The organism is Microbacterium paraoxydans (assembly GCF_019056515.1).
Taxonomy (GTDB): Bacteria; Actinomycetota; Actinomycetes; order Actinomycetales; family Microbacteriaceae; genus Microbacterium.
In genome coordinates, this window is record NZ_CP064874.1 from 1 (window position 1) to 177760 (window position 177760).

Here is a 177760-nt window from a genome sequence, read left to right on the forward strand (position 1 = left end):
ACTTTGGCATGTCGAGCATGTCGAGCTCCTGTTCTGCCTCGCGCGTAGCGCGCTCGCGCGCCGCCTTTTCCAACTCGTCCTTGACGTAGTCCGGGATCTCAAGCCCGGCCTGCTGTGAGACAGCCAGCGCAAGCCAGCTGCTGAGGGGATCCCAGACTCCGCAGCGAGGCGTTCGAGGATCGGGTCGTAGGCCTCCGGATATCGAACCGTCCTGACGGCGCGAGGGCCGTATGAACGACGTCCTGGCTTCGCTCTGGCTGGCATGCCCTGTTTCTAGCACGTAGCTGATTCAGAATCACGGATTGGTTCGGTGCGTCGCGCAGACGGCTCTGAGCTCTCATGCCAGGTATAGGCCCAGCCTCGGACGCTTCGCGGACATCGGTTCCCGAAAAAAGTTTGGCTTCGCTGTTGGTACACCTTTTACGCCTCGCGCGGGCGCGCATGTGTGAGGGCTGCCGCTGAAAAGGTGTACCAGGTGTACCAAACGCGATAAAAACACTGATCAGAAGGCAAAAATGCTTGGTACACCTTGCGAATCGGCAGGTGTACCAGAGGTAATGAAACCCCAGGTCAGCGCTAATTTCGTTGGTACACCTCAATTGTGTACCACTGCGCGCGAGTCGGGCTTTGCTGTTACAGCGACGTGCGAGCAATACTGCTGCGTCGACGAGGGTTGTGTGTCATCCGACGCTTCCTCGGAGTGGATTCCTCGGGTGGTGTGGCCCGTCTTCGCTCGCTGAGCTCGGCGTGTCGCGCTAGATCTCTCGATCGGCGGGGATCTTCCAGACGCGGGTGGGTTCTCCACCGATTCGCGCGGTCACGGTTCCGGTCTTGGTGCCGATCAGATGTAGCCGGCGCAGTGTCGTGGTGATCGCTTTGATGCTGAGGGTGGGGTCACCGTGCGCGGCCCGGATGAAGGGCAGCGCTTCGGTGGGGCGGATATACAGGTAGCGGTGGTCGGTGCGTCCGATCACCCACTCCTTGGTCTGGCTGGCGTTGTCGGTGAGCTCGCCGCCGTTGGCGAGCAGGTATCTGACGGCCTCGCGTAGGGCCCAGATGATTTGGTCGTCCTCGCCGAGCCATGACGTCGCGGGCTGGGCGGGAGCATCGAGGCCGAGGGTGCTCAGGATCGTGTCGCCGAGGTAGAACGCGGCGTCGAGGCGCCGGGGCTTGGCGAAGTCGGGATGTCGGGCGATGTTGATCCCATGAGGGTCGAGATCCAGGTGGGGCGCGTTCTGCTGCAGATAGCTCGCGATGATGCGTCGGCCGGCAGCGGCGGGTTCACTTCCCAGCGAGCGGAGCGGTTGAAGGCTGCGCGGACGCTGGGGAAGCTCGATGGTGATGGAGCGCTCGGCGCTGAGCGGCTGAATTGTCTGAGAGCTGGCGATGATCAGCGCGGAGGCCTTGCTGAGTGGGGTGGCGAATGAGACGAAGCTCTCGATCTCGATCTCGTCGAGCGCGCTGAGTGGTGCGCGGGGGCTGACGTGGGGGGCGCTGGTGAGGACCAGTGGCCTGCCGGGCACGACGGCACGTCGGACTCCTGCGAACGTGAGGGGGTCGATGTGTGGTCGTTCGATCTCGCCGGCGAGCTCGGCGAGTGCGTCGGCGAGCGCGTCTCGGGTTGTGGGGGTTCCCCCGATGATGAAGATCGGTGTCGGGAGGGGCTCGATGTAGGAGTACGCGATCGCGCGGACGAGCTTGTCGGCGTGGAGTGGGAACGCCTCACGCAGGGGCTCGATACCCGCAGCCCAGGCGCTTCGCGCGTGAGCTGCGGGTATCGAGTCTGCGAGTGTGCCCATGGTCAGCTGGCGTCGGTGTCGTCGGTGCGGATGGCGATGAGTTCGTGGCCTTCGGGGATCTGCGCTTCGAGCATCTCGCGCGCTTCCTGGTAGCTGCCGGCCTCGACGGTGATCCGCTCTGTGGCGGTGCTGCGGATGGTTCCGATGACGCGCATGGGCGGACCCTAGTGGTCGTCTCCGACATTCCCCGCTGTCATGCGCTGGCTTGCAGGTGCCGTTGCACGTACTCGTCGAGGGCGGCTCGGACGACGTCGGAGTCGGTCTTCATCCCCAGCTGCGCGCGCAGCTGGTCGACCTCGCGCTTGCGGGTCGGGGTGACGCGGGTGCGGATCGTCGGGGACGCGCCGGATCCCGCGGCCGTGCCGCCGACGCGGGGTCGTCCTCCGACGGCCCGTGCGACAGCCTGTGTGCTTCCGAGGGCCTCGAGGAGGAGCTGCTGCCCGATGGCTGCGGCGTCGGCGCCGTGGGCGCTATCCCCCGGCGTTGACGCGCCGGTGGGCTGCTCTTCGAGCGCGGCGAGGGTGGCGTAGCGCTCCTGGTCCTTCTTGCTGAGGGTCATTCGTTCTCCTCCTCCATCTGTCGGCGGTAGTAGGCGCCCAGCGGCATGACGTGGTAGACGACGAAGTTGCCGCCGGGCTTGAGTTCAATGAGCACTTCGATCAGCCGATCGGTCTGTGCGTGCTGTGGGCCGATGAAGACGCGACGCTGGTTGCGGGTGTCGCCGTCGTTGATCTTGACCTTGGTGCTCGTGTAGGTCGCGTTCTGCATTGCGTAGAGAGCGTCAGCGTGGGGGATGTCGTGCTTGTCAGCTGACTCCGGCCACTCGATTCCCATATAGGTATTGTGCCACAAAACACCTGTCTGGGGAACGTGCTGTGGAGAAGTCGATGCTCGCGGCCGCGCGGGGGCGTAGCTTCGCAGGATGGTCCACGACTGGCTGGCAGCCGGCACCCAGCCGCATTGCTGCGGTGTGGTGATGCGCGATCGCCCTGCCGCGTTGGCGTGCGTGGTGTGCGGCCGTGAGGAGGCGCTGCCACAGGTGGCCTCTCCCCCGGTCTTCGTCGGCGCGAGCATCCACGGAGGATGACCCTCTGCTACCTCGAGCTGGTGATGACTTCGATGATCCGGGGGGCGATCGCGGCCGGCGCCGGCGTGATGGGGTGTTCGGCGAGCTTGGTCGGGTCGGCTTCGCGCCAGATGATCCGCCGCTCGTTGCACCAGGTGCAGCTCGCCCCCCAGTGGTACGGGTCGGCGTCGTGCAGCCTGGTGCGCAGCGGCGCCGCATAGGGGCTCTGGATACCGGCACGCCAGCGGACGTGTGGGTGGAGGTCGGCCGCGGAGAGGTACAGGCGACGCCCGATGCCGAGACCCGCGTACAGCTCCCAGCGGTTGCCATCGTCGTGCGGGTTGTCCGGGTTGATCGACGGGATGTCGTAGGGCTTCGAGAACACGTCACCGAACCCGTCGAAGGGATCGACGGCGAATCGTCCACGCAGACCGCTCGCAGCGTGCTGCAGCACGGTCATCGGGTTCCCCTCTGGCGTCGTGGTGCGCAGCAGGTAGATGGTCGGGTCGTCCACCACGCGCCTCACCCGATCGACGTTCTCACGCGCGAGCTGTTCCGCGGCCGCGGCGGTGAGCAGCGGGTGGAGCAACTCGTCGTCACCGGCCTGCAGCACAGCCTCGGCCGCGGCCTCCTCGGCGAGGCCCGGAAGGTGCTCGAGCAGTCGCGGATGCCACTCGTTGGAATGCCGGGAGGTCCGCGCCCAGGCGTTCGCGATCTCGGTCAGCAGCATCGAACGCGCCCATCGCTGTGCTGCATCGTCGAGGCCGTCGCTCTCTTCGAGCTCACGGAGCTGGTCGCGTGCGCGTCTGCGGCCGAACCAGCCCGCGGCCGCGACTTCGGTCCGCGCGCGCCTGCGCCGCAGCACGCGCCGTAGGTACTCCCCTTCGGGGCTGTAGTACTCGTCGGACATTCAGCTGGCGAGGGTGGCGAGGGTGGCGACGATCGCGACGACCAGGCCGGCGGCGATCATGTAGGGGCCGAACGGGAGGTCCGTGCTCTCGTGTCCGTGCTTGCGTCGCACCGCCGCGATGATCGCGTGGGGGAACGCGAGGACGTAGGCGACCGCGATTGCGATGAACGGGAAGTACCAGGTGTGCCACCCGGTGAGCAGCCCCACGCTGAGAGCGAGTTTCACGTCACCGAAACCGACTTGCCCGAGCAGCCCGAACGCTGCCAGCAACACCGCGAGGCCGAGTGCGCCGCTGATTGCAGAGATCGCTGCACCGCCGGCGCCGGCAGTGATCGCGAGAGCGAGGACGGTGCCCGTCAGGAAGGCGGCGAGCGTGAGTGTGAGCGCGTCGGGCAGTCGACGCTCCTGCAGGTCCGTGCGCGCCAGGAGCGCCCCGTAGACGCTGTAGACGCTGATCATGACCCAACTGCCGACCGTGAGCCCGAGATCGGGGCTCAGGGGCGCTGTGATGGCCGCTGACAGAGCGAAGCCCCCCACAGCCGCGAGCGGGTACCGCAACGCCGGGAAACGTCCCGCGCGCGCGCTTTGGGGGGCCTCACGAGTTGTGGTCATGGGTCAGCTGGCGATCGCGTGGCGCTGTCGCAGCTGAGCGATGAGGGACTGCGTCTCGGTGTCGGGCTCGTAGTCCTCGTCGACGGCGGCAAGGTTCTGCTCGAGCTGCGTGATCAGTCGCTCGACGCCGGCGTGGTCGCCTGCCTGGTGCTCGGCGCGCAGACCGTCACGCCAGAAGACCTCGTTGATGGGGTCGACCATGCGTCCGATCGCGGAGGCGAGGCGTGCGTGTCGGACCTTCCCTGTGGACAGGCTGCGGGTGGCTACCTCATGGGCGACGTCGCCAATGGTCGCGATCATTTCGTTGCGCAGCCGGTCGGCGAACACGTAGCGCTTGTCGGGGACGCCGCTGATGGGCTGTCCCTTGACGAGCTCGAGCGCAGCGAGCAGCCGGTCGGTGGGGGTGTCAGAGATCTCGTCACCGATGAGACCGAGGAAGTCCTGCCAGTCGGAGCGGACGTCCTCGTGCAGCCGGTACTCCCCCGTCGTCACGAGCGGCACATAGAGCTCGCCGTCATCGTTCTGTCCGAGCCAGCGGCGAGTCTTGGAGGTCAGCCCGTTGCGGTCGTCGTTTGCCTTCTTGCCCGAGGCGATCTGGCCGGGCCAGAACACGGCGTGTACCTGCTCGGCGGTGGCGTTCGGGTTCACCGACAAGAACGCGACCAGCTCGGTCCCCTTGCGGATTGCCGATCGCCACTGCGCGGCGGTGTTCGGGTTCACCGGCGCCTCTCCACGCGCGCCGCGAACCTCGACGGGTCCGAGCAGCTGCAGGTACGGCCCACGGTGCAGCGGTGTGATCGCCGCGAGCGGCTCGTCGTGCTCGGCCGCGGCCTCCTCGTCGACCAGGTCGACCGTGACGGTCTCCGCCGGCTCCTCGTCGACGGCGGCGGGTGCTGCCTCGTCCGCCTCGGAGATCTCCGCCTCCTTCTCGGCGGCGACAGGCTCGGAGATCTCGACGTCGGGCTCGTCGACGAGCGGGAGCTGCTCGGCTTCGACCTCGTCGGCTTCGACTGCAGCGGCGGGGATCTCGTCGAGCTCGAGTTCGTCGTCGAGCGCGACGCCGGTAGCGGCGCCCTCTGTGGCGACGTCGAACAGCGCGAGGATCTCGTTGTACTCGCGCGTGCCGACAAGCTGCGGGGTGATCGGGATGGCGACGCCGGTGCCGGGGATCTCGAGCTGAGCTCGACGGTCCTCGGTGAGTGCCAGGTTCCAGCTGCCCGTCAGGTGGCCGGCGCTGACAGCTGCGATACCGACCCGCGGGATCCGGGTGACCAGCTCGCTGATGGCTTCACGGGTGGCTTCGTCCGGGTTGTCGCCGAGGATGATGATTTCCGGCGCCCAGGCCTCCGCATCCGCTCCGGTAGTACGTGCCTGCTCGAGCCCGTCGACGCCGAGCTCAGCGAGAGCAGCTTCGACCGCCGCGGCCTGTCCGTGCAGGTTGCGCAGCAGCGTGTCGGTGTCCTCGACGTGACGCACGCGGCCGCTGCCGAGCGCGAGCGGGAGGCGATCGCCGACGCCGACGAGGGTGACCTGGACGTCCTCAGACCAGGTGTTCGCGGCGAGCTCGATCGCGATGGCGGTAAGCACGCCCTGGCGCAGCTCTCCGGTGGCGCCGGTGACGTTGAGCGCACCGATCCGTTCCAGGTCGACGAAGATGTGCCCGTTGTTGTCGTCGTGGCCGAGCATGACCAGCGCCGGGTACGGCGCGGACGGGACCGTGTCGAGAGGCTCGAGGTCGGTCAGCGCGACCATCCAAGCGAGCTTGTCTTCGGGGTCGTACTGGGTGAACGGTGCCGGAAGGTCGGTCGGCTCGTCGAGGTAGACGGCGACCGAGCTCTCATCGAGGCGGAGGGCGTACAGCGCGGGGAGCCGGCTGCCGGTTTCCTGCGCCCACACGGCCAGGTGGCGCAGGGCTGTGTCGACCGCCTCGGCGCCCAGCGGGTTCTCCACGGCGCGCAGCTCGAGCTCCACGGAGGACACCGTCTCGTCGGGCATCGCGATCCGCTGGCGGGGCTTGCGGTCGCGGCGCTGCTTGAGACGCCGCCACCCGAGGAGGGTGAGGAGACCGGCGGCGAGTGTGGCGCCGATGCCTCCGATGGTGGCGACCTGGAAGTAGTCCTCAATGCCGCTCGTGTCGTCCTCGTCGACGTCGACGGCCGCGGCCGGAGCTGCAGCCTCGTCGACGGGCGCCTCGTCGGCGGGCGCCTGGGTGGCATCCGTGGTGAACCCCAGACCGCTTGTGGCCTCGTCCTCGGCCGCGGCATCCGCACCCGACGCGCCAGCGCCTTCGTCGGCGCCGCCGCCAGCACCCGCGGCACCAGCACCCTCGTCTGCGTCGACGTCGACGGCGCCGGCAGCGCCCTCGTCCGTGTCGATCGAGCCAGTGCTGCCGGTGGTGCCCGCCGCGTCGTCGGTCGGAGCGATGGGGACGACGGTGGCCACGGGGATGTTGACCTGCTGGCCGGGGTAGATCCAGTTCGGATCGGTGATGGTGCCGCCGCCAGGCTGAACGATGTCTTTCGAGGCCTCGAAGATCTCGGGGTAGCGGGTACCGTCGCCGAGCTCCTCGGCCGCGATGTCCCACAGGGTGTCGCCGGAGACGATGGCACGCTGCTCGTAGGTGATCTCGGTGACCGTCTCCGCCTCGGCGCTTGCAGGCGCTGCCGCGACATCCGCTGCGGCTGGCACGACGGCGTCTGCCGGCAGGGTGAGCACCCATCCCTCCTGCAGCCATCCCGATGCGGTCAGCGCTCCCCCATCGGCCTGCTGCACACCGAGGTTGAGCGCGGAGATCTCTGCAGCGCGGCTGCGGTCGCCCAGCGTGCTCTCCGCGATCCGGGCGAGTGTGTCCGTACCCGTCACCACGTACTGCGGGCCTGCCTCGACGACAGGGGCCTCCTCAGTCGCAGCCTCGGTGGTCGCAACCGAGACGACAGAGGTGCTCATCGACACCGAAGGCTGTGTGGGTACCTCTGACGCAAACGCGGCCGCGGGCGAGAACAGTGCGATGACTGCGGCGAGCAGACCGCCCATGACCTTCTGCTGGACGCCGAGGCCAGGGATCCGCGGCCGCGGCACGCCGCGCAGCTGCGCGGGCAGCTCGGCGAGGAAGCCGACAGCGAAGGTCGCCCACGCGATCCACGCGACGATCGGCATGATCGTCCCGATCAGGAAGGATCCGGTGTAGTCGCGCATCGTGAACCCGGCCACGAGCTCGTCCCACGACGGCAGCGGGTTGCCGGCGAAGAACACGAGCCCGGCGGGGATACCGACCAGGAGCACGGCGAGCAGGATCAGCGACCCGAGGCCCTTTCCGATGCGGTTCATGATGCCTCCTTGGGGGTCAGGGGACGATGACCGTCTGCAGCTCGTTGACCTCGAGGTCGACTGCGCTGTTGGTGGTCAGGTTGATGGTGCCGCCGGGGCCGGCGAGAGAGGTCCACGTCACGGTCCAGTTCGTCGTGGCCGTGACCGTGAAGCGATCGCCGGGGTTCCGGCTCGAGGTCGACGTGTACTGGTAACCGCAGGTCGGCGACGTCGTCATGCCGTAGCCGACGTTGTACGGGGTGCCGGTGTTGCCGCAGGTCGTCGACGCGCCGTCGCCCATCTGCCAGCGAACGGACGTGGCCTGAGCGGTCGCCGTGATCGTCTGCCCACCCAGCGTCGCGGTCTCCGTATAGGGGCCCCAGGTCAGGGGCTCGGGGTTGTTGACCCAGAGCCAGATCGGCACCCCGACGTAGCCGCGACGGTGACCCCATTCCGGGTTGACCTCGGGAGCCATGCCGATGTCGATGCCGCGCAGGGCGAACGTGGAGATGAGCTGTTGAGCAGCGGCACCCGGAGTGAGCACCCGCAGCCCCGGCGGGACCGTCTCACCCCAGAAGTTGCTCTCCGTGCCCAGGCCCGGCGATCCACCGGGCGTCGGGTTGAACATGATGCAGCCGTAGTAGCCGGCCTCCTGCGAGTAGCCCGGCGGGCGGGCCGGCCATACGCCGTCCTTCATAAAGACGTAGCACTGCCGCGTGTTCGACCAGTACGAGTCGGATCCACCGCAGTCGATGATCGCGTAGAAGCGCTGGTAGGTGCCGCCCTCGAACACTCGAATCTGATCCTCGGTCCAGCCCAGCTGCAGAAGGCCAGACTGCGAGTTCTCGTAGTAGCAGGTCGGTGCGCCAGGGGTCCACCCGTTGCTGTCCGGGTTCGGCGCCGGATCCGAAGGTATCGAGATCGTGAGGTAGCAACGCGAAGACTCCGGGTCACACCAAACACCACCGGCAGCATTAGCAGGCGCAGCCGTGGCCATCAAGGTGCCTGCGATCAAGGCGATCGAGGCAAGGGCGGTGACTAGTCGTTTCAGCATGCGATCTCCCGAGCTACGGTCAGCAGCTCTCCCCCAGACTGATCAGGTTGTAAACCAGCCAGGTCTCGCTCTCGCTGTCGTAGACGACCTGGTAGTCGAAGGTGCTGCGAGCTTCGGGGCGCATGGCCTCCGACCCGTCGCTAGCCCAGACCTTGTACTCGCTCGCGTCCTGGCAGGCATTGATCGTGACAAGACCGTTCTCGATGCCTTCCCACTCCTGCCCGTAGGAAGCAACCGTTTCGTACTTGATCGCTCCCTCTGTGGTTGCGGGGCCTTCGACGTTCACCTGGTCGACGTTGAGAATCGGCCCCTCTGCGATGCCAGCTGCATCGTTGACAGCGACCTCGAGAGCTCGCCCGGTCGCCCACGCCTCAAGCGGCGCAGTATCGGTACCACCAGCTGCGTTGACCTCGCCCCGTGTGACGAAGTACTGGGTCAGCACGGTCTCCGCTGCGGTGATCGCCTCATCCTCGCTCGCCGGCGGCGGAACCTGTGCGTTGCTGGCGGTAGGCGTGGGGGTCGGGGTGTCTGTGGGGCTGGCGGTGGGGTTCTGGTTGCCGGTGCCCGTGCATGCGGTCAGCGTCAGTGCGGCGGCGATGATGCCGGCGATGGCGAGGCGCTTGATGCTCATGGTGGGGCTCCTATTGGGTGATCAGCTCTGCGGTGGCTGTGGCTTGGACGGGGAACGGCACGGGGAGGAAGGTTGCCGAGTAGTCGGTGTCGACGGTGACGGTGATGCGGTCGCCGCTGACGGCGACGCTTCCTCCGACGCCAGCGGCGGCGAGGTAGCCGTTGGCGGCGCTGACGGCTCGGTTGCTGTCGATCGCGGTGGTGCCGTCGATGATCGCTTGGCCGCTGACCGCGTTCGCTGCGGCTCGGGCGGCACTGGCTGCGGTGGTGTAGGCCTGCTGGTTGGCTTGCACCTTGCCGGCGCCGTCGACGACGAGTCCGACGATCGCGAGGAACGCGACGGTCATGATGACGAAGTAGATCGTCGCGACGCCCTTGTCGTCACGGAACTTGGCTTGGAGCCTCTGGATCATGGTTTTCATCGCCGCTCCCTGTAGGCGTCGACCGGAGAAGCAGCGGTGCCTGTGAGGTCGCGGGTGCCGGGGAGGCCGATCATGGCGGCGTCGCTGAGTGCGACGGTGCAGGAGACGGTCGCACTGACTCGGCCGGTGGTCCCGATCGGGGCGCTCAGGCCAGAGGCGTCGATGTTGACGGAGAGGGTGGTGCAGTTGACGCCGGACTGTTCCATCGAGATCCGCGCCATGTCTTCGGCGGCTTCCTGCGCCTCGGCTGTGGTGCGCGCGAGCGAGGCTTCGCGAGCTGCGGCTGACGCTGCGGACTCGACGGCATTGCCGGCCAGAGCGAGACGTCCGGAAGCTGCGAGCAGCACGAGCACGGCGGCGAGGGCCGGGGCGAGGATGGCGATCTCGAGGCCGGCGGAGCCGCGGTCGTCGCGGAGCTTGGCAATGAGGGTGCGGATGGTGCGCATCAGTTGACCCACCTTTCAGTGGGGCCGGTCACGGTGACGTCGATGTTGGTGGTCAGTCCGGGGACGAAGGAGGGGGCGTTGCCGGTGACGGTCACTGTCACGGTGTTGGCGCCGCGGTCGACCGCGACGGACGCGCCGCTGATCGGTGAGCCGGACTGGTTCAGGACAGCGAGGCCGGCGGTGGAGCCGTCTGTTCCGCTGGCGTTGTAGGCGCGGGCGGCGTTGTAGGCGCTGGTGGCGGCGGCGTGGGCGAGGTTGTTGGCGTGAAGGATGATGCCCAGGTGCAGGAAGACCGCGAGGACGAGCAGCAGTACCGGGGCGATGATCGTGTTCTGCAGCGTGGCCGCACCCCGATCACCGGCGAGCGCTTCTCTGAGGCGCTGCCGGTGACCGGGGTTGGTGGTGCGGACCATCTGCGGGTGGCTCTTTCAGCCGGTGGGGATCTGACCGGCGTAGGCGTTGATCGCGGTGACGATGATCGCCACGACGGCCACCGCGGCGAGCGCGATCCCGGCGGTCCAGATGACCTGCTCGAGGGTGATGGAGCCACGTTCGGGCTCTTCGGTGAAGCGAGCTGCCCGCCCGCGCATGCGGGACAGGAACTCTCGGCTCAGGGTCGACATAGGATCCTGGTTCCTTTCTCTCTCTGGGTGGGTGGTGCTTGGTCTACTAGGTATAGGCCCCGGTTTGGAGCCTTCGCGGACATCGGTGGATAAACAACCTTTCAGAAGAAAGCGTTGAGAACGAACGGTGTGCCGAGGAGGAGCATGAAGAGGACGCCGGTGAGGGTCATCGGGATGGTCATCTTGTTGGTTGCTTTGTTCGCCTCCGTCACTTCGTCATTCAGAAGTCGGTCCCGGAGGTTCTGCCCCCGTGCCCTGAGTGTCTCATATACCGATGCTCCTTGCTCCCCTGAGAGCCTGATCACCTTGGCGATTTCACCCAGGTCGGGGACGTTGATCTCGACGGAGAGCTGCTCGAGCGCGTCCCAGGGGGCGGTACCGGCGTAGCGGGCTTCGGTGAGGGTTTGGCGGATACGGACGAAGGCCCAGTTGCGTCCGACTTGGGCTGCGGACTCGAGGGCTTTGCCGGGAGGGGCGCCGCTGATGCGTTCGGATCCGACGAGCTCCATGTAGACGGCGACCGAGCGGGAGAACTCCTTGCGGGCGGCTTCGGCTTGGTCGCGGACGAGCAGGTTGGGCAGGTACCAGCCGCCGATGGCGAGGGGGATGCCGAACAGTGCGGGGATGTAGAACGCGGTCAGGCCGAGGACTTGGAAGATCAGTCCGATCGCGATGGGGGCGATGAGGCCGAGGCCGGCGGAGAGCACCTTCTGGTACAGGAACCGGTTGACGCTCATGCCGATCAGGCGCAGATCGCGGGTGGGGATCTTGAGCGAGGGGCTGTCGCCGACGCGACGGAGGACGGCTGAGCCTACCCGGTTCTCAAGGGTGGCGGCGTAGGCGGGGTCGGCGGCGACGGTGGTGGTGCCGATCCGATCGAGCGCTGCGGAGAGGCTGGGCTGGGTGGGCACCAGTGCGGCGATGACCAGCGCGAAGCCGAGCCCCAGGACGAGGCCAGGGAGGACGATTAGTGCGAGGTTCACTTCTCACCAGCTTTCTCGGAGGCAACGAGCAGACGGGGTGCCGGCACGCCGCGGCTGATGCGTCGCATCCACAGCAGTACGAGGGCGTAGCTGACGAGGTACGCGGCGAACAGGAGTTGACCGATCGGGGTGCCGTAGGGGGCGGAGTACTGCTGGGCGAGGACCAGAAGTACGAGCAGCGCGACGGTGAAGTAGACGACGAACCTGGCCTCGTTGCGCGGGGTGGCGCGGTCGGCTTCGATCTGTCGGCGCATCTTGACCCGCTCGAAGATGCTCTTGGCGAGATCCTCGAGCGAGGCGGCGAGACCGGAGCCGCGGAGCTCGGCCTTGCGGAGAAGATGCATCACGAGCACGTCCGCGGTCTCGTCGTTGAGATCGTCGGCAAACGCCTGCAGCGCCGCGGTGGTGGTCCACCGGGCGTTGATGCGCGCGACGAGCTGCGTGACCTGTGGGCGGATCGCTTCGGGGCAGCTGCTCAGCGATGCGGCGATGGTGCGTTCGAGGCCGGCACCGGAGACGGTGAGGCCGGCGAGGCTGCGGGTCCAGGACTCGAGGGCGTCGAGCTTGGCGATCGTGTTCTCCTCGGGGCCCTTCTGCAGCAGCCATGGCAGGCCGACAGCGGCGACGGGCACCGCGATCACGAGCAGCCACCATCCGGTGATCAGCGCGAACACCAGACCGACCGCGGCGCCGCCGACGAGCTGGATCTGCTGCGTGCGGGTGAAGTCGCGTGTCGCCTTCCCGCGAAGTGCGCTGCGCGTGGGCAGCCCACTGGTGCTGGGCTTATGGGCGGCGCCGAGGATGACCAGGATCGCGCCGGCCACCGCGACGATGATGCACAGAGCGAGGGTTGCGGTAGTCATCTCACACTCCCAGGTTCGCGGGATCGAAGCCGTAGAACTTGAGCTCCTCGAGGAGCCGCGGCGATGGCATGTCAGCGGTGATGAGGCTGCCGGTGGATCGGTCGAAGCGGAACACCTGAGAAGCCACAGGGCGGGAGTTGTTCTGCTCCTCGCCGGGCAGGATCTCGGCGATCTCGGTGACGACGCGGCGGGGCTTGCCGGTAGCGGGGTCGATGATCTTCGAGATCTGCACCACGATCTTGATGTTCTGCTCGATCATCCGGTAGGCGTACACGGGGGTCGTGTTGTTGCCGCGCGACAGCATCAGCGCCGACATGCGGTCGATCGAGTCGTCTGCGCTGGCGGCGTGCAGAGTGGACAGCGACCCGACACCGGACTGCATGGCCTGCATCATGGCGTAGATCTCAGGCCCGCGGACCTCACCAACGATGAAGCGCTGCGTGTCCAGTCGGAGGGTGTCGTAGACCAGGTCTTCGGGGGTGATCTCACCAGGCAGCCGCCCATCGGCGCCACGCTCCCCCTCCCCCGGCTTCGCCTCGAGCGAGACCACTCGAGGGTGGCGGTCGTTGATCTTGTGAAGGTAGAGCTCACGCTCCATCTCGATTGTGACGATCTTCTCCTCGGCCGGGATGCAGTCGGCGAGCGCGCGCAGCAGTGTGGTCTTGCCTGCGCCGGGGAAGCCGCTGGTGACGACGGAGACCCCGGCGATGACGGCCGCGCGGAGGAAGGCTGCCGCCTGGCGGGTGATGGTGCCGCGCTCCACGAGCTGGTCGAGGGTGACGTCGACGAGGCGGTGGATACGGATGACGATCGTGGGGCGGGTGGCGACGGGTTCGGCGATCGCTGCCAGGCGCGCTCCGCCGGGCAGGTCCATGTGCAGTCGCGGCCGGGCGCTCGTGAACGATCGTCCGCCCTCACCCGAGCGGGCGGCGAGCAGGTTGATCTCTCGCTCGAGCTCACGGTCATTCTCGGCGATCGGGTACTGGTACTTGACCACGCGGCCGTCCGCGTAGGAGATCCAGACGTCGTCGAACCCGTTGATGTGGATGTTCTCAACGTCGGGCTCGTCGACGAGCGGCTGCAGCCGACCCAGGCGGAACAGCTGGTCGAAGACGGCCTGCCGGATCGCGGTCTGCATCGGCGCCGGCCAGCGGCCCTCGCCGGGGCGTCGGGTCTGGTCGTCGACGCGAGCTCGGACCCGGTCAACGATGTGGTCCTGCGCTGTCTGCTCGCGCTGCTCGGCAGTGATGTCCATGGACTCGCTGAATACCGCGGCGAGCTCACGGGAGACCTCGTCGCGAATGGCGGCGATGTCGGCCCAGGGCAGATCGCTGCGCGCGTCGAGGGTGGTTTGCGGAGTGACCTCGGGTGCAGGCCGTTCGGGGGTGGAGGGCGGTGTCGGCACGATCGGAGCAGCAGGTGTCGTGGGGGCGGCTTCGGCCGGAGCGTTCCGCTGCGCCGCACGGGTCAGGTGCGCGGCGGCGTGTCCCAGGTTGCGCAGGCCCGTGTCGGCCGGTGCGGTCGTTGGTGCCTGCGGTGTTGCCGGTGCCGGCGCGGTGGCCGGTGCTGGCGCGGTGAAGAACGGGATGTTGCCCAGGTCTGCAGGGTCGGGCGTGGAGTCGCTCACTGCTGTCCCTCCCAGTCGGTGGTTGTGTATGTGCGGGTGTTGAGGACATCGCTGTAGCTGTGCAGCAGTGCGCCGATGGCCCGCGAGTAGGGGGTGCGCTGGGCACCGAGGGTGGGTGCGCCGACCGAGTAGATAGCGGCGCCCTTCGGATCCCAGGGGATGGTGCCCAGCAGGTTCATGCCGATCTGCTTGGTGACGGTCTTGAGAGGCCAGGTCTCCTGCGTGGTGGAGCGTTCGGTAACGAGGAGATCCACGTAGCTGGCGTGCCCGATCTCGTTGAGCGTGTTCAGCAGCCACTCGGGGACGGTGTTGCGGTTCTCGTCGAGGGATCGCCAGTGTGCGAGCACGGCTGCCACGGAGGGCAACGTGCGATCGGTGAACAGGGTGATGCTGTCCGCCTCGCGCAGTAGCGGGAGACGAGGGTCGTTGACGTGGAGGCGCCCGCCGTCGACGAGGATGTCGTAACCGGCGGACTCGTAGGGTCGCAGCGCGTCGAGCAGTGCCCGCCAGAAGTGGGGGCCCGCGCCGGCGGCGCCCTGCAGGCTCTTGAAGCCGGGGATGAGCACTGAGCGGGGGCTGAGCTCGACGGTCTGCTCCCAGAGCTTGTCAGGGGTCAGAGCGCCGTACTGGTCTGCGACGGCCGCTTCGGTCAGTCCGGTGCTGTGGTAGACCTGCCCGCGGATGAGTCCGGGGATGATGCTGCTGGTCTTGGTGGTGTCAGCCTCGACGAGGATCACGGGCTTGGACCAGTTGAGGGCCAGGGCGCCGGCGGCGGTGGTCACGCCGGGGGCGCCGGACGCGCTGGCAAGGAAGATGATCGCCATGCGGGGTCACTCCCCCGTCGAGTCGATGACCAGCGCGACACGGCCGGTGGCGGCACGAGCGGCGATGTCGGGTGCTTCACGGTTCGGCACGACCAGGTCGACAACCCACACCTGGGTCTCAGTGTCGTAGGTGGCGGTGAACACCGTGGCGTCGAAGCTCTTGGGGGTTTCGACGGGCGGGTCGCCCTGAGTGACGGGGGTCTCGACGACACGGACGTTGTCGCCTGCTGCGAGCTGGTAGCCGGGCATCTGCGCCTGGGTGAGCGTGACGCCCACGATCGAGGAGCCGGACGGCACCGCGAGGGTGTCGCCGGTGTTGGCCGACGTGATGAGGGTGCCAGCGGGCAGGTCGACCAGCGCGGTGGTTCCGACGAGGTCGGCGGCATCCGCGGCGGAGACGGCGTCGACCTGCTGCCCGCCGGCGAGCTGGATGGTCGTGAGGTCGTCTGTGGTGATCGTCTCCCCGCGTGAGACATCGACGCTGGTCGCCATGACGCTGACGGTGCGGGTGAGGTTCGTGGTGACCCACCACACGCCGATTCCGCCGAGGAGGACAAGCGCGATGCCGAGGGCGATGATCGCGGGGCGCCGGCGAGACTTCGTCGGCTGCAGGACTGCAGGAGTGAGTCCTTGCTTCTGCTCGCCCTGCTCGGTGGTGTCTTTCGTGCGCTTGCTCTTGCGGTCAGTGGTGGTGGTCATTGGAAGTCAGTCCTTCAACGTGGGCGGATGTGGCGTAGGTGTCTAAGCAGTTCGGTGAGTGTCTCATATACCGCTGTCGCGACAGCTGGTCTTCTGCTGTAGCTGGACACCGCACCGTCTATTCGAGAGGCGGAAGGAATGCCTCGTAGGCGGTGATGATGACGAAGTTCCGGGAGGGAGCATCGAGTTCAGCGGTGACGCGATCGAGGATCGCGCGGTACGACGGGGCAACGCGCACGGTGTGCTTGACGCGAGGCCCCGCATCAGTGACGGGGGCGGGACGCTTCTGCCGGTTGAACAGATCCGTCCAGTCCTCGTCAGTCTCTTCTCCGCCGGCGGTGGCCTGGCGGATCAGTTCAGGAAGACGCTTATAGGTGGCCGAGACGGCGTCCAGGAGGACCGTCTGGTGGCTCTTGCGCGTCTTGGCCATGTACGCCTGCAGTCGGTCGTTCAGCGGGACCGGAAGGTGGACAGGGACGCCCTTGGTCGCGGTCTCCCGCTCCTCCCCCTCTCCCCCGTCTTCGTCCTCCGCGCGGGTCGTGCGAGTCGGCTGCTTGCGCGGCGCCTGCTTCTTCGCAGGAGCGGCCGCAGGTTCGACCGCCGCTGCAGGGACGGGCTCGGTGGGCGGAGCCTGGTCGACGGTGGGCTCCACGGGTTCTGCGGGAGCCGGCGTCGGCACGGCGCGGCGGGTGAGTTTTCCGAGATCCTGGCGTGCCACGTCAGGCCTCCTTCATCTGGTTGGCCCACAGCGATGTGAGCTCCAACGCGACACTGGTGTAGTCGGAGATCGCTGCTTGGTTCTTGCGGGAATCGGTGTACTGCGTGACGACCTTGCCGTCGTAGGGAGCGTCCTCGATGCTCGCGGACAGGCGGATGTGACGCTGGAACCGCGGGAGTCCGATCTGTCCTTCGATGAACTCGACGGTGTCGAGCTGCTCTTCCCAGTCCTCGAGTCGCCGCCCGCCTCGGCGGGTGTCGATCTTGTTCAGCAGGAGTCGGTAGGGCACCCCAGTCGGGATGATGTGCTCGGCGAGCGTGTCCGCGACGGACTCGATGGCCATGGTGGCCGCTTCGAGCGGCAGGACGATGAAGTCGGCGACCTGCAGGACTGCGGTGAGAACGCCGGTGTTCTCATGGCTGCCAGGTGTGTCGACGAGGACGATGTCGTATCCGTCGAGGTCACGCAATCCCATGATGTTGTTGGGGTCGACGTCGGCGGCGAAGTCGAACGGAAGGTCATCCCCCGCGCGCTCGGCCCAGCGTGCTGCGGACTGCTGCGGGTCGACGTCGACCACGAGCACATTGTTAGCGCGGGACAGCGCGGCCGCGAGGTTCATGACGGTGGTGGTCTTGCCCACCCCGCCCTTCTGGTTGCAGACGCCGATGATTCTCACGATCGGCCTCCACGGCTGAGGGCGTTGGCAGCGGTCGCGCCAGTCGAGCGCGCGGTGTGCGGATGTGTGGCGCGGGTATGGGGCAACTGTGGCGGGTTCATGGGCGCCAGTATAGCGTCACATTCACGCCTATATGCAACAACAATCGCGCGTGTCTGGCGCGACACATGCGCTAGAGCATGTGGAGCTACGGCGCTAGAACTGTGCGATGAACGCGCTCTGTCGGTGCAAGAACAACGCAAGCAGAGCGCTTGACAGTGCGCATCATCTAAAACAAGACCCGCGCCATAGTGGCTACATACGGGCACAAGCAATGCGCAAGTAAGGGGCCGTACAGGCGACAGCCGGGCGCTCGTAATGCGCACGTTAGAGCGCAACAGCATGCGCGGGTAGGGCGATGTAATAGCGCGAATATTGCAGTTGATATTGCGGATGGCTGGCGCGGGTATGGCGCGGGGGTTGCTCAGCGTATCGCGCAAGTGATGCGGTGATCTGGCGGGGGAGTGGCGGAGGCTATCGCGGTGTTGCTGCGAGGGTACAGCGCAGAGCATGGCGGCGGGGTGGCGCGTGTGTAGCGCGGCGCTGGCGATGGTGGGGTGCGCGGTGTCGCGAGGGCTGGTCATGGAGTCGTGGTGGGGCATCCAAACGATGGATGCGGGCGTAGACGGGCCTGTGCGGCCTGCTGAGGCGATTTCGGCCATGAGGAGGGCTCCGAGTGAGGCGGAGGGGAAGACAGGGCCCCTGGGGGCCATCCAGAGGCCCTGTCTGTCTGGGGGGGCGGAGCGGGAGTGTTGCTCCGGCCTGTGGGGAGCGCTCGACTCGTCGACTGCGCTTGCCCCCTGGATGGCGGGTTGGCTCAGCTGCGGCGCGGGGCGTAGGAGACCTTGGCCTCCATGTCGCCGCTGACGGCCTGCATGAGCTTGGTGCGGATTCGGCACACTCGGCGGTTGAGCGTCTCCCGGCTGACGCCGAGCTCGACAGCTGCTTCCTCACGCGCCACACCGGGATCACCCTCCGCGAGCTCGATGCGAGCAAGCAGCTGGACCTCGTCGCGGCGGAGGGTGCCGGAGTCGATCGCCCAGGTGAGGATCGTCACCAGATCCCGGAAGACGTCATCGCTCTCGTCGGGGCCTGCGATCTTCTCGAGCAGCTCGTCTTCGACCGGCATTGCGTCGACGCTGTGCTCGCTGCCGAACCAGACTCCGAGGTTCTTGATCGTCTCGAGGCGGATGTTTCCGGAGACGGAGTGGACCCGCTCGAGCGGGTAGGTGTGAATGACCTCCCAGAGCACGCCGATCGTCGCGGTACGGGCGTCGGCGGGGGAGTGCTGCCACAGGCTGCGCATGCTGCTGCAGCTGCTCGGCAGCCGCAGCGCGAGCGGCATGAACGACTTGAGCAGGACGCGGCCGGCGATGGTATCGCCGGCGTGCTCGAGGGTGAGCAGCTCGAGCAGGAGCGCGTCGCGCTGTTCGGGAGCTTGCGGCTGCCGGATGAGGTTCACGGCCTCATCGCCAGTCAGCTCGCCGAGCGTTCCGAAGTGGTGAGTGGTGTGGGAGTGGAAGCTGTTCCACTCATCGAACAGCTGGTCGGCAAGAGGTGATGTCTTCGCCCAAGCAGTCATGAGAAATGGCCCTTCGTCGTGACGTCGGTTGACGAAGGGCCACGTTCCTCAGCACCCCTGGTTCAGATCCTGGAAAGTTCCGGCCGGGCAGGAGAGCGCCCGATCGGCGGATGCTGGCTTCGGTGGATCTGAGTTGCGATCCGATGCTGTAAATACCTGTTCAGGGGCGGTTTCCATGCCTCGCTGCATGGGCGCAATATCCACGCAAGATTTCTTCGATCCGCGATGTCCGCGAAGGGCCGAAAACCCGGCCTATACAGATATGCCCCCGTTGGTCGGGAGGCATCAGGACTCCGCGGAAGGGACAGAAACGTGAGCGAGAGCAGCACCGCAGACAGCGCCGACGACGCCATGTGGGAAGGATTCAAGCCCGACGCTGCACGCGCGATCCGTGCGCGCCAGGGGTTCGAGGAAGCAGTGGCGAGCACTCTCGACGCACCCTTCGACCCCTCCACGCATGGTCGCGTGGTGAAGGCGGTTGAGGAGCTTTCGGCAGCGGTGCCGGCAGCTCTGCGGGTGGCGCAGCTGCGAGTGGGAGGAGCTGCATAATGGCGCGTCGTGAGAAGACGTCGAAGCCGGCCAAGGAGACGAAGACCGTCCCGGCACAGGGGAGCAGCTGGACCCATGGTCGGCAGCTGGGCGGCAAGCTGCTGTCCGCGCTTCTGTTCGCCGCGATCGCGTGTGGGCCTATCGCGCTCTTCGCCGCGGCCGCACGTCCGGCGCCCGTCGTCGCCGCAGCGCCCGAGGCGCAGGCAGCGGGACTGAGCACGCAGCAGCAGGCTGCCGGCGGTTACGCGGAGGGCTTCGTCTCCTCGTGGCTGAGCGCGACGAAGGACGCACCGGGCGACCTGGCTACCTACGTCGACCTGGCGGCGCTGCGGCAGCTGTCGGTCACGGCCTGGGAGTACCGCGACCTGTCCGTGGTCTCCATCACGCCCGTCGACGGCTCGGACTTCGTCAACGTCGTCGTCGCGGCGAACATCAAGGAGCTGTCGGTGACGGACTCCGACGACACCAGCACGACGAGCTGGCCGCGCCGCTACTTCCAGGTGGCGATCGCGGTCAACGGGGACACGGTGAGGGCAGTCGGTCTCCCGGCCCAGATCTCCGCTCCCGTCCAGGGCGAGACAACGTCGCTGGTCTACAAGCAGACCATCGGATCCTCTGACCCGTCCGCGGAGACAGTGTCGGCGTTCCTCGGCGCGTACCTTGCCGGCTCGGGTGACCTGTCCCGATACAGCGCCCCGGACACATCTTTCGTGGCGATCTCGCCCGCCCCCTACGTGATGGTCAACGTCGAGGAGATGCGGTCAGACCTGACGCCTACGGAGTCCCCGAGCGATGGCGACACCCTCAAGGTGCTCGCGACCGTCTCACTGCTGAGCCCGCTGGACCAGCAAGTGACCTCGACGTACACGCTCACCCTCACCGCGCGTGCCTCCCGCTGGGAGGTCAGCGCCATTGATCTTGCACCGCAAGCGGTCTCCGACAAGGGATCGACAACCCCCACGCCGACACCGTCCGGTAACGGCAACTAAGGAAGGAACACCAACCATGTTCGATTGGATCAACGGGATCACCGCTGATGCGACGACTGCTTTCCGGGCGGTCGTGTTTCTCGCAGCAGCAGTGATCTTCTTCGTCGTCGCCGCCAAGGTGCGGTTCGCCATGGCGACGACCATCATCACCGGCATCGCGTGCGGCCTGGCCATGTTCCTCGCCGCCGGCGGTGGCGAGTGGGTCATGGGCCTCATCCAGACCGAGACCGTCGACGCCATCGGAGTCACGATCCATCAGATCGCAGCTCCGGCGGACGCCCTGGTGCTCAACGAGACCACCACCGCGGCCGGCGACACGGTCTACCGGCTGGTCGCGTAAAGGGGCGAACGTGGCCGATCGCGACGAAGAGAGAGAGGTTGCGCGCTTCTACACGCGCAGCCGCCGGTTCCCAAAGTTCATCGGCCGTCTCCACGACGGCACGAAGATCCCCGGGGCCCCTACACGCTGACGCAGGGCGTCGTCCTGGCGATCGTCCTGGTCGTCGCCCTGCTGACGCAGAGCGTGTGGGGGACTGGCTCTCCGATCGTCGATATCCCCGTCGCTGCCTTCGTGTCCTGGGGAGCAGCGTGGGGAGCCGGAAGGATCCCGGCCACACGCCGGAACCTGCTGAGCATCATCACCAGCGGCCTGTCCGCGATGACCCGCCCCGCAGCCGGCCGCTACCGCGGAGTGACCATGCGGGTTCGCCCGCCCCACTTCGCAGGCGGCGGAACAACGATCGCCGAGCCGGTCGGAGCCACGCTCACCACCCCGGATAGCGAGACCACCGCACCCGCACCGGAAGCGCCCGTCGTGGCGCAGCCGGTCCTGCAGCCGCGCTCGACGCCGCTGCCGGCGCACGCACCCGCACACGCGGTCAGCGGCGTCGAGCGCCTGCTGCAGCAAGCCCGAGGAGGCAACTGACCATGAACAACACCGACATCCCGCTCGGCATCATCGGCCGAGGCCGCGGCTACGTCATCAAGACCCTCGTGGTCAAGGCGGAGACCGCGCGTGGGCCGATCTGTGCGGACCCCGCTACCACGAGCTACGCAGCCCTCCTCCCCATCCTCGGCGGCACGCCGATCACGGCACCCCTCAGCGGCGGTCGCGATCTGCTGCTGGCCACGCCGACCGACTGAGAAACGAGACGACGATGCAGATTCCGGCAACAGCGATGACGAGCAACCTGATGTGGACCCGCTCGGGCGTGGTCTGGGCTACGTGGCGGCTGCAGCCGCTCCCGTATGCCTACGCCACCACGGCGGCAAAGCAGCTCGTCAAGGCGCACCACCAGGCGCTCTTCCAGGCGCACCGGGGCGAGGGACTGCTGCTGGGGCTGTGCGCTGACCTGGATCCGGTGTCTGTCGTGGAGCGGATGCTGGACGGTGTTCGCATCGACGAGTGTCCGGACTGGGCGCGCGAGGTCGAGCTGACCCTGGACGCGCTCGAGCAGATCCCGCTTGGAACGCGCGCGTTCTGGTTCTCGGTCCCGCTCGCGGCCGGTTCGATGAAGGCTCGCGCGAGGTCGGCAGTGCGCGCCGCCGACACCAAGCTGCGCGACACGTTGGCTCTTCCCCGTCAGCTGCCTACCGACTCCGAGATCGCTGCGGCCGCGCGGATGGCCAAGGAGATCGAGGTTCGCATCCCGGCCGCGTTCCAGCCGACCCGTGCAACGCCGGCCGAGCAGATCTGGATCGCCCTTCACTCGCAGCAGCGCGGCCTCTCCGCAGATCTCGCCGCCCCTGTCCCGCCCGCCGAGGGTACCGAGGACGGATTCGGCGTCGACGAGCTCGCGCACTTCCAGATGCCCTCCGCGATGCCGAACCCATGGCTCGACGAAGGCGGACAGAGCGACCTTCCCAAGGGGCAGCAGTTCCTCCCGTTCAAGCGCCGCTACCTCAAGGTGCACAGCCCCTACGCGGACGAGACGTCGTCCTACCAGGTGGTGCAGGCCATGGTCGCCGCACCCAAGGCCGGCTGGGTTTCGCCCGGCGTCGAGTGGATCTCACACGTCGACCAGTTCCCCCTTGACGTCGACTGGGGGATCCGTTTCACCGTCACCGGCGCCGACGAGGTCAAGCGTCGCAACAAGAAGGCCGAAACCGCCCTCGAGGAGCAGTACAAGCACCAGGAGGGCACCGCGACGATCACCGGCGGCGGATCCGACCTCGGAGAGATCGCGGAGACGCTGGCCGCCTACCACGCCTCCCTCAACCGCTCCGATAAGGAGGTCGAGGTTCAGGCGACGGTGCTGTTCGCTGTGGGGGCAGATACCGCCGATCTCGCGAAGGCTAAGGGCCGGTTCGTGGCAGACGAGTACAAGCGCGCTGACTTCCTCCTCGAGGCTCCCCTGGGAGGTCAGGAGGAGCTTTGGTGGGCGATGATCCCCGGCACGCCCACCGGGCGCATCGTCCGTGAGCTCACCCAGATCACGACGGGCCGGGAGTTCGCGACCGGCGTTCCGCTTTCCAGCAACGAGCTCGGAGACGAGAAGGGCGCCCGCTTCGGCGAGAACATCAGCACCGCCCGGCACACCCCGATCCTCCGCGACGCGGACGGCAGTATCCAGGCCGACACCAGCGCCAGCTTCGGCGTGGTCGCCGAGCTCGGCGCCGGCAAGAGCGTGCTGCTCAAGGGAGACATGGGCGACACGGTCGACCGCAACGGCCGCGTCGTCGCGATCGACCGCACAGAGGCCAAGGAGTACGCGGTTTTCGCGCAGAGCCTCCGGCCGGACACCACGACGATCGTTGACCTGATGACCCCGGAGTACTCGCTGGACCCGCTGCGGGTGTTCGGCCCTCTCGTCGGCGCACGCATGGTGCAGTCGCTCTTCGCGGTGATGCTCGGCATCCGGGCCCGCGACTCCCGAGGCGTCGCCCTGTCCCGCCTCCTCGAGCCGGAGTACGTCGCCGCGCACGACATCACCAGCCTCGGTCGCCTGCGGGCGCACCTCAAGACGATCTCCTCGGCGGAGAGCGATGAGCTGTCGGGCCTGATCAACCTGGTCGCGTCGAAGGACATCGGCGAGGTTCTCTTCAATGACGGGCTGACCGCTGTCGACCTGAAATCGCGTGCCCTGGTCTTCCTCACCCATGGGCTGTCGCTGCCAGACAAGACCGAGCTCGAGCACGCGCACCTGTTCGAGGAGATGCCCCTGGAAAAGATCTACGGCCGCGCCATGTACGCGATGCTCATGGGGATCTCCCGCGAGGTCTGCTTCATGAACCCCGGCGAGCTCGCCGGCGCCTACTTCGACGAGTGCCACCACATCACCCAGTCACCGGAGGGAGAGCGCGACCTGCGCATCGGCATCCGCGACGGTCGCAAGCACCGCGCGTTCTTCGCCCTCGGCTCGCACGACCCCGCCGACTTCGGAGAAACCCAGACCCGAGGCCTGCTCAAGACCCGCTACGTGATGCGCCAGACCGACAAGGAGCTCGCTCGCCGCGCGATCGAGTGGCTGACCGGCGAGCCCGCGGACCCGGCGATGGTCCAGGTGGTCACCGAAGACCTGTCCCCGCTCGGGGCGGACGGAAAGGTCGCCCCGGAGCGGCGCGGCGAGGGACTGATCCGTGACCAGCGCGGTCGAATCGGGAAGTTCCGCAAGACGCTGCCCGAGCGCCCCGACCGCCGCGAAGCCGTGCTGTCGACCCCGTCTCTGGTGACACCATGATCACCTTCTACCGGCACACCTTCGAGACTCTGGGCGGCGCGTTCTGGCGGGTCCGTTTCTGGGCGCACGATCACCCGCGGTGGAGCAAGGTCATCGCCGTCGTCCTGATCGACCTGTTCCTGGTCCTGTTCGGCAACACGTACTGGGCCTTCGCCGCTGACGGCGGCGGCTCGTCCCCGTTCATGCTCGGCGGCGACATCACTGACAGCGACGGCGTCCCGCTGACCAACTACACGGTGCTTCCACTGGACCGCGGCGATGTGTTCACGATGGGGAAGTTCTTCATCTCCATGTGGATCGACCCGATCTGGACCGGGCATCTGGGTCTGGTGTCGTGGATGATCTGGTTCTGCAACTGGCTGCTCTCCTTCGAGTGGGTCGACATCGTCGCGGCACCGTTCGGCGCGCTGGCCGACCTCTTGCAGGACTTCCTCGGCGAGATCGCATGGATCCCGTTCGCGCTGACGATCGCCGGCGGTGTCGCGGGCCTGGCGATCATGCTCGGCCGGCACTCCACCGGGTGGGCGGAGTTGTTCATCTCTGCGTGCTGTGCGGTGCTGGCGACCGGTCTGCTCGCTAACCCGATCGCCTCGCTCACCGCCGCAGGCGGAGCATTCGACACCGCCCAGGAGTACGGCGGTCAGATCGCTGCCGTCGTCGTCACCGACGACATCAACAGCACGGAGCTCGACTCCGAGAACCTGCTGTCAGCTGCGGTCACGTCGCAGCTGGTCGACATCTTCGTGAAGATCCCTGCGCAGACGATCGCGTTCGGCCACGCCCTCGAGGGGCAGTGCGCCGCGACGTTCACCGACACGATGACCAACTCGGCGCCCATCCAGACCGGCGGCAACGAGGTCCGTGACGCGGTCGGCGGGTGCGACGAGGCGGCGAAGACGTTCAACCAGAATCCGAACTTCGGCCAGGTGCTCACGGCCGTCACGATGACCCCCGGAGCGCTCACCCTGTTCATCCTGCCGATGGCCTTCGGGGTGCTGTTCCTAGTCACGGTTCTCGGCTTCCTGATCTCCGCACTCAAGACCATGTGGAACGTCTACATCGGGATCCTCCCGGTCAACCGATACCCGCTGTGGAAGTCCCTCGCCGACACCTTCATGGGCCTGGTCGCCATCGTCTTCATGGCAGTCGTCATGGCGGCCGTCCTCAAGCTCACCGTCGCAGCGATCACCGGGCTCAGCAGCCTGGGAATCCCGCTCGTCGCGCAGATGACCTTTGCGACGCTGGTGATGATCGTGCTGCTGTTCCTCATCATCCGAGCGCGTCGCATTGCCAAGAAGACCGGCCGGTCGATCGCCGAGCAGCTCTCCAAGTACGGCATCGGCAAGGGCGCGCCGGCGCAGCGCGACGGGGTCAAGACCGTCGCGGCGATGAGCGCCGTATCCACCGTCGCGGCCGCGGCGCTGCGTCGCCCTGACAACAAGGTCGACGCGCGCTCCATCAACTTCGGCGCGGGGGCTGCGCAGGACATCGGCACAATGACCGCTACACGCCCGCCCGCGGCTCCCAAGCCGCCCTCGACGCCCTCTGGCGGCTCACCGAGCCGTCCCGCCCTCCCGTCGCCTCAGATGGGCTCTGGGGGCGGCGCTGGCGCGGGTGCTGCCGCCAAGGCCTCGAAGACCGCGGACCTGGTCTTCACGGCCGCGCGGATCGGCAAGGGTGCCGCAGCGGGCGGTGTGGCCGGCGCCGCCGGCGCCGCGGCGCTCGAGGTCGGTGGCCGAGTCGCGAGCAAGGGAGCGTCGAAGGCTGTCTCCGCGGCCGCGGCAGGCGCGAGCAAGCCGCGAGCTGCGGGCGACCCGAAGGTGGTCTCGATGGTCGTCGACCAGGGCCCGGCGCCCACGCGCACCCCGGACGGTCCTCGACGGATCGTCGTCGACTCCTCGGGCATGGGACACATCGAACGGCGCCCCTCGTCAGGTGTCGTCGACATCTCGTCCCTGCCGGCGCGCGCGCCTCGCTCTCCGCGCAGCGGTGAGATGCGCGCCCGGCTCGCGATCGCACAGAAGTAACCCCGCATGTCCGCATCGGGAGTACTCGAGCGCTCTGCCGACGTCGCCGGCGCCGTCAATGGGGGAGACGACGGGGACGGTGGTGGTTCGCGCAAGGTCGTCCTCTGGGTGATCGCGCTCGTGCTGGTGCCGGTGGTGCTCTTCGCCGGCTACACGATGTTCCTGATGATGGCGATCGCCGGCGCCTCCGGCGGTGGGTCGTCGCAGTGCACCGCGGGGTCGCTGACCACCGACAAGCTCGAGGTCCAGACCACAGGAGGATCGACCCGCACCCTCGGTGCGACGGAGCTCGGCCACGCGGCCACCATCCTCTCGGTCGCCCGCTCACTGGGCGTGTCCGCGCGGGGCCAGCAGATCGCGATCATGACCGCGCTGCAGGAGTCCGGCTTGAAGATGTACGCCAACTCCTCCGTGCCTGAGTCCCTCGATTACCCGCACGACGCGGTCGGCAGCGACCACGACTCCGTCAACTACTTCCAGCAGCGTGTGTCGGGCTGGGGCACCGTCGAGGAGCTCATGGACCCCCTCTACGCAGCCAAGGCGTTCTTCGGCGGCGAGGAGGGCCCCAACGGCGGATCGCCGCGTGGGCTGCTCGACATCCCCGGCTGGGAGGACATGGGGCTGGGGGAGGCCGCGCAGACCGTGCAGGTCTCCGCATACCCGACCGCTTACGACAAGTGGGAGCCCGCAGCACAGCAGATCATCACCGCGGTCGGCGGGTCGATCAGCTGCGACAGCAGCACTGTCGTCGGGCAGGCCGCTTTCCCCCTTGCGGCCGGCTACCAGATGACCTCCGGCTACGGGCCGCGCGACATCACCGTTCCGGGTGCGTCGAGTTGGCATGTCGGAATCGACCTGCAGCGCTGGCCAAACCCGTGCGGCGACCCTGTCTACGCGGTCCTGCCGGGCACGGTGACTCTCAGCAGCTCACTGTGGTTGTCGATCAAGCACCCCGATGGGTTCGTGGTGTCCTACCTGCATATGTACAAGAGCGAGCGGCTCGTCGACGTCGGAGACACCGTCACCGCCGGCCAGCAGATCGGTGTCGTCGGGAACGTGCCGCCCAGTGGGGGATGCCACCTGCACCTGGCCGTCAACAAGAACGGGACGACGAATCAGGCCGTCGCCGGGCTGCAGGAGGCGACTGCACTCGGTGCCCCCTCGCAGTACGCCGGCTACGTGAACCCCGAAGAGTTCCTCCGCCTGTATGGCATCGAGATCTGTCCCACAGACGGCACTTGCCGACGCCTCTGACCCCCCTGGAAAACCGAGTCAACTCGCGGCATGTAACCCTCCTGACGGCCTGGAAACCGGCCTGTAGGCTGGGGGCAGCCCCGGCCCGAAACGGGGCCGAAGCCTCTCCCACCCAGACGGTGACTCGTGCCCTCAACAGATGTCAACGCCGCTGGTGACACCGACCGACCCGCCGGGTCAGTGTCGGCCACCGGCTACCGCTCGATCGCATACTTCCTGCCGGTCGCGCTGCATGCACGGCTCAAGGCTGCGTGGTGGTCGACGAGGGATGAGCCGGAGGGTGCGCCCGCGCTGGCCGGTCTCGTCGAGGTCGCCATCGGCCGCGAGACCAACCGCCTCGAGCAGCTCTACAACGCCGGCTCCCCTTTCCCTCCTGCCCCCGACCGTGCCCAGGGTGTGAACCCAAGAGGAGCCGCGGGATACCGCCATCAGACCTACTACCTGCCGGTCGCGCTGCACGCGCGCCTCAAGGCTGCGTGGTGGTCGACGAGGGATGAGCCGGAGGGTGCGCCCGCGCTGGCCGGTCTCGTCGAGGTCGCCTTCATGCGGGAAGCCGACCGCCTTGAGCAGCTCTACAACGAGGGTGCCCCGTTCCCGCCGGCGCCGGCCAAGGCGCGAGGGATCAGCCGCGCTGCAGCACAACGACAGGGCGAATGGCTGCGAGGCGAGTGGGAGCGCCGGCGACAGGCGCAGACCCCGCCGACCGACTCCAACGACTGACCCGACTCCGCGCCACGGCGACGTGTTGCACCGGGTGTGCGGTGCAGTATGCCGCCGATGTGCGGCGCAGTATTGCGCCATAACTGCGCGGGTGTGCCTGCTGGAAATATTTCCCAGGGGGAGGGGTTCAAGCTCGATTCGACAACCGTGCCTGCGGCAGAACGCCGATCGGGCTTGATCCTATCACCCGTGTCAAGCGCGGGTGTGGCGGAGGTATTGCGCTGGTCTGCGCCGCGATGTGGCGCAATAACCCTTTCCAGCCGCCGTGGCGATCTCCTCGAGCACACTCTTGCACAGGGGACATCACGAGTGCGTCAGACGCGGGGAGAATCCGCGATGTCCGCGAAGGAGCAGATCTCCGGCCTATACCTCGCAAGAGGGTCGTGAAGTACTCGGCCCACTCAGGAGGCTCGAATGGCAACGACAACTCGTGTGGCATCTCGTCCGCCGGCGCGCCCACCTGCACCGGCGACGGTGGCTCTGGGTGTTCTTCCTCGGCGTCAGCTGACCGGGATCATCCCGGCGCTGCTGTGCATCGCACTGGCGACCGCCGCCACCGGGTTGAACGCGGTGCGCCCGTTCACCGATCTGATCCCGCTGGTGTGGGTCGTGGCCGTGTTGCTCGCCGCCGGCGCGGTCGCATCCGGCGTGCGGACCTTCCAACGGGAAGGGCGGATGGACCCGGCGATCGAGGCGGTCCTTCCGATGCTCGGTGCGGCACAGCCAACCCGTGCTCTCGTCGTGCCGGTGAAGTGGACTCGTGGATGGGTGGGCCTCCCGGAGCGCATCAAGATCCGGTACGCCTCGCACGTCGATGACACCGACCCCCGCTTCGTCGACCAGATCCTCGCAGGCCTTGCACGCAGGCTTGGTGCCGAGTACCGGGTACGCAAGCACAACTCGAGGCGGTGCGTGCTCGTCGTCGAGCTCGCACCCGTGAGTGATCCGGTCTCCCGTGAGCAGCAGCGCGCGATCGAGGTCGTCAAGCTGGTCATCGACCCGACCGCGAGCGTCTCGGTGAAGAGTGCCGATGACGGCTCGGTCTCGAAGATCGACGTCAAGCACAACGTGGGACCGAAGATGGCGATCGCGGCGCGGCGCTCCCAGGTCGAGAAGGTGGTCTCCTCGATGCTCCCTGGCCGGTGGCGTGCGCACTGGGATCTCGAGGGCGACAAGATCACGTTCGAGGTCCGACCGACGATGCCCGACATGGTCCTGCACGAAGTGGAGCCCGCGGCCGCACTCACCCACGCCGCCTACAAGGCGTTCAAGATCCCGATCGGTCCTGACGAAGACGGTCAGATCCAGTCGTGGCATCCGGCGGTCTCCCCGCATTGCCTCGTCATCGGTGGAACCGGATCGGGAAAGACCAGCTTCCAGCACACGGTGCTCACCCATCTCGCGCACGCTCACTGGCGGGTGTGGGTACTCGATGGGAAGCGGATCGAGTTCGCCGGATTCCGGGACTGGCCCAACGTCGAGCTCGTCGGCGCGCGGGTGGAGCACCAGGTGCGGATGCTGCACGCTGCGCACGAGCTCATGGAGGAGCGGTACTCGCAGCTCGAGAACGGCACGGCCCGGCTCGAGGACTTCGACCCCCTCGCGTTGATCATCGACGAGTACGCGACGTTCAAGGCGCGCGTGCAGCGCTGGTACAAGACGGTGAAGCCGAAGGGTGCGCCGGCGCAGGCCCCCGTTCTCGATCTGCTCTCCGATCTCGCGCGACTGGCACGGTCGGCGAAGATCCACATCCTGCTCGGTCTGCAGCGCCCCGACGTCGAGTTCCTCGGCGGTGAGATGCGAGACAACTTCGGCGCCCGCGTCAGCTTCGGTCGTCTCTCCCCGCAGGGCGCCAACATGATGTGGGACAGCTTCGCGGTCGGTGTCGCGATCCCTCGCAACAAGCGTGGCCGCGGTGTCACTCTGAACGCCGAATCTCAGCCCGTCGAGATTCAGGCGTTCTACACCCCCGACCCCGCCAAGCTCGACTCCACCGACAAGGCGGACTGGGATCACCTGGCGGCGCTGCGTCCCGACGCTGCCGACTACGAGCGGATGATGGTGCGCGACCCGGAAGCGGAGCTCACCGACGACGGCGAGGGGGAGGAGCTCGAGCCCGACTACTTCCAGTGGTCCTCGGCCGAGATTGTCGCTTGGGATGCATCGGTACCGTCGACGACCAAGCACGACGCGCTTCGACCCTCCAATGTCACCCCACTGGACTCTCGTGAACGGGTCCGGTTCGTGCCCGAAGTCGACGACGATGCACCGGACGTCGACGCGGCCGCTGACGGCGACGGATACGGCGAATCCCTCGAGGGCCCCGCGGTGGAGCTCGAGGTCGGAGATCTCCTGCTCGTCGACGCGACTCTGGGGCTGTGGGGAGTGGTCGAAGGAGTGGAGCCCGACGTCGTCGACGACGAGTACCTCGCGATCGAATACCGCGACCTCGACAGCGGTGAGGACGGGCTGCTGACGCTCTTCGACAACTCGGTGATCAGCTACCGCCGACCCGAAGCAGCCTGATCGTCGTGGCCGTCATGATGCTGCGGGCCTACCGGCCCCGAGAGAAGGGATGAATCGCGTGTCGAACCAGAGCGTGTCGGAAGACGACTGGATCTCGCTGCTGCTGATCGCCGTGCTCGTCCTGGCCAGTGGCGCAGTGTCGCTGGGGATGTTCCTCGATCCGCTGCGCGCGTGGATGTTGAAGTACCACTTGCTCGAGCAGGGTGAAACCGTGGCGATCCCCGTCGTCGACGGCGTCGGCCTCGGCTGGGGACAGATCCTCGTCATCCTCGCGATCCTGATCGGTGCGATCGCGCTCATCGTGTGGCTCAAGCGCCGCGCGGCTGCCCGTGTCTGAGCTGCCCGCCATGCTCAGCAAACGAGACCCAGGAAGGAGGAGAGATCACCCATGACAACCACACTGACGAACGGCGACAAGACGATCACGCTGTTCACCAAGAAATCATGCGTACAGTGCGTCGCGACACACCGCGCGCTCGATGCTAAGGGAATCGAGTACGACGTCGTCGACCTCAGCGAAGACGCCGCAGCGCTCGAACAGGTCAAGTCGCTCGGCTACCTGCAGGCACCGGTCGTCATCACGGATGAGGATCACTGGTCGGGCTTCCGTCCCGACAAGATCGACGAGCTCGCGCAACGGCTCGCGTGATTGACGACAGAGGCCCCACCGGCAGCTCTTCGCCGGTGGGGCCTCTGCTCTGCTCATCGGAGCGGGACATCATCTGTGCGGCATGTGCGCCGCTGCCCACCGCTGCAGCAGCTGCTCCCGCAGAGGCCCGTTCCGCTCGAGCATCATCCGAACCCCTGCCGGCGCCGCGCCTGCCGGCGCACCGGCCTCGAGGGTGCGCAGCCCGAGATGCTCGCATGCCCAGTCGGCGAGCTCGTCGAGCTCCACAGTGACGGTGGCGGTGACGTCGACGCGCTGCTGCCATTGGACCTTGTAGGCGGGCATCGGACGCTCAATCTGGGTTGCTGAAGAAGTCGATCACGAGCGCGATGGTGATGGGGACGAGGATCACCGCCGCGGCGGTGACGATGATGCGATCGAGGATCGGCGCGGCGAGGATCCCGAGCCACCCAGAGAGGACCGCGGCTGCGATGTACAGCAGCGCGATTACGAGACGGCGGAGCCAACGAGTCGTGGGCTCCGGGATCGTGCGGGGGCGGGCGGCGATGGTCATGAGATCGCTCCGCTCTGGCCGGCACGGTGCTCGCGGATGTGCGTGTAAGGGACTGTGCCGCGGTGGCCGTAGGCGTCGACGATGGTGGCGCTCTTCGGGTTGGTGCGGGTTACGGTGCACCAGGCGCCGAAGTACTTGATCTGGTCGCCGACGCTGATGGTGTCCTTGCTGTGGTCGGTGGCCGCGCCGGTCGCGACCTGCTCGGCGCGGACCTCCTGCCAGTAGGTGAGCTGATCGTCGGTCGCGGCCAGCTCCCTCTCGAGCCGTTCGGCGTAGGCGCCGGTGGCTGCAGCCGTGACCTCGACATACCCGCCAGGAAGGGTGCGGCTTGACCCGTCGAGACGTCGACGGATGCCGGCGCGATCTGCGCGGAGCTTCTCGATCCGGTTCGCCACGGTGATCGGCGCATACCGTGCATCGGTCGCCGCGGCCGCGACGTCGGCACGCACCTGGGCGCGCCGTGCCGCCGCGTCGGCGTCGATGGAGCGGCGGATCGCCGCGTCCGCCTTGCCGATCGCTCGGCGGTGGCCGGCCTCCGAGTGGTGTCCGACCTTGATGGGCTCGCCACCTTCGGGGAGGCGTCGCAGCGCGCGGGCCGCGCGCTCTGCCTCTTCGGTGGCGTCCTGGTGTCGTCGATCTGCGCGCACCGCCAGGGCGGCAGCGCGATCGTTCCTGCGGTCGACCAGGTCAGCCTCGACGACGGCCGCGGCCCGGCGTTCATAGTCGATCGAGATCTCGACGACGAACCCGGCAGCGGTGAGCTGCTCGGCGGTGCGGTTGATGATCGCGATCTTCGGTTCGCGGTCGCGGGAGTGGGGGATGTACCAAGATCCGAGCGCCCGGCTCCACCGCCAGCCGTTGGCCTTGAGAGTATCGGCCGTGCCGTCGCCCCGGCTGGTCCCTTCGATGAGGGTGCCTTCCGCGGCCGCGTGGATGATCGTGAGCATCATGGCCGGCTCCCTTCCCGCGCGGCCGCGTCGTGCGTGAGAGGGTGGCGGAATCCGATCTCCCGTTCCCAGACCTCGGCGGCGCGATGCAGGCCCTCATACTCCTTCACGCCCAGGTGGTCCGGGGAGTCGACGAGCGGGCGGTGAGCGAACCGTCGCGCGATCGCGTCGCCGAGGCGTTCGACGAGGTCACGCGCAGGGGACTGATCCCATCCGGGGTGATGGCAGGAGACTTCGGCGAGCAGTAGACGGCTGCGCTCGATCTGCAACGCCTGCTCGTCATCGGCATGGGGGACGATCTCGGCGACCGGCTGCCATTCGTAGCGCGGTGCGGCGATGTGCTGCTTGATCGCGTAGCTGACGCTCGCGTAGTTCTCATCCCAGAGGCTCTGACCCATCCGGTCGGCGTTCTCGGCGAGCTCGCGCGGAGTGCTGCTGCGGTAGGCGGGTGTGGAAATGTAGGCGGCGGTGACCAACAGGTCGATGGTGTCGCGGTTCACGGGAAACGCGCGCATGATGACCCCCTCAGGTGGTGAATGTGACATTCACTACCCTAGAATCAGTCGGCGCTCATGTCAAGACGTCGTCGTCGTCGTCGTCGCTGTGGTGGTGGCGCCAAGCAGCCGCCACGCTGCGGACGGAGGTCGGGTAGTACCGGGTGCGAGTGGTCTGGCCGGATAGCGTTGGGATCGTGCCGAAGTCGTTGTCGATGAATGAGATCCGAGCCCGCGCTGCGCAGTTCACCCGTGACTGGCAGGACGAGCCCGGCGACGAGCGACAGCAAGCGCAGTCCTTCGTCCGGGATCTGCTCGGCGTGTACGGGATAACCCAGACCCGCGCGGCGTTCTACGAGAAGCGTGTCAAGCGCTCGTCGACCGGCTCGCGCGGATACATCGACGCGCTGATCCCTGGTCTCGCGCTGATCGAAATGAAGTCCGCCGGCAAGGATCTCGTCGCGGCTGAGCAGCAGGCGCTCGACTACATTGACGACCTTCCTGACCCGGAGGTTCCTCGGTGGGTAATCACGAGCGACTTCCGCCGGTTCCGTCTGCTCGATCTCCACGCTGAGAGCGAGGGTGTGCAGGAGTTCGCCCTGACCCAGATGCGGGATCGCGCTGACGTGCTCGCCTTCCTCGCCGGGTACGGTGAGCGCACCTTCGGATCGAAGGCGCAGGAGTCTGCGTCGATCAAAGCGGCAAAGCTGATGGCGTCCCTCTACGAGGCCCTCGAGGGGTCTGGGTACGACGATCACGAGGCGTCGGTGTTCCTGGTGCGCACCTTGTTCGCCCTCTACGCCGATGACGCCGGAGTGTGGGATCGCGATCTGTTCCTCGAGTTCCTCGAGACCCGCACCGCGACGGATGGTTCCGACCTCGGGCCTCAGCTGTCGTTGCTGTACCAGGTCATGGGACGTGAGCCGTCTCGTCGGCAGTCAAACCTCGACGAGCTAATCTCGCGATTCCCCTACGTCAACGGTGGAGTCTTCGAGGAATCGGTGTCGATCCCGTCGTTCGACGCAGGCATGCGTGACCGGCTGATCGCGGCTGCAATGTTCAACTGGTCGGCGATCTCGCCGGCCATCTTCGGCAGCCTCTTCCAGGCCGTCAAAGACAAGACCGCTCGGCGTGAGCTCGGCGAGCACTACACCACCGAGACCAACATCATGAAGGTCATCGGCCCGATGTTCCTCGATGAGCTGCGGCAGCGGTTCACGGACGGGTACCACGACACCGCCAAGCTCAAGAAGCTGCGTGCGGACATGGGGCTGATGCGATTCCTTGATCCAGCGTTTATGCGCAAGTCGGGTGTCTCACGAGACAGCGGAAGATCGGCCATCAACTCGGGTGGGCTGGGGGCTCACGATAGCGGCGGTAAGCCATCCGGCTTCTACGACAATTCGGGAGTAGCGCGTTCAGCAGCAGCTGCTGCGACCGCGCGTGCAGTTACGGCGGTTGCCAGCAGGTGACTCTTGGCCGCCCGATCGGGTTGCCACGAATTGTCTGCAGCCACCGTACCCAGCTCTTCCAACACAACTGCGAGGGCGGCCTTGACATCATCCTCGCCGATCGCGAGTGGCGCCTGCGCAAGCTGCGTGAGTTGCGTCGGGTTGAACACCTGTGCCCCGAGCGCTTTCGTCACTAGGGCGTGTTGATCAAGAGGTTCAGGCTCAGGATCGGCGAGTCTCGATGGTGTGACGCGTCAGGAGATCTCGGATGAGGTGTGGGCTGTTCTGGAGCCGCTGATGCCGGTGCCGGTTGGCAGGTCGCGGCCGTGGACGGATCATCGTCTCGCGGTCGAGGGCATGGCCTGGAAGTACCGCACGGGGGCGCCCTGGCGGGATGTGCCGGAGCGGTTCGGGAAGTGGAACTCGATCTACAAGCGGTTCGCGCGCGCCCTACAAGCTGTCCGAGGTGGAGAACCGAACTCTCAAGTCCGAGCACCCTCAGGAGAACCGATGCTCCTTCTGCGTCGGCCAGAAGAACTACACCTGGTACCCCGTCGAGGACATCACGGTCGTACGCCGCTGGACCGCGAGTAGCGTCTACTGGCCAGACCGCGGAGGTAGAGAATCGGGCGGCTGGTACTCATGGAGATGCCCCAGCCACCCCTTTGATGGCAAGCCCTCGCCGCGGGTACACGATGCCCCCGATCATCTTCGCCCGAAGTACACCGCGCGATGTCGCATTGTGGAGCTGGGGCGCGCCTGCGGCGAACCCGCAGTCGGCCGCTTCGATAGCGCGTGGCTTTGCGAACGTCATGCCAGGCCAGTCCTCCTCAGTCAGCGAGACGAGGGGCTGCTGCGAGATGACGACCTTCAGATCAGCGACCCGAACGAAGCGCCTGACGGCCCAGCCGAGAGATAGAGGGGGCCCGGGGGTTCGCGGCGGCGGTGCCCCGACGGGAAAACCGCGTATCGGTTACAGGAAACGCAGGAACAGCACCACGCCCCGATCCGCACCAGGACAGGTTGTGCCAACAGCCCACCATCGTCGTGTCTGCTGACCCGGAAAGTTCGCGCGTTCACGCGGCCGTAACGCGGACGCAATCGTCCCGACGCGGACGTGCGTAACTCTTACTGTGATCACAAATCACAAGAGCGGAGCACGTATGGAAGCGCAGCTGTCAACCTCGCCGCACCGTCCTGGTCGACCGTCGTGGCCGGGCTCGCCGTCTCGGCGGTCGCGTACCTCGCGCTCAGCATGCTGACCCGCACAGCCTCTCGCACCCCGGCTGTCACGACGGCCGCCTGAACCAGACGACCTCCCTCCCGAAAGGAATCCGCTGATGCCCCAGAACCACAACGTCGAAGAGCTCACCATCGCTCGCTTCCACGAAGGGATACGCACGGGGCAGCTGACCTCGCGCGCGCTCACCCAGTGGTACCTCGACCGCATCGCGGCACACAACGTCGACGGGGCCGCGATCAACGCCGTGGTCACGGTCAATCCGTCGGCGCTCGCCGAGGCGGAGGCGCGGGACGCCGCGTTCTCCGCCTCGGGGCAGCTCACCGGCCCGCTCCACGGCGTCCCGATCCTGGTGAAGGATCAGGCCGAGACGGCGGGCATCGCCACGTCGTTCGGATCGGCCGCCTTCGCCGATTACATCCCCGAGGCCGACGCGCGGGTCGTCGCGCTGCTGCGCGCGGCCGGCGCGGTTATCCTCGCCAAGACGGCCATGTGCGACTTCGCGGCCGGCTGGTTCTCGTCGTCGTCGCGGACGGGCCACACGCGCAACGCGTACGACCCGGCGCGCGACTCGGGCGGGTCCAGCGCAGGCACCGGCGCGGGTGTCTCGGCCGACTTCGGCCTCGTGGGCGTGGGCGAAGACACCGGCGGCTCTATCCGCATCCCCGCGTCGTTCAACAACATCTACGGTCTGCGGGTGACGACCGGCCTGATCAGCCGCACCGGGTTCTCGCCGCTCGTCCACTTCCAGGACACCCCCGGTCCGATGGCGCGCACGGTCGAGGACCTCGCGACGCTCCTCGAGGTGATGGTGGGGTACGACCCCGCCGACGAGTACACGGCGGTGGCCGCCACGGAGCCGTCGGTCGGCGGATACGCCGCGGCCGTCGTCGACGCGCCGCCCATGTCGCAGTGGTGTGTCGGGGTGCTCGAGACCGCGTTCGGCAGTGGGGGCGACGCCGAAGAGGTCAACCGGGTGGTGCGCGACGCGATCGCGGCGATGGCGGATGCGGGTGCGACGATCGTCGAGGGCCTCGAGATCGACGGCCTGCCGGAGTGGATCTCCGACACGTCGGTCTACAGGCAGTCGCGGAGCGACCTGAACCGCTTCCTCGGGTCACGGAAAGGCCCCGTCTCCTCTTTCGATGAGCTGAACGACCTCATCCCCGCGATCGCAGCCGGGCCTGAACAGGTCGAGGGCGATGCCGAGGTGACACGCCTCCGCCTCAACCAGGAGCACTTCCGCCGCCTGCTGCGCACGCTCTTCGCCGACTCGGGTGCCGCCCTGATCGTCTATCCCACCGTGCAGGTGCCGGCGCCGACGCATGACGGGCTCCGCTCGGGCGAGTACACCGCCCTCACGTTCCCCACCAACACGGTCATCGCCTCGCAAGCGGGCTTCCCCGCCGTCTCGATCCCGGTCGGGTTCACCGAGAGCGGGCTCGCGGTCGGGCTCGAAGTGCTGGGCACGCCGTTCACCGAGCAGCGCCTGCTGCAGTTCGCGGCTGCCCTCGCCCCGCTCGTCGACGCGCGTCGGGCGCCGGTCCTTGGCTGACGCGCGGCCGATGCAGGGGTCGGCGCCGCTCGCACGGCCCGCCCCGCGGAGGATGGACATCAACGCCGATCTCGGCGAGAGCTTCGGCGCGTACCGGTATGGCAACGATGACGAGCTGATGCCGCTCATCACGTCCGCCAACATCGCGTGCGGGTTTCACGCGGGCGACCCGGCGAGCATGCGCGAGGCAGTGCGGAGCGCGATCGAGCACGGGGTAGCGATCGGAGCGCACGTGGGCCTTCCCGACCGGCTCGGCTTCGGCCGACGCGAGATCGACATCAGCGTTGCAGACGCGTACGACTACACCCTGTACCAGTTGGCCGCGCTCGACGGGTTCGTACGGGCGGCCGGAGCTCGGATGCGCCACGTCAAGCCGCACGGCGCGCTCTACATGATGGCGTCGAAGAGCCCCGATCTTGCGGAGGGGATCAGTGCGGCCGTCCGCGACTTCGACCCCACGCTGGCGATGTACGTGCTGCCCGGTTCCCACGCCGAGCACGCCGCGGAGAGCGCCGGGCTTGCCGTACGGCGGGAGTTCTTTGCGGACCGCCCGTACGAGGGCAGCGACGTCGTCATGTTCGGGTGGACCTACGATCAACTCGGCGGTGAGCAGGGTGCTGCCTCCCGCGTCGCAGCGATGCTGGGCAACCGCGCCTTCGGATCCGTCGAGACGATCTGTGTGCACAGCGATACGGACGAAGCCCCGGAGCTTGTGCGAGCTGTCCGATCTGCTTTGCGTCACCGGCAGGTCGCGGTCGGGCTGTCCGCACCTCGAGCGGAGGGCGAGTAGGAGTAACCACAGCGCTCGATCCGTCGTTCAGCCGCGTTCCTTTAGCCCACTGGCGCGCAAGAGGCCCGGAATTTCCACTGTCATCTCGCAGGACATCGGTGACACTTCTCGCGGTCTTGGTGGTAACACTTCGGCCGGTCGTATTGGTAAGTGACCCCTTCTGAGCCTGTTGATTCTCGTGTTCGTCTCGCCATCACGCAGTGGCCCGATAACGGGCTCTTCGGACATTCGGTGGGGGTCATGGGGTGAGTCCGCCGGCGGCGAGGAGCATGCGGAGCCGGTAGTTGTCGCGGTTGCGGAAGCCGCGGGCGAGGCGGCGGTGCAGCTCGATGATCCCGTTCACGGCCTCAGTGCCGCCGTTCGATGATCGTCCGGTCGTGAAGTAGGCCAGGAACGCGGCTCGCCAGCGGCGGAGGGTGCGGCCGAGGCGGGCGATCTCGGGGATCGGGCAGGTGTGGAATGTGTCGACGACCTTCTCCGCGATCTGGCGGCCCTCGGCGAGGTCCTTCTGGTGGTAGGCGGAACGCAGTTGCTGGGCGCACTGCCATGCGACGAACACCTCGTCGTGCGCGGGGTCGGCCTCGATCGCTGCCGCGAGCCTGGTCCGCTGCTTCTCGGTGAGGTTCTCGGCGCCGGCGCGGAGGATGGTCTGGATCCCGTAGAGCGGGTCGCCGGTCCGACCGCGATGCCCGAGGGTGTCCTGCTGGACGCGGCGGCGGACCTCGTCGACGGCGGCGGTGCCGAGCTTGACGACGTGGAATGCGTCCAGCACGGCCGTGGCGTCTTCGAGCTGGTCGTCGATCGCGGTCTTGTAGCCGGCGAACGGGTCAAGAGCCGCGACTTTCACGTTCTGCCGGAACGCTTCGCCGCGTTCGGCGAGCCAGGACGCGTAGGCCTTCCCGGAGCGGCCCGGCACCAGGTCGAGCAGCCTGGCCCGCGTCTTCCCGTCCGCGTCGCGGCTCAGATCGACCATCCCGGTAAGCTCCTTCGGACCGCGCTTGCGGGGGTCGACGTGATGCCAGATGTGCTCATCGACACCGAGCGTGGTGACGTTCTCGAATCGGGACTCGTCGGCCGCGAGCCGCTCCAACTCAGGCTCGACAGCGCGCCACACCGTCTTCCACGACGTGCCGAGCTGACGGGCGATACCGTGCACGGTGGCGTGCTCGCGGCGCAGCTGCCCGATCGCCCAGCCGACGGCGCGCGTGGTGATCGACCCGCGCCGGGCGACCAGACCCGGGAGCTGCTCCACGAACGTCCGCCGCGCGCATCCCACCTCGTCGCACCGCCAGACCCGCTGCCGCCATACGATCCGCACCCGCGTCGTCGCGGGCACATCATGAAGCACCCGTCGACGGCGTCCGCGGCCGGTCGCGACGACCCCACACGAGGGGCAGCCGGTCGGCGCCGCTGGCGTCGAGACCGTCACCACCAGCAGCCCGTCGCGACGGTCGACGCGCTCGACATGGACATCGGGAAGACCCAGCAGAACGTCGCAGCGGGAACACGGATCAGCGGCAGAGCGCGCGGAAGCGCACCCCGAAGTAGGGTGAAGCACGTCGAGGTCCTCGTGAAGATCAGACAGTTAGCGCTACTGATCCTCGGGGACCTCGACCCCTACCCGCCGAACCCCACCCGGCAAGCCTCACCCCCACCGAATGTCCGAAGAGCCCGATAACGCGCCGCGCGGGGCGGTGAGCACGTTCTGTGTCGAGCACGGGATCTCCCGCAAGACGTTCTACGCGATCCGTAAGCGCGTCGCCGAGGAAGGGCCTGCCGCGGCGCTCGAGCCGAGGTCGCGTCGTCCGAAGTCGAGCCCGTCGAAGCTGAGCGACGAGGTCAAACGGCAGGCAATCGGTGTGCCGGCGGCGTTGGAGCAGTCCGGGCTGGACCACGGTCCGATCAGCGTGCACGACAGGATGCGCACGCTGAGGATGGACCCTGTGCCGTCGACGGCGTCGCTGGCGCGGATCTCCTCTAGGCCGTGTTGATCATGAGGGTTCACTCACCCACCGAGGAGCGGAACCTCTTGATCAACACGCCCTAGGAAGCTGCTGACGTAAAAGCGTGTGTTCGTTCGAGTAGAGGCATCGGCGGCAACTGCTTCGGTCAAGAGAGCCGAATCGACTCTACGCTGAACGGTTGCTACCCAAAGGTATACGTCCAGACTCAGAGATGGGTTGAAGACCGCTGCATAGTCTGCCTCGTTGTTGAGCAATGTCGACGGGCGTGCACGCGCATCATCAGGTCGGCTCAGTCCAATCGCCATCACGGCCTGCCCGAGTGTGGCGATGCTGATGATCTTGTCGGCTGGCTTTCCGGCGTTCTTGTAGAAGTTCTTTCGGCGGTCGTAGTACCAGCCCTTCGCGGCGAAGTGCGACTCGATCTGGCGGTGGAGATCCTCGGTCGCATGCAGCGACGCGTCTGGAACCTTCGTTTGACTGTTGGTCGCTCGGATCACGTCGTCACGAGTGGCCTCGTCGAGGGTCTTGATTACTCTGACCTGGACAGATCGCCGCTTGTGGCGCTCAAGGTCGACGCCGGTCGCGGTAAGGACATCGTGGATGGCATGCGAGGTCTGCATGCCATTGACGATCTGCACACCCGACAGAGTGAAGGTCTTCTCCCCGCCGATATTCACCCCTGAACACAGGATCGTTACCCCGTTGTTTAGCCACCAGAAGTCTCGCTCATCGTCGGCTTCGAGAGTTGCCTGCATCTGCCTGTTCACGGTGACTGCGCCCTGGAAGTCGCGAACGTTCCAATCGAACAAATGACCGCGGAGTGCCCCCGACTCGTCAGAAAGGAATCGGAAGTACTCGGGTAGCGAGACGAGACCGGCATAGGAGTCGCCTTCCGAGATGTAGTCCCGGAACCGGAGCTGGAGGTCATACTCAGGCGTGGCGCTCGCCATCGCCCACAGCTCCCTCGCGCCCACGAGGCGCGCCTCGACATCTGACCCAATGACCAGCGAGGAGAGCGCCGCGCGGGTGTCGGCGACCTTCTGTGTAACACCCGCTGACGCGCTCGTGGTGTCGCCGCGTGACACATATGCGAACGTGATCGAGATGCGTGGCGACCGGATACTGAGCAACGTCCACGCCCTGGTAAACAAGCGAACACGCGCGATGACATCGGCCGAATAGATCCCAGCCAGCTGCTCGTCGGTGAAGTTCAGGTCGAGCAGCTTCTTCGTGCTCGCGTTCACCTTGTCGAATGCGTCCTCGCCGAATCCCTCCGAGCGCTTCGCCTGGATGAGCCACAGGGAAATCTCGGCGCCCTTTCTCACTTCGCTCGGCTTGAAGCCGTCCTCAAACACGTCAGAGTCCTCGCTGAGGAGGCGGCCGTCGAGGAAGGTGTAGACGGCGTCAAGCCCGCCGTCCAGTCCTCCGCCGATCCTGCCCGCTTCGATCTCCTCGTCGCTGAGGTTCTGCCCGCTAAGGACCGTCGCAGCAGCGAACACTTCGAACGCAACGTCATCGGGCAGGGGCGTATCTCGACTGTCCTGCGCCGCCTTGAGGAACTGATCGACAAGGACAACCTCATTGCTCATCGAAGATTCCCGCTTCCTGGTCGCGCTCGACCATCGACACGTTCAGCCAACCTAGCTGTTTCACGACTCGTCTCTATTCACAGTGTCGGGGCCGAACCACTCGGGCGGGACGCCATCTGCCCACTGCTCCAGGGCCGAGTCGTCGATCGCGTAGTAGCCAGCAACAAGGTGGCACGCCTTGTAGAAGATCAGGCAAGCGAGACGCACCTGCCAGGCCACCACGCCACGACCGACGGTCCAGGGTCGACGGGCTACACCGTCAATCTCTATCGGGATCGACTGCTTGTCGACGGTGAGCAGGGACGGGTGCGAGTAGTCCGAGAGCGAGTCGTAGAGAACCTTTGTCTTTCCCTCGAAGCACAGGTCTGCGAACGATGCAGCCGCGCCACCAAGGCTCGCCATCCCCTGTCCGGCCACAGTCCAGGTCTCGATCAGATCGGGAGAGGACAGGTCGATCTCAACGGCGGTCTCGCCGAAGATTGCCCTGGCCTCAGCGATCTTGGTGTCGCGGAGCACCTTCGCACGATTCCCGTGCCCTCTATCGAACTTGCCTGCTGTATACCGCTCTCGCCGTAGCGAGGAGATCGCCTCCAGGTATAGGCGGGCGACCCGCACCTCGCCGGCTTCCACCTGGACGCGCGGATCGAGCAGCCATGCGGCTCGTCCCGCGAACTCGAGTTCCGCGCGCACGAGCGGCCATAGCGCCACCGCAACTCGCCGCGCACGGAGCAGCGCCTCGACGGCGAGAAGCTGCTGGCTGATTGCATCCACGTACAGCCCGGCGCGCTGACCTGCACCATGTTCGACATTAGCTGGAGCGTCCGGCTTCGCTTCACGAAACTGCCGGGCCTCGGTCGCCGCTGGCGAGCCGTTGGCGGGGAGTACCGCGAGTCCGCGCGCCATCTCCATCCACGCGAGCACAAGGTGGTGGCAGAGGTCGGCGTACGTATCCAACTCCGCGGCCAACTCATCCGGCACGTCAACCCACGCGGTATCATTCTCTATCTCGGGTCCCTGGCTCATCGACCGTCAGTCCATCGACCAGTCGTCGTCGCCGAAGCCGAGGGTCTTGAGGTTCTCGCGGATCGCCGAGCGCTGGTCGTCGCTGAGCTTGGCGAGCTGCTCGGACTCGATGTCGATCGAGACGCGCACCGGGACGCCGGCCGTGACGAAGTGCGACACGATCTCCTCGTAGATCTGCCCGGCGTCGCGCACGACGCGGTTCACGGTGAGGTTCTTCGTCGCGTGGAATCGCGTTGGCGCGGTGGCCGCTGCACGCCCGCCCCCCGAACTCGTCGTCGTTCCCGGCGCTCCTGAATCCGTGCCGGGCGACGACGTTCCCGATCCGCCCGTCGCAGTGCCCGTCCCGCCTTGCTCGCCTTCGCCACTCTGACCCTCGGTGACCCTAGTGTCAGCTTCGATCTGATGGGTCGCGATAACAGGGTCGACGAGCAGCCCTCCTTGCCGTACAGCAGCAGGAGCCTTCATGGTCAGGCCGCTGAATCTGCCGTCCTCGTACGAGTCGGCGTAGGCGAAGCCGTCGAGTTCCACGACGAGGGCGTCGTCAAGGTGCCACACGGCGTCGATGACGACCTTCGGCTGCACGACCTTCGGCATGTAGACGTACTGGCTGAAGTACCCGACCAAGACGTCGAGTGGCACGTACGGCTTCTCGCGCCACAGGTTCAGCCGGTTGATCTGCATACGGAGAAGTGACGGCGAGAAAGTGCGAACGACGAACTCGCCTGCGTCGGCCTTCTTGGTCACGCGCGCAGCGAGTGTGCCGTCGCCGTTCATTAGAATCGACTCCAGCTCGATCTCGGCGGCGCCGGGCTCCTGAGTCGGAACGAGAATCCAGCGGTAGGCCTCGCGGATCGCGTCCTTCACCGTCTGCTTCTGCTGGGCAACGCGTGACTCGGCGACTTTGATGTTGTGCTGGTCGAGGTTCAGCGAATCGCGGTTCTCGAGTATGTACTCCCATGCCATCCGCTGGCGCACGGCATTGAGCAGGATGTCGATGCGGTCGACCTCGGGAGCGAGGAAGACGAGAGAGTTCTTGTGGATGCGCGCGTTGGTGCCGCGCTTCGTCAGGAACTCGATCGCCGCGTCCTCAGCCACGGAGCGCCCGCGCTTCGAGAAGGGACGGTCGGGTCCGAAGATCACGAGACCGATGCCCGGGTCGTCCTCGACGTCGATGCTGCCGTGCGGCAATCGATGCACGCGCTCGAACAGGCCCTTATCGGTCTCCTGGCGGACGACCTGCGCCAGCTCGTCGAACACCTGCTCCTCGTGGTAGGAGTCGGCGCGCTCCTGCACGATCTGCGCGACGGTCTGCTGCAGCGACAGCCAGTACCGGTCCTGGTCCCGGTTCATGTACTTGCCGAGGTCGCCGAGTCGTCGCAAACCGTCAGCGACGTGCGCGGGGTTGTCGCCCGGGTAGGTCGAACCGAGCACTACGCGCTTCTGTTCGATACCGCGGATGGTCGCGGCGCTGCCGTCGCGATTGCGGAGGTTGGCCATCGGAGCGGTGCCGAGGAACACACAACGAGCGGCGCGTTTGGTCGCCATGGACCGGCCGAGGATCTTGATGTCGCTGTCCACGATGTTGGCCGTCGAGGTCTCGCCTGCGACGTCAGCGTCCACGATCGGTTTCCAGGAGTCGTCGAGATGGTTGGCCAACTCGTCGAAGACCTTCGCGTTGTCGAGCGGGATCGAAGCGGGGAGGATCATCGGTGATCGGTCACCGCTCGTCCAGAGGGCGTAGACGACCGTCGCCATGAGGCGCAGTACGCCGCGGGTGCGCTGGAAGCGCTCCAGGGTCGACCAGTCCTTGTAGAGCCGATCGAACAGCTCCGGGTGGATCGGGTAGGCGGTGCGCATCGATGCGCGGTAGCCGGGCTGCATGACCTCGCTTGGCACATCCGAGCCGTAGCGCACGTAGTGGTCCATGTACTTGTGAACGACGAGGTCGCGCGCGGCGTCTTGTTCTCGTCCGAACGGCTTGAAGATGCGCCGCCTGACGATCTCGAACGACTCCTCGATCGTCGCCGGCTGCCAGGCAGACTCCAGACGGTGGATCACGGAGCGGAGGTGTCGCAATGCCTCCAGGCCCGCGGTGCCGCCAACCTCGTGCTCGTTCTCGGTCGGCGTCTCGGCTCCCTGCATGTCGCGGACGACGTCGGACGCCGGGAGCGAGACTACGAGGAGCGCGGTCGGGACGGCCTTCACTGCCTCGGTCAGCGACTGCACGAAGGTCATGTGGCCGTCGAACGTCCCGGCGGGCGCGACCTTCTCACGTGACCAGAGCTGGCGCAGATACGCTACCCACTCGTCGATGAGGATGATGCACGGCCCGTACTTCTCGAAGAGGTCGGCTAACGCGGTGGTCGTTGGTGGCACCGACTGCTCGTCGTACCGCTTCAGGAGTTCGTACCCGTCGACGCCCCCGAGCTGGTACGCCAGCTCGCCCCACAGTGTGTTGACGGTGATGCCCTCGGGCTTTGGCATCCCCAGGATTGAGAGGTCGTTGCCGACAAGGACCGCACGATTGACGCTGGCGGGAAGCTCCGCGACGCCAATGCCGTCGAGCAGCTCCCGCATCCCCAGCAGCTGCTCAGCGGGTACTCCTGCTGCTGCGTGGTAGACGGCCAGCAGCGAGTGCGTCTTGCCGCCACCGAAGGTCGTCATCAGGTCGATGACCGGTTCTCCACCTCCGCCACTGAGGCGCTTGATCGCCTGCTCTAGAAGGTAGCGCAGGCCGCGAGTGAGGTAGGTGCGACCGAAGAACTCCACAGGGTCGCCGTACTCGGGGCCGGCCACGCCCTGGTGCACCTGACGCAGGTCTGCGGCGAACTGGGCCAACTCGAACGTGCCGCGGGCGACATCGTCGTGAGGTTCAATGACGTCGCGCCATGCGGGGAGACCAGTCGAGTCGACTTGCACTGAGAGGGCCCGCTCCTGGGCGCGCTGGAGCCGCTTCTGGTCCTCCTCGAACATGAGTCGGCGGAACTCTCGACGCATCTCATCGGCCTTGTCCGCGTGCTGAGCAGCACCGATCGACCGGAGGATGTGCTCGCCGTCCATGAGCACCCGCTCGGTGCGCTCCGACGAGATTCGCTCTCCGTGCGCCCACTCCTTGCGGGCATCCCACAGTGCAGAGATCACTCGTTTGTCCTCGAAAGTGAGCTGCTCCTTGAAGACCTGATGCCACTGCTTGTCGAAAACCCAGAACAGGTACGCGGGGTCTGTGGGACTCGGTGAGCCGTCACGCCCGGTGAGGCCAGCCGTTCGCCCGACCTCGGCGGCCCAGCTGCCGCCGTGCTTGGCTTCAAGGAGCCCGATCATCCACGGGCCGAGCCCTTCAACCACGAGGTCGAGTACCCGTCCAACGCGTTCCTTGTTTGAAAGTGCCGCCATGTCAGAAGAGCCCTTCCGCAGTCGTGCGTCCGTCCCCGCTGAGCCGAACAAGTTCAGCCCAGGAGTTGATCAGCGCGTTGTACCGTTCCTGATCTGTGGTTCGACCTTTGCGTGCAGCAATATCGTGCAATCGGTAGGCCAGCGCCATCGCCGGGTCGTGTAGGTCGGACAACCGAGCCATCAACTTGGCCGAGGCGAGTTCGCCGCCACCGTCGATCAGGCGGTCGGCAAGGTGATGCACAGCCTCCCACGCCGTCGGTCGCGAATCGTTCGCCGGACTCCACTGCCTGTCCAAGCCACCATTTCCGAGAAGTTGCACCTTATTGGCCTGGCTTGTTGCCACTTGAGCACGAACGACGTCATCAACACTTATTCCCAGAGGGCGCACAGCCTTATCAGCCTCGCCGAATGCTGCCGGCGCCCAACCGTGGCTCTCCCACCAACGAACTGCGAACCGCGATTCCGGATCGAGATCGCCTTCCTGCTCGTCGAGGACCTCGGCGAGTGCTTGATTGATCATCCGAAGCGCTTGGTCCACCTGAACGCGCTGGCCTGCTTGGTCAAGGACCGCCCTGTAGCGGGAGAAGATCTGCATTCCCGGGCCCATGGCGGCCTGAGCGAGGTCGACGGGGAGTATCGATGCCGCCTGAAGGTCGCGGACGGCGGTCGACAGCTCACGCCGTAGGGCACGGTTGAAATCGCTGAGCGAGCACGTGAGTGATTCGACACCCCTGGGCCGGCAGACCATGACGATGTATGAAGCCACGGCGTTGGTGCCCGCGGAGACCATACGTGCTTCTGTAGTTCCGCGGATCGGCCATGAACCAGTGATCTCGAGGTCGGCGGCGATCATGGCGGAGAGGATTGCCGACCACCGAGTCTCCTCGCCCTTTCCCGCCTTTTGCTCTTTTGAGGCATAGACCACAAGCATCGGAAGGCCCGGTGCCGACGACCTTTCGAGGTTCCCGAAGGTCTCGGTAAACCCCTGAACGAAGTAGTTCGTCGCTTCCTGCTTGCTGTTGCCATGCCGCGAAGCGACTGCAGTTAGCTCGCCTGCCTTCGGGGCGGCAACAGTCGAGTAGAGGTCGGGGTGCACCTTTCGTAGCGCTCTCCGATGCCAAACATAGAAGAAGTCCGAGATATCCGCGTACCCAATCGCGTCGAAGTACGGCGGATCCGTGGCGACAAGTCCCGGTTGGTCAAGTGTTGCGACTCGAGCGTCCGCCCTGCGAACGGCGGCGGGCGCGCCGCCGAGCGCTGCGTACGGCAACGCTCGGAGCATGGTCTTGACCATACCGAGCCAATCCCCGACCGATCCTCCAAACACGTTGACCTCAGGAAAATCCCAGGTCATCGGTAGGTTGTGTGTTGAAAGCGCTGCTTCAGCCTTTGCCTGCGGTTGAACGCGCCAAATGGCCATTGACGAGGAGAACTGCGCCATCTTGCCGACAGCGAGACCGAGCAGCGATGTGACTGCCGTCGCCCACTCGTGGTCACCGCCGTCCGCCAGGATCCGGTCGTAAACCCCGGCAACCAGGTCCGCGAATGTCGCGAGCGTCAACTCCTGGCGGGGTTCATCAGCGAGCTCCACGTTTCCATCCCATAGAGGCCGACGCGGATGCTCTGCCCCTCGGTGTTGATCGGTACGTCGTCCGACTCGACCCGTGACGCGATCGAGGCGATCGCATCCATCTCTTCCGCCAGCGGTTCCCGATACACACGCCTCTTGCCGCGCATCGTTACGACCGCTGTCATCCGAAGGCCTAGTCGCCCTGCCTTGCCTTCTCCGCGGAGATAAGGTCCGTCGAGGGTCGAACCGCAGTTAGCGCATGAGAAGACGCCATCGCCGATCTTCAGCGAGCTAGCAGGGCCCCCACCCGTCTGGCCGGAGACCACCTTGAGCTGGATGGAGCCAGATTCAGCGCGAATGTCGTACCAGGCCAGGTCCCCGCCCTTCTTGGAGATCCAGTTCGACGTGAGTAGCGGTGTCGTCGCCCCGCAGGCGGGGCTCGGACATGCCGCCGTGCGTGCCCATAGCCATGCGATCGGTGTTTCGCCCGCCGGCCACGAGTAGGCCGAGCCAAGGCGCTCGAGAGCCCGCTGCTCAATCTCCTTCGCGTAGAACGTCACATCATCAACTAGACCTTGCAGCGGATGTCCCGTTCCAAGGCTAAAGAGTCCATCGCTGACCGCCTCAGCAATGCCCTGCCGCCCGGCCATCGCCGGAACTATAGAGGCAATTGTTCGTGAGATGAGCACCGGAACCGGATTGAGATCGGAGCCGTACGCCGGGAGGCCGAGTCGCTGTGCCTCTATGAGCGTGGAGCCGCCTCCACAGAAAGGATCCAGAACGGGTGGGACGCCGTTCGGGAACTGTCGCGCGAGCACGCGGCGCGCCTCAGACAGGTCGGTGTCGCCAGGGACGTCTGCGCCGCTGCTCACCATCCGTTTGATCAGATCCAAGAGATACACCCGCTGATTGTCGTCTTCCGGATCATCGACCAGTGCGGCGAAGAGAAGAGCGCGCCACGCGGGAAGAGGCATAGGCGCGAACCACTTATGCAGGTTGCGGATAGTCCCCGTCTTGCGGTCCTTGTCCGCCTTGCAAGCCGCGTTGATCTCGTCGAGGGGCAGCGCGACCTCGATCAGCTTCTTCTTTCGGGCTGTCTCGGTCACTGCTGGCTCATCTCCGTTGCGTCGTTCCAGAAGGGCTCCCAGTCGTATTCGACGCGCGCCGCGCGAGGATCGATGGGCTGATCTATGGGGTGCCTCAGGTAGCGCACTGTCGTCGTGTCATCCTCCGCTACCTGGACGAGCGCGAGCACCGAGTGGTCGGCCTTGTTCAGCGCAGTGACCGCTTCCTGCCGGGTGAGCACGAAAGTGCGGCCGCCGACGACGCGGCCCTTCACCTCGATGAAGTCGAGACTCCGCCCGGTGTCGGACTCGATGTCGTAGCCGGGGTTGTTGTGGTGCATCTCTGTCGGATCGTGCCCGAGCGCGTGCTCGACTCGGAGAACGGCATCGACGGCCAGACGCTCCACCCGCGTTGTCTCCCTGGCACGGTCAGCTGCGCCTTCCGGGTCAGTCTGAGCATCCAGCCATCCCTGCGTGACGACTAGACAAGCGCCGGTCACCCGAGGCGGGCGAACCGAGATGTCACGTTCTTGCTCAAGTTCTCGTAGCCGTCGGTCGAGTCGACGGGCCAGGGCCTCGGCCCGTTCCTGCATTTGAGATGCCGGGAGGCGGGTCTTCCTGCCCGCTCGCTCCTGTTCGCTCAGCTCGAAGGCACGGCGGTCCCAATAGTTGATCTCGCGAGTAAGGCGCTCGCGAACGAGGCGCTCGGTCTTGTCAACGCGCTCGATGGTGCGTCGGCTGACTTCGTCAGCGTGCTGCCGAGCGATCGTGACCGATGCCTCGCGAATGACGCGACGGTCTAGATCGGCTGCCTGTGCCCAAGGCTCACCGAGCAGCGGTTGGCTTGCCTCCACTTCCTCGTCAGTGGGGACCTCGAAGTTCGGGATCGGCGAGCCAGTGAGAGGCGTGATGGTTCCGTCTTCGTCGATACGGGCGTACTGGGCGCGACGCGACACGACACGAGGCTGCCCATCCTGCGCGATGCGTCCGTCGGTGACGTCGTGTTCGAGGAGGCTGACAACGTAAGGCTGAGTCGTCAGGTCAGAGCGGTCGACGAGGACCGCTCCGCGACGGAGCGCGTCGATGTAGCGGTCGGAGACGACGCTCATCGTGGCCGACATCAGCGGGTGGCCCGGGTGTAGGAGCGTCGCGAGGCGGTTGTTGCCGTCTACTCGGACGTACTTCGGGTCGAAGGTGACGCGGTAGTACTCGTCGACCACGGGCTGGCCGTAGCCGGTAATGCGGTCGCGCTCCTTGATCTCGCCAGGCACTCGCTTGATCTCGAAGCGGTGGCTCTCGCGCATGCGGAGCTGCCCGCCCACGTCAGCGAACGCACGGTGAAAGAACGCCTCGACGTGGTGGGGCTGGAGGCGGGCCGCCTCGGCTCGCTCCATCTCACGTCTCATGTCGTCGACCTCAGTGTCGCTCATCGCGCCGGGCACAAGCTGGTTCGCCTTCAGCAGCTCGGGGATGCCGTCGGCGATCTTGGGGTCGACGACCTCGGTGAGGTAGCGCTCGCGCTCCGGCCTGTTTGCCTCGCGGATAGCGGCGATCATCAGGTCGCGCAGTGCGTTGCCCTGGAAGAGCTGACCGAGGACGTCGTAAACGCGCCCGCCGAGCGTGGCGCGCTGCTCCTCGAGCTTCTCCAGCAGCCGCGTGTACACATCGCCCTCGCGGGTGTCATCGGCGACGAGCGACCACATGAAGCACGTGTTGGGCTGACCAATACGGTGCACCCGCCCGAAGCGCTGTTCGATGCGGTTGGGGTTCCACGGCAGGTCGTAGTTGATCAGCAGGTGGGCGTTCTTATGGAGGTTCACGCCTTCGCCCGCAGCATCGGTGGCGATGAGGAACACACAACGCTCGTTCTGCTCGAAAGTCTCCTTCGCCTTCTTGCGGTCTTCCCGCTTGGTACCTCCGTGGATGGTGATCACGGCGTCGTCTCGGCCGAGGTGCTGAGTCAGACGCATAACCAGGTCGTCGAGGGTGTCCTTGTGCTCGGTGAAGATGATCACCTTGCGACGCGCACCGGTGTCATCGCGCATCTCGTCGGTGTCGTCCAAGGTGTCGCGCAGGGCATCCCACTTGGCGTAGGTGGGTGACGATTTCACAGCAGACGACTTCACGAGGAGCCGATCGACGACGAGGATCTCGGTCTCGAGTTCCTCCGGCGTGCGTGCGGTCGTGGCTCCAGCGATCGCCTGGTCTTCGAGCGCCTCGCGTTCCTCGTCGGTGAGGTCTTCCAGGTCGTCCCAGTCCTCGGGCACATCGGGGGTGTCCGACTTCACTGCGGCGTACATGCGCGCTTCGCGCAGCTCGGACTCAAGGCGTGCCTTGCGGCGTTCGAGGGAGCGGTGGATCGCCGCGGGTGATGAAGCAAGGCGACGCTGGAGCGTCGTGAGCGCGAACCCGACGGCAGTCCGACGACGATTGTCACCCTCGATCGCATCGGCGCGGTTCATCTCGTCACGGACATAGTCGGTGACGGCGACGTAGAGGTCCTTCTCGGCCTGGGACAGCTCGTACTTGACCGTGAACGCGAAACGCTCGGGGAACAGTCGCGTGCCCTCGAACGTACGAAGCTCCTCCTTGACCAGACGGCGCATGAGATCCGAGACGTCGACCTTGCGGCTTCCCTCCCGGGCGACGCCCTCGAAGCGGTCGGAGTCGAGCAGCGCCATGAAGAGCTGGAACTGCTCCTCTTTCCCGGAGTGGGGCGTCGCGGTCATCATCAACAGATTGCGCGCGTGTTTCCCCAGCTCCTCGGCCATCTGGTAACGCTTGGTCTTCTTGACCTCGTTGCCCCAGACCGTGGCCGACATCTTGTGGGCTTCGTCGAAGATGATCAGGTCCCAGTCGACCTCACGGGCCTTGTCGAGGATGCCTTCGCTGTTCCGCGCGAGGACGTCGAGTCGTGCTAGCCAGAGCCCGCCTCGTGCGAAGGGGTTGCCCTCGTGAAGGATCTTGTCGCGAGTGAGGCTCTCGAACTCCAGGTCGAACTTCTCCCGCATCTCCTCGTCCCACTGATCGACGAGCACCCCTGGCGAGACGACCATGACATTCGCCGCATCGCCACGGAGCAGGAGTTCCTTGATGAGCAGGCCCGCCATGACCGTCTTGCCGGCACCCGGATCGTCGGCCAGAACGTAGCGCAGCGGCTGCTTGTGGAGCATGATCTCGTAGACCGCGCGCAGCTGATGCGGCAGCGGCTGCACGTCGCTGGTGCCGAGGGCGGCCTGCGGATCGAAGAGGTACGCGAGCTTCATCCGACGCGCCTCAGCGGCCAGGAGGAACGAGTTGGGGTCCGCATCGAAGCTGAATACTTGGCCGGCCACGACCTCGCGCACCTGCGAGATCGCGTTGGCGAAGACGATCTTCTCGCCAAGCCCGGTGTCGGTACGATATGCCACGTTCGCCGAGTCGTCAGTGAGGCGCTCGACGGCAACGATCTTCACCGGATCAGGCCCTGCGAGGCCGGTCACGGTCGCGCCAACACGGACGAGATCAAACATCGATGAGGTCGTCACGACTCTCGTTCACTCCCTCGGTTGGCAAGTTGATCAGGATACGTTGGGCCGGCGACATTGCGGCCGATCGGGGGCTAGTCTGTGGCGCCGGCATCCCCTCGACGCACCCAGTCGTCGACCTCGCTCGCCTGGAACTTCCACAGGCGCCCGACCTTGTGCGCCGGCATCCCCTTGTCGGAGATCCAGGCATAAATCGTGTCTTTCGTCACACCCAAGTGCTCAGCGATGTCGTCGGCAGAGAGCCATGGTTCGGACATTCACGCCCCTATGCAGATTGAGCCGGAAGTTTCCGGGTATGACCGAGCCTACCCCGAGCGCTCGGTATCCGAGCCATCGCCATTCGCCCTTGTCGTGCCCTCGCCGCCAATCACCTCGAGAAGCTCCTCGAGCTGTAGGTGAAGGACGTCGTAGGCCTGCATGTAGAACATGTGATCCATGGCTGACGGCGGTGTGTCGTCGAGGTCCGCGAGTACCTCTCGAGCCTCGCGGATCGCTGTCTGCAGCCGGGTCTCGATTCCGGGCAGGCTCTGGATCCAGGCGTCGATCACGCTGAACGGGATCGGTGCGAAGCCGTAGGCGTCGACGCCGACATGGAACTGGTGGCCGTTGGGGCCGTGGTCGCGGGCATGCGTGTGCCCGTGGAGAAGCGGGATGCCGTCGTCCCAGCGCGGGCGATGCGACGTGTGTCGATCCTGTTCCTGGCTGTCACCGCCGTACGGGTAGTGCGAGGCAATGATCCTGTACCCGTGGCGCGTCCCTTCGATCACCTCTGGGAGGATCTCCCACCCCGCCGCTTCGTACATGGGCGTGAATCTCTCGATCGCCCGTTTCGACTGGGTTGCGGGCGAGACGCGATCGTGGTTCCCAGGCACGAGTAGCTTGCGCCCGTTGAGCCGCGCGGTGAGCCCGATCGATTCCTCGATCGGACCGAGTGCTACGTCACCAAGGTGCAGGACGACGCTGCCTGGTGAGACCGTGTCGTTCCACCGGCGCACAAGGTCGTCGTTCATCTCGTCGACCGTGGAGTATGGCCGACCGGCCAGCTCGCTGATGCGGGCGTGGCTGAAGTGGGTGTCGGAGGTGACGAAGTCGACCTGGTCGAAGTCAAACCACGGATATTCACGCATCGCCGACTGAAGCTCCGGACTCAGTTTCGTTGAGGCCGAACGCCCGCCGGAGCGTGCGCTCCGCGTCGCCTGCGGGCTCGGGAGGCAGCTGGGCGATCTCGCTCTGCAGCTGCTCCCGCGCATCTTCGATCAGTCCCCGGTTCTCGTCGCGCCACTCCCGAACGCCAGAGTCGCGCAGAAGCCCATGCCCTGCACTGCCGTCGTATCCGAGTAGTAGCTCTGTGCCGAGGGCGGACGCCATGACGCGTGCATCGACGGTGCGGCTCGCGCGCAGGATGGACAGCGTCGTTGCGGCATCCGCGCCCGACACGTCGACGCGGTAGTTCTGGATGTCGCCGTGCTCGGTTGTCTCGGTGCCGACATGAGTGACGACGATGGTGCGATCGCCGATGATGATCTCGCGCATGCGACCTCCTGACATCGAGCCGGCCAAGCTATCAGCAGTTGACGCCGGCGCGGCCGTGGATACGCCCTGGCCGAACGACGTCGTCGTGTCCCGGAATGTAGGCAATCGCGCCGAGTCGGGACCAGTAGCTGATCAGCCAACGGTGCAAGAGATCGGTCTGCTCGCGGCGTTCGAGCAAGGTGCGGTCCGGGTCTTCGATGATGTCGTCCCAATCGGGGCTCGAGAACACGGCATCGATCAGCTCGGCGCACGATGGGCCGGTACCGTGTCGATCCCACCACGCGAGAGTCAGTCGCCCTGCTTGGGTTGCGTTCGTGGAGCCCCCGGGTTCTTCGATGGTCCCGATGAGTGCGCTGAGGTAGGGATCTTCGGCGGCCAGGACGAAGGAATCTTGGTTCAGTTCCGCCGCGCTCATACAGTGCAGAATGCCATACGGATTAGGGCGTGTCTGACAAAGGTTGAGGGGATCGGTTGAGACGCTGGAGCGGTGACGCGGTTTCGGTTGCTTACGGATGCTCAGTGGTCTCTGATCGATGGGATGTTGCCGAGGCCGACGGGTCGCCCGGGTCGGAAGTTCTCGGACGCGCGGACGATGCTGGAAGGGATCATTTACCGGTATCGGTGCGGGATCGCGTGGCGCGATCTTCCTGCAGTGTTCGGCCCGTGGCAGACCGTGTGGACCTGGCATCGCAGGCTCGCGACCGAAGGCACCTGGGACTCGATCGTGCAGTCGCTGATCGCGCAGGCCGACGCCGAGGGGCTGGTGGACTGGTCGGTATCGGTGGATTCGACGATCACGCGGGCGCATCAGCACGCGACGAACACGAGTCGCCCCACAGGGGGCTGTATCGAATTACACGAATCCGGGCGTCGAGCCGCCTGATCATGCTATCGGCCGCTCCCGGGGCGGCCTGTCGACGAAGATCCACCAGCTCGTTGACGGGAAGGGGCTGCCGCTGGTCACGGTGATCACCCCCGGACAGGCCGGTGATTCGCCGATGCTGCTGCCCTTGCTGGATCAGCTTCGCGTGGGTCGCCCCGTCGGTCGCCCTCGCACCCGCCCGGACGCGGTCCGGGGCGACAAGGCGTACTCGTCCCGCGCGATCCGGTCACGCTTGCGGGGGCGTGGGATCAAAGCCGTGATCCCCGAGCCCCGCGACCAGCAGGGGCACCGGAAGCGTCGCGGTTCACGAGGCGGAAGGCCTGTCGGGCTCGACACCGACGACTACAAGAACCGCAACGTGATCGAACGCCGGTTCTGCCACGCCAAGCAATGGCGAGGCCTCGCGACCCGCTACGACAAACACGCGATCACCTACCGCGCCGCCGTCCTCATCCACGCCGCCATCGCCTGGACCAGAACGCTGTCAGACGCACCCTAGCCGGCTGGCCCTGAGTCCGATGAGACGTCGCACAACCGAAGGGATACGAGGCGGTCGCCCTGTCATGGTTCACTCGGCGGCGCGCCGGGCGCCGCCTGGCGGAGCCGCCCTCTCAGCGGACGGGTTCGTCGGCGTGCCGGACGTCGTCCGACGACGCATCCCCGGCTTCCGTCGCCGCCCCGTGGATCGGATGGCTTCGCTCGAGCGCGGCGCCCTCGACGTCGACGTTCGGGAGGATCCGATCGAGCCAGCGCGGCAGCCACCACGCCTTCTCGCCGAGCAGGTGCATGAGCGCGGGGATCAGCAACAGCCGCACCACGAACGCATCGAACAGCACGCCGATCGCGAGGCCGAAGCCGAGCGGTCGCACGAGCGCCAGGTGCGAGAAGATGAACCCGCCGAACACCGACACCATGATGATGGCCGCCGCGGTGACCACCGCTCGCCCGTTCCGTAGCCCGGCGACAACCGCCGTCCGGGCCGGCACCCCGTGCACGAACGCCTCTCGCATTCCGGTCACCAGGAAGAGCTGGTAATCCATCGCGAGACCGAACAGCACGCCGATGAGGATGATCGGTGCGAAGTTCAGCACCGGTCCGGGGGTGTGGACGCCGAACACCGGCCCGAGCCATCCCCACTGGTAGATCGCCACCACGGCTCCGAGTGCGGCGAACAGCGACAGCACGAACCCGGCTGTCGCGATCAGCGGCACGAGGATCGAGCGGAACACCAGCACGAGGATGAGCAGCGACAGCCCCACGACCAGCGCGAGGTACACCGGCAGCACGCCGGCGAGTTTCTCGGAGATGTCGATGTTGCCGCTGGCCTGGCCTGCCACCCCGAGCTCGATGTCTCCGATCGGCGAGAGCTCGCGCAGGTCGTGCACGAGCTGCTCGGTCGATTCGGTGGACGGTCCGCCGATCGGCACGACCTGGAAGGCGAGGAAGTCGCGGTCCTCGGACACTCCGACCGGCGCGACCGCGACCACGCCGCCCTGCTCGAGCAGCTGACCGGCTAGGTCGGCCTGTACCGCGACGACGTCGTCCTCATCGATCGGGGCCGGCAGCGCGGCGGTGACGAGCAGCGGTCCGTTCTGGCCGGCTCCGAATGCCTCGGCCGCGGACGTGTAGGCCCGGTACTGGCTGGAGTCGACGGGCTCGGATGACCCGTCGGGCATGCCGAGCCGCATGGAGAGCGCCGGGATCGCGATGATGAGCAGCGCGCCGACGGCGAGTGCGGCGCGCGCGAACGCACGCGAGGTCTTCATGGGCTTCAGCTCGGGGCGAGCGTGCGATTCGTGGCCGATCTGGCCGCGAGCCCGCCGATTGACGATCCGGAGGCCGATGATCCCGAGCATCGCAGGCGTCAGGGTCACCGACAGGAGTACCGCGACCAGCACGCATCCGGCCGCGACCGTTCCCATGACGCCGACGAAGGGGATGCCGGTCACGTTCAGGGCGAGCAGTGCGACGAGCACCGTCGAGCCTGCGAAGACCACGGCGTTGCCCGACGTGCCGTTCGCGAGGGCGATGGATTCGTGCACGTCGACACCGGCGAGCACTTGCCGTCGATGGCGGTTGATGATGAACAGCGCGTAGTCGATGCCCACGGCCAGTCCGAGCATCATGCCGAGCACGGGGGTGGCCGACGACATGTCCACGACGCCCGAGAAGGCCAGCGACCCGGCGACGCCGACGCCGACGCCGACGAGTGATGAGACGATCGGCAGCAGCGCCGGCAGCAGCGCGCGGAACATGATGACGAGCGTGAGCAGCGCGAGCGCGACGCCGACGATCTCGCCGATGCCGATGAGTCCCTCGACCGCGGTGGCGATCGTCGCCGAGTAGTAGTCGACCTGCACCCCGTCGATTTCGGCCTGGTCGAGTTCGTCCGAGACCGCTTCCACGACCTCGGACGGGACGGAGAACACGTCGTCCTCGAACATCACCACGCCGATCGCAGTGGCACCGTCCTCGGACACGGTTCGGATCTCCGAGGCGGCATCCATGAGCACCCGCGCGTCATCGAGCTGAGCGCGCTGCTCGGCGAGTTCGCCGGCACCGGCGTCCAGCTCGCCGCGGCGATCCTCGAGCTGAGCGGCACCGGCATCGAGCTCGGCCTGCTGCGCGGCGAACTGCGCCGCTGCGAGCGCGTACGTCCCCGCGGACTTCGCTTCAGCGATGGCCGCGTCGAGTTGCGCCTGAGCGGCCTCGAGCTGGGTTCGCGCAGCCTCGATCTGAGTGGAGCCCTCGTCGAGCTGGCGCTGCGCTTCGTCGAGCTGGGCCGCGCCGGCTTCGAGCTGCTGCTCCTGTTCGGCGCGATCGGACGTCGCGACGAAGGGGTCGACCACATCGGCCACGCCGTCGATTCCGTCGATCTCGGCCAACATCGCGGAGATATCCCCCTGCTGGGCCTCGGTGAAGTCGGATCCGTCCTCCGTCCGGAACACGATGGTGCCGGTTCCGCCCCCGAGTTCCCCCAGTTCTTCGGTGAGCCGCTCGGTGACGCGCTCGGTCTCGGTGCCCGGGATGCTCATGCTCGACGTCAGCGTGCCGCCGAAGGAGACGAAGGCTCCGACAGCCAGGGCGAGTGCGGCGATCCAACCGGCGACCACGGCCCACGGTCGGCGCGCGGCGAATCGTCCGACACGGTAGAGGAGTTCTGCCACGCGAGAGGCCTTTCATGAGGAGACGAGACGAGGGCGCACCTACGAGCCACCACCGAGGATAGCCGACATTTGTCGGAAATCGGAGCGGCTGGGTTCTGCGTGGCGTCTCCCCATCCCGCTGGCACAATCGACGCATGGATGCCCGCGTCGTCCGCACCCGACGGTCCCTGCAGGAGTCGCTGTTCGCCTTGGCTCGCGAGCGGCCGCTCGAGGAACTCACCGTCGCCGACATCGTGCAGCGGGCAGGAGTGAATCGGAGCAGCTTCTATCAGCATTACGCCGACAAGGACACCCTTCTCGCCGATGCCATCGACACGGCGGTCGAGCAGGCAGGGACCTTCCTGCCTGAAACGATCACCGCACCGGACGGCCCGCAACGCGCGCTCCTCGCCTACCTGCGACACATCGACGAGCATGTGGCGGTCTATCAGCGCGTGCTCGGACGCCACGGCTCGGCCGCGGTGGCGTTCAGGTTGCGTGATCGCATCGAGGCCGTTGCCCGCGAGGGCCTCGGGCGAATGGGCACGCACGCATTCGAAGGGATCCCCCTCGACGTCGTCAGTGCCGGCATCGCCGGCTCAGCACTCGGCGTCATCGAGGCGTGGCTCGCGCGCGACCCCCGACCGCGAGTCGAGACCGCTGCGGACTGGGTATGGCGTGTGCTCGTCGGCGTCGGCGATGCAATGGAGGAGGGGCGCTGACGGTACGCCCCGTCCACAGCCGGCTAGGGTGCGTCTGACAGCGTTCTGGTCCAGGCGATGGCGGCGTGGATGAGGACGGCGGCGCGGTAGGTGATCGCGTGTTTGTCGTAGCGGGTCGCGAGGCCTCGCCATTGCTTGGCGTGGCAGAACCGGCGTTCGATCACGTTGCGGTTCTTGTAGTCGTCGGTGTCGAGCCCGACAGGCCTTCCGCCTCGTGAACCGCGACGCTTCCGGTGCCCCTGCTGGTCGCGGGGCTCGGGGATCACGGCTTTGATCCCACGCCCCCGCAAGCGTGACCGGATCGCGCGGGACGAGTACGCCTTGTCGCCCCGGACCGCGTCCGGGCGGGTGCGAGGGCGACCGACGGGGCGACCCACGCGAAGCTGATCCAGCAAGGGCAGCAGCATCGGCGAATCACCGGCCTGTCCGGGGGTGATCACCGTGACCAGCGGCAGCCCCTTCCCGTCAACGAGCTGGTGGATCTTCGTCGACAGGCCGCCCCGGGAGCGGCCGATAGCATGATCAGGCGGCTCGACGCCCGGATTCGTGTAATTCGATACAGCCCCCTGTGGGGCGACTCGTGTTCGTCGCGTGCTGATGCGCCCGCGTGATCGTCGAATCCACCGATACCGACCAGTCCACCAGCCCCTCGGCGTCGGCCTGCGCGATCAGCGACTGCACGATCGAGTCCCAGGTGCCTTCGGTCGCGAGCCTGCGATGCCAGGTCCACACGGTCTGCCACGGGCCGAACACTGCAGGAAGATCGCGCCACGCGATCCCGCACCGATACCGGTAAATGATCCCTTCCAGCATCGTCCGCGCGTCCGAGAACTTCCGACCCGGGCGACCCGTCGGCCTCGGCAACATCCCATCGATCAGAGACCACTGAGCATCCGTAAGCAACCGAAACCGCGTCACCGCTCCAGCGTCTCAACCGATCCCCTCAACCTTTGTCAGACACGCCCTAGGCCTCATGCGGTAGTGGGTGGTGCCTCGACTCTCCGGTGTTGGAATCAGCGGATCGTGAGATCAGGAGTATCGGCTGGCAGGAGGTCGCCAATCTCCACGTCGAGCACCTGCGCCACGGCCAACAGCGTCCTGACTGACGGGTTCGCGGGAGTGCCTGGCCGAGACTCGCCCTTCTCGAGCTTCTGATACGTGTAGCGACTGAGGTTCGCCTCGTACGCGACACGATCTTGGCTGTAGCCGACGCGCGCCCGCTCGCGCTGAATGTTCTGACCAAGCTCGCGGGCGTATTGTTCCCAGGCGGTCGGTGGAGTCGCGTGGGAGGGCACGCACCCAGGCTTCCGATTAGGCCTTCGCAAGTAGGCCTAATCGGTATGGCAATCTCGGCCTGCAGCGGGAGTCCCGGCGCGTGAAGCGATCAGCTGCCGCGAGGCGTGGGTGTGGGGGAACGCTTCATCGGAGTGACGTTGCGCGTTGGGTCTTCACCGCGGAGCAGCTGATTCTCGACGTGCAGCTCGGCCACCGCGGTCGCTGCGATCGTGAGTTGCGCCTCGAGTTCGCGAATTCGCGCGCGGAGGCCCGCGATCTGTGTCCCACGGTCCGCGAGTGATCGGTTGAGCGCTTCGAGTTCACGATCGCGCGGCTGGGTTCCGCCTGCCCGCAATGCCCACTCTTCGAGCACGGACTTCGCGCGGTTCATCGTCGCGCGGCTGACACCGGCTTCGCGGTAGAGGTTCTCCTTGATGAGACGGCCGTCGGTGCGCACTGCTGTGCCAGCGAAGAGCCGCTCCATCGCATCGCGGAGCTTGCGTTCCGACGTGCTGATGGGTTCAGGCATCCGTGAATCTCCTCGTGATCTTGCGTACGTCTTTGAGTTCGGCCTCGAGCTGCTCGCGATTGTGCGACGCCATGCTGCGGTCGCGGAGCTTTGCCACCAGATCGCGCTCTTCGGCGACCCACACGGGCGCGTGTTCATCGGTCACGACCGAATTGCCGCAGGTGGTCGGCTTGCACCGGTTGGGGATCACACCGCTTGCGGCAGCCTCGGCAGACAGACCTTTGAGGCAGGCCGCCTGTTCCGGATCGCCGAGGCAGTGGTTGATCGTTCCCCACCGCAGCGTGCTGAAGCGGTCACGCAGCAGAGTGCGCAGGGTCCGCTCATCTCCGACCTTCACTGCGATGTCGACCTCGGCGGTGGCGTTCACGAGCTCGTCTCGGAAGCGTTGTGCGCCTGCGCCGGCGAGCTTGATGTCGTCGACAGAGTCGGACGACCACATGCCGACGAGGCGTGAGGCGACGGCCTCCTGCAGTTCGTGCTCGAACTCGGCGGCCCACTCGGGCGTTTCGCTCGCATACCCAGACGTTGTGCCGTTCGCTACGGCCCGACGCGCTGCGTGCTTCAGCTGGATACCGAGCGCGACTTCGCCATCCGGTTGTTGGGCAGTGATGACGGCCATCGTGCGTCGAAACATGTGCGGGGCGAGATGGAAGTGTGGGATCGGCTCGAAGCCGGCCTCTCGCCCAATGTCGTTGAGCTGGGGTATGAGCTTCTTCAACTCGTCGTGCCGGTCGAAGGTCACCAGTTGGCCTTCGCTCTTCTGGCTGCGTCGACTCGATCCGAAGACGGCTTCGCCCACCGCGAGCCGCTCGGCGACGCTGATCGCCTGTGCTACCGGCTCGATGATCCACCAGTTGCGGCGATGCGTTCCGCGCTTGCCTTTCCGTAACTGGGATGCGACCGCGGGCGCACCGTAGAAGGTCGTGAGCGCTCCCTTCTTGATGCTCAGCAGCTCGGAGTCGCGCATCATCGAAAGTGCCGCACAGAAGACGTAGCACGCGTTGCGAAGAACCTTGAGTTGAACTCGAATCGTGGCCGGATCGAAGCCATCGATCCAAGGGCCGGTGGAGCCGTCGGCCTTCCGCACGTCCGTGATCTTCGAGCGCAGGCCACCGCGCGCAGTGGAGATCTCGCCGGCGTCGATGGCTCTGGCGATTCGTTCGCGTCGGCGCCGCACCTCACTCCGTGATGTCTCGGCGAATAGGTGTTTGCTGTGGCCATCGGAAACGAGCAGCGATAGGAGAGTCCAGTGGATCTCACCTTCCGTGAAGCGGCCGGCGGACATGCGATGGAGGGGAACAGTCGACCCGGCGGCGACGAGCCAGGTCTCGATTGCGTCGTCGGGATCGCGGACAGCACGGCGTTCCTCGGGTGGACGCTCGAGAGTCGACCATTTGTCGGCGGCCGCGAAGATGTCGTGCGAGAAGACATCGATGTACTGCCAGCAGGCGCGAAGTAGCGGCCACCAGACGTGAGGTGGGATGACGGGCGTGCTCAGCTCCTCGCTGAACTTCTGCCCGCTCAGCGCGATCGTGGTCGCCTCACCCCACGGGCGGAACGGGATCCCTCCACCTGTGATGACCCGGTCGTACTGGTGGAGCGCACGGACGGACTCAATCGCTGCGCGCGTGGAGGACGGGGGAATGCTCGGCTTGATGTCACCAAGGAAGCAGTCGAGATCCGCTTGGTGGAGCTCATTCAGGGGGACACTGTCGAGGTGCTCGGCATGCCAGGACGCGAATCTCTTGAGTCCGTCGAGTCTTGTGCGGATCGTCTTGGTCTGCGCGGGCGCGGCGGTCAGGTAGAGGCTCTGATCACGAAGGACCTGGTGTCCCGGATTGAGCATGGCCATCGCGATCTCGCGGGCGCGAAGATTCCAGTCTCCGGTGAACGCGCCGAAGAGCAGCACCGCTGAGTGGCGCCCCGCCGCGGGGTTCCAACCGAGTGCGCGCAAGTCCCAGCGGGAGTCGTCACCGAACGAAGAGACGGGGTACGACTCCTCTCGATAGTGATGAGGGAGCACAGATTGCTGGGCGCGCCAGTAGGTGCTGGCGGGGGCGAGTCTCGAGGCATGGCGTGCGGCAGAATCAAGACTCACAGGTGGACTCCTCGCTGAGCGATGGGGACGTGGACGACTGCGTCGAGATCGTGGGAGCGTTGGGCTCGCTCTCGCTCCGCCGGAGTGAACTCATCCAGGATGCGCTCGATGTTCCTGAGCTGCTGTCCATGGGTTGCCGCGAACTGGGCGGGCTCCATCTCGTTCTGGTGTCCGCGAAGGATCTCGCGATAGGCGAGGATTCGAGGCAGGTGGTCGGTGAACACGATCGCGTTGGGGCACGCGAAGCACATCGATGGCCGATGCTCGCATAGACGCCCGCTTCGGCCGTAGGGAGAGTCGTACGGTGAGCTGCAGTGCGCGACGTTCATGGCTCGATCCGTCGACGTCGACTCCAACTCGGCTACCGCAGCCACCGCAAGCTCGGGTCGCTCACCAGCCCGGATCGACGCAGCACTGGCCTTCACGAACACTGGGCCGCTGACACGGTCGAAGACCTGCTGTTGAGCTGCGTTGACCGCTGCGCCGGCCAGCACGTGAACTGTCGTCGTCTGCGCGTAGTGGCGCTGGTAGACGGCGATGCTGTGGTCATCGCCTGCCGCAATGTCGGCGCTTCGGAGCACCGCCGCTCGCACACTCTTGACTGTCTTTCGCAGTCGGCGCGCGTCGTGAGGTCTGGAGATGGCAGGTGTGATCGACGTCAGAAGGGACGAGAACGAATTCGAGAACGAATCTGGGCGTACCTCAAGGCGTCTTGACGAAGTTCGGAACACGCTCAAGAACAGGGCGTCATGCACCGGCGACGGGCTGGCTTCCCTCAGTTCCCTCGCCCTGGAAGTCGCAGCGAGAACCCGCTCGATGAGATCGCCCGACTTCCATCCGCTGCCGCTGGCAGATCCGGACGTGGCGCAGCGTACGATCCGGCTGCGGTGGGCGCGGGCCTTGTACAGACGGACGCGTAGCGTGTCGGGGTCTGAGATGTCGATGTCGCTCAGCGAGACGTTCGACCACTCCTCGGGAGCGGCGCCCGTCTCGAGCTGCAGCAGCGTCCTGAACGCGACCAGGTCGTCGCTCGAGGGATAGAGATATGACAGCAATCGCCTGACAACCCGGCCGGAGCCTCCATACGTCGTCGCGTGTTCGGTTTCGAACGCCTCGTGCAGGTCGTTGAGGACGCCTCGGTCGCACGCCAGCATGGCCTCGCGCTCCACCATGATGCCGTCCGTCCGTCCCAGGTGGTGGATGCCCCAGAGGATATCTTCCGCGCGTGACCACCCGTCACCGCGAGGATCGCGCCCGACCTCGAGCAGTTGATGTCCGATCGAGAGTCGCTCCTCCAGCTCTCGGATGCGGCTGCGGCAGGTATCACGAATCGCAAGACGCTCGGCATTCGAGAACTCGTCGAGAGGCGTCGCGCCGCCGCCCTGATGCAAGACCTGCCCGTCGGCCCACCGCTCGACGTCGAGGCCGACGTCTCGACCGTTCGCGATGTGGACTCGGACCAACCTTCGAAGCTGTCGACCGTACTTGTACGGCATGGTGCTCTCGGCGGGGTACGCGGCAGCCAGCCCCGACTCCCACTCATGGATCCCGTCGACCACGACGCGATCGGCCCATGCGAGGCTTGCGGTTCGCGGGCACGCATTGGTGAGACTGCGAAGGAGACTGATGACCGCAACACGGTACTGATATGCCGTGCCGTCAGCCAGCGCGAACGTGCGTCTCATGTCGACGAGTGCGTCCGAGAGCTCAGCGGCCAGGATCGGGTGCGCGAAGTCCAGCGGTCTGATCGTGCCGTCGTTGCTCCCGCCCGCGATCGTGAACGTCATCCGACGAGGGGAGAGGTCGTGGCCGGTCATTCTGCCTTCCGATCCGCGAGGACGGCGTCGGCGAAGGTCGCGGCCTCGTCGCTCCAGCTCTCGAACACGTCCTGGATGAGTGCGTCTGTGTCCTCGATGTATCGCAGGTAGATCATGGTCGTGGCAGGGTTCGAATGGCCAAGAAGTCGCTGCACAGTCAGTCTCGGGTTGATCGCTATGTGCTCGGACAGAGTGGCCGGTCCGAGGTTGCCAGCGCGGCGGTCGGCCTCACGGGCGAGCGCGACATCGGTGAGTGCCTTGAGGAGCACGACGGCGAAGGTGTGACGCAGATCATGCGGTGTGATTTGCGCTCGGCGCCCTCCCATCTCAACTTCAGCGAGCTCAAGGGTGCGACGACTCGCCGCGGCAAACGTGGCATGCCAGGCTCGTCGACTTATCGGTAGCCCCCCTCGGCCCAGGAACAATCCCAGCGCCTCGAGCCCGTGATCGCGTTCGATCACCGCGATTCGGCGCAGGTGCGGCGGGAGGAGATGTAGTGGCCATCTCGACCGGCGCCCGTCGAGCCGCCCACGGATGACGCCGGCAGAGACGTCGAGCTCGTCGACGACAAACAGATCGGCTCGACGCGACCATAGTGAGTTGGCAGATGCGCGAACGACGGCACGGCGCTCCGTTCGGCGATAGAGGTCGACGGCGCGCAGTGCGGTGAGCGGAACATGGACACGGCGCCGCTTCTGGTACTTGGCGCATGCTTCGAGGAGTACGGAGGCACCCGTGCCGGCGGGTGCGGGCAGCTCGGCATCCAGCAACGTCGAAAACTCGCCGAGTCGCATCCCTGTCGTCACGGCGACCTGCGCGCCAGCCTGGGAACGCAAGCTCGTTCTTCCCCGCCAACTCGCATCCAGCTCGCCGAGTGCGGTTTGCCCACCGAGGCCGATGTCGCGGAATGCGCGCCACTGCGCCTGACTCAACGGGCGTATGTCTGGCTCACTCCGCCACGGGTTGCGAAGCGCTGACGATCTCCCGATGGTGATCCACGGCTCACGACGAACCTGCCCGGTCTGCACGAGAAGCTGGTAGATCCCGTGAACGACGACGACGTCGCGTCGCCAGGTTGCCGGCGAGACTGCGCGATCCCCACCGCCGAGCCGCCACTCTCGGTACGCGACGATATCGTCGGCCGACGCGTGCACCACGTCAGTCCCACGATCTTCGAGGAATCCAGCGAAGCGAAGCGCGTCGTACGCGTAGTTGCGCACTGTCGACGTTGACGTCGAACCCGCAATGACCCGGAAGTAGGTCTGCCAGGGCTCAACCGGTCGCCATCGATCGTCGAGCAGCACGGGCAGTCCGTCGGGAAGCGAACGTGAGCTCGCGTAGACGTCGCGCGTGTCTTCGTCGACGTCAGTGGGCACGGCGAGTTGGTGGTTGATGAAACGCAGATGCATCGCTCTCCGAGGTTGTTCGGGTGGTCGATTGAGACACTGACCGAACGTACACATAACGGCGTGCGGCTGTGGCAACTTCCTGGTGGTCGGCTACCGACAGATGCGAGCCCTCGATCTTGAGGTTCTGCTGCGGATCCAAGAGCTGTCCGGTGAGACGGCCCGCACAATGTTCTTCACCGAGGAGCACCTCGCCGTGCGGCTGTCGAGCTTCCACGGGATCGAGCTCGAGGAATGGCCCGCGCAGATCGCAGCGACGGCGCTGCACCTGGTGGAACACCAGGCAAACCAGGCGATGGAGCTGGCGCTTGGATCTGCACCAGATCCGCTGCCGCTGGACAAGATCAAGAGCATCGTCGTCGGCAACGCGCTGCGTGTCGACTGGGCAGCTGTCCTACAACCGACTGAGCACCTGTACATCATGGGCAATCCGCCCTTCCTCGGCCACGCCACCCGCTCGACCGAGCAAGCGCAGGAACTTCGCGACGTGTGGCGGAGGGACGACATCGGTCGGCTGGACTATGTCACCGGCTGGTACGCGAAGGCTCTCGAGCTGCTCGGCCGTCCCGGCTACCGAGGCGAGTTCGCGTTCGTCTCGACAAACTCGATCGCACAGGGAGAGCCGGTGCCAGCGCTCTTCGGCCCTGTGTTTGCCGCAGGGTGGCGCGTCAAGTTCGCGCACCGGACGTTCGCGTGGACCAGTGAAGCGCCCGGCGCTGCGGCAGTGCATTGCTCGGTGATCGGTTTTGACCGGCCGTCGAGGAAGAGAGCGCGGCTGTTCGACTACTCAGGAAACCTCAAGGGCGAGCCCGTCGAGATCCCCGTCGTGGATCAGCTCAACGGATACCTGGTCGACGGTCCCATTGTGCTAATCGATCAGCGGCGAAGCCCGCTGGCGTCGGCTCTCCCTCCGATGGTGTTCGGGAACATGGCTCGCGACGACGGCAATCTCCTGATCGAGCCGGCCGACTATGCGGAAGTGATGGCAGATCCGATCGCCGCGAAGTACGTCCGGCCGTTTGTCGGCGCCCGACAGCTCATCCACAACGAACCCCGGTGGTGCCTGTGGCTCGTGGATCTTGACCCCAGCGACATCGCCCGATCCCCGATACTCCGCGGGCGGCTGGATGCCGTGCGTCAGTTCCGCGCAGCGTCGAAGGCCGAGTCCACGCGACAGATGGCGGACACGCCGCACCTGTTCGGTCAAAGGTCGCAACCCGACACGCCCTATGTCTGTGTGCCGCGGCATGTGAGCGAGACACGCAAGTTCTTCCCGACCGCCCTGTTCACCCCTGATGTGATCTGCGGTGACGCGAACTTCAAGGCAGACGACCCAGACGGCCTCGCCTTCGCAGTGATCTCGTCGTCGGCATTCATCACCTGGCAGCGCACTATCGGCGGTCGCCTTGAGTCTCGTCTGCGCTTCTCGAGCACCCTGACGTGGAACACTTTCCCCTTGCCCGCCCTCACCGACACGCAGCGTGCCGCCATCATCGCCGGGGGGCAAGCCGTTCTGGATGCGAGAGCGCTACGCCCAGAACGCTCGCTCGCAGACCACTACAACCCCCTCGCGATGTCGCCCGAACTGCTCCGGGCGCATCGTGAGCTCGACACTGCTGTCGACAAGGCCCTGGGCCTGCGGGGGATAGCGACGGAGGCTGACCGACTGCGAGCGCTGTTCGCCAGCTATGCGAAGCTCACCACGGTCGACGAGCTCGCGATGCCGAAGAAACGTCCCCGCAAGGCGACAGCAGCGAGTGCGGCATCGTGAGCTGGCCGTACCCGACCGTCCGCGTCGATGGGACCGCGACGGTCGATGAGGAAGGGGAGAATCAGGTCTGCGCCTGTGGCAATGATTCGTGGACTCAGGACTGGCGGAGCGCCGATCGTCTTGGGCGTCTTGCCTTCGATGCTGCTGGTTCGGCCGACCCCGACGAGTTCGCGGTCTGCCCAGTGTGCGGCCGTGTGTATCCCAACGCTGCTCTGTTCCACGGCGCCGCGGCCGCGGTGGCTCGCTATGAGATCACTAGTGCCGAGTTCATTGCTGCGCTACAGCGGTATGACCACGACGCCTACGGATCCGGCGGGTCGCTGACGAGCTGAGTCACGCGGTCGTCGTCGGCACGGGGCTGTCGGTGCGCCGGCATAGTGTTCGCTGTTGTGGTGCAGCACTGGTCTCCGATGTCTCAGCTGCAGGCGTCGCCGGAGCCGGGGATCTGGTACGTGTTCGACCACAGCAAGAGGATCGCGATCATCCGCCATGTCGAGATCCGCGGCCGTAGGCTGCTGCGTTCCGTGACGTTCGATCGCGATCCCGAGCGGCGAGTGTTGATCGGCTACTTCCCCGACGATGCAATGAGGCTCGCTGTCGAGTGCACCTGGTCGGAGTATGTGAGGGCGACTGGTCCACCGGTGAGCAATCGTCGATGATCGCGTGCCACCGGGGCAAGAGAAAACGGCACCCGGCCGGAGCGTGGAAATTGTCACATTCACCAACGATCCAACTGAGGAGGAGCCATCGCCCCGAGGGGCGGAAGGGAACCTGCTCAACAGCCGGGTGCCGCGCCTTAGTGTACCGCGCGGGGCGGTCAGAGCGGGGTGGATTGGAGGAGCTCGTCAGCGACTCGGTCGAGCAGCTGAGGGGTGAGCTGCTCGTGGCGTCCTGCGCGCTTTATGGCGTCGATCGTCGCGAGGATCGTGGTGTGCGCGTCCGGTGCAGAGGGGATGGTCTTCTGTGCCTGTCGGATGCGTGCGCTGAGCTCAAGGATCGCGGTCTCGTCGCGTTCATTGTTCGCGTAGCCGGCGGCGAGCTCGAGCGACTTGTGTAGCAGGCGGGTCTCGGTGGTGGTGAGCGGTGCGGTCATCGTGTCCTCGTGTTCAGGAGATCTGCGGTCAGTCGGGCGAAGCGTGTGTCGACGTCGCGCTGGTCGGGGAGATCGACGTCGGCCGCGATGGGTCGGGCGTCGTAGAAGTGGTGCCGGATGACGCGGCCCCGGTGGTCGACCAGGCCCTCACCCTCGCCCTCGATCGGCTCGAGCAGAGCGACGATGGTGACGGCGAGCTCGCGTGCTGTCGCGCGCTCCCGGATGAGGGCATGATCTCCGAGGCGCAGTGCCGGCCACGCAGTGAGCTCGGGGTCGGTCATGAGGGTGTTCCTTCCTTGCTTCTGGGGGAGGAGCGGCGTAGCCGCCGAGCGGATTTGGGGAGGGGTTCGTTGCGAGGCAGCTTCGCGAGGCGCCAGTCATCGCGGACGGCGATCGCGGCGGCGAAACAGGTCATGAGCGTGGGGTGGTGGTGGTTGGCGCATCCGGCGCGGGTCTGACATCCGAGGTCGTAGCCCTCGGGGCTGCCGTGGATGATCTGTCGAGCGACCTCGTCGGAAAGCATGGCCTGGTCCTCAGTCGAAGCTGGCGTCGATCAGGAGGTCGAGCGCGTCGGCGAGCTCACGGAGCCTGTAGCTGCGTCGACCGGCGATGACGTGGCCGAACAGGTTGACGAAGTGCAGCTCGCGAGTGGTGGTGTCGGCGACGGCGACGGTATGGACGTCGTGAGCGTCGATGTACTGCCAGCTGATGATGTAGTTGCGGCCGGCGACGTGCGCTTGAGCCCAGCGGAAAAGCAGTGCACCGAGCGGACCATCTTCGGATGCGCGGGTCGAGTAGGGGTCGGCTGGCACGATCGCGTCGACGGAATGGAAGCCGACAGAGGAGCGGGAGATCTCGTAGCTGTCCAGCGGGATGTCGAGGAAGAGATCGTTGTAACGGGTGCCGGTGTCATCGGTGATGACGATGTTGTTCAGAGTGCTCATCGTTGTCAGTCCTCTCGGGTGGGGGGTCATGCGGCGCAGCTGGCGAGCTGCGCGCGGAGCGTGGAGTAGTCGGCCGGGTTGACCGTCAGCTGGTAGGCGGTGAGGACGTCGACGAAGCGCGCAGCGTAGGCGCATCCGTAGTCCGCGTTCGGGGGCATCCATTCGGAGGGGCCGCGATCGCTCTTCGACTGGTTGGTGCTGCCGTCCGTGGCCTGCAGATTGAGAGGATCGTTGGCGAAGCGCTCACGCTGGGCCTCGTCCCATTCGTCGGCGCCCTGACGCCACCCCCACGCGAGCGGCACGACATGGTCGATCTGCACGAGCTCACTCGTGCCCTGGCCGCGCTCGAAGGCGATCGTGAGCCCGGTGTAAGGGTCGTGAAGCGTTCCGGTGAGGACGACGCAGTCGTGTGTGCCGGGCTTGGTGGTGATGTTCTCGAGCGCGGCCGCGAGTGCGTCGTTGCGCTGGTCACAGCCGTTGCGGTCGATGTCGGCCCAGCGTTGCCCGAACGCGTCACGGTCGTAGCTGTCCTGGTCGGCTGCATCGGCCACGACGAGCTGCTCGAGCTCATCGAGGGCTGCGGCGGCGTCCGCGGAGATCTCTGCGGTAGGCACAGGCACAGGCGCGGGCGCGGTGTCGGTGAGGTCGCTGACGCCGGAGGGCTGGCTGGTGATCGCGATCGCGCCAGCGAGCAGGGCGACGACAACAGCGCCGGCGGCGGAGGCGAGGCGTGTGGTTCGGCGGTTCATGAGTGGTCCGTTCAGAGGAAGAGGGCGGCGCCGAGTACGACGGCCGCGGCGACCGCGGCGACGCTGAGGAGAAGGGTGACGAGGAACTTGAGGCTGCGCCGTACCGTGCGCTCTGCGCGGCGTGCAGTGTCGACGGTGACGAGGATGCCGACGAGGCCGCCGCTGCCCAGCAGAAGGGGAGCGAAGTCGCGGGCGGTAGACAGGGCGAGATCCATGGGTTCCTCCGGGGTATTCGTCTAGGGGTATAGGTCGCAGTTCGGGGTGTTCGCGGACAGAGATTCTCGGGGGCGGGCATAGGCGAGCCCGCCCCCGAGGGCTGTTACGCGGCCGCGGCCTGGTCGTCGGCGCCGAGCATGGCGTCGGCGATCGCGTTGACGGCACGGAGGACGTTGCCGGCGACGCTGCGGATGAGGTCGACGTCACCGCCGGCCCATCCTGCGACGTACCCGATCGACCACGCGGACGTGTCGAGTCCGAGGAGGCCACCGGCGCAGTACGCGACCGACTCGGCTTCGGTCTCGATCACTCCGCGGTGCTCGCGGGTGCTGCCCTCGTCGAAGTGCAGAAGTGCGTGACCGATCTCGTGCAGGAGGGTCTTGACGCGCATGGCCGGTGCCATCTTGCTGTCGACCCGGATCTGTCGGGCCTGGCCATCGGTGTACCCGTTGAGCCCGTCCTGTGCGATGTCCTCGAGCGCGACATCCCAGCCCTGCGCGGTGATGAAGTCGGCGAGCTGGTCGAAGAGGCCTGCGACGTCGTCGCCCTCGAGGTAGATGGCCGGCTGCTCGGGGAGCGGCTCGCCATCGGTGTCGCGGACGTCGAACACGGAGAGCACCGGGTAGATCACTCGACTGCTGGTGGACTCTTCTCCGGTGGCCTCGTCGACCTCGACGATCCGCTTGGTGGAGTAGCCGAAGATCTTGATCGACTTCGCGCCCTTGACGACGTGACGGCCGAGGGTCTCCCACTGGCGGTAGCCGAGGCAGTGGGTGCCGCCCTGCGCGAGGATGAGCATCTGGTTGGAGAACGAGCGCCGGCGGACGATGCGCGCGAAGCGCAGCCAGGCCTTCCAGTTCTCGCTCTCGGCCAGCGTGGCGACCTGTGCGGTGAGCTGCTCGTGGAGCGCCTCGGCCTGTGCGCGGCGCTCTTCCGGGGTGCGGCGGGTGGTGCCGCTGCGGCGGGTCTTGGTGGTCATGGTGTCCTCCCTCAGAGTGGACGAGTAGTGAATGTGACATTCACTAGTATGAGGCATTCGATATGCCCCGTCAACTCCGATTTGCACCCGCCTGCAGCGGGGGTCTCAGCCCGGAAGGATGTCGGTGGCGGCTTTGGGGTACGCGGTGCGCGGCAGCCCGATCGGCAGCCGGCGACGCTGGGAGCTGCTGCCAAGAGGGAAGGCGTATCGGAAGTTCCCCGGATGCCTGATCTTCGTGACATCGAGCGCGGCGAGCGCCTCGCGCAGCCAGGCTCGCGGGTCTTGCCCTGCGCGGCGGATGGGGGCGCCGAGCGAGACCAGGTGTCGCTCGGCGGCGTCGGCGCCTCGCTCCTGTCCTCTTACCTTGGACAGAGATCTCTCGGAGAGCACGAGGCCGCGGCGGGGGAGGTAGTTCAGGGTGCGTGCGGTGCTGCGGCCGAGGGCGATCGCGTTGACGCTTTGGTATATCCCGCCGATGTGGCCGGGCGAGGTCTGTTCGATGCGCTCGATTGTGGTGCCGTTGTCGAGGGTCTCGGTGATCTGTCGGCGCCGTGGCAAGGGGTCGGCGAAAGAGACGACGCCGCGGATGCCCCGGTCGTAGGCGTGGCGGAAAGCGCGTGCGAGGAACCAGGATTCGGCGTTCGCGGGTGTGTCGGTGAGTACGAATCGGCCGAGCTCGATGCTCTGTTCGTAGGGCTCGAGCGTGCCGAAGACGGAGCTGAGGACTCCTCTGCTCATCGGGGTGGAGAAGGTGGCGACGCCGACCAGTGCCATCTCGTCGACCATGGCGCCGTTGATGGGGAAGCGGTCGTCGCGGGTGAGCAGCCCGATCGAGAAGCGTGCTGCGGGGAAGGATGCTGCGTAGTGCTCGTCGATGACGAATGCTCGCGCGGCGGCTTCCGTGATCGGGGCCACCTGGTATAGACGGGGGTCGAACCCGCCTTCGGAGATGTGGCGCCACGAATGGGCGCCGCGAGACCAACGCTGGCAGTAGTCGCTCGCGGGGGAGGAGGGCGGCTCGGCCGGCATGAGTACCGGCCGAGCGTTCAGGGTGGGCATGAGGTCAGATCTGCGCAGCGATCGCGCGGAGCTGCTCGTCGACGTCGGGGGCGACGTCGATCCACTCACCGGTCCTGGGGTGCAGCCCGACGATGAGCGCGGTGCTGAACAGCAGTGCGCTGCGGCCGTGCTCGGTCAGGTAGAGCGAGGCGAGCAGGTTCGGCTCTGTGACCTTGAGACCGGCTTCCTCGTCGACGAGCAGTGCGTGGCCGTTGGTCAGGCGGAGCTCTGCGACCCAGCCGCCGATCTCGCGCTGGTAGTCGGGCAGCTCGTCGATGCGGATGGTGTCGATCTCGCCAGCGGGGGTGATCTTGATGGCCGTTGTCATGGAGTCCTCCTCAGATCAGAACGGTAGTGAATGTGACATTCACTGATGGTACGCGGGCGACGTACCCTCGTCAACCGCCGTGGACTAGAGGAGTGCTGAGTCGACGCGGCAGCACTTCTGCTGCGCATAGGGGCGTTCACTCAGCGGCATCCAACCCGGTTCCCTTCGCCGAATGAGCCGGGGATGCCCGGCTTCCCCCTCCGTGGTCATGTGGGGGCCGGCGTTGGTCCAGCAGTTCTGCGCGCGCGTCTCGCACCACAGCGCGAGCCGCGCTTCGCGGGGGAGGCAGGCACGATGTGTCCACCAGGCGCGCTTCTCGCCGTAGGGTCCGAACTGGTGGCCCTCGCTGTGCGCGATCGCGTCGTGGACGGCGCGGAAGACGTCGTTGGCGAGCATCGGCGCCCGCTCGCCCGTGGGCAGGGTGACCGTAACGCTGCGAGCCATCGGATGATCCGGCGGAAGGGCCCCCTCGCTGTGCTGCGAGACCTCGGTGCGGAAGTAGAACAGGTGCTTGTTCTCGCGGAGATCGGCCAGCATCGCGGCAGAGTCGGCGTAGGGTTGCTCGGTCTCGCCGTGCCAGGGCTCGAAGGTGTAGCCGGCTTCTGTGAGCATGTCCCACTGAGCGCCGATGTGCTGCCGCAGTGATCGGTAGGAGCGGGCGACCTGCGGGTGCGCGGGCTCGTGCGGTGCGGCCGCGTATGCCCTCGCTGCAGCGATGTCGTCGAGCTCGGTCAGTCGGGGGATCGGCGTGCGCTGTGGGAAACCGTGCGCATCGGCGTACCGCTCTCTGAGCGACTGGATCTCCTTGATCGGCTGGTGGTGACGGTAGCTGTCGTTGCCGGGCACGAAGGCAACGTGCGCTCGAGCGAAGGTGGGTTCTGTTCCGAGACGGGCGGCGATCGCGTTCACGGCGGATGCCGGCAGCGGATACTCGGCGGGTTCCGCGATCTCGAGCTTGCCGTCATAGAGCCTGCCTCCCGGTGCGCCGGCGGCGCGGAGAATGTCGAGGGTCTCCTGGACCTGCTGCTGCGAGCCGGTGCCGGCGGCGAAGCTGTAGACCCGGTCGGGGCCGTCAGCGTCGAAGTACCCGGCCATGATGCTGTCCTGCTCATACCGCCCCGCCAGCTCGCCGGCCCAGTCGGTGACCTGCTCGAAGCTGTCCGCGTGGACGATGTAGGCGCCTGCAGGCTCCGACGTGCCCTCCCAGAGCCCGTCCGCGTGCTGCAGCTCGGAGATCTCGATCCCGTGACGTTCCGCGGCCGCGCGCAGGGTGTCTTCGTACTCGATCCACTCGTCGGTGTCCCAATAGCTGGGGCGCGAGCTCATCCGCATCAGCTCGCCCGAGACCGGCCGGAACGGGGTCGCGCCGATGAAGGCCTCAAGCTGCTTCTCGGCGTTCCGCTCGCGCTTCTCGGCGCGGCGACGCCGCTGCCCTTCGGCCGTCGACGACGGGCACCGCCGCCCTCCGTGGTCGATGTCGTCGCACATGGCCTCTCCCGTTCGTCTGCTGGGTATAGGCCGGGGTTGGGGGTGTTCGCGGACAGAAATCGGGGCCCCGCCGGTCGGCAGGGCCCCGATGAGGGCGGCATGGTCAAACGTCAGCCGTTGAGCTCCTCCCACACCTGGTAGGCGCGGTGAAACTCCGGGCTGTCATCGTCGCCGTCACGCACGAGCTGGTCGAGGTACTCGTCGAGCTCAGCCTGGGAGAGCTGGCGGGGATCCTTCATCCTTCGGCTCCCGCCTCGGCAGGCGGGCAACTGCACCGTGCACGCGGCCGCGAACCGTTCCAGTTCCCGACGTAGAACAGCGCGCACGGCCATTCGTGCTCGCCGCGGCGCCGCAGCCTGGGGACGGTCACCGTGAGCTCGCTGCCCAGGCTCAGCGCGTCCATGATGTCGTCCGCGATGTAGCCGGCCTCCTCGTCCGCCTCGTCCGTGTGCTGCTGGATCGTGCGCACGATCGTTGCGCGCACGTCCAGCGTGACGGTCGGCGATGCCTCGTTCATCGGGTGTCCTCGTCGGGGTCCACACGCTGGATCGCCTCGTGCAGGCGGGCCAGTCGGTCCTCTCGCACGATGATGACGAAGACCACCGCAATGCCGGCAAGAGGCAGGAGCACGATCGGGGCGGGGACCACGATCACCACGCCGACAGCGAGCAGCACGATCGGCAGGATCACCCTCAGCGTTGCGCGGCGGTGCTGACCGAGCTCGTTCCTGATGCGATCCTTGATGACCCCGTCCTGCTGTGCGAAGGCGGTGGCCGGGTCCGAGGAACGCAACATGCTCCGGATTGCGCGAGTTGTCCACTCGCTCAGCGTGCGCTGATGCCGATCCCTACTACTCTCACGCCCGGTCATCGCGTGTACTCGCTCGGGGACGGGATCGGCAGGTCAGGATCGCGGATCTCGTACTGCCGGTCCTCCACGTAGGCCGCGTACTCGTCTGCGAAGTCGTATGCCTCGGCCTCGCTGTGCCCTTCCTGGCGCGCATGATCGAACGCGCTCCGCCACGGCTGACCGGTCGAATCGAGCGGCGGGTACAGGCGGTCGATCAGCACCTGATTCGCAGCGTCGTCGATCCTTCCGCGAGCCTCGGCGTCGGCGATCGCTCTCGCAGTCGCATGTGTGCCGTCTCGCAGCCGCGACAGATCACTCGAAGAGGGCACCACCCGCGCATAGGTGCAGTCGTCCCACCGGCAGTAGGTGGTCGTCTCCTCTGGCGTGAGCGGGCGGGGAGTGACGCTCACCAGCGCGGCGCCGCGTCCGCACACGGGGCATCGTCGAGCCTCCGCGCTGCGGACACCAACGCCGCGGCGATGGGCTGTGTTGTTCCGGCGCTCGGTCATCGCTCGCTCCCGCTCTCGTTGGGCGGGTTGGTGATGATGAACCCTGTGCCGGCGTCGGGCTGGTCCTGGCGCAGTCCGACGATCTCGGTGTCGGTCGCGTCGGTGTCGTTGAGGGTCTGAGCGAGCAGGTCGGCGTACTCGTCCGCGGTGAGTGCCTGGACCGCGGCGGCGTCGGTGACGTCGACGGGCTTGCCGTTGACGTGGAAGATGCGGGTCATGGGGTTCTCTCCTGCTGATGCGTCGTGGTGTCCATCCTCGTCGTGGGTCAGCGGAGGTCGAGCTCGACGCTGTCGGCCTCGAGGTCGGGGATGGTCTGGGCAGGGTGGCTGAACGTGACAGCCGGGCCGTGGACGATTACACGGTCGCCGCGGTGGGTCGTCAGCCGGAGCATCTCGGCGAGGATCCCGTTGGCGTGGACGTTGTATGAGCCGGCGTCGGTCTCGACGCGGAACCCTACGCGCGCCTGACGGTCGGTGAGTCGGCGGACGAGGGTGAGCGGTGTGCGGACGGTTCCTGCGATGGTGACCGCGGTGCCCGTGGGGGCTGCGGCCTGGGTGATGGTCATGGCCTGTCTCCTCAATCAAATAGTGAATGTGACATTCACTGACTATACGCCTGCGAGTCTGGTAGGGGAACCCCCGTGCCTGACTGTGCCGCAGGCCCTTCTTGCTGGGTATAGGCCGGTCTTGGCGCTGTTCGCGGACACCCGAGTTGCGAAGATCGGTGAGGTTAGTCGTCGATGCTGCTGTCGGGTTCGTCACACGCGCCACTGTTGATGGCATCGACGCCGGCTTTCGTGAGCACCCAGCCGGGTTCGACCCATGAGTAGCGCTCGATCAGACCGCGCCTGCGGAGAGACTGGATGGTGCCACCGGGAATCCCCAGGCCTGTCGTATCGAGGTAGCTGGCGCCACCGGAGGGGGACCGGCCATCGGCGATCATCCGCATGGTGACCCGCTGCGACCAGTTCAACGGCGGGGCCTTCTTGCGGCGGTTGAGCTGTCGATGTCAGGCGGAACGTGCGAGCTGCGCAGCGGAGGCGGTCGGCTGCAGCGCGAGGAGCCGCTGCGCCTTCGCTGCTTCGATCTCGCCCGGCAGCTCTCCCTTACGAGCGCCGGAGCGGCCGTAGAGAAGGACTTTCACGCCGGTCTTGGAGGCCTGCGCTCGGTCGGCGATCTCGAGGATGGTCATGCCGGAGGCCATCAGTTGTCGGACGTGCCGGCGAACGGGGTCAGCGGGCACGCGCGGGGCCTGCGGGGCGATGCCGGCTTCCCGCCGCCGGCGTCGCTCTTCGGTCAGCGATGCGTCGGCGCAGGAGATCTCGGCAGGGCATTGATCTCGGTCCTTGCAGCCGAGCTGGTAGCCGTAGGCGGTCCCGTGGTGTTCGGCCGGGATGCTCTGTTCCTTCCGGTTTGCCATCCACTGCCGGTGATACTCGCGGCCCGCCTCGATGCACTCCGGTCGATCGCAGCCACGCGCCCGGCAGGCGTTGGTGCCGTGCGGCTGCAGCTGCCGCGGTCGGGAGACGCGAGGGGCCCGCGGGGTCTGCGGCCGCGGCATCCGCGGCCTGGCCGGCGGTGCCGGGCGATCATGCTTCGCGAGCTCGTCGACTGCTGCCTGATGCCTGGCGGTGGCGTCCTGCAGAGCACGCTCGATCACGCCGCCGACCGATAGGCCGCTTCCGGCGGCGATGGTGGCCGTCTTGAGCGTCTCGACCGCGGAACGCAGCTGGACGCGCAGATCCCGGTGGTCGCTGCGCCACTGTGCGAGCTCGTCGACGTGACGATCCAGCGCTGCTTCGTAGCCGTCGACCGTCTCCGCGAACGTGCTGGCACGCTCGACGGGGAGCGTCTCGGCCGCGAGGCGGGCCTTGTCGATCCACTGATAGCCAGGATGCGTGCGCGTCCTCAGCAACGTCGGTCGCGGGGTCGCGATCCTCAGCGGCGCCGTCTTCGGCGGGCGGGCGGGCCGTGCTGTCGGTGTGCGCTTCGAGGCCTGCTTGGGTCGGCGGGGCTGCGTGGCTTCGGCCGCGGCCCGGCGCTCTTCTCGAGCGGCGATCTTGTCACGCTGCCGGGACTGGTCGCGTGCGGCTGCGTCGCGCTCGAGGATCTCCGCAAGGGGCGTGCCGGCGTCGATGAGCTTCGCGAAGGAGAAGTCGCCGGCATAGCGGGTGTGGATGGTGCGGCAGGGGATGAGCGCGGGGCACGCTGCAGTGCGGCATCCGCGGCGGTACCCGTCCGGGGTGCCGTGCGGGAAGCTGTCGTCGAGCAGGTCGAGGGTGGACATCACGTTCGGCCTCAGTAGCGCAGGAGCTTCGCGGTGACGAGCGACAACAGCGCCGCCCGTTGCGGAGAGTTGAGGCGGGAGAAGTGCGCGCCCAGGGTGTCCAGTGCTGCGGTGAACTCGGCAGGCAGCCCGTCGAGATCCCGCTTGACGCGCCGCTCGTTCGCGTCGCGCTGCGCCTCGGCCTGATCGGTCACACGCCACTCGTCGGTGGCCGCGCGGTCGGCATAGGCGCCCGTGATCCGTGGCGCATGCAGCCCGCGGGTGTAGAGCGAGTTCGGCTCGTCGATCGGGCGAGTGATCGTGATGATCGCGCCGACCGGCGCCGACGTGTACGGCTTGTACGAGCCGAGCTCCTTGTCGGAGATCTCGCCGTCGACGAGCGTGCGGTACCAGTGCGCGAGCTTGCCATTGCCCGCCTGCCTGCGCCCGACGTAGACGACATCCTCAGTGACGGTCTCTGCCGATTCGCTCATGGGCGATCTCCTCAATCAATCAGAAAGTAGTGAATGTGACATTCACTGATACTAGAGAGGTTGCAGCGTTCTCGCAACCGTCGTCGTCGTCGTCGCCGAAAGTCGAGAGCGCTGCCTGTCGGCGGGCACGGTGCGCATGGGCTCATCACGAGGCGCTTCGATCTCGAAGCCGCACGCGCCGCAGCTGTGCAGTCCGACGCCATCGACGTCGTCGGATGGGATGTACATGGTGGTGGGCTCTTCGCACATCAGGCAGCGCATGGTGATCTCCGATCGTGTGGTCAGGCGGTAGCCGCCGGGGTGATCTGCTCGACGGTGGCTGAGTAGCCGCGGTGGGAACCCCAGGCGGCGGCGATGCGGTCGGCGACGTCGCGGTCTTCGCCGAGGTAGGGGCGGTATCGCTTGCCTCGCGGGTCGGTGATGACGACCTGGACGACGCCGGAGGGCTCGCGCACGGTGACTCGGGCAGCAGGGATTGGGTGGGCGTGGACGCGGCCGGCGATGATGAAGGTCGGGTACAGATCGCGTGCGAGCTCGGGGGAGCGGAACACGTCGTGGACCCATGCCGTGATGGCGATCGCGCCGGCAGGACTGAACCCGATGAGGCGGGCGGGGAGCTGCTCGAGCCCGGAGCGGACGAAGTAGTGCTCGTCGACGAGTATCGGCGCCGGCGGATGCAGAGACCGCTCGTCGTGGGCGGGGTAGATCGTCAGGCTGGTGCGGCTGTTCATGAGGCGCTCGTTCATGCGGTGCGGCGGATGCCTACGGCGATGATGTGCGCCTTGGTGGGACGGGAGTAGAAGCCGAAGCTGTCGTCGTCGTCCGAGGCGGAGACGGTTGCGGTGAATGCGACGACGTCGCCGCGCGTCGCGGAGGAGATCTCGGAGGGCTTGGTGCCCCACACGCGCCAGCCTTCGCCCTGGACGAGGATCTTGACGGTGATGCCCCACTGGGTGTCGGTGGTCTTGGTTGCGAGGATCTCACCCTGGATGAGGGTGCGTCCCGTGGGGACGGGGCGGCGCGCTGCCAGCTCGCGCTCGAGCTGCTCGAGCAGCTCGTGGGCAGTGCGGACCTCATCGGCGTCGAGGGTGCCGGTGGAGTCCTCGAGCGAGTCGAGGAGGTAGCCGATCTTCTCGCGCAGCGGGTTGCCCTCCCGGATGCTCAGATGAGCTTCGGTGAGCTGGTCGCGCAGGCCGGGGTGCTCGGCCTCGAAGGCAGCGCGACGGGCGGTGATCGCGCGCGTCGTGTCGATGTGCTCGGCGTGCGCCTTCGCGTGGGCGCGGGCGGTGGCGCGAGCGCTGCTGACGAGCCGGCTGCGAGTGCCGGTGCCGTGGCAGTCGAAGCAGATCGGGCGACCGTGGCCATCGGTGAAGTGGGTGGGCCCGGTGTACAGGCCGGTGCCGATGCACTTGCCGCAGGTGTCGGTGATCCGCTCGGAGCCCTTGCGGCCGGGGAAGGGGTCGACGTAGAAGTCGTGCCAGTCTGCCGGTGCGGTGGTGTCGATGCTGTCCATGGGATCCTCCGATGCGTCTGTGGGTATAGGCCGCGGATCGTTCTCTTCGCGGACATGAAGGGGAAGGTGCGGGGGCGGCTATGTCACGGAGCCGCCCCCGCGGCGGCGACCTGGTTGGGAGGACGGCGGTCGCCGTGAGGGACGGAGCGAAGAGCGCGGCGAGCGCTCGTCAGGCTGCGGTGTGGCGCCTGTCCCTGGGAGGGGAACGGCGTTGCGCGGTTCCCCTGGCTGTGGGTCTGTGGGGTCTCCCTCTACTCAGTTAGTAGTGAATGTGACATTCACAGAGTAGGGGGTTTCTGCGTGCGGGTCAAGCGTCGATCTTGTAGGGATCTTTCTGAAATGTCCATTTCGCAGTTGAAATGTCCACGCGATGTCCATATGGACATTTCGGACGCCGGCCGACCGTCGCGATCATGTGGGCGGCGGTTTCACAGCGCCTCAGCTTCTCTGCTGGATCGCGGCTAGCGCCCGGGTATTGTCGGCACGATGCCGTTGCCGCGTATCCGTTGTTGAAGGGGTGAGTATGTCTGCTGTTGTTGCGCGACTTGACGTGGACCTCACGGATATTGAGTGCATTGTGAAGGTCACGCGGCCACTGGTCGGAGTACCGGACTCCGTGAACTGGACGGAGTTGCCGTCGGGCGTCGCGAAGATCTCCGCTGACGCGACGTTGTACATCTTCGATGACGACGACGAGGGGGAGCCGGAGCGTCGTGTCATCGCGCGCGCTACTGCGTACACCGTCGACCTCGACCGGGTGGGTGACGTCGTTGACGTGTTCGATCAAGTAGGCGGCGAAGCATTCGAGATCACCGAGTCGATTCTCGGTGATGAGAACGTCTTCGAGTGGCTCGACTCCCGCGATCCGCTGGTTGGCGAGCAGGTGTCGCAGCTCGTGATCGTCGAGGGCGTCTTTGTGGAGCCACCGTACCGGGGTCAGCGCCTTGGTCCACGTCTGCTCACGACGCTGGTGGAGACGGTGACCGGCACGGGGAGGGAGACTCTCATCGTTCTCCGCGCGCAACCGGTGCCGTGGGAGCACCTGTCCGAGATCGAGTTTCGGCGCTCCCGAAAGAAGGTCGCTGCGTCGTACGAAAGCGTCGGGTTTGCGCACTTCCGGGACAACATCTATTGGCGTCACAACGCGTTCGTCGGGACCGAGAACCTCGAGGCGTGAGTCACGCCCCCGGGTATTTGGGAACCTTCAGGTCGACCTCCCCGGCCAGGTGGCGAGCGTCGTCGGGCGGGTCCAGTTGCGGCGGGCGGTGCGCTCCGTGGTGAGATCGTGCGGAGCGGCAACGATCCACACGGTCGCTTCCCGCGTCGATCAGATCCGACGAGCCCTCACTGACTATCACCACGATGGCTCACCAACGTCTACGACGAAGACAACCCGGCCGGATCCTCCACCACACCAGGGGACAGGACCATCAATCAAGAAGGGTTTCTCATGCAGTCAGCGCCTCGAGGATGAGACCGCGCACGTGATCAAAGTCGAGGTCGGCCGGAAGCTGGAGCCACGCGTTCTTCTGACCCTTGTAGTGTGTCCCGACGCCGGCGTCAACGAGAGCCGCCGTGCGCATTGGGTCAAGCTTCACCACCACCTGCCCGCCGCTGGTCATGGCGCGCACGGCGCCACTGCTGCTTCCCGAGACGATGAGACTGCCGCGGTGGTTCCGTGACACACCGTCAAGCGCAGTCATCTCGTGAGCGATCGTGTCGAACACTTCATCCCCAGTCATCACGGTTCTCCCTTCATGCGCGGTCGACGACCCCAAAGCGATCCCTACAGGTGGCCCTCAGAAGAAGTGTCCCACTCAGGCTCCTTCACGCGGAAGACCACGGCGCGCAACGCTTCGGGCGCAGAGCTGCGGATCAAGGCCGCCGGGTTACCGGCTCGCAAAACGTTGGAGGACTTCGATTGGGATGCGCAGCGGAGGGCGCTCGCAGACCAGTTCTGACGACCGACAGCAGTTCATCGTCAGCCGGTTCCTACAGATGTCACGCTCCGAGTTGTCCATTTCGCAGGGGAGATGTCTACGCGATGTCCATATGGACCTTTCGGGGCATTGGGGCGAGTCGCTTCGGTGGGATTCGCAAAAAACGTCGAGACGCCGACTGACCGGCGCTCGTAGATTCGAAGCGTGTCCTCAGTCGTCCTTCCACTCACCGCTCAGCGGCATGCGGAACGTGTGAGCCGGGCACTTCACTGGATGGAGGAGCGTCTCGAGGAGCCGGTGACCCTCGCCGAGATCGCGGCGGTCGCTGGTCTTTCGCCGCATCACTTTCACCGCGTCTTCCGTGCGGTCGTGGGTGAGAACCCGAAAGCGCACCTGCGCCGGTTGCGGCTTGAGCGAGCGGTCTACCGACTCAAAGTCAGTACGGACACGGTGCTGCACATCGCGTTGGAATCGGCCGCGTCCGTTTGAGTGGTGGTCTTTCGCTTCGTTGCGATGATCAGCTGTCGTTAGTTTAGGCGGCGGTGATCTCGGGGAGTATCACCGCCTCGTCGATGGTGGGGGTGGTCGCGGTGAGCTCGGTCATGGAGGCTTCGGAGAAGTAGCGGCGGTCGGCGGCTTCCCATTCGTCGTGTTGCTCGACGAGGACGGAGCCGGCCAGGCGGAGCAGGGCGGCGTTGTTCGGGAACACGCCAACGACGTCGGTGCGGCGCTTGATCTCCCGATTGAGGCGTTCCAGCGGGTTCGTGGACCAGATCTGTCGCCAATGCCGGGCGGGGAACGCTTTGAACGCGAGGATGTCGTCACGGGCGTCGGTGAGCATCACGGCGGTCTTGGGGTGGACGCGCTCGATCATGCGCACGACTTCGTCGAACTGGGCATCGATGTGCTCGGCGTCGGGTTGGGCGAAGATCGTGCGGATCACGCTGGCGACCATCTCCTGCCGGCCCTTCGGGAGGGCGGTCAGGACGTTGCGCATGAAGTGGACGCGGCAGCGCTGCCAGGCGGCGCCCTGCAACACGGTCGCTGCGGCCTTCTTCAGTCCGGCGTGGGCGTCGGAGATCACCAGCTTCACCCCGCCCAGACCTCGTGTCTTCAACGAGCGCAGGAACTGCTTCCAGAACTCCTCGGTCTCGCTGTCTCCGACATCGAAGCCCAGCACGACCCGCCGCCCGTCAGCGGCGACGCCGATCGCGACGACGACCGCCTGGGACACGACACGGTGGTCGATGCGGACCTTGCAGTAGGTCGCGTCGAGGAACACGTAGGGGTAGGCGATGTCAGACAGCGAGCGGTCGCGGAACGATGCGACCTCGGCGTCGAGCCCTTGGCAGATGCGGGACACCTCGGACTTCGAGATGCCAGTGTCAGCGCCGAGCGCTTTGACGAGGTCATCGACCTTCCGGGTTGAGACGCCGTGGAGGTAGGCCTCCATCACGACCGCGAACAAGGCTTGGTCGACCCGGCGGCGCCGCTCCAGCAGCGACGGGAAGAACGACCCCTGCCGCAACTTCGGGATCCGCAACTCCAGATCCCCAGCCGTGGTCGACAGCACCCGCGGCCGGGAACCGTTGCGGGTAGTCGTGCGCTCGCTCGTGCGCTCGTAGGGGGCGGCGCCGATGAATGCGGCTGTCTCCGCGTCGATCAGCTCCTGGTAGAGCCGCTCGGTCGCGGCTCGGATGCGGTCGGTGGTGCCGGTGAGCTTCAGTTCCCCGAGCAGCTCGAGGAGGGCAGACTGGTCAAGAGCCATCGTGCGGTGTCGTCTTTCTGTGTGAGTTCTTGGTCGTTCTCACTGACCATCGCACGATGGCTCACCCCGTCGCGGTCACGACGCCGCGGGCCCGAAAGACCACCACCCCGCGGGACTCCAGGCCCGGTAGCCGGGGAACGACTGGGCCCGGCCGGTGAAACCATGCGCCCACTCGGTGAGATCGTCCAGCCGCCCCCTGTGCGTCAGGATGGGGTGAGACACCAGCACTGCTGACCTTCGCACTGCACGGGGCGAGAACGGACCAATACTGAGATGACGATGACGGTTGCTGACGTCGGCACCGATGATGGGGCTATGGCTCCTCGTGCTGACCGGCCCAAGAGGCGGACGTTCACCGCCGAGTTCAAAGCGGCGATCCTGGCCGAGTACGACGCCGCGGACCGCTCTGGGCGTGGGGAGATCCTGCGCCGGGAGGGCCTGTACACCTCCCACATCATCGAGTGGCGCAAGGCCGCGGCCGCCGGCTCGCTGTCCGGGCTGGGCAGCAAGCCGCGGGACCGGCGCGAGCGGGAGCTGCAGGCGCTACGGGCCCGGGCGGAGAAGGCCGAGGCCGAGCTGGCCAAGACCAGGGCGGCGCTGGACCTGATGGGAAAAGCACACGCGCTCTTGGAGACGCTCTCCGAGAGCGCGGACAAGCCGCCGCGGTCGCCGCGGTGATCAACCCGGCCGTCGACGGGCTGGCCGAGCACGTCGGCACCGCGGCTGCGTGCGCGCTGCTGGGTCGCTCCCGCGCCAGTCACTACCGGGCCAAGAACCCGCCACCGCCACGTCCACGGACACCGCGGCCGGCACCGGCGAACAAGCTGTCCGCCGCCGAGCGGGCCCACGTGCTGGCCGTGTTGACCAGCCAGCGGTTCGCGGACAAGTCGGTCGCCCAGGTCTGGGCCACGCTGCTGGACGAGGGCACCTACCTGTGCTCGATGTCCACGATGCACCGGATCCTGCGCGAGCACGACATGGCCGGGGAACGGCGCCGGCAGGCGAGCCACCCGCCCCGGACCCGGCCCGAGCTCGTCGCGACGGCGCCGGGGCAGGTGTGGAGTTGGGACATCACAAAGCTCAAGGGGCCGGAGCGGGGCGTGTACTACGACCTGTACGTCGTGCTCGACATCTTCTCCAGGTTCGTCGTGGGCTGGACCATCGCGGCCCGCGAGGACGCCGAGATCGCCAAGAACCTGCTCGAGCACGCCATGGGCATCCATGGCGTGCCGGAGGCGATCCACGCCGACCGCGGGACCTCGATGACCTCCAAACCGGTCGCTCAGCTGCTCGTCGACCTCGGGGTGGCCAGGTCGCACTCCCGCCCGCACGTGTCGAACGACAACCCTTACAGCGAGGCGGCGTTCAAGACGCTGAAGTACGCCCCGGTCTTCCCCGAGCGCTTCGGGTCCCTGGCCGACGCCGGCGCGTTCGCCGAGCAGTTCTTCGCCTACTACAACCACGAGCACCGCCACTGCGGGATCGGGCTGCACACCCCCGCCAGCGTCCACTTCGGCACCGCCGGGCAGGTCCGCGCCCAGCGCCAGGCCACCCTGGACGCGGCCTACGCCGCCCGTCCCGAGCGCTTCGGCCACCGCCGACCCCAGGCGCCCAAGCTGCCCGAGGCCGCCTGGATCAACCAGCCCTCACAGGAGGCCCTCATACAGACCGCCTGACGGAATCTGTCTCACCCGCCTTGACACTTTCCGGAAGACCACGGCCTGCTCACTCGCACCGTCTACCCCGAGGTTCCCGCTCGCGTGGAGTACGAACTTACTGACCTCGGACACAGCGCAGCCGCCCCGTTGAAGCATCTGCGCGACTGGGTTGAACACAACGTCGGAACCGACCAGTAGCGACCCCCTCGGCGCTACATCGAGCCAGGAGTCCCGGCCTCCGCGTAATACCGCGTCAACACAGACGAGGCGTCGCGGTCGCCGTCACCGGACACGACAGAGTTCAGCAGGTACCGGTACCCGTCACCGGTCGTCATCACCCTAATTGATAACGTCACACCTAGAAGGTGCGAAGTAACCGACGCGCGAGCACAGGAGCGCTTCTGTCATTTCGAAGGCGAGACTTCGCGCGATTGGGATTCGCCGGGCCATCCTTCTTCTCTTTCGTCGAACGTCACCGCAACACCGTGTCGCTGGGGTTCGTGAAATCTTCTTCCGGAAGCGAAACCCAGGTACTGCGCCATGAGGAACTCGCCGCAGCGATGCACAGGCGTTCGACAGTTCGGTCGCACGAACCGATCGTTTGTTAACGGACGGCACTGTACGTCGATCGAAAGTCGCGCCGACACCCCCTGCGAATTCGCGTCGCGGGATAGTTTGCCAGGATCCGGCGATCAGCGTGGTGCGCATCAAGGAGGTGCGCAGCGGCCTCAGCACGAGGAGCCTGCCCGCGAGGCCGACCACCCCGCCCCTAGGAACGGTAGGAGTGCGACGTCGGGGCGAGCTGGGGGCCACCCCCCGAGACCGAAAGTAGCACCGCAGCGACGATAAGCGCCACGCCAACCAGGGTGGTCGTCAGCTCCCCGACCAACGAACCGATCCATCCGCGTTCCTGGAGGTCTCGGAACATCCTTATGCTCAGCCCGAACGTTCCGTTCGAGCTGCGAACCGATCGTCTCGATGCGTCGTGGCAGACGCCTCAGCTGTCCACCGATGACCTGGAGTTGCACGCGGCCGTCGGCGAACATCTCCCTTGAGTCCATCGCCAGACGTATGAAATGAGGAGTTCGAGCAAGGGCCCGATCGACCAAGTCGTAGTCGGCAACGAGCTGGCACAGCGTTCCCTCGAGTGACACGAAGGAAACGACTGGCGTTCTCCTCCGCTGTTGGGGACGTCGGGTCGGCTGAAATAATGGCCGGGACGATACGGTGGCGAGTCAGAGCGCCGTGATCCACCGCGCGATCTCGTCAGCGATCTCGTCGCTATTGTCTTCGACCATCAGCGAGTGGCCGTTCCCAGCGAGAAGAGGCAGTTCGGACGACCAGAAGGTGACGGCGGCGCCCTGATCGGTGAGCCAGGCCACGATGTCCTGATCCAGCTGCGAGGGGTGGTCGGTATCGGCTCCACCCGTGAAGACGAGAATCGGCTTGTTCGTGAACGCGTCGGTCGGCCCGATCCTCATTTGGCTCCCACCGATGTTCTGACGCTGATAAAGCATCCGGGCCGGGATCGGCCGAAGGGTGCGGCGGAACACCTCGATGCACTCGCGGGGGAACCGCCGGCTGGGTCCGATGGCCTTGTCGTTCACGAAGGCGCTTGTGGGTTCCCAGAAACCCATCTTCGGGATGGTCCAGTCGATGGCCGCTCCACGGATGGAGACCTCCTGGTCGGACTCCCTCACGATCTCGGGCACCGCCTGTATATTTCCAGGCGGGCCCGGAGCGACGGCTACGAGCCCGTCGATGAGATCGCCATGCGTCTCTAGGAGGCGGAAGCCAATCGGACCTGCCATCGAGTGCACGACCAGCACGACGTTCCGGCCGAGACCAGAGAGGAACACGCCCATCCCTCGGCACACGCTCTCATAGTCCAGCCGCGCAGACGCCGCACGATCATCGACGTGTTGGGCCGCCTCATAGGACAACCCCAGCCAGTCCACCACCAGCACACCGTAGCCATGCGATACGAATCGTGCCGCCCAGCCCTGTCGGCCGTCGGGCGTCTCGAGATAGTACTCGTTCGAGGCACCACCCCCGTGCACGAGGACGATCCACCGAGCAGGCGCACCCGACGGCGCCAGTTCGGTGTACGAGATCGGCGCGACGTCGTCTGGGCGTGAAATCGAATCCATAGCTTCCCCAGGCCTGTTAGGCAATGACGGCGTCGAGGGCCCGTGCGAGCCTCTCCGGATGCGTGAGCATCACCAAATGGCTTCCGTCGATCTCGATCGTGCGCGGACTATCAAGCCGCCCGGCCGCGGCCTGGTAGATCTCAGCGGGAACGGCCTGGTCCTGAGCGAGGAACACATAACTTGACGGGATGCTGCTCGCCCAGAACCGGTCGAGGCGGATCGGCTCATCGGACCAGCCTGCCGGCGCTGGGACGAGCCTCGGCTCGAGCGCGGCGAGCTGCTGCTGCTCGAACGGGGACATGTCCTGCATAGACGCGGCCCAGAGCTCAGGCGGCATGACGATGGTGTTGTCGTCGGACTGACTCGCAAGCGCCTTCGTCGCTGCGACCAACGGATCGGGGAGCACGTCGTTAATGGTCTCGCCGTCGCGCAGCACCCAGGCGTCGACGAAGACGACCCGGCCGATGCGCTCGGGCATCGCCTCAGCGACGAGTTGGATGAGCGGACCTCCGCCGCTATGACCGACGAGCACGATGTCGAGCTGGGTGAGCTCTCTTACCTGATCGATCAGATCGCGCGCCATCATGCTCATCGTGACGCCGGAGCGGTCCACGTCACCGTCTTCGAGACCGCGCAGCGTCGGCGCGATCACCTCGTGCCCCATTCTGCGCAATTCGTCGGCGACGCCGTCCCACACCCAGCCGCCTACCCATCCGCCGTGCACCAGTACGATCTGCATTGATCATCCTCTTCGCATATTTATCTGCTGAGCAGAACTTGTTCCTAACTAGAAGACACAATAGCTTGCGCGGCGCCAACAGTCCAGCATGGCTCGAGCTCTCTTCAGAACGCGCCGAACGACCCCTGCACCAGGTCGCAGGGGAAAGAGACGACGAGCCTTCAGGAGGTCAGGTCGGCCAGACGTACGGCTGCCTCATCGAGGAGTGCGACGAGGGTCTTCACCTTGCGGGGAGGCAAGCGGAACACCGGGGCAGATGCGTTGATCGCCAACCGCAGCCCGCTCGCCGAGGGAACGGCCACGGCCACCGAGGCCACGCCCTCCTCGCTCTCCTCCCGGTTCGTTGCATAGCCCTGCTTCGCGACAAGATCCAGTTGTGCGAGGAGCTCGGTCTTGGTACGGATCGACTGCGGAGTCACCTGTGAGAGTTGCTCGTCGGGGTAGAGACGGTCCAATTGTTCTCGCGGGAGCTGCGCCAGGAGAACCTTTCCCGTGGAGGTGCAATGGGCCGGCATCTCCTTGCCCAACCGTGAAGCGACTCGCACCGCCGTCGTCGGTTCCGCGACCGGGGTCGTGCCCGACGTGAACCAGATCCAGCTCAGCCCCGACATCGCCCGTACCGTTCCTCGACGCGCGCACGAGGTGCTCGGTATCGTGACCGAGAGCTGGAGCCCGCTCGGCCGCGGGCCCGAGCTGCGGGAGAACCCGACGATCGTGCAGATCGCGGCGGACGTCGGACGAACGGCGGCACAGGTGGTGCTCCGCTGGCACGTGCAGCAGGGCCTCGTGCCGGTGCCGAGATCGTCAGACCCCAAACGCCTGGTCGAGAACCTCTCGGTCTTCGACTTCCGCCTTAGCACCGACCAGATGGCCACGCTTGCGTCCCTCGACAACGGCGAAGCCGCCGCGCGGGACTCTGACCTGCCCGAGAACGGTCATTAGTCCACCAAGAACACCAAAATCGTCACCGATCTGGTAAATTCAGCGCGCTCTGGAGACGCAGCAGAACGCCTCGCGCGGCTCCTGGACATTCGACTACACGCAGGACCGGCTCTCCGCCATCATGCGCTGCACACACGACCGCTGCCTCGAGACCGCCGACGAATACGGCTCGCCAGGCTTGCCCGGTGGACTTCGGCGACTGCGCGAAGCAACTGACCGGCGGCGAAGGTGATGGCTCGAACGTAGGCGCGATCTGCCTTGCTCGCCTCACCTTCGGCTCGCTCGACAGCCGCGTCCAAACCATCGCGAAGTCGCGTGCACTGCAGATGGCGGCGAGGGAGAGAGTAAGTTCTGCAGTGTGCCCGATCGGGAACAGGGGGTGGGCTTTAGTACCCCTGCCCGAATTCGCGAAGTCTGGGCCACAGATCGCCGCCGACGACGCCGAAGACCCCTACGTCCGCCAGCATGCCGCCGAAGCCCTGCTTGAGATCAACGAAGACCGGAAAGTCAACGGCCGCTACCTCGCCGTCAAGACCCGACAGAACCTCGCCCGCCTCACCGACTTCGCCGAACACACCCGTCGGTTTCCCTGCCTCTTCCGCCTCGATCAACGCCACCTGTGCACCCCTATCAGCGGGAGCGAGGGTCTCGGGAAGCTTCTCAAGCCGACGGGCAACTCGCTCGGCAGTGCTTGCGAATCGGCGGTACGGACGACCCAACTGTTCGCTCGTGTTGGGGTCCTGGCCGTGCCCCATGAGACGGCGGAGCTGCTCCTCGCTGACCTCACCACCGGGTTCGACGGCGCCAGAAATGTACGCGAGACCCGATCCGAGCCATGAGCCCGGCGGCGTGCTGTTCAGTCGTTCAGCCGGTGGAGCCAGTAGCCGGGTTCGCGGCGCTCGTGGGCGTAGGCGAGGATCAGGATCGTGTCCGGCTCCACCGTGTAGACGATGCGGTACGGGTATCCGCGAACGGCCTTGCTGCGGATCACGGTGCCATCGTCAGCGGTCGTGAATGGTGGGGCGGCGTTCGGCCATTGGTCGAGGTCTTTCCGGGCTTGCCTTGCTCGGTCGATGAGCGCAAGGCCGATCCCTGGCTCCTGGTCTTCGTACCAGCGCACGGTGGCGTCGAACTCCGCGACGGCCTCGGGGTGCTCTCGCTGGGCCAAGGTCATGCGGTGAGCAAGGCGCGCAAACGCTCGTAGTGCTCGTCGGCATCCACCAGATCGACCGCACCCTCACGCACCTCGGCCAGTCGCCGGGTAGCCTCGGCACGCCAGGCTGCATCGACCTCGCTCTCGTCGTCTGCATCATGGAGGCTTTCGAGCAGGGCGTTAGCGACGACCGCGCGCTGATCGGCGTCGAGCGCGAGGCCGTCTCGGATCAGAGTTGCGGTGTCGGGTGTCATGTATTCAAGTGTACGTCGAACGGCCGACAATCGCGCTGGGCGTCTGTGGCTCGGGTTGCGGGGCTGCTGTGAACGTCACGCCGACGCGACGTGCTGCTGATGCTCATAGGCCGCGTGCTGGCCCGTCATGTCGCGGGTCGTTGCGCCGCGGGTCGCGTTCGGTCGGCTCGCGGAGTTGCCGTTCGCGTTCGGCGAGTGCTTGCTGCCTTGCTTCGTGCTCGGCGCGGGTGGTTTCGATCCGTGCGGCGGCGTCGCGGATCGGTAGCGCGCGGAGGTAGTCGGCCTCGGCTCGGAGCGCGGTGGCTTGCTGGTGCGCCTGTCCTGCTTGCTGTGCTGGGTTCGGCAGTCGCATCCCGACCCGGTGGCGCATCACCGCCTGCGGCCCGTACTCGCTGACCAGCAACGCCCGGCGTTCCTGCTCGTGCCGCTGCCGCAACTCGTCACGGTCGGCTCGCGCGGCCTCGACGTGCTGGGCGGCGTCGATCACGCGGGGATCGGCCTCGGCGCGACGCTCGGCCTGTCGTGCCGCCCACTCGGGCAGGGTGTCGGTGGTGCGGGGTGGTTCGCCCCATGTTTCGCGCACCCGTGCCCGAACCGTCCGGGTGTGCTCGCTCGTCTGGCGGTGCTCCGCGCGGGCCTTGCGCCTGCCGAGCCTGCCGACGGTGGCGAGTCGGCTGCTTGCGGCGGCCTCGCGCTCGACAGCATCGAGATAGGTGGTGCCGTCTGCCTCGGCCTGCACCGTCAACGGTTCCGCGATTTCGGCACGGATGCGCGCCGCCTCGTCCTCGGCGTGGCGGAGCACGTCGGCGTGCTCGTCGTCCTCGGTCTTGTGTGTTGCGCGCTGGGCGTCGAACCTGGCAGCGGTCTGCTCCCAGCGTTCCGCCGCACGTTCGGCTCGTTCGGCTTCGGCGGTGAGGCGGGCGAGTTCTTCGGTGATGAGCTGCACGGGGCCATCGCTGACGAGGCCTTGCACGGCGTCGATGGCTTGGGCGGTGGCGTGGTCGAGGCCACGGTCTGCCGGGTCGCGTTCCATCGCCTCAACGAACCGCGCCCGCGCATCCGCCATATCAGCGGCGACGACGTGGAGTTGGTTCTGTTGGCGGCCTCTCGTCATGCCGACGTAGACGCCTGCCGCGCTCGTCGCCTCCGACAAGGCCGTGTGGGAGGCATCGACGGTTGCGCCTTGGACGCCGTAGGCGGTCGCGGCATACGACAGGTGCGCCCACTCGCTCACGTACTCGGCGGGGAGGGCGACGGTGCGGCTGTGCTTGCCTCCGCCGCTGACTTCGCGGGCGTAGACGCTGCCCTCGTCGGTCACATGCTGCACGATCCATTGCTGCCGGTTTGCCACGCCGAGGTCGCTGCTGTTCTTCCGGGTCTGGATCAGGTCGCCAGCGCCGATGCTCAGCCCGTCGCTGCCGGTCGTCGTCATAGTGTCGTCGACCTCGCCGCGCTCGACCCGCCCGGCGCGGATGTGCTCGTTCAGCTCGGTGGCCTCGTCGTTGGTGGCGACGGTGATCGCTTCGCCGTCGTGGGCGTGGGCGGTGATGTGCTCGCGGGCCGCTTCCTCGTCGGCATGCAAGGTCACGAGGCCCATCGTGGCGAGTCGGTCGAACACGTCGCCGGGGTGCTCCCGGTCACGCATGACCAACGTCAACGCCGCATACTCGGCATCGGTGAACCTGTGGAGTTCGGTCATGTCGTAGGTACGGCCACGAATCTGGGCGGCCATGTCGAGCACCCCGCCGCGCCCGACCGCCGGGAGCTGCGCCCGGTCGCCCACGAACGCGACCGACGCGCCTGCCTCGGCGGTGACGGTCAGCAGAGCGAGGGCGGTGTCCTGGTCGAGCATCCCCGCTTCGTCCACGATCACCCGCTCACCCCGCGACAGCACGGCGTCGTTTGGTGGGCCGGTGTAGATGTTCCCGGTTGCAGGGTCGGTGTCGCCGGGTGCGAGGCGTGTCCATACGCCGTCCTCGTTCCACCGCCACCCATGCGCATACACGAGCGCCGCGACGGAGGTTGCGGGCACGCCGAGTTCTTCGTGGGCGACCTGCGCCGCACGCAACGTCGGCGCAACCACCCGCGAGGATCGCCCGTGCTCGGCTGCAACCTCGATGGCGACGCCGAGCATGGTGGTCTTGCCTGCGCCCGCCGCGCCCTCGACAATCACGAGCGGGTTGGTCGAGGCGACGGCAGCGGCGGCCACGGTCTGCCCGGTGTCGAGTCCGGCGGCTTGCGCAGCGTCGGTCACGTCGGGGTGCTTCGGCTCCCGTTCCGGCGTCGCGGCGGTGAGTTGGTCGCGGAGTGCGGTCTCGGCGGCGACGACGCCAAGGCTGGTGAGGTGGGCGACGTGCTCGGGTTGCACCATGCCCGGCGGCAGCACCGAGAAACAATCCGAGGCGGCGAGTCCGGTGGCGAGGTCGATGAACTCGCGCAACTCCGCCGGGGTCGCTTGCACGCCTGCCTCGGTGGTGATGCGGGTGACGTGCTCTCGCACGGTGTGCGGTGCCCAGGTCGATGCAGCCGCCGCGCAGCGATCCAGCGCACGACTGGCGACCTGTTGCACGCTGAGGTCATCCAGCGATGCCGGCGCAACGGTGTCGGGGTGCTGCAAGCTCTCGGGGTGGTAGCCGGCGTCTCGGAGTTCCTGCTGCCACCACTGCTCGTTCTTCAAGTCCGCCGGTTTCTTGCCGGGCCGCTGGAACGCCCACGCCGCGTCCTGCATCCGAGCGGTCAACACCGGGCCGGGCGTCTCGCCGGGATGCTTCGCTTGCCACTCGGCCTCCATGCGTTCCAGGTTGCGTCTGATCTGCGCCGACCGCTTCGACATGACGGCGTTGAACGGCTCCAACTCCACAACCTCACCGCTTACGGGGTCGAGGGTCAGGCCATGCTCGGAGAGCGTGGCGGCGAGCTGGGGGTGCGCGGCGATCACCGCCGTACCGAGAGCACGGATCGCGCCCTGCTGCTGGAACAACGCCGCCGTGGTCAGCGCCCGCCACTTCCCGCCCGCCCACACCCTCGTGCCAATCTGGAAATGGATATGCCGGTGCGGATCACCCGCACGACTCGTCTTGTGCGTGATCGCGACGGTCTGCATGTGCTCGACCGGCAGCACCTCCTGCGCGCCGCGCGGCCCCGCCAACGTGACCGAATGCTGACCAAGGAAGTGCTGAATCTCCCGCGCCGCATCCCGCTGCGTCGCGTCCAACGCCTCGGACACGTCCGGGTGGAGTGCGGCGGCGACCGACAGGCTCTTCGGCGCGTTGATCGTCATCTCCGCGAACAACGGCGACCCCCGACGCACCTTGCCCGGCTTGCGCGGGGTACCCATCGACTCCCCGGTGTCCGGGTTCACCCAATCGACCCAGGCTTCGTACTCATCCGCCGACAGCGACCGAGCAGCGGTGACCTCGCCGGTCGCGTCGATCACGGCGTACTCGGCCACGGCCTGGTCTGCGCCGAGGTAGTACTCGTCAGCGCGGGAGCGGTCGGCCTCGACATAGGCGCGCGCGGCAGCACCGCTGCCGTGGAACAGCTTCACTCCACCCTTCACTCTGGCCTCCCTCACGAGTCGTCTCGTGAGAGAGGTGCGCACTACGGCCCCGCCGTAAAATACGTGCCTCACTGAGATAGGGGGCAGATGACTGATGGAGCCGAGCGTCAGCGCGAGAGCGTCGCACAGAGTGTCGCTGGCAAGAGTTGGCGTCACAAAGTTCGAGGGAACTTTCGGAGTTCGGTTCGATGAAGTGACTAGTCTTCTCGGCGAACTTCGTGACCTGATTACTGCCCGATGAGTCTTCGGGCAGCGGTGACGACGGAGGCACGGCGGCGTGCGTGTTCGGCGTCGCTCTCGGCTCCGGTGATCATGCGGGCGACCTGCGGTACCGCTGACCACCATCCGGCGAGTGAGAGCACGAGGAACATCAGGTGGTCGGCGTCGAGGTCGCTCGTTACTGTGCCCTTGGCCTGTCCGTCGGTCATGGCGGCGACTTTGTATCCGTAGTATTCGCGCCGCTCGGCCTCGTCGGGTACTTCGGTGTCGAAGACGAGCCCTTCCCAGCGCATGAGCCTGCCGAGTTCGGGGTGCTCGCGGTGGTAGTCGTAGACGCGCCCGGCGTAGTCGCCCACGTCCTCGGTTGCGAATGATTCGACGGGCACGTCGCGGGCTACCTTCGCCAGTTCCTCGCGCAGTACGGTGGCGAAAAGTCTGTCCTTGCCCCCGAAGTGCGTGTAGACGCGCTCCTTGTTCACCCCGGCGGCCTTGGCGATGCGCTCGATGGTCGTGCCGTGCGGCCCGTGCGCGGCGAACTCGGCCACCGCCGCGTCGAGGATGCGGCGCTTCCTGCCCTCAACATCCCAGCCCATCGTTCCCACCTCCCGTCTCGTGCGGTAAACCCAACGCTCACGTTGCGTCTTCGCGCGTCCGGACGGTCCGAGGATCGCGGTGCCGGCACGTTCGACATGCATGACCTGTAGGTCGGAGTATCCGCCCCAGTTCAGGACCTGGACCTTCTCGATGCGGAACTGCCCATTGATTAGCATCAGGACTCCTCGTCAAGGAGCTGGGCTGAGTTTTCGGTGCCATTCCCGTCATTTGCGGTGGCGCCTGCCCCGAGCCGGTATGCCGCTTCCAGCCGCGTCAGTTCATCGACACCGACAAGAGGTACCACGACTGGCGAGATCGTGTAGAGGTAGTCGGCGTCAGGGTCCTGGTTGAGCAGCCGCAGATCCTGCAGCTGCCGGATGGCGGCGGTGACGCGACGATCGAACTTCGCCTGGTCGCCGTCGTCATCCTGGCGGTAGGCGCTAAGGAACTCGTCGATCTGAGCCCGGGTGACCACGACGAGCTCGTCCTGGGGGTCGGCGTGGGCGCACTCCTGGCAGAGAAAGATGAGCAGGAACGAGGCGTCGCGACTGAGCGGGCGATCTTTGCGGAGGATGCGGGGAGTGTCCTCCTCCATGATCTGCCGTTTGAAGGCTCTTCGGACATTCGGTGGGGGTGAGGCTTGCCGGGTGGGGTTCGGCGGGTAGGGGTCGAGGTCCCCGAGGATCAGTAGCGCTAACTGTCTGATCTTCACGAGGACCTCGACGTGCTTCACCCTACTTCGGGGTGCGCTTCCGCGCGCTCTGCCGCTGATCCGTGTTCCCGCTGCGACGTTCTGCTGGGTCTTCCCGATGTCCATGTCGAGCGCGTCGACCGTCGCGACGGGCTGCTGGTGGTGACGGTCTCGACGCCAGCGGCGCCGACCGGCTGCCCCTCGTGTGGGGTCGTCGCGACCGGCCGCGGACGCCGTCGACGGGTGCTTCATGATGTGCCCGCGACGACGCGGGTGCGGATCGTATGGCGGCAGCGGGTCTGGCGGTGCGACGAGGTGGGATGCGCGCGGCGGACGTTCGTGGAGCAGCTCCCGGGTCTGGTCGCCCGGCGCGGGTCGATCACCACGCGCGCCGTCGGCTGGGCGATCGGGCAGCTGCGCCGCGAGCACGCCACCGTGCACGGTATCGCCCGTCAGCTCGGCACGTCGTGGAAGACGGTGTGGCGCGCTGTCGAGCCTGAGTTGGAGCGGCTCGCGGCCGACGAGTCCCGATTCGAGAACGTCACCACGCTCGGTGTCGATGAGCACATCTGGCATCACGTCGACCCCCGCAAGCGCGGTCCGAAGGAGCTTACCGGGATGGTCGATCTGAGCCGCGACGCGGACGGGAAGACGCGGGCCAGGCTGCTCGACCTGGTGCCGGGCCGCTCCGGGAAGGCCTACGCGTCCTGGCTCGCCGAACGCGGCGAAGCGTTCCGGCAGAACGTGAAAGTCGCGGCTCTTGACCCGTTCGCCGGCTACAAGACCGCGATCGACGACCAGCTCGAAGACGCCACGGCCGTGCTGGACGCATTCCACGTCGTCAAGCTCGGCACCGCCGCCGTCGACGAGGTCCGCCGCCGCGTCCAGCAGGACACCCTCGGGCATCGCGGTCGGACCGGCGACCCGCTCTACGGGATCCAGACCATCCTCCGCGCCGGCGCCGAGAACCTCACCGAGAAGCAGCGGACCAGGCTCGCGGCAGCGATCGAGGCCGACCCCGCGCACGACGAGGTGTTCGTCGCATGGCAGTGCGCCCAGCAACTGCGTTCCGCCTACCACCAGAAGGACCTCGCCGAGGGCCGCCAGATCGCGGAGAAGGTCGTCGACACATTCCACACCTGCCCGATCCCCGAGATCGCCCGCCTCGGCCGCACCCTCCGCCGCTGGCGAGCCGCGTTCCTGGCCTACTTCACGACCGGACGATCATCGAACGGCGGCACTGAGGCCGTGAACGGGATCATCGAGCTGCACCGCCGCCTCGCCCGCGGCTTCCGCAACCGCGACAACTACCGGCTCCGCATGCTCCTCGCCGCCGGCGGACTCACCCCATGACCCCCACCGAATGTCCGAAGAGCCAGTTGCCGGCACCGGGGGAGAGGGGCCCAGCGCTAGGGCGTGTTGATCAAGAAGGTGCGGGGTGGCCAGCCGCCGCGAGTTGCGCGGGAGAATGGGCGTGTGAAGATCCAGGTGCTGCATATCGAGGATTGCCCGAATTGGCAGGAGGCGGGCGATCGAGTACGGCTGGTGCTCGACTCGATCGGACGGGGCGATGTTCCGGTGGAGTTCGTGTTGATCCGCACCGAGGCTGAGGCGGTGAGCTCTGGTTTCGCGGGCTCGCCCACGATTCTTCTGGACGGTCAGGACTTGTTCCCGTCCCAGGGGAACACTGCCGACTTGGCGTGCAGGGTCTATCTGACCGAGCGCGGCTTTGCGGGTGCGCCGACGGTGGGACAGCTTGAGCGCACGCTGCAGGAGCGCGAAGCGCTCAGCGGAGATCGGTCTTGATCCAGATCAGCGCCGCGGCGAGGCTGACGGCGGCTCGGTAGTTGAGGGCGAGTTTGTCCGAGCGCATCGCGATGCCGCGCCACTGCTTGAGACGGTTGAAGCAGCGTTCTACGACGTTGCGTCCCTTGTAGCGTTCCTTCTGCTTGTCGCCGAAAGCGATCGGCCGGCCCGGCTTCTTGCGGCGGTGCGCGATCTGGTCGTCCCGCTCGGGGATGGTCGCCGCGATCCTCCGGTCGCGGAGCCAGGCGCGGTTCGCCCTTGAGGGGTACCCCTTGTCGGCGAGCACCCGGTCGGGGCGGGTGCGGGGGCGGCCCTTCCCGTCGCGGGGAACGCGGATGTTCTCCAGCACCGCGCTCATCATCGTGGTGTCGTTGATGTTCCCGGCGGTGATCATCATGCTCAGCGGCCGGCCGCGGCCGTCGCAGACCAGGTGCAGTTTGGTCGTCAGCCCGCCGCGGGAGCGTCCGATCCCGTGATCAGGCGGCTCGGACCACGGATTCTTGTGATTCGGCACAGCCCCCTGTGTCCCGGGCGAGGGTCGCGCCGTGCTGATGCACGCGCGCGATCGTGGAGTCGATCGAGACGACCCAGTCGATTTCCCCAGCGGCGTCGGCCTGCTTCTGCACCTCGGTGAGCAGCTTCTGCCAGGTGCCGTCCCCGGCCCACCGGTTGAACCGCTTGTAGATCGAGTTCCACTTCCCGAACCGTTCCGGAACGTCACGCCACGGCGCACCGGTCCGGTACTTCCACGCCATCCCCTCGATAGCGAGCCGGTGATCCGTCCACGGCCGCGACCGACCGGTCACCGTCGGCATCAACGGCTCCATCACGGCCCACACCTCGTCAGAGATCTCCTGTCGCGTCACCGTTCAAGACTCACCCACCGAGGAGCGGAACCTCTTGATCAACACGCCCTAGGCGGAGGCCTTCGCCTTGGCTTTCTCGATCTGATAAACCCGCTGCTTGCTGATCCCGAGTACGCGGCCGACGTCGGGGGCGGAGTACTTCTCGTTCCTGAGCGCGGTTACCACGGCGCGGCGACGCTCCGCGGCGCGGGCCTGAGCCCGACGCGCCTCAGCTTCGTCCTTCTCCGCCTGTGCCCACTCGTCGAGCAGCTGCTTAGGGGCGCGCACGTCGACGGTGACGGCCACCTCGGCGGGGTCGACGTTGAGCCACATCGCAGCGACACCCTGGGCCTCGCGATCTACCTCGTCGAGAGAGGCTGCCTGCCCTCCGGTGCCGAGTTCGGGGATCTCGAACACCCACCAACGGCCTTCGCGCTCGACGCTGACGGCGAATGTCTGTGTCATCGCGTCCTCCCTCTCACTTCCAGGCCTGGGGGAGTGTCGCCCCGGCCCTCTCGATCTGTCGCAGCACGCCCGCTGAGACTTCCTTGTGCCCTGCCGGGATCGAGGCTTTCTGCGACTCGTCGGGCAGGCCCCATAGTTCGTGGCTACCCTGACCATCGCGCAGATAGACCCAGCCGATGCTCTTCAGGTGCTTCAGCACGTCTCGCGTTCGCTGTGCTTTCATGAGTCTAGTCTAGACCCCCCTTGCCCGCAAGTCAAGGGGGTCTTGCCTTTTTGGTATTGTTCTTCGGTTTCAAACTCGGTGCCACACAGGCCGCAAAGGATCGGGCCCGCGTCGATCACGGCGTTGGATGCGCGGATCTTGCGGCTGCAGCTGCACACGGCCGTGCGGCCGTTGTTGCTCTTGGTCTTGCCCTCCGCGTCAGGCGATTCGCTTCGACGGTAGGCGGTGATCGCCGCCGTGAGCTGCGCAACCTCGGCCGCGTACGTCTCGGCGGTTCCCGTGGGCACGGTGGTGACTGACCATCCGATGCGGGGATCTTTCTCGAGCGTCAGACCGAAGCTCTCTGCGATGCTCCGAAAAGCTGCGTTGTGGTAGCGGCCCTGTCTGCTGGTGTCTTTGATTCCTCGCGTGTTCGCGGCGCCGTGGGCGGCTTCGTGCAGAAGTGTGCCGAGCACGTCCACGCCGCCGCGTGAGAGTCCTTCACCGCCGATGAACAACTCGTGCACCACCTCGTCACCACGCACCCACCGATCGGGGGCGAAGTGGCCGAGATTCACGCCCTTGACCGTGCGACCGGACGCGAGGGTAACGACGACCTCCGGCACGTCGCTGTGGCGCTGCTGAATCGCGGCCCAGGTGCGTTCGATCGCTGCGACCAGGGGAGCGGAGGTGCCCTCGCCCATCACACGGCCTCCGAGACCGGCGGAGAGTCAATATTGAGGGTTGCGCTATTCGCAAGCACGCGTCGATCCGCTCATGCCTTTGAGCGACAGCTAGCTGTATGAGGCCATGACGTTGCTGACTCGCGTCGGTGTCGCAGAGGCGGGCGGTTGCCCGTCGTGAGCGCCGTGGGGACGGTGATAGTTGTAGTGCCGGTTCCACACTTCGAGCGCGGCAGCGCGTTCGGCTTCTGAGCGCCAGATGCGCGCGTAAAGAAACTCTTCGGCGAGGATCCGGTTGTAGCGCTCGACTTTGCCGTTGTGTCGAGGCGTGTATGGCGTGATGCGCTGGTGTCGACTGTTCCCGACTGCGTCGTGGAAAGCTGCGGATCGGTAGCAGGAACCGTTGTCGGTCACGACCCGCTCGATCCCGGCGATGCCGTGCTTGGCGAACCAAGCTCTTGCACGTCCGAGGAACGCGACGGCAGTGGCGGCTTTCTCGTCCGGCAACGCTTCGGTGTACGCGAGTCGGGTGTGCCCGTCGATGGCCGAATGCAGGTAGACGTACCCAGTCTTCGTACCCCGGGTCTTCTGACGTGCGACAGCTTTGGCTTTCTCGCTGCCTTTGCCGTGCACACGCCACCCGCCGCCATCAGGGATACGACCGACCTTCTTCACGTCCAGGTGCACCATGTGGCCGGGACGTTTGGTGGTGATGCGTTGCGGTTCCCGATTCAACTCGCCGTTGGGGTCAATATACTTGCGCTGGTTCAGGCCCAGCTGCGCGAGGAGCCGGGTGATGGTGCGACGACTGACCGGTGTTCCTGCTTGCTCGAGCTCGAATGCGATACGGGACGCTGGCCATTTCTGTTCTCGTCGCATTGACTCGATCTGCTCCACGAGGCGGCCAGGCGTTGCAGATGGTTGACGGATCGGCGACGACGAGCGGTCCTGTAGACCGAGCTTCCCGAATCGTTTGTATCTGTTGACCCATTTCGAGGCGGTCGCGCGGGAGATCCCCATCTCTGCGGCAACATGAGAAATAGGTCGAGTCCGACAGCGCGCGACGAGTCGACGACGACCTTCGACCGTCAGTGGCGAATTTGCGTGCGTCACTTGACCACCTCGCTCTCGACGGGTGCAATCAGCCGAATAAGCGGAACTGCGAGCAGCAGTGCCGTGGTGGTCGCGAGCGCGGCTACCCAAACGGGTCCGAGCGCGCCCGGCATGACGCTGAGTGCGGCGGAGGCGAGCACGGGACCGGCGGCCGCGCCAACGTTGAGTGCCGCTGTCGCGTATGACCCTGCCATGGTGGGTGCACTCGCCGCGGCATAGAGCACTCGTGTGATCAGCGTGCTCCCGACGGCGAACCCCACCACACCCTGAGTGAATACGAGCCCGAGCAGGGCAACGGGGTTCGTTGCAAAGAGGGCCAGCGCGACCCACCCGAGCACCAGAACGCTGCCACCACCGACGATGACGATCCTGGGTCGGGCATCCGAGAGTCGTCCCGCAACGGTGACGCCGATGAAGGAGCCGACGCCGAAGAGCACAAGGGCCAGCGGTACCCACCACTGGCTCAGGCCGGCGGTGTCCGTAACGATCGGCGCGAGATAGGTGAGCGTGGCGAAGGTGCCGGCATTCACCAGGGCAGCGAGCAGCATCGTTAGAACGAGGCGCGGCGAGGACAGCTGCGCCAGTTCCACACGCAGCGAGGTCGAGGACGACTCCTCCCTTGACGAGTCGTGAACTTGAGTGTTGAAGCCCGCGGCAATGCCGATCGCAGCGGGGACGCAGAGAAGAGCGATCGCCCAGAACGTCGACTGCCAGCCGAGTGCCGTTCCAAGCAGTGCACCGGCGGGGACGCCGGCGACGGTGGCGACGGTGGTACCCGCCAGCAGAACCGCCACGGCCCGCCCTTTGGCATCGGGTGCTACGAGTCTCGTCGCCGCACCCAAAGCGACCGCCAGGAAGCCTGCATTCACGATCGCCGCGATCACGCGCGTGATGAACAGAACCGTGAAATCCGGCGTAAGTGCCCCGACGACGTGGGATAGCGCGAATACGATCGCGCAACCCAGGAGTGTCGCCTTCACGGGGAGGTGACGAGTGAGCGCGGCCATCGCCGGTGCACCGATCACCATCCCTGCGGCGAACGCCGATGTCAGGAGACCAGCGGTCCCCACGGAAACGCTGAAGTATGTGGAGATGTCGGGCACGAGGCCGGCGAGCATGAATTCGGAAGTACCCATGGCGAAGACCACCAGGGCAAGAAGATAGAGAGCGAAAGGCATCGAGATAGCTCCGAAGCGAGAGTACGAACAAGAGAACGTCTCGTCACCACGGTCAGCGCCCAGAGGGCACCCGGATGCCGTGCTGCGCGCAGCACTGGGCAACAGAGAGCTAAGGGCTCAGCGGAGGTGAGGGGCTGACGGCGTGACCGAAAGCCCCTGAGTGTCCGATTCAGGGCTCGACATACCGCTCACCTTACCTGGCTGCGCCGCCAGCCCCAAGAAGTGTCAACAACCTCCTGGCCAGCAACAGCTAGCAGATCGTCGTCCGCCGAGTGTGGTGGGCTTGTACCTCTCCTCTGTTGCGGAGATCTCCGGGCAGGCGCGTCCCGCTGACGAGAGCCACAAACTCCAGGCGGAGTCTCTTCGGTGGTTGCTCTGATCACGTCGTTCGATACACTCGGAATGTGCATTTGTACTTCCTGTGACGGCTGAGTAAGGCCTACCGCGCTCGTTGAGTCATCCGAGCCTGCGGCGGCCGCTCGTTCTCGACCCTGCACGGGTCGCCGTCACCTTGCGCACCCTCGCACGCTTCATAGCCGTGCGGTGCGTCGTTTCCGAAGGATACGAATGCTCTCCCTCAACACCCCTCTACCAGCGCGCCATCGCGCGCAGCTCATCGCCTCCGACGTCTCCGTAACGCGCGGAGCCACCCCCGTCCTCAGCCACGTCGACCTCACGGTCACGGCCACCTCGCGAGTAGCGATCGTGGGCGAGAACGGCCGGGGGAAGTCGACGCTCCTGCACGTCCTCAGCGGCGCTCTCACCCCGGACAGCGGAGTAGTGCAGCGACTCGGGACGGTCGGCATAGCCGAACAAGAGATGCCGACCGGCGGCAACCGCACAGTGGGCCAGGCGGTCGCGGAAGCGATCGCGCAGCCGCTCGCCGCCGTTGCGGCCCTCGATTCGGCCGCGGTGTCACTCGCCGCAGGCGTCCCCGGCGCCGAAGAACGATACGCCGCCGCATTGGAACACGCCGAAGTCCTCGATGCGTGGGATGCCGAACGGCGGGTGCAGATCGCGTTGGAAGCACTCGACGCCGAAACGGAGCCATCCCGGCGCCTGGACGACCTCTCCGTCGGGCAGCGCTATCGAGTCCGTCTGGCGTGCCTGCTCGGCGCCGACGACGATTTCCTGCTCCTCGACGAACCCACAAATCACCTCGATCGAAGCGGCCTCGAGTTTCTGACCACGCAACTGCGGTCGCGAAACGGCGGCGTGGTCGTCGTCACCCATGATCGCGCGCTGCTCTCCGACGTCGCGGAGACGATCGTGGACCTCGACCCGACCCCGGATGACCGGGTGCGCGTGTACGGCAACGGTTATGCCGGCTACCGCGAGGGCCGGCGCGCCGAGCGCGAACGGTGGGAGCACGAATTCGAGCGACAGCAGACCGAGCTCGCGCGGCTGCAGGACAGTCTCAGCTCGGCGCAGAACCGACTCGTCTCGGGGTGGCGACCAGAGAAGGGAACCAACAAGCACGGACGGGCCACGCGCGCGGGCGGGCTCGTGCAGAGCGTGCATCGCCGGCAGGAGCAACTCGAAGCGCACGCGGTGACTGTTCCCGAGCCGCCGCAAGTGTTTCGCTTCCCGGAGCTTGCGACCCGAACCGGAGCGGTGCTGTTGAGCGTGGAGGACGTGACCGTGACCGGCAGGCTTACGCGCCCGGCGGCGTTCTCTCTGTCACACCGCGGGCGTCTCGTAGTGACCGGACCCAACGGGGCCGGCAAGTCCACACTGCTGAGCGTCGCAGCGGGAGACCTCCGCCCGGACACCGGCACCGTTCGTCGCCCGCAGAACGTGCGGCTCGCTTTTCTGCGCCAAGAGTCGGAGCTGCCGCTGGATCGTCGCGCGAGCGAGTTCTACGCAGCCCACGTCGACGCGCTCGTTCCATCGCGTGAGGCAGTCGGTCTCTCGCAGCTCGGGCTCCTGCGCGCCCGCGAATCGAGCAAGCGGATAGGTGAGCTGTCGATGGGCCAGCAACGGCGCCTCGAGCTGGCCCTGGTGCTCGCCACCAAGCCGCACGTGCTCTTGCTCGACGAACCGACCAACCACCTATCGATCGCGCTCGTCGACGAACTGACCGACGCGCTCAACGCCACCCAAGCGGCTGTTGTCGTATCCACCCACGACCGGCAGCTTCTCCGCGACGTCGAAGGCTGGCCGGCACTGCAACTGGAAGCTACGACCGAAAGCGAGGCGCTCGTATGACCCGCGAGACTCCCGACCGGCTGCGGGCGCTGCGCCCTCTCGCTACCCGCGACTACCGGCTGCTGTTCGCGGCCGTCGGTATCGAAGTCTTCGGCACCGGCATGTGGACCATCGTCATGGTGTTTCAGGTGCTCGCACTCGACGACAGCCCCCTTGCCCTGTCAGCCGTCGCTACCGGGCTCAGCCTCGGCCTCTTCGCTTTCTCGGTCCTCGGCGGGGTGGTAGCCGATCGCTTCTCGAAGCGGCGGATCATCATCACCGTGCAGGGACTCACCGCGGCGGTCATGGCCGCCGTCGCGGTGCTGTCCCTCACGGGCGCGATCGAGTTGTGGCATGTCGGGCTCGCCTCGTTCGCCATGGGCGCGGGTAGTGCGTTCTTCTACCCGGCCTACAGCGCCTACCTCCCCCAAGTACTACCGCCCGAACAACTGCTCGCCGCAAACGGGCTCGAAGGGGCTCTCCGGCCCTCGATGGGGCAGGGCCTCGGACCCGCCCTCGGAGGGATCATCGTCGGGGCGTTCTTCCCCGCCATCGGAGCGGTCATCGTCGCCGCGTCCTACGCAGTCGCGTTCGTCATCACACTGTTCCTCAGCCGCCGGGAGGAAACCACCGAACCGGAACAGTCGCAGCAACGCACGAGCGTGTGGGGCGACCTCAAAGCCGGGGTCCGCTACGTCGCCCGCACCCGCTGGCTGCTATGGACCCTGATCTTCGGATCATCCCTCGCGCTCATCATCCAGGGCCCAATCGAGGTACTTCTCCCCTTCCTCACCCGCGACCGATTCGACGACGCCGAAGCAACGTTCGGACTACTACTCGCCGCCTACGGAATCGGAGGCGCCATCGGATCGCTCATCGTGTCGTCACTCAAACTGCCCCGGCGATACCTGACACTGATGATCGGCCTCTGGGGCGGCGGTACCCTCCCGCTCGTGCGCATCGGCCTCGCCAACAACCTAATAGTGATGCTCGCCACACTGTTCGCGGTCGGAGCTGCCACAGGAGCCGGCGTGGTGATCTGGGGCACACTGCTTCAACGCCTCGTGCCACCCGAAATGATCGGCCGTGTCGCCAGTCTCGACTTCTTCGTCTCCATCGCGTTCATGCCCGTCTCGATCGCCATCGCCGGGCCCCTATCGCTGATCGTGCCGATACCAGCCATCTTCATCGTGGCCGGCGTCGCGCCGACGCTGCTCGCCATCGTCGCGCTTCTAGCCGGACGCATGCGGGACGTCGAGACGAGACACCCCCTGGACACTTGACCCAGCGCCGCACTGCGTCCCTGATTGTTAGCGTCCTGGAAGGAATTGACTCGGCTTGGAGTTCTCGGGCCGCGGCTGCCTGAACCCACTCCGATGTGCCCTCAGCGGGGGAGGAAATCTGCTCTCGCGGCGACGAACTCGGAATTGTCGCGTTGCGAGAACTGCGACCATCGGCTCGCTGTCTGCGGCGTGATTCCCATCTGAACGGCCACGATAGCGGCGGGGAGGTCGCTAGCGAGGGCGAGCATGGCGTAGTTCCGGGCGATCCGCGGGCTGACCCCGGCCCGCGCTATCCACCGTCCGAGGGTCGTGGGATGGATCGGCTCGTGGTGTCGTCGGGGAGATGGGAATAGATACGATCCCTCACCGGCTCGCCGAGTCGCCCCCGGATTCTGCTCAGCTTCTTTCACGAGCTGCGCGAAGAGTTGAGCGACCGAGTTCGGGATCTCGATGGGTTCTGTCGATAGCGCGAGATACGTTCGTCCTCCGGCTGTACTGGTGTCGACAGTGGTGAGCCGGTGGATGCGGTCGGTTCGAGCTCCGTAAAGGAGCACGAGCAGCGCGGCAACCCTGGTCGCGAGGCTCACCGTGTCGTCCGACCCGGCGATAAACGTGCGGACCAGAGCGTGATGCTCGTCCTCCCCGCTGACCTCGCTCGGCCTGGCCTGCTGTCCGCGCTCGACGCGGAGTCCCGGATACTGGCCGGTGGACCTGAGCCACGAGATGAACGGTGCGATGTCGCCGGTGCGGGCTGCGTTGCCGCCGACCCACCGGTCTAGGACCTCCTGTGTCAGCGCGGAGAAGCCCGCCCCTTCTTGCTCGACGTGCTGCAGGAGTCGCGCGGCCGCGCGGATCCGTTCACGCGCGGAATCTGCGACACCGACCGTGGTACGGCGGCGTCCTGCCCGCCGCCGCACAGTCCGCAGCACCTTCCATTGTGCATAGGGAGTGATCTCGGCGGCATGGTGTGAAGGAAGCTGGATCAGGTACTCGTCGACCCATGTTTCGAGCCGCTCAGTCTGCTCATCTCGTACCGGGAGAACGCCGACGTCGACCAGGAGCGCACGGAGATGATGTCGCGCCTGCCCAGGCGGACACGCGTCAACGCGCGCATGCGTGATCGACTCTTCCGACCCGATCGCTCGGAGCAGAGCTCTCGGGGTGGGCTTGAGCAGCCATCTCATGGTCGAGTCCACGCGACCTCGATAAACGAGCGCGTCCGGGAGCCCGGCCAAACGCCCGGGGATCACCCCCGTCGCGGACGCGAGGAGGTCGCCGGCGGCTCGAACGACGGAGCAGCGGATGCAGGTGTTCTCGAAGTGCTGCTCACCCGGGGCGCCACACGTGGCACAGACGTAGTCGCGCGTCGACCCTGCACACGGCCCGCAAACGCGCTCCCCTCGGTCATCGCGACCGATGAGCGCTTTCACCTGCCCACAAGACCCGCAGCCGTCGGGGTGGCGGAGCTCGCGTCGATAGCACACGCCGCATATAGACCCGAGGGGCCAGGTCGTATGAACCGCGCGCTTCTCACCGCAGATGGCGCACTCGGCGATGGGGGTGCGGTAGCAGCTGTGGCACAGATCTGCTACGCCATTCTGGTGGCGGGTTGCGACGCGTCGCTCCCGTCCGCATTGTCCGCACGCTCTGACCGGTGCGGAGTAGCAGCGCTGGCAGAGATCCTGACCGTCCACGATGGCGGTGACGTGATCGACACGGCCGCATCCCGCACACGCCCGCTTAGGGCGCGCGCAGTGCCCGCAGAGTGGTGCGCCGTCCTCGGCTCGAGCGCTGGGCGCACGGATGCGACCACAGCGCGAGCACTCCATACGTCGGCTGACGTTGTAGCACGGTCGGCAGAGCCCTCCACCGTCGGGGAGTCGTTTCACCCGCGGGGCGCGGCTTCCGCACTCGGAGCAAGGATGCTCCGGCACCACGGTCATTTCGAATGCCCGGGCCGATTGATCGTCGTTCGGCGGGCGGATACTCGGCTCTTCCGCGGGATGACTTCCCCGGAAGCCTTCCTGGCGGACGCCTCGACGATGCGGGGTTCGATGAGGTCGTTGGGTGTGCACTCAAGGATGTCGCACAGCGCGATCAGCGTAACCATGCTCAGGCGCTGCGGCTGACCCGTCACCAGCCGGTAGGTCTGCTCCCGGGAGAGCGCGACACCACGCTCAGCGAGCAGCGGCTGCAGGTCCGTCGTGGCGAACATTCCACGCTCCGCCATCTTCGCTCGCAGATGCCAGACGTAGTCCATCTCTTTCACCGTGCTGCCTCCTCGAAGTCGGCGCCGTAGCGGGTGTGAATAGCTTGGGTGAGCAGCCGGTTCCGGTACTCGTTAGAGACGCCGACGTAGATCGCGGTCGTCGAGGAAAACGAGTGCCCCACCTGCTCCTGAATGAACCGCTCCGGGTAGTCGAACTCCACCAGGTGCGTCACGTACGAGTGCCGCAACGAATGCAGATCCAACGAAGAGTCGATCCCCGCGGCATCACGAGCTGTACAGAACGCTTCGTTCGCCGCACGCCTGCTCAGCCTCGTGCCCCGTTCGGTCACCCACAGAGCAGGCGACGAACTCGACGATGACGACAACGCCGGCCGAACCTCATCGAGGTAGTGCGCCAGCGTCTCCGCGATCCAGCCCATCTCCGGAACGGTGAGCACCGTGCGCCGCTTCGACGGGCCCCCGCGGCTCGCTTTGCCATGGCGCACCGACAGTGCACCGAATCGGTCTAGGTGCGGCAGCTTCGCGTTGCGGCGGAGATCCACGAGATCAAGCATGACCGCCTCACGTCTTCGCAACCCGAACGCATAGACGCACTTGAGAAGCGCGGCGTCCCGCACGGCCTGAACCGCACCCTTTCGCCGTCGCGACAGGATCCGTGCGGCGAGCCCGTCGGCCGCATCGAACAGCGCCTGGACTTCGTCGAATGTCAACGGTCGCCGCGCGGCATCGCCCTCGTACTCGCTGACATGCACAATCGAGTTGTCCTCATGGAACACCTGTCTGGGTGCAGCGCCAAAACGCGCTTCACACTCGGACAGCCAGGGATATCGAGGATCAGTGATGTACTCGCAGAACATCTTGATGTCGATCTCGTATCCACGCAGCGTCGATAGCCGCAACGGCTTCACGCCCGAGCGCAGCTCACTGATCCACGCCTCCGCCTCCGCCGGCGTCCATTGCCACGGGTACATACCCGTGAAGTCCACGAACCGGCGCACGAGCCGCTCTCTCGCCGCAATCGTCGGAGCCTTCAAGAAGCGAGCAATCTGCTGGGCTCGCCACCCATTCAACATCCCGTCGAGCACGGCTCCCTCAGGGTCAAGATGAATGACATTCCGCGCGGAGACGAGCCGCTGCGCAGACGATGGATCAACTTCAAGCACATCCTCATGATGCATCCAATACAACATTGATGCAAATGAAGTACTCTGGGTGATCAAGAGTGGCGCAGAGACCCCCGGCCCCCTCGACATCCTTCTTGAGCTCAGGCTCTACCGCGCGGGCGATCGCGCTTCGCGCGTTGCATCGGATGGCAATATCGCCCGTTTTGCGATCGCATCGATGAGGTCCGGGCGAAACCCTGTCCAGGGCGCCATGCCGGGAACTTGGACCACCGGAAGCTGCGTCGAGCCTCCCGCCTGCGCCACTCGCCGCGCCGTCGCCGCCGCGTCGAGGTCTGCGTCGACGTCAACGGACTCGAACGCGATTCCCCGCTCGGTGAGCGCTCGGCACGTTGCCCTGCACTGCACGCATCCCTCTCGGCCGAACACTTGCACCTCGCCGGCTTCTGTCGCACTCATCGTCCCTGCCCCTTCCCCCTCACGTTCTTTTGCCGTGAAGGCGACTAGGGCGTGTCTCTTAAAGCCTTGAGCCAGATGGTGATGGCGCGTAGGACGACGCCGCCGCGATAGGTCAGGGCGAGTTTGTCGTAGCGGGTGGCCAAGGCGCGCCATTGCTTGAAGATGTTGAATCCGCGCTCGACGACGTTGCGGCGCTTGTAGGCCTCGGTGTCGTAGGTGACCGGGCGACCACCCTTGGCGCCGCGGCGCTTGCGGTTGGCGATCTGATCATCGCGTTCGGGGATGACGGCCTGGATGCCGCGCCGGCGCAACAGCTTGCGGTTGGCCCGGGAAGAGTAAGCCTTGTCACCCAGCGCCCGGTCGGGCCTGGTGCGTGGCCGGCCCCCACCCAGGCGCGGTACCCGCAGGGCGTTCATCACGTGCTCGAACATCGGGGAGTCCCCGCCCTGCCCGGGCCCGAGCAGCATCACCAGCGGCCGCATGTTCCCGTCGCACAGGTGGTGGATCTTCGTCGACAGGCCGCCGCGGGAGCGGCCGATGGCGTGATCAGGCGGCTCGATGCGCAGATTCGTGTAATTCGTCAGGTCCCCCTGTGTCCCGGGGCAGGTTGGTGGCGTGCTGATGGGCGCGGTTGATCGTGGAGTCCACCGAGACTTCCCAGTCGATCAGCCCGGCGGCGTCGGCATGGGCCAGCAGGACGCTGTGGATCTTGTCCCACGTCCCATCACCGCTGAAGCGGCGGTGCCGCTTCCACACCGTCTGCCACGGCCCGAAGCACCCGGGTAAGTCCCGCCACGCGATCCCGGTCCGGTAGCGATAGATGATGCCCTCCACCACGGTGCGATGATCGGCGAACGGCCGACCACGACGCCCCTGCGAGGACGGCATCAACGGAGCAATCAGCTCCCACTGCGCATCAGTCAGCAACTCCGTTCGAGACACACACCGAGCGTTCCAGCGACCAGCCCAAACCTTTGGGAGACACGCCCTAGTCGCTTTCCAGGAGAACTGGCTCTTCGCGCGGATGGCGAGCGACGTCTTGCCGAGTCTTTCCAGGATGATGATCGGGTTCATCGGCGCTGTGGTCATCGGCGTGGTCGTGGGGTTCGTTCTCGGTCAGGCGCACCGCCTCCACGCGATGTTCGCACCCGTGCTCGAGTTCCTGCGCGCGATCCCTGCGGTCGCGTTGATTCCCCTCGTCATCATCGTGCTGGGCCTCGACGACACCGCGAAGGTGATTCTGATCACCTTCATCTGCCTCTGGCCCGTGCTCCTCAATACCGAAGCTGCAATCAGAGGAATGGACCCCGGACTGCGCGAGACCGCCCGGGTGTACGGCATCCACTGGTTCCGCTACGAGTTGCAGGTCGCACTTCCCGCGGCAGCTCCGCAGATCTTTGCCGGAATGCGCACGAGTCTTTCGCTCGCGCTCATCATGGTCGTCGTGAGCGAGATGATGGCGGGAGGCAACGGGATCGGCGTCTTCGTTCTTCAGTCGCAGAGGTCGTTCGCGATCACGGACATGTGGTCGGGCATCGTGCTCATCGGGATCTTCGGGTACGTGTTCAACCTGCTGCTCATCGTCGTCGAGAACCGGGTGCTCGCGTGGCACCACGGCGCGAACACCGCCGTGGAGTGACACCGCGGTCGAGAGGACGCCCTCACACCTCGATGCCGCCGCACCACACACGCAGAACGCGACGCGCGGCAGCGATGTCGGTGAGCGGATCGCCGTCCACCAGCACGAGGTCGGCTCGCAATCCGGGGGTGATCGCCCCCCGATCGTCGAGTGAGAACGCGTGCGCGGCCGTCGAGGTGGCAGCGCGCAGCGCTTCGGCTGTTGACAGGCCGGCGTCCACGAGCAGAGCGAGTTCGTCGTGCATGCTCTCGCCGTATGGCGGCATTGCCCGTTCGAGGAGCCCGATGTAGGCGTCTTCGTCGTGCATGCTCTCGCCGTATGGCGGCGATGCCCGTGTGAAGGACCCGATGTTGGCGTCGGTGCCGGCCAGGACCGGAACGCCCGCGGCATGCATCGCGCGCGTGCTCTCGTGGGCGTGTGCATAGCTCACACCGGGAACGCCCGCTGCGGTGAGATTCGCGGCGACGCCTTTCATCACCGTCAAGGTCGGGATGAACACCGTGCCCTGGGCGAGCATCGTCTCAGCCGTCGCATCGTCGAGCGCGCGGTCGAGTGGAGCATGGGTGATCATGTCGGCCCCCGCAGCGAGGCTCATACGCACAGCTTCGTACAGGGCTGCGTGCGCGATGACCTTGAGCCCCCGCGCGTGCGCAGCAGCCACGAGTGCATCGAGCACGTCCTGGGTGGGACCGGGCAGATCGGCGATGATCTTGATGTAATCCACCCCGTCTGCCACCTGCACCTCGACGAACCGCTCCGCCTTGTCGGGGGAATCGACCAGCGCGACGTCCGGATAGGTCGGAATGCGGCTGTGCGTGCTGCCCTGAGATGTCGCCGCCATGCCGGCGGTGCGGAAGTCAGCGACTCCCCTCAGTCCCCGCAACGACTGGAACTGTGATGCGGGCCATGTCGCCATGTCCAGGCCGGTGGTGACACCGTACGTGGCGAGCGTCTCGAGGGACTCGCGCCCCTTCAGGTGCATGTGACAGTCGATCAGGCCAGGAAGGAGCACCGTACCTTCCGCGTTGACGACAGCGGCACCGACGACGACCGCATCCGCTGATACGTCACCGATGCGCCCGTCGGGCTGGACGACGACCGTCGTGGGGGCGCTCAGACTGTGTCCGTCGAAGACCCTGGTGTTCGTGATCGCGGTCGCAGAGACTGCGCCGAGCGTGGAATCCGTCATGAACTGCTCCGTTCGAGGAGATGTAGATACGAGACATTATTGTTCACGGGCTGACTACTCTCCCGCCGACGCGTTGACGGCGGCGAGCTGCTCGTCGGGGGTCATGTTCATGAACGCCTCGAGCATCTCGGGAGTCATCTCGTAGACGGTCGGGAACTGCCCGATCGGCACGACGGAGTGCAGCACCCGGTCGCCGTAGACGTGCACGAGGTTGTAGGACTGGCCGCCGTCCTGGCCGCGGGCACCGGGGTAGGCGACGGCGAGGTCCTGCGTGTAGCAGGTCGCCGACGCGACCGACACGGGCACGCCCGCGAACGTGCTGGTGGTCGAGTAGTGCAGGTGACCGCCCAGGATGCCGCGCACGTCGGTGCCCCGGATGACCTCGGCGAGGCGCTCCTGGTCGCGCAGCTCGACCAGGGCGATGAGCCCGATCGGGCTCGGCACGGGCGGGTGGTGCAGCGCGATGAGGGTGCCGTCGGGCGCGGGGACTTCGAGCTCGCGGCGCAGCCACGCCAACTGCTCGTCGCTGATCTCGCCGTGGTGCTGCCCGGGCACCGTCGAGTCGAGCGCGATGATGCGCAGACCGTTGACGTCGTAGACGCGGTCGACGGGCTCGGACTGGTCGGCCTCCTCGTCGAGCAGGCCGCGGCGGAACGCGACGCGCTCGTCGTGATTGCCCATCACCCAGATCACCTGGGCACCGAGCTTCTCGGCGGCGGGCTCGACGATGGCCCGCAGGCGCTCGTAGGCGTCGGGGCGGCCGGTGTCGGCGAGGTCGCCGGTGAACACGATCGCTTCGGGGCGGGCGTTGGCCTTGGTGAAGCCGTCGAACAGCTCTGCGAGGTTCTTGTCACTGTCGATGCGCTCGTGCAGCAGGTCGCCGTCGCCCACGAAGTGGGTGTCAGAGACATGCAGGATGAAGTGCTCGGGAGCGGGATGCTGGCTCGCGATGTGCGACATGGTGTGTGTTCCTTCCGATCAGACCGCGGTGGCGGCGGGGTCGATGATCACGGCGGTGAGACGCTCGAGCTCGGTGGGGGTGAGTCCGTGGGCGAGGAGGTAGGCGCTGATCGACCCGTGCTCGCGGTCGATGCGCTCGAGCAGCGCCTCGAGCACCTCGGCGGGGCTCTCGGTGATGAGTTCGACCATTCCCGCGGTCAGTTCGATGCCGCGCTGTTCGAAGACGGCGGTCATCGCGTCTGACCACTCGCCGCGCAGGTTCTCGGCGGTGGCGGCGTAGTCGGCCACGACGTCGTCGCGGTCGACCCCGGCGGCGGCGAGCGCGAAGGCCACGACGAGACCGGTGCGGTCTTTGCCGGCGGTGCAGTGCACGAGCACCGCGTCGTCGTCGTCAGCCGCGATGATCACCCGGATCGCGTCGACCAGCTGCGCCCCGCGCTCGTCGACGATGTGGTCGTAGACGGGCACGAGTCCGACGTGCGTGGTGGCCTGCGCGGCCGGGTCGGCGTCGTCGAACACGGGCAGGTGGTGCACGGTGACCTCGAGCCCGTCGACCGCGCTCGGCGCTGTGGCGCGCTCGTCGCCGCCGCGCAGGTCGATGATGTGGGCGACGCCGATCTCGGCCAGCCGGTCGCGACCGGTCGCGTCGATGCGGTGCAGAGCATCTGACCGCAGCAGCTTGCCCCACCGGCTGGTGCCGCCGGCTGCACGGTAGCCGCCGGTGTCGCGCAGGTTGTAGAGGCCGGCCACGGCGTGGCGACGCTCACGAGGCGCCGCGGTCGCGGCATCCGGCGACGAAGCGGCCGCGGCATCCGTCGCCGAAGGCGTCAGGTCGAGGTCGATGGTCATTCGATCAGCCCCTGCGCGCGCTCGGCGGCCTCGGTCATAGTGGCGGCCGGGTCGGCGCCGTAGAAGACCGCGTCTTCGATGGCGGTGGCGAGCACCTGGTCGACCTGGGCGTAGCTGTCGCCGGGGTACGACACCCACGGCTCGAGCGCGTCGAGCTGCTCGAGGTTGGGCTTCACGAGCGGGTTGGCTTCGACCCAGTCATAGAGCGGTCCGCCCTCGTCGGCCATGCTGCTGCGCAGCGGTAGGTACCCGATCTGGGTCGAGATGATCTCGTAGGCGCGGGGGCTGGTCATGAACTGCATGAGCTCCCACGCGGCGGCCTGCTTGGCGGGGTCGGTGGCGAACATCGCGAGGAACGAGCCCGAGTTGGTGGGCACGACCGCCTGGTCTCCGAACGCGGGCAGGGTGTGAGCGTCGAGGGTCCAGCCACCGGCCTCGGCGCCCATCATGAACGCGCCCTGCAGGGCCGAGCTGTTGACGTGGATCGCGGTCTTCCCCTGCGCGAACGCCTCGTACTGGCTGGTGAAGTCCTCGTTGGTGAGCACGCCGTCCTCGTACATCTCGGTGAAGGTCGCGACCGTATCGATCGCGGCGTCCGAGCCGAACTCGATCGTCGTGCGGTCATCGCTCAGCACCTGGGCGCCGTTCGAGAGGAAGAGGCCCTGCATGCACCAGCTGCCGCCGGTGATCACGCACGACGCGCTCATCGAGGGGGCACCGGTGGACTCGGTGATCTGCGCGGCGGCGTCTTCGATGATCAGGTCGATATCACTGACGGCGGCGGTGCTCTTGAAGGAGCGACCGACACCAGAGAGCTGGATCGTTCCCATGAGTCGCCTTCTGCAAGCGACCTGACGAACCGGGGCCTTCCCGCGAAATCCGCTTGCAGAGCTATTGCAATCGAGGAAAGTGAATTTCCTGCAAACGGAGTGTCAACGCCCATCGCCGTGGTCGATAACGTCTGGCACGTCGGATGCCTCGGCGTCGGAGCCGTCGTCGGCGACGATGTCGAGCACCTCTTCGCGCACCGCGAGGCGCGCGCGGTCGGCGGCGTCGCTCATGCGGTCGGCGACGGCGATCTGCAGGGCGTTGAGCACGAGCAGCTGTACGAGCCCGCTGCCGAGAATGCCTTGACCCCACGCCTGGAAGCGCGCACCGGCGACGAGCAGGTGGTCGGCGCGGGTGGTGAGCGGGGTACGGGCGAAGCTCGTGACCCCGATCACGGTGGCGCCGGCGTCGACGGCGGCGTCCGCAACCGCGAGGGTCACCGAGTTGGCGCCACTCGAGCTGACGATGAGGCACACATCACCGGGGGCGAGCACGCGGGCGGTGAGGTGGGCGACCACGCCGTCAGCGGGCGCTTCGCAGGGCCGGCCGTTGACGGCGAACGCGACGGCCGACGCCTGGGCGGCGGCGTGCGAGGCGCCGGTGCCCGAGATCAGCAGGCGCGGCGCGCGGGCGATGGCGTCGGCAGCGGCGTCGAACGCGACCGGGTCGATCGAGGCGAGCGCGGTCTGCAGCATCCCACCCGCCCCTCGGCCAGCCACCGCAGAAAGCCCTCGGTGCCGGCGGGTGCGTCGGGCGCGGCGGTGGCGTCGGCGGCGAGGTCACGCACGAGCAGCATGCGCAGGTGCTGAAAGCTGCGCAGCCCCAGCGCCTGGGCGGTGCGGCTGACGGTGGCCGGCGACGTGTTGGCGGCTTCGGCGAGGTCGGCGCCCGACATGTCGACCACGTCGTGGGGTCGCTCGGCGCAGATGCGGGCGACGCGCTGCGCGCTCGGTACGAGCGACGGCAGGATCGAGAGGATGTGGTCGATGGTTCCGCCGAGCGGCGGCTCGTTGAGGGGCGAGTTCATGTAGCCGGTGATCACCTTTCGGGTTCGCCGCACATCGTATGGGCGCAATGCGACCACGACCCCAACCATAGGTGAACGCAGCGTTCATCGCCTCCGCTATCCGCGAAAGGCAATTTCATGACCTCCCTGCGTCCGCTCGAGCTCCCGAACAGTGCCATGCCCGCAAGGAAGTCGGCCAAGGGTGACTCGACCGAAGACGCCCACCTCGAGCGCCGCGATGGCGCCTACGATGACCGTCCGTGCGAGCCAGAGCCACGTGATCTGTCGATCCCGGCGGTCAAGCGCTCGAACGTTCCGCACGTCGATGTTCCGCTGGCGGGGGCGCCGGGGCAGCAGACACCGGTAACCAACGACGCGAAGAAGCCTGCCACGACGATGACGCCCGCAGCGCGGAACCAGAGGGCGGGGGCGACGCGCGAAACTGATCCTGCTCATGGCCCGATCAGACCGATGGCCACTCAGACGTGAAAGGGGAGACATCGCGCCCGGGCCGAACCGTCGCACGCTGACGTCCCCTCACCGCGCAGTGCCCGCAAGGGGATGGTAGATGGGCGAGCAGTTCTGGGACTCTGGTCGACGATTCTTCAGCTCGCCTGTGGAAGTCCCTGGGACAACGCCTGTCGGATTCTCCAAACAGGAAAACCGCTGAGCTGCGCAATCAAGTCCACATCGAACTCGTGCTCGAAGTAGGCCACCCGCACCGCCCGGATGCGCGACGGATTGTCACCGAAAGCCAGTGTGAACTCGGTGGCGTAGCGCTCCCAGACGCTGAACTCATACCCCGGTGCCGTCACGATGCATTCACCTCATCCCGGGTGCAACTCTCAGGAGTGGTCGCGGTGCTAATGCGATGCTACGACACCCGTGTTAACGCCAGGACACAAGGAGATTCCGGGAAAGCTCGCTACGCACGGTGTGCACCGATACGGGGATGGCCCGCCCGGGGTGCATGGTTCACACCGGGGTGACCAAGGGAATTGGGGGCTCTTCGGACATGCGGTGGGGGTGAGGCTCGCCGGGTGATGGTCGGCGGGTAGGGGTCGAGGTCCCCGAGGATCAGTAGCGCCAACTGCTGATCCATCACGAGGACCTCGACGTGCTTCACCCTACTTCGGGGTGCGCTGACGCGCGCTCTGCCGCTGATCCGTGTTACCGCTGCGATCTGCTGGTCGGTCTCGACGGCGTCCATGTCGAGCACGTTGACCGCCGCGACGGGCTGCTGATCGTCACCGTTTCGACACCGGCGGCGCCGACCGGGTGCCCGTTGTGCGGGGTCGTGGCGATCGGTCGAGGGCGCCGCCGTCGAGTGTTGCATGACGTGCCGGGCGTGACGCGGGTGCGGATCGTCTGGCGGCAACGGGTCTGGCGATGCGGCGACGTGGGCTGTGCCAAGAAGACGTTCGTGGAGCAGCTTCCCTCGCTGGTCGCTCGGCGCGGGTCGCTCACAAGGCGAGCCGTCGACTGGGCGATCGGGCAGCTGCGCCGCGAGCACGCCACGATCGAAGGACTACGTCGTCAGCTCGGGACATCGTGGAAGACGGTGTGGCGGGCTGTTGAGCCTGAACTGGTGCGGTTGGCAGCCGACGAGTCCCGGTTCGAGAACGTGACCACGCTCGGCGTCGACGAGCACATCTGGCATCACGTCGACCACCGCAAGCGGGGCTCGAAGGAACTGACCGGCATGGTCGACCTCAGCCGCGACAGCACCGGGAAGACGCGGGCCAGGCTGCTCGACCTCGTGCCGGGCAGATCGGGGAAGGCATACGCGTCCTGGCTCAGCGAGCGGGGCGAAGCGTTCCGAAAGAACGTGAAGGTGGCGGCGCTGGACCCGTTCGCGGGCTACAAGACTGCGATCGATGACACGCTCGAAGACGCGGTCGCTGTGCTGGACGCGTTCCATGTCGTCAAGCTCGGCACCGCCGCCGTCGACGAGGTCCGCCGCCGCGTCCAGCAAGACACCCTCGGGCATCGCGGTCGGAAGGGCGACCCGCTCTACGGGATTCAGACCATCCTCCGTGCCGGGGCCGAGAACCTCACCGACAAGCAGCGGATCCGGCTGACCGCGGCAATCGAGGCCGATCCTGCGCACGACGAGGTGTTCGTCGCGTGGCAGTGCGCACAGCAGCTGCGCTCTGCCTACCACGCGAAGGACCTGACCGAGGGGCGGCGGATCGCCGAGAGGGTGGTCGACACGTTCCACACCTGCCCGATCCCCGAGATCGCCCGCCTCGGCCGCACCCTCCGCCGCTGGCGTTCAGCGTTCCTGGCGTACTTCACCACGAGCCGCGCGAACAACGGCGGCACCGAGGCGATCAACGGGATCATCGAGCTCCACCGCCGCCTCGCCCGCGGCTATCGCAACCGCGAGAACTACCGCCTCCGCATGCTCCTCACCGCCGGCGGACTCACCCCATGACCCCCCCACCGGATGTCCGAAGAGCCAGTTAAGTGATATTGAGCCGGGAATGCCCATAAACGGCGTTCCCGGTTCATGGACGTTCGGAAGTAGTAATGGTGAGCAACGGAACCCTGGAAACGCAGTATCAGGATCGTGGGACTCTGACGGCGCGAATACGAGCACTTCGCCCATCCATGTCGCAAACGCAAGCGGCCGTGGCCAACGTTGTGTTGACGAACCCTGCCGGTGTATTGCACATGACGGTGAGTGAACTCGCGAGGGTGTCGCGCAGCTCCGTGGGGAGCGTGGTCCGGTTCTGCCAAGATCTGGGCCTCAAGGGGTATCAAGAATTCAAATTGCAGTTGGCCTCTGAAATTCCAGTTGGCGAAGAATCCGGTGTCAGCCATACGGAAACGTCCGGGTCAATCGTGTCTGAAGTATTTCAATCGACGGCACGCGCTATTTCGGAAGGCGAAGCAAGTATTGATCCGAACGAATTTCAACGTGCGGTGTCCGTGCTTGATAAGGCAGATCGGATTCTTCTGGTGGCTAGTGGCCAGTCCTCGCCAATTGCCCTTGATACTGCCCTCCGTTTCCGCAGCGTGGGGCTCGAGGTGAATCATCCGGGAGATCCGGTATCGCAACATATCGCATCCTCGATGCTGGGCCCGGGCGACGCTTGCCTGGCAATCAGCCACACCGGCCGCACCAAAGCAACGGTCGCGGCCGCGGAATCGGCGCGAGAGTCAGGGGCGGCGGTCGTTTCGGTGACCAGCTTCTATCGCTCCCCGCTGGTGGCCGCATCCACCGTGGCACTCGTTGCCGGATCAGGTGAGACGCGGTTTCAAATCGAGGCCATGATGAGCCGGTTTGTGCATCTCGCGGTGCTGGATGCACTCTATTCTGCGATCACCGCCGAAAACCCCGAGCGCACCCTCAAGGGAGCGGCGCGGGCTGCGCAGGCTGAGGAAATGTTCCGCGACTGATCATTTGATAGTTCAACAACACGGCCCGGGCCCTCCTGGAGGAGAGAGGACCCGGGCCGTAGCTTTTGGTTCGAATTATGCCCAGGCCGTCGGCTTGTCCAGCGCGTTCAGTTCAATCTCGGCGAGGACTCCGTAGTGGTCGCTTGCCGTCGGATACTCGTTGAACACAACCTTGCTCGAGTTGATGACACTCTCGACCGTGAGGTGGTTTACCGTCGAGCCGGCGAGTACATAATCGATGCGGCGGTGGTGGGGTTCCTGCACCACGTAGTTCGGAACAATTCCCTGACCGTCGGTCACGCTTCGGGCGACCCACGGGCTATCGGTGGTCCAGGTGTAGCCGGGGCCACCGTCTCCGGCAATTGCCCAGGTGTCGCGGAAGGCGGCGCTGCGGCCGTTGATGGCTGATTTGCCGGTGTAGAACCGCATGCAGTCCTGGTCGGGAGCGGCGTCAAAGTCGCCCGCAATAATCGTGGGGGCCTCTTGACGGCGCTTTTCTTCAAGTTCAGTGACGAACAGCGCCTGCTCCACACGAGCGGCCTCGTCGGTGAAATTGAAGCTCGGGCGCGGGCCGAGGAAGAGCATGTCCACGCCGATGGGCAGTGACAGCACGGCTTCCCATACATAGGGTCCGTCGGCTGCGGGAAGCTTGTGGGTGGTAATGCTCTTGGGTTCCCAGCGCGTACCAACGGCGGTTCCCCAGGCGGGCCACTCGAAGTCAGCGAAGTCGGATGCGTGGCGAGCGAAGTCGGATGCGTGGTGCCAGTGGAGGCTCGAGTTTTCCTTTACGAGCTGGAAGGCATCGCGCTCCGGGGTGCGGACGACTTCCTGCAGGAAGACAATGTCGGCGTCGTGCTCTTCGAGGCCTTTAAGTAGGAGCGCGTCGCGCTTTTGCTGATCGCGGGGGGCGAGCCAAATGTTCAGTGTCAGTACCCGTAGGTTCATTTTTTTGTTCATGCGGGAAAGCTATGCCGCCAAAGTGAACAAGGTTCCAAAAAAGAGTTAACTTGCGGAACTAATTTTTCCCGTCGAGTCGTCAGCGCTTGGGGAAGGCGTCGAAATCAATGTCGAGTTCGACCTGGTCGGCGCGGAAGCGGGTGTTTGAATACTGCAGTGGCCGGCCCCCTGTGCGTCAGGATGGGGTGAGACACCAGCACTGCTGACCTTCGCACTGCACGGGGCGAGAACGGACCAATACTGAGATGACGATGACGGTTGCTGACGTCGGCACCGATGATGGGGCTATGGCTCCTCGTGCTGACCGGCCCAAGAGGCGGACGTTCACCGCCGAGTTCAAAGCGGCGATCCTGGCCGAGTACGACGCCGCGGACCGCTCTGGGCGTGGGGAGATCCTGCGCCGGGAGGGCCTGTACACCTCCCACATCATCGAGTGGCGCAAGGCCGCGGCCGCCGGCTCGCTGTCCGGGCTGGGCAGCAAGCCGCGGGACCGGCGCGAGCGGGAGCTGCAGGCGCTACGGGCCCGGGCGGAGAAGGCCGAGGCCGAGCTGGCCAAGACCAGGGCGGCGCTGGACCTGATGGGAAAAGCACACGCGCTCTTGGAGACGCTCTCCGAGAGCGCGGACAAGCCGCCGCGGTCGCCGCGGTGATCAACCCGGCCGTCGACGGGCTGGCCGAGCACGTCGGCACCGCGGCTGCGTGCGCGCTGCTGGGTCGCTCCCGCGCCAGTCACTACCGGGCCAAGAACCCGCCACCGCCACGTCCACGGACACCGCGGCCGGCACCGGCGAACAAGCTGTCCGCCGCCGAGCGGGCCCACGTGCTGGCCGTGTTGACCAGCCAGCGGTTCGCGGACAAGTCGGTCGCCCAGGTCTGGGCCACGCTGCTGGACGAGGGCACCTACCTGTGCTCGATGTCCACGATGCACCGGATCCTGCGCGAGCACGACATGGCCGGGGAACGGCGCCGGCAGGCGAGCCACCCGCCCCGGACCCGGCCCGAGCTCGTCGCGACGGCGCCGGGGCAGGTGTGGAGTTGGGACATCACAAAGCTCAAGGGGCCGGAGCGGGGCGTGTACTACGACCTGTACGTCGTGCTCGACATCTTCTCCAGGTTCGTCGTGGGCTGGACCATCGCGGCCCGCGAGGACGCCGAGATCGCCAAGAACCTGCTCGAGCACGCCATGGGCATCCATGGCGTGCCGGAGGCGATCCACGCCGACCGCGGGACCTCGATGACCTCCAAACCGGTCGCTCAGCTGCTCGTCGACCTCGGGGTGGCCAGGTCGCACTCCCGCCCGCACGTGTCGAACGACAACCCTTACAGCGAGGCGGCGTTCAAGACGCTGAAGTACGCCCCGGTCTTCCCCGAGCGCTTCGGGTCCCTGGCCGACGCCGGCGCGTTCGCCGAGCAGTTCTTCGCCTACTACAACCACGAGCACCGCCACTGCGGGATCGGGCTGCACACCCCCGCCAGCGTCCACTTCGGCACCGCCGGGCAGGTCCGCGCCCAGCGCCAGGCCACCCTGGACGCGGCCTACGCCGCCCGTCCCGAGCGCTTCGGCCACCGCCGACCCCAGGCGCCCAAGCTGCCCGAGGCCGCCTGGATCAACCAGCCCTCACAGGAGGCCCTCATACAGACCGCCTGACGGAATCTGTCTCACCCGCCTTGACACTTTCCGCTTCGATTACAGCCCGATCACGGAGCGACCGACGATTTCGTGGCCGAATGGGGCCCGAGTGGCGTTCTATGTCGGGCTGAACATCGAGCACTATCAGATCGACAAGCCCTCCACGAGCATCTTCGGCGGTACCGCGATGCTGCAGCCGGATCCACTCAATTACGGCTGGCGCGATTACGGTCCGCGGGTAGGCCTGTGGCGGATGATCGAGAGCCTCGACCGACATGGAGTGCCCGCAAGTGTGCTTCTCAACTCCGACGTTTGTCGGCACTACCCCCAGATTCTCGAGGCAGGCCGGCAACGCGGCTGGGCGTGGCTCGCGCATGGCCGCGACAATTCCACCTTCCAAGCTGGAATGGGTGCTGACACGGAGCGCGCCTACCTTCAAGACGTGACGGATACAATCGCCTCCGCCACCGGAGTACGGCCGCGGGGCTGGCTTGGCCCGGCGCTCACAGAGACGTTCGAGACGCCGCGGATCCTTCGGGAGCTGGGGTATGACTACGTCCTGGACTGGACGAACGACGATCAGCCGTATCCGCTGAACGTCGACGGGATGTTCAGCGTTCCCTACACGATAGAACTCAACGATGTGACGATGTTCGTGAGTAAGAGCTATACCGGCCCGCAGTTCCTGGAAGCGGTGATCGACCAGTTCGATCAGCTCTATTCAGACTCCGAGCACTCGGGTCGCGTCATGTCGCTGCCGTTGCACCCGTTCATCGTCGGCCAGCCGTTCCGCCACCGCTACCTTGATCGGGCCCTCGAGCACATCACGTCTCACGATGGTGTCTGGGTGACGACGAGCGATGCCATCGCGGCGCACTATCAGTCGACGGGGAACAGGAGAGCCGATTCGTGACGAATACGGAGCTGATCGATGAGTACGCACGGCTGCGCGACGAGTTCAAGGCCAAGGGATTGGGCGGCCGGATCGGCTACGGCGAGAAGCCGGCGCTGCTGATCGTCGACTTGATCACCGGATTCACGGACAGCCGTTCGCCCCTGTCAGGCGAACTGGAGTCACAGCTGGCCGCCACCAATGCCTTACTCGTCCCCGCCCGTGAACTCGAGATCCCCATCTTCTTCTCGACGGTCGCGTACGACACCGAATTGCAGGAGGCGGGGCTCTGGATCAAGAAGATCCCGTCCAACCACCTGTTGGTGGAGGGCAGCGAATGGGTGGAGGTCGACAGCAGGCTGGGCCAGCTGCCCCACGAGATGACCCTGGTGAAGAAGTACGCATCCTGCTTCTTCGGAACTGATCTCGCCGCACGCTTGATCTCACGGGGTGTCGACACCATCATCATCGTCGGCTGCACCACCAGTGGGTGCGTGCGCGCCTCGGCGGTTGACGCCTGCTCCTACGGCTTCCACACCATCGTCGTCGAAGAGGCAGTCGGCGACCGGGCAGCCCTTCCGCACCTGGCCAGCCTCTTTGACATCGACGCGAAGTACGGCGATGTCGTCAGCCTCGACGACGCACGTGCTTACCTGCGGGGGCTTGCGCAACAGAACGATTGACTGCAGTAACGCCGTGGGGCCAACTTCCTCTGTGCGGAATATTGAACCGGCGTGCAGGCCGAGATCCCGCAGATGCTGGCGCAGGGCGGCGGATCCATCATCAACACCGCCTCGTCCCTCGGGCAGGTCGCCATCGCCCACCAGTCCGCCTACGTCACGTCGAAGCACGGCGTCATCGGCCTCACCCGAGCCGCCGCGGTGGAGTACTCCGACAAAGGCATCCGCGTGAACGCAGTGCTGCCCGGGGTGATCCAGACGCCAATGATAGACGCGCTGGAGGAGACCTACCCCGGCTTCAAGGACGCGCTGCTGACGAAGCACCCGATCGGCCGACTCGGCACGCCGCACGACATCGCCGAGATGGTCGCGTGGCTCGGTTCCGACGCGGCCGCCTTCGCGACCGGCGCGCAGTTCGCCGTCGACGGCGGGTACCTCGCGATTTAGACGAGGTGGCCACGACGGACGGGAGGCACGGTGTCAGCTGACACCGTGCCTCACGTCCGTCACCGGTCGCGCCGCGACCCGCGTGTCAGCCGTTCTTCGCGGCCAGTCGGTCCGTCTCGCTGTCGTTCCGCCACCCGGCGGTCGCGCCGCCGTCGACGCTGTAGTTCTGTCCGGTCACCCAAGAGGACTCGTCGGAGGCCAGGTAGAGCGGCATGTACGCGATGTCCTCGCCCGTGCCGGGGCGTTGAATGAGCGCGTTGCCGACCTGCCAGGCCTTGCCCTCCGCATCCACCGCCTTGTCCGTCGCCGGGGTGCTGACGAAGCCAGGCGAGATCGAGTTCGCGCGGACGCCGTAGCGGGCGCCCTCCGCAGCGAGCGACTTCGTCATCGCGATGACGCCGCCCTTCGCGGTGGTGTGCGCGACCTGGCGAGCGGCTCGATCCCGCGACCTTCGCGATCGACGGAAAGCAACTCGAGATCGATCTCGAGTTCGAGGCCTGGGCCAAGAGCGCGCGCCGCATCGGCGCAGCCACCCGGCGTCCGGCGAGGACGTCGCGGGGCGGACGGGCCGATCTCAACACGGTGCGTGAATGGGCCAGTCAGAACGGACACCAGGTCAGCGATCGCGGCAGGGTTCCCGCGTCCATCCTCGAGGCGTACGACGCGGCGCACTGACGCGGTCACTCCTGGGCTGAGCCGCGCGCTGCGCGCCAGTGCTCCGTGACGGGATAACCGGAGCGCACGTGCGCGCGCACGTGGACCTCCCCCGAAGGGGATCCGCTGCCGCCCGGCTCCGGCGGCGGAGGGTTCTGTGTCCAGCCTGAGCCAGGGACCCAGACCGTCCCCGGTTGCACGGGCGCGTCGGCGAGCGCGGGATCGATCAGCTGACGCGCGAGAGCCACGGCCTCACCCAGATCGGTGATCCCGCCGGCTGAGGGCGTGCCGGCCGCGAGCACCCGGTAGGGACCGTCCCAACCGTCCGGGACCGTGAACGTAGTGAACGAGTCGAGCTTTGACAGTGCACGCTTCGCGTCGATGGCCATCTGCAGCTCGCGCAGGTCGACGCGCTGCGTGCGTGCAATGGTGACGATGTCCACCAGGTCTTTCGCGCGGCTGCTGGGGCGGCCGTTGTAGGTGCTCATCGTCGCAGTGACCTTCTCCGCGACCTGATCGGAGATCGGGAACAGCCGGTAGGGGTGCGACGGGACCGGCCGCCCCAGCTGCAGCCGCGTCGACGGCTCGATCGTCTCGACGCGGCCGACCGGGGGAGGGCCGACGACCACGTCGATGGGGATGTCGGAGATCCTCCGGCCGGTGTTCGCGTCCAGACATGTGAACACCAGGCGCCGGGTCGCGACACCCGGCTGGTTCTCTCCTCGCCCGGTCGCACGGGCACGGGTGAGCTGGAACCGCACATGGTCGCCGAGATCACGCGCGGCTGCCTGCTCGAGCGCCTGCTGCGCGGCATCCAGATCGGCGGCGCCGGTCGAGGCCAGATCCAGGTCTTTCGTCGACCGTGACTTCGGCACCCGGGCGAGCATCGCCGTGCCGCCCTTGAGCAGCCACTCGGACTCTTCCCCCTCCGCAAAGACCCGGCTGAGGAAACGATCGTGCTGTGCCTGCACGATCTGCGCATTCACATCCAGCGCGCTCGCGCCGTCACCGGCTGCCTTCGTCGCGGCCGCCTTGATCGCCTGCGCAAGCCCCGTCCAGTCTTTGTAGCCGTCGGGCTCAGGCATCGGCCGGCACCACCGCGTCGACGCCCGCAAGAGCGAGCAGATCAGCCGCGAGCGCGGCACCCGAGGGGTACTTGTTGGGCTTGGCCAGCGGCTCCAGATACTCGGTCAGGCGGGCGGGGGAGAGCAGCTTTCCCGCGTCCGCGGCGTCGGCGAGCGCATCGGCGACGAGGGAGCGGTCGACCCACTGCTCGATCAGGTCGGCGATCGTGCGCTCGACGCTCATGGTCGGCATCCCGTCGACGGAGACCACCTCGGTGGGCGCGAGCTCGCGGGTGCGGAGCCGCACCCCGTCCAGGCGGGTACCGCGGCGGGTGGGAACGACGAACTCGAGTGGCCCGGGGAACCAGTCGCCGATGCCATGCAGCTGCGCGGCCGTCTGGCCTGCGGCGACGACGGGCGGGACGCCGGTGTCTGTGCGGGGACGGTCGGCGCCGCCGAGGGCGAGCCAGGTCGCGAGGATCGCCTCCTGCTCGTGCTCTGGCGCGCCGGCGAGGCGGTAGACGCCGCGCGCGACGCGGATGAGCGCGCCGCTGTTGGCGAGGCGCGTCAGGGTCGGGCGCGCCACGCCAGCCTCGAGCGCCTGGGCGGTGGTCACCAGGCCCCAACGCTGTGACGCGAGCTCGCCCAGACGAGCGAAAGTTGATCCTGCCATGCGCACAGTGTAGCGAGAAACCGCAACAAACGTTGTAGCTCGTTCAGATTGTCGACTTCGAGCCTCTGGGGCCACCCCTTAGCAGTGAGGGGGTTCCAAACCCTCGGGAACGGGTTATATTCGGGAATATAACCATCTGTGAGGAGGAGAAGATGCGGACCCACACCTGCCCGCCGGACCACAAGCACGGGCTGACCTCCACCTGCTACGTCGTCCACCTCTGCGGGTGCCGCGCCTGCATGGACGGCAACGCGCGCCGCCGCCGCGACCGCTACCGTCTCCTGGCCTACGGGCGATACCAGGACGCGCACCAACCCATCGAGCCGATCCGGCAGCACCTGCAGGCACTGGTCGACACCGGGATGATCCCCGAACGGATCGCCATCAGCGCCGGCGTCGGCGGCGCCACGGTCCGTCGCCTGCTCAACAGCGAGACGGCACGGTTCGTCACCGGCGCCACCGCCCGCAAACTCCTCGCAGTCACCCCCGACAGCAGCACTCTCGCCGCGCAGGGCCGAGTCAACGGCCGCGGCACCCGCCGGCGCCTCCAGGCTCTGGCCGCGATCGGATGGAACCACCACGAGATCGCACGCCGACTCGGCTACCCGCGCTGGAAGGTCAACAAGGCACTCGAAGGCGCCTACGTGGACATCCGTGTCCACGACGACATCGCCGCGCTCTACGACGAGCTCTGGGACCAGCAGCCCCCCACCCACACCCGAGCGCAGCGGGTCGGCCGCTCCTACGCACTCACGGTCGCACGCCGGCACGGCTGGCTGCCGCCGCTGGCCTGGGACGACATCGACACCGACCCGGCACCGCCCACAGCCGGGCAGGAACCCCTGCTCGACGAGATCGCGATCGAGCTCGCTCTCGCCGGCCAGAACGTCCGCCTCACCCGAGACGAGCGCCTCGAAGCCACCCGACGCGGGACCGAACGCGGACTCAGCCTCACCCAGCTCAGCGACCTGCTCGGCGTCGACGTCCGCACCATCGACCGCGACCGTGACGACCTCGGACTCCGGCAGGCCGCCTGATGAGCAAGACGCTCGACATCCTCGAAGCCGCCCTGCACGGCACCACCGCCGGCTACCTGGCCGGATGCCGCAGCAAGGGAGGATGCCCGAACCACGGCAACCGCCAGCTGCTCACCTGCACCGAAGCGGCCCGCGCCCGCCGCCACTACTTCTCGCTCGCCTCGCTCGAGGAGACCGAGCCGATCACCCGGCAGATGCTCCGCGACGCCAAGAACAGCCCCTTCGCACCGAAAGAAGCCGCAGATGTCTGACCAGCCGAACACCTTCACCATCGACTCCACCAAAGAGGGAGAGTGGCTGCGGGTCGTCCGCGCGCTCGGCGGCCATCGCTGGGCCCTGTCGCTGCGCTTCAACCCCCTCCCGCTGACTCAGCGAGGCGCCCGGCACACCCGGCCAACGCGGCAGCCCACACCCCACGCGGCAGCAGGCCACGGGCCGAACGCGAGACTGCACCTGCCCAGCTGCGCGATCTCCCCCCAGCTCGGCAACGGCCGCGGCGCCCACCTCAAGCAGATCCCCCACCTGGGCCGAACCGAGGAGCACTGATGACCGACATCGCCGTGCGCCTCCAGGAAGCCATGACCATCCAGACCGGCACACCCGTCACCGTCCGATGGAGCTTCCGCGAGTTCGCGCTCAACTGCACCCGCCGCGACGGCCGCCCCCTCACCCAACGGATGCACAGGCTCTTCCAGACGCTGCTCAACCGTGAAGCGCTCCGCGAGCTCACTCCAGGAGAAGACCCAACGATGGGATCCCGCGCAACCCTCATCGAGATCATCGACGACCTCGCCGTCAGCGCCGACCACCAAGGCGCCCGCGCGGCCGCGCTCGCCGAGGTCCTCCTCAGTGCCGGCATGTTCCACCTCGGCGACCAGCTCCGCCGCCAGAGCCACGCACTCTCAGAGCTCGACGCCGACGACGAAACCCTCGAGGTCATCGACGAGGCACGCACCCAGATCGCCCGAACCATACTGCTGCTCGACCAAGCCGACACCGCACAGGCAAAGGAGCGCAGATGAACCGACGCACCCGCCGCGCCAGCACAGCCCTCGCCGCGGTCGCAGCTCTCGCGCTCGGCTTCGGCGCCCACCAGCTGGGCATCACCTCCTGGATCGACACATGGACGCGCCCGCAGGCACCCGCCCCGGACCCGACCTACGACTACACCGCGCTCGCCGCAGTCGCGCAGGAGCTGCCGCTGATCGATCCCACCGAGGAGATTCCCGAGTATCGCCGCGCCACGTTCGGCGAGCGCTGGATCGACATCGAGGGAAACGGCTGCGATCAGCGAGACGATCTCCTCGCCGTCCAGCTGCAGGACGTCGTCCGTGACGGTTGCACGGTGCTCTCCGGCGTGCTCGACCCCGATCCGTACACGGGCACACGCATTGAGTTCGAGCACGACCGGATCGCCGCCCCTGGAGCCCCGGGAAGCTCCGGCGTCCAGATCGACCACATCGTCAGCCTTTCGGCGGCGCACGCCGGGGGCGCGTGGGCGTGGACCGAGCAGCAGCGCATTCAGTTCGCCAACTCGTTCGACAACATCGTCGCCGTCGATGGCAACACGAATGCGGCCAAGAACGACCACGGGCCAGCCCTGTGGCTGCCATCGAACGCCGACTACGTGTGCACCTACGTCGCCCGCTACACGGAGATCGTCGACACCTGGCACCTCGCGGTCGACGAAGCCGACCGCGGTGCGCTCGTGGACACGCTCTCAACCTGCGCTGCCCAGCAAGCCAGCGACGAGAGCGGGAGCATGTCGTGAAGCCGCTACGAACCCGCGTGGGATCTCGCCGCGCGCGCCTGACGCTTGGCCGCGCGAGCGCGGTCTACGACCTCGTTCGCATCCGTCGTGTCGACACCGAGGGTGCGCCTGATCACCTCGAGCTCGGCGTCGGTCCAGCGGGTGCGCCCTCGCATCCGCTCACCGAACGTGACGACGTTCAAGCCGAGCAGGTCGATCAGAGCCGCCTGCGTGGGAACCTCGGGCGCCCCCGCCCCGTCCGCGATCGCCGCCCGCAACCGCTCCGCGAAAGCCGCATCGCGCGCCAGTCCCGGCATCAGTCGCGGCCGGCGGCCGCGCTGCGAGGGCGCCCTGCGCGCGCGCTCCTGCGCGAATGCGTCGATCGCGGCCTCGTCGTAGAGCGGGGAGTTGCCTTCTATGGCAACCGGCTCGGGGAGCAGAGGACCCTCCTGGCCGGCTCTGCGCAGCTTGTTGCTGATGGAGCGCATCTTGTAGACCGCGACGACGGACACGCCGAGCTTCTCGGCGACGTCCGCCGTGGTGAGGTGCCGTCCGGTCATCAGCGCTCCTCTCAGCTGGATGAATATAACCACTTTCGCGGTTACGGCGCGCCGCGGCAACCAGACCCAACTTGGTTGGGGATGCTGGGGCGCATGGCTAACAAGGACGCGGACGCCATCCGTGAGGAGCTCCGTCGCATCGGCCAGCAGCTCGCGCAAGCGGACGAGCTGCGCGAACGCCGCGGCAAAGTCGTCGACGAGGCGCGCGCGGCCGAGCTGACCCAGCGAGAGATCGCCCTCCTGCTGGGGATGACCGAGGAAGGGCTGCGGAAGGCGCAGAAGTCCTACCACGGACGCGGGCGCTCTTACGGCGGCCGCCTCGCGTCCTAGCGACCCCGCCAGACCTTCATGGAGCGCCCGTCGACTGCGAAATCTGATTGCAATTTTCAAGCACTCTTGACTAATATAACCTGACGAATGAGGGGGTGAGATGGACGAGCTGAACTACCGACCCAAGCCGTGGACGCCGAAGGACGTGCCCACGATCTGGGTCGACCAGACCACCGGGCAAGGCGTCACCGACGCCGGCACGCCCGTTCGCCCCGTCATCGGCGAGCGCCGCAAGAACCCCAACCTGACGGACCTGCTCGACACGGCTGCCTCGTACGGCGCTAACCGCATCATGCTGACCGGGAAGCGCCCCGAGCCTGCGCCTGGCGTGCGGCACTGGCTGTACGTCCAGACCCCGAACTGGAAGCCCGGAGCCCACTGGGTCAACAACGGCCCGCCCACCGGTCGGTTCGAGCACGCGGTCACCGGCTTCAAGATCGAAGTCCGCACCGCGGAGGAGTGGTTCGGCGACGGGCCGCTGACCCCTGCCCAGGCTCGTCTGGCCTGGAACGTCACCGCGTCGATCATTCGCCACGCCGACGAGAACGCGCGCCTGTTCAACAGCCCTGCCGCCACCGGAACGAACCTGTGGGCGCTGTCGCTGCCGAAGAACATCAACCCCGTGCCGGTCGAAGACGACATCGCCCAGGAGATCCACTTCACCTCGGGCCTGCACCACTACGACCACCTGGTCGCGGGGGAGTCGTTCGCCAAGCACGAGGACTGCGTCCCGCTGATCGACCCGGCCAAGACGAAGAAGATCAGCGAGTTCGCCTACGTCGACGGCCGGTTCATGTTCGCCGGCGTCGGGCGCGAGCTCGGTATCGGCCCCGCGATCCGGCTGAACCAGGCCGCCGCGTACGAGCTGCTCGAGCAAGACCCCTACGCGCGCGCCCGCTTCCACGTGCGGTTCCGCGTCCCTCAGGGCTGGAACCACGTTGGCCTGCTCGGTGTGAAGCACCTGGACGTTCGCGAAGGCTGGTTCTATCCGAACCGGCCCGGAGCGGTGCACGACACCTGGGCCGACGGCAGCGAGATCCACGTCGCCCTCAAGCACGGGTGGGAGATCCGCCCTCACGAGGCCGTGGTGTTCCGCAAGGCCAAGCCTCTAGACACCTTCACCGAGCGCATGACGCGCGCCCGCGAGCGAGTCCAGCTGCAGGACGAGATGCACCCGGACCTGCGCCGCGCTGTGCTCGCCGCGCTGCGGAACATCATGCTGCACTCGATCGGTGCATTCGCCGCCGCGGGCCGCGACGAGACCCGCGTCGCCGCGTCGCCCGATGACGTCCCGCCCGAGTACAGGGCCAAGATGCTGCGACAGGGCAACCTCTGGATCTATCGCATCCCGTCGCGCCCGAACGACCGCACCCGAAGCTTCTACCACCCGGAGCTCGCCGCCCAGGTCTGGGGTCGCGCACGCGCTCGCGTCCTCCACGGCCCCAGCTCCCTCGGCGGCTACACCTCCGGTGCTCTCACGGTCGACCCCTCGACGCTCATCGGCATCCAGGGTGATGCGATCTACACGACCAAGCTGCCGGCGTGGTCCCTGCCGGACCGGTTCATCGGCGGCGGCGACGACGGCAAGACCGGGCGCCTGCGCCTGCAGGGCTACCTCAACGGATCCTTCATCACGCCGGAGACGCTGCGGCAGCGTGACGCGCTGAAAGCACGTGCCGAGCGGGCCGGCATCGCCAAGGCGCTCGAGCAGGCAGAGGAGAAGGGCTGATGGCTGACCAGCAGCGCACCGCCCAAGACCTCATCCGCGATCTGCGGCGCAAGGGCATCAGCACGGCCGAGATCGCCGAGGAGCTGCACCGCTCGCCTCGAATGGTCCGCAAGATCCTCAACGGCGAAACCAGCGGCGCCCTCTACCGCCAGGCGCTCCAGGAGCTCGCTGACACCGGACGCCTCACCCACGTCCCGCCGCGGCGCCGGCGCAAGGACGGCTCGATCGCCCCCGTGCGAGGCAAGGCCGGCGCCAAGCCCGTCATCCCCGAAGACCTCAGCGGCACCTACGTTGAGGGTCGCCAGGGTGGTCGGCTGCGCGTCGACGTGGCATACGCCACCGGGGGCGACCGGTACATCGAGATGCGCATCCCCAAGGGCCGCACCGCGAAGGGCCGCGAGCAGGCGAACGCCGAACTGATCAAGCAGGTCCGCAACGCCGCCAAGGGCCAGTCCCACGACAAGCAGAAGCAGATCACCGCCCACCTGACCTTCTCCAACGGCCGCGTGATGGAGGTCAACTCGTACAACGCCTCGACGATGCTCAAGCGCATCCACGAGAACGGCGGCGACGCCCTCGGCTGGTTCCGCGAAGAGTCGAAGAACCGATACGTGAACCTCGACACCAGCCGCGACACCATCACCGGCGTCACCCTCAACGTCGTCAGCACGGCCAAGACGACCGAGTACCAGAGGCAGGCCGAGCGCGGCCGCACTCGCCGCCCCCGCTCGCTGTCGCCGGCGGAGCTCATCAGCATGGAAGAGAAGCGGCGCATCGAGGAGCGCCGCGCTCGCCGCCGTGGAAACCGAGGAGGTGGTCAGTGACCATGGCCGCCCCGAAGAAGCCCACAGCTGCAGCGAAGCCCCGCGCACGCAAGGCCGCGCCCCCCGCTGAGGAAGTCACCAGCGACGTCGACCAGGCAGCGACGTCCGAAGCACCCGCACGCGCACCTCGCGCAAGCCAGAAGCCGGCAGCGGCGAGCGCGACGCCTCCTGAGTCGGCCGAGGCGGAGACGCCACCGCCGGCGAAGAAGAAGCGGGGGCCCTACAACGTCGTCTACGTCCAGAAGAAGCCCGTCTCGATCCGTCTCCCCGACGACGCGCTTGAACTGATGGACTGGGCCAAGCAGGATGCAGCCAGCCGCGGCGACCGCCTCACCAAGGACGAGATCGTCACCGTTGCGCTTCGCGCCTACTGGGGCCGCAAACGGCGCCGCGGGTAATGACCGTCTCCTGAGCTGCTGGCAGGGAAGTCGAGATGAGTGAAACTAACGGGCCGGCCGAGTTGCCGGTCTACTCGATCGCCGAGGCATTCGTGAAGCGATCCGGAATGTATATCGGGCAGCCCGTCACGTTCGAGCGAGTGCACACGTTCCTGCTCGGTTTCGAAACGGCGATGTTGTACGTTCGCGACGAGCTCGCGCGCGATCGCAATGCGTTTCAGCCCGTGGGCGTGCTCGGTCAGTTCCGGGAGCAGCTGCGATCCGAGGGGCGGCTCAGGTGGGACTCCTGGTCCCTGACGATCGTGGCGGAAGCGATCGGCTGGACTGGCGACGAGCCTCCGGCGATCGACGATCTGACCGAAGAGCAGCACCTCGAGGCAGTCCGGGACCTTCTCCCGTTGCTCGAGAAGGTCTTTGCCCTCCCCGCGGAGCTTGTCACCTCGCTCCGTGACTCCGCCTGAGAAGGGTAGGCACCCCACCGCTGTCGGTGTGTCGTCCCGCCCATCGAGTTCGAGAACGCGTTCTATGCTGTGCGGCGATGATCAACCTGACCGCCACCGTCCCGCTTGGACCGCTGACAGAACTTGTCGGACGATCCCTCTCGGCGACTGGGAGATGGGTCAACTCATCCGGTAGCGCCTACCTGTCATATCCATCACTCAGAGGATCCTGACCCGGACGAACGATCGCAGTCGCTCGAGGGCAAAGGACCCGTGCGGATGTCGCGCGTCACACCTCGACCTCGAACGGCAACTTTCGCAGTGTCGTCGCGGAAATCCCGGTGCTCTTGTACATCCGGGCGTGGGCGTACTGGATCTCCGGCAGCAGATCGATGCGGCCGATCGCCTCCAGCATGATCTCGTCGGCCTGACCGGTGAGATGACGCAGTTCGGGGATCGCGTACCCGCCCACGTACTTCCCGGAGTTGAGATCCCAGGAGCGCACGGCCGGCAGCGCCTCCTCGATCCTCTCGCCGAGCTCCACCAGAGCATCGAACGTGTCCTGCCCGTAAGCGTGCGGGGAGAATGGGATCTGCGACATCGTGCCCTTGGTGACGTTGAAGCAGTCGCCCGTGAACGTCCACCACAGGAACGCCAGCCGCGACGCCGCGATCGCGCTGGCCGCGAGCTGGTCCTTCCGGTTCTGAACGAACAGCTTCCCCTCGTTGAGGGGCACCGTGGCGTGCGTGGTCTTGTCGTAGGTGACCGGCGGCACCGTGTACGTGCTCAGGAAGTACGTGGCGGTCTTCTTGAAACCGACGGAGTAGTCGCTCACACGGACAAGCGGCGTCGAGGAGATCGTGCCCTTCGCAAGCAGCGTGTCGATCAGCTCGAACATCGCGTCGCTGCTGGCGCGCATCCAGTTCGGGGTCCGCGAGCCGGCGGGCCGAAGCGAATACCGCAGTGTCGCCATCAGATGCGGACGGAACGCCTCGATCCAGCTGTGGGTGAGCGTCGTGTGCAGCTCGGAGACGCTGCCATACCCGGCGGCGGTGATGATCGTGCTGCGCACCTTCACCTGGAACAGGGCAGCCGGGCGTTCCTGGAAGGTGCTCACCCAGATCGCATCGAACCGCCGCTCGTAGAACTTCCGCAGTGACTCGTCGCGATCGGCGAACTGGCTGCGGATGGGAACGATCAGGCTGAGCCGGCCATCCGGGCGCGTGATCTGCGCCGAGCGCTCGCAGCAGGAGGCGTAGATGTCGTCGACGTTGTCTGTCTCGAAGCCGGTGATGCGGTAGCTGAGCTCGCGCCGGTTGACGTAGGGTGGGTTGCCGATGACGACGTCGAAGCCGCCCTGATTGGGGTGTGACACGTCGCCCCGCACCGGCAAGAAGCGCGGCCCGTACAATGTCCAGCGCATCGAAAAACACCCCGCGACCTTCCGACTACCTCCGGACGTCTTCGAGTACATCAACCAGGCACGCGACGAAGCCGCGGCCCGTGGTGATCGCCTCACCAAAGACGAAGCGATCACCATGGCAGTCCGCGCGTTCTGGGGCGGCAAGCGCCAGCGCCGCCGCTGATCACCACACCGACATAACCGACGAAAAGAACTCTGGAGGCATCTGATGAGCCGTCGATCTATGCTCGAGCAGGAAACCGATCCGCTACACCCCGCGCGGATGCTACCGCGCACCTGAGACGAACGCGCGGTCCTTCACCGAGGATGGCTACATCTCGACATGATCAACCGAGGCAGCGAGAAGATTTCGTGCGAAGAGGTGGAGGACCTCGTCTACCGCTATGACAGCTTCGATCTAGCGGCCGCCGTCGCGATGCTCGACCCCGTGTTCAGCGAGCGGGTATGCGTCTACGTGAGTCTCAAGGAGGGCGGCCCGCTCGGGCTCGAACGGATCCGCGCCGCCATGGAGTCCGCCGGGGTGGCTAAGCATAAGCACCCCGAGCGGCTGATCGCCGTCGACGACATGCCCCTCACCAAGGTAGGCAAGATTGACAAGAGGGAGCGGAGAGGGCTTTGCCCGCCGCGACAGCGCCTAATGGGGCAGACGCTCAGCGCCCGCGCCGCCACGCGAGCCAGTGGCGGATGCTCTCCTCGAGCGCGTGCAATAGAGGCAACATCACCCAGATGACGCACGCGACGGTCAGTGGCGTCGTACATAGGATCTGGAGGTACGGCGGCAGGCCGGTCAGGAGCGGAGCGATGAAGTAGGCGTTGAACATGGCAGGCGGTACCAGCGCGATCCACACTAAAATCGCCGTCCACCACCGCGGGCGCGCGGGACCGGCCGTCGGGATTGCACCGGTGAGGGCGTCCGGAGTCAGTGGACGGGCCTGCCCGATCGTGAGCGGCACGGCCTGTTGCAGGTGCGCCTGCCGCTCCTTACTGTCCTCCCACCGGATGAGGTCATGGGGGGAAGCGAACGTGATCTCGACGACAACCTGGCGCCGGTGCCGTTCCGAGACTCGGACCTTCGACTCCCGGTAGCCGGGGAACGACTGGGCCCGGCCGGTGAAACCATGCGCCCACTCGGTGAGATCGTCCAGCCGCCCGGGGACGGCTGTGCGCGCCACCCGAGCCGTGACCGTGAGGTTATCTGGTTGCATGGTGTCCTCCCGGGGCAGAGGAAGCCCCGTCTCCCAGCGTATTGCGCCGATGACGCGGCACTGAACAGCTTCCGACCATCGGGGTCCGGATCAATAGCGCGAAATAGTGCTCTTCCGAGCAGTGGAGTGTCACCGCCACTGCCGCCTCACGCAGGATGGAAAGTTGAAAGACCTGGATCGACGGGGAGGTCATTTGCACGAGGCGTTTCGCTTGCTGCGGGAAGAAAGGCTCAAACGAGGCCGATACCATCGCCGAGCGACGGTGTATCACCCGGACGTAGAAGAGGTCGACCAGCTCTACGGTGTCCGGCTTCAGCTGGAGTCCTTAGGCGCGCGCCGGACGGTGGACGGATGCTGCGCTCCGAGATCGGCGCTTCGCGCGAGTACGGGACGCTAATGGATGCGGCGCTGGCAGTCGGTGACATGGGCGCCTGGCTGGTGGCGCACCACGCGTTCCTCCGCTGCTGCGTCGCGCGTGCAGACATCCCGTTGGGGCGGGTAGTGGACTCCTACCCGGAACGCTGCTTACACATCTATCAGTTGTGGCACCCGCAGTCGTTCGCCATCGCTCATCGCGAGTACGAGGCCGTCCTCGAGTCGATCGTCAGGCGTCCGACGCCCAGGGGATCGATCTGTCGCCGCTGGCGACCCACGAGTTCGCCTTCGACGATGCCGCCGCCGCCTTCGAGCAGTCCCGCGACGCGTCCAGCAGCCTGAAGGTCCTGCTCCGACCGTAGAGCGCCTGGGCCGTCGGGGCCGTCACAGGGAGCCACGCGGGCGGCGTGGGGTGGCACGGGCTGCAGTGGCACCGCGGAGACGATCCTCCCGCCTGTCGGGTCGGCATCGGAGCGCGCGGTGCAGGAGGAGCGCGCCCACGTTGCAAGTAAGCTTTCTGCCGTGCAGAATCGACAGCTCGGGTCGCCGGGCGATCCACCCCAGTATCCGATCGAGTCGGTCGACAACGCGCTGAAGCTGATCCTGCTGCTGGGTGAGGAGCACGAGCTGCGGCTCACGGACGCCGGTGCCCTCCTCGGGGTGGCGACCTCGACCGCGCACCGACTTCTCGCGATGCTGGCATGGCGCGGCTTCGTGCGGCAGAACCCGGTGACCAAGGCTTACGGCCCTGGCCCGGCGCTGACGACGGTGGCCTTCTCGGTGCTGCGCAGGATGGATGTCCCGAGACTGGCGCAGCCGATCCTCGAGGACCTCAGCGCCGCCCTCGGTGAGACCTGCCACCTGGGCACGCTCGAGGGCAACCATGTCCGATTCTTCGCCGTTGCCGAGCCCGATGTGGCCGTGCGCGTGGTTTCGAGACTGGGCAAGACCCTGCCGGCGCATTGCACCTCGACCGGCAAGGCGCTGCTTGCCGAGCTGAGCGACGAGCAGCTCTTCCGGCTGTACCCGGACGAGCAGCTCGAGATCGTCACACCGAACTCCATACGTTCCCGAGACGAACTCGTCGCCGAACTGGTTCGGACACGACTGGACGGTTATGCCGTGAATCGGCAGGAAAGCGAGGACGGCGTGGCGAGCGTCGCGGTCCCGGTCCACGTCTCGTCGGGACTGCGACTGGCGATCAACGCCTCCGCGCCCGTGCAGCGGTTACCGCCGGGCAAGGTCAAGTCCCTAGCGCGGTCACTGCAGGACGCCGCGATCCGCCTCGCCGAACTGTTGGGGTGAACCGGCCCGGGTCGTCGTAGCGCCCATGGATGCGCTGCGCACGCGAACACGCCGCTGATGAGCGTGGCTGCGGGAGCGACCGACCCGCCGCCGTGGGCCTCAGTGCCCGTTGGCCGGATCGTCCGGGTCGCGGGCGGCTTCTTCGCCTTGATCCAGCCCACTCAGCGTCGCCATATCCTCCGAGCTGAGCGTGAAATCGAAGACGTCGATGTTCTGCGCGAGATGCTTCTCATCGCCGGCGCGCGGGACGGGAACGATCCCTTCCTCGATGTGCCAGCGCAGTAGGACCTGTGCGGGCGACTTGTCATACTTCGACGCGATCGCGGTCACCGCGGGATCGGACAGCAGGGCTCCTCCGCGTCCGAGCGGGCTCCACGCCTCGGTCAGGATGCCGTGAGCGCGCTGGAAGCTGCGCTGTTCGACACGGGCGATGTCGACGCTGAGCTGGATCTGATCGACGTCGGGGACGACACCGGTCGCGTCGACGACGCGCTGAAGGTGGTGAGACTTGAAGTTGGAGACGCCGATCGCCTTCACTCGTCCCTCTTCGAGCAGTCTCACCAGACCCTTCCACGCTTCGACGTATCGGTCGAGGGCCGGAACCGGCCAATGGATCAGGAACAGATCGAGGTAGTCGACGCGAAGGGTCTTCAGCGATCGGTCGTACGCGCGCTGCACTCCCTCGACGCTGTGGTCCTCCTTGTTGAACTTGCTCGTGATGAAGACCTCGTCACGAGGGATGCCCGATGCACGCAGACCGGCACCGACGGCCTCCTCATTCGCGTACTTGTACGCCGTATCGAACAGGCGGTAACCGTAGCCGACCGCCTTCTCGACCATCGTTGCGCACTCGTCTCCCGTGAGTGGCCACGTGCCCACCCCGATTCGCGGGATGCGGTGACCGTGCAGGAGGGGGAGGGTGGTGTCGTCAGCTCTCATCGGGCGGCCGCCTTCGCCGGAGCCGTGCTCGAGGGCTCGAGGAGGGCGCGCAGCCGATGTATCAGCTCGTCCGCCTTCGCTCGCGAGGCGACCGAGCGGCGGGCGTCGACGAGGGCACGCGGCCAGTTCACGATGACGGCACCTTCGGCCTGCCCTTGGCTCTCGCCGTACACGACGGCGAAGCGGTCCTGCGCAGGGTCGCCCACCATCGTCCAGTGATCAGATCCGGTATGCCCGACGATCTGGATCTTCCAGTCGTACTGGTCGCTCCAGACATACTCGGTCGTGTCGTAGTCCTCGCAATCATCAGGGTGGACGATGTTGTGTGCGACGACGCGAGCCTGATCAACGGCATTGGTCCAATGTTCGAGGCGCAGCGAGACGTTGCGCGACGCACTCGCCCAACGTGCGATATCGCCGACGGCAAAGATCTCAGGATGCCCGATGGCCCGCAGCCCAGAGTCGCAGGTCACCCCGTTGTCGAGTTCGATGCCGGAACCCTCGAGCCACTCTGTGTTGACCACAGCTCCGATACCGACGAGAGCTGCATCGGCCTCGATGATCTCGCCGCCATCGAGCACCACGCGCACCCCGTCTGCCGTCTGTTCGACGCCTTCGACTGTCCTTCCGAAGTACTCCTCGACGCCCTCCTGGGCATACTTGCGGCTGAAGATCTGGCCGACTTCGGCATTGAGCACCCGCGACATCGGCGCCGGGAACGGGTCAACCATGCTGACCCGTACGCCCGCCGTGATCGCCGTTGCGGCAGCCTCCCCCCCGATGAAGCCTGCGCCGATGACCACAAGGTGCCGCGCTGTGGCCAGCTCATCCCGCAAGCGCTCGGCATCGCCGCTGGTACGCAGCAAGTGAATATGCTCACCTTCACCCCACGGAGAGCGACGGGCGCGTGACCCGGTGGCGATCACGAGTGTGTCGTATGAGACGGCTGTACCGTCCTCGAGCGTCACAACCTGGCCTTCGAGGTTGAGGGATGCCGCGGGCGTGCCGAAGATTGAGATGGCTCCGATCCCCCGCGTCTCGTGCTCGGAGAGAAGCTCGATCTCGTGTCGCGCCGTCTCACCGGTGAGGTACTTCTTCGAGAGCGGAGGTTTGTCGTAGGTGGGATGGCGTTCCTGGTCAATCAGGACGATCTCGCCCTCGAATCCCTCGCTTCGAAGGGCTTGGGCGGTCTTGAGCCCACCAACAGAGGCGCCGACGATGACGACCCGCGACACGTCAGTCCTCCACAACCAAGGCGGAGACGGGGCAGCTGCGCGCCGCCTCCTCTACTCGCTTGCGGTCACTGTCGGGCAGGTCCTCGCGCAGAACGATCACTAGGGCGTCGTCATCTAGGTCGAAGTAGTCGCCCGCGGCGACAACGCAATTGGCGTAGCCCTGGCAGGCGCTGCGGTCGGCGATGATCCGTGCCATCGGTCTCTCCTTTTCTACTGCGGTCGCATTTCGGGAAACATCGGCTGGTCAGGCCGCGCGATCATCTCGGAGAACGTCTGCGTGGTCTGCCAGGTCAGGGCCTCGAGTTCCATGGGGTCGATCGCGATCCACTGGCCAGTTTTCGGGGCGTCGATCAGTAGCCTCGTGCCGTTGTGAGTTTCCACGCGGCGCACTTCGATCTCCGAAAACTCGTTGGCGATGACGAGCGGCTCTCCGACGGTGCGGGCAATAAGACGCTCGCGCTCCGCCGCCGCAGCCGCCGCGGCATCACGATCGACGTCGGCACCCTCCCAGTCGAGGCCGCTCACAGGAAGATCGCCAGGTTCTGGGTGCGGAGCACCGACTCGTCCACCATGATCACCCGACGTGCCAACTGCAGGTCGTCACCGACGCGACGCAATACGTCCTCGCGGTGAGCGGAGATGATTGACGGCTCGTTGACGTCTCCCCGGCTGCGGAACAGCAGGACGGCGGAGTCGACGATGAGCTCGTCCTCGACCGAGGACAGGAACACGCGCACGTTCGTCACGTAGTGACGCAGGCGTGAGGGAGGGTCCTCCGTCCAAGCGTGTTCAGTCAGGAATCGCGCGACCCGGCGGCTGAGCGAGTACTTATTCTCGTCCCAGTGCGACATCCCCCTCGCCGTCGTGAAGGAAGACCCGAGAGCCGTCGTCTGACGCACCGGCATGATGTAGTGAATATCCTCTGTAAGCGTCTCAAGCCAGTGCTCGTACCGTTGCTCGTCGAGGGTGTAAGCCTCTTCAATCAACCAACGATGCGCCTCGAGATGCAGTTCGTCGGAGAACAGTAGGGACCGCCCGACTCGATCGGCGCGCGTGGCGTGGGCGCCGAGAGGCGATTGCTCGGATATCTGGACACCGGTCTCGGTGTTCATCATGCGGGTGCCTCCCCGTTGTTGGTGATGCCTGTACCGATGCTCGCGACCTGCACCTCGACTTCGTCATCGGTGTCGAGGTAGTCGGCCCAGCGATCGAGCAGATGACGCTGGTTGTACTCGCCGTAACCAACGTGCGCGACGCCTGGACCGGCGAACTGTTCAGGCGTCAGCGCAGCGACGACCGGAGTGTCGTCTTTGAGAGTCCCCATCCGACTGTTGAGCAGGAGCCGTCGAGCCATCGAACCCTTGGCAGTCGTGGTCAGCGAGACCCAGTTCTCGACATCGTCCTGCTCGAACATTCCCGTGCTACCGAAGCACATAAGGTAGGCCTTGTACGAGAGCTCCTTGAACTCCTCCGGCGCCTCGGCATCGACCGCGAACCAGGAGTAGACCTCCGTCTCGTTCTCGCTAATGGGCTGCCACGAACGGATCGAGATGAAGGGCAGCACGTCGTCCCCGTCCTCCACCTTCGGCCAGTTGTGCACGAAACTCATGTTCGGGAAGAGCGATGCCGCTGAGATCATAAACCCGTCACGGCCAATCACATCGAGCTGCTCAGGCGACCATTGCTCCTTCATCCGCTCGATCATCGCGTCGGGATATCCGACGTAGCGCAGCCGCTCCTCGAGGCTGCCCGGCGGGAGCTTGTAGGTCGTGCCGCCGCCGTTGCCGGCCCAGTACGTGTTGCCGTCCTTGCGCTTCTCCGCCTTCGGCTCACGGAACAACCCGATCTCGACGACCGAGGTGTGGGTCTGGGGCGTGTGATACATGTCGCCGGCGAAGTTCTCGGCGCCGATCTTCCAGTTCGCGTTGACGCGCCACCGCTGCGGGCCACGCAGCTCGATGCCCTTGGCGCTCTGCCCGGTGTAGTAGTCGAGGTAGAACGCGAAGTCGCCGATGTATTCCCGCAGGGTCGGCGCGTTCGGGTCCATGCTGATGAAGATCAGACCGTTGTATGTGTCCAGGTTCGGCGCCGGGAGCAGTCGTGCACCCTTCTTGTTGAACCCTGCCTCACCCCCGTAGGCCTCCTCGTGGAACGGGAGGCCCATAATCCGGCCGTCGTTGCGGTATGACCACCCGTGGTAGGGGCAACGGAAGTGGGAGGCGTTGCCGACCTCGGCGCGGCACACCTGCATCCCGCGGTGCAGGCACATGTTGAAGTGCGCCCGAATCTCACCACTCTCATCGCGCACGACGATAAACGAGTCGTCGAGCACATGCCGCACCACGTAGTCACCGGGCTGAGGGATCTCGGATTCATGTCCGACGAAAATCCACGCGCGGCTGAAGAGCTTGCTCTTCTCCTGCTCGAAGATCTCCTCGTCGTTATAGATGTGCGCCGGGATCATGCCGCGCCGCACGTCCTCGAAGATCGTCGTCTTGCTCGCCATTGGGTCGCTGCTTCCTGATGTCAGAGTCCTATTCCGCGCCTTGAAGATGATGTCGGTCGAGACCGGTTTTCTTTAAGACAGAATCTGATTCTGCTAGATTTTCCAGGAATTCGCAATCGGAGATCACGCCTCGAAGGAGAAGTGGATGATGAACGACTACGTCGACGAACGCATGCTCGTCGCCAATGCTTGCCGCGTGCTCGCGGTCCGGGGGCTCGTGGACGACATCCTCGGGCACGTCAGCCTGCGGGTCGACGACGACACCGTCCTCATCCGAGCCCGCGGACCGCAGGAGCGGGGGCTGCGGTTCACCACCGCCGACGACATCCTCGCCGTGCCCCTTGAGGGATCGTTCGAGCTCGCCGGCGGGTACCGGGCGCCGAACGAGCTGTCTCTGCATCTTGAGCTGCTGCGCCGCAATCCTGCGGCTCGATCCGTCGTCCACGCGCATCCGCCGGCTGTCGTCGCGTTCTCGCTGACCGGACGGACGTTGCTACCGATTGTCGGTGCCTTCAACATCCCCGCTATGCGGATGGCGCGCGGCGGCATCCCCGCGCACCCCTCGTCTGCGCTGATCCGCAACCACGCACGCGCGACGGCCATGGCGGACGATTTCGGCACGCGGCCGGTCGGCATCCTGCGCGGTCACGGCCTCACGGCCGTCGGCGAGAGCGTCCCGCAGGCCGTCATCCGCGCGATCAATGTCGACAGCCTGGCTCGCGTGCACCTCGCCGTTCTGCAGGCAGGGGCCGAGCCTATGCCGATCGATGACGACGATCTCGCCGACCTGCCCGACCTGGGTGACGCATTCAACGACGGGCATCTCTGGCGATTCCTGCTGCAGGAACTTGCTGAGCAACGGCTCCTGCTGTAGTCGGGCCATCACAGATGTCCGGAGCCCGGGTCGCGATCAGCTGCACCATCCTCACCGCCGCGGGCGTACATTTGGACCGAGCCACTCCGTCACCAGGGTGAGTACCGCATCGCTGTTCGACTCCTGCATCAGCATGTGGCCGTTGCCAGCCACGTTCGCTGCCGTCAACGCGACGAACCTGACATCGCCGCCTCGCTCGGCGAGCCAGTCTGCAGTCGCGCGGTCCGACTCGATCGGATGATCGGTGTCGTGGGTACCGACCATCACGAGGGTCGGTAGGCCGTCCAACTCCCTGTCGCCGATATGGACCTGCGCACCGCGGACGTTCTGCCGCTCGAGGAGGAGCCCGGCTGGGATTGGCGCCAGCTGTGAACGGAGCTCGTCCAGGTGACCGGGTGGGAACTGCTCGCTTGCACCGACCAGCTTCGCCTCGATGAACTCTGGTCCGGGATGCCACCAGCCGCGACGGGGAAGCCTCCAGGTGAGCGGGCGTCCCTGGACGACGATGTGATCGGCGTCCTCTTCCAGCACGGCGGGCTCGGGCTGGATGTCCCCGGGGGGAGCGGGTGCCAGCGCGACTAGGGCGATCAGTGAATCCCGATGGTGGAAAGCGACCCGATAGCCGAAAGCGGCGGACATGGAGTGGACCACGAGGACGACCGGGCCGCCGAGCGCAGCGATTAGCTCGACGATCGCGCCGGCGACCGCCGCCCCATCCAGCCGCGTGTCGGGGTCCCATGCGCCGCCAGCCGACAACCCAGGCCACGTCATCACGACCGCGCGGTATCCGGCTTCGGCGAGACGGGGTGCCCACCCGGGTCGCCCGCCGATCGCTCGACTCCAGCCATCGGGGCCCACCCCCCGCCGTGAACGAGCAGCACCGTCGCACGGGCGGGGCCGCCGGGCAGCCATTCGGCGTAAGCGACGGTCCCAGCGGAAGTCGCGAAAGAGCGAAACGTCGTCACGACATGACGGAGACGATGGCTGCTGCCAGTTCCACAGGGCGCGTCAACATTGCCTGGTGGCTCCCCGGCGAGCTCGCGGTCGTGGGGTTCGTGAGCCGGTCTGCTGATGCGCGGTACAACTCCTGCGGCACAGCCCGATCCTCTTGCAGGAAGATGTAGCCGCTCGGCACGTCACCGGTGCCGGCCGTCCGAAGACGGATCGGCTCGTCGAGCCAACCGCCAGGCGACGGCACCAGACGAGGCTCGACCTGCGCGTGAAGCTCCTCCGATCCGTCCTGCAAGAAAGCCGTCATGAATAGCTGCGGCGGGATCGGCACGCTCTGGTCGGGCGAGGACGCGGCTGTGCCACGGGCGAAATTCGCCAACTCGGCGGGGAGGATCGCATTGATCGACTCGCCGTCGGCGAGTACCCACGCGTCGATGAAGATCGCCTGCTCCACCTGCTCCGGCATCGCCTCAGCTACGAGTTGGATGAGCGGGCCGCCGCCACTGTGGCCGACTACGACGAACCGGTCCCACCCCTTGTCGGCGATCCGGCCGATGAGATTGTCCGCCATGGTCGAGAGCGTGACACCTGCACGGTCGTCGTTGTCACCGTGACCCTGCAAGGTTGGGGCCCATACCTCGTGGCCTGCCTTCGTGAGCTCAGCGACAACGCCGTCCCACGCCCAACCACCCTGCCAACCTCCATGAACCAAGACGATGCGCATTCTGGAACTCCTTTGTTCACCGACGGCGGGTTCCGTCGGATGGAATCCCACTCTACCTAGCAGAATCTGTGCAGAACAACAGTCCTGTTCAATCCCTTCAGAAAGGGTCATTCGTACTCGTCGAGCTTCCGGAGGACGGTCTATCTGAGCGGCGTCTCACGGAGGTCCTGCAGCATGATCGCCCGGTTCAGGGGCGAGATGCATTGCGGGACCTCTCTGGCCAGCGTGACCGCCACTGCGCCGAGCGGGGTGCCGGATCCATGTGAGTCGCGTCGACACGAATCCGGAGATTGTGCCGGCGCCCAGCACGATGAGGGAGTTGACGATCATCCTGACGATGATCTGAACTCCGCCGAGAACGAATCCCTGAGCGGTCGTGTTTCCCTGCCCGTGATCTATGAACTGCGGGATGATCGCGAGTTACATGACAGCGGCCTTGGGGTTGAGCAGGTTGGTGACGAGCCCCATCCGGAACAGCTTCGACCGGGAGTCGCGCGCGTGGGATTGTGTCTCGAATAGCCCGTTGCCGCCGGGGCGCAGGGTTGCGGACGCCAGCCACGCGAGATAGAGCACTCCAGCGGCTGTCCCGGTCCAGCTCACCTTGACAGGGCTCTCAGGGGTGAGTGCTCGACCGGACGATCCCCGCGGACTCGCCATGGAGCCACGGCCAAGGAATGCGGAGATCGAGGACGCCGGTCGCGCTGAGCAACACCGGGATGAGGAGAAGAGTGAGCCGCCCCGTCGGCGATCGCCCTCGCCTCTGAACGGCGCGGCTGCTCACTCGTTAACACACTCTAGGTCGATCTGCCTGCCGCAAGCGGGCATCTGAGTTGAGTCGGACCAACTGTAGGAAAATGCCATTTCGCGTGGAATCCTGGCCCTGAAACCGTTGCCAACTACCGTGGAATCGCGAGGGGTTCATGCCATCTCGAGCGGGAACCTACAATGCCGCTTTCCTCGAGGAGGATGCGACCGTGAGGATCCTCGCGGTCGGTACAGACGACTATGAGGTGTTCCCCTCGGCGCTGGCGCACGAGATCGCCCGAGGTCTCTGACGCGCTAGAGGAGCGCGGTGTCCACGCGGCAGCACTTCTGCTGCGCGTAGGGACGGTCACTCAACGGGATCCAGCCCTCTTCTCCTCGGCGGAGGAGGCGCGGGTGTCCGGGCTCGGTCTCAGCAGTCATGTGTGGGCCAGCGTTGGTCCAGCAGTTCTGTGCGCGCGTCTCGCACCACAGCGCGAGTCGCGCTTCGCGGGGGAGACATGCCCGGTGCGTCCACCAGGCGCGCTTCTCCCCGTAGGGGCCGAATTGGTGCCCTTCACTGTGGGCGATTGCGTCGTGGACAGCGCGGAACACGTCGTTGGCGAGCATCGGCGCGCGCTCTCCCGAGGGGAGGGTGACGGTCACGGTGCGTGCCATCGGGTGGTCCGGCGGTAGAGCGCCTTCGGTGTGCTGCGAGACCTCGGTGCGGAAGTAGAACAGATGCTTGTTCTGTCGCAGATCGTCGAGCATCGCGGCGGAGTCGGCATAGGGCTGCTCGGCCTCTCCGTGCCAGGGCTCGAAGGTGTAGCCGGCTTCCGTGAGCATGTCCCACTGCGCGCCGATGTGCTGGCGCAGGCTTCGGTAAGACCGGGCGACCTGTGGGTGGGTGGGTTCGTGCGCTGCGGCCGCGTAGGCTCGCGCTGCAGCGATGTCGTCGAGCTCGGTCAGCCGGGGGATGGGTTTGCGTTGCGGGAACCCGTGCGCGTCGGCGTATCGCTCTCTGAGCGATTGGATCTCCTTGATGGGCTGGTGGCGCTGGTAGCTGTCGGTGCCTGGCACGAACGCGACGTGCGCTCGAGCGAAGGTGGGCGACGTGCCGAGACGTGCGGCGATCGCGTTCACGGCGGATGCCGGCAGCGGGTACTCGGCGGGTTCGGCGATCTCGAGCTTGCCGTCGTAGAGCCTGCCACCTGGTGCGCCGGCGGCGCGGAGGATGTCGAGAGTCTCCTGGACTTGCAGCTGCGAGCCGGTGTCGGCGGCGAAGCTGTAAACCCGGTCAGGTCCGTCCGGGTCGAAGTACCCGGCCATGATGCTGTCCTGCTCATACCGTCCTGCGAGCTCTCCCGCCCAGTCGGTGACCTGCTCGAAGCTGTCCGCACGGACGATGTAGGCGCCGGCTGGTTCAGATGCGCCTTCCCAGAGCCCGTCTGCGTGCTGCAGTTCCGAGATCTCGATGCCGTGGCGTTCCGCGGCGGCGCGGAGGGTGTCTTCGTACTCGATCCACTCGTCGGTGTCGTAGTAGCTGGGGCGGGAGCTCATTCGCATCAGCTCGCCAGAGACCGGCCGGAACGGGGTTGCCCCGATGAAGGCCTCGAGCTGCTTCTCGGCGTTCTGCTCACGCTTCTCCGCACGCCGACGCCGCTGCCCTGCGGCTGTCGACGACGGGCACCGTCGCCCTCCGTGGTCGATGTCGTCGCACATGGCCTCTCCCGTTCGTCTGCTGGGTATAGGCCGGTGTTGGGGGTGTTCGCGGACAGAAATCGGGCCCCGCCGGTGAGCGGGGCCCCGAGGAGTGCGGTCGAGGTCTGGGTCAGCCGTTGAGCTCCTCCCAGACCTGGTACGCGCGGTGGAACTCGGGGCTGTCATCGTTCCCCTCATTGATGAGCTGGTCGAGGTACTCGTCGAGCTCGGCCTGCGAGAGCTGGCGTGGATCCTTCATGACACGGACCCATCCGCTACCGGCGGGCAGCTGCATCGGGCGCGTGGCTGCTGGCCTTTCCAATTGCCGGTGTAGAACAGCGCGCACGGCCACTCATGCTCGCCGCGGCGCCGCGGCCTCGGGACGGCGACCGTGAGCTCACTGCCCAGGTTCAGCGCGTCCATGATGTCGTCGGCGATGAAACCTGCCTCTTCGTCAGGCTCGTCGGTGTGCTGCTGGATTATTCGCACGATCGTCGCGCGCACATCCAGAGTGACGGACGACGGCGCAGCCCCGGTCATCGGGTGTACTCGCTCGGTGAGGGGATCGGCAGGTCGGGGTCGCGCAGCTCGTACTGCCGGTCCTCCACGTAGGCGGCGTACTCGTCGGCGAACTCACGCGCCTCGGCCTCGTTGTGTCCGTCCTGGCGGGCGTGATCGAACGCCGCCCGCCACTGCTCCCCCACTGCGCGATCGCGCAGCGCCGCGCTGACACCATCCATCAGCTGACCGGCCCGCACGGACGCGAACCGCAGATCCCCTTCGGCGAGGGCGAACAGGATCTTCTCGATGCCTTCGATGGCGGGTGCGGGGATGGTCAGGGTGATGTCGTCGCCGGCGTCGTGCTGGCCGGTGCGGAGGCGCCAGAGTGCGTCGGAGAGGGTGAGTGCGCGTTGGCGCTGGATGGGGGTAAGGAGGGAGCTGTCGGTGCCGGTCGTGGTGGGGGCGGGGTTAGGCATGCTCGGCCTCCTCTGTGGGCGGATTCATGATGATGAACCCTGTGCCGGTGGGCGGCTGGTCCTGGCGCAGTCCGATGATCTCGGTGTCGTTCGCGTCGGTGTCGTTGAGGGTCTGCGTGAGCAGGTCGGCGTACTCGTCCGGGGTGAGTGCCTGGACGGCCGCGGCGTCGGTGACGTCGACGGGCTTGCCGTTGACGTGGAAGATGCGGGTCATGGTGCTCCCTGGTAGTGCGTCGGTGGTGTCCATCTTCGTCGCGGGTCAGTGGAGGTCGAGTTCGACGCTGTCGGCTTCGAGGTCGGGGATGGTCTGGTCAGGGTGGCTGAACGTGGCGGCGGGGGCGTGGACGGTGACGCGGTCCCCGCGGTGCGTTGTCAGTCGGAGCAGCTCGGCGAGGGCGCCGTTGGCGTGGACGTTGTAGGGGCCGGCGTCGGTGTCGACGCGGAACCCTACTCGTGCTCGGCGGTCGGGGAGGCGGCGGACGAGGGTGAGCGGGGTGCGGATGGTTCCTGTGATGGTGACCGCGGTGCCCGTGGGGGCGGCGGTCTGGGTGATGGTCATGGCGTTTCTCCTCAATCGAACAGTGAATGTGACATTCACTGACTATACGCCTGCATGCCCGGTGGGGGAACCCCCGTGCATGGTGTTGCTGCAGGCCCTTCTTGCTGGGTATAGGCCGATGTTGGGGGTGTTCGCGGACATCCGGGTTGTGGAGGTCGGTGCGGTCAGTCGTCGGGGCCGCTGTCGGGTTCGTCGCACGCGCCGCTGTTGATGGCGTCGACGCCGACTTTCGTGAGCACCCAGCCGGGTTCGACCCACGAGTAGCGTTCGATCAGTCCTCGCCTGCGGAGGGACTGGATGGTGCCGCCGGGGATCCCCAGGCCTGTCGTGTCGAGGTAGCTGGCGCCGCCGGAGAGTGATCGGCCATCGGCGATCATCCGCATGGTGACTCGTTGGGACCAGTTCAGCGGCCGGGCGTTCTGGCGGCGCTTGAGCTCGGTGGTGGCGCATCGCGTGGCGTCGGCCTCGGTGGTGTGATGGTGGGCGCAGCGCCACACTCGTTCGCCGGACTGGTGGGTGTCTTTGTCGGCGACGTCGTCGATGACGCCGCGCAGCGCGCCTCCTGGGCGTCCGGGAGTCCATGATGACCAGCTGGCGGTCAGCATGCGATCGCCGCGGTCAGCTCGGGGGTGAGGATGCCGGCTTGCTGGTCTGCACGCACGGCTGCGCCGCAGTCTTTGCAGGTCACGTCGGCGATCGTGGTGGCTGCCGATGACGTCTTGCGTCCGCAGTAGCCGCGTTGCCCTGTGGCGGTGGCAAGGCAGGTTCGGGCGGTGCTTTCCTGTGTCATTGGTGGGGCCTGTCCTCGCAGCTCGAGCAGAGGTCGGGGGTGCCGTCGTCGTTGACCCACCAGCAGCCGCCGAAGCATGCTCGCTCGTCGGTGCAGCCGCAGACGTGACAGGTGCGCACGAGCTCGAGGAGCACCTGGTCGATTCCGCCTTGGGCGCCGAGCTCCGCGCCGAGCGCGGTGACTCGTGAGATCACGTCCTCGGGTGCGGTGCTGGGCACTTGGATCGTGATGGTGGTGGTAGGTGTGGTGCGGTCGTTCATGGTGGCCTTCCTGATGTTGGTGTCAGGCGGAGCGGGCGAACTTCGTGGCTGCGGTAGTCGGCTGCAGGGCGAGCAGTCGTCGTGCTTTCTCTGCTTCGATCTCGCGGGGCAGCTCTCCTTTGCGGGTGCCTGAGCGGCCGTAGAGGAGGATCTTCACGCCGGTCTTGGACACCTGTGCCTGGTCGGCGATCTCGAGGACGGTCATGCCGGATGCCATGAGCTGGCGGACGTGCTGTCGGATCGGCTCGGCGGGCACGCGCGGGGCCTGCGGGGCGATGCCGGCCTCCCGGCGTCGGCGCCGTTCCTCAGCCAGTGACGCATCGGCGCACGAGATCTCCGCGGGGCAGTGGTCGCGGTCCTTGCAGCCGAGCTGGTAGCCGTAGGCGGTCCCGTGGTGCTCGAGCGGGATGCTCTGCGCCTTCCGGTTCGCCATCCACTGCCGGTGATACTCGCGGCCGGCTTCGATGCACTCGGGGCGGTCGCAGCCGCGCGCTCGGCATGCGTTGGTGCCGTGCGGCTGCAGCTGCCTCGGCTGCGAGGTTCGGGCAGCACGCGCGGTCCGAAGTCGCGGTGTGCGTGGCCTGGCCGGTGGGGAAGGGCGATCGTGGTCTGCGAGGGCGTCGACGGCGGACTGGTGCCGCAGGGTTGCCTCCTGCAGCGCTCTCTCGATCACCCCTCCGACGGAGAGGCCGGTGCCGGCGGCGATGGTGGCCGTCTTGAGGGTCTCGGCCGCGGCGCGCAGCTGGCCGCGCAGCTCTCGGTGGTCTTTGCGCCACTGCTCGAGCTCGTCGACGTGACGATCGAGGTCCGCTTCGTAGCCGTCGAGTGCCTCTGAGAACGCGCTGGCGAGCTCTGCGGGGAGCTTCTCGGCGTCGCTGCGTGCCTTGTCGAGCCACTGGTAGCCGGGATGGGTGCGCGGCCGCGGCGTCGACGGGCGAGGCCGTGCGGTCGGCGCCGGCGCCGGCGCCTCCTTCGGCATGCGCGGGGGTTTGGGTGTGTTGGCGCGCGCCGGCTTCGGTTTGGGGGTCGGCTTGGGTCGACGGGGGCGTGTGGCTTCGACGGCGGCACGGCGCTCTTCTCGAGCGGCGATCTTGTCCCGTTGCCGCGACTCGGCACGCGCGGCCTCGTCGCGCTCGAGGATCTCGGCGAGCGGTGTGCCGGCGTCGATGAGCTTCGCGAAGGAGTAGTCGCCCACGTAGCGGGTGTGGACGGTGCGGCAGGGGATCAGCGCGGGGCACGCGGCAGTGCGGCATCCGTGGCGGTACCCGTCCGGGGTACCGTGCGGGAAGCGGTCGTCGAGGAGATCGAGGGTGGACATGACGGTCGACCTCAGTAGCGGAGGAGCTTCGCGGTGACCAGGGTCAACAGTGCTGCCCGCTGCGGGGCGTTGAGCCGTGAGAAGTGCGCACCAACGGTGTCTAGCGCCGTGGTGAACTCCTCGGGCAGACCGTCGAGATCCCGCTTGATGCGCCGCTCATTCGCATCCCGCTGCGCCTCCGCTTGATCGGCCACGCGCCACTCGTCGGTGGCGGCTGTGTCGGCGTATCTGCCGGTGATCCGTGGCGTGTACTGTCCGCCCGTGTAGAGCACGGTCGGCTCGCCGGCGGGGCGGGTGATCGTGATGATCGCGCCCACCGGAGCCGACGTGTACGGCTTGTACGAGCCGAGCTCCTTGCTGGTGAGCTCACCGTCGTCGAGCGTCCGATACCAGTGCGCGAGCTTTCCATTACTCGCGGCCTTGCGGCCGACGTAGACGACTTCCTCGGTGACGGTCGCTGCCTCTTCGCTCATTGGGGAGCACTCCTCGGATCAGTAAGAAAGTAGTGAATGTGACATTCACTGATACTAGAGAGGTTGCAGGGTCTTCGCAACCGTCGTCGTCGTCACGTCGACGGGCCGCTCTCGACGCTCGTTGACGGGAATCATCCGCACGGGCTCGTCGCGGGGAGCTTCGATCTCGAAGCCGCACGCGCCGCAGCTGTGCAGCCCGATCCCGTCGACGTCGTCGGAGGGGATGTACATGGTGGTCGGCTCTTCGCACATAAGGCAGCGCATGGTGATCTCCGTTCGCGTGGTCAGGCGCTTGTTGCCGGGGTGATCGGTTGGACGGTGGCGGAGTAGCCGCGGTGGGAACCCCAGGCGGCGGCGATGCGGTCGGCGACGTCGCGGTCCTCTCCGAGGTACGGGCGGTATCGCTTGCCGCGGGGGTCTGTGATGACGACCTGGACGACGCCGGATGGCTCGCGCACGGTGACTCTGGCTGCGGGGATCGGATACGCCTGGACGTGGCCGGCGATGATGAAGATCGGGTACAGGTCGCGTGCGAGCTCGGGGGTGCGGAACACGTCGTGAACCCATGCCGTGATGGCGAGCGCGCCGGCGGGGCTGAATCCGATGAGTCGTGCGGGGAGCTGCTCGAGCCCGGCGCGCACGAAGTAGTGCTCGTCGACGAGGATCGGCGTCGGTGGGAGCAGAGACTTCTCGTCGTGGGCGGGGTAGATGGTCAGGCTGGTGCGGCTGTTCATGAGGCGCTCGTTCATGCGGTGCGGCGGATGCCGGCGGCGATGATGTGTGCCTTGGTGGGCCGGGAGTAGAAGCCGAAGCTGTCGTCGTCGTCGGAAGCGGAGACGGTGGCGGTGAACGCGACGACGTCGCCGCGGGCGGCGGTGGAGATCTCGGAGGGCTTGGTGCCCCATACGCGCCAGCCTTCGCCCTGGACGAGGATCTTGACGGTGATTCCCCACTGAGTGTCGGTGGTCTTGGTCGCGAGGATCTCGCCCTGGATGAGGGTGCGCCCGGTGGGGACGGGGCGGCGCGCGGCCAGCTCGAGCTCGTACTGCTCGAGCAGCTCGTGGGCGGTGCGGACCTCGTCGTCGTCGAGGGTGCCGGTGTAGTCCTCGAGGGAGTCGAGGATGTAGCCGATCTTCTCGCGCAGCGGGTTGCCCTCCCGGATGCTCAGATGAGCTTCGGTGAGCTGGTCGCGGAGGCCGGGGTGCTCGGCCTCGAAGGCGGCGCGGCGGGCGGTGATCGCCCGTGTTGTGTCGATGTGCTCGGCGTGTGCCTTCGCGTGGGCTCGTGCGGTGGCGCGGGCGCTGCTGACGAGGCGGCTGCGGGTGCCGGTGCCGTGGCAGTCGAAGCAGATCGGGCGCCCGTGGCCATCGGTGAAGTGGGTGGGCCCGGTGTACAGGCCGGTGCCGATGCACTTGCCGCAGGTGTCGGTGATCCGCTCGGAGCCCTTGCGGCCGGGGAAGGGGTCGACGTAGAAGTCGTGCCAATCGGCCGGTGCGGTGGTGTCGATGCTGTCCATGGGATCCTCCGGTTCGTCTGTGGGTATAGGCCGCGGATCGTTCTCTTCGCGGACATGAAGGGGAAGGGGCGGGGGCGGCTGTGTCACGGAGCCGCCCCCGCGGCGGCGACCTGGTTGGGAGGACGGCGGGTCGCCGGGAGGGACATGGCGGCGAGCGCGGCGAGCGCTCGTCAGGCTGCGGTGTGGCGCCTGTCCCTGGGAGGGGAACGGCGTTGCGCGGTTCCCCTGGTTGTGGGTCTGTGGGTTCTCCCTCTACTCAGTTAGTAGTGAATGTGACATTTACTAGGGTAGGTGTTTCCTGCCCGGAGGTCAAGTGGCGATCTGGCCTGCATCTGCTGGATCAGCTCGCGGGTGCGCGGTCCTCGTCGGCGGGGCCGAGCCCTTCCCAAAGGTCGGGGCGGTTCTCGTGGATCCAGGCGCAGATGGTGGCCCAGTCCGCGACGCCGGACGGGTGCTGGTTGATGGTTGCCATGGTGTCCTCCCGGATCGTCGGCTAGTGAATGTGACATTCACAGCTTAGGGAGGGGGTCGGACATCGCTGGGGGACATCGCGAGTGCGTCACTGAGGGCGGCGGAGTTGCCGCCGCCCTCAGCTCGGTCTATTGCATCTGTCTGGCGATGCCGGCTGCGGCGCTGACGACTCGACGGGGGATGCCGAAGATTTCGGGAGGGCCGGACGCGACGCCGTTGCTCCACACCTTTCCGACGCGCCATCCGATGGGGAACCGGAGGGTGGTCGTGGTGTAGGTGGCCCCGGATTCGAGGGGGCCGGCGATCACACCGAGGGGGCTGACCTCGACGTACCACCGGCCAACGGTCTTGGAGCCGCCTTCGTGGCCGTTCATGCGCCGGCGTTCTCGAGCGGCTGCGCGACGTGTGCCGGCAGGGCGCGTAGCGCGGCGCGGGTCACCCACTCGTCGGCGGTCTCGTCGAACTGGCCGAGCTCGATGATCGGCCCCTGGTCGTCGTGGTGGATGAACAGCGACCCGTACTCGCGGCCGTCGACGTACAGGTAGATGTTCCCGGCGTAGGCGCCGATCTCGCCGTTGTCGAACAGCCCGTCGCGGGCGTCGGGTTCACCCAGGTCGATCTCTTCCTGGCGGTGCCCGAAGTTGAGGGTGAGCTTCATGGTGTCCTCCGTAGTAGGTGGTGAATGTGACATTCATAGGCTACGGTGGGGGTCCGACATTGCGCCGGCGAGCGAGCGATGCACTCTGTGTCCGCGAAGCAGCCGGGATGCGGCCTATACCCCTCAGACGGGCACAAGCCCGCGACGAGAGGAGGAGCGATGCCGAGTCGCGAAGAGGTAGACGACGTCCTGCAGCGCGTGGGGCTGGCGGCGATCTCGTACTACCCAGAGATTCACATCGACGAGCCGGACTACACCGTCGACACCGACGTTGATTGGTGCCTCGAGCCGGTGACCGACCTGACCGATGAGCAACGCGCCCCGCTGCGAGAGGCGGTCGGCCTGGCGATCACCAACCCGACAGCTCACCGGTACGCCCTGTTCCAGACGTTGCTCGAGCTGGCGCCAGCGGAGTCGTAATGTCCGCCGGCGTCGACGACTCGTCGGCGCGACCGGTTGGCGGACCAACCGACCCTCACGCGGCATGGCTGCGAGCGGGTCAGGCACGCCAGCAGGCGAAGCGCGCCGAGCAGGAGCAGTCGGCTGCGGCGAGCGCTGCGGCCGATCCGAAGCGGGACTACGCGAAGCGGTATCGCGAGGAGCATCGCGAGGAGATCCGCGCGTACCGGGCGAAGTATCACGCGGAGAACCGTGACGAAGTGAACCGGAAGAACCGGGAGTACATGCGGGAGCGGTCGCGGAAGATGCGAGCGCAGAAGGAGCGGCGCGAGAAGGACCGCGAGCGGGTGCGGCGGTGGACCGAGGCTAACCGTGAGCGCAAGCGCGAGACGATCAGGCGGTGGCACGCGGAGCACCCAGAGAAGACGGCGGAGTACTCGCGGCGCTACTACGAGCGCAACCGTGACGCGGTGCTGGCCAGGGCGAGACAGCGTCGAGATCAGAGCCCGGAGAAGGTGAAGGCGTCGTCGCGGGACTGGCAGCAGCGCAACCGGGAACACCTGACCGAGTGGCAGCGGCAGTATCGGGCTGAGAACCCGGATGTGTATGAGCGGGCGCTGCAGTCCAACCGTGAGTCGAAGCGGCTGGCTCGCCGCCTCAAGTCGTTGGGGTTGCCGGCAAAGCGCGTGCGTCGGTCCCCGGCAGCAGAGCGGCGAGCGCATGAGGCGGAGTCGCGGGAGTTCTTCGAGCGGGACCGGGCGGTGAGCGCGCGGAAGCGGGTCATGGCGGAGTACACACCGCTGGATCAGGCGGCGCTCGAGGCGTGGCGGGCGAGGTCGCCATTGGCGCGTCGACGGGATGCGCAGCTGTCGCGGTTCCGGCGGCAGCTGCGCACGGGCGCGGGCAGGATATCGGAGATCCGTGAAGAGGTTCGGATGGATGCCGTTGCACGGCGACTGCGGGGAGACAGCCTCGACGCGCCCGCGGAGCTGCGTCAGCGGGTCTTCGACGCCGCGGGAGGCCAGGAGTACCTCGCGGCGGGTGGCGATCGCCATACGGCGGCGCTGATGCTCGAGGAGTCCCTAGATGGGCTGGTCAAGCCTGTCGCGCTCCCGGATGGGCGGGGGATGGTGTGGGTGCCGGAGCACACGCGCGCAGGACGGGAGATCGCCGGTCACTGGCGCCGGCGCCCCGGCGCGTGAGCAGCTGCGCGGTGAGGACTGCGGGGCGTCCCTGTGTGGGGCGCCCCGCACTCGCTCAGCTGGCTGCGGCGAGCGCGTAGCTGCGTGCCCGCCAGCGGGGGATGCGCACGCGCACGCCGTGGTGGTCGATCACGCGGAGCACGTCGCGCCCTTCGACCTCGAAGACGGTCTCCGTGGTGGTCTGCAGCCCTCCTCCGAAGGTGAACGGCTCTGCGAAGCGGATGTGGTCGCCGCGGCGGACGCGGGGCTTGGCTTCCTCGAGCTCGAGGTTCGCCCAGCAGGCGGCGCGCCACTGGTTGGCGTACTCGTGGTCGGTCGGGGTGAGGGCCTCGAGCACCCGGCGGGGTGCGTGGACTGCGCCGGGGCCGACCGTCTCGTCCATGTCCTTGTACGTGAAGTTGTAGTAGCTGGACGGGGCGACGGAGTAGAGCACGACGAACGCGAAGACCTCCCCGGCGTGGGGGTGGCCGTCGTTGTAGCGCACCGCGGCGTAGAACTCGTAGGGCCAGTCGTAGCTCCCGCCGATGTAGTCGGGGTCGCGGCGGGTGCCGCTGGCGATGATCGTGGCGTTGGTGAAGTAGTCCGCGAAGTAGTCGCTGACGCTGACGCCGGCCGTCTTGTGAGTGGATGTGGCACCCATGGTGTCCTCCTCGGTTGCTAGTGAATGTGACATTCACAGGCTAAGGGAGGCCTCCGACATCGCCGACGTGACAGCAACAACGACGGCGGCGGGATGGCGAGCGCGAGCGCGGGGCCGAGCTCGGGGGAGAGCGAAGGGGCTACCAGGCCTCGGGGTCAAGAAGTTCGTCAGCGACATCGACGAAGTAGTCGTCGTCTTCACTCCATGCGTAGAGGCCCTCGAAGACCACGCCGATTGCAAACGTCATCACGACGAGTCCGCCCCAACGGCCGATGAACTCCGAGTAGGAGTCGAAAGCTCTGTGCTCTCTGGCTCGCTCGAAGATCTCGTACATGATCTTGCTTGACTCCTCGTCCCAGCGTTCGGTGAAGGATGGGCGCGCGATTGCCCCGGTGAGAACCTCGTCCTCGAACCAGGAATCCAGGAGGCTGAGCGTCGTCCCGATGATCTGCGCGGGGGTTGGTTCTTCGTCGGGGGTCATCCCGGTGAGGAAGTCGGAGAAGTCTTCGTAGTCGGCCTCCCACAAGTACTCTGCAGCGAGCCGTATCGCGCGGAACGCCTCTTTTCGAGCCTCACCTGTAGGCACCGCCATGATGAAGTTGTGACGTTGGATCGCCACCTGTAGGCCATCGTTGATCTCGTCGATTGTGTAGGCCTTGCCGCTGTCGAGGTCGATGTCACTTTCGAGAAGCAGCGGCTTGAGCTGCTTGAAGAGTTCAGCTGCCAGCCCTGTCTCTACACGCCGCCCGAAACTGTCGCGGCCGCTGCTGTCTACGTTGGGCATGAACGAGTCTCCTCATCAGGCGTCTGTAGCTCAGACCATAGCCGAGGGGTCTGTTGCCCGGAGCCGGGACATCGCCTGTGGTGCCGTGAGACGATGCGTCGATGAAGACGACCCATCGCGACGGCGAGGCGGGTGGGCTGCGGATGCCGGCCGTGTGGGATCGGGCCTCGCTCGAGGCGGTCGGGTTCGTGGGGTTCGTTCGATTCGCGGATCTTGCGGCCGCGAGGGTGCCGACTGAGGCGGGGATCTACGTGGTGCTGCGTCCGGCGGCGACGTCGCCGGAGCTGCTCGAGCTGACGCGAGCGCGGGCGGGATCCGCCTACCCTTTGGATGACCTCGCGGCTCGGTGGGTGTCGGGGACGCCGGTGCTGTACATCGGCAAGGCAGAGGCGAAAGTGGGCGGGCTGCGCAAGCGGCTGGGGCAGTTCGCGCGGAAGGGTGCCAGCCACCAGGGCGGGCGTTCGATCTGGCAGCTGGCCGATCAAGACGAGCTGCTCGTTGCGTGGGTGACGACGCCGGAGGAGTCCGCGGAGGACGTGGAGGTTCGCTACCGCGCCGCGTTCGCTGACGTGTTCGGTCGCTGGCCGTTCGCGAACCGGAAGCGATGAGGGCAGGCGGTTGATGAGAGGGGTTTCGCCGGGGATCTAGGTTGCTACCGCGGGCCTGTGTACGCTCTCGGCCATGAGGGCAGACAGGTTTGAGGACGTGGAACTTGGCGCGTTTGAGCGCTTCTATGACGAGCGACCCTTCGAGGGGCGCAGCTATCCCGGCCCATACTTCGAGACCGAGATCGCGTCGGGCATGAAGCGCGGGTTAGCGGTGTCCGTGGAGGGGCCTACGGTCGATGACGCGCGGGCGCTCATGGATCAGGTGAGGGCCATTATCGCCCGCCCGCTGCCCACCCACGAGATGTACTCTGCGCTGCTCGAGACATTCCCCAAGGCGTTCCCCTGGAATACCCCAAGACAGATGAGCTATGCCGTCACGCCGAGTGCCATTTGCGTCGGAAGGGAGGGAGACTACTCAGTCCACTTCGACGTCGACTCGGAAGACGACACTCAAGTCGACTATTGGCCTGTCGTGTGGCTTGACCGTGACGGCAACATTCTGAGCGCTCACGCCGATGGCGGACGTGGCGAATATCCCGGAGGTCGGGACTACACCCTCCCGGAGGCGACCGAGGCGTTGGTGCGATCCTGGCCGTCGAAGAACATTTGGGCAGAGGACATCGCGACCCGTCTGGACAAACTGGACGGGCTGGGCTGAGCCCCGCGTTCGTCGACGGGGCCCAGCGCGGCGGTGTCAGCCTCGTGCGGCTGCCAGCTCAGCGTCGATCCGGCGCCGCTCGCCGCCGGGGTGAGTGCTGCCCAGCAGCACGACGCGGCGATCCCATGCGACCTCACCCGTGAGCGAGTCGACCCAGTCGGTGACGTCGGCGCGCTGCGCCTCGGTCAGCTGGTCGACGGCCAGGCCGGGCAGGATCGTATCGGGCAGGGTGAGGGTCTTGCGCAGGTACTCGAAGTCAACCTCGTTGCGCCAGGCGCGCTCCGACTCGATGAACCGGTCGATCTGCGCGTTGTCGGGGTGCCACTGGCATCCGCCGATGCAGGCCTCCTCGGGGTCGACGGACTGAAACCAGACGGCGTGTACGGTGCGGTTGGTGGTCATGGCATCCTCCCGGATTGCTAGTGAATGTGACATTCATAGGCTACGGGGGGCCTCCGACATTGGCAGCGGCGAGCGCCGCGAGGGGCGGGGCGGGCGGTGTGCCCGCCCCGCCGGGTTGGGTTACTCGCGCTCCCAGTCGGTGACTTCCGCGTCGATCGAGTCGGCGACGTAGTTGTCGGATCGGAGCGACTCGATCACGTCTTCGACGGTGTACGCCTCGATCGCGAGGTCTTCCGCTTCGTCCGACGTGCGGGCGGTGACCGAGACGGTAACGCGCTGGGTCAGTGTGACGGAGAGGGTCACCCGGAAGTCGCGCTCGCGCGGGGTGCCGCCGATCGCTTCCACGAGCCGGTCGTACTCGGAGCAGAAGCCCTCATCGTTGGCGATCTGCTCACCCTTCTCCCAGATCGCCGCGAGCCGGTCGTCGGCGGCGTCGGTGATCGGCAGTCGCAGCCTGTCGATCTCGCGCTGCTGCCGTTCGACGGTCAGCGCGAGATCCGCGGCCTGCGCCTGGGCGGCGACGAGATCGGCCTGCGTGCGGGCCATCTCCCCGACGTAGGCGCCGCGCCGCTCGGTGACCGGGGCGGGCATGTCGAGCTGGCCCTGAGCGAACTCGATGTTGGTGGTGGTTGCCATGGTGTCCTCCTTGGAACGTAGGCGGTGAATGTGACATTCACAGGCTACGGGGGGCCTCCGACATTGCTGCGGCGAGCGCGGCAGTGCCCCGCCGGTAGATCCCGGCGGGGCACTGGGGGAGGTTCAGCTGGCGGGTGGTGTGAGTGCCGCGAGGAGTGCTCTGAGGGCGTCCACAGCCCCGTCACGGGCCTCGAAGACGGCATCCATGGTATCGGCCTCTGTGGAGCGCTCGGCCTCCTCGATCGCCGCCTGTGCGGCGCCGGTCAGCTCGCGCAGGCGGGCGGTGTCTGCGGCGAGCGCGAGGGGTGCTCCGTGCTCGGTGATGTGCAGCGTCCATCCGTCGCCGGTCGGGGTCGCCCACACGGTGGCGATCGCCTGTCCTTCGGCGTTGTCGAAGTCGACCTTGCCGAAGTCGTCGCCGTGGTGGGCGAGGATGCGTGCTCGGTCGTCGACGGGCATCGAGTACAGGTGGGAGTTGCTCGGCGTCCAGGTCGCCGGTTCGGCGCGCTGGCCGGTGTCGTAGGGAGTGAGTGCGGTGGTCATGGCTGGTCCTTTCGTCAGAGGGTCGGGGGCGGGCGCGGTGCCCGCCCCCGGTGGTGTCAGCGGGTGAGCAGCCCGGCGATGATCCTGTCGACGGACTCGGCCGAGACCGTCACGGCGCAGGGGATGCAGACCTCTGTGCGGGTGTGGCGGATGTCCTCGTGGTCCAAGATCGTGACGACGTAGTTGCGGGCGTCCTGGACGCCGCACTCGGCGCAGGAGTATCCGACCGGCGGGGCGTCGGTCTCGGTGTCGTCGTCGATGCCCTGGCGGGCCAGTTCGACGGCCTGGCCGACCCAGTAGGCGACGGCCTGGTCGTCGACGACGAACGCGCCGTCGTCGATTGCCTCGATGAGCGAGCCGCCGTGGTTGCTGGTCATCCGCTCGAGGATCGTCCGCGAGATCTCGTCGACGGTGAGTGGTGTGGGTGCCATGGTGTCCTCCTTGGAACGTAGGCGGTGAATGTGACATTCACAGGCTACGGGAGGCCTCCGACATTGCTGCGGCGAGCGCGGCAGCGCCCCGCCGGTAGATCCCGGCGGGGCGCTGGTGGGGGTCAGTCTTCGCCGGGGAGGGCGATGATGATGCACGCCTGGCCGGTGAGGTTGTACCCCTCGATGCTCACGCGGAGTCGCTGGCGGCTGGCGGTGGTGGCGGTGCTCGGGTTGCCGGAGCGGGTGGCGTTCGGCACGCGCAGCACGTAGGTCTCGCGCGGGACGAGATCGCCGGCGACCTGGCGGGCGGTGGGGCGGATGACGTTGAGCACGTCCCAGAATCGGGCGTCCTCGCTCTGCCAGTCGCCCTCGCGGGTCCACTGCACCGCGGCCTCGTAGGCGGCGCGGGTGAGCAGTACCGTGAGCCGGTATCCGGCCTCGAGGGCGGTGGCGGGGTTGAAGTGCAGCAGCAGCCCGTCTGCGACGGCCTCCTCTGCGGTGTAGACGGCGATGATTTCTGCGCCCTTGAACGGGTTTTCGCTCTGCTCGGTCATGGTGTCCTCCCGGATCGCTTGCTAGTGAATGTGACGCTTACACTCTAAGTGAGGGGTCAGACATTGGGCCCGGCGGGTGAGCGCAGGACGATGGGGAGACGGCGGCGTGCATGACTGAGACGTGGATCTACGAGCGCACGGCGGACAACTCTGCGCGCTTCGTGCTGGGGACGGTGGGCGTAAACCCTCTCGTGTGCGTCGGTGTGAACCCCAGCACCGCGGCGCCGGGAGACCCGGATCGCACCGTCAGCAAGGTCATGGGGTTCGCGGCCCGAAACGGGTTCGACAGCTGGGTGATGCTGAACCTCTACCCGCAGAGATCCATCGACCCCAAGGGCATGCACCTGGTGCACGACCCCCAGCTGCAAGCCGATAACGAGCGACACATCGCCGATCTCATCGGCGGACGCCAGCTCACGATCGTCGCCGCGTGGGGCGAGCTGATCCGATCCCGCCCTTACCTCCCGCAGATGCTTGAGGGCATCGCCTCGGTGACGGATGCCTCCGGCTGTGACTGGGTGTCGATCGGCGATCTGCTCAAGAGCGGGCACCCCCGGCATCCGTCACGCGCCCGCTACGCCTGGCCGTTGCAGAGCTTCGACGTGGCGAGCTATCTGGCCTAGACGTGACGGTGCCCCGCCGATTGATCCCGGCGGGGCACCGTGCGGCTATTCCTCGTCCTCCGACCATTCCAGGCGGGGGTCGAAGTGGAACCGCTCGCGGGCCTCGTTGTGGGCGAGGTCGTCGCTGCGGGCCACGTACTCGTCCTCGCTGAGCCGGGAGCCGTGGCCGTTCGCCCAGGGGAGCGGGTCGCGGTCACCGTCGCTCTCGGCCAGCCAGGTCTCGCGGATGATGTGGTCAGCGGTGCCGGTGTGCCCCAGCTCGTCGAACAGGTCGGCGAGGATGCGGCCCTCGGTCATGTTGATCGAGCTGAACACGTCGTCATGCCACCTGCCGATCATGTCGGCCGCGGCCGCGACGACGGCGAGGTCGGGGATCGTTCCGCTGCTCATCGCTGCACCTTCCCCAGTCCCCAGTCGGCTCGTTCCTCGTCGGCCATCCACACGGCCCGGTCGAGCGCGTGGTGAAGGTCGACGCCGCGCGCGTCGGCCAAGTGCACGAGATCCGTGAGCACGTCCCGGATCGCCTGGTCCGGCTCGCTCGGCTCGTCGTCGTACCAGGCCGCGATGAGCGTGTCCGTGCGGAACCGCGAGCGCTGCATGGTGTCGGTCTCGGTGTTCGCGTGCAGCTCGCGGCTCATCGTGAGCTCGAGCTGCGTGGTGGGGTTTGCCATGGTGTCCTCCAGGATCGTTGGCTAGTGAATGTGACATTTACAGCCTAGGGAGGGGGTCAGACATTGGCCGCGGCGAGCGCGACGGTGCCCCGCCGGATGATCCCGGCGGGGCACCGATTAGAGCGTCAGCGGCGGATGCCGCGCGCCCAGTAGAGCGCCCACGGCAGGTCGAACCGTGCCGCGATGCCGTCGTGGGCGATGTGCAGCGCGCTCGCCGCGTACCGGCGCGTGGGGAGCGGCTGGATGCGCTGCGGGTGCACGTCTCGCTCGGGAGCCTGGTGCGGGGTGCTGCCGGTGAGGATGCGGCGGGCCGTGCCCTGGTAGGCGCGGTCGGCGTAGCCGGTGATGACCTGGAAGGCCACGAAGCCGGGCCCGCCCCACGGGGCGGCGTACTCCGTGTCGAACAGCCTCCACGTCTCGGTGATCGTCCGCGCGGCCGGATCGAAGCTGCGAGTGTGGATGACCGCCTCCGGGTCGTCCGGCCGCTCGGCCTCGATCGCGTCCAGCGCCGTGCCCAGCCGGTCGAGCACGCGGCGAGCGCGGGCGATCTCATCGCGGCTGCTGAGCGCGTCGTGGTCGCCGCGGTCGATCGAGTGCACCCACTCATCGCAGGCCCACGCGGTGAGCGGGAACGTCTCAAGGCATGCCCAGTCGCGGAACGCCTCGACGATCGGGTTGCGCCGGGTCGCGCTCGCCGCGGTCACGGTGCCACCACCCGCAGGGAGCGCAGCCAGTCGACCTCTTGGGCGTCGAGAACATGCCCGGTCGTGATCCAGTCGGCGGCATCGTCGGTGCCGTCGAGATCGCGGAGCGTGTACACCTGGCGGGGGGCGTCGTCGTGTTCGGGGTTGCCGTCGTAGATCGTGCCGTCGTTGAGGAACACCCGGATGCGGCCGGTGCTCTCGGTGGTGTCGATCTGCGCGACGGCCGCGCCGTCGATGAGGGACACGTACCCGTGCACGTCGATGCCTGCGGCCTCGCCTGCGTGGTCGGCGACGGCCCGCTCGGCGGCGCCGGTCGCGAGCGCGCGGATCGCGTCGGCGTCCACGTCGCCCTGGCCGAGCGCTTGGGTGAGCCCGTCGATGTCCTCGTAGTTGAGCGCGATCGTCTCGGCGACGATCTCGCTGATCGGTTTGGTTGCCATGGTGTCCTCCCGGATCGTTGGCTAGTGAATGTGACGTTCACAGCCTAGGGAGGGGGTCGGACATCGGCGCGCGCTCGCCGCGAACGTGGGGCGCTCGCCGATGTCCGGGCGGGCTACATCTGCCCGACATCCCGCGCCATGCGCTCGCGGAACGCCGCGCACGCCGCGTCGATGACGGCGGCACGATAGGTGCTGCTCTCGCCCGCGGGGAGGGTCGCGAGCGCGTCTCGGAGGGCGGTGCGGGTGCTGTAGTGCAGAGCCTCGGATGCCTTGTGCGCCGAGCGGGTGCTGATGTCGTGGGTGATCCGCTCGATGATCTCCGGGACGGTGAGTGGGGGCAGCTCGAAGCGGTAGCCGGCGAGGTCGGCCAGGATGATCGCGCGCTGCCGATCGGTGAGCGGGGTGCCGTACCCGCTGCTGGGGTACAGCTCGAGGTCTCCGCTGCGGCCAGCCCGGATGTTCACGCGGACGTAGGGACGCTCGGCGCGGCCGATGCGCACGTTGCTGATGCGCTCGCCGCTGTCGGGGTCGATCGGGCAGAGGTCGGCGCGCGGCTCGCCGAGTGTGGGGCCGGGCTCGTGACTGCGGGCGTCGGAGACCTCCCAGGTCAGTCCGGCCGCGGTGAGTCGGTCGCCGAAGGTGAGGGGTGCGGTTGCCATGGTGTCCTCCCGGATCGTTGGCTAGTGAATGTGACGTTCACAGCTTACGGGTGGGGTCGGACACTGCGGCGAGCGCGGCAGCGCCCCGCCGGTCAGTTCCGGCGGGGCGCTGCGGGAGGGGTCGTGCTCGTCGCCTACTGGGGGGAGAGGGCGTTGGTGACCTGAGTCTTGATCTCTTCGGCGGCGAGGATCATCGCGCCGTCCTTGTGTGACTCGCCGTAGGCCGCGATCACGCCCGCGATCGCGCCCCATTCGGCTGCGGCCAGGCTCACGGGGATGGGCTTCGGCTGTGATCCTGCGGGCGATCCGCTCTCGCTGGTCATGGTGTCCTCCTGGGTGTCAGGTAGTGAATGTGATGTTCACAGTCTAGGGCGGGGGTCGGACATTGCGGCGAGCGCGACAGCGCCCCGCCGGTAGATCCCGGCGGGGCGCTGTCGGTGGGTCAGTAGTCCTCGTCGGTGCGGGCGAGGGTGTCGATGATCCGCAGTCCGTTGTGGAGGGGGATGGTGACGGTGGACAGGAGCGTGTAGCCCTGTGCGCCGTAGGCGTTCAGGTCGTCGTCGCGCTGCTGGCGAGCGCGGTTGCTGGCGATCTCGCCCTCCGCCTCGGTGTACTGGCGGGTGTCGATGGTGATGAATCGAGTGCGGTTTGCCATGGTGTCCTCCCGGATCGTTGGCTAGTGAATGTGACATTCACAGCCTACGGGTGGCCTCCGACATTGGAGCTGCCCACGGGTATAGGCCTCGGTTTCGGGGGTTCGCAGACATCGCAGGGCGGTGCCCCGCGACCGTCGCCGCGAGGCACCACACGAGGGGCTGGCTATGCGCCGGGGCACTCGGTGTCGATGTCGTCCTGGTCGAGCGGCAACAGTCCGCACGCCTGGCAGGTCGTCGTCCCGGTGAAGCGGCCGCTCTGCCACTGGTGGGCGAGCGGCTCGGCGGGTGCGTCCTCGTCGTCGGTGTCCATGGTCGCGGTCGCGCCGCAGTCCAGGCACCGGGCGGCGACGTCGCCGTTGAGGGTGACGACGACGCCGGGGACGCCGGAGAGCCATTCGATGTTGGCGTGGTCGCAGTCGGTAGTGGTGGTGGCCATGATGTCCTCCCGGAACGCTGGCTAGTGAATGTGACATTCACAGTCTAGAGAGGGGATCGGACATCGGCGGCGAGCGCACGCGACGGTGCCCTGCCGGTCGTCCGGCGGGGCACCGCGTGGGGTCAGGCCGCGTCGAGCGGCGTCCAGTCCCGTTCGTGGGCGGGGGTGTAGTCGATCAGCGCCGCGAGGCGGTCGCGTGCGGCCTGTAGCGCCTCGATCTCGGTGTCGTTGCTGTCGCCCTCGGCGGCGGCGAAAGTGTCCTCGATCAGACCGGCGATCTCCTTCTGTGCCGCCTCGTCGATGAGGGTGAGGCGGGCGATCTCGCCGTCCGGGTAGCGGGCATCCAGCGCCGCGGCGTCCTGGTAGTCGAAGGCCCACTGCTCGCCGAGGATCGCGAACGCCGCGGCGATGTCGCGGCCGCGGTCGCCGGTGCTGATCGCGACGTAGCCGCGGTTCAGGCCGGTGCCGACGTGCGGGTGCAGGTCGGCGTGGTCGGGGCCGAAGGTGATGTAGGTGGTCATGGTGTCCTCCCGGATCGGTTGGTAGTGAATGTGACGTTCACAGTCTAGGGCGGGGGTCGGACATCGCCGCGGGGTGTCGGTCGTGGGGTGCGTGGTGCGTGAGCGCCCCAGCCGAGGCGTAGGGCGCTCACGTCGTGGGGTGTGGCTACGCCTTCCAGGTGCCTTCCCAGCCCTCGGGGAGACGCACGCCGTGCTCGCCGTGCTCGTCGGTCTGGTGCAGGTACACGAGCACGTCGCCGGGGTCGGGGTCGGCCTCGTACTGCGGCACGGTGCGCTCGATGGTGTTGATCTGGCCGACGCTGTTGTAGCGCACGTCCACGTCGATCGCGCGCAGGTAGCCGTCCTCGACGTTGACGTGCTGATCGCAGCGCGGGCACCACAGCACGACGCGCTCGCCGTAGTCGGTCGGCTCGTCGAGCTCGACGATGCGCAGCGCGGGGAAATCGGCTGCCTCGATCTCGTGCATGACGCTCCACAGCCGGTCGATCAGGTCGTCGGCAGGGATGCGGGGAGCGGCCGCGGCCGCGGGTTCGGTGGTGGTCATTGTGTCCTCCTGGGAACGGTGAAGGCCTGCGGCGAGCGCGGGCGGGGATTAGAACTCGAGGTGCTCCCGCCGAGGGGAGGGGCGTGTAGCCGGCTCCCCTCGGGTGGGTGGTGCTCGCCGCCGCCGGGGTAGGTGTGCACCCGGCGGCGGCGAGGGGGTCAGACGGCTTCGACCAGCCCAGGGCTGACGCGCCAGCCGTTGGCGAGCGTGTACGACTTGGGGTTGGTGCGGACGATGAGCGTCTCGACTCCGGCCAGCCCGTCACGGGTGGTGCGCGGGTTGGCGACGATGCGCACGCGGGTTCCGGGGATCAGGCTCGGCAGCGCGGCCGCGGTGGCTTGCAGGGCAGCGGCGAGCGCGTCGTCGCTGTGCCCGGTCGGCTCGACGGTGGCGGTGCGGGCGAGGGTGTACACCTTGCCGGGTTCGGTGAGGGCTGCGATCTTCGCCTTGGTGCGGGCGAAGTCGATCAGCACGTACTCGGTGCCGCGGAAGCGGAACGTGTCGCCGGGGGTGCGGGTGATGAGGGTGGTGGTGTCGGTCATGGCGTCCTCCTTGGACTCTCGACGGTGAATGTGACATTCACAGGCTACGGGTGGCCTCCGACATTGGGCGGGGCGGGCGGCGCGGTCTGCGCGCCCGCCCCGGCGTGGGTCACTGGGCGGCGATCGCCGCGGTGATCTCGGCGGTGACCCGCTCGCGCTTGGCGTCGGCATCGCGCCCCGGCTCGAAGTGACCGAACGCGGTCAGGTACGCCTCGATCTGCCCGCGCAGGTACTCGGTGTTGCTGGCGTCGGCGTTGAGGCCGATGATCGCGTAGCGCGCTGCGCTCGCCGCGGCCCGCCAGCCGCTCTGCGTGAGGCCGTGGGGGTCGCCCTCGGGGAGCGAGTAGGGCTGCTCGATCTGGCCGTCGCGCGCGGTGTACTTGGTGACGGTGCGCTCGGTGACCACGACGGCATCCAGATAGTCGGGGTCGCCCTGCCCGCCGAGGGGCACCCACACCTGGGGGTCGTCGTCCGGGTGGTCGGCGTCGATGCGAGCGAGCAGGGCGGGCATTGCGGGGTCGAGGGTGAACGGGTCGCTGAGGCTGTAGTCGTCCCAGGCCTGGCGCAGCTCGTCCGGCTCGATGGTCGTCCATCCCTCGTCGAACTCGGCGCGCAGCGGAGCGTGGAAGCGGATCGCGCGCTCGACGGCTGCGCGGATGTCGTGGACGTTGTTGATGGTCTCGGTCATGGAGTCCTCCCGGAACGATTGCTAGTGAATGTGACATTCATAGGCTACGGGTGGCCTCCGACATCGCGCGGGGACATCGCGAGTGCGTCACGGGCGAGTGCCCGCCGGGGTGACCGGCGGGCACTCGGTGACGCTCAGCGGGCGAACGCCCAATCCGGGAGCACGGCTGCCGAGCAGAGGGTCGCGACGATCTGGCTCATGCCGTGGTCGGGGTCGATCGCGAGGGCGCGGTCGGTGTAGACGGTGGCGTGAGTGGATCGGCCCAGCGCCCAGGACAGCCAGGCGGCGGCGGCGAGCAGGTTGGGGCGCTCCTGGTCGTCGGCGTAGGCGGCAAGGTGGCGCACGAGCGCGAGTCCCGCCGTCAGCCGGTCGGCGTCGGGGCGGTCGCCCTGTCCGTAGAGGGTGCGGGCGATGCTCTCGGGGACGGGTGCGCCCATGATCGAGTGGCCGATCTGCGCGGCCAGGGCACGGGTGCCGTTGCCGCGGTCGGTGGCCCACTGGATGAGGGCCACGTCACGCCACAGCGGGATGCCGATGCCGGTGAGCAGGATCGCAGCCTGGCGGGTGTCGAGGTCGGCGGGGTCACCGGTCAGGGCGTCCTCCGCGACGGCGACGAAGTCCGCGAGGGCATCGTCGTCCATCCGCGCGGCCGCGAACGCGATCCGGGCGGCACGCGCCGGGTCGGCGTCGGGGATGCTCGCCCCGGCGGTCTGGGATGCTGCGACCTTCTCGCGCAGCGCGTCCGGGGTCGCGATCTCGGCGACGGGGCGCGGTGCCTCGCCGGTCAGGTGGCTGCCGTAGCCGTCGCTGGCGACGTAGAGCACGTCCACCAGGTGCAGTCCCTGCCGGTCGGCGACATCGGCGATCTGCTGGCCGAGATCGCGGGTGCTGTCGGCGTCCTCGGCGGCGTAGATCACGGCGGCTACCCCGGTCACGCGCGGCACTCGGCAGACCAGCCCGAGGCCGGTGTGCGCGAGCGTCGCGGCATCCGCGTCGAGGTCGAGTCGCATCGCCCCGATCGTGCGCGACGCCTCGAAGGGCACGAGCACGAGCGAGTCCTGCGGGGTGAAGCCGAGCAGCGCGGGCACGAGGCCGAGGAAGTCGCGCGGGGTGCCCGCCTTGATGGTGGTCGGTGTGGTGGCCATGGTGTCCTCCCGGAACGTTGGCTAGTGAATGTGACATTTACAGGCTACGGGAGGCCTCCGACATTGGTCGATGCACGCCAGGAGCCGACTCCCGACTGGCTCGTCGAAGGAGCAACCCTCGGAGAGCTCGCCGGGAAGATCGACGTTCCCGCCCAGGCGCTGGCCGAGACGGTCGCGCGATTCAACGAGCACGCCGCCCGTGGGGAGGATCCGGACTTCCACCGCGGTGCGAGCGCGTACGACCGCTACTGGGGAGACGAACAGAACCCGTATCCCAATCCCAGCCTCGCACCGCTCGAGCAAGGCCCCTACTACGCTCTCGCCGTGGTGAACGGCTGCTTCGGCACCAGCGGAGGGATCGCCACCGACGGCCTCGGAAGGGTCCTCGACGCAGACGGCGATGCCATACGCGGCCTGTTTGCGGTCGGCAACGCCTCCGAGAACGCCTTCGCCGCCGGCTACCCCGGCGCCGGCGCCACGCTCGGTCCGATCATGACCATGGCCTACCTTCTCGGGCGTACCGCCAGCGGCGCGTCGATCGGCGACCTGAGCCTTGCCGACGGAGCCGGGGCACGATGATCCGTCACGTCGTGTTCTTCTCGTTCGCAGCGAACCATGATCCTGCCGTGCTCGAGGAGTGGCGCGACCTGCTCGATGGTCTGCTCGGAAAGATTCCCGGCCTGGTCCGACTGTCACACGGCCCCGACGTGATGCGCAGCGAACGCGCATGGGACTATGCACTCGTCGCCGACTTCCGCACCCTCGACGATGTCCGTGCCTACGCGACGCACCCCGCGCATCTGCCGCTCTTCCCTCTCTCCGGAGCGATCTCGGAGCAGATCGCCTCGGTCGACTTCGAGATCGACGAGCAGTAGAGGAAGTACCCAGGCGCCGTGAAGAGCGAGGATGGTTTCTCGATGCCCCGAGTACGTGCGGTCACCCCCACCGTGGCAGAGGAGCTCCGCGACCTGAAGGCACGCTATTTTCACTACGTCGACCTGAAGCAGTGGGACGAACTGCGCGGACTCTTCGTGGACGACTGCGTCTTCGAAGGACTGTGGGCCGCCGCGCCCGACCCCGACACGTTCGTGGAGAACCTGATGCGCAACATGACCGAAGAGGTCGTCAGCGTCCATCACGGGTTCATGCCGCAGTTTCGGCGGATCGATGACTTCTCGGCTCGCGGGCGCTGGGCCATGACCGACTATCTGACGTGGCCACGCGGGTCACGAGGGTATATGGGGATCACCGTGCCGGAACAGAGGGGGATGCGGGGATATGGCTACTACGAGGAGCTCTACCGACTCACCGAGTCCGGCTGGCGCATCGCCTTCATGCGACTGAGCCGGATCCGCATGGATCCCATCGTTGGCGACGCGCCTGCGATCGACTACCCGGTGGTTCCCGCGGTCCCCGGCTGGCTGGACTGACGCCGACCCGCGGGTGCCGCACCCTCTGGTCCGAACCGTGAGCGCCGGCTCAGGTGAGGGTGTGGAGGGGCCAGCCGGTGTATGCCTCGGCGAGGAAGCGGCGGCCGGCTTCGGACTCGACGACGGATTGGAGCTCTCCGAGCTGGCGGAGGCGGTCGAAGTCCCTTGCATCGGGGGCGACGTGAAGCATGCTGGTCATCCACCAGGAGAAGTGCTGGGCCTTCCAGATGCGGTGCAGCGCCGTCTCGGGGAAGGCCTCGACGAGGCGGCTGTCCCTCTCGAGCAGAAGCGCGCGCAGCGCGCGCTCGAGAACGAGGACGTCGGCTACGGCAAGGTTCATGCCTTTCGCGCCGGTGGGCGGCACGGTATGGGCGGCGTCGCCGATGAGTGCGAGGCGGCCGCGAAGCAGTTCGAGGGCGACGAAGCTCCGGAATCGCAGCACGTCGCGTTGGAAGACGGGGCCTTCCTTGAGCGTCGTCCCCGGCACCCGCTTCTGCAGTTCTTCCCACAGTTGCTCCTCGGTGAGGGTGCTGGGGTCGGTGCGGGGATCGCATTGGAAGTACATGCGCTGCACGGTGGTGCTTCGCTGGCTGATGAGCGCGAAGCCATCGGGGGAGTTGCTGTAGATGAGCTCGTCGGCGCTGGGCGGCGCCTCGCAGAGGATGCCGAACCAGGCGAACGGGTACTCGCGGAAGTGCCCGCCTGTGTGGGAACCGGTTACGGCCTCCCGCACGACACTGCGTGACCCGTCGGCGCCGACGACGAACTCGGCCTCGATCTCGAGAGGCGATCCGTCTGCGCCGGTGGCGATGACGCGTGGGCGGTCGGACGCGGGGTCCTCGATACGATGCGCCGTCACGCCGAAGCGCAGGTCTTGGCCACTGGAGAGCCGCGCGGCGATGAGATCCTTCAGGACTTCGTGCTGCGGGTACAGCCACACACCGCGGCCGACGAGGTCGGCGAAGTCGATGCGGTGTCCGCTGCCGGCGAAGCGGAGCTCGATGCCGTCGTGGCGGTCTCCCAGGGTGCGGGCGCGGCTGAACGCGCCGAGCGTGTCGAGCACCTCGACGGTGCCCTGTTCGAGGATGCCTGCCCGGATCGTGGTCTCGATCTCTTCACGGGAACGCTGATCGATGACGACTGACTCGAGGCCGGACGCCGCGAGCAGATGCGACAGCAGCAGTCCGGCGGGTCCAGCGCCGACGATGGCGACGCGGGTGCGGATGGTGGACATTGGGGCGTCTCCTTCGACGTGACAACGGATGCCTCGCTCAGTGTGAACCCGGTTCAGACGGTCGAACGCCGCATTCCCGTTGAACGGGAGACGCCGACTATCGGGGGGACCGCAGCGTGGCCTCGATGCCGGTCACGGCTTCTCGCAGAGCGATGATCGCCGCCGTGTGCGGCGCTTGTCGTGGTAGCACCACGGAAAGCGCGGCGACGACTTCACCTGCGTCGCGGATCGGCACGGCCACGCCGGTCGAGACGGATTCGATCGAACCTTGCGCGATCGCCACGCCATCGCGACGCACGCCAGCGAGGAGACGGCGTAGACGTCCGGGATCGGTCACCGTCTCGGGTGCGAGAGCGCGCAACGGCTGGGCGAGCACGCGTTCGCGGAGATCGGCGGGAGCGTGCGCGAGCAGGACGAGGCCCGACGAGGAGGCGTGCAGCGGTAGCCGCCCAGCGATCCGTGTGATGTTCGCACCGGCGTCGGGGTGCGAAAGGCGTTCGAGGAACAGTGCTTCGTCCTGTTCGAGAACGGCGAGTTGGGTGTGCTGGCGGATGTGCGTCTGCACGCGCTCCATATAGGGGAGCGCCGCCTGGCGCAGACGTAGCGCGGTCGACCCGCGGAGGGCCAGTTCCCACAAGCGCATTCCCAGGTGGACGCGGCGGTCCTCGTCGCGTCCGAGCAGTCCGGCGTCGACCAGCTCGTCCACGATCCGGTGCGCGGTGGACGACGGCAGCGCCGCTCGGCGCCCGATCTGACTGGCCGACTGCACCGAACGATCAGCTGTGAACGTCTCGAGGACGCGCACGATGCGGTCGATCATCGAGTCGCTGGAGGGCGAGTTCGCCATGCGCTCAGGATGACACGGCTCGCGTCGACGGTGTTGCGGCGATGGTTGGTCCCCTGCCTGACGCGACGGCGGTAGCCTCGGCTCATGGTTTCTGTTCCGGATGCTGCAACGGCTTGGGAGCCCCTCACGCCTCATGCTGTCGCTGAGCTCCTTCGGGTCGGTAGCGCCCGCTGGTGGCTGTCGGGCGGGGTGGCCCTGGAGCACTGGCTGGGCCGGACGATCCGCGAACGGCCGAACACGGACGTGAGCACCACCCAAGGCGGGCTGCCGCAGCTGGTCCGGGCGTTGCCTGCCGGTTTCACCGCCTGGGCGCCTGCGGGGGAGGACGCCGTCATCCCCTGGGCCGACGCGCCCGACGATGCCGATGTGCAGCCGGTGCGGATTCAGGACGAGCGCTCCGGCGCCTGGGTGCTTCAGGTGAACGTCGAGGATGGGACGGAACATGCCTGGCTGTACCGGCGAGACCCGCGGCTGCAGTTGCCGTGGGATCGCGCCGTGCTCGAGGTCGACGGCATTCCGACCGGTGCGCCCGAGGTGCAGCTGGTCTGGAAGGCGTTGCGGCCGCGGCCGGAGGATGACCTCGACAAGGACGTGGTGCTGCCGCAGCTCTCGGACGAGGCCCGGTCGTGGTTCGAACGGGCGATCCTCTCCGTCCACCCGCACTCGAACTGGTCGATCCACGTGCGCAGCCCTTTCGCGCCCGCGAAGGCAAGCTGGAACCGCAAGAACGGCTAGGTCGGCCGGTGGTCGTCGGCGGCCACCGCATCCAGCACCACCGATCGGAACCACGTCTGCGCGGGAGACATGCTCAGTTCGCGTCGCGTGTAGAGCGCGACCGGGGTGCTCTGGCCCGGCCACGGCAGCTCGGCGATGCGCAGACCGGGGAACCATCCGCAGAACACCTCGGCCACGTGTCGCGGCAGCAGCACGACGAGATCGGTCGCCTCGAGCACCGCGGGCACGGTGGCGTACTCCTCGACCGTCAGCGTCACCTGCGGCATGAGTCCCTGTTCGATCATCGCCTGGAGCGGGTACACGTGGCCGCCGCGGGAGGACACCCGCACGAAGCGGCGCCCGACGAACATGTCCGCGGCGGTCGGAGGCAGCGGATGGGCACGCGAGGACAGCGCCACGTACTCCACGTCGCGCACCGGTGTGCGCCACAGCCGCGGCGAGTCCAGCAACGACACCGTGATCGCCAGGTCGATGGTGCCCCGGACGAGCCCGTCTTCCACCTGATCCGCGTCCAGCCGCCGCACCTGCAGGTGAAGGTCCGGCGCCTCCTTCGCGAGCACCGGCATGATCGGCGGCAGGAAGGTCTGCTCGCCGATCGAGGTCAGCGCGAGCGAGAGCTCCCCGCCGAAGCTCGCGGGATCGAAGGCGTCGGGCGCGCTCACCACGGCATCGATGCGCGACAGTGCCTCGTGCAGCGGTCCGAACAGCTGCCGGGCACGCGGGGTCGGCACCATCTCGTTCCCCTGGCGGCGGAACAGGTCGTCGCCGAACCGCTGCCGCAACCTCCTCAGCGTGTAGCTGACCGTCGGCTGCGTGACGTGCAATCGCTCGGCGGCGGCGGTCAGACTGCGCAGCTCGTACAGCACGACGAAAGTGCGCAACTGGTTGAGATCGGTGAGCGACATCGCATTGATCCCATCTATACGGTTCGGCTCCTACATCTATTGGACCATACCCATAGAGCGAACTAGAGTCAGGGTGACAGCACCGGCACCGCTGCCGACGTGGCACGCACCACCCGGCACCGACCCGATCACAGTGACGAGGACGCACGTTGATCATCGACATCCATGGCCACTACACCACGGCCCCCGCGCAGCTGGGAGCGTGGCGCGATCTGCAGATCGCGTATGCGGAAGGCGCGGGCGAGGCGCCCGACCCGGCCGCGCTGCGGATCAGCGATGACGACATCCGCGAGACCATCGAGGCGAACCAGTTGCGGCTGATGGACGACCGCGGCAGCGATGTCACGGTGTTCAGTCCCCGTGCATCGTTCATGGCCCACCACCTCGGCGACCTCGCCGTCAGCGAGACCTGGGCGCGCATCTGCAACGACCTCGTCGCGCGGGTGTCGCAGCTGTTCCCCGACCGTTTCCTCCCGGGCGCGATGCTCCCGCAGTCGCCGGGCGTCGACCCGAAGACGACCCTCGCCGAACTCGACCGGGCGGTGAACGATCTGGGCGTCGTGACCGTCAACATCAACCCCGACCCGTCCGGCGGACTGTGGACCGCCCCGCTGCTGACGGACAAGAGCTGGTATCCGCTCTACGAGAAGCTCGTCGAGTACGAGCTGCCCGCGATGATCCACGTGAGCACCTCGTGCAAGCCGCAGTTCCACACCACCGGCGACCACTACCTGGGTGCCGACACGACGGCATTCATGCAGCTGCTCAAGGGCGACCTGTTCCGCGACTTCCCCGACCTGAAGCTCGTCATCCCGCACGGCGGCGGCGCGGTGCCCTATCACTGGGGACGCTTCCGCGGCCTGGCGATGGCGCTCGGCAAGCCCGAGCTGGAGGAGCACCTCCTGGGCAACGTGTACTTCGACACGTGCGTGTACCACCAGCCGGGCATCGACCTGCTCACCGGGGTCATCCCGACCGAGAACATCCTCTTCGCGAGCGAGATGATCGGCGCCGTCCGCGACGTCGACCCGCGCACGGGCCACTACTTCGACGACACGAAGCGATACGTGGATGCGACCGGGAACCTCACCGACGAACGACGCGGACAGGTCTTCGAAGGCAACGCCCGCCGCGTGTACCCGCGCCTGGACCGCGCCCTGCGAGCCCGCGGCCTGTGACCTCACCCTGGAGAACCCGATGACTCAGCGACTGAACGACCTCGGCATCGTCCGCACGCGCATCGAGCGGCCCGACTCCGCCGACGTCGCGCGGCTCTCGCGGTTCGGGGTCGCCACGATCCACGAGGCGATGGGCCGGGTCGGCCTGCTGCGGCCGTACATCCGCCCGGCGTACAGCGGGGCGACGCTGTGCGGCCCGGCCGTCACGGTGCTCCTGCAGCCCGGCGACAACTGGATGTTCCACGTCGCCGCCGAGCAGGTGCAGGAGGGCGACGTCATCGTCGCCGGCTGCACCACGGAGAGCGAGGACGGCTTCTTCGGCGAGCTGCTCGCCACCTCCCTCACCGCCCGGGGCTGCAAGGGCCTGGTCATCGACGGGGGCGTCCGCGACGTCGCCGACCTCGAGAAGATGGGCTTCCCGGTCTTCTCCCGCGCCATCAGCGCGAAGGGCACCGTCAAGGCGACGCTGGGCTCGGTCAACATCCCCGTGGTCGTGGCGAACGCCGTGGTGAACCCCGGCGACGTGGTGGTCGCGGATGTCGACGGCGTCGTGGTCGTCCCCCGCGAGCTCGTCGGCGCCGTCGCCGACGCCTCGCAGAAGCGCGAGGACAACGAGGAGGCCAAGCGCCAGAAGTTCCGCGAGGGCGTGCTCGGTCTCGACATCTACGGCATGCGGGAGCCGCTGGCGGCCGCGGGCCTCGAGTACGTGGAGGATTGACGATGGCTCACGCACAGGCGATCGCGCACGGCGACACCAGCGGCGGCTTCGAGAAGACGCCCGGTTGGCTGGACTGGTACGACGGCCCGACGACCCCGACGTTCCGGCTCCCCGCCGGCGCTGTCGACGCGCACTGCCACGTGTTCGGCCCCGGCGCGGAGTTCCCCTACGCCCCCGAGCGCAAGTACACGCCGTGCGACGCGTCGGCCGCGCAGCTGTTCGCGCTGCGCGACCAGCTCGGCTTCGACCGGAACGTCATCGTGCAGGCGACCTGCCACGGCGCCGACAACCGGGCGCTCGTCGACGCGCTGCGCCGCAGCAAGGGGCGTGCCCGCGGGGTCGCGACGGTTCGTCGCGACGTGACCGACGAGGAGCTCGCCGAGCTGCACGAGGCCGGTGTGCGCGGCGTGCGGTTCAACTTCGTCAAACGCCTCGTCGACCGGGTGCCGACCGACTCGCTCGACGCGATCGTGGAGAAGATCGCCCCCTCGGGTGGCATGTCGTCATCTACTTCGAGGCCGAGGACCTTCCCGACCTCTACGACTTCTTCTCGGCGATCCCGACGGACGTCGTGGTCGACCACATGGGGCGTCCGGATGTGACGAAGGACCCGGAGGGTCCGGAGTTCGAGCTGTTCCTGCGCTTCATGCGCGAGAACCCCAACGTGTGGACGAAGGTGTCGTGCCCCGAGCGGCTCAGCGCCACCGGTCCGCGCGCGCTGAATGGCGAGCAGCACGCCTATACGGATGTCGTGCCGTTCGCCCGTCGCGTGGTCGAGGAGTTCCCCGATCGCGTGCTGTGGGGCACCGACTGGCCCCACCCAACCTCAAGGACCACATGCCTGACGACGGGCTGCTGGTCGACTACATCCCACAGATCGCGACGACCCCCGAACTGCAGCAGAGGCTGCTCGTCGACAACCCGTCGCGGCTGTACTGGCCCGAAGGAGAATGACCATGGCACTCGACAAGCCGTACAAGGACATCCCCGGCACGACCATCTTCGATGCCGAGCAGGCCCGCAAGGGCTACCACCTCAACCAGTTCTCGATGTCTCTCATGAAGCCCGAGAACCGCGAGCGCTACCTCGCCGACCGCGAGGCGTACCTCGACGAATGGCCCTCACCCCGGTGCAGCGTCAGGCGGTGCTCGATCTCGACCTGAACACCTGCATCGCCGAGGGCGGCAACATCTACTTCCTGAGCAAGATCGGCGCCACGCACGGTCTGAGCTTCCAGCAGATGGCCGGCTCGATGACCGGGATGTCGGAGGCGGCGTACCGCGACATGATGGTCGGAGGTGGCCGACGTCCCGAGGGCGTGCGCCTGAAGGATCTCGACGGGTGGACCCCGCCCTCGAACGAGAAGTCCGAGGTGATGCGCCCGGACGCCCCGCGAAGTTCACGTCGGCGCTGTTCACGTCGCACGTGCCGGCGATCGGCGCCGCGATGGACCTGGGCAAGACCGAGGAGCCGTACTGGAAGAAGGTCTTCGACGGGTACCAGTGGACCCGGAAGTGGGCCAAGGAGAACACGCCCGACGTCATCATCCTGGTGTACAACGACCACGCCACGGCGTTCGACTCGAACATCATCCCGACCTTCGTCCTGGGCACGGGCGCGCACTATCCCGTCGCCGACGAGGGTTACGGCCCGCGCCCGGTGCCCGACGTGAAGGGGTATCCCGAGCTCGCCGCGCACATCGCCCAGTCGGTCATCCAGGACGATTTCGACCTCACCCTCGTCAACGAGATGGTCGTCGACCACGGCCTGACCGTGCCGCTGTCGCTGGTGTTCGGCGACGTCGAGGAGTGGCCGTGCCGGGTCATCCCGCTTCCGGTGAACGTCGTGCAGTACCCGGTTCCGTCCGGGCGTCGGTGCTACGAGTTGGGCAAGGCGATCCGTCGCGCGCTGGACAAGTGGGACGGTCCCGAGCTCAACGTGCAGATCTGGGGCACCGGGGGGATGAGC

General features: G+C 66.9%; 214 protein-coding genes and 3 pseudogenes. 68 read left to right on the forward strand and 149 right to left on the reverse strand.

Going from position 1 to position 177760, the window contains the following annotated elements; all coding sequences use genetic code 11:
- Positions 1 to 755: 755 nt before the first annotated feature.
- The 21 genes from IZR02_RS16745 to IZR02_RS16845 all read right to left on the reverse strand — a co-directional run bounded on the left by IZR02_RS16745 (position 756) and on the right by IZR02_RS16845 (position 18879).
- On the reverse strand, positions 756 to 1799 hold the full coding sequence (locus IZR02_RS16745) for a hypothetical protein (RefSeq protein WP_005052668.1): 1044 nt from the start codon (positions 1797 to 1799) through the stop codon (positions 756 to 758).
- A gap of 2 nt (positions 1800 to 1801) precedes the next feature.
- Positions 1802 to 1954 carry a hypothetical protein gene (locus IZR02_RS16750; protein WP_005052671.1) on the reverse strand — a complete coding sequence of 51 codons (153 nt, stop codon included), beginning with the start codon at positions 1952 to 1954 and terminating at the stop codon, positions 1802 to 1804.
- A gap of 38 nt (positions 1955 to 1992) precedes the next feature.
- A complete protein-coding gene (locus IZR02_RS16755) occupies positions 1993 to 2358 on the reverse strand; it encodes a hypothetical protein (protein ID WP_005052673.1) in 366 nt (121 codons plus the stop codon).
- Entirely contained in the window at positions 2355 to 2873 is a 519-nt protein-coding gene (locus IZR02_RS16760; protein ID WP_139833210.1) for a hypothetical protein, read from the reverse strand. The genes IZR02_RS16755 and IZR02_RS16760 overlap by 4 nt, the downstream gene beginning before the upstream one ends.
- A gap of 20 nt (positions 2874 to 2893) precedes the next feature.
- A complete protein-coding gene (locus tag IZR02_RS16765) occupies positions 2894 to 3775 on the reverse strand; it encodes a hypothetical protein (protein WP_005052679.1) in 882 nt (293 codons plus the stop codon).
- On the reverse strand, positions 3776 to 4234 hold the full coding sequence (locus IZR02_RS16770; RefSeq protein WP_172400032.1) for a prepilin peptidase: 459 nt from the start codon (positions 4232 to 4234) through the stop codon (positions 3776 to 3778).
- 156 nt (positions 4235 to 4390) lie between these two features.
- Positions 4391 to 7714 carry a LysM peptidoglycan-binding domain-containing protein gene (locus IZR02_RS16775; protein WP_005052682.1) on the reverse strand — a complete coding sequence of 1108 codons (3324 nt, stop codon included), beginning with the start codon at positions 7712 to 7714 and terminating at the stop codon, positions 4391 to 4393.
- Between the two features lie 16 nt (positions 7715 to 7730).
- Complete coding sequence (locus tag IZR02_RS16780; RefSeq protein ID WP_253247343.1) at positions 7731 to 8486, reverse strand: hypothetical protein; 756 nt, start codon at positions 8484 to 8486, stop codon at positions 7731 to 7733.
- A 280-nt stretch (positions 8487 to 8766) separates the two neighbouring features.
- Complete coding sequence (locus tag IZR02_RS16785; protein ID WP_005052688.1) at positions 8767 to 9378, reverse strand: hypothetical protein; 612 nt, start codon at positions 9376 to 9378, stop codon at positions 8767 to 8769.
- A 10-nt stretch (positions 9379 to 9388) separates the two neighbouring features.
- Positions 9389 to 9799, reverse strand: a complete 411-nt coding sequence (locus IZR02_RS16790) for a pilus assembly protein TadG-related protein (protein WP_005052691.1) — start codon at positions 9797 to 9799, stop codon at positions 9389 to 9391.
- A complete protein-coding gene (locus tag IZR02_RS16795; RefSeq protein WP_005052692.1) occupies positions 9796 to 10245 on the reverse strand; it encodes a hypothetical protein in 450 nt (149 codons plus the stop codon). The genes IZR02_RS16790 and IZR02_RS16795 overlap by 4 nt, the downstream gene beginning before the upstream one ends.
- On the reverse strand, positions 10245 to 10658 hold the full coding sequence (locus tag IZR02_RS16800) for a TadE/TadG family type IV pilus assembly protein (RefSeq protein WP_005052695.1): 414 nt from the start codon (positions 10656 to 10658) through the stop codon (positions 10245 to 10247). Before IZR02_RS16800 ends, IZR02_RS16795 begins: the two co-directional genes overlap by 1 nt.
- A gap of 15 nt (positions 10659 to 10673) precedes the next feature.
- Entirely contained in the window at positions 10674 to 10868 is a 195-nt protein-coding gene (locus IZR02_RS16805) for a hypothetical protein (protein WP_005052697.1), read from the reverse strand.
- Between the two features lie 101 nt (positions 10869 to 10969).
- Positions 10970 to 11851 carry a type II secretion system F family protein gene (locus tag IZR02_RS16810; protein WP_005052700.1) on the reverse strand — a complete coding sequence of 294 codons (882 nt, stop codon included), beginning with the start codon at positions 11849 to 11851 and terminating at the stop codon, positions 10970 to 10972.
- Entirely contained in the window at positions 11848 to 12714 is an 867-nt protein-coding gene (locus IZR02_RS16815; RefSeq protein WP_005052702.1) for a type II secretion system F family protein, read from the reverse strand. The genes IZR02_RS16810 and IZR02_RS16815 overlap by 4 nt, the downstream gene beginning before the upstream one ends.
- Position 12715: 1 nt before the next feature.
- On the reverse strand, positions 12716 to 14341 hold the full coding sequence (locus tag IZR02_RS16820; RefSeq protein WP_005052704.1) for a CpaF family protein: 1626 nt from the start codon (positions 14339 to 14341) through the stop codon (positions 12716 to 12718).
- Positions 14338 to 15165, reverse strand: a complete 828-nt coding sequence (locus tag IZR02_RS16825) for a hypothetical protein (RefSeq protein WP_005052708.1) — start codon at positions 15163 to 15165, stop codon at positions 14338 to 14340. The genes IZR02_RS16820 and IZR02_RS16825 overlap by 4 nt, the downstream gene beginning before the upstream one ends.
- A gap of 6 nt (positions 15166 to 15171) precedes the next feature.
- The gene (locus IZR02_RS16830) at positions 15172 to 15864 is read right to left on the reverse strand and encodes an SAF domain-containing protein (protein ID WP_005052710.1); all 693 of its coding nucleotides are present in this window, start codon (positions 15862 to 15864) and stop codon (positions 15172 to 15174) included.
- Between the two features lie 118 nt (positions 15865 to 15982).
- Positions 15983 to 16582: a hypothetical protein gene (locus IZR02_RS16835; RefSeq protein WP_005052713.1), complete on the reverse strand. Its 600-nt coding sequence runs from the start codon at positions 16580 to 16582 to the stop codon at positions 15983 to 15985.
- A 1-nt stretch (position 16583) separates the two neighbouring features.
- On the reverse strand, positions 16584 to 17258 hold the full coding sequence (locus IZR02_RS16840) for a ParA family protein (RefSeq protein ID WP_005052715.1): 675 nt from the start codon (positions 17256 to 17258) through the stop codon (positions 16584 to 16586).
- Positions 17259 to 18114: 856 nt separating this feature from the next.
- A complete protein-coding gene (locus IZR02_RS16845; RefSeq protein ID WP_005052717.1) occupies positions 18115 to 18879 on the reverse strand; it encodes a hypothetical protein in 765 nt (254 codons plus the stop codon).
- Positions 18880 to 19191: 312 nt separating this feature from the next.
- Here IZR02_RS16845 and IZR02_RS16850 point away from each other — a divergent pair, with 312 nt between their 5' ends.
- The 12 genes from IZR02_RS16850 to nrdH all read left to right on the forward strand — a co-directional run bounded on the left by IZR02_RS16850 (position 19192) and on the right by nrdH (position 31273).
- Positions 19192 to 19428, forward strand: coding sequence for a hypothetical protein (locus IZR02_RS16850; protein ID WP_005052720.1), 237 nt, complete (start codon positions 19192 to 19194; stop codon positions 19426 to 19428).
- The gene (locus tag IZR02_RS16855) at positions 19428 to 20417 is read left to right on the forward strand and encodes a conjugal transfer protein (protein ID WP_005052723.1); all 990 of its coding nucleotides are present in this window, start codon (positions 19428 to 19430) and stop codon (positions 20415 to 20417) included. Before IZR02_RS16850 ends, IZR02_RS16855 begins: the two co-directional genes overlap by 1 nt.
- 16 nt (positions 20418 to 20433) lie before the next feature.
- Positions 20434 to 20757, forward strand: coding sequence for a hypothetical protein (locus tag IZR02_RS16860; RefSeq protein WP_005052725.1), 324 nt, complete (start codon positions 20434 to 20436; stop codon positions 20755 to 20757).
- A gap of 231 nt (positions 20758 to 20988) precedes the next feature.
- A complete protein-coding gene (locus IZR02_RS16865; RefSeq protein ID WP_217316607.1) occupies positions 20989 to 21342 on the forward strand; it encodes a hypothetical protein in 354 nt (117 codons plus the stop codon).
- A 2-nt stretch (positions 21343 to 21344) separates the two neighbouring features.
- Positions 21345 to 21560 (forward strand): hypothetical protein, encoded by a 216-nt coding sequence (locus IZR02_RS16870; protein ID WP_005052730.1) that lies wholly within the window; start codon positions 21345 to 21347, stop codon positions 21558 to 21560.
- Between the two features lie 14 nt (positions 21561 to 21574).
- A complete protein-coding gene (locus IZR02_RS16875; RefSeq protein WP_005052733.1) occupies positions 21575 to 24097 on the forward strand; it encodes an ATP-binding protein in 2523 nt (840 codons plus the stop codon).
- Complete coding sequence (locus IZR02_RS16880; RefSeq protein ID WP_005052735.1) at positions 24094 to 26124, forward strand: hypothetical protein; 2031 nt, start codon at positions 24094 to 24096, stop codon at positions 26122 to 26124. The genes IZR02_RS16875 and IZR02_RS16880 overlap by 4 nt, the downstream gene beginning before the upstream one ends.
- 6 nt (positions 26125 to 26130) lie before the next feature.
- Positions 26131 to 27378 (forward strand): M23 family metallopeptidase, encoded by a 1248-nt coding sequence (locus tag IZR02_RS16885; protein ID WP_005052737.1) that lies wholly within the window; start codon positions 26131 to 26133, stop codon positions 27376 to 27378.
- A gap of 126 nt (positions 27379 to 27504) precedes the next feature.
- On the forward strand, positions 27505 to 28098 hold the full coding sequence (locus IZR02_RS16890) for a hypothetical protein (protein ID WP_005052738.1): 594 nt from the start codon (positions 27505 to 27507) through the stop codon (positions 28096 to 28098).
- A 414-nt stretch (positions 28099 to 28512) separates the two neighbouring features.
- Positions 28513 to 30624, forward strand: a complete 2112-nt coding sequence (locus tag IZR02_RS16895) for an FtsK/SpoIIIE domain-containing protein (RefSeq protein ID WP_005052740.1) — start codon at positions 28513 to 28515, stop codon at positions 30622 to 30624.
- A gap of 58 nt (positions 30625 to 30682) precedes the next feature.
- On the forward strand, positions 30683 to 30961 hold the full coding sequence (locus tag IZR02_RS16900) for a hypothetical protein (protein ID WP_139833205.1): 279 nt from the start codon (positions 30683 to 30685) through the stop codon (positions 30959 to 30961).
- A 51-nt stretch (positions 30962 to 31012) separates the two neighbouring features.
- A complete protein-coding gene (nrdH, locus tag IZR02_RS16905; protein WP_005052743.1) occupies positions 31013 to 31273 on the forward strand; it encodes a glutaredoxin-like protein NrdH in 261 nt (86 codons plus the stop codon).
- Positions 31274 to 31342: 69 nt separating this feature from the next.
- Here the strand turns inward: nrdH and IZR02_RS16910 are convergent, their stop codons facing one another.
- The 4 genes from IZR02_RS16910 to IZR02_RS16925 are packed head-to-tail and all read right to left on the reverse strand — an operon-like array spanning position 31343 to position 33252.
- Entirely contained in the window at positions 31343 to 31576 is a 234-nt protein-coding gene (locus IZR02_RS16910) for a hypothetical protein (RefSeq protein ID WP_005052746.1), read from the reverse strand.
- A 7-nt stretch (positions 31577 to 31583) separates the two neighbouring features.
- Complete coding sequence (locus tag IZR02_RS16915; RefSeq protein WP_005052747.1) at positions 31584 to 31805, reverse strand: hypothetical protein; 222 nt, start codon at positions 31803 to 31805, stop codon at positions 31584 to 31586.
- Entirely contained in the window at positions 31802 to 32755 is a 954-nt protein-coding gene (locus tag IZR02_RS16920; RefSeq protein WP_005052750.1) for a DUF3560 domain-containing protein, read from the reverse strand. The genes IZR02_RS16915 and IZR02_RS16920 overlap by 4 nt, the downstream gene beginning before the upstream one ends.
- Positions 32752 to 33252, reverse strand: coding sequence for a hypothetical protein (locus tag IZR02_RS16925; RefSeq protein WP_217316608.1), 501 nt, complete (start codon positions 33250 to 33252; stop codon positions 32752 to 32754). The genes IZR02_RS16920 and IZR02_RS16925 overlap by 4 nt, the downstream gene beginning before the upstream one ends.
- A gap of 191 nt (positions 33253 to 33443) precedes the next feature.
- Between IZR02_RS16925 and IZR02_RS16930 the strand changes: the two genes are divergently transcribed.
- From IZR02_RS16930 to IZR02_RS16945, 4 genes are all read left to right on the forward strand, one after another.
- Entirely contained in the window at positions 33444 to 34718 is a 1275-nt protein-coding gene (locus IZR02_RS16930) for a type IIL restriction-modification enzyme MmeI (RefSeq protein ID WP_217316609.1), read from the forward strand.
- A gap of 252 nt (positions 34719 to 34970) precedes the next feature.
- Positions 34971 to 35291 (forward strand): transposase, encoded by a 321-nt coding sequence (locus tag IZR02_RS18140; protein ID WP_438803953.1) that lies wholly within the window; start codon positions 34971 to 34973, stop codon positions 35289 to 35291.
- A gap of 746 nt (positions 35292 to 36037) precedes the next feature.
- Positions 36038 to 37492: an amidase gene (locus tag IZR02_RS16940; RefSeq protein WP_217316611.1), complete on the forward strand. Its 1455-nt coding sequence runs from the start codon at positions 36038 to 36040 to the stop codon at positions 37490 to 37492.
- Between the two features lie 52 nt (positions 37493 to 37544).
- Complete coding sequence (locus IZR02_RS16945) at positions 37545 to 38282, forward strand: 5-oxoprolinase subunit PxpA (RefSeq protein WP_254385461.1); 738 nt, start codon at positions 37545 to 37547, stop codon at positions 38280 to 38282.
- Between the two features lie 238 nt (positions 38283 to 38520).
- Here IZR02_RS16945 and IZR02_RS16950 read toward each other — a convergent pair whose 3' ends face one another.
- Positions 38521 to 39840 carry an ISL3 family transposase gene (locus IZR02_RS16950; protein WP_425411851.1) on the reverse strand — a complete coding sequence of 440 codons (1320 nt, stop codon included), beginning with the start codon at positions 39838 to 39840 and terminating at the stop codon, positions 38521 to 38523.
- Positions 39841 to 39940: 100 nt separating this feature from the next.
- Here IZR02_RS16950 and IZR02_RS16955 point away from each other — a divergent pair.
- A pseudogene (locus IZR02_RS16955) lies at positions 39941 to 40261 on the forward strand (helix-turn-helix domain-containing protein); the annotation flags it as partial.
- A gap of 26 nt (positions 40262 to 40287) precedes the next feature.
- Here IZR02_RS16955 and IZR02_RS16960 read toward each other — a convergent pair.
- From IZR02_RS16960 to IZR02_RS17005, 10 genes are all read right to left on the reverse strand, one after another.
- A complete protein-coding gene (locus IZR02_RS16960; protein WP_217316612.1) occupies positions 40288 to 41835 on the reverse strand; it encodes an AIPR family protein in 1548 nt (515 codons plus the stop codon).
- Positions 41836 to 41895: 60 nt separating this feature from the next.
- On the reverse strand, positions 41896 to 42858 hold the full coding sequence (locus tag IZR02_RS16965; RefSeq protein WP_217316613.1) for a hypothetical protein: 963 nt from the start codon (positions 42856 to 42858) through the stop codon (positions 41896 to 41898).
- A 6-nt stretch (positions 42859 to 42864) separates the two neighbouring features.
- The gene (locus IZR02_RS16970) at positions 42865 to 46251 is read right to left on the reverse strand and encodes a DUF499 domain-containing protein (protein ID WP_217316614.1); all 3387 of its coding nucleotides are present in this window, start codon (positions 46249 to 46251) and stop codon (positions 42865 to 42867) included.
- A gap of 1 nt (position 46252) precedes the next feature.
- Positions 46253 to 47842: a DUF1156 domain-containing protein gene (locus tag IZR02_RS16975; RefSeq protein WP_217316615.1), complete on the reverse strand. Its 1590-nt coding sequence runs from the start codon at positions 47840 to 47842 to the stop codon at positions 46253 to 46255.
- Positions 47809 to 48927 carry a DUF1156 domain-containing protein gene (locus tag IZR02_RS16980; protein WP_217316616.1) on the reverse strand — a complete coding sequence of 373 codons (1119 nt, stop codon included), beginning with the start codon at positions 48925 to 48927 and terminating at the stop codon, positions 47809 to 47811. The genes IZR02_RS16975 and IZR02_RS16980 overlap by 34 nt, the downstream gene beginning before the upstream one ends.
- Positions 48924 to 52412: a helicase-related protein gene (locus tag IZR02_RS16985; RefSeq protein WP_217316617.1), complete on the reverse strand. Its 3489-nt coding sequence runs from the start codon at positions 52410 to 52412 to the stop codon at positions 48924 to 48926. Before IZR02_RS16985 ends, IZR02_RS16980 begins: the two co-directional genes overlap by 4 nt.
- A gap of 74 nt (positions 52413 to 52486) precedes the next feature.
- Positions 52487 to 52669, reverse strand: a complete 183-nt coding sequence (locus IZR02_RS16990; RefSeq protein WP_217316618.1) for a helix-turn-helix domain-containing protein — start codon at positions 52667 to 52669, stop codon at positions 52487 to 52489.
- A gap of 48 nt (positions 52670 to 52717) precedes the next feature.
- Entirely contained in the window at positions 52718 to 53539 is an 822-nt protein-coding gene (locus tag IZR02_RS16995) for a hypothetical protein (RefSeq protein ID WP_217316619.1), read from the reverse strand.
- The gene (locus IZR02_RS17000; RefSeq protein ID WP_217316620.1) at positions 53532 to 53945 is read right to left on the reverse strand and encodes a hypothetical protein; all 414 of its coding nucleotides are present in this window, start codon (positions 53943 to 53945) and stop codon (positions 53532 to 53534) included. The genes IZR02_RS16995 and IZR02_RS17000 overlap by 8 nt, the downstream gene beginning before the upstream one ends.
- Positions 53946 to 53976: 31 nt before the next feature.
- Positions 53977 to 54360 (reverse strand): hypothetical protein, encoded by a 384-nt coding sequence (locus IZR02_RS17005; RefSeq protein WP_217316621.1) that lies wholly within the window; start codon positions 54358 to 54360, stop codon positions 53977 to 53979.
- A gap of 72 nt (positions 54361 to 54432) precedes the next feature.
- Between IZR02_RS17005 and IZR02_RS17010 the strand changes: the two genes are divergently transcribed.
- A protein-coding gene (locus tag IZR02_RS17010; RefSeq protein ID WP_102209980.1) for an IS5 family transposase occupies positions 54433 to 55327 on the forward strand; the annotation gives its coding sequence in 2 pieces (ribosomal slippage) (positions 54433 to 54783 and positions 54785 to 55327; 894 coding nt in all).
- A gap of 112 nt (positions 55328 to 55439) precedes the next feature.
- On the opposite strand, the gene IZR02_RS17015 is transcribed toward IZR02_RS17010, so the two are convergent.
- Positions 55440 to 57995, reverse strand: coding sequence for an MMPL family transporter (locus tag IZR02_RS17015; protein ID WP_061681791.1), 2556 nt, complete (start codon positions 57993 to 57995; stop codon positions 55440 to 55442).
- A gap of 134 nt (positions 57996 to 58129) precedes the next feature.
- Between IZR02_RS17015 and IZR02_RS17020 the strand changes: the two genes are divergently transcribed.
- On the forward strand, positions 58130 to 58696 hold the full coding sequence (locus IZR02_RS17020) for a TetR/AcrR family transcriptional regulator (RefSeq protein ID WP_061681787.1): 567 nt from the start codon (positions 58130 to 58132) through the stop codon (positions 58694 to 58696).
- Between the two features lie 23 nt (positions 58697 to 58719).
- Here IZR02_RS17020 and IZR02_RS17025 read toward each other — a convergent pair.
- The 6 genes from IZR02_RS17025 to IZR02_RS17050 all read right to left on the reverse strand — a co-directional run bounded on the left by IZR02_RS17025 (position 58720) and on the right by IZR02_RS17050 (position 65791).
- A protein-coding gene (locus IZR02_RS17025) for an IS5 family transposase (RefSeq protein WP_102209980.1) occupies positions 58720 to 59614 on the reverse strand; the annotation gives its coding sequence in 2 pieces (ribosomal slippage) (positions 58720 to 59262 and positions 59264 to 59614; 894 coding nt in all).
- Between the two features lie 95 nt (positions 59615 to 59709).
- Positions 59710 to 59991, reverse strand: coding sequence for a helix-turn-helix transcriptional regulator (locus IZR02_RS17030; RefSeq protein ID WP_217316622.1), 282 nt, complete (start codon positions 59989 to 59991; stop codon positions 59710 to 59712).
- 89 nt (positions 59992 to 60080) lie between these two features.
- A complete protein-coding gene (locus IZR02_RS17035) occupies positions 60081 to 60500 on the reverse strand; it encodes a hypothetical protein (protein WP_217316623.1) in 420 nt (139 codons plus the stop codon).
- A complete protein-coding gene (locus tag IZR02_RS17040) occupies positions 60493 to 62598 on the reverse strand; it encodes a hypothetical protein (protein ID WP_217316624.1) in 2106 nt (701 codons plus the stop codon). The genes IZR02_RS17035 and IZR02_RS17040 overlap by 8 nt, the downstream gene beginning before the upstream one ends.
- On the reverse strand, positions 62595 to 64385 hold the full coding sequence (locus tag IZR02_RS17045; protein ID WP_217316625.1) for a hypothetical protein: 1791 nt from the start codon (positions 64383 to 64385) through the stop codon (positions 62595 to 62597). The genes IZR02_RS17040 and IZR02_RS17045 overlap by 4 nt, the downstream gene beginning before the upstream one ends.
- A 26-nt stretch (positions 64386 to 64411) precedes the next feature.
- Positions 64412 to 65791 (reverse strand): tyrosine-type recombinase/integrase, encoded by a 1380-nt coding sequence (locus tag IZR02_RS17050; protein WP_217316626.1) that lies wholly within the window; start codon positions 65789 to 65791, stop codon positions 64412 to 64414.
- Positions 65792 to 65876: 85 nt separating this feature from the next.
- On the opposite strand from IZR02_RS17050, the gene IZR02_RS17055 reads away from it, so the two are divergent.
- Together IZR02_RS17055 and IZR02_RS17060 are read left to right on the forward strand one after the other, a co-directional pair.
- Positions 65877 to 67592, forward strand: a complete 1716-nt coding sequence (locus tag IZR02_RS17055) for a DNA methyltransferase (protein WP_367997131.1) — start codon at positions 65877 to 65879, stop codon at positions 67590 to 67592.
- Positions 67589 to 67924, forward strand: a complete 336-nt coding sequence (locus tag IZR02_RS17060) for a hypothetical protein (protein ID WP_005052756.1) — start codon at positions 67589 to 67591, stop codon at positions 67922 to 67924. Before IZR02_RS17055 ends, IZR02_RS17060 begins: the two co-directional genes overlap by 4 nt.
- Before the next feature lie 485 nt (positions 67925 to 68409).
- On the opposite strand, the gene IZR02_RS17065 is transcribed toward IZR02_RS17060, so the two are convergent.
- The 21 genes from IZR02_RS17065 to IZR02_RS17160 all read right to left on the reverse strand — a co-directional run bounded on the left by IZR02_RS17065 (position 68410) and on the right by IZR02_RS17160 (position 80078).
- On the reverse strand, positions 68410 to 68685 hold the full coding sequence (locus IZR02_RS17065) for a hypothetical protein (protein ID WP_005052758.1): 276 nt from the start codon (positions 68683 to 68685) through the stop codon (positions 68410 to 68412).
- A complete protein-coding gene (locus tag IZR02_RS17070; RefSeq protein ID WP_005052760.1) occupies positions 68682 to 68966 on the reverse strand; it encodes a hypothetical protein in 285 nt (94 codons plus the stop codon). Before IZR02_RS17070 ends, IZR02_RS17065 begins: the two co-directional genes overlap by 4 nt.
- Positions 68963 to 69208: a hypothetical protein gene (locus tag IZR02_RS17075; RefSeq protein WP_005052762.1), complete on the reverse strand. Its 246-nt coding sequence runs from the start codon at positions 69206 to 69208 to the stop codon at positions 68963 to 68965. The genes IZR02_RS17070 and IZR02_RS17075 overlap by 4 nt, the downstream gene beginning before the upstream one ends.
- 10 nt (positions 69209 to 69218) lie before the next feature.
- On the reverse strand, positions 69219 to 69629 hold the full coding sequence (locus IZR02_RS17080) for a hypothetical protein (RefSeq protein ID WP_005052764.1): 411 nt from the start codon (positions 69627 to 69629) through the stop codon (positions 69219 to 69221).
- 26 nt (positions 69630 to 69655) lie between these two features.
- Positions 69656 to 70378 carry an HNH endonuclease family protein gene (locus IZR02_RS17085; protein WP_005052767.1) on the reverse strand — a complete coding sequence of 241 codons (723 nt, stop codon included), beginning with the start codon at positions 70376 to 70378 and terminating at the stop codon, positions 69656 to 69658.
- Between the two features lie 11 nt (positions 70379 to 70389).
- The gene (locus IZR02_RS17090) at positions 70390 to 70593 is read right to left on the reverse strand and encodes a hypothetical protein (protein WP_005052768.1); all 204 of its coding nucleotides are present in this window, start codon (positions 70591 to 70593) and stop codon (positions 70390 to 70392) included.
- A gap of 104 nt (positions 70594 to 70697) precedes the next feature.
- Positions 70698 to 71573: an ArdC-like ssDNA-binding domain-containing protein gene (locus IZR02_RS17095; protein ID WP_062633409.1), complete on the reverse strand. Its 876-nt coding sequence runs from the start codon at positions 71571 to 71573 to the stop codon at positions 70698 to 70700.
- Between the two features lie 105 nt (positions 71574 to 71678).
- Positions 71679 to 72632 (reverse strand): hypothetical protein, encoded by a 954-nt coding sequence (locus IZR02_RS17100; RefSeq protein ID WP_139833212.1) that lies wholly within the window; start codon positions 72630 to 72632, stop codon positions 71679 to 71681.
- A 4-nt stretch (positions 72633 to 72636) separates the two neighbouring features.
- The gene (locus IZR02_RS17105) at positions 72637 to 72960 is read right to left on the reverse strand and encodes a DUF3846 domain-containing protein (RefSeq protein WP_005052776.1); all 324 of its coding nucleotides are present in this window, start codon (positions 72958 to 72960) and stop codon (positions 72637 to 72639) included.
- Between the two features lie 84 nt (positions 72961 to 73044).
- Positions 73045 to 74448, reverse strand: a complete 1404-nt coding sequence (locus IZR02_RS17110) for a hypothetical protein (protein ID WP_005052778.1) — start codon at positions 74446 to 74448, stop codon at positions 73045 to 73047.
- A gap of 110 nt (positions 74449 to 74558) precedes the next feature.
- The gene (locus IZR02_RS18055) at positions 74559 to 74687 is read right to left on the reverse strand and encodes a hypothetical protein (protein WP_005052780.1); all 129 of its coding nucleotides are present in this window, start codon (positions 74685 to 74687) and stop codon (positions 74559 to 74561) included.
- Positions 74684 to 74965, reverse strand: a complete 282-nt coding sequence (locus IZR02_RS17115) for a hypothetical protein (protein ID WP_005052783.1) — start codon at positions 74963 to 74965, stop codon at positions 74684 to 74686. The genes IZR02_RS18055 and IZR02_RS17115 overlap by 4 nt, the downstream gene beginning before the upstream one ends.
- Positions 74962 to 75243: a hypothetical protein gene (locus IZR02_RS17120; protein ID WP_043341033.1), complete on the reverse strand. Its 282-nt coding sequence runs from the start codon at positions 75241 to 75243 to the stop codon at positions 74962 to 74964. Before IZR02_RS17120 ends, IZR02_RS17115 begins: the two co-directional genes overlap by 4 nt.
- A gap of 71 nt (positions 75244 to 75314) precedes the next feature.
- Positions 75315 to 75731, reverse strand: a complete 417-nt coding sequence (locus IZR02_RS17125; protein WP_043341034.1) for a hypothetical protein — start codon at positions 75729 to 75731, stop codon at positions 75315 to 75317.
- Positions 75732 to 75802: 71 nt separating this feature from the next.
- Positions 75803 to 76024: a hypothetical protein gene (locus IZR02_RS17130; RefSeq protein WP_005052790.1), complete on the reverse strand. Its 222-nt coding sequence runs from the start codon at positions 76022 to 76024 to the stop codon at positions 75803 to 75805.
- Positions 76025 to 76071: 47 nt separating this feature from the next.
- Positions 76072 to 76371, reverse strand: a complete 300-nt coding sequence (locus IZR02_RS17135; RefSeq protein WP_062633405.1) for a hypothetical protein — start codon at positions 76369 to 76371, stop codon at positions 76072 to 76074.
- Positions 76372 to 76535: 164 nt separating this feature from the next.
- Positions 76536 to 76778: a hypothetical protein gene (locus tag IZR02_RS17140; RefSeq protein ID WP_005051904.1), complete on the reverse strand. Its 243-nt coding sequence runs from the start codon at positions 76776 to 76778 to the stop codon at positions 76536 to 76538.
- 36 nt (positions 76779 to 76814) lie between these two features.
- Positions 76815 to 78092 carry a hypothetical protein gene (locus tag IZR02_RS17145; RefSeq protein ID WP_005051902.1) on the reverse strand — a complete coding sequence of 426 codons (1278 nt, stop codon included), beginning with the start codon at positions 78090 to 78092 and terminating at the stop codon, positions 76815 to 76817.
- 11 nt (positions 78093 to 78103) lie between these two features.
- Positions 78104 to 78565, reverse strand: coding sequence for a hypothetical protein (locus tag IZR02_RS17150; RefSeq protein WP_005051901.1), 462 nt, complete (start codon positions 78563 to 78565; stop codon positions 78104 to 78106).
- A gap of 281 nt (positions 78566 to 78846) precedes the next feature.
- Positions 78847 to 79296, reverse strand: coding sequence for a hypothetical protein (locus IZR02_RS17155; protein WP_062633397.1), 450 nt, complete (start codon positions 79294 to 79296; stop codon positions 78847 to 78849).
- A gap of 11 nt (positions 79297 to 79307) precedes the next feature.
- Positions 79308 to 80078 (reverse strand): hypothetical protein, encoded by a 771-nt coding sequence (locus IZR02_RS17160; protein WP_217316627.1) that lies wholly within the window; start codon positions 80076 to 80078, stop codon positions 79308 to 79310.
- Between the two features lie 523 nt (positions 80079 to 80601).
- On the opposite strand from IZR02_RS17160, the gene IZR02_RS17165 reads away from it, so the two are divergent.
- Positions 80602 to 81255 carry a GNAT family N-acetyltransferase gene (locus tag IZR02_RS17165; RefSeq protein ID WP_005055300.1) on the forward strand — a complete coding sequence of 218 codons (654 nt, stop codon included), beginning with the start codon at positions 80602 to 80604 and terminating at the stop codon, positions 81253 to 81255.
- 271 nt (positions 81256 to 81526) lie between these two features.
- Here the strand turns inward: IZR02_RS17165 and IZR02_RS17170 are convergent, their stop codons facing one another.
- Positions 81527 to 81820, reverse strand: a complete 294-nt coding sequence (locus tag IZR02_RS17170) for a hypothetical protein (RefSeq protein ID WP_005055297.1) — start codon at positions 81818 to 81820, stop codon at positions 81527 to 81529.
- Positions 81821 to 82222: 402 nt separating this feature from the next.
- On the opposite strand from IZR02_RS17170, the gene IZR02_RS17175 reads away from it, so the two are divergent.
- On the forward strand, positions 82223 to 82507 hold the full coding sequence (locus tag IZR02_RS17175) for a helix-turn-helix domain-containing protein (RefSeq protein ID WP_139833211.1): 285 nt from the start codon (positions 82223 to 82225) through the stop codon (positions 82505 to 82507).
- A gap of 43 nt (positions 82508 to 82550) precedes the next feature.
- On the opposite strand, the gene IZR02_RS17180 is transcribed toward IZR02_RS17175, so the two are convergent.
- Positions 82551 to 83786, reverse strand: a complete 1236-nt coding sequence (locus IZR02_RS17180; protein WP_046746337.1) for an IS256 family transposase — start codon at positions 83784 to 83786, stop codon at positions 82551 to 82553.
- Between the two features lie 279 nt (positions 83787 to 84065).
- On the opposite strand from IZR02_RS17180, the gene IZR02_RS17190 reads away from it, so the two are divergent.
- Together IZR02_RS17190 and IZR02_RS17195 are read left to right on the forward strand one after the other, a co-directional pair.
- Positions 84066 to 85462, forward strand: a protein-coding gene (locus IZR02_RS17190) for an IS3 family transposase (protein ID WP_370428832.1) whose coding sequence is annotated in 2 segments (ribosomal slippage) — positions 84066 to 84402 and positions 84402 to 85462 — 1398 coding nt in all. Because the reading frame shifts where the segments join, the coding sequence is not laid out codon by codon here.
- A 45-nt stretch (positions 85463 to 85507) separates the two neighbouring features.
- The gene (locus IZR02_RS17195) at positions 85508 to 85642 is read left to right on the forward strand and encodes a winged helix-turn-helix transcriptional regulator (protein ID WP_082802890.1); all 135 of its coding nucleotides are present in this window, start codon (positions 85508 to 85510) and stop codon (positions 85640 to 85642) included.
- A gap of 1037 nt (positions 85643 to 86679) precedes the next feature.
- Here IZR02_RS17195 and IZR02_RS17200 read toward each other — a convergent pair.
- The 3 genes from IZR02_RS17200 to IZR02_RS17210 all read right to left on the reverse strand — a co-directional run bounded on the left by IZR02_RS17200 (position 86680) and on the right by IZR02_RS17210 (position 88944).
- A complete protein-coding gene (locus tag IZR02_RS17200; RefSeq protein ID WP_005054941.1) occupies positions 86680 to 87594 on the reverse strand; it encodes an alpha/beta fold hydrolase in 915 nt (304 codons plus the stop codon).
- Positions 87595 to 87610: 16 nt separating this feature from the next.
- Entirely contained in the window at positions 87611 to 88333 is a 723-nt protein-coding gene (locus IZR02_RS17205; protein ID WP_005054944.1) for an alpha/beta fold hydrolase, read from the reverse strand.
- A gap of 161 nt (positions 88334 to 88494) precedes the next feature.
- Positions 88495 to 88944, reverse strand: coding sequence for an IclR family transcriptional regulator (locus IZR02_RS17210; protein WP_084423838.1), 450 nt, complete (start codon positions 88942 to 88944; stop codon positions 88495 to 88497).
- On the opposite strand from IZR02_RS17210, the gene IZR02_RS18145 reads away from it, so the two are divergent.
- Both IZR02_RS18145 and IZR02_RS18065 read left to right on the forward strand, forming a co-directional pair.
- On the forward strand, positions 88826 to 89275 hold the full coding sequence (locus IZR02_RS18145) for an aldo/keto reductase (RefSeq protein ID WP_024476682.1): 450 nt from the start codon (positions 88826 to 88828) through the stop codon (positions 89273 to 89275). The genes IZR02_RS17210 and IZR02_RS18145 overlap by 119 nt on opposite strands.
- Before the next feature lie 49 nt (positions 89276 to 89324).
- Positions 89325 to 89507: a hypothetical protein gene (locus tag IZR02_RS18065; protein ID WP_168212703.1), complete on the forward strand. Its 183-nt coding sequence runs from the start codon at positions 89325 to 89327 to the stop codon at positions 89505 to 89507.
- A gap of 154 nt (positions 89508 to 89661) precedes the next feature.
- Here the strand turns inward: IZR02_RS18065 and IZR02_RS17225 are convergent, their stop codons facing one another.
- The 6 genes from IZR02_RS17225 to IZR02_RS17250 form a co-directional block, all read right to left on the reverse strand.
- Positions 89662 to 90240 (reverse strand): relaxase domain-containing protein, encoded by a 579-nt coding sequence (locus tag IZR02_RS17225; RefSeq protein WP_174524654.1) that lies wholly within the window; start codon positions 90238 to 90240, stop codon positions 89662 to 89664.
- A complete protein-coding gene (locus IZR02_RS17230) occupies positions 90132 to 90449 on the reverse strand; it encodes a type II toxin-antitoxin system RelE/ParE family toxin (RefSeq protein ID WP_217316628.1) in 318 nt (105 codons plus the stop codon). The genes IZR02_RS17225 and IZR02_RS17230 overlap by 109 nt, the downstream gene beginning before the upstream one ends.
- The gene (locus IZR02_RS17235; protein WP_024476685.1) at positions 90446 to 90682 is read right to left on the reverse strand and encodes an addiction module protein; all 237 of its coding nucleotides are present in this window, start codon (positions 90680 to 90682) and stop codon (positions 90446 to 90448) included. Before IZR02_RS17235 ends, IZR02_RS17230 begins: the two co-directional genes overlap by 4 nt.
- A 103-nt stretch (positions 90683 to 90785) precedes the next feature.
- Positions 90786 to 94229, reverse strand: coding sequence for a MobF family relaxase (mobF, locus tag IZR02_RS17240; RefSeq protein ID WP_254385472.1), 3444 nt, complete (start codon positions 94227 to 94229; stop codon positions 90786 to 90788).
- A 239-nt stretch (positions 94230 to 94468) separates the two neighbouring features.
- On the reverse strand, positions 94469 to 95053 hold the full coding sequence (locus tag IZR02_RS17245) for a TetR family transcriptional regulator (protein WP_024476687.1): 585 nt from the start codon (positions 95051 to 95053) through the stop codon (positions 94469 to 94471).
- 176 nt (positions 95054 to 95229) lie between these two features.
- A complete protein-coding gene (locus IZR02_RS17250; protein ID WP_254385474.1) occupies positions 95230 to 95871 on the reverse strand; it encodes a DUF4194 domain-containing protein in 642 nt (213 codons plus the stop codon).
- Between IZR02_RS17250 and IZR02_RS17255 the strand changes: the two genes are divergently transcribed.
- Both IZR02_RS17255 and IZR02_RS17260 read left to right on the forward strand, forming a co-directional pair.
- Positions 95779 to 97098, forward strand: a complete 1320-nt coding sequence (locus IZR02_RS17255) for an ISL3 family transposase (protein WP_425411851.1) — start codon at positions 95779 to 95781, stop codon at positions 97096 to 97098. The genes IZR02_RS17250 and IZR02_RS17255 overlap by 93 nt on opposite strands.
- 123 nt (positions 97099 to 97221) lie before the next feature.
- Complete coding sequence (locus tag IZR02_RS17260) at positions 97222 to 97551, forward strand: hypothetical protein (protein ID WP_026095586.1); 330 nt, start codon at positions 97222 to 97224, stop codon at positions 97549 to 97551.
- Here IZR02_RS17260 and IZR02_RS17265 read toward each other — a convergent pair.
- The 6 genes from IZR02_RS17265 to IZR02_RS17290 form a co-directional block, all read right to left on the reverse strand.
- Positions 97532 to 98378, reverse strand: a protein-coding gene (locus IZR02_RS17265; protein WP_438803954.1) for an IS5 family transposase whose coding sequence is annotated in 2 segments (ribosomal slippage) — positions 97532 to 98030 and positions 98029 to 98378 — 849 coding nt in all. Because the reading frame shifts where the segments join, the coding sequence is not laid out codon by codon here. The two genes, IZR02_RS17260 and IZR02_RS17265, sit on opposite strands and share 20 nt — an antisense overlap.
- Before the next feature lie 87 nt (positions 98379 to 98465).
- A complete protein-coding gene (locus IZR02_RS17270) occupies positions 98466 to 98861 on the reverse strand; it encodes a hypothetical protein (RefSeq protein ID WP_045245690.1) in 396 nt (131 codons plus the stop codon).
- A 13-nt stretch (positions 98862 to 98874) separates the two neighbouring features.
- Positions 98875 to 99084, reverse strand: coding sequence for a type II toxin-antitoxin system HicA family toxin (locus tag IZR02_RS17275; RefSeq protein WP_045245688.1), 210 nt, complete (start codon positions 99082 to 99084; stop codon positions 98875 to 98877).
- The gene (locus tag IZR02_RS17280) at positions 99081 to 99767 is read right to left on the reverse strand and encodes a hypothetical protein (RefSeq protein ID WP_254385476.1); all 687 of its coding nucleotides are present in this window, start codon (positions 99765 to 99767) and stop codon (positions 99081 to 99083) included. The genes IZR02_RS17275 and IZR02_RS17280 overlap by 4 nt, the downstream gene beginning before the upstream one ends.
- Positions 99768 to 99857: 90 nt before the next feature.
- Complete coding sequence (locus IZR02_RS17285) at positions 99858 to 100859, reverse strand: IS481 family transposase (protein ID WP_217316631.1); 1002 nt, start codon at positions 100857 to 100859, stop codon at positions 99858 to 99860.
- Positions 100856 to 102037: a Cmx/CmrA family chloramphenicol efflux MFS transporter gene (locus IZR02_RS17290; protein WP_217316632.1), complete on the reverse strand. Its 1182-nt coding sequence runs from the start codon at positions 102035 to 102037 to the stop codon at positions 100856 to 100858. The genes IZR02_RS17285 and IZR02_RS17290 overlap by 4 nt, the downstream gene beginning before the upstream one ends.
- A 567-nt stretch (positions 102038 to 102604) precedes the next feature.
- Between IZR02_RS17290 and IZR02_RS17295 the strand changes: the two genes are divergently transcribed.
- Both IZR02_RS17295 and IZR02_RS17300 read left to right on the forward strand, forming a co-directional pair.
- Positions 102605 to 104245, forward strand: coding sequence for an ABC-F family ATP-binding cassette domain-containing protein (locus IZR02_RS17295; RefSeq protein WP_184219691.1), 1641 nt, complete (start codon positions 102605 to 102607; stop codon positions 104243 to 104245).
- Complete coding sequence (locus IZR02_RS17300) at positions 104242 to 105507, forward strand: MFS transporter (RefSeq protein WP_217316633.1); 1266 nt, start codon at positions 104242 to 104244, stop codon at positions 105505 to 105507. Before IZR02_RS17295 ends, IZR02_RS17300 begins: the two co-directional genes overlap by 4 nt.
- 101 nt (positions 105508 to 105608) lie before the next feature.
- On the opposite strand, the gene IZR02_RS17305 is transcribed toward IZR02_RS17300, so the two are convergent.
- The 5 genes from IZR02_RS17305 to IZR02_RS17325 form a co-directional block, all read right to left on the reverse strand.
- On the reverse strand, positions 105609 to 106703 hold the full coding sequence (locus IZR02_RS17305; protein WP_071329987.1) for a hypothetical protein: 1095 nt from the start codon (positions 106701 to 106703) through the stop codon (positions 105609 to 105611).
- Between the two features lie 743 nt (positions 106704 to 107446).
- Positions 107447 to 107767: a helix-turn-helix domain-containing protein gene (locus IZR02_RS17310; RefSeq protein WP_071330018.1), complete on the reverse strand. Its 321-nt coding sequence runs from the start codon at positions 107765 to 107767 to the stop codon at positions 107447 to 107449.
- A gap of 5 nt (positions 107768 to 107772) precedes the next feature.
- Complete coding sequence (locus tag IZR02_RS17315) at positions 107773 to 108915, reverse strand: tyrosine-type recombinase/integrase (protein WP_071330019.1); 1143 nt, start codon at positions 108913 to 108915, stop codon at positions 107773 to 107775.
- Positions 108916 to 109008: 93 nt separating this feature from the next.
- On the reverse strand, positions 109009 to 109470 hold the full coding sequence (locus tag IZR02_RS17320; protein ID WP_367997130.1) for a glutaredoxin domain-containing protein: 462 nt from the start codon (positions 109468 to 109470) through the stop codon (positions 109009 to 109011).
- Positions 109362 to 110259, reverse strand: a protein-coding gene (locus tag IZR02_RS17325; RefSeq protein ID WP_156172673.1) for an IS5 family transposase whose coding sequence is annotated in 2 segments (ribosomal slippage) — positions 109362 to 109898 and positions 109900 to 110259 — 897 coding nt in all. Because the reading frame shifts where the segments join, the coding sequence is not laid out codon by codon here. Before IZR02_RS17325 ends, IZR02_RS17320 begins: the two co-directional genes overlap by 109 nt.
- 115 nt (positions 110260 to 110374) lie before the next feature.
- Here IZR02_RS17325 and IZR02_RS17330 point away from each other — a divergent pair.
- Positions 110375 to 110956 carry an ABC transporter permease gene (locus tag IZR02_RS17330; protein ID WP_217316635.1) on the forward strand — a complete coding sequence of 194 codons (582 nt, stop codon included), beginning with the start codon at positions 110375 to 110377 and terminating at the stop codon, positions 110954 to 110956.
- Positions 110957 to 110978: 22 nt separating this feature from the next.
- On the opposite strand, the gene IZR02_RS17335 is transcribed toward IZR02_RS17330, so the two are convergent.
- The 6 genes from IZR02_RS17335 to IZR02_RS17360 form a co-directional block, all read right to left on the reverse strand.
- The gene (locus tag IZR02_RS17335) at positions 110979 to 112145 is read right to left on the reverse strand and encodes an amidohydrolase family protein (protein ID WP_217316636.1); all 1167 of its coding nucleotides are present in this window, start codon (positions 112143 to 112145) and stop codon (positions 110979 to 110981) included.
- Between the two features lie 54 nt (positions 112146 to 112199).
- Positions 112200 to 113105 carry a phosphodiesterase gene (locus IZR02_RS17340; RefSeq protein WP_005052799.1) on the reverse strand — a complete coding sequence of 302 codons (906 nt, stop codon included), beginning with the start codon at positions 113103 to 113105 and terminating at the stop codon, positions 112200 to 112202.
- 18 nt (positions 113106 to 113123) lie between these two features.
- Positions 113124 to 113954, reverse strand: coding sequence for a tyrosine-protein phosphatase (locus tag IZR02_RS17345; RefSeq protein WP_005052798.1), 831 nt, complete (start codon positions 113952 to 113954; stop codon positions 113124 to 113126).
- Positions 113951 to 114784, reverse strand: a complete 834-nt coding sequence (locus tag IZR02_RS17350) for an extracellular solute-binding protein (RefSeq protein ID WP_005052797.1) — start codon at positions 114782 to 114784, stop codon at positions 113951 to 113953. Before IZR02_RS17350 ends, IZR02_RS17345 begins: the two co-directional genes overlap by 4 nt.
- Before the next feature lie 102 nt (positions 114785 to 114886).
- Complete coding sequence (locus IZR02_RS17355; protein ID WP_217316637.1) at positions 114887 to 115477, reverse strand: SIS domain-containing protein; 591 nt, start codon at positions 115475 to 115477, stop codon at positions 114887 to 114889.
- Positions 115393 to 115866 carry a MurR/RpiR family transcriptional regulator gene (locus tag IZR02_RS17360; protein ID WP_164743636.1) on the reverse strand — a complete coding sequence of 158 codons (474 nt, stop codon included), beginning with the start codon at positions 115864 to 115866 and terminating at the stop codon, positions 115393 to 115395. Before IZR02_RS17360 ends, IZR02_RS17355 begins: the two co-directional genes overlap by 85 nt.
- Before the next feature lie 60 nt (positions 115867 to 115926).
- Between IZR02_RS17360 and IZR02_RS17365 the strand changes: the two genes are divergently transcribed.
- Positions 115927 to 116277 (forward strand): hypothetical protein, encoded by a 351-nt coding sequence (locus tag IZR02_RS17365; RefSeq protein WP_005052795.1) that lies wholly within the window; start codon positions 115927 to 115929, stop codon positions 116275 to 116277.
- 116 nt (positions 116278 to 116393) lie between these two features.
- Here IZR02_RS17365 and IZR02_RS17370 read toward each other — a convergent pair whose 3' ends face one another.
- Positions 116394 to 116603: a hypothetical protein gene (locus tag IZR02_RS17370; protein ID WP_045245741.1), complete on the reverse strand. Its 210-nt coding sequence runs from the start codon at positions 116601 to 116603 to the stop codon at positions 116394 to 116396.
- A gap of 302 nt (positions 116604 to 116905) precedes the next feature.
- Here IZR02_RS17370 and IZR02_RS17375 point away from each other — a divergent pair, with 302 nt between their 5' ends.
- Both IZR02_RS17375 and IZR02_RS17380 read left to right on the forward strand, forming a co-directional pair.
- Positions 116906 to 118225: an ISL3 family transposase gene (locus IZR02_RS17375; protein ID WP_438803951.1), complete on the forward strand. Its 1320-nt coding sequence runs from the start codon at positions 116906 to 116908 to the stop codon at positions 118223 to 118225.
- 95 nt (positions 118226 to 118320) lie between these two features.
- Positions 118321 to 119193, forward strand: a complete 873-nt coding sequence (locus IZR02_RS17380; protein ID WP_082758367.1) for a MurR/RpiR family transcriptional regulator — start codon at positions 118321 to 118323, stop codon at positions 119191 to 119193.
- Between the two features lie 75 nt (positions 119194 to 119268).
- Here the strand turns inward: IZR02_RS17380 and IZR02_RS17385 are convergent, their stop codons facing one another.
- On the reverse strand, positions 119269 to 120150 hold the full coding sequence (locus tag IZR02_RS17385) for an endonuclease/exonuclease/phosphatase family protein (RefSeq protein WP_085603654.1): 882 nt from the start codon (positions 120148 to 120150) through the stop codon (positions 119269 to 119271).
- A gap of 251 nt (positions 120151 to 120401) precedes the next feature.
- Between IZR02_RS17385 and IZR02_RS17395 the strand changes: the two genes are divergently transcribed.
- The 4 genes from IZR02_RS17395 to IZR02_RS17410 all read left to right on the forward strand — a co-directional run bounded on the left by IZR02_RS17395 (position 120402) and on the right by IZR02_RS17410 (position 123799).
- A protein-coding gene (locus IZR02_RS17395) for an IS3 family transposase (protein ID WP_370428832.1) occupies positions 120402 to 121798 on the forward strand; the annotation gives its coding sequence in 2 pieces (ribosomal slippage) (positions 120402 to 120738 and positions 120738 to 121798; 1398 coding nt in all).
- Between the two features lie 4 nt (positions 121799 to 121802).
- Positions 121803 to 122693: a polysaccharide deacetylase family protein gene (locus IZR02_RS17400; protein ID WP_047801721.1), complete on the forward strand. Its 891-nt coding sequence runs from the start codon at positions 121803 to 121805 to the stop codon at positions 122691 to 122693.
- Positions 122690 to 123355, forward strand: a complete 666-nt coding sequence (locus IZR02_RS17405; RefSeq protein WP_005050795.1) for an N-carbamoylsarcosine amidohydrolase — start codon at positions 122690 to 122692, stop codon at positions 123353 to 123355. Before IZR02_RS17400 ends, IZR02_RS17405 begins: the two co-directional genes overlap by 4 nt.
- A gap of 51 nt (positions 123356 to 123406) precedes the next feature.
- On the forward strand, positions 123407 to 123799 hold the full coding sequence (locus IZR02_RS17410) for an SDR family oxidoreductase (protein WP_005050794.1): 393 nt from the start codon (positions 123407 to 123409) through the stop codon (positions 123797 to 123799).
- Between the two features lie 85 nt (positions 123800 to 123884).
- On the opposite strand, the gene IZR02_RS17415 is transcribed toward IZR02_RS17410, so the two are convergent.
- The gene (locus tag IZR02_RS17415; protein WP_082157159.1) at positions 123885 to 124328 is read right to left on the reverse strand and encodes an SDR family NAD(P)-dependent oxidoreductase; all 444 of its coding nucleotides are present in this window, start codon (positions 124326 to 124328) and stop codon (positions 123885 to 123887) included.
- Between IZR02_RS17415 and IZR02_RS17420 the strand changes: the two genes are divergently transcribed.
- Positions 124319 to 124474 carry an Lsr2 family DNA-binding protein gene (locus IZR02_RS17420; protein ID WP_425488716.1) on the forward strand — a complete coding sequence of 52 codons (156 nt, stop codon included), beginning with the start codon at positions 124319 to 124321 and terminating at the stop codon, positions 124472 to 124474. The genes IZR02_RS17415 and IZR02_RS17420 overlap by 10 nt on opposite strands.
- A 5-nt stretch (positions 124475 to 124479) precedes the next feature.
- Here IZR02_RS17420 and IZR02_RS17425 read toward each other — a convergent pair whose 3' ends face one another.
- Together IZR02_RS17425 and IZR02_RS17430 are read right to left on the reverse strand one after the other, a co-directional pair.
- Positions 124480 to 125538, reverse strand: a complete 1059-nt coding sequence (locus IZR02_RS17425; protein ID WP_005050776.1) for a nucleotidyl transferase AbiEii/AbiGii toxin family protein — start codon at positions 125536 to 125538, stop codon at positions 124480 to 124482.
- Entirely contained in the window at positions 125531 to 126190 is a 660-nt protein-coding gene (locus IZR02_RS17430; RefSeq protein ID WP_005050774.1) for a type IV toxin-antitoxin system AbiEi family antitoxin domain-containing protein, read from the reverse strand. Before IZR02_RS17430 ends, IZR02_RS17425 begins: the two co-directional genes overlap by 8 nt.
- Positions 126191 to 126342: 152 nt before the next feature.
- Between IZR02_RS17430 and IZR02_RS17435 the strand changes: the two genes are divergently transcribed.
- From IZR02_RS17435 to IZR02_RS17455, 5 genes are read left to right on the forward strand one after another with little or no spacing between them, the layout of a single operon-like run.
- A complete protein-coding gene (locus IZR02_RS17435; protein ID WP_005050771.1) occupies positions 126343 to 127227 on the forward strand; it encodes a hypothetical protein in 885 nt (294 codons plus the stop codon).
- The gene (locus IZR02_RS17440; protein WP_005050769.1) at positions 127227 to 127478 is read left to right on the forward strand and encodes a hypothetical protein; all 252 of its coding nucleotides are present in this window, start codon (positions 127227 to 127229) and stop codon (positions 127476 to 127478) included. Before IZR02_RS17435 ends, IZR02_RS17440 begins: the two co-directional genes overlap by 1 nt.
- A complete protein-coding gene (locus tag IZR02_RS17445; protein WP_005050767.1) occupies positions 127471 to 127773 on the forward strand; it encodes a hypothetical protein in 303 nt (100 codons plus the stop codon). Before IZR02_RS17440 ends, IZR02_RS17445 begins: the two co-directional genes overlap by 8 nt.
- Positions 127773 to 128249: a hypothetical protein gene (locus tag IZR02_RS17450; RefSeq protein WP_005050765.1), complete on the forward strand. Its 477-nt coding sequence runs from the start codon at positions 127773 to 127775 to the stop codon at positions 128247 to 128249. The genes IZR02_RS17445 and IZR02_RS17450 overlap by 1 nt, the downstream gene beginning before the upstream one ends.
- Positions 128246 to 128998 (forward strand): HNH endonuclease family protein, encoded by a 753-nt coding sequence (locus tag IZR02_RS17455; protein WP_005050763.1) that lies wholly within the window; start codon positions 128246 to 128248, stop codon positions 128996 to 128998. The genes IZR02_RS17450 and IZR02_RS17455 overlap by 4 nt, the downstream gene beginning before the upstream one ends.
- A gap of 5 nt (positions 128999 to 129003) precedes the next feature.
- Here the strand turns inward: IZR02_RS17455 and IZR02_RS17460 are convergent, their stop codons facing one another.
- Complete coding sequence (locus IZR02_RS17460) at positions 129004 to 129537, reverse strand: helix-turn-helix transcriptional regulator (RefSeq protein WP_005050761.1); 534 nt, start codon at positions 129535 to 129537, stop codon at positions 129004 to 129006.
- A 93-nt stretch (positions 129538 to 129630) separates the two neighbouring features.
- Here IZR02_RS17460 and IZR02_RS17465 point away from each other — a divergent pair, with 93 nt between their 5' ends.
- The 5 genes from IZR02_RS17465 (at position 129631) to IZR02_RS17485 (ending at position 133279) form a co-directional block, all read left to right on the forward strand.
- Positions 129631 to 129867 carry a hypothetical protein gene (locus IZR02_RS17465; protein WP_043340519.1) on the forward strand — a complete coding sequence of 79 codons (237 nt, stop codon included), beginning with the start codon at positions 129631 to 129633 and terminating at the stop codon, positions 129865 to 129867.
- Between the two features lie 100 nt (positions 129868 to 129967).
- Positions 129968 to 131596: a hypothetical protein gene (locus IZR02_RS17470; protein WP_005050756.1), complete on the forward strand. Its 1629-nt coding sequence runs from the start codon at positions 129968 to 129970 to the stop codon at positions 131594 to 131596.
- Positions 131596 to 132420 (forward strand): hypothetical protein, encoded by an 825-nt coding sequence (locus IZR02_RS17475; protein WP_047801722.1) that lies wholly within the window; start codon positions 131596 to 131598, stop codon positions 132418 to 132420. The genes IZR02_RS17470 and IZR02_RS17475 overlap by 1 nt, the downstream gene beginning before the upstream one ends.
- Positions 132417 to 132818, forward strand: a complete 402-nt coding sequence (locus tag IZR02_RS17480) for a hypothetical protein (protein WP_005050751.1) — start codon at positions 132417 to 132419, stop codon at positions 132816 to 132818. The genes IZR02_RS17475 and IZR02_RS17480 overlap by 4 nt, the downstream gene beginning before the upstream one ends.
- 35 nt (positions 132819 to 132853) lie before the next feature.
- On the forward strand, positions 132854 to 133279 hold the full coding sequence (locus tag IZR02_RS17485; RefSeq protein WP_005050749.1) for a hypothetical protein: 426 nt from the start codon (positions 132854 to 132856) through the stop codon (positions 133277 to 133279).
- Between the two features lie 268 nt (positions 133280 to 133547).
- On the opposite strand, the gene IZR02_RS17490 is transcribed toward IZR02_RS17485, so the two are convergent.
- Entirely contained in the window at positions 133548 to 134681 is a 1134-nt protein-coding gene (locus IZR02_RS17490) for an SAM-dependent methyltransferase (protein ID WP_005050747.1), read from the reverse strand.
- A 415-nt stretch (positions 134682 to 135096) separates the two neighbouring features.
- Here IZR02_RS17490 and IZR02_RS18115 point away from each other — a divergent pair, with 415 nt between their 5' ends.
- Positions 135097 to 135411 carry a hypothetical protein gene (locus tag IZR02_RS18115; RefSeq protein ID WP_135012834.1) on the forward strand — a complete coding sequence of 105 codons (315 nt, stop codon included), beginning with the start codon at positions 135097 to 135099 and terminating at the stop codon, positions 135409 to 135411.
- Here IZR02_RS18115 and IZR02_RS17500 read toward each other — a convergent pair.
- A complete protein-coding gene (locus tag IZR02_RS17500) occupies positions 135332 to 135886 on the reverse strand; it encodes a hypothetical protein (RefSeq protein ID WP_005050743.1) in 555 nt (184 codons plus the stop codon). The genes IZR02_RS18115 and IZR02_RS17500 overlap by 80 nt on opposite strands.
- Positions 135887 to 136237: 351 nt before the next feature.
- Between IZR02_RS17500 and IZR02_RS17505 the strand changes: the two genes are divergently transcribed.
- Positions 136238 to 136603 (forward strand): hypothetical protein, encoded by a 366-nt coding sequence (locus IZR02_RS17505; protein WP_062633834.1) that lies wholly within the window; start codon positions 136238 to 136240, stop codon positions 136601 to 136603.
- 138 nt (positions 136604 to 136741) lie between these two features.
- Positions 136742 to 137566 carry an IclR family transcriptional regulator gene (locus IZR02_RS17510; protein ID WP_438803952.1) on the forward strand — a complete coding sequence of 275 codons (825 nt, stop codon included), beginning with the start codon at positions 136742 to 136744 and terminating at the stop codon, positions 137564 to 137566.
- A gap of 99 nt (positions 137567 to 137665) precedes the next feature.
- Here the strand turns inward: IZR02_RS17510 and IZR02_RS17515 are convergent, their stop codons facing one another.
- The 6 genes from IZR02_RS17515 to IZR02_RS17540 are packed head-to-tail and all read right to left on the reverse strand — an operon-like array spanning position 137666 to position 142246.
- Positions 137666 to 138505: an aldo/keto reductase gene (locus IZR02_RS17515; RefSeq protein ID WP_005050739.1), complete on the reverse strand. Its 840-nt coding sequence runs from the start codon at positions 138503 to 138505 to the stop codon at positions 137666 to 137668.
- Positions 138502 to 139740, reverse strand: coding sequence for an NAD(P)/FAD-dependent oxidoreductase (locus IZR02_RS17520; RefSeq protein WP_005050737.1), 1239 nt, complete (start codon positions 139738 to 139740; stop codon positions 138502 to 138504). The genes IZR02_RS17515 and IZR02_RS17520 overlap by 4 nt, the downstream gene beginning before the upstream one ends.
- 1 nt (position 139741) lies before the next feature.
- Positions 139742 to 139936, reverse strand: a complete 195-nt coding sequence (locus IZR02_RS17525) for a ferredoxin (protein ID WP_005050734.1) — start codon at positions 139934 to 139936, stop codon at positions 139742 to 139744.
- A gap of 14 nt (positions 139937 to 139950) precedes the next feature.
- On the reverse strand, positions 139951 to 140265 hold the full coding sequence (locus IZR02_RS17530) for a hypothetical protein (RefSeq protein WP_005050731.1): 315 nt from the start codon (positions 140263 to 140265) through the stop codon (positions 139951 to 139953).
- Positions 140262 to 140855: a 3-phenylpropionate/cinnamic acid dioxygenase subunit beta gene (locus IZR02_RS17535; RefSeq protein WP_005050730.1), complete on the reverse strand. Its 594-nt coding sequence runs from the start codon at positions 140853 to 140855 to the stop codon at positions 140262 to 140264. The genes IZR02_RS17530 and IZR02_RS17535 overlap by 4 nt, the downstream gene beginning before the upstream one ends.
- Positions 140852 to 142246: an aromatic-ring-hydroxylating dioxygenase subunit alpha gene (locus tag IZR02_RS17540; RefSeq protein ID WP_005050729.1), complete on the reverse strand. Its 1395-nt coding sequence runs from the start codon at positions 142244 to 142246 to the stop codon at positions 140852 to 140854. Before IZR02_RS17540 ends, IZR02_RS17535 begins: the two co-directional genes overlap by 4 nt.
- Positions 142247 to 142391: 145 nt before the next feature.
- Between IZR02_RS17540 and IZR02_RS17545 the strand changes: the two genes are divergently transcribed.
- On the forward strand, positions 142392 to 143120 hold the full coding sequence (locus tag IZR02_RS17545; RefSeq protein ID WP_005050727.1) for a class II aldolase/adducin family protein: 729 nt from the start codon (positions 142392 to 142394) through the stop codon (positions 143118 to 143120).
- 51 nt (positions 143121 to 143171) lie between these two features.
- On the opposite strand, the gene IZR02_RS17550 is transcribed toward IZR02_RS17545, so the two are convergent.
- The 20 genes from IZR02_RS17550 to IZR02_RS17635 form a co-directional block, all read right to left on the reverse strand.
- Positions 143172 to 144032 carry an alpha/beta fold hydrolase gene (locus tag IZR02_RS17550; protein WP_302183171.1) on the reverse strand — a complete coding sequence of 287 codons (861 nt, stop codon included), beginning with the start codon at positions 144030 to 144032 and terminating at the stop codon, positions 143172 to 143174.
- 49 nt (positions 144033 to 144081) lie between these two features.
- Positions 144082 to 144795 carry an alpha/beta fold hydrolase gene (locus IZR02_RS17555; RefSeq protein ID WP_005050723.1) on the reverse strand — a complete coding sequence of 238 codons (714 nt, stop codon included), beginning with the start codon at positions 144793 to 144795 and terminating at the stop codon, positions 144082 to 144084.
- 420 nt (positions 144796 to 145215) lie between these two features.
- Positions 145216 to 145452, reverse strand: a complete 237-nt coding sequence (locus IZR02_RS17990; protein ID WP_254385478.1) for a LysE family transporter — start codon at positions 145450 to 145452, stop codon at positions 145216 to 145218.
- 402 nt (positions 145453 to 145854) lie between these two features.
- The gene (locus tag IZR02_RS17565; protein ID WP_254385480.1) at positions 145855 to 147096 is read right to left on the reverse strand and encodes a hypothetical protein; all 1242 of its coding nucleotides are present in this window, start codon (positions 147094 to 147096) and stop codon (positions 145855 to 145857) included.
- A gap of 271 nt (positions 147097 to 147367) precedes the next feature.
- Positions 147368 to 147496, reverse strand: a complete 129-nt coding sequence (locus IZR02_RS18070; protein ID WP_264674921.1) for a hypothetical protein — start codon at positions 147494 to 147496, stop codon at positions 147368 to 147370.
- The gene (locus tag IZR02_RS17570; RefSeq protein WP_005050718.1) at positions 147493 to 147777 is read right to left on the reverse strand and encodes a hypothetical protein; all 285 of its coding nucleotides are present in this window, start codon (positions 147775 to 147777) and stop codon (positions 147493 to 147495) included. The genes IZR02_RS18070 and IZR02_RS17570 overlap by 4 nt, the downstream gene beginning before the upstream one ends.
- Positions 147774 to 148214, reverse strand: a complete 441-nt coding sequence (locus IZR02_RS17575) for a hypothetical protein (protein ID WP_005050717.1) — start codon at positions 148212 to 148214, stop codon at positions 147774 to 147776. Before IZR02_RS17575 ends, IZR02_RS17570 begins: the two co-directional genes overlap by 4 nt.
- The gene (locus IZR02_RS17580; protein ID WP_005050716.1) at positions 148207 to 148428 is read right to left on the reverse strand and encodes a hypothetical protein; all 222 of its coding nucleotides are present in this window, start codon (positions 148426 to 148428) and stop codon (positions 148207 to 148209) included. The genes IZR02_RS17575 and IZR02_RS17580 overlap by 8 nt, the downstream gene beginning before the upstream one ends.
- 45 nt (positions 148429 to 148473) lie before the next feature.
- The gene (locus tag IZR02_RS17585; protein WP_005050714.1) at positions 148474 to 148773 is read right to left on the reverse strand and encodes a hypothetical protein; all 300 of its coding nucleotides are present in this window, start codon (positions 148771 to 148773) and stop codon (positions 148474 to 148476) included.
- Positions 148774 to 148937: 164 nt separating this feature from the next.
- Positions 148938 to 149378: a hypothetical protein gene (locus IZR02_RS17590; protein WP_005050713.1), complete on the reverse strand. Its 441-nt coding sequence runs from the start codon at positions 149376 to 149378 to the stop codon at positions 148938 to 148940.
- On the reverse strand, positions 149372 to 149563 hold the full coding sequence (locus tag IZR02_RS17595) for a hypothetical protein (RefSeq protein WP_005050712.1): 192 nt from the start codon (positions 149561 to 149563) through the stop codon (positions 149372 to 149374). Before IZR02_RS17595 ends, IZR02_RS17590 begins: the two co-directional genes overlap by 7 nt.
- A complete protein-coding gene (locus tag IZR02_RS17600) occupies positions 149560 to 149823 on the reverse strand; it encodes a hypothetical protein (protein ID WP_005050711.1) in 264 nt (87 codons plus the stop codon). Before IZR02_RS17600 ends, IZR02_RS17595 begins: the two co-directional genes overlap by 4 nt.
- A gap of 22 nt (positions 149824 to 149845) precedes the next feature.
- Positions 149846 to 151141 (reverse strand): hypothetical protein, encoded by a 1296-nt coding sequence (locus IZR02_RS17605; RefSeq protein WP_193599313.1) that lies wholly within the window; start codon positions 151139 to 151141, stop codon positions 149846 to 149848.
- Between the two features lie 11 nt (positions 151142 to 151152).
- The gene (locus IZR02_RS17610; protein WP_005051910.1) at positions 151153 to 151614 is read right to left on the reverse strand and encodes a hypothetical protein; all 462 of its coding nucleotides are present in this window, start codon (positions 151612 to 151614) and stop codon (positions 151153 to 151155) included.
- A gap of 54 nt (positions 151615 to 151668) precedes the next feature.
- Positions 151669 to 151845, reverse strand: coding sequence for a hypothetical protein (locus IZR02_RS17615; protein WP_193599314.1), 177 nt, complete (start codon positions 151843 to 151845; stop codon positions 151669 to 151671).
- A gap of 53 nt (positions 151846 to 151898) precedes the next feature.
- Entirely contained in the window at positions 151899 to 152348 is a 450-nt protein-coding gene (locus IZR02_RS17620) for a hypothetical protein (protein WP_193599315.1), read from the reverse strand.
- Positions 152349 to 152359: 11 nt separating this feature from the next.
- Positions 152360 to 153130 carry a hypothetical protein gene (locus tag IZR02_RS17625; protein ID WP_217316639.1) on the reverse strand — a complete coding sequence of 257 codons (771 nt, stop codon included), beginning with the start codon at positions 153128 to 153130 and terminating at the stop codon, positions 152360 to 152362.
- Between the two features lie 340 nt (positions 153131 to 153470).
- Entirely contained in the window at positions 153471 to 153602 is a 132-nt protein-coding gene (locus tag IZR02_RS18075) for a hypothetical protein (RefSeq protein WP_005050812.1), read from the reverse strand.
- Positions 153603 to 153729: 127 nt separating this feature from the next.
- Positions 153730 to 153975: a hypothetical protein gene (locus IZR02_RS17630; protein ID WP_005050814.1), complete on the reverse strand. Its 246-nt coding sequence runs from the start codon at positions 153973 to 153975 to the stop codon at positions 153730 to 153732.
- A complete protein-coding gene (locus IZR02_RS17635) occupies positions 153972 to 154259 on the reverse strand; it encodes a hypothetical protein (RefSeq protein WP_005050816.1) in 288 nt (95 codons plus the stop codon). The genes IZR02_RS17630 and IZR02_RS17635 overlap by 4 nt, the downstream gene beginning before the upstream one ends.
- 159 nt (positions 154260 to 154418) lie before the next feature.
- On the opposite strand from IZR02_RS17635, the gene IZR02_RS17640 reads away from it, so the two are divergent.
- Positions 154419 to 154679, forward strand: a complete 261-nt coding sequence (locus tag IZR02_RS17640; protein WP_005050818.1) for a hypothetical protein — start codon at positions 154419 to 154421, stop codon at positions 154677 to 154679.
- Positions 154679 to 155860 carry a hypothetical protein gene (locus tag IZR02_RS17645; protein WP_005050820.1) on the forward strand — a complete coding sequence of 394 codons (1182 nt, stop codon included), beginning with the start codon at positions 154679 to 154681 and terminating at the stop codon, positions 155858 to 155860. Before IZR02_RS17640 ends, IZR02_RS17645 begins: the two co-directional genes overlap by 1 nt.
- A gap of 55 nt (positions 155861 to 155915) precedes the next feature.
- Here the strand turns inward: IZR02_RS17645 and IZR02_RS17650 are convergent, their stop codons facing one another.
- Positions 155916 to 156500 (reverse strand): DUF6927 domain-containing protein, encoded by a 585-nt coding sequence (locus IZR02_RS17650; RefSeq protein ID WP_005050822.1) that lies wholly within the window; start codon positions 156498 to 156500, stop codon positions 155916 to 155918.
- 139 nt (positions 156501 to 156639) lie between these two features.
- A complete protein-coding gene (locus tag IZR02_RS17655) occupies positions 156640 to 157284 on the reverse strand; it encodes a hypothetical protein (protein WP_005050824.1) in 645 nt (214 codons plus the stop codon).
- A gap of 101 nt (positions 157285 to 157385) precedes the next feature.
- Here IZR02_RS17655 and IZR02_RS17660 point away from each other — a divergent pair, with 101 nt between their 5' ends.
- Together IZR02_RS17660 and IZR02_RS17665 are read left to right on the forward strand one after the other, a co-directional pair.
- Complete coding sequence (locus IZR02_RS17660) at positions 157386 to 157892, forward strand: hypothetical protein (protein ID WP_005050828.1); 507 nt, start codon at positions 157386 to 157388, stop codon at positions 157890 to 157892.
- 73 nt (positions 157893 to 157965) lie between these two features.
- Positions 157966 to 158550, forward strand: a complete 585-nt coding sequence (locus IZR02_RS17665; protein ID WP_005050830.1) for a hypothetical protein — start codon at positions 157966 to 157968, stop codon at positions 158548 to 158550.
- A gap of 36 nt (positions 158551 to 158586) precedes the next feature.
- Here IZR02_RS17665 and IZR02_RS17670 read toward each other — a convergent pair whose 3' ends face one another.
- From IZR02_RS17670 to IZR02_RS17690, 5 genes are all read right to left on the reverse strand, one after another.
- On the reverse strand, positions 158587 to 158952 hold the full coding sequence (locus IZR02_RS17670; protein WP_005050832.1) for a hypothetical protein: 366 nt from the start codon (positions 158950 to 158952) through the stop codon (positions 158587 to 158589).
- 120 nt (positions 158953 to 159072) lie between these two features.
- Complete coding sequence (locus IZR02_RS17675) at positions 159073 to 159588, reverse strand: hypothetical protein (RefSeq protein WP_005050834.1); 516 nt, start codon at positions 159586 to 159588, stop codon at positions 159073 to 159075.
- Between the two features lie 123 nt (positions 159589 to 159711).
- Complete coding sequence (locus IZR02_RS17680) at positions 159712 to 160131, reverse strand: hypothetical protein (protein WP_005050836.1); 420 nt, start codon at positions 160129 to 160131, stop codon at positions 159712 to 159714.
- A 56-nt stretch (positions 160132 to 160187) separates the two neighbouring features.
- Positions 160188 to 160562, reverse strand: a complete 375-nt coding sequence (locus tag IZR02_RS17685) for a hypothetical protein (protein WP_005050838.1) — start codon at positions 160560 to 160562, stop codon at positions 160188 to 160190.
- 122 nt (positions 160563 to 160684) lie between these two features.
- A complete protein-coding gene (locus IZR02_RS17690) occupies positions 160685 to 161116 on the reverse strand; it encodes a DUF6573 family protein (RefSeq protein WP_005050841.1) in 432 nt (143 codons plus the stop codon).
- 110 nt (positions 161117 to 161226) lie between these two features.
- On the opposite strand from IZR02_RS17690, the gene IZR02_RS17695 reads away from it, so the two are divergent.
- Positions 161227 to 161739 carry a DUF1643 domain-containing protein gene (locus tag IZR02_RS17695; RefSeq protein ID WP_005050843.1) on the forward strand — a complete coding sequence of 171 codons (513 nt, stop codon included), beginning with the start codon at positions 161227 to 161229 and terminating at the stop codon, positions 161737 to 161739.
- Between the two features lie 45 nt (positions 161740 to 161784).
- Here the strand turns inward: IZR02_RS17695 and IZR02_RS17700 are convergent, their stop codons facing one another.
- The 13 genes from IZR02_RS17700 to IZR02_RS17760 form a co-directional block, all read right to left on the reverse strand.
- Entirely contained in the window at positions 161785 to 162129 is a 345-nt protein-coding gene (locus IZR02_RS17700) for a hypothetical protein (RefSeq protein WP_005050845.1), read from the reverse strand.
- Positions 162126 to 162410, reverse strand: coding sequence for a hypothetical protein (locus IZR02_RS17705; protein ID WP_005050846.1), 285 nt, complete (start codon positions 162408 to 162410; stop codon positions 162126 to 162128). Before IZR02_RS17705 ends, IZR02_RS17700 begins: the two co-directional genes overlap by 4 nt.
- A gap of 125 nt (positions 162411 to 162535) precedes the next feature.
- Entirely contained in the window at positions 162536 to 163114 is a 579-nt protein-coding gene (locus IZR02_RS17710) for a hypothetical protein (protein WP_005050849.1), read from the reverse strand.
- Positions 163111 to 163554, reverse strand: coding sequence for a hypothetical protein (locus tag IZR02_RS17715; protein ID WP_005050851.1), 444 nt, complete (start codon positions 163552 to 163554; stop codon positions 163111 to 163113). Before IZR02_RS17715 ends, IZR02_RS17710 begins: the two co-directional genes overlap by 4 nt.
- A 113-nt stretch (positions 163555 to 163667) precedes the next feature.
- Complete coding sequence (locus tag IZR02_RS17720; protein ID WP_005050853.1) at positions 163668 to 164213, reverse strand: hypothetical protein; 546 nt, start codon at positions 164211 to 164213, stop codon at positions 163668 to 163670.
- A 134-nt stretch (positions 164214 to 164347) separates the two neighbouring features.
- A complete protein-coding gene (locus IZR02_RS17725; protein ID WP_005052851.1) occupies positions 164348 to 164536 on the reverse strand; it encodes a hypothetical protein in 189 nt (62 codons plus the stop codon).
- 119 nt (positions 164537 to 164655) lie between these two features.
- Positions 164656 to 164868, reverse strand: a complete 213-nt coding sequence (locus IZR02_RS17730; protein ID WP_005052853.1) for a hypothetical protein — start codon at positions 164866 to 164868, stop codon at positions 164656 to 164658.
- 164 nt (positions 164869 to 165032) lie between these two features.
- Positions 165033 to 165305 (reverse strand): hypothetical protein, encoded by a 273-nt coding sequence (locus IZR02_RS17735; protein ID WP_005052845.1) that lies wholly within the window; start codon positions 165303 to 165305, stop codon positions 165033 to 165035.
- Between the two features lie 122 nt (positions 165306 to 165427).
- Positions 165428 to 165826: a hypothetical protein gene (locus IZR02_RS17740; RefSeq protein ID WP_005052843.1), complete on the reverse strand. Its 399-nt coding sequence runs from the start codon at positions 165824 to 165826 to the stop codon at positions 165428 to 165430.
- A gap of 145 nt (positions 165827 to 165971) precedes the next feature.
- Complete coding sequence (locus IZR02_RS17745; protein WP_005052842.1) at positions 165972 to 166370, reverse strand: hypothetical protein; 399 nt, start codon at positions 166368 to 166370, stop codon at positions 165972 to 165974.
- 158 nt (positions 166371 to 166528) lie between these two features.
- Complete coding sequence (locus tag IZR02_RS17750; RefSeq protein WP_005052841.1) at positions 166529 to 166912, reverse strand: hypothetical protein; 384 nt, start codon at positions 166910 to 166912, stop codon at positions 166529 to 166531.
- Positions 166913 to 167021: 109 nt separating this feature from the next.
- Positions 167022 to 167600 carry a hypothetical protein gene (locus IZR02_RS17755; protein ID WP_005052196.1) on the reverse strand — a complete coding sequence of 193 codons (579 nt, stop codon included), beginning with the start codon at positions 167598 to 167600 and terminating at the stop codon, positions 167022 to 167024.
- 134 nt (positions 167601 to 167734) lie between these two features.
- Positions 167735 to 168745: a DUF4192 family protein gene (locus IZR02_RS17760; RefSeq protein WP_062637444.1), complete on the reverse strand. Its 1011-nt coding sequence runs from the start codon at positions 168743 to 168745 to the stop codon at positions 167735 to 167737.
- 63 nt (positions 168746 to 168808) lie between these two features.
- Here IZR02_RS17760 and IZR02_RS17765 point away from each other — a divergent pair, with 63 nt between their 5' ends.
- The 3 genes from IZR02_RS17765 to IZR02_RS17775 are packed head-to-tail and all read left to right on the forward strand — an operon-like array spanning position 168809 to position 170175.
- Positions 168809 to 169324 (forward strand): FAD-binding protein, encoded by a 516-nt coding sequence (locus IZR02_RS17765; protein ID WP_005052190.1) that lies wholly within the window; start codon positions 168809 to 168811, stop codon positions 169322 to 169324.
- A complete protein-coding gene (locus IZR02_RS17770) occupies positions 169321 to 169620 on the forward strand; it encodes a Dabb family protein (protein WP_005052188.1) in 300 nt (99 codons plus the stop codon). Before IZR02_RS17765 ends, IZR02_RS17770 begins: the two co-directional genes overlap by 4 nt.
- A gap of 18 nt (positions 169621 to 169638) precedes the next feature.
- Positions 169639 to 170175, forward strand: a complete 537-nt coding sequence (locus IZR02_RS17775; RefSeq protein WP_052323124.1) for a nuclear transport factor 2 family protein — start codon at positions 169639 to 169641, stop codon at positions 170173 to 170175.
- Positions 170176 to 170224: 49 nt separating this feature from the next.
- Here the strand turns inward: IZR02_RS17775 and IZR02_RS17780 are convergent, their stop codons facing one another.
- Together IZR02_RS17780 and IZR02_RS17785 are read right to left on the reverse strand one after the other, a co-directional pair.
- A complete protein-coding gene (locus IZR02_RS17780) occupies positions 170225 to 171409 on the reverse strand; it encodes a 4-hydroxybenzoate 3-monooxygenase (RefSeq protein WP_005052183.1) in 1185 nt (394 codons plus the stop codon).
- Positions 171410 to 171506: 97 nt separating this feature from the next.
- Positions 171507 to 172256, reverse strand: coding sequence for an IclR family transcriptional regulator (locus IZR02_RS17785; RefSeq protein ID WP_005052180.1), 750 nt, complete (start codon positions 172254 to 172256; stop codon positions 171507 to 171509).
- Between the two features lie 84 nt (positions 172257 to 172340).
- Here IZR02_RS17785 and IZR02_RS17790 point away from each other — a divergent pair, with 84 nt between their 5' ends.
- Positions 172341 to 172991 carry a hypothetical protein gene (locus IZR02_RS17790; RefSeq protein ID WP_005052177.1) on the forward strand — a complete coding sequence of 217 codons (651 nt, stop codon included), beginning with the start codon at positions 172341 to 172343 and terminating at the stop codon, positions 172989 to 172991.
- Here IZR02_RS17790 and IZR02_RS17795 read toward each other — a convergent pair.
- Positions 172988 to 173896, reverse strand: coding sequence for a LysR family transcriptional regulator (locus tag IZR02_RS17795; protein WP_005052175.1), 909 nt, complete (start codon positions 173894 to 173896; stop codon positions 172988 to 172990). The genes IZR02_RS17790 and IZR02_RS17795 overlap by 4 nt on opposite strands.
- Positions 173897 to 174045: 149 nt before the next feature.
- Between IZR02_RS17795 and IZR02_RS17800 the strand changes: the two genes are divergently transcribed.
- The 5 genes and pseudogenes from IZR02_RS17800 to IZR02_RS17820 form a co-directional block, all read left to right on the forward strand.
- On the forward strand, positions 174046 to 175074 hold the full coding sequence (locus IZR02_RS17800) for an amidohydrolase family protein (protein ID WP_005052173.1): 1029 nt from the start codon (positions 174046 to 174048) through the stop codon (positions 175072 to 175074).
- Positions 175075 to 175093: 19 nt separating this feature from the next.
- A complete protein-coding gene (gene ligK / locus IZR02_RS17805) occupies positions 175094 to 175792 on the forward strand; it encodes a 4-carboxy-4-hydroxy-2-oxoadipate aldolase/oxaloacetate decarboxylase (protein WP_005052171.1) in 699 nt (232 codons plus the stop codon).
- Between the two features lie 2 nt (positions 175793 to 175794).
- Positions 175795 to 176746: pseudogene (locus IZR02_RS17810) on the forward strand (amidohydrolase family protein).
- A 104-nt stretch (positions 176747 to 176850) separates the two neighbouring features.
- Positions 176851 to 177056: pseudogene (pcmA, locus tag IZR02_RS18120) on the forward strand (protocatechuate 4,5-dioxygenase subunit alpha/beta); the annotation flags it as partial.
- Positions 177057 to 177133: 77 nt separating this feature from the next.
- A partial coding sequence (locus tag IZR02_RS17820) for a class III extradiol dioxygenase subunit beta (RefSeq protein ID WP_254385482.1) occupies positions 177134 to 177760 on the forward strand: 627 nt, incomplete at its 3' end.

Bases quoted from the DNA above. Each gene is read 5' to 3' on its own strand.
- IZR02_RS16745 (WP_005052668.1), bottom strand. From the start codon at position 1,799: ATGGGCACACTCGCAGACTCGATACCCGCAGCTCACGCGCGAAGCGCC.
- IZR02_RS16750 (WP_005052671.1), bottom strand. From the start codon at position 1,954: ATGCGCGTCATCGGAACCATCCGCAGCACCGCCACAGAGCGGATCACC.
- IZR02_RS16755 (WP_005052673.1), bottom strand. From the start codon at position 2,358: ATGACCCTCAGCAAGAAGGACCAGGAGCGCTACGCCACCCTCGCCGCG.
- IZR02_RS16760 (WP_139833210.1), bottom strand. From the start codon at position 2,873: ATGCTCGCGCCGACGAAGACCGGGGGAGAGGCCACCTGTGGCAGCGCC.
- IZR02_RS16765 (WP_005052679.1), bottom strand. From the start codon at position 3,775: ATGTCCGACGAGTACTACAGCCCCGAAGGGGAGTACCTACGGCGCGTG.
- IZR02_RS16770 (WP_172400032.1), bottom strand. From the start codon at position 4,234: ATGATCAGCGTCTACAGCGTCTACGGGGCGCTCCTGGCGCGCACGGAC.
- IZR02_RS16775 (WP_005052682.1), bottom strand. From the start codon at position 7,714: ATGAACCGCATCGGAAAGGGCCTCGGGTCGCTGATCCTGCTCGCCGTG.
- IZR02_RS16785 (WP_005052688.1), bottom strand. From the start codon at position 9,378: ATGAGCATCAAGCGCCTCGCCATCGCCGGCATCATCGCCGCCGCACTG.
- IZR02_RS16790 (WP_005052691.1), bottom strand. From the start codon at position 9,799: ATGAAAACCATGATCCAGAGGCTCCAAGCCAAGTTCCGTGACGACAAG.
- IZR02_RS16795 (WP_005052692.1), bottom strand. From the start codon at position 10,245: ATGCGCACCATCCGCACCCTCATTGCCAAGCTCCGCGACGACCGCGGC.
- IZR02_RS16800 (WP_005052695.1), bottom strand. From the start codon at position 10,658: ATGGTCCGCACCACCAACCCCGGTCACCGGCAGCGCCTCAGAGAAGCG.
- IZR02_RS16805 (WP_005052697.1), bottom strand. From the start codon at position 10,868: ATGTCGACCCTGAGCCGAGAGTTCCTGTCCCGCATGCGCGGGCGGGCA.
- IZR02_RS16815 (WP_005052702.1), bottom strand. From the start codon at position 12,714: ATGACTACCGCAACCCTCGCTCTGTGCATCATCGTCGCGGTGGCCGGC.
- IZR02_RS16825 (WP_005052708.1), bottom strand. From the start codon at position 15,165: ATGGCGATCATCTTCCTTGCCAGCGCGTCCGGCGCCCCCGGCGTGACC.
- IZR02_RS16830 (WP_005052710.1), bottom strand. From the start codon at position 15,864: ATGACCACCACCACTGACCGCAAGAGCAAGCGCACGAAAGACACCACC.
- IZR02_RS16845 (WP_005052717.1), bottom strand. From the start codon at position 18,879: ATGACTGCTTGGGCGAAGACATCACCTCTTGCCGACCAGCTGTTCGAT.
- IZR02_RS16855 (WP_005052723.1), top strand. From the start codon at position 19,428: ATGGCGCGTCGTGAGAAGACGTCGAAGCCGGCCAAGGAGACGAAGACC.
- IZR02_RS16860 (WP_005052725.1), top strand. From the start codon at position 20,434: ATGTTCGATTGGATCAACGGGATCACCGCTGATGCGACGACTGCTTTC.
- IZR02_RS16870 (WP_005052730.1), top strand. From the start codon at position 21,345: ATGAACAACACCGACATCCCGCTCGGCATCATCGGCCGAGGCCGCGGC.
- IZR02_RS16875 (WP_005052733.1), top strand. From the start codon at position 21,575: ATGCAGATTCCGGCAACAGCGATGACGAGCAACCTGATGTGGACCCGC.
- IZR02_RS16880 (WP_005052735.1), top strand. From the start codon at position 24,094: ATGATCACCTTCTACCGGCACACCTTCGAGACTCTGGGCGGCGCGTTC.
- IZR02_RS16885 (WP_005052737.1), top strand. From the start codon at position 26,131: ATGTCCGCATCGGGAGTACTCGAGCGCTCTGCCGACGTCGCCGGCGCC.
- IZR02_RS16895 (WP_005052740.1), top strand. From the start codon at position 28,513: ATGGCAACGACAACTCGTGTGGCATCTCGTCCGCCGGCGCGCCCACCT.
- nrdH (WP_005052743.1), top strand. From the start codon at position 31,013: ATGACAACCACACTGACGAACGGCGACAAGACGATCACGCTGTTCACC.
- IZR02_RS16910 (WP_005052746.1), bottom strand. From the start codon at position 31,576: ATGCCCGCCTACAAGGTCCAATGGCAGCAGCGCGTCGACGTCACCGCC.
- IZR02_RS16915 (WP_005052747.1), bottom strand. From the start codon at position 31,805: ATGACCATCGCCGCCCGCCCCCGCACGATCCCGGAGCCCACGACTCGT.
- IZR02_RS16920 (WP_005052750.1), bottom strand. From the start codon at position 32,755: ATGATGCTCACGATCATCCACGCGGCCGCGGAAGGCACCCTCATCGAA.
- IZR02_RS16940 (WP_217316611.1), top strand. From the start codon at position 36,038: ATGCCCCAGAACCACAACGTCGAAGAGCTCACCATCGCTCGCTTCCAC.
- IZR02_RS16945 (WP_254385461.1), top strand. From the start codon at position 37,545: ATGGACATCAACGCCGATCTCGGCGAGAGCTTCGGCGCGTACCGGTAT.
- IZR02_RS16960 (WP_217316612.1), bottom strand. From the start codon at position 41,835: ATGAGCAATGAGGTTGTCCTTGTCGATCAGTTCCTCAAGGCGGCGCAG.
- IZR02_RS16965 (WP_217316613.1), bottom strand. From the start codon at position 42,858: ATGAGCCAGGGACCCGAGATAGAGAATGATACCGCGTGGGTTGACGTG.
- IZR02_RS16970 (WP_217316614.1), bottom strand. From the start codon at position 46,251: ATGGCGGCACTTTCAAACAAGGAACGCGTTGGACGGGTACTCGACCTC.
- IZR02_RS16990 (WP_217316618.1), bottom strand. From the start codon at position 52,669: ATGTCCGAACCATGGCTCTCTGCCGACGACATCGCTGAGCACTTGGGT.
- IZR02_RS16995 (WP_217316619.1), bottom strand. From the start codon at position 53,539: ATGCGTGAATATCCGTGGTTTGACTTCGACCAGGTCGACTTCGTCACC.
- IZR02_RS17000 (WP_217316620.1), bottom strand. From the start codon at position 53,945: ATGCGCGAGATCATCATCGGCGATCGCACCATCGTCGTCACTCATGTC.
- IZR02_RS17005 (WP_217316621.1), bottom strand. From the start codon at position 54,360: ATGAGCGCGGCGGAACTGAACCAAGATTCCTTCGTCCTGGCCGCCGAA.
- IZR02_RS17020 (WP_061681787.1), top strand. From the start codon at position 58,130: ATGGATGCCCGCGTCGTCCGCACCCGACGGTCCCTGCAGGAGTCGCTG.
- IZR02_RS17035 (WP_217316623.1), bottom strand. From the start codon at position 60,500: ATGCCTGAACCCATCAGCACGTCGGAACGCAAGCTCCGCGATGCGATG.
- IZR02_RS17045 (WP_217316625.1), bottom strand. From the start codon at position 64,385: ATGACGTTCACGATCGCGGGCGGGAGCAACGACGGCACGATCAGACCG.
- IZR02_RS17065 (WP_005052758.1), bottom strand. From the start codon at position 68,685: ATGACCGCACCGCTCACCACCACCGAGACCCGCCTGCTACACAAGTCG.
- IZR02_RS17070 (WP_005052760.1), bottom strand. From the start codon at position 68,966: ATGACCGACCCCGAGCTCACTGCGTGGCCGGCACTGCGCCTCGGAGAT.
- IZR02_RS17075 (WP_005052762.1), bottom strand. From the start codon at position 69,208: ATGCTTTCCGACGAGGTCGCTCGACAGATCATCCACGGCAGCCCCGAG.
- IZR02_RS17080 (WP_005052764.1), bottom strand. From the start codon at position 69,629: ATGAGCACTCTGAACAACATCGTCATCACCGATGACACCGGCACCCGT.
- IZR02_RS17085 (WP_005052767.1), bottom strand. From the start codon at position 70,378: ATGAACCGCCGAACCACACGCCTCGCCTCCGCCGCCGGCGCTGTTGTC.
- IZR02_RS17090 (WP_005052768.1), bottom strand. From the start codon at position 70,593: ATGGATCTCGCCCTGTCTACCGCCCGCGACTTCGCTCCCCTTCTGCTG.
- IZR02_RS17095 (WP_062633409.1), bottom strand. From the start codon at position 71,573: ATGACCACCAAGACCCGCCGCAGCGGCACCACCCGCCGCACCCCGGAA.
- IZR02_RS17100 (WP_139833212.1), bottom strand. From the start codon at position 72,632: ATGCCCACCCTGAACGCTCGGCCGGTACTCATGCCGGCCGAGCCGCCC.
- IZR02_RS17105 (WP_005052776.1), bottom strand. From the start codon at position 72,960: ATGACAACGGCCATCAAGATCACCCCCGCTGGCGAGATCGACACCATC.
- IZR02_RS17110 (WP_005052778.1), bottom strand. From the start codon at position 74,448: ATGTGCGACGACATCGACCACGGAGGGCGGCGGTGCCCGTCGTCGACG.
- IZR02_RS18055 (WP_005052780.1), bottom strand. From the start codon at position 74,687: ATGAAGGATCCCCGCCAGCTCTCCCAGGCTGAGCTCGACGAGTACCTC.
- IZR02_RS17115 (WP_005052783.1), bottom strand. From the start codon at position 74,965: ATGAACGAGGCATCGCCGACCGTCACGCTGGACGTGCGCGCAACGATC.
- IZR02_RS17120 (WP_043341033.1), bottom strand. From the start codon at position 75,243: ATGTTGCGTTCCTCGGACCCGGCCACCGCCTTCGCACAGCAGGACGGG.
- IZR02_RS17130 (WP_005052790.1), bottom strand. From the start codon at position 76,024: ATGACCCGCATCTTCCACGTCAACGGCAAGCCCGTCGACGTCACCGAC.
- IZR02_RS17135 (WP_062633405.1), bottom strand. From the start codon at position 76,371: ATGACCATCACCCAGGCCGCAGCCCCCACGGGCACCGCGGTCACCATC.
- IZR02_RS17145 (WP_005051902.1), bottom strand. From the start codon at position 78,092: ATGTCCACCCTCGACCTGCTCGACGACAGCTTCCCGCACGGCACCCCG.
- IZR02_RS17150 (WP_005051901.1), bottom strand. From the start codon at position 78,565: ATGAGCGAATCGGCAGAGACCGTCACTGAGGATGTCGTCTACGTCGGG.
- IZR02_RS17155 (WP_062633397.1), bottom strand. From the start codon at position 79,296: ATGAACAGCCGCACCAGCCTGACGATCTACCCCGCCCACGACGAGCGG.
- IZR02_RS17160 (WP_217316627.1), bottom strand. From the start codon at position 80,078: ATGGACAGCATCGACACCACCGCACCGGCAGACTGGCACGACTTCTAC.
- IZR02_RS17165 (WP_005055300.1), top strand. From the start codon at position 80,602: ATGTCTGCTGTTGTTGCGCGACTTGACGTGGACCTCACGGATATTGAG.
- IZR02_RS17170 (WP_005055297.1), bottom strand. From the start codon at position 81,820: ATGACTGGGGATGAAGTGTTCGACACGATCGCTCACGAGATGACTGCG.
- IZR02_RS17180 (WP_046746337.1), bottom strand. From the start codon at position 83,786: ATGGCTCTTGACCAGTCTGCCCTCCTCGAGCTGCTCGGGGAACTGAAG.
- IZR02_RS17200 (WP_005054941.1), bottom strand. From the start codon at position 87,594: ATGGATTCGATTTCACGCCCAGACGACGTCGCGCCGATCTCGTACACC.
- IZR02_RS17205 (WP_005054944.1), bottom strand. From the start codon at position 88,333: ATGCAGATCGTACTGGTGCACGGCGGATGGGTAGGCGGCTGGGTGTGG.
- IZR02_RS17210 (WP_084423838.1), bottom strand. From the start codon at position 88,944: ATGTCGGGGCTGAGCTGGATCTGGTTCACGTCGGGCACGACCCCGGTC.
- IZR02_RS17230 (WP_217316628.1), bottom strand. From the start codon at position 90,449: ATGACCTTGGCCCAGCGAGAGCACCCCGAGGCCGTCGCGGAGTTCGAC.
- IZR02_RS17235 (WP_024476685.1), bottom strand. From the start codon at position 90,682: ATGACACCCGACACCGCAACTCTGATCCGAGACGGCCTCGCGCTCGAC.
- IZR02_RS17245 (WP_024476687.1), bottom strand. From the start codon at position 95,053: ATGGGCTGGGATGTTGAGGGCAGGAAGCGCCGCATCCTCGACGCGGCG.
- IZR02_RS17250 (WP_254385474.1), bottom strand. From the start codon at position 95,871: ATGGACATCGGGAAGACCCAGCAGAACGTCGCAGCGGGAACACGGATC.
- IZR02_RS17270 (WP_045245690.1), bottom strand. From the start codon at position 98,861: ATGACACAGACATTCGCCGTCAGCGTCGAGCGCGAAGGCCGTTGGTGG.
- IZR02_RS17275 (WP_045245688.1), bottom strand. From the start codon at position 99,084: ATGAAAGCACAGCGAACGCGAGACGTGCTGAAGCACCTGAAGAGCATC.
- IZR02_RS17280 (WP_254385476.1), bottom strand. From the start codon at position 99,767: ATGGGCGAGGGCACCTCCGCTCCCCTGGTCGCAGCGATCGAACGCACC.
- IZR02_RS17290 (WP_217316632.1), bottom strand. From the start codon at position 102,037: ATGCCTTTCGCTCTCTATCTTCTTGCCCTGGTGGTCTTCGCCATGGGT.
- IZR02_RS17295 (WP_184219691.1), top strand. From the start codon at position 102,605: ATGCTCTCCCTCAACACCCCTCTACCAGCGCGCCATCGCGCGCAGCTC.
- IZR02_RS17300 (WP_217316633.1), top strand. From the start codon at position 104,242: ATGACCCGCGAGACTCCCGACCGGCTGCGGGCGCTGCGCCCTCTCGCT.
- IZR02_RS17310 (WP_071330018.1), bottom strand. From the start codon at position 107,767: ATGGACTACGTCTGGCATCTGCGAGCGAAGATGGCGGAGCGTGGAATG.
- IZR02_RS17315 (WP_071330019.1), bottom strand. From the start codon at position 108,915: ATGCATCATGAGGATGTGCTTGAAGTTGATCCATCGTCTGCGCAGCGG.
- IZR02_RS17320 (WP_367997130.1), bottom strand. From the start codon at position 109,470: ATGGCGCGCCTTGGCCACCCGCTACGACAAACTCGCCCTGACCTATCG.
- IZR02_RS17330 (WP_217316635.1), top strand. From the start codon at position 110,375: ATGATGATCGGGTTCATCGGCGCTGTGGTCATCGGCGTGGTCGTGGGG.
- IZR02_RS17335 (WP_217316636.1), bottom strand. From the start codon at position 112,145: ATGACGGATTCCACGCTCGGCGCAGTCTCTGCGACCGCGATCACGAAC.
- IZR02_RS17340 (WP_005052799.1), bottom strand. From the start codon at position 113,105: ATGTCGCACATCGCGAGCCAGCATCCCGCTCCCGAGCACTTCATCCTG.
- IZR02_RS17345 (WP_005052798.1), bottom strand. From the start codon at position 113,954: ATGACCATCGACCTCGACCTGACGCCTTCGGCGACGGATGCCGCGGCC.
- IZR02_RS17350 (WP_005052797.1), bottom strand. From the start codon at position 114,784: ATGGGAACGATCCAGCTCTCTGGTGTCGGTCGCTCCTTCAAGAGCACC.
- IZR02_RS17355 (WP_217316637.1), bottom strand. From the start codon at position 115,477: ATGCTGCAGACCGCGCTCGCCTCGATCGACCCGGTCGCGTTCGACGCC.
- IZR02_RS17365 (WP_005052795.1), top strand. From the start codon at position 115,927: ATGACCTCCCTGCGTCCGCTCGAGCTCCCGAACAGTGCCATGCCCGCA.
- IZR02_RS17380 (WP_082758367.1), top strand. From the start codon at position 118,321: ATGGTGAGCAACGGAACCCTGGAAACGCAGTATCAGGATCGTGGGACT.
- IZR02_RS17385 (WP_085603654.1), bottom strand. From the start codon at position 120,150: ATGAACAAAAAAATGAACCTACGGGTACTGACACTGAACATTTGGCTC.
- IZR02_RS17425 (WP_005050776.1), bottom strand. From the start codon at position 125,538: ATGCCTGAGCCCGACGGCTACAAAGACTGGACGGGGCTTGCGCAGGCG.
- IZR02_RS17430 (WP_005050774.1), bottom strand. From the start codon at position 126,190: ATGGCAGGATCAACTTTCGCTCGTCTGGGCGAGCTCGCGTCACAGCGT.
- IZR02_RS17435 (WP_005050771.1), top strand. From the start codon at position 126,343: ATGCGGACCCACACCTGCCCGCCGGACCACAAGCACGGGCTGACCTCC.
- IZR02_RS17440 (WP_005050769.1), top strand. From the start codon at position 127,227: ATGAGCAAGACGCTCGACATCCTCGAAGCCGCCCTGCACGGCACCACC.
- IZR02_RS17445 (WP_005050767.1), top strand. From the start codon at position 127,471: ATGTCTGACCAGCCGAACACCTTCACCATCGACTCCACCAAAGAGGGA.
- IZR02_RS17450 (WP_005050765.1), top strand. From the start codon at position 127,773: ATGACCGACATCGCCGTGCGCCTCCAGGAAGCCATGACCATCCAGACC.
- IZR02_RS17455 (WP_005050763.1), top strand. From the start codon at position 128,246: ATGAACCGACGCACCCGCCGCGCCAGCACAGCCCTCGCCGCGGTCGCA.
- IZR02_RS17460 (WP_005050761.1), bottom strand. From the start codon at position 129,537: ATGACCGGACGGCACCTCACCACGGCGGACGTCGCCGAGAAGCTCGGC.
- IZR02_RS17465 (WP_043340519.1), top strand. From the start codon at position 129,631: ATGGCTAACAAGGACGCGGACGCCATCCGTGAGGAGCTCCGTCGCATC.
- IZR02_RS17470 (WP_005050756.1), top strand. From the start codon at position 129,968: ATGGACGAGCTGAACTACCGACCCAAGCCGTGGACGCCGAAGGACGTG.
- IZR02_RS17475 (WP_047801722.1), top strand. From the start codon at position 131,596: ATGGCTGACCAGCAGCGCACCGCCCAAGACCTCATCCGCGATCTGCGG.
- IZR02_RS17485 (WP_005050749.1), top strand. From the start codon at position 132,854: ATGAGTGAAACTAACGGGCCGGCCGAGTTGCCGGTCTACTCGATCGCC.
- IZR02_RS17490 (WP_005050747.1), bottom strand. From the start codon at position 134,681: ATGCGCTGGACATTGTACGGGCCGCGCTTCTTGCCGGTGCGGGGCGAC.
- IZR02_RS18115 (WP_135012834.1), top strand. From the start codon at position 135,097: ATGCTCGACCCCGTGTTCAGCGAGCGGGTATGCGTCTACGTGAGTCTC.
- IZR02_RS17500 (WP_005050743.1), bottom strand. From the start codon at position 135,886: ATGCAACCAGATAACCTCACGGTCACGGCTCGGGTGGCGCGCACAGCC.
- IZR02_RS17505 (WP_062633834.1), top strand. From the start codon at position 136,238: ATGCTGCGCTCCGAGATCGGCGCTTCGCGCGAGTACGGGACGCTAATG.
- IZR02_RS17515 (WP_005050739.1), bottom strand. From the start codon at position 138,505: ATGAGAGCTGACGACACCACCCTCCCCCTCCTGCACGGTCACCGCATC.
- IZR02_RS17525 (WP_005050734.1), bottom strand. From the start codon at position 139,936: ATGGCACGGATCATCGCCGACCGCAGCGCCTGCCAGGGCTACGCCAAT.
- IZR02_RS17535 (WP_005050730.1), bottom strand. From the start codon at position 140,855: ATGATGAACACCGAGACCGGTGTCCAGATATCCGAGCAATCGCCTCTC.
- IZR02_RS17540 (WP_005050729.1), bottom strand. From the start codon at position 142,246: ATGGCGAGCAAGACGACGATCTTCGAGGACGTGCGGCGCGGCATGATC.
- IZR02_RS17545 (WP_005050727.1), top strand. From the start codon at position 142,392: ATGATGAACGACTACGTCGACGAACGCATGCTCGTCGCCAATGCTTGC.
- IZR02_RS17550 (WP_302183171.1), bottom strand. From the start codon at position 144,032: ATGGCTGCCCGGCGGCCCCGCCCGTGCGACGGTGCTGCTCGTTCACGG.
- IZR02_RS17555 (WP_005050723.1), bottom strand. From the start codon at position 144,795: ATGCGCATCGTCTTGGTTCATGGAGGTTGGCAGGGTGGTTGGGCGTGG.
- IZR02_RS17990 (WP_254385478.1), bottom strand. From the start codon at position 145,452: ATGGCGAGTCCGCGGGGATCGTCCGGTCGAGCACTCACCCCTGAGAGC.
- IZR02_RS17565 (WP_254385480.1), bottom strand. From the start codon at position 147,096: ATGAGCTCCCGCCCCAGCTACTACGACACCGACGAGTGGATCGAGTAC.
- IZR02_RS18070 (WP_264674921.1), bottom strand. From the start codon at position 147,496: ATGAAGGATCCACGCCAGCTCTCGCAGGCCGAGCTCGACGAGTACCTC.
- IZR02_RS17570 (WP_005050718.1), bottom strand. From the start codon at position 147,777: ATGACCGGGGCTGCGCCGTCGTCCGTCACTCTGGATGTGCGCGCGACG.
- IZR02_RS17575 (WP_005050717.1), bottom strand. From the start codon at position 148,214: ATGCCTAACCCCGCCCCCACCACGACCGGCACCGACAGCTCCCTCCTT.
- IZR02_RS17580 (WP_005050716.1), bottom strand. From the start codon at position 148,428: ATGACCCGCATCTTCCACGTCAACGGCAAGCCCGTCGACGTCACCGAC.
- IZR02_RS17585 (WP_005050714.1), bottom strand. From the start codon at position 148,773: ATGACCATCACCCAGACCGCCGCCCCCACGGGCACCGCGGTCACCATC.
- IZR02_RS17590 (WP_005050713.1), bottom strand. From the start codon at position 149,378: ATGCTGACCGCCAGCTGGTCATCATGGACTCCCGGACGCCCAGGAGGC.
- IZR02_RS17595 (WP_005050712.1), bottom strand. From the start codon at position 149,563: ATGACACAGGAAAGCACCGCCCGAACCTGCCTTGCCACCGCCACAGGG.
- IZR02_RS17600 (WP_005050711.1), bottom strand. From the start codon at position 149,823: ATGAACGACCGCACCACACCTACCACCACCATCACGATCCAAGTGCCC.
- IZR02_RS17605 (WP_193599313.1), bottom strand. From the start codon at position 151,141: ATGTCCACCCTCGATCTCCTCGACGACCGCTTCCCGCACGGTACCCCG.
- IZR02_RS17610 (WP_005051910.1), bottom strand. From the start codon at position 151,614: ATGAGCGAAGAGGCAGCGACCGTCACCGAGGAAGTCGTCTACGTCGGC.
- IZR02_RS17615 (WP_193599314.1), bottom strand. From the start codon at position 151,845: ATGTACATCCCCTCCGACGACGTCGACGGGATCGGGCTGCACAGCTGC.
- IZR02_RS17620 (WP_193599315.1), bottom strand. From the start codon at position 152,348: ATGAACAGCCGCACCAGCCTGACCATCTACCCCGCCCACGACGAGAAG.
- IZR02_RS17625 (WP_217316639.1), bottom strand. From the start codon at position 153,130: ATGGACAGCATCGACACCACCGCACCGGCCGATTGGCACGACTTCTAC.
- IZR02_RS18075 (WP_005050812.1), bottom strand. From the start codon at position 153,602: ATGGCAACCATCAACCAGCACCCGTCCGGCGTCGCGGACTGGGCCACC.
- IZR02_RS17630 (WP_005050814.1), bottom strand. From the start codon at position 153,975: ATGAACGGCCACGAAGGCGGCTCCAAGACCGTTGGCCGGTGGTACGTC.
- IZR02_RS17635 (WP_005050816.1), bottom strand. From the start codon at position 154,259: ATGAAGCTCACCCTCAACTTCGGGCACCGCCAGGAAGAGATCGACCTG.
- IZR02_RS17640 (WP_005050818.1), top strand. From the start codon at position 154,419: ATGCCGAGTCGCGAAGAGGTAGACGACGTCCTGCAGCGCGTGGGGCTG.
- IZR02_RS17645 (WP_005050820.1), top strand. From the start codon at position 154,679: ATGTCCGCCGGCGTCGACGACTCGTCGGCGCGACCGGTTGGCGGACCA.
- IZR02_RS17650 (WP_005050822.1), bottom strand. From the start codon at position 156,500: ATGGGTGCCACATCCACTCACAAGACGGCCGGCGTCAGCGTCAGCGAC.
- IZR02_RS17655 (WP_005050824.1), bottom strand. From the start codon at position 157,284: ATGCCCAACGTAGACAGCAGCGGCCGCGACAGTTTCGGGCGGCGTGTA.
- IZR02_RS17660 (WP_005050828.1), top strand. From the start codon at position 157,386: ATGAAGACGACCCATCGCGACGGCGAGGCGGGTGGGCTGCGGATGCCG.
- IZR02_RS17665 (WP_005050830.1), top strand. From the start codon at position 157,966: ATGAGGGCAGACAGGTTTGAGGACGTGGAACTTGGCGCGTTTGAGCGC.
- IZR02_RS17670 (WP_005050832.1), bottom strand. From the start codon at position 158,952: ATGACCACCAACCGCACCGTACACGCCGTCTGGTTTCAGTCCGTCGAC.
- IZR02_RS17675 (WP_005050834.1), bottom strand. From the start codon at position 159,588: ATGGCAACCACCACCAACATCGAGTTCGCTCAGGGCCAGCTCGACATG.
- IZR02_RS17680 (WP_005050836.1), bottom strand. From the start codon at position 160,131: ATGACCACCGCACTCACTCCCTACGACACCGGCCAGCGCGCCGAACCG.
- IZR02_RS17685 (WP_005050838.1), bottom strand. From the start codon at position 160,562: ATGGCACCCACACCACTCACCGTCGACGAGATCTCGCGGACGATCCTC.
- IZR02_RS17690 (WP_005050841.1), bottom strand. From the start codon at position 161,116: ATGACCGAGCAGAGCGAAAACCCGTTCAAGGGCGCAGAAATCATCGCC.
- IZR02_RS17695 (WP_005050843.1), top strand. From the start codon at position 161,227: ATGACTGAGACGTGGATCTACGAGCGCACGGCGGACAACTCTGCGCGC.
- IZR02_RS17700 (WP_005050845.1), bottom strand. From the start codon at position 162,129: ATGAGCAGCGGAACGATCCCCGACCTCGCCGTCGTCGCGGCCGCGGCC.
- IZR02_RS17705 (WP_005050846.1), bottom strand. From the start codon at position 162,410: ATGGCAAACCCCACCACGCAGCTCGAGCTCACGATGAGCCGCGAGCTG.
- IZR02_RS17715 (WP_005050851.1), bottom strand. From the start codon at position 163,554: ATGGCAACCAAACCGATCAGCGAGATCGTCGCCGAGACGATCGCGCTC.
- IZR02_RS17720 (WP_005050853.1), bottom strand. From the start codon at position 164,213: ATGGCAACCGCACCCCTCACCTTCGGCGACCGACTCACCGCGGCCGGA.
- IZR02_RS17725 (WP_005052851.1), bottom strand. From the start codon at position 164,536: ATGACCAGCGAGAGCGGATCGCCCGCAGGATCACAGCCGAAGCCCATC.
- IZR02_RS17730 (WP_005052853.1), bottom strand. From the start codon at position 164,868: ATGGCAAACCGCACTCGATTCATCACCATCGACACCCGCCAGTACACC.
- IZR02_RS17735 (WP_005052845.1), bottom strand. From the start codon at position 165,305: ATGGCCACCACCACTACCGACTGCGACCACGCCAACATCGAATGGCTC.
- IZR02_RS17740 (WP_005052843.1), bottom strand. From the start codon at position 165,826: ATGACCACCTACATCACCTTCGGCCCCGACCACGCCGACCTGCACCCG.
- IZR02_RS17745 (WP_005052842.1), bottom strand. From the start codon at position 166,370: ATGACCACCACCGAACCCGCGGCCGCGGCCGCTCCCCGCATCCCTGCC.
- IZR02_RS17750 (WP_005052841.1), bottom strand. From the start codon at position 166,912: ATGACCGACACCACCACCCTCATCACCCGCACCCCCGGCGACACGTTC.
- IZR02_RS17755 (WP_005052196.1), bottom strand. From the start codon at position 167,600: ATGACCGAGACCATCAACAACGTCCACGACATCCGCGCAGCCGTCGAG.
- IZR02_RS17760 (WP_062637444.1), bottom strand. From the start codon at position 168,745: ATGGCCACCACACCGACCACCATCAAGGCGGGCACCCCGCGCGACTTC.
- IZR02_RS17770 (WP_005052188.1), top strand. From the start codon at position 169,321: ATGATCCGTCACGTCGTGTTCTTCTCGTTCGCAGCGAACCATGATCCT.
- IZR02_RS17780 (WP_005052183.1), bottom strand. From the start codon at position 171,409: ATGTCCACCATCCGCACCCGCGTCGCCATCGTCGGCGCTGGACCCGCC.
- IZR02_RS17785 (WP_005052180.1), bottom strand. From the start codon at position 172,256: ATGGCGAACTCGCCCTCCAGCGACTCGATGATCGACCGCATCGTGCGC.
- IZR02_RS17790 (WP_005052177.1), top strand. From the start codon at position 172,341: ATGGTTTCTGTTCCGGATGCTGCAACGGCTTGGGAGCCCCTCACGCCT.
- IZR02_RS17795 (WP_005052175.1), bottom strand. From the start codon at position 173,896: ATGTCGCTCACCGATCTCAACCAGTTGCGCACTTTCGTCGTGCTGTAC.
- ligK (WP_005052171.1), top strand. From the start codon at position 175,094: ATGACTCAGCGACTGAACGACCTCGGCATCGTCCGCACGCGCATCGAG.